Origin of the sequence: Variovorax sp. PCZ-1 (assembly GCF_018413605.1) — a bacterium.
In the GTDB taxonomy this organism is placed as follows: domain Bacteria; phylum Pseudomonadota; class Gammaproteobacteria; order Burkholderiales; family Burkholderiaceae_C; genus JANMDU01.
In genome coordinates, this window is the sequence record NZ_JAHCDN010000003.1 from 171,927 (window position 1) to 358,687 (window position 186,761).

The following is a 186,761-nucleotide window of genomic DNA, read 5'->3' on the forward strand; positions in this document are numbered from 1 at the left end:
CTGCGCTGCGCTATTTGCTGTACTGTTGTGTGAAAGGGCTGGCAATATCGCCGCCAAACCCTTGTCAGCACAAGAAAAGCATGCCAGAGCACTAGCGCAAAGAGCCCGAAATCTGCGATAATCGAGGGCTTCGCTTGACGCAGCTGCAATGCTTGTGATCGGGCGCTAATTGAAAGGCAATTCAGCCTTTTGCTCTGGATCATCGAATCATGAAACGTACTTATCAACCTTCCAAAACCCGCCGCGCCCGTACACACGGTTTCCTCGTGCGCATGAAAACCAAAGGTGGCCGCGCTGTGATCAACGCACGCCGCGCCAAAGGCCGCAAGCGCCTGGCCGTCTAATTGCACAAGAGTGGCTGACGCTGCCTTGCTGCCTCGCCTGAAAACCGCCGAGCAGTTTGCTGCCGTGCTGGATGCGAGCAAACACAAAGCAGCGCAGCCAGCCGGCATGTGGCGCAGCGCGCATTTCGCGTTGCACATGGCACCTTTGAGTGCCGCCGAAACTGCCGTCAAGCCCGAGTCGAAAACTGCTTCGCCAGGCCGCAGACCCAGTGCCAGCGCCACGCCTATCATTGGCGTGATCTGCCCCAAGCGTTGGGCCAAACGCGCCGTCACCCGCAACACCATCAAGCGCCAGATTTACGCCGTGTTCAGCGAACTCGAACCCCAGTTGCCAGCTGCCTGCCTTGTGCTGCGCTTGGCCTCGGGCTTCTCGCGTGAACAGTTTCCTAGCGCCACCTCGTCTGCCTTGAAAGCAACACTGCGCGCTGAGCTGCTGGCGCTGCTTGGCAAACTGCCCGCGCAGCAAGGTGCGGCCGTATGAGCGTCCTGCAAAAAATCCTCATCGGCATCGTACAGTTTTACCGTTTGTTTTTAAGCGCGTGGCTGGGCAGTGCTTGCCGCTTCACGCCGACCTGCTCTGCCTACGCGCTCGAAGCCTTGCAGCAGCATGGTGCGGGCCGAGGCAGCTATTTGGCTGCACGCCGCATTGTGCGCTGCCATCCTTGGTGCGAAGGCGGGCATGATCCTGTGCCACCAGCCAACAAGCCTGTGGGCAAAACAGCCAATACGCTCTTCACTTCTCTTGTTTCTCCTGAAAAGACCTCCTCATGAACGATATTCGGCGCTCCATTCTCTGGGCGGTTTTCGCGTTTTCTCTTGTGATGCTCTGGGATGCCTGGCAAGTGCACAACGGCCGCGCCGCGACCTTCTTCCCTAAGCCGAAGCCAGCAGCGACGGCTGCTAACCCCGCAACCAGCTTAGCGACCCCCGCCGCCGGTGCATCAGCTGCGGCCGTGCCCGCGCCAAGCGCCGCGGCAACACCCGCAGGCACGGCGCAATCCGCGCCTGCACAAGCACCCATCTCTACAACGGGCCAAACCTGGGAAGTCAGCACTGATGTGCTCAAGCTCACGTTCGCCAGTGAAGGCGGCAACATCGTGCGCGCCGAGCTCTTGAAGCACCGCGAGCTCGATGCCAAGAAAGACAAGCTCGATCCGAATAAAAATGTTGTCCTGCTAGACCGCAGCACAGGCCGCGCCTACGAAGCCCAATCCGGCCTGCTCGGCATGAATGGCCAGCCCGCTTTGCCCAGCCATTTGGCAGCTATGAGCTTCAGTGGCGACAAAGCTTTGAAAGATGGCCAAAACGAACTCACGCTCAAATTTGAATCCCAAGAAATGGGCGGCGTCAAATATGTGAAAACCTACACCCTCAAGCGTGGCGAATACGCGATGGCCGTGAAGCACGACATCGTCAACACCAGCGGCTCACCCGTCTCTGCCCAGCTCTATATGCAGCTCGTGCGCGATGGCAACAAGCCCGCCGGCGAATCCGCTTTCTACAGCACCTTCACCGGCCCCGTGGTCTACACGGCTGAGAAGAAATACGAAAAAGCCGAGTTCACCGATATCGAGAAAAACAAAGCCGAATTCCAAACGCAAACCAAGGCCGGCTATGTGGCCATGGTGCAGCATTATTTCGGCAGCGCCTGGCTCTTGCCCGATGGCATTCAGCGCGACAACTACATGAGCAAAGCCGGCGCGAACCTGTATTCCGTGGGCATGAAAGCGCCCATGCAAGCCGTAGCTGCAGGCGCCACACAAAGCACCGAGACGCGCCTCTTCATCGGCCCGCAAGAAGAAAACAAACTCGAAGCCCTCTACCCCGGCCTCGAGCTGATCAAAGACTACGGCTGGCTCACCATCCTCGCCAAGCCGCTCTACTGGATCATGGACAAGCTCTTTGCCTACATTGGCAACTGGGGCTGGACGATCATGGCCCTCGTGCTCCTCCTCAAGATCGCTTTCTACTGGCTCAACGCCACAGCCTACCGCTCTATGGCTAAGATGAAAGCCATCAACCCCAAGATCATGGAAATGCGCGAGCGCTTGAAAGACAAGCCGCAGCAGATGCAACAAGAGATGATGCGCATCTACCGCGAAGAAAAGGTCAACCCCATGGGCGGCTGCTTCCCGATCATGATTCAGATCCCCGTGTTCATCGCCTTGTATTGGGTGCTGCTCTCTTCCGTGGAGGTGCGTGGCGCGCCTTGGATCGGCTGGATCACCGATCTCTCCGTGCCTGATCCTTGGTTCATCCTGCCTGTGGTGATGGCTGCAACGACGATGTTGCAAACCGCACTCAACCCAACGCCACCCGATCCGCTGCAGGCGAAGTTGATGTGGTACATGCCCCTGATCTTCTCGGTCATGTTCTTCTTCTTTCCCGCCGGCTTGGTGCTCTACTGGATCACCAACAACGTGCTCTCGATTGCCCAGCAGTGGATGATCAACAAAAGCATGGGCGTGCCCCCGCAGTTCAATCTGCCTTGGAAGAAGGCAGAAGAGAAGAAGGCGTAAAGACTGTTTTGCTTAACAAAGCCGCCGGAGTTACTTCTAGGCGGCTTTGTTTTATGGCGACCAAGAGAACGCAAAAGCGCAGAAGTACGCAAAAGACGCAGAAAAAACAAAGGCACATTTTTTGCGAATTTTGCGTACTTCTGCGTCTTTTGCGTTCTCCTCTTCAGCCCTCCTAAAATCTTCTCCATGCTCCCCCGCCACCAAGACCCCATCGTTGCTATCGCCACCGCCCCTGGTCGCGGTGCGGTGGGGATCGTGCGCGTATCTGGCAAATATCTCAAGCCCCTGCTCACTCCTCTTTTAGGAGCATCTCGCGCAGATTCTATGCCGGCGAGAGAGGCAAAATACTTAAAATTTCTCGATAAAAACAACCAAGCGATCGATCAAGGTCTTGCGCTGTATTTCCCAGCACCGCACTCCTTCACCGGCGAAGACGTGATCGAGCTGCAAGCGCATGGCGGCCCCGTAGTGCTGCAATTGCTCGTCTCGCGCGTGCTTGAAGCCTCGAAAGAGATCGACGCGCTTAAAAGCATGCGCATTGCCCAGCCTGGCGAGTTCACCGAGCGGGCGTTTTTAAATGACAAGATGGATCTGGCGCAGGCTGAAGCTGTGACGGATTTGATCGATGCCAGCACAGAAGCCGCAGCGCGCGGTGCAGCGCGTTCGCTCTCGGGCGCATTCTCCAAAGAGGTTCACACCCTGCGAGATGCGCTCATCCATCTGCGCATGCTGGTCGAAGCCACGCTGGATTTTCCCGAGGAAGAAATCGAGCATTTGAGCAAGAACAAAGCGCGCGAGCAGCTATCAAATTTGCAGCAATCGGTGCTGAGCTTCCAGAAAAAAACTGCACAAGGCGCGCTCCTGCGCGAAGGCATCAAGGTCGTGATTGCTGGCCAACCGAATGCCGGAAAAAGCAGCTTGCTCAATGCTCTTGCCGGCGCAGAGCTCGCCATCGTTACGCCCATTGCAGGCACCACGCGCGATAAAGTGCAAGAGACTATTTCAGTTCAAGGTGTGCCCATCCACATCATTGATACCGCTGGTTTGCGAGAGAGCGAAGATGTCGTCGAGCGCATCGGTATCGAGCGCGCCTGGGAAGAAATCGCCAAGGCCGATTGCGTGATTCACTTGCACGATCTGCATGCTGAGCAATCGCAAGAAAAAGAAATCGCTACTAATTCGATAGCTGCCCGCGCAGCACTGATGCCGGCGATACGGCAAAAACTGCCTCAAAACACGCCCATTCTTGATGTCTGGAACAAAGCAGACCTCACGCAGGCCAGCGCGCCAACAGAAGGTATCCTCATCAGCGCCAAAACCGGCCAAGGCATCGATGCGCTGCGAAAAAAGCTCCTCGAAGTCGCTGGCTGGCAATCATCCAGCGGCGAAGGCAGCTACATCGCCCGCGAGCGCCATGTGCAAGCTGTGGCTGCTGTGCAAGCGCATCTCGCAGAAGCTTCAGATCACCTGGATGCAAGTCTTGTACACAACGCAGGCGGCCTAGATTTGCTTGCCGAAGAGCTCCGTTTGGCGCAAAACGCTTTGAATGAAATTACTGGCGCGTTTTCTTCCGATGATTTGCTCGGCGAGATCTTCTCGAAATTTTGTATCGGGAAATGATCAGGCGGGTTGGGTATCGATAAAACTCTGCCGCGCCGCCAGCTTCTCACTGAGCTTGGCCAAATTCGCATAATCCGCACGCCAATCCATCTGCGCAAAGCGGAAATCCAAATAGCCCAGGGCGCAGCCTACCGCCACATCGGCCAAGCTGAAATGTGTGCCGGCGCAGAATGCGCGGTCGCCCAAGCCTTGGCTCATGGCCTTCAAGCTGGCTGCAATCTTGCCCATTTGGCGGTCGATCCAAGCCTGGGAGCGCTGCGCATCGCTGCGGCCTGCCCACGTGGCTTCCAGGCGTGCCAATATCGCGGCATCGCAAAGGCCATCGGCCAGTGCTTCCCAGGTCTTCACTTCAGCTTTTTCGCGGCCATTGGCAGGAATCAGCTTGCCCACGGGCGAGAGCGTATCCAGATACTCGACGATCACGCGCGAATCAAACAGCGCCTCGCCACCCTCCATCACCAAACAAGGCACTTTGCCCAGTGGGTTGGATTCGGTGATCTGCGTCGTGGCTGACCACACATCTTCCAAGATGAATTGGTAATCCAGCTTCTTCTCAGCCATCACAATGCGCACCTTGCGTGCATAAGGGCTGGTCACAGCGCCGATCAGTTTCATGCGAATTCTCTTTGTGCTTAAAAATCTATTTTAACGATGTAGAGAACCTCTGAATAATTCGGTTCGGGCGAATCTGGCTCGTTTTCGAGCGGTCTGCGTCGTTGAAAAGCCTCGCTTTAGCACCGCTAAAGCTATGTTTTTCGCCTAGCATCCCATCCCGAAATCAAACCAGCTTCATCCCGACGAATGATTCAGAGATTCTCCGGGTCATAATCTGCGGCATAAATTGATCATCCATAAAGCAATCAGCCAAGGAGAACGCATTTGATCAGCAATAACAGCAGCCTGAGCAACCCCATCCCTCTCGAAAAAGCAGGTGCGACGGCTATCGCTGGTACGCCGCGCGGCATTCCCGAGCCCAGCGATCGCATCGAAAGCACGCCTGTGGAGTTCAGCGGTTTAGGCAGCGAATATTTCCGTATCTGGATCGTGAATCTGCTGCTGATCATGGTCACCTTCGGCATTTACTACCCTTGGGCAAAGGTGCGCAAGCTCAAGTATTTTTACAACAACACGCGGATTGACGATCATGCTCTGGAGTTTCATGCGACTGGACTTATGCTTTTGCGCGGCTATGTACTGGGAATCATTTTGTTTTCGATTTTCTCTACCGCTATTGAGTTCTCAGCCTTGTCTGGACTAATAGCAAGTGTGATTTTGGCAGCTGTTTCACCTGTTGTATTCCGCGGTGCGCAGCGCTTTCGAATGGCAAATACCAGTTGGCGGGGTATGCGTATGCGCTTTGTACTCAAAGACCTGAGCGAGGCATATAAGTGTGTCATGCCCGCAGCCCTACTTTTCCTACTGCCGACGGTTATGAGTGTGTTTGTCGCTGAACAAGTGCTTGCTAAGAATCAAGAGATAAAGTTACTAATCGGTTTGGCTATCGCAAGCTCGCTCACCTTTTTCGTTACATTCCCCTATTTTTTCTGGCGAATCAAACGCCTACAGCACAGTCATTTTGCATGGGGGCCATTGAAGACAGAATACCGAAGCGAAGTTGGTGATACTTATAAGATATTCGCTTGGACACTGGTTGTTGCCATGCTGATTGCAGTAGCATTTGCTGTTATTGTATTTGCCTTAATTCCAAACAGCGCGGGGAGCATTCGTAAACCAGGTGGTGTGATCGCTGCTTTCAGTCTGTTGGTTCCTTTGTTCTTTTTGTTTGCGATTACGATAAATATTCTTCCCCGCGCATACTTGACAGCCAAGATGCAAAACCTGCTCTGGTCGCGCACAGGCAATCGCCATTTCCGCTTCAAGAGCGAGCTGGCTACTGGCAAGTTCATTGTTTTGCAATTCAAAAACTACTTTCTGATCTTGATCACGCTGGGGCTGTATTGGCCCTTCGCCGTGGTGGCCACTCAGCGCATGAAGCTCGAAGCCATCAGCCTCAAAACCCGTGTGGCACTCGATAAACTCACGGACGCAGCCCGCGCTCGCGAAAACGATGCCGCCGGCGACATGGCCGCAGATATTTTTGGTTTTGATGTGGGCATGTAAGTCGTGAACACACAAGCTCCGCGCCTCGCTTTGAATTTGCTGGATGGCCGCAGTGCCAGTGCTCAGCCTGTAATGCTACAAATTTCGGAGCACTCTGCGCAGATCATTCGCCGGCAAACGGGTGATTTGTTATTAGAAATTCCTCTCAAGGACATGCGCAAGCAAATGCGCTGGCCAGAAGCCACAGCCCGCGGCGCGCGCATCGTTGAGTTGACGGACAAAGCCCCACCAGAATGGGAGGGCGCGCAACTGCATTGGCCTTCGGATCAAGATGCCAAGGTGTTTGATGCATGGGTGGCGCAACATGTGAGCAACAGCGCCAATCCTTCTGCTGGTTGGGTTGCGCGCGCGCAGCAAAGCTGGCGCGGTGTGCTGGTGGCTTTCGTGTTGCTCGTTGGCGTGATCTGGGGCATGTATTTGTATGGCCTACCCGTTGCGGCTCGCGGCATCACGGCGCTCGTGCCGCAAGCGGCAGACCAAGCGATTGGCCGCAATGCCCTGCAGCAAATCGATGGCCGTTGGATGACGCCCAGTAAATTACCGCTCGAAGATCAAACGCGTATCCGCGAGCGCTTTCTTGCGGGCGTGAAAAAACAATACCCGAGCGACACACCACAAATCCAGCTCGAATTTCGCAAATCCGAAATTGGCCCCAACGCCTTCGCCCTGCCCGGTGGCATCATGGTGATGACGGATGAGCTGGTGCAGCTGGTGAAAGACGACGAGGTGGTGCTCGGCGTGCTCGGCCACGAGCTTGGCCACATCACCCGCCGCCACGGTATGCGCCAGCTCGTGCAGGTCGGCGTGATGCAAGGCGTGCTTTCCATTGCCTTTGGCGATTACGGCAGCTTGATCACCGCCGCGCCGCTCATCCTGGGCAGCATGGCCTACAGCCGCGCCCATGAGCGCGAAGCCGATGACGAATCGATTGCCTACATGCGCGCCGCAGGCATCAGCCCCTTGGTGATGGTGAAATTCTTCCAAGCCGCTCGCAATTACAAACCGCCGAAGAAAGACAAAGACGGCAACGATCTGCCACCATCGGCTGAGCCACCCGCTGAACAAGCCGACAAACCCAAAGAAGTGAAGAAAACCCCCTTGGGCTTTTCCATCATCTCCAGCCACCCGTTGGATGAAGAGCGCATGGAGAAATTTCGCAAGGCGGCTGGCAGGTAATGGTGATCCCGCAATCGCAGGACAATCAAGCCATGCAAGTTGAATTCAAAGGCCTTCAGCCCTATGCGCCCAGCTTTGAGGCGATGCAGGCGTATGTGGCGCAGTTGGCGCTTTCGAGGGGTGATTTTTTAAGCGAAAACGGCACTTTGCCGGCACAGGATCTGCGCGAAGTGCTATGGATATGTGAGCATCCTCCGGTTTTCACGCAGGGGCTTGCTGGTAAGGCGGAGCATGTGCTGATGGCTGGTGATATCCCCGTAGTGCAAACCAATCGCGGCGGGCAAGTCACGTATCACGGGCCGGGGCAGGTGGTGGCGTATCCAATGATTGACTTGAGGGCGCGCAACTATTTCGTGAAGGAATATGTGCATCGGCTCGAAGAAGCGACGATTCGCACACTCGCGCATTTTGGGCTCACAGGCCATCGCGTGCGCGGCGCGCCGGGAATTTATGTGCGGCTTGACGAACCTGCCTCACATGCGAGATTGCTCGGCGCAGATGGTCAGCCCATGCAAGAAGCGGAGCTTGCCACGCGCACAGACATCGGCAAAATCGCCGCCCTCGGCATCAAAGTCAGCCGCCACATCACCTACCATGGTCTTGCTTTGAATGTGGCGATGGATTTGTCGCCCTATGAACGCATCAACCCTTGTGGCTATGCGGGGCTGCGCACGGTGGATATGGCTTTCTGCGGTGTGAGTGCTTCTTGGGATGAGGTGGCTAAAGTACTTGCAGATAAATTGGTGACTTATCTAGGGTGATCGCCGGGCTAGCAGGAGAACGCAAAAGACGCAGAAATTCGCAAAAAGCGCAAAAGAAGACATTTCATGGGCTCTTTTTTGCGAATTTTGAGCTTCCTCTGCGTCTTTTGCGTACTTTTCTCAAGAGCCCAAATCTGTTTATAAAAACAGTATGATCTCAGCATGGCCAAAGACAAAACCCTCTTCACCTGCACCGAATGCGGCGGTACATCGCCGAAATGGTTGGGTAAATGCCCCAGTTGCGGCGCTTGGAATACCTTGATCGAGGGTGTGGCCGAAAGCGCGGCGACTGGCAAAAACCGCTTCGCGGCGCCTTTGTCTTTAGCGGGCAGCTCGCCCGTGCAGGCGCTGGGCGACATCGAAGCTTCGGATGTCGAGCGCACACCCACTGGCCATGAAGAACTGGATCGTGTGCTCGGTGGCGGCATTGTGGAAGGCGGCGTGGTGCTCATCGGCGGCGATCCGGGGATTGGCAAATCCACATTGCTCTTGCAAGCGCTGGATTCGCTTCAACGCGCCGGCACAGCAGCTTTGTATGTCACAGGCGAGGAAAGCGCCGCACAAGTTGCGCTGCGCGCACGCAGGCTGGGCTTGGATAACAGTCAAGTGCAAGTCCAAGCAGAAACGCAGCTCGAAAAAATCATCGCCACACTCGCCGCACAACAACCGCGCATTGCAGTCATCGATTCCATCCAAACCGTGTATTCCGAGCAGCTCACCAGTGCCCCCGGCTCGGTGGCGCAGGTGCGCGAGTGCGCAGCGCATCTCACGCGCTTTGCCAAAAGCAGTGGCACGGCCATCGTGCTCGTCGGCCACGTCACCAAAGAAGGCGCTCTCGCCGGCCCGCGTGTGCTCGAGCACATGGTCGATACCGTGCTGTATTTCGAGGGCGACACACACTCCAATTTCCGCCTCGTGCGCGCCATCAAAAATCGCTTTGGCGCCGTGAATGAAATTGGCGTGTTCGCCATGACGCAGCAGGGTTTGAAAGGCGTGAGCAACCCAAGCGCGATTTTTCTCTCCCAACACAGCGAGCCCGTGCCCGGTAGCTGCGTGATGGTCACGCTCGAAGGCACGCGCCCGATGCTGGTGGAAATTCAAGCCTTGGTCGATGGCGGCGGGCCGTCGCCGCGCCGTCTCTCCGTCGGTCTGGATCGTGATCGTTTAGCGATGCTGCTGGCGGTTTTGCATCGCCACGCTGGCATCGCCTGCGCTGATCAAGATGTGTTTGTGAATGCCGTGGGAGGCGTGCGCATCACCGAGCCCGCAGCCGATTTGTCTGTGATGCTGAGCATCACCAGCAGCTTGCGCGGCAAGCCCTTGCCCAAAGGCTTCATCGCCTTTGGCGAAGTCGGCTTGGCTGGCGAAGTGCGCCCCGCGCCGCGCGGCCAAGAGCGATTGAAAGAAGCCGCGAAGCTAGGTTTCTCCACCGCCATCATTCCTAAAGCCAATGCGCCCAAGAAATCGCAGATGAAAGATTTCGAGGGCATGACGATTCATGCCGTGGAGCGGGTGGAGCAAGCGATGGAGATGATGCGGGAGTTGCAGTCTGGCTAAACTTGGCACATGAAACCATGGAATGAAGCGAAGCTGGAGAGCGAGCGCAATGTTTTTGTTGAGGCGCGCAAACACCGTACCTCTGCGCTTGGCCTGTCGCTGGTTTTTGTGGTCACGTTGATTGCTACTTGGCTAGCCAGCGCTGCTTTGCTTAAACAAACGGCCTTATCGATGTCGTGGCGCTACGTCGCTGCCATGTGCGTGGGATATGCGGTGTTTTTCTGCGCAGTTCGCATCTGGGCAGATTTCCAAAAACGTCACCCCGTTGAGCGAGGTAACTCATCTTGGGATATGCCAACAGACATCCCTGCCGTGGATGCGGAGGGCTGCTTTTTTGTGGTCATATTCTTCTTTTTGGCATTGCTGTTGGCCGGCACGATTTCTTGGCTTGGCGTACCCATCTTGCTGGAGGTTGCTTTTGAAGTCGCTTTTGCGGGCGCTGTAGTGCGCCGCATGGGGCAAGTGGATTACTACGTCGGCGGTTGGCACTGGGTGCTGCTAAAAAAGACAGCGTGGATACTCGTGATGTTGATGATCTTGGTTTATTTTGGCGCGCAATATCTTCAGAAACAACATCCCAGCATTCGTACGATGGCAGATATTTTGCGTATTTTGTTTCAACCATAATGCTATTTATTCAATAGCGCGTTGCGCATCATATACGAGTGCAAACCGCCTAAACCGCCATGAAAATCGCTGCTATTTCTGATATCCACGGTAACTTGAATGCACTGCAAGCTGTGCTCGCAGAAATAGATCGTGAAGGCGTAGATCAAATCATCAATTGCGGCGACACGCTTGGCGGGCCACTCGAATCAGCGAAGACGGCAGACTTGCTGATGGCGCGTGGCATCCCGATGATCGCGGGTAATCACGAGCGGCAATTGCTCACCTTACCGCCTGACAAACTCAATCGCAGCGATGCTTGCACAGCGAGTGAGATCAACGATGCGCACCGAGCTTGGCTGGCCAGCGCGCCGCCAACAATGTGGTTTGCGGAAGATGTGTTCATCTGCCACGGTACACCCGCCTCTGATCTTCACTACTGGCTGGAAACGATCACCGATGATTTCGGGCAAAACGGCTCGGTCGGTGTGCGCCCAGCGTCGCATGCGGAAATATTAGAGCGCCTAGGCAGCGGTGCACACACGTGCAAAGCAAGCCTGATCATCTGTGGTCACACCCACGTGCCCCGCGTCGTTCAGGTGAACTCGCCAGATGCTGGCCACCCCATCACCATCGTTAATGCAGGCAGCGTTGGCTTACCGGGCTATGACGATATTCACCCTCACAAACACTGGATCGAAACGGGCAGCCCACATGCCCGATATGCCTTGATCGAGAAAACGCCGCATGGCTGGAATGTGCAACTGCGCAGCGTGGCCTATGACTTTGAGCGCATGGCGCAACTTGCCGAGCGTCGCAAGCGCCCCGATTGGGCACGGCCTTTGCGCACCGGGCGTATGAGTTAATACTCCTGAATTAATAGCACTTTGCGCAATAGATACGCCGGCGATTGGCTATTTTTGCCTTAAATTTTGCCGTATAACAGGCCGTAAAATCGCAGGATGAATTTCAAAAGTATCTTCTTATGGCTTGCAGGCGCAGCCTTACTCGTTGTGGGCTATCAAAAATACGGACTGCCTGGCGTGGCAGTGGTCTTGGGCGGCATTGTGTTTTGGATGCTCTTGCATTTCACCCGCATGATGACGGTGCTCAAACGTGCCGCCAACACACCCATGGGCTACGTGGGCAGCGCTGTGATGCTCAACGCCAAGCTGAAAAAAGGCGTGAATCTTCTGCATGTGATGGCGCTCACCCGCAGCATCGGCCTCTTGCAGACCGAGAAAGATGCGCAGCCTGAAATTTACCGTTGGCAAGATGGCGGCGGCTCCTTCGTCACCTGTACCTTCATGCATGGCAAATTACAAAGCTGGGAGCTTTTCCGCCCAGCAGCGCCCGCAACAGAAACCGATCTCGCGCAAGCCCCCGCCGCCCAGTAAAATCTCTGCTTTTAGATACAAAACCTCAGGAACACCTCATGGCACTCGTAGCCCCCAGCATGTCTGACCGCGACGGCAAAATTTGGATGGACGGCCAACTCGTCGAGTGGCGCGATGCCAAGATTCATGTGCTTTCCCACACCCTGCACTATGGCTGCGGCGCCTTTGAAGGCGTACGCGCCTACAACACGGTCAACGGCACAGCGATTTTCCGCCTGCAAGAGCACACCGAGCGCTTGTTCAACAGCGCCAAGATCCTGCGTATGGCGATTCCTTTCACAAAAGATCAAGTCAACGCCGCGCAATGCGAAGTCGTACGCGCCAACAAGTTGGAGAGCTGCTATCTGCGCCCGCTCACCTGGATTGGTGACAAGAAGCTCGGCGTATCGCCAAAGGGCAACACCATTCACCTCATGGTGGCTGCTTGGGCATGGGGCGCATACCTCGGCGAAGAAGGCTTGAAGCGCGGCATCCGTGTGAAGACGAGCAGCTACACCCGCCATCACGTCAACATCACCATGACGCAGGCCAAAGCGGTGAGCAACTACACCAACTCGATTTTGGCCAACATGGAGGCCACCGACGAAGGCTATGACGAAGCGCTGCTGCTCGACAGTTCGGGCTTCGTGAGCGAAGGCGCAGGTGAAAATCTTTTCGTCATCAAAGGCGGCGTGATCTACACACCCGACTTGTCTGCCGGCGCATTGAACGGCATCACCCGCAACACTGTCTTCCACATCGCAAAAGATTTGGGCTATGAGATTGTGCAAAAGCGCATCACGCGCGATGAAGTCTATATCTGCGACGAAGCCTTCTTCACCGGTACTGCAGCCGAAGTCACGCCGATTCGTGAGCTCGATCGCATCGAACTCGGCTCGGGAAGCCGCGGCCCGATCACCGAAAAAATCCAAAGCGCCTTCTTCGATATCGTCAATGGCCGCAACCCCAAATACGCGCACTGGCTGACAAAGGTTTAAAGCAATGAAACCAGCCATCGAACTCGCTGCCGCCGACCTCAATCCCCAAGGCGGCATCTTCTGCCCCAGCAAACAAGCGGGCATGGAGCTGTGGAACGGCCATCCCCGCGTCTTCCTCGATGTGGGTAAACACGGCCAAGCCAAGTGCCCGTATTGCGGCACGGAATACAAGCTCAAAGCGGGCGAACACGTCCACGCGCATTGAGACAAGCTGATGGCGGCATCCCATCTTGATCTGGGCTGTGGCCAGCGCCCCAAAAATCCCTACGGTCACCCACGCCTGTTTGGTGTGGACATCCGCTCAGGCTTACAGATCGAGGGCGTTGAGCGTATTGAGGCGGCCAATCTCAGCAGCCAGCCGATTCCGTTTGGCGACAATCAATTTGATTCTGTCTCAGCTTATGATTTTTTGGAGCATGTGCCGCGCGTGAGCTTGGATGCGCAAGGTGACACGCAATTTCCGTTTATCAAGTTGATAGATGAGATTTGGCGCGTGCTCAAACCGGGTGGGATGCTGTATGCCATCACGCCCGCCTATCCGCATGAAAAAGCGTTTCGTGATCCCACGCATGTGAACATCATCACCGCCAAGACGCATCGTTACTTCACATTGCCCAAGCTGGAGGCGCGTATGTATGGCTTTGCCGGCACGTTTGAGTTGAAGCGACAAGTCAGGCTGCATCCCCGTGGCGCATACGAGCCCGAAGGTGCTTCACGCGCGATGCTCAGAGTGCTAGATGGCTTAGCCGGCAAACGCTCGCATTTGCTCTGGGAACTGAAAGCCATCAAAGAAACCGCTTCGCATGGCTGAGCAGGCCTACACCTTGGATGATGTGACCATCATCATCGTGACCTACAACAGCGCGCACTGCATCCCCGCACTGGCATCCGATTTACAAGGCTTTGCCAAAGTCTTCATTTCAGATAATGCGAGCGAAGATGGCACGTGTGATGCGGCAGCGCATTTGATGCCTCAGGCTCGGATTTTGGCTCACAGCAGCAATCTAGGTTTTGGTGCCGCGAACAATCGCGCCTTGGCACAAGTGCAAACCCGCTTTGCTTTGTTGCTCAATCCCGACTGCCAGATGAGCCGAGATGCTGCGCTTGCCTTGCTCAAGGTCAGTGAAGCTTATCCAGAGGCTGCTGTCGTTGCACCGCAACTGCTGCGCGCTAACGGCTCTCAAGAGATCAGCTACCGCTGGCCATCAACGCACTGGGCATCTTCTGGTGTAGGCGCTGAATCGGAGTGCTGCGTGGGCTTTGTGTGCGGCGCGGCGATGCTGATCAATATGGCGCAAGCCAAGCCTGTTGGTTTTTTTGATGAAGATTTTTTTCTTTACTACGAAGACGAAGATCTTTGCTTAAGACTGTTCCAGGCTCAGCGCAGCATCATTTTGGCGCCGCATGTGCAGCTCACACATTCATCACGCGGCTCGGTGCGCGGCAAGTATCCATTGCGTGCGGAATACGGCAGGGGCTACCATCACGCGCAATCTAAAATTTTGTTTGCGTGGAAGCACCACAGCGAAAATATTGCGCAGAGCTTGATGTGGCGCACTTGGGCGTTCGCCGCACTGGGGTTGCCGTTCCGCCTGCTGCTGCCTGCGCCACGATTGGTGGCTCGCTGGTGTGGGCGCATGCGCGGGGCATGGGCGATGCGTGAGCGCTTGGCAGCACCGCCCGCGCGAGGCAAGCTATGAGCCCCTTATCTACTCGTCAACCCATCATCCTGCCGGGCTTACTCTTTGTAGCCATGCTCGCGCCGCTTTTGATCCCGGTGGGTGCAGAGGCCATGATGGTGTTGCTCACTCTGATGGGTGGTCTAGGCTGGGGAATTCAGCGCCTTCGATCACAGCAAGGCTTGGATTGGCGACGCGAGGACTCCTATATGGCTGTGGCCTTGGCCAGCATTGTCTTGCTGCAATTCGTATCTGTGGCTTGGTCGCAATGGCCCAAGCAGAGTGCGGCATCTGCACTCAAGCATGTGCACTTTCTGGTATGGCCTTTATTGGTGTGGGTGCTTAGTCGCGCGAAAGATTCTCAGCGCTGGATGGAGCGCGGTTTGTTGGCTGTGATGAGCTTGACCGTGCTGTGGATGTTGTTGCCCACGAAGATCGGTTGGGTGGGCGGTCAATTTGAAGCGGCCGCTCAAAATCCCAGTGTGATGGGCAAGATCGTCGCCGTATTTGGGCTGTGGGGCATGGTGCTGGCTGCCGGAATGCTGCGCCCTGCAGGCGTTGCTCCGCTGTCCATGCGATGGCGTGCTGTGATGGCGTTGGTTTGGGGCTTGGGCCTGCTATTACTGGTTGCGGCAGATCGGCGTATCGAGCTGGCACTTTATGTGTTGTTATCTATGGCGTTCATCATGCTGCGTTTGTTCAAACGCGGCCAGTTGCGCTTAGTCTTGTCCATGGCCTGTGCGGTTGGCTTACTGATCGGCGTAGCGCTTTCATTTCAGGCAGATCGTTTTGTCAAGGCGGGTCATGAGGTAAGGCAGTATTTTTCCGCCTCGCAGCCCAGTCTGCAAGACTACAACACCTCTTTGGGGCAGCGCATGGAGATGTATCACATTGCTGTGCAAGCCATCCAAGAAAAGCCATGGCTAGGCTGGGGGGCGGGTGCAAGAGCCCACTATCTGAAACAGTACGCGCATTTTCCTGAGCAGATGTTTGAACGCACACACTTGCACAGCCAATACCTGCAAACCTTGGTGGATGTCGGCGTGTTGGGAGCCTTCCTTGCCTGTGCTGCTTTGATCTTGGCATGGCGCGTGAGCGTGGTGCAGCTGTGGCGAAATGGTGAGCAAGAACTGGCGATGTTATTTGCCATACTTTACAGCGTGCATATGCTCAGCGGTGTGTTCAACCCGGCTTTCTCGCAGGGCTTGAGCAATAGCTTTTTCGTCACCATGGTCGCCATTTTGTGGTCGATTCATCGCCAGCAGCGGCCACTGACTGCTGAGTAATCATTTCTTTTATGGTGAGCCTATGAGTACCTCAACGTCATCGAACTCAGCTGTCGCATTGAGTTGGAGGCAGTCTTTCAAGGTCTATCTTGAAGCGCCAACACTGCGCATGCTCGCGCTTGGTTTTTCTGCAGGTTTGCCTCTGCTCTTGGTACTTGGCACTCTCAGTTTCCGTTTACGCGAGGCGGGAATTGATCGCGCCACGATTGGGTTCTTGACGTGGGTGGGGCTGGCCTATGGTTTCAAGTGGTGTTGGGCGCCGCTGGTGGATCGATTGCCGATACCGCTGCTCACGCGCTGGCTAGGGCGCAGGCGCTCTTGGTTGTTGTTGTCTCAACTGGCGATCATTGGCGGGTTGATCGGTATGGCGGTTTCTGATCCGAAGCTGGCCTTGATGCCCGTGGTCTGGTGCGCTTTGGTTGTGGCTTTTGGATCGGCTACGCAGGATATTGCGCTTGATGCTTACCGCATTGAGTCTGCAGATGCGGATCGCCAAGCAGCATTGGCGGCAGCTTATCAAACAGGGTATCGCTTAGCCATGATCTGGGCGGGCGCTGGTGTGTTGTGGATTGCTGCGCGCGCCGAAGTGGCTAATGCAGCGAACTACGATCCGCTGGCTTGGCGCACGGCGTATTTGTGCATGGCAGCATCGATGGGTGTGGGCATACTCACAGTGCTCTTATCGCCAGAACCGGCCGCGAAAGCGCTTGCACCCGCCAAGAACATGCAGGATTGGTTGCTCATCACATTGATCGAGCCCTTCTCTGATTTCTTCAAACGCTACAAATGGCAAGCCGCCTTGATCTTGGCCCTGATTGCCGTGTACCGCATCAGCGATATCGTGATGGGTGTGATGGCCAACCCGTTCTATGTCGACATGGGTTTTACCAAGGATCAAGTCGCCGGTGTCACCAAAGTGTATGGCGTGATCATGACCTTGGTTGGCGCATTCATCGGTGGAATTTTATCGATGCGCTTGGGAGTGATGCGTGTGTTGATGCTTGGTGCGCTGCTTAGCGCAGTGAGCAATTTGCTTTTTGCTTGGCTCGGCAGTCAAGGCGCAAATGTGAATGCACTGATTTGGGTGATCTCGGCGGACAACCTCTCCAGCGGCATTGCCTCTGCAGCTTTCATTGCATATCTTTCCAGCTTAACCAACATCCAGTACTCGGCAACGCAATACGCGCTGTTCAGTTCGTTGATGCTTTTATTGCCCAAATTTCTGGCTGGATTTTCTGGGCAGGTGGTGAACAGTGTGGGTTATGCTCAATTTTTCACCGGCACAGCTTTGCTGGGGTTGCCAGTCATCGCCTTGGTTTTTCTTGCGAATCGCTACACACCAGTGCAAAAAACCGGGGAAACCCCCTCATCCTGATGGATGAAACCCATATTTCAGGTATTGCACGATTTCACTTGTTGGCCTATAAAGCGAGCTTGTACATGAAAAGTTAAGTAGTACACCACATGAAACATCCCTTGTTGTATTTGGGATTGATGGGTTTTGACGCTGCTAGCGAAGCGGCGGCTCGGCGTTGGCTAACAACTTATGCTTCCCAAGCAAAGGGTGGCGATGAGCATCCCATTTGGCAAGTGGTTGATTTTCGCGAGGCGGATGCTTTGCTGATCCGCGGAGCGGGTGTGGCACAGGGCTTTGGCACACATTTGCAGTTTTCGCCAGACCTACAGGACGCGCATCCGAATGCGCCCCTGGGCGTCGATCTGGCGGCCATGAAATTGCCCTTTGCCATAGGCGATACAGCGCATTTACAGGCTTTGGGAATCGACACCAAAGATAGCCATTGCTTCAATCTTCAGCAAGATGCCAGTATGCTGAAAGCTGTGCAGCATTTTGAGACGGTTTTGCGACCCTTGCGCTCTCTGTATTCGCTCGCCGTTGAGCTGACTGAGCGCAGGCAAGAGTTGGATAAAGATCACACCTATCATCTGGAGCGTAACGGTAATTTGGATGCCATCATTGATGTACCCAAGCGCCGCGTGCTCTTGCGCCCAGGCACGCGGCCAGTGGATATTTGTGAGGATGCTTGGTTAGCCAGGCCGCGCTCGGCCAATTTCGCACCTTCGAATTTCATGGAGTGCAGCCTTGATGAGGTGGGTTGGGTGTTTGCAACGCATTGCATGGATATTGAGCTGCCCAAGCGCTACCGAAGCAAGCCGATCCATATCTTGCACAACCCTCGTGTTCGTAGCTCCTTGCTGTATCCAAGACATGCGATCTTGATTGACCAGTTGTGGCATCACCCCACCAGTTTTGAGCAGCTACAAAAGCTGCGTACCGAGCAGGATGATTGGCTAGAGCGTGATCTGTATGCCCTCTACCTCACGCGCTGCATCTCAACACAACAAGCCACAACACACGATGGGGAAGCCTCATCCTTGCCTGGCGACTTCAGTCACACCAGCCCATGGATGCTGCAGCGCTTGGGCAAGCGCATGAATACTTTGGCGGGTGAGTTGCAATCACTGTTTTAGGTGGGTGCCAAAGAAAAGCTGGAGGCTTGTGCACGCGGCCAATACAGGCGGAAGACGTTGTGCACCTCGCTCAAATCGTTGTGCAGCAAGCTGCCGGTTGAGACTTGCGGCACCAAATTGGCCAGCAAGCGCACTTCGTTATCGTTGACGCGGCGCACGATGTGATGCGCCGTGATATCACCAGGATGATTCAAGCCAGCCGCCTGCACGATCTCCGCCAGCGCATGCAAGGTCTGCGTATGAAAATGATGCACACGCTCAGCCTTGCTGGGTACATGCAAGGCTTTTTGCCGATGCGCGTCTTGCGTGGTCACGCCCGTAGGGCAGTGGCCGGTGTGGCAAGCCTGCGCCTGAATACAGCCCAGAGCAAACATAAAGCCGCGCGCTGAATTGCACCAGTCTGCGCCCAGTGCCATCATGCGCGCCATATCAAAAGCGCTCACCACTTTACCCGCGCAGCCAATGCGAATGCGATCACGCAAGCCCGCGCCTTTGAGTGTGTTGTGCACGAGCAGCAAGCCCTCTTGCAAGGGTGCGCCTACGTGATCGGTGAACTCCACTGGCGCAGCGCCCGTGCCGCCTTCAGCGCCATCAACCACGATGAAATCCGGCACGATATCAGTGGCCAGCATGGCTTTTACCAGAGCAAACCATTCCCAAGGATGGCCAATACACAACTTAAACCCCACGGGTTTGCCGCCAGAGAGTTCGCGCAGTTGCGCGATGAAGGCCATCATGTCCAGAGGCGTGGAAAATGCGCTGTGCGAGGCCGGTGAGACGCAATCGACGCCTTGTGGCACGCCACGAGCGGCAGCAATTTCTGCCGTTACTTTAGAGCCTGGCAGCAAGCCACCATGCCCTGGCTTGGCGCCTTGGCTGAGCTTGAGTTCAATCATTTTCACTTGTGGATCGCTGGCGGTCGCTTTGAATTTTTCGGGGCTGAATGAACCATCATCGTTGCGGCAGCCAAAATAGCCCGAGCCAATTTCCCAAATCAAATCGCCACCATGCTGGCGATGGTGCACACTGATCGAGCCTTCGCCCGTATCATGCGCAAAGCCGCCAGCTTTCGCACCTTGATTCAGTGCAAGAATCGCATTGGCGCTCAGCGCACCAAAACTCATGGCCGATATATTGAACACACTGGCCGAGTATGGTTGCGTGCAGTTGTTTGCAGCTGTGCCAATGGTGATGCGGAAATCATGGGAGGCAATTTGGGTGGGTGCCATGGAATGGTTGATCCACTCGTAGCCATCTTCGCCCACATCCAGCTGCGTGCCAAAGGGGCGCTTATCGCTGTCGCCTTTTGCGCGTGCATACACGAGCGAGCGCTGTGCTCTGGAAAATGGCGCGGCCTCGTTATCGCCTTCCAGGAAATACTGGCGAATTTCGGGGCGAATGAACTCAAGCAAAAAGCGCATGTGCCCAATCACGGGATAGTTGCGCAACACCGCATGTCGCTCTTGCCGAAGATCGCGGATGCCCAAACCTGTCAGCGCTAAAAAAACCAGGGTCCAAAGCCAGCCAATATCAAAAGCAATGATGCAAAACAAGCCCAACAGAGCGAATGCAATACATGTGATGAAGGCGCTGTAGCGCACCGGCACATAGGTGTTGGCACGGGCAATCAGATCGGTGATCATGCGGATCCTTTTTGATACTTGCGCAAATTGGCCATGGCCTGTTGTTTGACTTTGCTGCGCAGCATTGGGCTCCAGCCCAGCAGCAATCCAGGCGCCCCCAGCGCTTGGCGAGACCAGCGCCAAAAATCAAAGCGGTCTCGTTGTTGAATGATCAGGCCTTGTTCATTGAAGATGAATTCTGCGTCAATGATGTTGTGTACGACACGCCCGGTGGCAGTGAAGAGGTAGGTAGGCTCCCAATGTGCGCTGCCTGATGTGCCGTTGGCCTTAACTTGCGAAAACACCAGTTTCCAGACCTCGCGTCCTTTGACATTTTTAGGCGCGCGTACAGCATCAATCAGCATGCTCCACATCGCCATGACTTGCGCCTTTCCCTCCAATTGAAAAGCCTCATCTTCAAAGCGCACCGCATCGGCATAGCAAGCGCCCATGCCCGCTGCATCTAAGTTAGAAAACGCTGTGTACAAGGCGTTGATGGTGGTGGTGCTCATAGCAATCCTTATAAGACTTTGGGTAAATGGCTACCAAGGAAATCGTACACCGCCTTGATGCGTTGGTTGCTGCGGATTTCCCGGTGCACCACAAGCCACAGGGGCAGTGGCGGGATTTGCAGCATCGGCAGCAAGGGCACCAAGCAGTTATCCGTACGTCCAATGTAGTCAGAAATAAAGCCCACGCCCAAGCCCGCACGCAAAGCGGAGTTATACGCGATCAAATCATCTGTGCGCAGCACGATTCTCTCGCTTGGAAGCGGCAAACCCATGGCAGCCGCGCCACGCTCCAAGGTATCGTCTTTGTCGCCGCTGAGTAAATCGTGTTGCAGCAGATCCGCAGGCTGCTTGGGAATGCCGCGCCGGCGCAAATAGTCGCGATGCGCATAGGCGCTTATTGTGACCTGCCCCACACGCCGAGCAATCACACTGCCTTGATCGGGCTGCACCATGCGCAGCGCAATATCCGCCTCGCGCTTGAGCAAATTGCTCACGGCATTGCTGACCACCAGCTCCACCGTTATCTCAGGCAGCGCCACGCGCATTTGCGCGAGAAGCGGCGGCAGCAACACACAGGCCACCGGCTGGCTTGCACTGATGCGCACAGAGCCCGCTAATTTTGATTGCGCGCCCGCCGCTTGGCGCGCGAGCTGCATCGCGCCCGCCTCCATGGCGCGCGCCGAATCGGCGAGGCGCAGCGCCATAGCTGTGGGCAGCAGGCCACGCCCCGTGCGCTCAAAAAGCGTGGTGCCCAGTTGCGATTCCAGCTCTGCAATATGCCGCCCTAGTGTGGGTTGGCTAGAACGCAAGGCTTTGGCCGCACCCAGCAAGCTGCCGTGCTCCAGCGCGGCAAGGAAGGAGCGGATTAATGTCCAGTCAAAAGTGTTATTCATTGTTGAATATCTGGTGTGAACAGATAGGCAATTGTGCAACAACAAAGAAGTTTTCACAATCGCTGCATTGCACATCAATTCCTAGACACGTTATGAATCCACAAACGATCACTCATTCTTTGCGACACACTTCGCCTGCACTGTTCTTGGGCGGCGTGGCGTTGTTGGCGATGTCTTGCGCCACGTTGCTACTACCACTGATGGATGTTCGCCTCTTTCAAGGCGTGAGCGTTTGGCTCAAGCCTTGGAAATTTCAAGTCTCCACAGGCGTGTATTTACTGAGCTTGGCCCTTTTTATGGTCTGGTTGCCCAAGTCTGCTTTACAAACCCGCTCTGCGCGCTATGTGGTTTGGGTGGCTTTGACGAATGGTTTGTTCGAGGTCGCTTACGTCACTTGGCAGGGGGCTCTGGGGCAGGGGTCGCATTTCAATGTGGCCACATCGTTTCACTCGATGATGTATACCTTGATGGGCATCGGTGCCGTGTTACTGACCAGCGCATCTATCGTTCTAGCCATTTTGATTGCGCGCACCCAAGCTTATGCCTTGCCAGCAGCTCTCAAGCTGTCCATCGTCTTGGGATTGATCATTACCTTCGTGTTGGGCACAGGTTTTGGAGGCTATTTGAGTGGCCAACAAAACGGTCATTGGGTCGGTACGGCGGCTACGGATGCCGGTGGGCTGCCCGTGGTCACATGGTCGCGCAGCGGGGGGGATTTGCGTGTGGCGCATTTCTTTGGTATCCATGCCATGCACTTTATTCCCTTGTTTGCCTTTGCTTTGCATCGTTTGCGAGTCTCGCAAGCGCCTGCCCGTGTTGCAGTCTGGGTTTTTTCTGCGTTGTTTTGTGCTTTGTGTTTTTGGACTTTTTTACAAGCACTGCGCGGACAACCGTTTTGGGCATAAACCTTCATTTTTAGCCCCGCCTTATTCATTTTTATTTGGAGAACATCATGATTCGTCGTCAATTCATTCGTTTGGTCGGTGGGGGTACGGTCGCCGCTGCCACTGCAGGCTTGAGTGGTTGTATGAGCGGCGCGATGCCCGCGCTGGCTCTTGAGGCATGGAATGGGCCAGCAGCAAGTGAGACGGAGCCGCGTCGCAGGGCTTTGGCCTACGCGATCACTGCGCCGAACCCGCATAACCTTCAGCCTTGGCTGGTGGATTTACGCGAGCCTAATGTGATCACACTGCGCACCGATCCAAAGCGTGTGTTGCCTGAGACCGATCCGTTTGGCCGGCAAATCATGGTGGGGCATGGTGCGTTCATCGAGTTGCTGGTGATTGCCTTGGCTGAGCAGGGCTTGCGTGCGGATGTGCAGCTGTGGCCGCAGGGCGAAATGCCTACGGAGTTGAAGGATTGGCGCGCAGCCATGAAGCTGCCCGTGGCGCGAATCAGCATTGCGCAGGGCGCACAGAAGGACGCACTTTTTGCGCACATATTGAATCGTCACACAGTGAAGGTGAATTTCGATATAGCCAAGCCCGTGTCTGAGAGCAATCTGCAAGGCATTTTGGCTGCTGGCGGCAGCTCACGCATGCAGTGCGGCGGCACAGTGCAAGAGCAACGTCTCGCACCTTTGCGCAAGCTTTGCTTAGATTCAGCATTTGTTGAAATGCGCACGCCCCGCACGAATCTGGAGAGTATCCGCCTTGTGCGCGTGGGGCCGGAAGAAATTTTGGCCAATCGCGATGGCATCTCGATCAACTCACCCATGGTACGTGCACTCACGGCTTTTGGCCAATTTGATCGAAGCCAACCGCCTCCAGCAGACAGCACCGCAGAGAAAAAGTTCATCGAGCGCTTTGATGGCACGAGCAAAACCGCGATGGGATTTGTGTGGATCACAGGCAAAAATACCCGGCATGATCAAGTGGAGGCAGGGCGAATGTATGTGCGCTTGCAATTGCAAGCCACGGCCAGTGGCATCGGCATGCACCCGATGAGTCAAGCGCTGCAAGAGTTTCCTGAAATGAAGGCGCAGTATGAGCAAGTTCACCAACTCGTGCTCAGCGCGAGCGCGCCGCGTAGCGCATCGGATCAGACCGTGCAAATGCTTTGCCGTATTGGCTACGTGCCCGAGCCAGTAACAGCGACGCCACGACGCGCTTTGGATCAATTCATCGTCACCGCCTAAGCCGCTGCGTTGAAGACTCCCAGGAAGATATTTATGTCATTTTTTAAGACAAATCGGCTGATTACCGGCGTATTATCTGCGCAAAGCGCTATGAAATTTATAGTGATCTGTGGGTTGCTGGGACTCAGCGCCTGCGCTTCTGTGAATGAAGACTACAACCCCGCCAAGAAACACCATCGCCCAGAGGGCTTCCAGAACAACTACATTGATGTGATTGACAAATCGCGCCTTGATTTGCTGCGCTGGAAATGGCAAAGCACGCTGGCAGGTTTGCCCAAGCCGCCCGAGAAGCCAACGCCCACCGTCTCCCCCGATATCAAATTCGTGGCGGCAAACAGGGGCGCCGCCCAAGAGCCCGCCATCACGTGGATTGGCCACGCCACCATGCTCGTGCAAATGGGCGGGCTCAATATCCTCACCGATCCTCATTTTTCCGAGCGCGCCTCTCCCGTGCAATTTGCGGGCCCCAAGCGTGCCCAGCCGCCTGGCATGGCCTTGAAAGATTTGCCGCACATTGATCTTGTGCTTCTCTCGCACAACCATTACGACCATCTTGATGCGGGCAGCGTGAAAGCTCTGAACGCACAAGCTGGTGGCGCGCCGCTTTTTATCGTGCCGCTGGGCGTGAAAAAATGGTTTGCCGCCGAGGGCATCACCAATGTGCAGCAGCTCGATTGGTGGGATCAAACCACATTGAAAACTGCTGCAGGCCAAGTGGAGGTGCATTTCACACCTGTGCAGCATTGGAGCGCGCGCGGCCCCGGTGATCGCCGCAGGTCGCTGTGGGGCGGATTCGCTGTATTTGCCAGCGATTTCCAGATGTATTTCAGCGGCGATACCGGCTATTCACAAGACTTCAACGACACGCAAAAGCATTTCGCAGCGCGGCAGACGCCAGCCTTGGGCGGCAGCTTCGACATCGCACTGATTGCCGTGGGCGCCTACGCTCCGCGCTGGTTCATGAAGGATCAACATATCGATCCAACGGATGCTGTGCAAATTCATCTTGATCTACAGGCCAAGCGCAGCGTGGGCGTGCATTGGGGGACGTTTACGATGACGGATGAATCGCTGGATCAACCGCCGAAAGACTTAGCCTTAGCCCGCACTGTCAAACAACTGCCGCAAGAATCGTTTGATGTAATGGCAATTGGTCAGACTATCAAGCTGCCCCGCCGCCGCGTTGCACAGTAATTTAGGCGCTTTGCCATCGTATTTATTGCTTGCAAGCTATTAAATACATATTAAAGGCCGCTGATATGACTACGCCCGATTCGACTTCGATGGTCATCGGCAGTGAGGCGCTCCGTCTGAAGCTGTTTTTGTTGGCAAGTAAGTTGCCTGTGCCTAGGTCGTTTTATCGCGTGGCCGGTACGAGCAGTGCGGCAGCGGAAGATCGGGTAGGCCAGCAGGCATTGGTAGATGCGCTGCAATCATCCATGCAGGCCTCCAACAACCCCGGGCTTGCGGTTGACTTTGGCGCTAGCATTCGCCCAGCTGACATGGGTATATATGGCATGGTGATCTTGACCGCTCCAACCCTGCGAGATGCGTTGGAGCGCTCGGTGAGATTTTCGCGATTGATGACGGATACAGGGCGAATCTATCTAGAAAAATGCGCTGGCGGCGTTAAATGGGTTTGGAGCAATACCGAGCCGCAAACCTTAGGCACACGGATGCGCAACGAAGTTGTTCTGACGGAGCATGTTGCGGTGGTTCGGGTCTTGATACCGGGGGCCGTGCCGCGCAGCGTATCGTTTATGCACGCTGAGCCCCTTGATAGCTCACGGCATCGCCAATTTTTCGATTGTCCTCTGGCTTGGTCTGCCGACGAGAACAGTGTGCAATGGGCGCTCGAGGTGATGCATACGCCGCTTGGCGTTGATGCATCGCTTGGGGACTTCATCGAAAAAGAGGCTCTACGCCGGTTAGAGCTGTTACCAGCCAGTGATTTGTTGTCTGCGGTGACTGATTCAATTTCACGGCGTTTGCCAACAGGCGATGTGAGTTTGTCAACCATCGCTGCGGCTTTAGGGCGCGCTCCTCGCAGCTTGCGTCGTGAATTGTCGGATGCGGGTTACGCATACCGGTCTTTGGTTGACAACACACGCCGCCAACGCGCGAAAGAATTAGCTGATGACATGGAGTATTCGATGACTGACGTCGCATTCAAGCTAGGGTTTTCCGAGCTGAGTGCATTTAGCCGTGCGTGGCGGCGTTGGTTTGATGTGCCATTTCGGGCAAAGAAATAATCCCCTATTCCCGCAATTGCGGAAATAGGGGATTGCTGGTCTCGCTTAGGCAGCCTGCCATGATCCATGAAACGCAAACGGATCTTGTGTGCGTAAGCGCACCGATGCAATGGGTCCATCGGCTAATGCATTAGCTCTGAAAACAGCCAATGAGCTGATGCCCGTGGCTGCCTCAAAAACCGGCACGAGCAACCACCCTTCATCTGGCTTCGCCAAATTCACCTGCCTACTAGCATCTGCCGCAAACGAGGGTTCGTTGAGGAAATAGCCAGGGCCAAAATCGTAGCCTTCCGATGCGCCTGTTTGCGCGTCAAAGCGCACGACGCGAGACCACCACAGCGCATTACCGGGCGCTTGCAAAAAGTAAATGTCGCGATGCTCATGACAGTGCACACGCTTGTCCACCACTGGAAATTCATTGTTGCTGCTATCCAAAATTTCTTCACGCGTACGCTTCGTGGTTTTGTTAACAACCAAGCGGCGCAGTTTGCCCGGATTGACATAGCTGCCCTTGCGCCCCTGCATGTAGGCATACCAAGCGGGCTCATTTCCAGCGATCTCGACGAAATGATCGGGTGTGTCATAACCCACAAAATCAGCCACGATTTCGTTACCGCGCTCATAGGCATTAACCGAGTGCCACATCCAGCGGCTCTCCGTTTCAGCAATGATCGGCTCCACACCGCTGGCTCTAGAGAGAATGGCCAGCTTTGTGCCAAGGCCCGCCTGCCAGGTCAAGCTCTTGGCGAATGGCACGCCAGTGCGCAGCTTGGCAAAATCAGGAAGGGCGGGCTGCAGATGCAGCATGACGCTAGAGCCGGTCACGAAGAAATCGTGCATGTAGTTCAGTGGTACGTTCGCGCCCACTGGGATGGTGCGTTGTGTTGTGGTCTTGCCGTCTGCGCTGACGATATAGGCTGAATGCGAGGGCGCGGTGGGGTTAAACGAAGTATCAAACAAGATCCATTCGCCGGTTTTTTCATCGACACGAGTATGCGCTTTCAGCCCGCTGGGGTCAGCGATGCCCACATTGTCTGTCGCAATAGATTCGAGTGTGTCGGGGTTCAGTGTCCACGGCGGATTGACTTCATCATGCGCATAGAGCTTGCCGTTGCGTACCACGGTGGTCACGCCCGCTTGGTTGGGCGAGCCTTGCGTGCGCTTTCCGCCGGGTGGCAAGGGGCTGGTCCAAGTACCGTAGATGAATTTGCCGGCGGCCTCCTCTTCGCGCAACTTATCGGTTTGCACTAAGCGAGCGCGATAGCTGACCTTCCCATTGTTAAACCGATACATGCGGATCATGCCGTCGCCATCAGTGATTGAGCCCTTGCGCTCAGCGCCTCGGCTAAAGACACCAGGCCCATTGCGGTAAAACGTACCGGCCAGACCCGCAGGGAGTTTGCCCGTAACGACGGGTTCGTAGCCTCCTTCTGTGCCTTTTTGTAGATGCCCTACAAAACCGAGTGGATTGGCGCTTTCTACGCGCGGGTAAATAGGAGCAGGTTGACTGACCGCATCACTGCCGCCACATCCGGGTAGCCAGAGAGGCGTTGAAGCAGCAGAGAGCGTTTTGACGAACGAGCGTCGATCAAGAGAGTTCATGGATGACTTTCGATAAGTAGTAAAAGAAGTTCTACGATATCGACAAGCATCCGAAGTGTCGTTGACCTCAGCGGCCAATTTGTTGACATGTAGAGCACGCCTCGCAAGTTCTGCTCGCTTAGTCTGCTTAGATCCATTGCGCAGCGAAAATCTTGTGCAGCTGCTGCCACTTCAATTTTTCAACAATCTAGGCAGATCGTCGGCGTATTTACTGCATAGTGCGCGATCGAATTAATAGCTTGCAACGATGCGCCAAACATTCAGACCCACTCCGTGATGGGTCTGAAAAAGCGAAGACCGTATCAGTCGGGCGCGGCCAATCACGCAATCATTACTACAAAAGACAGTCGTCCAACTCGGCTTCTTCTGGCAAGTCAAGGGGCAGGTGGGCGGGTCATGTGCGACATTTGGATATCCGAACTACTCACCTGCAGACAAAAGACCCAAAACGCGCTGCAAAGCATGCACCACAGTCTGCGAACGAACCGCCGCGCGATCACCATCAAAGCGCATCATTTCGCTGTACAACTGGCCTTGCACTGAGAAGCCAAACCATACCGTACCCACTGGTTTAGCAACGCTGCCGCCTGTAGGCCCGGCCACGCCGGTGACAGCGATGCTGACCTGCGCCAAGCTGTGGCGAATTGCGCCAAAAGCCATGGCGCGAGCCACGGCTTCGCTCACTGCACCATGCGCGGTGATCAAAGCGGCATCCACACCCAGCAGCTCTGTTTTCGCTTCGTTGGAATATGTCACAAAGCCGCGCTCAAACCAATTCGATGAGCCAGCCAAATCTGTGCAGGCGGCAGAAATCATGCCGCCAGTGCAGCTTTCAGCCGTCACCAGTTTCAACTCATTTTTTAAGAAGAAATCAGCCATCAGGCCGCATAGAATCTGCGCAGAATGCTCACTTTTTTGTAGTTTCGGTGTCATCCATTGATCCTCAAAACCGCCACAGCGCAATCACCAAGAGCGTGCAAGCCGCGGCCACCAAATCATCCAGCATGATTCCAAAGCCGCCCTTCCAGCCAAAGCCATGAAACAAATTGTCGGCCCAAGCTACGGGGCCAGGCTTGACAGCATCAAAGAAGCGAAACAGAGCAAACGCAGCCAGCTGCGCCCAAAAGCCAGCCGGCGAAATAAGCCAGAGAATGATCCAAAACGCCACCACCTCGTCCCACACAATCGCGCCCGGATCAAGCACCCGCAGATGCGCGGCAGTCACTGTGCATGCCCACCAGCCCACGAAGAGCGAGACCAAGATCAAACCGCCGATTTGCGCCTCGGAAAAATACAACTGCATCACAGCAAAAGCGCCCCAAGCCCAGAGCGTGCCCAGCGTGCCAGGTGCAAGCCGAGAGAGGCCAGAGCCTGCACCCAAAGCGATGAAATGCGCAACGTGAGAGAGCAAAAACCGTGCGCCTGGGCGCAGCACGCTGGGGCGAATCGGTGGAGACAAAGGTGCAGAAGTATCTGGATTCAAGATATATTTGCTATTAAATAATGAGCAGCTCGCGCAGGTTTTATGCGGGCGATATGCCTAAAACGCTTAAAAATCAGAGGGCTTTGCTGGGCGCGGGCCGATGCGGGCAGGCCGTCTTGGTGCAGCGTGCATACAGTGAGAGCGCATGCTCTTCTAGTGCGAAACCTTTGGTTTTGGCCACAGCCGTTTGGCGCTTCTCAATTTCAGGGTCGTGAAATTCTTCCACTCTGCCGCAATCGAGGCACACCAGATGATCATGGTGTGTGCCCTCATTGAGCTCATAAACCGCTTTGCCGCTCTCGAAGTTGCTGCGCGTGAGCAAGCCCGCTTGTTCAAACTGCGTCAGCACACGATAGACCGTCGCCAAACCAATATCGGTGCGCTCATTCAGCAGCACACGGTAGACGTCCTCAGCCGTCATGTGGCGCTGCGTGCCCGCTTGAAAAATCTGCATGATTTTCAGGCGCGGCAAGGTGGCCTTGAGGCCGGTGTTTTTCAGTTCATCAAGCGTCGTCATGGGCGGGCAGTTGGCAAGCTAAGGATGTGGGCAAGCCGCTACAATGGATTGATCATAACCTTAGCCAGCGCTGTTGCCTACCTGTGGCAAGCGCTCTGTTAGCCATGCATGTTTCCTCCGTGTTTCGTTTATCCATGTTGCTTGCGGCCTGCGCCGCTGTATCGGCCTGTTCCACGCTGAACAATGCCTCGGGGCATGTCGTCAATTGGGTCTCGCCCTACAAGGTCGAGGTTGTGCAAGGCAATTTTGTCTCCAAAGAGCAAAAAGACGCACTGCAAGTGGGCATGCCTCGCGCCCAGGTGAAAGACATTTTGGGATCGCCCTTGGTTACCAGCGTCTTTCACGCCGAGCGCTGGGATTACGTGTTCACCATCAGCCGCCAAGGCCAGCAGCCCCAGCAGCGCAAGCTCACCGTGTTTTTTAAGGGCGATGAGCTGGCCAAAGTGGAAAGCGATGAGCTGATTTCGGAGCAAGAGTTTGTCACCTCGCTTTCTACCGGGCGCTCATTGTCCAAGGTTCCTGTGCTCGAAGTTACTACCGACAAGTTGCCAGCGGCTGTACCGGCAGGTACGGCTCCAAATACAGGCAACAACGCCACGAGCAGCGCAGAGCCACCGCGCGTTTATCCCCCCCTTGAGTCGGCGGTGCGCTAATGAGTCAGTTGCAAAAAATTTGTATTGCTGGAGCTGGCGGCCGCATGGGTCGCATGTTGATTGAAGCCGTTACAAAAGCGCCCGATTGTGTGCTTGGCGGCGCGCTCGATGTGCCCGACAGCCCAGGCATGGGTTTGGATGCCAGCGGCTTCCTAGGCACGGCCAGTGGCGTCACGATCACTTCCGATGTGGCGCATGCTTTAAAGGGTTGCCATGCCTTGATAGATTTCACCCGGCCCGAGGGCACGATGCTGCATTTAGAACAGTGTCGCAAGCAGGGTGTGAATTTGGTGATCGGCACCACCGGCTTCTCCGATGCGCAAAAGCAGGAGCTGCTCGAAGCCAGCAAAGACATTGCCATCATGCTCGCGCCCAATATGAGCGTGGGCGTGAATGTCACGCTCAAGTTGCTCGAGCTGGCTGCCAAATCGCTCAGCAGCGGTTACGACATTGAAATCATTGAAACCCATCATCGCCACAAGGTTGATGCGCCATCGGGCACGGCTTTGAAGATGGGTGAAGTGGTGGCACAAGCTTTGGGGCGCGATCTCAAAGGCCATGCCGTGTTTGCCCGCGAAGGCATCACGGGCGCACGTGATCCGCAGGCGATTGGCTTTTCCGCCATTCGCGGTGGCGATATCGTGGGCGACCATACCGTGATGTTTGCTGGCATCGGCGAGCGCATCGAAATCACACATAAATCATCGACTCGTGAAGGCTATGCCGAAGGCGCATTGCGTGCCGTGCGCTTCCTATCGGGCAAGAAAAGCGGCATGTACGATATGTTTGATGTTTTGGGCTTGAATTCTTAACGCGAGAAGCCAACGATGGATGCACTTGATTTCCTCAAGCAAAGTGATGGCGTGGGCAAATTCATTGCCGTCTTGCTCTTGCTCATGTCAATAGCCAGCTGGGTGGTGATTTTTTGGAAAGCTTGGGTCATCAAACGTGCTGTGCCCGATGTGGCCAAATCCGTGGCCAGTTTTTGGCAAGCTGCAGATGTGAGCCAAGGCCGCGGCAGCGTGGCCGCCCTGGATCGCGAGCAACTCGTGCTGCCCTTGATCGATGCAGCGCAAGTCAATGCCACAGGCACGCTCGCTGGCGCAGGCGACAAAGCCCAGCAACTCACTCGCCTTCTGCGCGATGCCCTTCATGGCGTGTTGCTTAAATTGCAATTCGGCCAAGTGCTGCTCGCCACCGTCGGCTCCACCGCGCCCTTCGTTGGCTTGCTTGGCACAGTCTGGGGCATTTATCACGCCTTGGTCGGCTTGGTTGGCGCTGGCCAAGTCACGATCGACAAAATCGCTGGCCCTGTGGGCGAGGCCTTGATCATGACGGCTGCCGGTTTGGCAGTCGCCATCCCCGCCGTGCTCGCCTACAACCTCTTTGGCCGCTACATCGGCCGCATCGAAGCCGATCTAGAAGGCTTTGCACGAGACTTGCGCGAGCTTCTTGCTCACCACGCTATTCCTGCCAATTAATGCTGCTTCGCTCGACCAAATGAACGCAAAAGACGCAAATCTTACGCAAAAGACGCAGAAAAATCCTGTGTTTAATTTTTGCGTCTTTTGCGTTTCTTCCGCGTCTTTTGCGTTCTCATCGTTGCCAGAAAAGGCTTCTGTATGAGCTTTGGCAAACTCGAGCGCAGCAAGGGCAGCCAGCCCATGAGTGAGATCAACGTCACGCCCTTGGTGGATGTGATGCTCGTGCTCTTGGTGATCTTCATCATCACCGCGCCCTTGCTCGCCAGCTCCATCAAGCTCGATCTGCCCAGCACCGATGTCGCCAAGCCCACTGAAGCGCCTAAATTTGTGACCGTCGTGATCGACAAATCGGCCAAGATCTTCTTAGGCGATCAACCCACGGATCTGGCTGCGCTGGCCACCAGCTTGCAGCAGACTGCCAAGCAAAACAAAGACACCGAAGTGCAGCTGCGCAGCGATGAAACCGTGCCCTACGGAAAAGTCATCGAAGTGATCGGCATCGCACAAAAAGCGGGGCTCACGCGCATCGGCTTTGTGGCGAATCCTCAAGTGCCAGCCTCTAAGCCCTGAAATCACCCGCAGCCCCGTAAAATCAGGGGATGCAAGACAAATACGATCACACGGCGGTTGAGAAAGCCGCGCAAGCCTCGTGGCAGGAAAAAGACGCTTACCGCGTGCAAGAGCACGCCAAAAACGCCCAAGGCGGCTTGAAGCCCAAATACTATGCCTGCTCCATGCTGCCCTACCCCAGTGGCAAGCTACACATGGGCCATGTGCGTAACTACACCATCAACGACATGCTCGCGCGCCAGCTGCGCATGAAGGGCTACAACGTGCTCATGCCTATGGGCTGGGATGCGTTTGGCTTGCCGGCTGAAAACGCCGCGATGAAAAATGGCGTGCCGCCTGCGAAGTGGACGTACTCCAACATCGAGCACATGAAAGGCCAAATGCAGGCCATGGGCCTCGCGATTGACTGGAGCCGCGAGATGGCGGCCTGCGATCCGGCTTACTACAAATGGAATCAGTGGCTGTTTTTGAAGATGCTGGAAAAAGGCATCGCTTATCGCAAAACGCAGATCGTGAACTGGGATCCGGTCGATCAAACCGTGCTCGCCAACGAGCAAGTGATTGACGGCAAAGGCTGGCGCACGGGCGCGACGGTGGAAAAGCGCGAGATTCCCGGTTACTACCTCAAGATCACCGATTACGCGCAAGAGCTCTTGGATCATGTGCAGATCGGCAACGACAAAGCAACACTCACCGGCTGGCCTGACAAAGTGCGTTTGATGCAAGAGAACTGGCTGGGCAAATCCGAAGGTGTGCGCTTTGCGTTTCCGCATGCGATCAAGGATGCGAGCGGCAAGTTGATTCAAGACGGCAAGATGTACGTCTTCACCACACGCGCTGACACGATCATGGGCGTGACCTTTGTGGCAGTAGCGCCTGAGCACCCTATTGCAGTGCGCGCCGGCGAACTGTCTGCGCAGCTTGCTACCAAAATTGAAGCGTTGAAAGCAGGCGGCACGACGGAAGCGGAGCTGGCGCTGAAAGAAAAAGAAGGCGTGCCCACGGGTCTCTTCGTGATGCATCCGATCACGAATGAGAAAGTTGAAGTCTGGGTCGGCAACTATGTGCTGATCAGCTACGGTGATGGCGCGGTGATGGGTGTGCCTGCGCATGACGAGCGAGATTTTGCGTTTGCGATGAAATACAGTTTGCCGATCAAGCAAGTGGTGCAAGTGGCGGATAAGAGTTTTTCTACCGATGCTTGGCAAGAACACTATGCAGAAAAAGGCGAAGGCATCGCTGTCAACTCCGGCAAATACGATGGTTTGAAATTCAAAGCCTGCGTCGATGCTGTTGCAGCCGACTTAGCCGCACAAAACCTCGGCGAAAAGAAAACCACTTGGCGCCTGCGCGATTGGGGCATCAGCCGCCAGCGCTACTGGGGCACACCGATCCCCATCGTGCATTGCCCTGAGCATGGCGCGCAGCCCGTGCCGCTCTCGCAGCTGCCGGTGAAGCTGCCTGAAGATTGCATCCCCGATGGCTCAGGCAATCCGCTGCATAGGCACGAAGGTTTCCACAAAGGTGCGGTCTGCCCGATCTGCGGCGCAGACGCACGCCGCGAGACCGACACGATGGACACCTTCGTGGATTCATCCTGGTATTTCATCCGCTACTGCCTGCCCCAGCAAGACCAGAAAGACAGCGTGGTGATGACCAATGATGCGGTTGATTACTGGATGCCCGGCTCTTCAGGCCCCTCCGGTAGCGCTGGTGGGGCTAATGGCCCTGGCATGGATCAATACATCGGCGGCATTGAACACGCTATCCTGCATTTGCTCTACGCCCGCTTCTGGACGAAGGTGATGCGCGATATGGATTTGGTGCGCATGGATGAGCCCTTCACCAAACTGCTCTGCCAAGGCATGGTGCTCAATCACATCTACTCGCGCAAGAATGCGAAAGGCGGTAAAGAATATTTCTGGCCGCACGATGTGGAGCATGTGCACGATGAAGCTGGCAAGATCGTTGGTGCGAAGTTAAAGCACGCCGTTGATTACGCAGGCGAGCCTTTGCCTGCAGGCACGCCCATCACCTACGAAGGTGTGGGCACGATGAGCAAGAGCAAAAACAACGGTATTGATCCGCAGGAGTTGATCGATAAATACGGCGCAGATACCGCTCGTCTGTACACCATGTTCACCGCACCGCCAGAGGCCACGCTGGAGTGGAATGATGGCGCTGTCGAAGGCAGCTATCGCTTCCTCAAGCGCGTGTGGGGCTTGGCCAGCAAGTTGCATACTCTTATTTCCATAGCACCTAGCGCAGGTTTCATCAGGGCGGAAGGCTCATTGAGTGCAAAAAGTTTGAGCAAGCCCGCCAAATCGCTTCGACTGGAGATTCACAGTGTTTTGAAGCAGGTGAGCTACGACTACGAGCGCATGCAGTACAACACCGTGGTCTCTGGTGCGATGAAATTGCTCAATGCGTTGGAAGGCTTCAAGGCCAGCGATGGTACGCAAGCGGCGGGCAACAGCGACATGATGGCTGTGTTTGAGGGCTTTGGCATTTTGTTGCGTGTGCTCTATCCGGCCACGCCGCATTTGGCGCATGCACTCTGGCAAGAGCTGGGCTATGCCAAAGCACATGGTGATCTGCTCGATGCCGCATGGCCGCAGGTGGATGCGCAGGCTCTCGTGCAAGATGAGATCGAGCTAATGCTGCAAGTAGGCGGCAAGCTGCGCGGCTCCATCCTTGTGGCCGCTACGGCCAGCAAAGAGCAGATTGAAGCAGCAGCGATCGCTAGCGAAGCTTATCTGAAGGCTTCCGCCGGAGCAGCGCCGAAGAAAATCATCGTTGTACCCGGGCGTTTGGTGAACATCGTGGTGTGAATGCCATGACAGCATCCTCTCACCCACGCCGTTTGCTTTTGAAGGCAGCTTCAACCTCACTGATTGCGGTTGGCTTATCGGCTTGCGGCTTTCAGCTCCGCCAAGCACCTAATCTGCCGTTCAACACCATGTATGCAGGTTTCGCTGAGAACTCTAGCCTTGGCCAAGAGCTGCGTCGTTCGCTGGAATCCTCGGGTGTGCGAGTGATCACGGACAACCGCCAGCTTGATGCCGCGCAGGTGATCTTAGATGTGATTCAAGATCAGCGCGAAAAAACCGTGGTGGGGGTGAACGCGTCTGGCCAAGTACGCGAGTTTCAGCTGCGCGTTCGCTTCAAATTCCGTTTGCGCGATAAAGCGGGCAATGAAGTGATCCCCGAAACCGAGCTTTTGCTCCAGCGCGATTTCAGCTTCAATGAAACGGGTGCTCTGGCCAAAGAGGCCGAAGAAGCTTTGATCTACCGCAGCATGCAAAGCGATGTGGTGCAGCAGGCGCTGCGCCGCCTCTCTGCTGTGAAAACCCTCTAACGTTTTTTGCTGGACGGCGAAATCAAATAGCCAGCAATGGCTTCGGTGAGTTTGCCCGCTTGCTGAACATTCGCTTTGCGGCTGACCATCAGGCTGGTCACCAAGGCTTCGATCAGCAGGACAGCGGCCACTGAGCTGCTAGAGATCACAGGATGATGCGCGGTAGCGAGCAACACATCATCAGCCAGCGCCACCAAGGGCGAGACAATCGCATCCGTGAGCGCCACAACATGCGCGCCGCGATCACGCGCATAGCTGGTGAGCTGGATCGCATCGCGCGCATAGCGTGGAAAACTCAGCACGATCAGCACATCGTTTTTATCGATGTTCATCAAACGGCCAGCTGCGACTTCTGTGCCGCCAAACTCCACCACATTGATCAGCGTTTTGCAAAAGGGCTGCAAATCCAGCGAGAGCATGGCCGCCAAATGCGAGCTGATACCAAAGCCCATCACATACACCGTGCCAGCAGTAGCCAGTCGCGCGCTGATGCGAGAAAGCAGTGCCTCATCCACGGTTTGCGCTGCTGTGCGCGCATTGTTCAAACCCGCTTCCAAACTTTGCGTCACAGCACCTTGCTTCGCGCCCGGTTGCACAGCATCGCGAAGTTTCTCCATGGGTTGCAACATGCTTTGCAGCACTTGAGCCATTTCGTCGCGCATGGCCGCAAAACCAGAAAAACCCGTGCTGCGCGCAAAGCGGCTGAGTGTGGCGGCCGAGGTTTGTGCATGCGCGGCCAGCTCTTCAATGCCCCAGGCCGTGGCGCGCACGGGGTTGCGCAGCAATTGCTCTGCCACGGCCTTGTTGGCCGCGGAGGCTTTGGGGTCAGACAAGGTATTCAACAGCTTTTGCCCAAGCTCTGACTGAGCAAAAGCGGTGTCCGCAGAGCTGCCACCTGGCGCGTTGTAGAGGGCACTTGTGTCTGAGGAACTAAGGGAAAGACTGGATTTTTTCATATTTCAATTTTATGAAAATTATGGTACAAACTGGGTTCTGGTGTGCTCCTTGTCATTTTCAAAGAGCCTGAGTTCGAGTTTATGTGTTTGTTGTTCAACGTTTGGAGAAATTCATGATCCGTAAGATTCTTGGCGCATCTGCGCTTTTGGCCAGCCTTTTGGTGGCTACCGCTGTTCAAGCCCAAGCCCCCGGCTGGGCAAAGATCCGTATTGGTGTGGAAGCTAACTACCCACCATTTTCCCAAATGTCTCCCGACGGCAAGTTTTCCGGCTTTGACATTGATATCGCCAATGCCCTGTGCGCTCAGATGAAGGCCGAGTGCACGATGGTTGCGCAAGAGTGGGACGGCATGATGCCCGCACTCAATGCCAAGAAATTCGACATGATCGTGGCCTCCATGTCGATCACCGAAGAACGCAAGAAGAATGCGGATTTCAGTGATTCGTATTACGACATTCCTTCCAGCTTCGTGGCCAAGACAGGCGCATTCACTGCTGTGACCCCCGCCGCGCTCAAAGGCAAAAAGATCATCGTGACACGCAACACGCCGCGCGCCAAATATTTGGCTGACAACTACAAAGAGAGCGAGATCCTGCAAGTGGCCAAAGAATCAGAAGTGACGATGGAGCTGGCTGCTGGCCGTGGCGATATCGGCTTTGGTTCCTCCTTGGCTGCTACGGCTGCTTTCTTGAAATCTCCCGCAGGTGCAGGTTACAGCAAAGTCGGCCCAGGCATCTATCCTTCCGGTGGTGCCAAGCAAGGCGGCGGCGTAGGCATTGCCATGCGCAAAGGTGAAGATGATCTGCGCAACAAAATCAATGCTGCACTCAAAGTCATCTCTGGCAATGGCGTGTACAAAGCCATCAACGATAAATACTTTGACGTGAACATTCGTGGCGAATAAATAACGGCTCCGCCGCTATTTTTTAAAGCGTTTTGAGCAGTTCGCCGGCATACATACTGCGCGGACTGCTCTTATTTTTATAGTAAATCTCATCCGTCATGCTCTACGGCTACCTGCCCGCCATCCTTGAAGGCTTGGTGCTGACACTGCAAGTGTCTGCCACTTCCTTGGCCATTGCCTGCGTTTTTGGCTTGATTGGCGCTGCCGCCAAGCTCTCCGCTTCGCGCGGTGCACGCTGGGCAGCCGATGTGTACACCACACTCATTCGCGGTCTACCCGAGCTGGTGTTGATGCTGTTGATTTTTTACGGTGGGCAAATTGCCATCAACAAGGTTGCGGATGCGCGTGGTTGGGGCTATGTCGATATTCCGCCCTTCCTTGCTGGTGTGATGACGGTTGGGTTCATTTTCGGCGCATATCTCACCGAAACTTTTCGCGGTGCGATCCTCGCCATACCCAAAGGCCAATCGGAAGCGGCGATGGCTTTTGGCCTCACGCGCGGGCAGATGTGGCGGCGCATCATCCTGCCGCAAATGGTGCGTCATGCGATCCCCGGTTTTTCCAACAACTGGCTCATCATGATCAAAGCATCGGCTTTGGTGTCTATCATCGGCTTGGATGACATGATCCATCGCGCGGGTCTGGCCGCGGCCACGACACGCGCGCCATTCACCTTCTACATGGCGGTGGCGCTGATCTATCTCGCGCTCACAACCCTCTCCATCATCTTGCTATCTCAAATAGAAAAACGCTACAGCCTTGGCGTGAAGAAAGTGAGCTTCTAAGATGGATTGGCAAGTCATTCTTAACAGCCTGCCGCTCTATGTGGAAGGCATTCGCACCACTCTGGTCTTGCTCGCGATCAGCTTGGCCAGCTCATTTGTGGTCTCTGTGCCGCTGGCGGTAGCGCGCGTTTCAGACCGGCATTGGCTCTCCAAGCCAGTGTGGTTTTTCACTTATGTATTGCGCGGCACACCGCTCTTGGTGCAGCTCTTCATCATCTACCATGGCCTGGCGCAATTTGAAGCAGTACGCAACAGCCCGGCTTGGTTTCTGCTGAAAAACGCATGGTTCTGTGCGTGGCTCGCGTTCACGCTCAACTCCGCCGCCTACACCACAGAAATCTTTGCGGGCGCATTGAAAGCCACCAACCATGGCGAGATTGAAGCAGCGCGCAGCTATGGTCTCTCTGGCTTTAAGCTTTACGCTCGTATCTTGCTACCCAGCGCCTTGCGCCGCGCCTTGCCGCAATACAGCAATGAAGTCGTTGGCCTGATGCATGCCACAGCAATTGCCAGCACTGTGACATTGGTCGACATTACCCGCGTGGCACGTGATGTGAACTCCAATCATTTACTGGTCACAGAATCGTTTGGTGTGGCCGCTGTGATTTATTTCATCCTCACATTTAGCTTGGTGGGTATCTTTAAGCTGATCGAAAAGAAGTACATGAAGCACCTACAGCCACAAAGCTTGCAACCGCAGAAAAACAATGCGCAAGCTGCGCACTAAAACAACCTATGCACACTGAATCCATCGAATTGATCGCACCCGCGCCTGGGCAAAGTTGCCGCTTGCAGGTCTTGCGCTTTGGTGTGGGCCACTCTGCTCGCAAGGCCTACATCCAAGCCGCCTTGCATGCTGACGAGGTGCCCGCTATGCTCACGGCCTTGCGCCTGAAAACGTTGCTGCAAGCGCTAGAAGAGCAAGGTCAACTTTTAGGCGAAATCGTGCTTGTTCCTTCTGCGAATCCATTGGGCTTGTCGCAACACATTCACGGCCAGCACCATGGGCGTTTTTCGCTTTCTGATGGCATCAATTTCAATCGTGGATTTCCTGAGCTGGCCGCATCGATCGCTGAACATGTCAGAGGACGCTTATGCAAAGATGCACAGGCTAATCAGCAAATCATTCGTGCCGCCTTAAAAACAGCCGCTGATATCTTGCCCGCACTCACGCCCACGCAAGACCTTAAGCGCCGCCTTCTGCAACTCGCCATCGATGCAGACATCGTGATCGACCTGCATTGCGACAGCGATGCCGTGGTGCATCTCTACGGCCTCACGCCGCAAGCACCTGCGCTTTCCCAGCTGGGCGCGCAGCTGGGTGCGCAAGCTATTTTGCTGGCCACCGAGTCCGGCGACTCGCCCTTTGACGAAGCGTGCAGCCGCCCATGGCTCGATTTGCAGCGCATGATCCCCGATGCTGAAATCCCCCTGGCCTGCATGAGCACCACGGTGGAGTTGCGCGGTGAAGCCGATGTGAGCCATGAATTAGCGCATCAAGATGCACTAGCGCTGATCGGGTTTCTACAGATGCAAGGCTTTATCGCCGGCACAGCGCCGGAAAAAGCCGCGCTCTGTGAACCTACTCCTTTATCGGGCTCAGAGCCCATCACCGCGCCCAGCGCAGGCGTGATTGTTTTTCATCGTCAAAGCGGCGAGAAGGTACAAGCAGGTGATGCGATTGCAGACATCGTGAACCCCGCCTCTGGCGATATCACCACGCTGCGCTGTGCATCTGCTGGCGTGCTCTATGCCCGCTGCAGCACCCGCTGGGCGCATGCAGGCAAGCGCTTAGCAAAAATAGCTGGCACATCACTCGCTCGCACCGGCAAGTTACTCAGTCCTTAAATTTGCAGAGAAGTTCGTATGACCTCCACACCTGTTTTACAAGCAGACAACATTCACAAGCGATTCGGCAGCAACGAAGTCTTGAAGGGCCTGAGCGTACAAGCCCATGCGGGCGATGTGATCTCCATGATTGGCTCCAGCGGCTCGGGCAAGAGCACGTTCTTGCGCTGTCTCAATTTGCTAGAGCAACCCAACAGCGGCCGTATCGTGTTGGGCGGTGAAGAGCTACAACTTAAAGCTGGCAAAGATGGTGCTTTGCAAGCCACCGATCCCGCGCAACTGCAGCGCCTGCGCAGCCAAGTGGCCATGGTGTTTCAGCATTTCAATCTGTGGGCACACATGACCGCGATGGACAACGTGATGGAGGCACCCGTGCATGTGCTGGGCTTGTCCAAAGCCGAGGCACGCGATCGCGCTGAGGCATATCTCCAGAACGTGGGTGTGTATCATCGAAAAGACGCCTTCCCTGCGCATCTCTCCGGTGGTGAGCAGCAGCGCGTGGCGATTGCACGCGCCCTGGCCATGGAGCCGAAAGTCATGTTGTTCGATGAACCTACCTCAGCGCTCGATCCTGAACTCGTGGGCGAGGTCCTGCGTGTGATGCGCGCTGTGGCCGAAGAAGGCCGCACCATGATTGTCGTGACGCATGAGATGAGCTTTGCCCGCGAAGTGAGCAACCATGTGGTCTTTTTGCACAAAGGCTGTATTGAAGAGCAAGGGGATCCGAAAGAGGTGCTGCTCAAGCCGCAAACTGAACGCTTGCAAGCCTTCTTGGCCAATAGCTTGAAGTGAGTTTGAACCGGCCATAAAAAAACCGCCCAATGTGGCGGTTTTTTTTATGATGTTTGCCGAATGCTATTCGGCAAACGGGCATCACTTAGTTTGGCGGCGCGGTGCACACATTGCTTGGGCAAGGTGCAACCGCCAGCACCACATTCGTGTATGACATGCGACCTGATTTGATACGCATCACGGTGGTGCTGGTTCGACTCGCGGTGAAGCTGAAGGCGGAGGATTGCCCGGCCGAGTTCTCCGTGGTGCCAAAGGCTTTGGCCGCACCTGAACTGGCCATACTTTGCATCATCTTCAAATAGTTGCTGCTACCGTATTCCTGCACCTGTGTGGCTGTGACGACAGGTGTGCTGGCATTCAGCCCTATCACTGGCTTGCCTTGGCCCAAAATCACACTGAGCTCTCCAGCCGAATCAATTTCGATGCGATCTCCTGCACTGACGTAATGTGCTTTCACGGCGCTGATGCTGTATTGCGCAGTGGGTGCGCCACTGCTTGATGAGCCGCGAACATCAGCGATGAAAACGCCGCCAGCGCCCAGCACGGTCATGGTGGTTTTGCCGCTGGCATCTGGCTTACCCACGACGAGGCTGGTGTTTTCATCCACGCCGAAGCCGTAGTCCAAACCAGCCTCACGCACAGCTCTCAGCAATCGGCCTTCGCGTGTGCGCTGTGAGAAGTGTTGATCCAGCACACCATATTTGAAGAAATTCAGCCCGCCTTCAGTGTAGATCAAACCTGCCGTGCCCTCAGACGCCGTGGGCCCTGCGCCAGCAGCGTAACCGGCCTGCAGCACATCCCATGAATAGCCGCCGCCCAGCATGGGCACTTTCTTACCTTTCCACAAGCCACCTGATTGCACAGCCGCGCCAGCGCTTGTTCCTGAGACGACCAATTGCCCCGCATCAAAGCGAGTGCGCAAAGCGCTGTATTGTGGGCTCAACACGGTGTAGGCGTTGCCGGCGTCCTTGCTGATGAAAGTCTCCAAGTGGCGGGCTTGATCACCGCCAGCAAAGAACAGGCCATTCAAACTGCTGAGGGTACTGTTGAGGCTGGCCGCATTGTTGGCACAGAAACCATTGCGTAGACTGACGATATCCGGATAGACCTCGCCCATGTGGAAGTTGGTGGAGCCAGAATTACTATTGCTGTAGTTGGCCATGTAGATAGCAGCGTTCTGGCATGCGTTGTTTTCATCCAGCGCTTTGCGCAGGCCACCTTCCATAGGGATGTAGAGCACATTCGCACCGGCGGACTGCAACGCAGTTACGTTGATATCACGGTCTGCCCAGGGATTCTCCGTGGCTGAGGTCAAGACACCAATCGTTGGCGTGTTACCGCCATTCAAGCGTCGTGCCGATTGCACAAAACTGATGTAGATATCACGCGAATCTGTGTTGCTCAAGAAGGCCACACTGCGCGCTTCAATTTTGCGCGTTGTCGCTGTGTTGGGATTGACGAAGCTCTCGCGCAATGCTGCGAGTTCAAGCGTGTTCAAGCCATCGGTCAAACCAAGTACGGGGGGCGTGCCATCGGCAGCTAGCTTAACCGCCTGAAAGCTGGCTCTGAAATTGGGTGTGGCGGTCACTCCAGAAGCATCGCGGCGATAGAAGATCGGCGCAGTGCCTAAACTGGTTTGCAAGTTTTGCGCAATCAGCACCACTTTGGCCTTGTCGGAAGCTGTTGCAAAAGTCGCTGCTTGCACAGCTGCAATATTGGCGTTGGACAGTGTGCATTGCGTACCATTGACGGGCGCGGCAGTGCTGCAGAAAGTGGAGACGACCAAGTCGAAATCGGCCAGTGTCGAGCCATTCCAGAATGCTGTCCCATCTGCAAACAGTGCTTTGCCGCCATCAAAGTCGGCAAAACTCAGATTGACTTTTGGTTTGCTGTTGTCTGCCAAGCGTGCATTCAGTGCCGCAGTGAGACTGGTTTTTTGTGTACTGCGAAAGATGCTCGTTTGCAGAGCGGTGATCTTGTCGATATTGGCTTGGTTGATGGTGTAGGTGAGCGTAGGGCGCACGTAGTTGCCGTCAAAGCTGATGTTGGCGGTGCCCAGTGCGGCAATCGTGGGGTCCTGCGCGGCGATGGTGGCCCAGTCTGCACCGCAGTTGCGACTCTGCCCTGTGCCGTTGAAGCTGGAGCAATTCTGAACGCCGCCACCGATCACGTAATTGGTGATGGTTGGCATGCCGGCAATGATCAATTTCGATTCAACGGCCAGTGCAGCATTCAAAGCCGTGGTCTCAGATACAAGGGTGCGCACACCCGTGCCAAAGACAACATCGACCACCCTGGTTTGTAAATCGCTGTCGCTTAAGTCTTGTGCATCAAGTGTGTTGGCTAGGGCTGCAAGTTTGGATTGGGTTGCAGCAGAAATGCTGATGCCGTTGGCGGGGTTTTTATCTTCGTCTAAAGCTTGCAATATCTGCATCAGATTGAGCAGCTTGGCATTATCCGCTTGCGTGTTCGTGCCGACGAGAGCAGCCAAAGTCAGCACATCGGCTGCAGTGGTCTGTCCCAAATTGAGTTTACCAATGCTCAGCGTGATGCGATCACCAGCACGAAAGCTGAATTGGCCTAGCGAGGTGCTTGTACCTTTGAGCCCTGAGCTGGTCTCAAAGCTTAAGCCTGAAATAGGTTCAAGCAATTGTCCTGTGATCGGCGTACTGGCGGCGCTACCGCTGCCTCCGCCACAGGCGCACAGCCCCGCTGTAAAAAGCGAGGCTAGCGCCAAACGTAGATGGAAATTCATGGGGAATCCTTGAGTGGGAAATCGCCCCCCACCGCCGCGACATGGGCATGAGTCAAGCGAATGAAAAATAGCTATGAACGCTATTTTTCATATACGAATGATATGAAAAAAATGCACCATATTGCTCTGGTGAAAACCCGAGCAGCAGCAGGCATTTCTGCTCAAGTGCGCATCAACGTGCTCTTGCCAAACAAGCTTTCAACCAAATCTACCGCGAGTTCTGCTGTGCGATTGCGAATATCGAAGGCCGGGTTGAGCTCCACAATATCCAGCGAAGCCAAGCGGCCGGTGTCGGCGATCATCTCCATGCACAACTGTGCCTCGCGGTAAGTTGGGCCGCCACGCACCGTGGTCCCTACGCCAGGGGCGATGTCGGGATCGAGAAAATCTACATCCAAGCTGACATGCAAATGCGTGTTGTTGTCCATCACAGCCAACGCCAACTCCATCGCATGGCGCATGCCCATCTCGTCGATGTAGCGCATGTCAAAGACTTCAATACCCATGTCATGCACGAGTTTTTTCTCGCCGGCATCCACGCTTCGGATACCGATTTGGCGAATCTCTCGCGGATGCAGCGCCGGCTGTGCGGCAGAGAAGCCACCGATGTTTACCAACTCTGCCGGCCCTTGACCGCACAAACAAGCGACAGGCATGCCATGGATATTGCCACTGGGCGTGAGTGTGGCGGTGTTGAAATCAGCGTGGGCATCCAGCCAAAGCACGCGCAGCTTTTTACCCTTCGATTTGCAATGCTTGGCCACGGCGCTGATGGAGCCGATACCTAGGCAATGATCGCCGCCAAGCATGATGGGGAGTTGGCCAGTATTGAGCTCTGTAAACATGGCCTGATGCAGCAAAGCATTCCACTGCGCGACTTCGTGTAAATGACGAAAACCGTCTACTGCAGGTAACCAAGGATTGGCTGGGCCTTGCAGGTTGCCGCAGTCTTTGACCTGCATGCCCAAGCCTTGCAGCGCCTCGCGAATGCCTGCCACGCGTAAGGCCTCCGGGCCCATGCTTGCGCCGCGCGCACCGGCACCAATGTCTGTGGGCGCGCCAATCAGGCTGATGGAGGGAAGTGAAATCGTCTTGCTCATGCCAACACTGTAGCTGCAGATTTTCGTGTTGGGTGGTTTGTGCTTTGATGGGGCTGGATCAACTGGTAGAGATTTTTGGGATCAGTCAAGCGTGGAATCAAATCAAGCGCTTGCGTCAGGCCTTGTGCTGTGGCAGCGCTTTGCAAAAAGCGCAAGGCAGAAAAATCTTCCAATGCAAAGCCCACGGAATCAAACATCGTGACCTGCGTATCCGAAGTACGACCGGGCAACTTGCCAGCCAGCACTTGCCACAACTCGGTCACCGCAAAATCCGCTGGCATGTGCTGCAAGTCGCCTTCAATGCGGGTTTGCGGCTCGAACTCGACGAACACACGTGCCTTACGCAGCACCTCAGGTGGAATCTCCGTCTTGCCAGGGCAATCACCGCCCACGCCATTGATGTGCATGCCGGGCTCAATCATGTCTGCCGTAAGAACAGCGGCATTGGTTTTGTCTGCCGTGACGGTGGTGATGATGTCCACACCACGCACTGCTTCGCGTGTGCTCGCGTAAGCGCTCACGCGAAGATCGCGTGCATCGGGATTGGCCTGCAGATTGCGCATGAGCTTGGCGGTGGCTTCTACATCCGTGTCGTAGAGGTGAATTTCTTCGATGCCGAGCAAATGATGAAAAGCCAGTGCTTGGAATTCGCTTTGCGCGCCATTACCAATCAAGGCCATGCTGCGGCTGTTTTGGCGCGCAAGTGCTCGCGCTGCCACGACGCTTGTGGCGGCGGTGCGAATGGCGGTGGTGAGTGTGAGCTCACTGATCAAAAGTGGCATGCCTGTGGCCACATCGGCCAGCACGCCAAATGCCATCACGGTGGGCAAGCCGTGCAGCATGTTGTTCTTGGGGTGGCCGTTGACGTATTTGAAGCTGAAAGTGCGGTCATCTGCAATCGGCATGAGCTCAATCACGCCGTCTTGGGAATGAGCCGCTACGCGAGCGCTTTTGTCGAAGGCTCGCCAATGTAGAAAATCTTGGTGGATATTTGCAGCGATACCTTGCATCACCTGCGGCAAGCCGATTTGGCGTACGAGCTTGGCAGCGCCCTCGGCACTCAAGAATTGGGTTTGCAATGCTTTTTTCATCATGAGACGAAGTTTGCTCTGTCGCTGAATCAATGAAAATAGCAATAAATGCATCAAAAATGCTATTTTTCTATCAATTTGGCAATCAGTAGTGTCAAAATGACAAAATGGATGAGACTGACAACAAACTCCTGTCTTTGCTGCGCCAAGATGCACGCCTCTCTATCGCTGACTTGGCACACAAGCTCGCCGTCTCGCGCGGCACAGTGACGAATCGCATCACCAAGCTAGAGGATGCGGGCGTGATCGTGGGCTACACCGTGCGTGTGCGCCCAGATGTGCAGCGCACAGACATCAAGGCTTGGATGAGTATTGCTGTTGAAGGCAATCAAACGCGTTTGGTCATTGCCAGTCTGCTCGGTGAGCCCAATGTGGCGACCTTGCACGATACGAATGGCCGATGGGATTTGCTGGCTGAATTGCGCGCGGAAGATTTGCAAAGCTTGAGCAAAACGCTCGAGCGGATTCGCCTCATCAAAGGCATCAGCAATACCGAAACGAGTATTCACTTGGAAACCTATCGCCTGTCTTGATTTGAAGTGTTTTTGGCAGTTTGCCGGCGTACAGACTGCGCGAAATGCTATCAAATTAATAGTATTCTTGAGGTATCCATTGGCATGTCCACCGTGGCATCAGCCGCACACAGCGCAGGGTACAAAGCCTTTCAAAAAGCCGGGAAAACCCCGAGAAACTATTAATAATAATTAAAGAATAATTAAAACAACTGGCCGCAAGGGGCGGGCAGGGTAATTTTTTGGCTGTTGTGACGGCCAATTTCGAGGAGACAAAGATGTTGAAACTCTCAAAACTGGCCACAGCCGTGGCTTTGGCGGCAGGTAGCTTTGCTGTGCAAGCTGCTGATGTGGAGGTCTTGCACTACTGGACATCGGGCGGCGAGGCCAAGTCGGTGGCTGAGCTGAAGAAAATGCTGGAAGCCAAAGGCCACAAGTGGAAAGACTTCGCTGTAGCCGGTGGTGGTGGCGACAATGCACAAACCGCATTGAAGAGCCGCGCAGTTGCTGGTAACCCACCCGCAGCAGCTCAGGTCAAAGGCCCTGCCATTCAAGAATGGGCGAACGAGGGCATGTTGGCCAGTATTGACACCGTTGCCAAAGGCGAGAAGTGGGACGATTTGCTGCCCAAGGCTGTGGCCGATGTCATGAAGAGCAAAGGCAATTATGTCGCTGCTCCTGTGAACGTGCACCGCGTCAACTGGATGTGGGCGAATCCTGATGTGCTGAAAAAAGCTGGCGTGGCTGGTATGCCCAAGACTTGGGATGAGTTCTTCGTTGCGGCTGACAAGATCAAGAAATCTGGCGCTGTGGCGCTCGCACATGGTGGCCAAAATTGGCAAGATTTCACGGTGTTTGAGTCTGTGGCACTCGGCGTAGGCGGTGCGAAGTATTACAACGACGCACTCGTGAAGCTCGACCCGAAAGCGCTGCAAAGCCCCACCACCACCAAGGTGCTGGAGACCTTCAAAAAGCTCAAGGGCTACACCGACAACGCCTCCAACGGCCGCGATTGGAACTTGACCACTGCCATGGTCATTCAAGGCAAGGCCGGCTTCCAGTTCATGGGCGATTGGGCCAAAGGTGAGTTCACCGCCGCTGGCAAAAAGCCCGGTGAAGGCTTCCTCTGCGCAGCCGCTCCTGGCACGGCGAATGCCTACACGTTCAACGTGGACAGCTTCATCATGTTCAAGCTGAAAGACGCAGGCGCTCAAAAAGCGCAGGCTGATTTGGCCAGCGCCATTCTGTCGAAAGAGTTCCAAGAAGTGTTCAACCAGAACAAGGGCTCGATCCCCGTTCGTTTGGGTCACGACATGAGCAAATTTGACTCTTGCGCTCAGCAATCTGCCAAAGACTTCGTGGCCACGTCCAAGAGCGGCGGCCTCGTGCCATCCGTCGCTCACGGCATGGCCATCAAGCCAGCCGCAGAAGGCGCGATCAAAGACATGATCAGCGCTTACTGGAACGACGACAAGATGAGTGTGGCTGATGCGCAGAAGAAGCTGGTGACGGCTGCTGCGACGAAGTAAACAGCCATTCTTTGACACTTTGACAATCCTCTGAACGCGAGGCGCAAAACAAACGCAAAAGACGCAGAAGTAAAACCACAGGTTTCTTTTTGCGTCTTTTGCGTGCTTTTGCGGCTTCTGCGTTCTCTTGGTGGTGTCCGAAAACAATCATGCAACGCACTTCAGACAACTGGCTCCCCAAGCTCGTGATTGCGCCTGGCTTCATTTTTGGCTTGGCATTCATCTACGGCTTCATGATTTGGAATGGCATCCTTAGCGTGACGGCTTCGCGCATGTTGCCGCGCTACGACGAATTCGTTGGTTTGGAGCAATACGTCAAACTCTTTGAGATGGACCGCTGGCATGTGGCGCTCAAAAATATGTTTGTGTTTGGCGTTTTGTATGTAGGTGGCGCTTGTGTCATTGGCATTCTTCTGGCCATATTTCTGGATCAAAAAATTCGCGCAGAAGGCGCGCTACGCACGATTTATTTGTATCCGATGGCGCTGAGCTTCATCGTCACGGGTACGGCTTGGAAGTGGATGCTCAATCCATCATTGGGGATTCCCAAGCTTCTGCAAGATTGGGGCATCACAGAGCAGCCGATTGAATGGCTGGTCAACCCAGAAACGGCGATCTACTGTGTGGTGCTGGCGGGAATTTGGCAAAGCGCTGGCTTTGCGATGGCCTTGTTTCTTGCAGGCTTGCGAGGCATTGACGACAGCATCATCAAAGCCGCACAAGTGGATGGCGCTTCACTGCCTCGAATCTATTGGCGAATTATTTTGCCCGCCATGCGCCCCGTGTTTTTCTCCACCGTGTTGGTGCTCTCGCATCTGGCCATCAAGAGCTTTGACTTGGTGATGGCGCTGACCAATGGCGGGCCCGGTTATTCCACCGATGTGCCAGCCACCTTTATGTACGCCATGAGTTTCAATCGCGGACAAGTGGGCTTGGGTGCTGCGAGCGCGACAGTCATGCTCATGACGGTGGCCGCCATTGTGGTGCCGTATCTCTATAGCGAACTCAGGAGCAAGCCGCATGACCGCTAAAGCCTTGTCACGCCTTGCCGTGTATGCGGTGCTGTTACTGGCCGCTTTGTTTTTCCTCGCGCCTTTGTATGTGATGCTCGCGACGAGCTTCAAAGATGCCGAGCAAATCCGCTCAGGCAGCTTGCTTGCACTACCCACGAGTTTGAATTGGAGCAGCTGGTCAAAAGCTTGGAGCAGCGCCTGCACGGGCGTCGATTGCAATGGTCTCAAGCCCTTCTTCACCAACTCAATGATGATGACTGTGCCTGCGGTATTGATTTCGACAGCGTGGGGCGCGGTGAACGGCTATGTGCTGAGTCACTGGAAATTTCGTGGCTCGGAGCTGATGTTTGGCTTCATGCTGTTTGGCGTGTTCATGCCGTTTCAGGTGGTGCTTTTGCCGATGAGCCAGGTGCTGGGCATGCTGGGACTGTCATCCAGCGTGACAGGGCTGGTGATTGTGCACGTGCTCGCAGGCATGGCGGGCACGACACTGTTTTTCCGCAACTACTACGTGAGCATTCCCAAAGAATTGGTCAATGCCGCGCGCATGGACGGTGCAGGCTTTTGGCAAATTTTCTGGCGCGTGATCTTCCCGCTCTCGACACCGATATTGATGGTCACGCTGATTTGGCAGTTCACCAATATTTGGAATGACTTTTTATTCGGTGTGGCCTTCAGCGGGGCAGACAGTAAGCCCGTCACCGTCGGATTGAACAACATGGTCAATACATCGAGCAGCGTGAAAGCTTATGAGGTCGATATGGCCGCAGCCATGATCGCAGGCTTGCCCACGATGATCATTTATGTGTTGGCGGGGCAGTATTTTGTGCGCGGCTTAACGGCCGGCGCGGTGAAGGGTTGAAGACATGGCAGCAGGTTTGAAAATTGACGGTATTGTGAAACGCTTTGGTAAGGCGGGTAAGCAAACGGAAGTCTTGAAGCGCATTGATATTGATGTTGCGCCTGGTGAGTTTTTGATTTTGGTCGGGCCCTCAGGCTGCGGCAAATCCACCCTGCTCAACATCATCGCGGGCTTGGAAGACCCCACCGAAGGCGATGTGCGTATCGGCGTGCGCTCGGTGGTGGGCGTGCCGCCGGCGCAGCGCGATATTGCGATGGTCTTTCAAAGCTACGCGCTGTATCCCACGATGAGTGTGGCTGACAACATCGGCTTCGCGCTGGAGATGCGTAAAGTGCCAAAAGACGAACGCACGAAAACCATCAACCGCGTCGCCGAGATGCTGCAAATCACACATCTGCTGGATCGTCGCCCTTCACAGCTTTCAGGTGGTCAGCGCCAGCGCGTGGCCATGGGGCGCGCACTCGCCCGCGAGCCCTTGCTGTTTTTGTTTGATGAGCCCTTATCCAATCTGGATGCCAAGCTGCGCGTAGAAATGCGCGCTGAGATCAAGCGCTTGCATCAAGCCAGCGGCATCACAAGCGTGTATGTGACGCACGATCAAATCGAAGCGATGACTTTGGGAAGCCGCATCGCTGTGATGAAAGATGGCATCGTGCAGCAACTTGGCACACCTGCAGAAATTTATGGTCGCCCAGCGAATACTTTCGTGGCAAGCTTCATCGGCTCTCCTACGATGAATATGATTCAGGCAGCCAAATCGCCAGTGCATGCGCCTACAGGCGCTGCGCAGCTCGGTTTGCGGCCTGAGCACATCACGTTGATGTCTGATTCTGATTGGCGCGGCACAGTCACTTTAGTTGAGCCGACAGGCGCTGATACCTTCGTTGATGTCGATGCTGCCGGCACGCATTTGACGGTACGTGTCTCACCAGAAGTGAGTATCGCGCCGGGGCAAGAAATTGGCTTGGCTGCGAACACCCAGGCATTGCATTGGTTTGACGCGCAGGGCGTACGCTTGGTTTAGCAGGCCAAGCCTTGGCTGCTCAATCTGAAGTGATCTGAAGCGCAGCAAACGCAAATCAATCTGACGTAAACACCGGTCGGAAAAAGCTGCGCTCATAACTGACGATACAACGCGTCTGCTCGGCATATTCAAATGCCGCTACGCACTCAGGGTCGGCTAGAGAGCGAGTGCGATAGTCTTCATAAGCGGCCATACTGGGGAAGCTGAATAAAGCAAGCGCAATATTGTTGGCGCCTTCAGAGGGAAAGAAGTAGCCATGATGCTGCCCTCCGAACTTATTGACCAATGGTATCCAAAGACGACCATATTGCTCGAATTCTTTGAGTTTGTAGGGGTCAACAACGTAGCGCAAGTAGCAAGTGATCATGTCGCATCCTTCATGCCTTGATTATTGCGGCGATCAAGCGTGGGCTTGGTGAATATTGAGCATCAAAAATGTACGAATTGATGCGTCCAGTGCATCTTGTCGCTAAAGAAGAATCTCAACCCGTAGCCCATGCGGTACAACAGCAACAGCACGCGCTTGGCCACCATGTCGATGTGCAATTTCTTGCACGATCGCAAGACCCAGGCCTGCCCCGCCAGGTGTTTCGCTCAGGCGGTAGAAACGCTCAAAGACCTTGCTGAGCTCTTCGGGCGGCAAGCCTGAGCCGTTGTCTTCCACTTCGAGGCAAACTTGCGCTCCTGCGCGTCGTGCGCGCAGGGTAATCGTTGCGCCTCGGCCAGCGTAGCGCACGGCGTTGTCAATCAAGTTGGTGATGGCTTCCCGTAGCAGCAAGGCATTGCCTTGAATCATCAAGGGCGCATCGCCCTCTTCGTGTTCAAAGCCGAAATCTACGCCTGCTGCAATCGCTGCCGGTGCAGCATCTTGCGCAATGCTTCGCGCTAGCTGTGCTGCATCCAGCGCTTGCATCGGCACATCGGCTTCGCTGCGAGCCAGTTGCAAGAGCTGGTGTACCAAATGCCCGGAGCGCTGCACCCCCGCGCTGACTTTTTGTAGGCGCTCTTGCAAGGCTTGCGGGTCGGGTTCGCTGAGCGCGAGATCGAGTTGAGTTTGCAGGCCAGCCAACGGGGTGCGCAGCTGGTGCGCCGCATCGTTCACAAAGCGTTTTTCTTGGCTCAAACTGCGCTGCACGGCGCCTAACAACTGATTGACAGCACCTGCCAACTGATGAACTTCTTGCGGTGCTTGCTGCAGTGCAATGGGGGCGAGCGCTGTGGCATTGGCTGAATCGCGCCCGGATTGCGCTTGCAATTGATCTTGTAGCCGCGCCAAAGGCTGCAGGCCGCGCGCAATACCGGCGTAGACCAGTGCGCCCAGCACGGCGCCCAAGAGCAAGAGCGGCACCAGCATGTCAAACACCAGCTCGCGCGCAATACGCTCACGCACGGCCAAACTCTTGGCGACTTGCACGCGGATGCGTTGCGGTGCGCTGACCTCGCCAAATTGCAACTCCAGCACCGCGATGCGCAGCTCACGGGCTGCGCTGCCTTCTTTGCTTTCCTCACTGCCAATCATGGCTTGGTAGAGAAGCGGATCATTCTTTTGTAGCAATCCCTGCAGCACCGATGCGGGCGGTTCTGGTAATTTGGCATTGCCCAAGATGAACTGCCCCGGTGGGCTGGAGACCATGTAGCTCACTTTGTCTTCTGGGTCTTCCTCGATGATGGCTTGCGCGGCTTTTGGGAAATCAATCAGCAGCCCAGAGCCGACGGGTTTGACTTGGCGCGCGAGAGAGCGCACGGATTGTGTGAGCGATTGATCAATGCCCTTCTCCGCATAAGACAATGCAATGCGAAAAGCGAGCGTGCCACCCACCAGCCAGAGCAGCAATTGCGGCAGCAGCAACCACAGCAGGAGCTGGCGCTTGAGCGAGAGCTGGGGTGTGTTGGAAGAGGGCATTTTTAGTGCCAAATCAGCCGATAGCCGGCATGAGATCTGCGCAAAGTGCTATATGTTTCATAGCAATTGCGATTCAAGCACTGTCCAGCAAATAGCCCAGTCCGCGTACATTGCGGATCGCCAGCTTAGAGCCTTCAAGCTTCTTGCGTAAGCGATGGATATAGACCTCAAGCGCGTTGTTGTCGGAGTCGGCGTTTTGACTGTCGCCATCGTCTTTGCTCCAGCGCGTGAGCACATCTTCGCGCCCCACCACGCTGCCACGCTGCGTCACAAGCAAGGTCAGCAAAGACCATTCCCGTTGCGTGAGCTCCAGCTCACTTTCTCCGCTAGCTAGGCTCACCCACGCACGCGGCTCGCTGGCATGTACGCGCAAGCCTTCGGTGGCGCGCGAGCCGTCGAAAGCTGGCAATTGCGACCGGCGCAGCATCGCAGCTAAGCGTGCGGCCAGCTCGGCCAGATTGAAGGGCTTGGTCAAATAATCATCCGCGCCCGCATTCAGGCCTGCCACGCGATCTTCGACACCGTCACGCGCTGTGAGCACGAGCACGGGCAGCGCCGCGTGGTGTTGACGAATATGCCGCAGCACACCCATGCCATCGATCAAAGGCAAGCCCAGATCCAGTATCACACCATCAAAACGCGCTGTATCGACCACATGCACCGCAACCGCGCCATTGCTTGCTACGGTGATGGTGTGCCCCATCTGGGTCAGCTGTGCGGCCAAGCCGTCGCGCAGCAGATCATCGTCTTCAACTAATAGGAGGTGAGGCATGCATCGAAGTATAGATTCTTCGATGCATGGTTTACCTCAAAACGTTCCAGGGTAGCTGCCACCATCCATCAAAATGTTTTGACCATTGATGTAGCCGGCATGTTGGCTGCAAAGAAACGCGCAGGTTTTGCCAAACTCTTCGGCGTTGCCCAAGCGCTTGCCGGGTAAGGCGGCAATGCGTGCGGCTTTGATCTCTTCTGCGCTCTTGCCCGCTTTGGCTGCTTGCGTGGCGAAATTGCTTTTCAAGCGGTCGGTGTCGAAGATGCCAGGCAAGAGGTTGTTGATCGTCACGCCTTGTGCGGCCAAGCTCGAGCGCGCCACGCCTGCGACAAAACCAGTCAAGCCGCTACGCGCGCCGTTGGACAGACCCAGAATATCAATCGGCGCTTTCACGGCGCTGCTGGTGATGTTCACAATGCGGCCGAAGCCGCGCGCGGCCATGCCATCCACCGTGGCTTTGATCAGCTCGATCGGCGTGAGCATGTTGGCATCCAGGGCCGCAAGCCACGCATCACGATCCCAAGAGCGGAAATCACCTGGGGGCGGGCCGCCCGCATTGGTGACGACGATATCGAAATCCTTGCGCAGGGCGAAGATGGCTGCGCGGCCTTGCGGCGTGGTGATATCGGCAGCGACAGTATGAATTTCAGGCACTTTTAAGCCATTCGCCGGCATAGAGTCTGCGCAGAGTGCTCTGATTTTAGTAGCGGCCGTTTCGAGTGCTTCCGATCCGCGTGAGACCATCACCACGTTCACTCCCTCTAAAGCAAGTGCCGATGCGCAGCCGTAGCCCAGGCCTTTGCTCGCGCCGCCCACCAAGGCCCAGCGGCCTGCGATACCCATATCCATGATGCTGTCCTTTTGTATGCGGCATGATGCCGTAAATAAGTCTTGCAAAGTGTATACAAAATGTGCAAGACTTGCTATTGTGTCCTATTTGTGAAATAATTTATCATTAGAGAATCAGCGTTTCTTTAGTAAATCATATATGACTCAATTAACGCTTTTGTTACAGAATCGACGGTTGCTGATCACTGGTGCGGCGCGTGGTTTGGGGCAGGCGTTCGCGAAAGCTTGTGTGCAAGCCGGGGCAAAGGCGGTGATTGCCGATGTGGATACACAGCGCGGCAAAGCCTTGGCTCAAGAGCTGGGCGATGCGGCGTATTTTGTGGCGATGGATGTGGCCAGCCGAGCTTCCGTGCAAGCTGGCATGCAAGAAGCTGTGCAATGGCTGGGAGGGCTCGATGGCTTGATCAACAACGCCGCGATCACGAACTCAGGCGGCAAGATGATGAGCGAGATCGAGGAAGACATGTTTGACCGCGTGATGCAGGTCAACATCAAGGGCGTGTGGTTGGTAAGTAATGCTGCGCATCCCCATTTGAAAGCCGCCGCAGCCGCAGGCGTCGCAGCCAGCATCCTAAATATCGCATCCGATACAGCGCTTTGGGGCGCGCCGCGCCTGATGGCCTATGTGGCCAGCAAAGGCGCGGTGATCAGCATGACACATAGCATGGCGCGCGAGCTCGGCGGTGATGGCATCCGCGTGAATGCCATTGCGCCCGGTCTCGTGGTGGGCGAATCCACTGAATATGTGCCCCAAGCGCGGCATGATCAGTACATGGAAGGGCGTGCGCTCAAGCGAGCGCAACAGCCGCAAGACTGCACCGATGCTGCCATCTTTCTGCTCAGCGCAGGTGCAGGTTTTGTGACGGGGCAAGTGCTGCCCGTCAATGGTGGCTACGTGATGAATTGAGACAACGATGAACGCAGCAAACGATCCAGTATTTAACGAGCGTGGCCTACTCAACGCCGCAATTCCCTCTGAAGCGCAGATTCAGCAAGGCATGTTGCCGGCGGACGGGCAAAACTTTGAGCAATGGCTCGAATCCCGCGTGGCGCGCTTTGCCACACGCCGCTACGATTGGGATGCCTTGAAATTCCAAGCCGATTACGACCCCAAATACCGCCGTGCGCAGATGCGCTACGTGGGCACAGGCGGCACAGGTGTGGCCACCGATATGAACACCGTGCCTGCAGCTCACTTCACCTTCTCCACGATGGTGATCCCAGCCAAGCATGAAGGCCCCAGCCACATTCATTACGATGTGGAAGAAATCTTCTTCATGCTGCGTGGCACGCTCAAAGTGATTTGTGAAAAACGCGATGCCAGTGGCACCGTCACCGATCGATGGGAAACTGTTTTGAAAGAGCGCGATCTCATCAGCGTGCCCCCTGGTGTGTATCGCGAAGAAATCAACATCGGCGATGAGGATGCCCTGATGTGCGTGATGCTGGGCAGCCCAACGCCAATCCGCCCGGTCTATCCGCCCGGCTCGCCCTTGTCTCAGCTCAAAAGATAAACCATGACCTTGCTCGAACGCCTCCAAGAGCTACCCACGCTGGGGGTGGCCTTGCCGTTCAGGGGCTTCATCCGCTACCGAGAGTTGAATACGGTCGGATCACAACGCATGGCTGAACAAGTGCCGATCGTTTTGTTGCATGGCATCGGCTCGGGATCTGGAAGTTGGCTGCATCAGCTGACAGATACCCAGCTAGGTCATGTGCTCGCATGGGATGCGCCCGGTTACGCCGACAGCTCGCCGCTCAAAATGGCCGAGCCAACAGCGGCAGACTATGCGCAAGTGCTCTGGGCTTGGTTGGATGCATTGCACATCAAAGAAGTGCATTTGGTGGGGCATTCGCTGGGCTGCATCATGGCCGCAAGTGCCGCGCGCTTGCAAGCCAAGCGTGTGAAAGCGCTCACCCTGCTCGCACCCGCGCAAGGCTATGGCACAGCTCCACTGGAGGTGCAAGCCAAGAAGCGCGAAGAGCGGATGCAAGCTGTTGCACAGCTGGGCATGCAAAAAATGGCTGAGGCGCGTGCGCCACGCCTGCTTTCAAAGCAAGCCACGCCAGAGCAAATCGCATTGGCCATGCATGTGATGAGTCGTTTGAATGAAGGCGGCTATGCACAGGCGACACACATGCTCAGCAGCGCAAGCATTCGTTCAGATGTGCAAGCTTTTCGCGCTGTCAGCAGTGCGCCGATCCAAGTGGCTTGCGGCGATCAAGATGTGATCACGCCGCCTCAGGCTTGCCGCGATTTGGCCGCATTCATAGCGGCACCTTACACAGAATTAGATGGCGCAGGTCACCTTTGTGCACTGCAAGCGCCACAAGCGATTTCACTTTTAATTTCACAGGGTTATTCACATGTCAGACAGTCTAGGGGATAAGGAAAACACATCACGATACACCGTGCCCGCGCTCGCGCGGGGCCTAGAGATTCTCAGTTATTTCACGCACGACAAGCGCATTCTCTCTGGCGCTCAATTGGCCAAGATGGCCGATTTGCCCAGAGCGAGCGTGTTTCGTATGCTGCAAACTTTGGAGCAAGCAGGTTATCTGGATCGCGTGGGCGAGCCAGGCACGCACCCGAGCTATCGTTTAGGCGTGGCTGTGCTGCGCTTGGGCTTTGAGTTTCTCTCTTCCATGGAGCTCGCCGAGCAAGGCCGCCCGGTGTTGGAGTCTTTGTCAGATGCATGTGGTCACTCATCCCATATCGTTGTGCGCGATGGCCGCGATGTCGTGGTGGTGGCTAAAGCGCTTGGGCGTTTGGCCACATTTCATGCCATAGCGGTGGGCGCACGCCTGCCCGCGCACGCTACGGTGCTTGGCCGTGTGCTGATGGGTGGTTTGTCACTGGCTGAGATTGAGCAGCTGTATGCGAATCATCCGATGAAGGCATTCACACTACAAACGCCCACCACGCCGCAAGCTGTCAAAGCCTTGATCGATGAGGCAGCCGAGGCGGGTTACGCTGTGAGCCAAGGGGGTTTTGAATCCGGTATTTCGACTGTCGCAGCCCCCGTGTTCAATGAAGACAAACAAATTTGTGCCGCAGTCAGTGTCACGGTACTCTCGTCGCGCATCCCCGAAGATAAGCTACCTTTGTTGATCACACAAGTGCGCGAATCTGCGCTCACACTCACATGGCGAATGCAGCACACACCAGGTTATCGCAAATGAGCCATCCTGCCCAAGAAGAGCGCATCAACACAGGTGAAATCGTCGCCCGGTTTCTGCAAGCACAAGGCGTTCGCTTGGCTTTTGGCGTGATCTCGATTCACAACATGCCCATGCTGGATGCCTTCCATCGCTTGGGAAAAATTCGTTTTGTCCCCGCGCGCGGCGAGGCGGGCGCAGCGAATATGGCGGATGCTGCGGCGAGAGTCAGCAACACACTGAGCGTTGTCGTCACCAGCACAGGCACGGGTGCAGGCAATGCTGCGGGTGCGTTGGTGGAGGCGATGACCGCAGGCACACCACTCTTGCACTTGACCGGGCAGATTGATTCAGAATGGATCGATAAAAACTGGGGCTTCATGCATGAGCATCCTGATCAGCAGGGCATGCTGCGTGCTGTGGGCAAAGCTGCGTTTCGAATCAACTCGCCGCAAGAGGCCTGGGAGGTGCTCACGCGCGCCACACGGCTGGCGCTCACACCACCTTGCGGCCCAGTGAGCGTGGAGATTGCCATTGATGTGCAGCAAGCATTTTTAGATGAAAATGTGCATTTCCCCGGTGTGGAATCTGCGCAGAGTGCTCCTGTATTAATAGCATCAAAGCAGCCTGATCCTGCGCATATTGCGCAACTCGCCAAGAGCTTGCAAGGCGCTCAGCGGCCACTGCTGTGGCTGGGCGGTGGGGCTCGCAATGCCGGCGCAGCAGTGCAGCGCTTGGTGGATTTGGGCTTTGGTGTGGTGACCTCCGTGCAAGGGCGCGGCGTGATGGCGGAAGATCACCCAGCCTCGTTGGGCGCATTTAATTTGCAGCGTGCCTCGGCGCAGTTGTATCAGCGCTGCGATGCGATGCTGATTGTTGGCTCGCGTCTGCGCAGCAATGAGACGATGAAGTACAAGCTGGCGCTGCCCGCACGGCGCTTCCGTATCGATGCCAATCCCAAGGTGCAAACGCACGCTTATGCATGCGAGCAGTTCATCGAAGCAGACGCTGACTTGGCATTGCATGCACTCGCCGATGCGCTACAAGACTGGCGTGCCGAGAGCAGCTGGCATGAAGAGATCTTTACTGCCAAGCAAGGCGCGCAGCAGCAGGTTGACGCGGCAGTGGGCGCCTATGTGCAACTCAAAAATGCGCTGAACCACACAGTGACCCATGAGTTGCAAGGCCAATGCATTTGGGTGCGCGATATCACTTTGAGCAACACCATGTGGGGCAACCGCAGCCCGGTGCTGCGCCACCCGCGCGCAGGTGTGCATGCGCTGGGCGGCGGGATTGGGCAAGGTTTGCAGATGGGCGTTGGCGCAGCACTTGCAGCCGATATTTATAAGGAAAAACAGGCTGTCGCCGGCGTAGGATCTGCGCGAAGTGCTATGAAAACTATAGTGCTTGTGGGTGATGGCGGCTTCATGCTGAATGTGGGTGAGCTCGCTTGTGCTGCTCAGGAGCGGGCGGATATTCTCGTGATCCTGATGAATGACGGCGGTTACGGCGTGATCAAAAATATTCAGGATGTGGATTACGGTAGCCGGCATTGCTATGTGGATCTGCACACACCAGACTTCGCGCAACTGTGCGCCAGCATGGGCGTCAGGCATCTCAAAAGCACCGAGCCTGCGCAGATTCAAACCCAGCTCACAGCAGCATTACAAGGCCGTGGCCCCACCGTCTTGGAAATCGACATGCATGCTTGGGGGCCCTTCACAGAAAAGTTCGCGGGGCCGCCGAGGAAGCTATGAGCACGCCTAGCCTGAACGTCTGCCTAATTGGCTACGGAGCCATCGGCCAGGCCATCGTGCAGCGTATAGCAACGCATTCACGCGTGAAGATCAGCCACATCGTCGTGCGCAGTTCAAGTGTTGTCGTGCCGCATGGCATTCAAGCTGTGAACGACGTGCCGCCAGACGCACAGCTCGTGCTCGAATGCGCAGGCCACAGCGCCTTGCATGATCATGTGTTGCCAGCGCTCCAGCGTGGTATCGATTGCGCTGTGCTCTCGGTCGGTGCTTTGTCAGAAGTCGGTTTGCCTGAAGCTTTGGCGCAAGCAGCGCGTGTTGGTGGCGCGCAATTGCATCTGCTGCCCGGAGCGATTGGCGGTATTGATGCGATTGCCGCAGCGAAGCAAGCTGGTTTAACTGCCGTGCGCTACACCGGCCGCAAGCCACCGTTGGCTTGGAAAGGCACGCCAGCTGAGAAGCAATTTGACCTCAAAGCGCTCGCCGATACTGCGCAAAGCGCTACGATTTTTGAAGCATCTGCACGAGAGGCTGCGGCGCAGTATCCGAAGAACGCGAACGTTGCCGCAACGATTTCTCTGGCTGGCTTGGGGCTCGATGCCACGCAAGTGCGCCTGATCGCCGATGGTTCGCAGACCGAGAACGTGCACGAGATCGAGATGGACGGCGCTTTCGGAAAAATGAAACTCGAGATGCGTAACCAGCCTCTGCCCGATAACCCCAAGACTTCGATGCTCACGGTCTTGTCTGCTTTGCGCTTCTTGGAAAACCGCGCCGCAGGGGTGGTGATATGAGTACGCATTTACAAACCTTTTTCTCTGGCCAATGGCGTGATGGCAGCGGCACTCTCTACAGCACAGAATATCCTGCTACGGGTGAAGTGGTGGCGCAATTGCATGCAAGCACCGCACAAGATGTGGATGAGGCTGTGCGTTTTGCTGAAGCCGCTCGCCACCAACCCGATTGGGCGAAGCTCATGCCGCATCAGCGTGCAGCGATTTTGCACAAGATGGCTGCGCTCATTCGTGAGAAAAGCGAAGAGCTCGCTGCTCTGCAACGATTGGATAACGGCAAACCGGTCAAAGAATGTCGTGCATTGGTGGCGAGCGCAGCGGGCACCTTCCAATACTTCGCTGCCGTGTGCGAAACCTTTGAGAGCTCCGTCACGCCCCAGCGTGGTGACTTTCTCACGATGAGTTTGTATCAGCCCCTGGGCGTGGTCGGCGCGATCACGCCTTGGAATTCGCCGATTGCTAGCGAAGCGCAGAAAATCGCGCCAGCGCTCGCCGCAGGATGCGCTGTGGTGATCAAGCCAGCGGAGATCACGCCGCGTATGGCGATTGAGTTCGCGCGCATTGGTGAGCAGGCAGGCTTGCCGCAAGGTATCTTGAGCGTGCTGCCCGGCAAAGGTTCAGTGGTGGGCGATGCGCTTGTGAAGCATCCGCTTATCAAACGTATCGCGTTCACGGGTGGCACAAATGTGGGGCTGGGTATTGCCGAGCTCGCCGCGAAAAAGCTGATGCCAGTGTCTCTAGAACTCGGCGGTAAATCGCCTACGATTGTTTGTGCCGATGCGGATTTAGACCATGCCGTGGCCGGCGTGATCTACGGTATCTTCAGCTCAAGCGGCGAGAGTTGCGTCGCCGGCTCGCGCGCCTTCGTGCATGCGAGCGTGTACGAAGAATTCAAACGCCGCTTGCTGGCGCAAACCGCCAAGCTTCGTGTGGCCGATCCTGCATTGGAATCCACTCACATGGGCCCGCTCATTTCCAAGAGCCACCGCGAAAGCGTCGAGCGCTATGTAGCACTTGCTTTGGAAGAAGGCGGCAAATTGCTTTGTGGCGGCAAGCGGCCTGCAGGTGATGCAGGCTATTACTACGAGCCCACTATCTTTGAAGGCTTACCCAACACCAGCCGCACAGCCCAAGAAGAAATCTTCGGTCCCGTGCTTTGCTTGCTGCCTTGGGAGAGCGAGGAGGATTTGATCGCTCAAGCCAATGACAACGACTACGGCCTCGCCTGCGGCATTTGGAGCCAAGATTACAAAACCGCGTTACGTCTAGGCAGCGCGATCACCGCCGGCACAGTCTGGGTCAACACCTACAAACTCTTCTCCATCAGCACGCCCTTCACAGGCTACAAAATGAGCGGCTTAGGCAGAGAAAAAGGCGCAGCCTCGATCATGGAATACATGATGCAAAAAAGTTTTTATTGGGGCACGAATGCGCAGCCTCTGCCATGGAGTCAATCATGATTGAAGGCATCGACCGCCTGACCTATTGCACCGATGGCAGTGCAGAAAACCTTGCGCGATCAAAGCAATGTTTCATGGATTGGGGCTTGTCTCTACAGCACGAGGCCAGCGATGAATTGCTTTTTGAAACCTTGAATGGCGCGCAAGTTCGCATCTTGCATCCTGCACATCTTGATCTGGCAGGTACTGCCCCGATGGAGGAGGGCGCAACCCTGCGTGAAGTGGTCTGGGGCATGCAAGGCGATACGGCTTTGCCAGCAACGGCGACCGATCCGCATGGCTTGGTGCATCGCTTTGCACCTAGCCGCAAGCGAGTGCTGAGTCTGCAGGGCTCTGCCAGCAATGCATGGGGGCATGTGCAGCGCGTCAACGCGCCATCGCCTGTGTATGAGCGCGCGCAACCTGTGGAAATCGGCCACATCGTACTCTTCACGCAGCAGTTGGCAGAGGCGGTGAAGTTCTACGAAAGCTTGGGCTTTTTGATGAGTGACAGCTATCCCGGCCGAGGTGCGTTTCTGCGTTGCGCGCCCCAGGGCGGGCATCATGATGTGTTCCTGTTACAAGTGCCGGGCAAGGCGCAGGGTTTGAACCATGTGGCGTTTACGGTGCGCGATATTCATGAGGTGTTTGGTGGTGGCTTGGCGATGAGCCGCGCGGGTTGGAAAACGCAGCTTGGCCCCGGCCGCCATCCTGTCTCTAGCGCCTACTTTTGGTACTTTGAATGCCCCGTGGGCGGCCTTATCGAATACAACGCCGATGAAGATCACTTGACTGAAAACTGGCAGCCCCGCGAGTTCACGCCTGGCCCCACCGTGTTTGCGGAATGGGCGATCGATGGCGGTATTGATGGCCACACGCGCAGGCAGCCGCAAGTCGCTGCAGGCGGCCAATTTTTAAGCGAAAAGCGCTGATTGCCGGCATAGATACTGCGCAAACAGCTACTAAATCAGGAGCAAATATGAAGATCGATCCGCTCTATGTGAACCCGCATCAGGCGCGCACACGCGAGCCCAGCCAATACGAAATCCTGCTGGGCGATGCGATGGAGCGCGCCTTCGGCCAAGGCTTGTGGGAGCTGGATCAGCTGGTTGGTTACTTGAATCAAAGCGGACCCATGGCTGCGAACGGGCAGTTGTGGACGGCGGAGAGTTTTCAGGTCGAGCTACAGCGTTTGGCAAAAGTTTGAGCACTTGACCATGAGAACGCAAAAGACGCAAAAGTACGCAAAAAGCGCAAAAGTTAATAAGCGAGATCAACTTACCTTTGCGCCTTCTGCGTATTTCTGCGTCTTTTGCGTTCTCATTTTTAGTGTGAATTGAATATCGATTGGAGCCAACATGGACAGTCAACAAACGGATAAGAGCGCCACAAAACCCGCCCCCACCAAAGCCGATGTCAGCGCCGCTTTAGAAAAAGGCTTGAAGAATCTTTGGTATCCCGTTTGCCCGAGTGACTGGATCACCGACAAGCCGCGCGCCCTCAGAAGGCTGGGCTACAAGATTGCCTTGTGGAGAGACGGCCAAGGCAAGGTGCATGCGCTGGAAGACCATTGCCCGCATCGTGGCGCGCCACTCTCGATGGGTGTGAATTTAGGTGATCGGTTGGCCTGCCCGTATCACGGCATTGAAGTGCGCTGCGATGGCATGGTGACGAAAGTGCCGGCCAGCCCTGGCTGCCCGCTGGAGAATTCGCGTGCGACGCTGGCTTTTCATGTGAAAGAAGCAGCGGGTGCGGTGTGGGTCTACAACAATGCAGCCAATACCGATGATGCGCCAGCTTTAAATCTTCCACCCGAAATCACGGATGAAGAAACTTGGAGCAACTTCCTCTGCTACGTGGAGTGGGCAGGTGATTACCGCTACGTGATCGACAACGTGATGGATCCGATGCACGGCAGCTTCCTGCACAAGATGAGCCACAGCATGAGCGAGGGCGATATCTCCGCGAAATTCAAACTGCGCACCACGCCACAGGGCTTCGTGTTTGAAAAAGATGGCCAGCGCGATGTGAATTTTGATTGGACGGAATGGGCGGATACGGGCGTGCATTGGATGCGCCTGGAAATTCCGTATCCCAAAACCGGCGGGCCCGGCGGCAGCTTTTCCATCATCGGCGCGTACACCCCGATCATCGTGCCCGGCCAGCCCCCAGCGACTGCCGTGTTCTTCTGGCGCTGCCGCAAAGTGCAGGGCTGGCAGCGCGATGCGTGGCGCTTTTTGTATCGCAACCGCTTGGAGGCGCGGCATTGGAATGTACTGGAGCAAGACCGCGTCATGCTTGAGGCCATGGAGCCAGATGCCAACACACGCGAAAAGCAATACGAGCACGATCTGGGTTTGCAACGCCTGCGCCAGCATATGCAGCGCCTGGCCATGAAGCAACTGCAAACGGCCTGAGGTCAGAGCAGAATAGAGCTGCGTTTACATTTAGAAACTGATGTATATAAACGACAGATCGTGTGCCGCTCAGTCCAAAAAGCTACCCATTGAGAACATATTCCTAGCTAACTACACAGTTTTTGCTTGCGCACACACTTCTACGCACGCAAACTAACGGGATGTGGAAGAAAAAAGATTTCGGCAGCTCAGAGCAGGATAAGTTGCGCAGCAGCTTTTTCAGCAGCGGCTTTTATGGCAGCAGCGAAGAAGACAGCGAAAGCCCCAACAGCAATTTCCGTCCGAGCACGCCTGGTGTTCTCGCGCCTTCAGAGCGCGTCGGTTCGGTGCGTCCCAACAAGGTCAACGATGGCGTGGTGCGCTTGGCCGCCAGCATTCAGGGCTCGCAGCAGTTTGATGCGGTTCGCCTCACACTCAAGCTCGCAGACTGGACCATTTTGGCCGAGCACATGCAGCCATTCACGGTAGAAACTGGTCAAGAAGTGATTCGCCAAGGTGCGACCGAGGTGACGGTTTATATCGTCGAATCGGGCACCTTGGGAGTGCATCATGAAGATGCCAATGGCAAGGTACAGCTGGCCACCGTGGGATCTGGGTCGGTGGTCGGCGAGGGTGCGTTTTTCGCTCGCACGCCGCGCAACGCCACGGTGCAGGCCTTGAGCCGTTGCGTGCTCTGGGGGCTCTCCCCCATGCGCTATGCGGAGCTGGCGCACAGGCACCCCAGCATTGCGTTGAGTTTCGTGATGGCTTTGGGCAGCGTGGTGACGCGCCGCATGACGAACAAACCCAAGCGTGGTGCAGTTACCTAATCGCTATTGTTTTAATAGCATTTAGCGCAGTATCTGTGCCGGCTAGCGGCCTAAAACGCTTTAAATTTAGATGCTCAACATCAAGCGCATGTTTTGCACAGCTGCGCCACTTGCGCCCTTGCCTAAGTTATCGTAGCGCGCCATCAAAACAGCTTGGCCGTTGGCATCGTTGCCATACACCGAGAGCTCCAGCATGTTCGTGCCCACCAAGGCGGTAGGCTCCATTTTGTTGGATTCAGAAGCAGGCACGACTTTGACAAACTCACAGCCCGCGTAATGTGCTTTGAGCACAGCCTCGAGTTGGGCAGCGCTTGTGACGCCCTTCATCAAATCAAACTGCAAGCCGATGTGATCAATCATGCCGCTGTGGAAATTACCCACGGTCGGGATAAAGATGGGGCGGCGTGTGAGGCCGCTGTATTTGTGCAGCTCGGCCACATGCTTGTGCGCCAAATTGAGGCCATACACCTCCAGCGGTGCGGCTGTTTTGGCGATTTCATAGCTCTCAATCATCTGACGCCCGCCACCTGAGTAGCCAGAGAAGCCTTGCATCACGATGGGGTAGTCAGCAGGCAAAAGCCCGGCGTCGACCAAGGGGCGCAAGAGTGCAATGCCGCCCGTGGGGTAGCAGCCAGGGTTGGCCACGAATTGCGCGTTTTTGACGGCAGCCGTTTGTTCGGCATTGAGTTCAGGAAAGCCATACACCCAACCCGGCGCCACGCGATGTGCGCTGCTGGCATCGACCATTTTCAAGGGTTTTAAGCCTTTTTGGGCTCTGGCCGGCGCCAATTCTGCGCAAAGTGCTACGGATTCAATAGCAGATTGGTCATGCAAGCAAAGCACAACGAGATCGGCCTCGTTGAACAAAGCCTTCTTCGCTTCGATGTCTTTGCGCTTCTCAGGCGCAATCGAAAGCACCTGGATCTGCGGCAGCGTGGCCAAGCGTTCGCGGATTTGCAGCCCGGTCGTGCCTGCTTCGCCGTCGATAAAGACTTTTGCCATGGTGCTGCTCCTGTTGCAAGGGGGATGGGGGGAGATACGTACAAAAATGGTGCGTCGCAACATGATACAGTTACGCGCTGAAATCGCTTGGTAACTGATGTATTGAGCTACTGACGATTTTGCATGAATTCAGTCCATTTCGTCATTCATAACGACATACAGCCGGAAAGCTCCCCATGAAAATCCACGAGTACCAAGGCAAGGAAATCTTGCGTCAATTCGGCATCCCCGTGCCGCGCGGCATCGCTGCGTTTACCGTGCAAGAGGCCATTGAAGCTGCACAAAAGCTGGGCGGCCCGGTTTGGGTGGTGAAAGCCCAAATCCACGCGGGTGGCCGTGGCAAGGGCGGCGGCGTGAAAGTGGCCAAGACGATTGACGATGTGAAAGCCCGCGCGACCGACATTTTGGGCATGCAGCTCGTCACGCACCAAACAGGTCCAGAAGGCCAAAAAGTGCGTCGCCTCTACATTGAAGATGGCGCAGACATTCAAAAAGAATATTACCTCTCGATCGTGACCGATCGCGCCACGCAGAAGGTTGCCTTTATCGCCTCAAGTGAAGGCGGCATGGATATCGAGCAAGTGGCGCACGATACGCCTGAGAAGATCATCACCATCTTCGTTGATCCACTTGCTGGCTTGACCGATGCACAATGCGCTGAGATCGGCAAAGGCATTCAGATGCCCGCTGATTCGCAGGCGCAGTTTGCCGATGTCTGCAAAAAGCTCTACAAGTGCTACATGGACACCGATGCGTCGCTGGTGGAAATCAACCCCTTGAACCGCACCAGCAAAGGCGAGATCATCGCTTTGGATTCCAAATTCAACTTTGACTCCAACGCCCTGTTCCGTCACCCAGAAATCGTGGCCCTGCGCGATTTGGATGAAGAAGACGCGGCCGAAGTGGAAGCTTCTAAATTCGATCTGGCCTACATCAGCTTGGATGGCAACATCGGCTGCCTGGTCAACGGCGCAGGCCTGGCCATGGCCACGATGGACACCATCAAACTCTACGGCGGCGAGCCAGCCAACTTCTTGGATGTGGGCGGCGGCGCCACCCCTGAGAAAGTCACCGAAGCTTTCAAGATCATGCTGAAGAACCCCAAGGTCAAGGCGATTCTCGTCAACATCTTCGGCGGCATCATGAAATGCGACACGATTGCCACTGGCGTGATCACTGCTTGCAAAGCCACCAACCTCAATGTGCCCCTGGTCGTGCGCATGAAGGGCACCAATGAAGAGCTGGGCAAGAAGATGCTGGCCGAGAGCGGCCTGCCGATCATCAGTGCTGACAGCATGGCTGAAGCTGCTGAAAAAGTCATGATCGCTGTCAAGAAAGCCTAAGGAAAAATCATGTCTATCTTCATCAACAAAAACACCAAAGTCATCACCCAAGGCATCACCGGCAAGACCGGCCAGTTCCACACGGAAAAATGCCAGGAATACGCCAACGGCAAGAACTGCTTCGTCGCCGGCGTGAACCCGAAAAAAGCGGGCGAATCGATCTTCAACATCCCCATCTACGCTTCTGTGAAAGAAGCGGCGAGCCAAACTGGCGCCACGGTTTCTGTGATCTATGTGCCCCCAGCGGGCGCTGCTGCAGCCATTCTTGAGGCTGTGGAAGCGGATCTGGACTTGGCCATCTGCATCACCGAAGGCATCCCCGTGCGCGACATGCTCGAAGTGCGCAACCGCATGAAGGCCAAAGAAGCCGCTGGCGGCAAGAAAACTTTGCTGCTCGGCCCCAACTGCCCCGGCCTCATCACCCCCGATGAAATCAAAATCGGCATCATGCCCGGCCACATTCACCGCAAAGGCCGCATCGGCGTGGTCTCGCGCTCCGGCACGCTCACGTACGAAGCCGTGGCTCAGTTGACGGAAATCGGCCTCGGCCAATCCAGCGCAGTCGGTATCGGTGGCGATCCGATCAACGGTTTGAAGCACATCGATGTGATGAAGGCTTTCAACGACGATCCGGACACCGACGCCGTCATCATGATCGGCGAAATCGGCGGCCCTGATGAAGCCGAAGCGGCTCGCTGGTGCAAAGCCAATATGAAAAAACCGATCGTCGGCTTCATCGCTGGCGTCACAGCCCCTCCCGGCAAGCGCATGGGCCACGCTGGCGCGCTGATCTCCGGTGGCGCGGATACGGCGGATGCCAAGCTTTCCGTGATGGAAGAGTGCGGCTTCAAAGTGACCCGTAATCCTTCTGAAATGGCTAAGCTGCTCAAAGCTATGCTGTAATCGTTTCGTGCACCGACAAGGCGGCGGCTCTTGCAAGAGAGCCGCCGTTTTTTTTGGCGGCATGGCTTGCACATGTCAGCAAATACGTAGGATTACGCGGCGCAAGCCGCTTTGTAGCCGCTACACTCATGCCCTGGATATTCAATGGTTTTTTAAAGCCTTTTGAGCACTTGGCCGGCACAGAATCTGCGCGAAGTGCTATTAAATTTATAGTAATTTGGAGATAGCATGGAAGAGTTCATGACAGGTGCGTTTTGGCTAGCCGTTGGCCAAATCATCATGATTGATATCTTGCTCGGCGGCGACAATGCCGTGGTGATCGCGCTGGCCTGCCGCAATTTGCCCGAAAAGCAGCGCAAACTGGGCATCATCTACGGCACGATCGGTGCGATTGTGCTGCGCGTGATCCTGATCGCCTTTGCGCTGGCCTTGCTGGCCATTCCTTACTTGAAAATCGTTGGTGCAGCGCTGTTGATCTATATCGGTATCCAGCTTCTGCTCCCCGAAGACGAAGAGGCGCACAACATCAACCCCAGCGACAAGCTCTGGGGCGCGGTCAAAACCGTGATCGTGGCCGATTTGGTCATGAGCGTGGACAACGTGATCGCCATTGCCGGAGCGGCGCAGGGCGCGGGTCAAGCGCATCAGCTGCCCTTGGTGATTTTTGGCCTCTTGGTCAGCATTCCGATCATCGTTTGGGGTAGCCAGATTGTTTTGAAACTCATGGAGCGTTTCCCCATCATCATCACGCTCGGCGCCATGCTGCTGGGCTGGATCGCCGGTCAGATGGCCTATACCGATATCGCGCTCCAAGGCATTCGCCCCGAAGGCAAGATGTGGGAATACACTTGTGCAGCGATTGGTGCATTACTGGTCCTGTTGGTCGGCCAATATTTGCAGCGCCGAGCGCAAAAAAGCACAAAGTAAGAGCAAATAACACCGCAATTGGGTGGTGTTTATTTGCAACAAAACGCACAAGAGGCGTGACATTTTGCCTTGATTGTCTCTCCCGCGTCTGTTATCGTACCAAGTCAATTTCTTAGAAAATTTTCAAAAAATTTTCTTCAGGGACAACAACTTAGCGCACTTTTCTGAAAAGTAAATTGAGCAGTGCGTAAATGATGGTCGAGAGGGACAGCTGTGGCGACATCCACACTGAAAAAACGCGGTAATTTTTGGCGCGCTGACTGGTTTGTTGGCGTGTTGGTGGTCGTTGCCGTCCTGATCTTGCATCAAATGGGCGATCTGATCGGCACACTCGAGCGCCGCTACTACGATTTCGCCAGCACATCAAACAGCCGACAACCCTCCGACAAAATCGCTGTGATTGCGATTGACGACACCAGCATCGCCAATATCGGCCGCTGGCCTTGGAATCGCGAAGTGCATGCGCAGATGACCGACATGCTCTCGGGCGCAAAAGCCAAGGTGATCGCCAATACCACTTTCTTTTTTGAGCCGCAAACAGACCGTGGCTTGGCCTACATCCGCAAAATCAAAGAAACCTTGGGTGCGCCAGACCCATCTAACCCACAGCCGGCCATTGAGCAAGCGGGCAAAGTGATTGCCGAGGCTGAGGTCGCACTGGATAGCGATGCTAAGTTGGCAGCCAGTATTGCTAAGGCCAACAACGTCGTACTACCCTCGGTTTACAAAATTGGCGAACCCTTGGGTAACCCCGACAAGCCACTGCCAGCTTTTGCTCTGAAGAGCGCAGTAGATGAAAATCAAAACTTTTCCGTTGCCGCCATTTCTGGCCAGCAACCTTTGGATGCTCTAGGTAATAGCGCTGTGGGTGTTGCGCATTTGAACCAATGGCTCGATGTGGATGGCGCAGTGCGTTATGAGCCATTGCTGGTCAACTACTACGGCAAGGCTGTGCCATCCATGTCATTGTTGGTGGCTGCAAAAAGCCTCAACCTGAACGCCAGCGATATCAAACTTAATTACGGTGAGTCTGTTCAGATTGGCAAACTCAAGGTCAGAACTGATGATGCTGCCTTGATGCTGCCGCAGTTCTACAAAACCAGCGCCGACAAACGCGCTTTCCCTGTTGATTCCTTCTTTGATGTGCTCAGCGGCAAGATTCCTGCGAGCAAGTATGAGGGCAAGATTGTGATCATTGGCGCCACGGCCGCAGGTGTGGGCAACATCTTCCCCACCCCCGCTGCCAAAGACATGAGCCCTGCAGAGACCATTGCGCATGTGACTTCCAGCATCTTGAATGAGCACTTTATCGTGCAGCCTGCTTGGGGGTTGTGGATTTCTTTGCTGGCGTTTTTGATGGTGGCGGCTTACTTGATCGCTGTGTTGCCGCGTCTGTCCGCAGGCATGGGCGCGGGTGTGACTGCTGTGCTGTTTGTGCTGTTGTTAGGCATAGAGTTTGGCCTTCTCTCGGGCGTTGCCATGTGGCTCAAGCTGGTTTTGCCCGCTGCACTGCTCTTAATTGGCCACCTGACACTCACCACCAAGCGCTTCTTGGTCACAGAGGCAGGCAAAGTCAAATCTGACGAAGAATCTGCTGAGACTAACCGCATGATGGGTTTGGCGATGGCTGGGCAGGGGCGTTTGGATGAAGCTTTTGATCGCTATCGCCGAGTACCTGCATCGAGCGCATTGCTTGATAACCTAGGCAACTTGGCGCTTGATTTTGAGCGCAAGCGCCAGTTCAATAAAGCGCAAGCCGTGTATGAGCACATGGCCAGTCTGGATAAAAACCACAAAGGCCTGCAAGACAAACTCAACCGCGCCAAAAACCTGTCTGAAACCGTGATTTTGGGTGGCGGGAATGCGCACGCGGGCGGCACGATGCTGCTCGATGGTGGTGGTGTAGAAAAACCGATGTTGGGTCGCTATCAAGTCGAGAAAGAGCTGGGCAAGGGCGCAATGGGCGTGGTGTATTTGGGTAAAGATCCCAAGATCGGTCGCGTGGTGGCCATCAAAACCATGGCGCTCTCGCAAGAGTTTGAGGGCGATGAGCTGCAAGATGCCCGCGAGCGCTTCTTCCGCGAAGCCGAAACCGCTGGCCGCTTGCAGCACCCGAATATCGTCACGATCTACGACGCCGGCGAAGAGCACGATCTGGCCTACATCGCCATGGAATTCCTCAAAGGCAAGGATTTGGTGGATTACAGCAAGGATGGCAATTTGCTGCCGATGCTGCGCGTCGCTTCGATTGTTGAACGCGTGGCAAAAGCATTGGCCTATGCGCATCAAAACAGCGTGGTGCACCGCGATATCAAGCCAGCCAACGTGATGTATGAGCACAGTTCAGACACGGTGAAAGTGACCGACTTCGGCATTGCCCGCATCACGGATTCCAGCAAAACCAAAACCGGCCTCGTGTTGGGCACACCGAGCTTCATGAGCCCTGAGCAAATTGCAGGTAAAAAAGTCGATGGCCGCTCTGATTTGTATTCCCTGGGTGTCATGCTCTTCCAAATGCTCGCCGGTGTGTTGCCTTTCCGTGGCGACTCGATGGCCGAGCTGATGTACAAGATCGCTAATGAAGAAGCCCCCGATATCCGCGTGATCCGGCCTCAGATTCCCGAAAAACTGGCCGATGTGGTGGCGATGAGCCTGTCCAAGCGTCCCGAGACGCGCTATCAAGACGGTGAGCAATTCGCTGCCGATCTGCGCGCAGTGATGAGCTTGCTAGGCGATGCCGGTGACACTTGGGTGGCCAAGCAAGATGCGGCATCCCCGGCAGTTGGCGCGAATGACAAAACCCAGGTGATGACTGCGGCAGCCGGTGCAGACATGGCTACGCAAGTGTTCAGCCGAGACAATCAAGCCACCGAGCCTGCACCTTTAGGCAGTCACGAGGCATACGCCGCCACGCAAAAATTCACCCCGGCCAGCAGTGCCTCAAAACCTGCAGACGATCCGTTTGAGAAAACCATGGTCTCGCGCCCTCCCAGTCAGGGTAATACATAAGGCTGCTGATTCCAGGCAGATTTGCTCCCGAAAGCCGCTATAGTTCGTTATTAATTCATGATTTACCAGTTTTCTCTCAGTACCGACCCCGGCCTATCCCGCGATAACAACGAGGATTCGGTGGTTTTTGACACGCCGACCCAGTTGGCCGTGCTGGCCGATGGCATGGGTGGCTACAACGCGGGAGAAGTCGCCAGTGGTATGGCCACAGCCTTCATCAAATCAGAAATGAGCCGTTGGCTCTCGCAGGCTGGCAAAAATGCCAATGCGCGTGAAGTGCGTCGAGCCTTAGAAATTTGTGTAGACAACGCCAACCGTTCTATTTTCAACGCGGCAAATTCCAATCCTCAATACACAGGTATGGGCACCACCCTGGTGGTGGGCGTGTTTCAAGATGGCCGTTTGATGCTGGGTCATATTGGCGATTCACGTTGTTATCGTTTGCGTGGCAATGAGTTGTCGCAAATCACCAAAGACCACTCCTTGCTACAAGAGCAGATGGATGCTGGTCTGATCACGCCAGAGCAGGCTGCGACATCGCTGAACAAAAATCTCGTCACACGTGCACTGGGCGTGGAAGATGTGGTGATGCTGGAGACCAACGAGCACCGCACTGAGGTCGGCGACCTCTACCTCATGTGCTCGGATGGCTTGTCTGACATGGTTACAGACGAAGGCATCGCTGATATCATGCGAGTAGATGAAGATTTAGAAACCAAGGCAAAGGCCTTGGTGGATGCGGCTAACGCCGGTGGTGGCAGAGACAACATCTCTGTGCTGCTGGTGAAAGCCAAGGATGGGCAGAGCAAGCGCGGCTTGATGTCGCGTCTGCTGGGCAAGTAAACAAACTCAACAACAGGAGCCGACCATGCCGAAAATGATCGTGTCGATCGACGGTGTCGTCATCAAAGAAGTACAACTGACCAAAGACCGCACCACGCTCGGTCGCCGTCCGTACAACGATATCGTGATTGACAATCTGGCCGTCAGCGGCGAGCACGCTGTGATTCAACTCGCCGGTAACGAAGTGAGCCTTGAGGATTTGAACAGCACCAACGGCACCTATATCAACGGCAAGGCAGTGAAAAAGCAACAACTTGCGAACAACGACACCATTGAAATAGGCAAGTACAAGATCAAGTATGTCAATGAGCAAGAAGCCGAAGGCTTCGAGCGCACGATGGTGATCAAGGCTGGCTCTGCGGGTCTTGGGGCCACTGCGCCTTCAGCTGCGCCAAGCATGCCTGCTGCGCCTGCAGGAAACGCGGCCATCAAAGTGCTTTCGGGCGCGGCAGCAGGCCGCGAAGTACCGCTTGTGAAGGTCGTGACCACCATCGGCAAACCAGGCGTTGCGGTGGCAGCGATCACCAAACGCCCCCATGGCTTCGTTGTTGCACATGTCGAAGGTTCGAGCAAGCCGACATTGAACGGCCAGCCGATTGGTGCTGAACCTGTCACCCTCAAGGATGGTGATGTGTTGGAGCTGGCTGGCACACAAATGCAGTTTGCTACCGCCTGAACTGCAGTTTAGGCTGCTAGAAAGCTCTCTGACGCCCTGCTTTGCCTCGCAGACACACAGAGGCTCTTGACATCATGCAACTCTTGACCAGGCATTGGCCCCGAATCCTGGTCACGCTCATCCCATTGTTGCTTGCGCTGCTGCATACAGCTAATATCCTTCCCATCACAGTGCTCCAGCGCTTGGATGACATCATCTACGACACGCGTTTGCGCGCCACGATGCCCAAAACGCTGGATGATCGTATCGTCATCGTCGATATTGACGAAAAAAGCTTGGCAGAAGTAGGCCGCTGGCCTTGGGGGCGTAACAAGCTTGCCACGCTGACCGATGAGTTATTTGAGCGGCAAAAAGCCGCCATCGTTGGCTTCGATGTGTTGTTTCCCGAGCCTGATGAGAGCTCAGGCATGAAGCGCTTAAAGCAACTGGCTGGCAATGAATTGAAGGATCAGCCAGGATTTACGGAACGTTTGAGCCAACTGGAAGCGAGTTTGGATTACGACGGTTTGTTTGCCAAATCTCTGGAGAAGCGGCCGGTTGTGTTGAGTTACTACTTGACCAGTGATCGCGACGGATTCACCAATGGCGTATTGCCTAAAGCGGCCATGCAAAAGCAAGCCTTGCAGGGTCGCCCGATCAAGTTTTTTACATTTTCAGGCTACGGTGCCAATATCGAGCAACTGGCCAAAGCCGCGCCGATGGCGGGATCGATCAATCCTGTGATCGATCCAGATGGGGTGATTCGTGCAATTCCTTTGCTGTCTGAATACAAAGGGCAGTATTACGAATCTTTTTCCCTAGCGATGTTTCGCGTGCTGACTGGCTTGCCCCAGGTTGAGCCTGGTTTTCCACAAGAGCGTTTTCTTTCGCGCAATTACCAAGGGCTTGAAAGCATTTTGCTCAAGCAGGACGGCAAGAGCTTGGCGATTCCTGTGGATGATCGCGTGGCTGCGCTCGTGCCTTATCGCGGAGCGGGGAATGTGTCTGGCGGCTCTTTCAAATACATCTCTGCTGCGGATGTGCTGGCGCGCCGTATGTCCGCAGATGCGCTCAAAGGCAAGATCGTATTGATCGGCACCACAGCGCCTGGTTTGCTCGATTTGCGCGTCACGCCCGTGGGCGAGACATATCCCGGTGTGGAGGTCCATGCCAACGTCATCTCTGGTTTGCTCGATGGGCGCATCTATGTGAAGCCCGATTACGCCGTGGGTTATGAGGTGATTGTGCTGGTGTTTGCCGGCCTGATCTTGGCTTTCGCGCTGCCCTTGCTGTCTGCACCTAAAGCTGTAGCGCTCAGCGCTGTTGTGATTGCTGCTTTGGTGGGTATGAATTTCTGGCTGTATTTGGGCGCAGGGCTGGTGCTGCCCTTGGCGACAGCCTTGGTGATGGCGCTCACGGCTTTTGCGCTCAATATGAGCTACGGCTACTTCGTGGAAAGCAAATCCAAGCGCCAGATTGCCAATCTGTTTGGCACCTATGTGCCGCCAGAGTTGGTCGATGAAATGGTCAAAGACCCCGACAGCTACAACATGAAGGCCGCAAGCAAAGAGCTCACCGTACTCTTTTGCGATATGCGCGGCTTCACCAAAATGAGCGAGACGATGGAGCCCACACAATTGCAGGGCTTGCTCAACGATGTGTTCAGTCGCTTAACGAATGTGATCCGTAACAACCGGGGCACGATCGATAAATACATGGGCGATTGCGTGATGGCCTTCTGGGGAGCACCTGTGGATTCCCCTGAGCATGCCGCGCTGGCTGTGAAAGCCTCGATGGAGATGGCGGGTGAGGTGCGCAAAATCAATGAAGAGCACCGCAGCAAAAACTTGCCAGAAATTGGTATTGGCATCGGTCTGAACACCGGCATGATGTGTGTGGGCGATATGGGCTCAAGTATTCGCAAAAGCTACACCGTGATTGGTGATTCGGTGAATCTGGGCTCACGCTTGGAGGGTTTGTCCAAGACCTATGGCGTAGATATCGTCGTGGCTGAAAGCACCAAAAAACTTGCGCCTGACTTTGCATGGCAAGAGCTGGATCGCGTGCGAGTGAAAGGCAAGGATCAGGCCGTCACCATCTATTGGCCTTTGGCACCGCTGGATCGCTTGCCAAAGGAGCTGGGCGATGAAATCAAGCTATGGAACACGTTCTTGAAATCGTATCGCGCTCAGGATTGGGAGCAATGCGATCTGCACATGCTCAATATTGAGCGTAGCCAAATAGCCAAGAGCGGCAAAACTGCGAAAAAATACCTTTACCAACTGTACTCAGAGCGTGTAGCCTCTATGCGTCAGCTGCCATTTGACCCGAGTTGGGATGGCGCAACAAATTTTGAGACGAAATAAGGAAGCCGCGCCTCATGAAAATCAGGGTTCTGGGATGCTCAGGAGCCATCGCCAAAGATTGCCGCACCACCTCCTTCTTGGTAGACGAGGATTTGCTGGTGGATGCAGGCACGGGCGTGGGCGACCTGACCCTACCCGAGATGGCTGCGATCAATGATGTACTGATCACGCACTCACACTTGGACCACATTGCCAATCTGCCCTTGATGATCGATTCGGTGGCTTCCATGCGCACGCAGGCCCTGCGCGTACATGCCCTGCCCGAAACGATTGCAGCCATGCAGCAATACATTTTCAACAACACGATTTGGCCGGATTTCACAAAAATCCCTAGTGCAGAAAAGCCTTTCCTGAGCTTTCACCCACTGCAAACAGGCGCACGCCTGCGCATCGCCAACAAAATGGTGGAGGCTTTACCTGCTGTGCATACCGTGCCCGCCGTGGGCTATGCGATCACCGCTGGCGCAGGCTGCTGGGTATTCTCAGGAGATACGGAGCGCAACCCCGCTTTCTGGAAACGTATCAATCAAATGAATGTAGCCATGCTCGTGATCGAGACGGCGTTTTCCAATCGCGAAAAGCAGTTGGCGCATCTGAGCCTGCATCTCTCGCCCAATGTGCTGGCCGATGAGCTGGATCAGATTGACAAGACCAAGCATTTCCCAATTTACATCACGCACACCAAGCCCGCCGAGACGGAGCAGATCATGGAGGAGATCCAGCGCTTTGACCAAACTCAACCGTTTGGCCCGAACGTCACGCACGATATCCGCTGGCTGCGCGCCGGTCAGGAGCTCACCGTATGAATGCTGTTCTCAAGCCTTCCGTGTCAAATACCAGTTCCGCAGCAGAAAAAGCCTTTTTCGATTCGCAGATGCTCCCCGCTGAGAAACGGGGGATGACTTTTGAGGTCTTGTTCTACCGGCAGCTGCAGAAAGTCACCACACGCATTCACGATACAGAGAATATCGATCAGCTCATGCTCGATGCGAGCGAAGATATTTGCAAATTACTCAATGCAGATCGCCTCACACTCTATGCTGTGAATGAAGATGGCACAGCCATTGTCTCCAAGTTCAAGACTGGCCTGAATGTGGCCAAAGATTTGAAGCTGCCGATTGGCGTGCAGAGCATCGCAGGCTATGTGGCGATGGCCAAGCAGCCAGTGAATATCGCGGATGTGTATGACGATGAAGCTTTGAAGCGCATTCACCCTTCCTTGGCTTTCCTCAAAGAGGTCGATAAGCGCTCAGGCTATCGCACCAAACAAATGCTGGTGATGCCGATCATGGATGGCGAGCAACTGCATGGCGTGTTGCAAGTGATCAATAGCAAGGCCGATAGCCCTTTTGGAGAGCTTGAACTGGAGGGCGCCACTCAACTTTGCAAAACACTAGCAACCGCCATTCGCCAGCGCGCTGAAAAAGCGCAAAAGCTGATCGACGATGCGGCGCGCAAGAAGGCCACCAAATACGACGGGCTGCTCAAGGAGGGTGTGATCACCGCTGAGCAGCTCAGCGATTGCGTGCGCCAAGCGCGTGAGCAATCCAAATCGGTGGAGCATGTGCTCATGGCCGAGTTTGGCATTCGGCCTGCGCAGATTGGCCCTTCGCTGGCTAAATTCTTCGGCGTGGATTACGAGCCTTTCAAAGCTGGGCGTATTCGCTCTGAAATGCTGCATGCACCGCTTAAGCTGGATTTTGTGCATTCGCAAGGCTGGATTCCGCTGGAAGAAACGCCCGAGGGGTTGGTGGTGATGTGCCTCGACCCCGAGGCAGTGCGCGGCTCGCGCATCGTGCAGCAAATCCTGCCGCGCATCTCCAAAATCAAATACTGCGTCACCACGCAGACTGAGTTTGAAGAAACCATCGTGCAGTTTTTCGGTGCGGGTGCTGAAGGCGGCTCGATCAATGAACTGCTGGCGGACTTGAATTCACCGCTGGATGAAGATGCCGATGACTCATCACTCGAATCCGCTGCTGCAGATAACGAGTTGGTGAAGTTCGTCAACAAAGTCATCATCGATGCATACAACCAGCGCGTCTCAGATATTCACATCGAGCCGATGCCGGGCAAAGAAAAAACCGGCATCCGTTTTCGTATTGATGGCAGCTTGCAAACCTATATTGAAGTGCCCGCGAGCTTCCGCCAAGCCTTGGTGACTCGCCTGAAAATTATGTGCGATCTGGATATTTCCGAACGCCGCAAGCCGCAAGATGGCAAGATCAAATTCAAGAAATATGGCCCGCTCGATATCGAGCTGCGAGTAGCCACCATCCCTTCAGCGGGTGGCGTGGAAGATGTGGTGATGCGCATCTTGGCTTCAGGCGAGCCCATTCCGATGGATAAGCTGGGCCTCACGCCGCACAACCGTGAGCGATTGGAGAGCACGGTTTCCAAGCCTTATGGTCTCTTCTACGTCTGCGGTCCTACAGGCTCTGGTAAGACGACCACGCTGCATTCGGTGCTCAAATTCTTGAACAAGATTGACACCAAAATCTGGACAGCGGAAGACCCTGTGGAGATCACGCAAAAGGGTTTGCGCCAAGTGCAGGTGAACAAGAAAGCCGGCCTTGATTTCGCCACCATCATGCGTGCCTTCTTGCGCGCTGATCCAGACATCATCATGGTGGGCGAATCGCGCGACAAGGAAACGGTGAGCATGGGCGTGGAAGCTTCGCTCACAGGTCACCTCGTCTTCTCTACGCTGCACACCAACAGCGCGCCTGAATCCATCATCCGTTTGCTCGATATGGGCATGGATCCGTTTAACTTTGCGGATGCGCTGCTGGGCATCCTCGCGCAGCGTTTGGCGAAGAAGCTGTGTGATTGCAAAGAAGAATACACACCTGATGCCAAAGAGATCAAAGCCTTCATCAAGGAATACGCGGAAGATTTGCAGCACACGGCCGCTTGGATTGCTGACCCTGGTGGTGCGCAGCAAGAGCTGCTGCAAACTTGGACGGATACTTATGGCAAAGATGGCAGCCTGCGCTTTTATCGCCCCGTAGGTTGCGATAAGTGCAACAAGACGGGCTACAAAGGCCGCATTGGTTTGCACGAGTTGCTGGTGGGCGATGACACCGTGAAGAAGCTGATTCAAGAGCGAGCACGCGTGGCGGATTTGTTCATCGCCGCGGTGGGCGGCGGCATGCGCACACTGAAGATGGATGGCATGGAAAAGGTGATGATGGGGCTCACCGATATCAAGCAAGTGCGGATGGTGTGCATCAAGTAGTTTTGATGATCTTTTGAGCACTTCGCCGGCGTATTTGCTGCGCAGAGTGCTATTAAATTTGTAGTTTGATTATTTTTGGATGGAGTGGCTGCGCTTGGGCTACCTCCCTCCGCGACTGTCCCCCGCCGGCTTCGCCGGCTCCTCCTTTATGTCGCTGCGGGAGATAGCCCAAGCACAGCCTGATGGCAGACTCGAGTTTTGCTTCATGGTGATACGATTGCCTCGTTAAGCGGAGATTTCGTATGAAAAATGCACTCACATTCTGGACACCCAGCACCAAAAAATGGGCACTCAGCGCCATCGCTGCTGCTGCACTCATGGGCTGCGGCACGCAAACTGTGAATCCCGTCACTGGCCAGCAAGAGCGCTCGGTCATGAGCGAGGCTGATGAGGTGCGCGAAGGGGCGAAGGCGCATCAAGAAATTCTCAAAGAATACGGCGTGCTGAAAAACGATCGCATTCAAAACTATGTGAACGACATCGGCCAGCGCTTGGCCAAACTCTCGCACCGCAATCAGCTCAAGTGGACGTTCACCGTGCTGGATAGCCCGGAGATCAATGCGTTTGCGCTGCCGGGCGGCTATGTGTATATGACGCGCGGCATCATGGCTTATTTGGATAGCGAGGCTGATCTGGCGGGCGTGATTGGTCATGAGATCGGGCATGTGACGGCGCGGCATGGTGCGCAGCGCGCAACGCGGCAGCAAGATGCGGCCTTGGTAGGTTTGCTGGGCAATGTGCTCGGCGCGGTGCTGGATGCCAAAGGCGGTGGCGGCATTGGTCAGCAAATCGGTGAAGTGGCTGGCATGGCTGCTGCGGGGCGCGTAGCCAAATATGGGCGTGAGCAAGAGTTGCAGGCGGATGGCTTGGGCGCTGAGTATTTGAGCCGGGTGAATTACGATCCGCGCAACATGATTGATGTGATCCGCGTGCTCAAAGATCAGGAGCGCTTTGCAGTTGAAGTCGCTCGTGCAGAAGGTCGGCCTGCGCCGCAAGGCGGCAACTCCTGGCTGGCTTCGCATCCGAGCAACGATCAACGCTTGGAATCGATCAACAAAATCGCGGCTCAGTATCAGGCGAATAAAAACTATGCAGACGAAGGCCGCATACGTTATCTGCAAATCATCGATGGCATGGCCTTTGGCGAAAGCCCGGAGCAGGGGCTCACGCGTGGGCGAAATTTTTACCACTCCACTTTGAATTTTGCGATGACCGCGCCCACAGGTTGGCGGATTGTGAATGAAGAGGAGCAGCTGACCATTGTGAATCCTGCAGGCGATGCTGCGCTGATCGTACAGCTCGCACCACCGAACGCGGGGCGAAACCATGAGGAGATCATTCGCAATGTCGTCAAGCCTGTTTCTGGCCGCGCGGAGCGCTACACGCTCAATGGTCTGCAAGCCACGCACTTCAACGGCGCTGTGCAAGCGCAAGGCGGGCAGCGAGCTGTGGAGCTCACTGTAGCCACAGGAGCTGGTGGGCAAAACTTTTTGATGATCTACGCTGGCAAAGATGCAGCCACAGTGCAGCGCAACCGAAGCTTTCTGCGCGAGACCGAAGGCAGCTTCCGAGGCATGAGTGCGCAAGACACTGCAGCGGCGAAACCGTGGGTGCTGCGCACAACAGCTTTGCCACGCGGTGGTTTTGCGGATTTAGCGCGAACTGCGCCGATGACGACGTTGCCTGAGCAGCAGCTCAAGCTCATGAATGGTGTGTATTCCACGGGGACGGTGCAGCCTGGGGCATTGGTGAAGATGGTGGTGCAGTGAGATTCGTTGTATCCGCAGGCTCGCACTAGCTGCACGTTTTGCTCCGTGTCCCCCGGCGGCATTTGGTTTTATTCATTTTCGAAGGGTTGGTTTCGCCGCCTCCTCCTTTACCTGCGCAAAACGCACGGCTAGCGCAATCCTGCAAACGTAATAGCTCGCAGCTGATTACCGCACATCAGGCCGATTGCTCAACTCGTTTGGATTGGCTGCGTTGGCATCCACAGGAAAGTGCTGCATCAGCAGCGCAGAGATTTCTTCTAGCGCCTGCGTGAGCCCGCGTTCGAAATCGCCGCGTTTGAGGTGCGCGCTTAAATGATCGACTGTTTCTTGCCAAAAAGTGCTGTTCGGCGGCATAGATACAGCGCGATCAGCTACTATTTCTATAGCATTTTCGGCGAGTAAGAGATAGATCAATACGCCGTTGTTTTGCTGCGTGTCCCACACGCGGAGTTTGCCGAACATGGCGATGGCACGTTCGCGTGGCGTGGCATCGCGCCACAAATAGCTCATGGGCAGGCCTGCTTCGATGCAGATGCGGATTTCGCCGCTATGTCTTGCTTCGCTTGCCTGCGTGAAGCGCTCTAGCTTAGCGAGCAGCTCGGGCGGCACGGCGCGGCGCACATCGCTGTCGTCCATCCAGCGGTGTTTCCAGATGCGGGTCAGTTTTCCGAAGAAGCTGCGCTGTTTCATCTCAAAAATCTCCACTCGCGCCGCCGCCACCGAAATCACCCCCACCGCCGGAGCTAAAACCCCCACCTCCGCCACTGCTCCAGCCGCCGCCACCGCCGGTTGACCAACCACCACCGTCGTAGCCGCGTGAATAACCACGCCTGCCACTGACAGCTCTGCCAAAGCTGGTGATCAAGGTGAAGATCAGCGCGGCAAAGAAGGCGATGCCAGCTATCACCATACTCGCGGTGATGAAGAAGGCGATGCCGCCCACTGCGCCTCCTGTCACGAGGGAGCCGAGTTTGTTGCCGAAAATGCCTTTGGCTATTGCGCCGCCAATGGGCACAGCGAAGAAGAGGAAGATGAAGAAATCCATCCACTCAAAGCCGAGTTGTTGTGGATTGAAGCCGCGCTCGGCATTTGGGGCAGGGAGATTCTCAGCGCCGATGCGTTTATCCAGCGCCTCAATCGTGGCTTCAATGCCTTGAGCGTATTGCCCTGCTTTGAGTGCAGGTGCAAGCGAGGTGCTGATGATTTGCTTGGCGGCAAGATCAGGAATCGCACCTTCCAAAGATTTCGCCACTTCAATGCGCAGCTTGCGATCTTCCTTGGCGATCACGATGAGAACGCCGTCACCCACATCACGCCGCCCGATTTTCCAGGCGTTGGCTACGCGGTTGGCGTAGCTGGCGATGTCTTCAGGCGCTGTGGTGTTGACGAGCAGCACGGCGATCTGCGAGCCGCGCTCTTGTTCGATGCGTGCCAGCTGTGTTTCGATACTGCCAGCTTCGCCAGCGGAGAGAATTTGCGCGGTATCCACCACGCGGCCAGAGAGGGCAGGCACGGCTTGCTGCGAGAGCGCTGCAAACGGTGCGAGCAATGCGCCCGCGAGTAGCCAAGCTCTGAATAGGCGTCTAATTACTATCAATTAGTGAGCACTCCGCGCAGATTCTATGCCGGCGAATGGCTTAAAACGCTTAAAAATTTACTTCTTGTTGAAGTCTACCGTGGGCGCAGTGGTGATCTGCGCTTCGTTGGCGACCGTGAAGCCGGGCTTGGGCGAGTAGCTAAAAATCATTGCCGTGAGATTGCTCGGGAAGCTGCGTGCGAGCACGTTGTATTCCTCGATGGTTTTGATGTAGCGGTTGCGTGCGACGGTGATGCGGTTTTCTGTGCCTTCAAGCTGCACGCGCAGATCTTGGAAGCCTTGGTTGGCTTTCAAGTTGGGGTAGTTTTCCGTGACGACGAGCAGGCGAGAGAGCGCTGAGCCAATCTCACCTTGTGCCGCTTGAAATTTCTTCATGGCTTCAGGATCGTTCAGCATTTCTGGTGTCATTTGAATGCTGGTGGCCTTAGCGCGCGCCTCCACCACTTTCACCAGCGTCTCTTGTTCAAAGCCCGCTTCACCTTTGACGGTATTCACAATGTTCGGAATCAAATCAGCGCGGCGCTGGTACTGATTCAGCACTTCGCTCCAAGCAGCTTTGGATTGCTCATCCAAGCGCTGGAAATCGTTGTAGCCGCAGCCTGTGAGCAAGGCGGTGCAGATCAGAAGGGCAGATAAAAGTAATTTTTTCATAGCGTTCCTCTTCGGTTTTGGGTGCACAGGTTCTAACAGTAGCATAGATGGATGCAAGTTTCCCCATCTCAAGCCATTGCTGCGATTCAAAAGCCATCCCAAGCTACACCAAAGCAGCCAGATTTGCTGATTGCCGGCGCTACCGGCGTGCTCGGCAATACTGTGCTGCGTCGGCTCGTGGGAGTGCATCGCTATGCGCATACGCAGGTGCTGGCGCGCGAGCGCGTGCAGCAGGGCATGCGCCAACTCTCTTTGCATTTGGTTGCAGGTGATATCGCGGGTTGGCCGGTCAATCTGTCGTCTGATGTTGCCGTGGTGATGTTTGAGCCGCCCAGAATGTTTTATGAGCGCGAGCGCGCTTTGTGGACGCCCGAGCCAGCTCAGCTCACGGAGCTTGCCGCTTGGTTGTATGCGAGTGGCGCAAGCACATTGGCTGTGGTGTTGCCCTATGCGCAAGGCACACTGCCCGAATCGCTCAAGCAGGGCTTGGCCTCGCTGGATGAGCAGGCTTTGGCGGCGACGGGTTTTGAGCGACTGCTGATTTTTCGCAGCGCAGAAAAGCCCGCGGCTTTGCGTCACAAGCATCCACTGGCCGCCCTCGCGCATTGGATGCTGGGCATCTTCAAATTCATGGTGCCTGCGCAAGAGCAGCCTGTACGCCCCACAAAAATTGCCGAAATCGTGGATGCTTTCCTGCAAACCGCACCAAGCGGCATCACAGTGGTTTCGCAGCACGAGATGTGGGCGTTCTCGCAGATCAACTCAACAGATTTGTTGGCTGCCGTGAAAACCCGGTTTGACAATGCAAGAGAGATTAATTAACATGTTAACTAATGAATCCTTTTGCGCACCGCAACCTCCCCCGCCTACTGCTGCAAGCGCGCGAAACCGTGCTGGAGCATTTCCGCCCTGGCTTACGTGAGCATAGCCTCACAGATCAGCAATGGCGCGTGCTGCGCGTGTTGGCTGAAGAGGGCGAATGCGATGTGAGCACAATTGCGCAAGGCGCGTTTTTGCTCGGCCCCAGTCTTTCGGGCGTGCTCACGCGCATGGAGCGCGATGGTTTGATTGTGAGAGCGGCTGATAGCCAGGATGCGCGCCGGCAAGTGATCCGTGCCAGCGCCAAAGGCAAGCGTTTGGTGGTCAAGCTTTCCGAATCGATCGAGGCGCATTACGCGCGCATGGAAACGAGCTTGGGTAAAGCGCGCTTGCTGCAGCTCTATGCCCTGCTCGATGAAGTGATTGCCATGCCTGTGCCAGCTGCTGAGCCTTTGCCCACAGCGCGAAAGCGAGCCAAGCCATGATGCTCGCAACCGTCTATGGAAGTCTCATGCATCACAGCGCTGAGCTTCAAGCGCTGGGCGATGCAAGCTATGAAGCACCCTACAACGCGCCACCCCATGCTCCGGTGCTCTACATCAAGCCAGCCAATACATTCAACCCGTTTGGCCAAGCGCTGCGCTTATCCGCTGCGCATGCGCCTATTCACGCGCGCGCTTGCATAGGCTTGAATTATAGACCAAATCAGCCCGTCGCCGGCGTAGAAACTGCGCAAGATGCTATTAAAAATATAGTGATTGAAGATTGGCGAATTGCGTTGTTCTGCGATTTCAGTTTGCCCCACAGCAGCTTCTATCGGCCACCACTGCGCTTCAATGCGCTCGATGGCTCGCTGGGTTTGCCACAAGCCAGTGCATCGTGGTCTGAGAATGATTTGAAAGATCAACGTATCGAGACTTGGGTGAATGGCGTTTGTGCGCACAGGTATCAAACATCAGATTGGACATGCTCGGCGCTGGAGCAATTGCAGCGGGTCGGTGAATTCATCGCCTGGGAAGCTGGCGATGTGCTCATGCTCGGCTGCCCACCCGATGCGCCGCTGGTGAAAGCGGGTGATGTGGTGGAAGCGCGCATGAATGGCCAAGTCCTCACGCGCACGGTGATCCTGCAGGAGGCCGCATGAAGCACGCCCGTGTGATTTACCAAGGCCGTGAGCACAGCGCGCAAGAGTCAGAAGGCATGCTCTTACTGTCTGATGGGCAACGCGTGCGCCAAGACGCGGTGCACTGGCTGCCACCGCTTGCACCTGTGGCGCAAGCACGCACCATCCTCTGCCTCGGCCTGAATTACGCCGATCACGCCAAAGAACTGGCCTTCAAACCGCCGAGCGAGCCGCTCGCCTTCCTCAAAGGCCAAAGCTCACTGATCGGTCACCGCGAGCACACCCTTCGCCCGCATGGCGTAAAGATGATGCATTACGAATGCGAGCTGGCCGTGGTGATCGGGCGCACAGCAAAAAACGTGAAGCAAGCCGATGCCTACGACTTCGTGCAGGGCTACACCATCGCCAACGATTACGCCATCCGCGACTATCTGGAAAACTGGTATCGCCCCAATCTCCGCGTCAAAGGCCGCCCCACCTGCACACCACTCGGCCCGTGGCTCGTCGATGCGAAAGACATTGCTGATCCGATGCATTTGAATCTGCAAACCATCGTCAACGGCCAAATCACGCAACGCGGCAACACAAAAGACATGATCTTCAGCATCCCCGCGCTCATTGAATACTTCACCAGCTTCATGACCCTGCGCCCCGGCGATCTCATCCTCACGGGTACGCCCGATGGCGTGGTTGATTGCCAGCCAGGTGCGCAGATTGAGTGCAGCATTGAAGGCATTGGCTCATTGCAAAACACGATTGAAAGCACTTCATGATTTCTCATCTCATCAACGGCAAGCATACGACAAGTGCCGCAACATTTGAAACCATCAATCCTGCGACGCAAGAAGTATTGGCAGAGGTTGCAGCGGGTGGCGCACAAGAAGTGAATTCCGCAGTTGCCGCTGCCAAAGAAGCTTTCCCTAAATGGGCGGGCATGCCCGCCCCCGAGCGCGCCAAGCTGATTCGCAAGCTCGGTGATTTGATCGCCGCGCATGTGCCTGAGATTGCTCAGATGGAGACGAATGATTGCGGGCAAGTGATTGCGCAAACGGGCAAGCAGCTCATTCCGCGCGCCGCTGATAATTTTTATTATTTCGCGGAGATGTGTACGCGTGTGGATGGCCACACTTATCCCACGCCCACGCATTTGAACTACACGCTGTTTCATCCCGTTGGCGTGTGCGCTTTGATCTCGCCTTGGAATGTGCCTTTCATGACGGCCACTTGGAAGGTTGCGCCTTGTTTGGCTTTTGGGAACACAGCCGTTCTCAAAATGAGCGAACTTTCACCGATGACGGCTTCTCGTCTGGGCGAGCTGGCACTCGAAGCCGGTATTCCGGCGGGCGTGCTCAACATCGTGCACGGCACAGGCAAAGAAGCGGGTGAGCCTTTGTGTGCGCACCCGGATGTGCGCGCGATTTCGTTCACTGGCTCAACAGCCACGGGCAACCGTATTGTGCAGAGTGCAGGTCTAAAAAAATTCAGCATGGAGCTGGGCGGTAAATCGCCATTTGTGATTTTTGAAGATGCGGATTTGGATCGTGCTTTAGATGCGGCTGTCTTTATGATCTTCTCTAACAATGGCGAGCGTTGCACAGCAGGTAGTCGGATCATCGTGCAGCAGAGTATTTATGCAGATTTTGCACATAAGTTTGCAGAGCGAGCCAAGCGCATCACAGTGGGCGATCCGCTGGATGAGAAAACGATTGTGGGGCCGATGATTTCGCAAGCGCATTTGGCGAAGGTGCGTAGTTATATTGATCTGGGCTCGAAAGAGGGTGCGTCAATGCTTTGTGGAGGTATTGACATGCCGAGCTATGCGGCTGAGTTGCCTGAACGAGTGAAGCGTGGCAACTATGTTTGGCCTACGGTGTTTGCCGATGTCGATAACCGCATGAAGATCGCGCAAGACGAAATCTTTGGCCCTGTGGCTTGTTTGATTCCGTTTAAAGATGAAGCGGATGCAGTGCGCATTGCTAACGATACGCAGTATGGTTTGAGCAGCTATGTGTGGACAGAAAATCTTGGCCGCGCACATCGCGTGGCAGCTCAGATTGAAGCGGGGATGTGTTTTGTGAACAGCCAAAATGTGCGTGATTTGAGACAACCCTTTGGCGGCACAAAGGCCAGTGGCACAGGGCGCGAGGGTGGCACTTGGAGCTATGAGGTGTTTCTTGAGCCTAAGAATGTGGCGGTGTCGCTGGGTTCGCACCATATTCCTCATTGGGGTGTTTGATGGTTTTGCCGCTTGCTTCTCTCAACCTTTGTCACAATCGCCGACGCTTGGGGTATCCCACTCCGCGAATGTCCTCCGGCTGGCGCTTCGCGCGTGCCTCCCCCTTTATTTCGCTGCGTGGGATACCCCAACCCTCGGCTCAGGTGAGGAAGGTTGCATGCAGTCTGCGATCACTATTCAGTAGCGCACAAGAGGCAGCGGGCGTGAGCCGCAGCGAAATAAAGGAGGAGACGGCAAAGCCGGCGGGGGACATTCGCGGAGGCTCGCGCCCGCTGATTCTTGGGAGCGGAATAAAAAGGAGAGAACGATGGGCAAACTAGCACTAGCCGCAAAAATCACCCATGTCCCCAGCATGTACCTCTGCGAATTTCCGGGGCCGAATTTTGGCAAGAGAGACGCAGCGATTGCGGGCCACAAAGAAATTGACAAGCGCTGCAGAGAAGCCGGCGTAGACACCATCGTCGTGCTCGATGTGCATTGGCAAGTCAACAGCGAATACCACCTTAACTGCGCACCACACTTCAAAGGCCTCTACACCAGCAACGAGCTGCCGCACTTTATTAAAAACATGCCGTATGAATACCATGGCAACCCAGAGCTTGGCCACGCGATTGCAGACATGGCCAATGAGATGGGCGTGAAATCCCGCGCGCATTCGGATACCTCGCTCGAGCTCGAATACGGCACGCTCGTGCCCATGCGCTACATGAATGCCGATCAGCATTACAAAGTGATTTGCGTGAGCGCTTGGTGCGATTGGCATGATCTGCGCGAGAGTCAGAAGTTTGGATTTGCGCTGCGTCGCGCTATTGAAGAAAAATACGATGGCACAGTGGCTGTGTTTGCCAGCGGCAGCTTGAGCCATCACTTTGCAGACAACGGCAAAGCGCCAGAGTACGCCTTCAAGGTGTATGACGCATTCTTGGAGCAAATCGATTTGCGCGTCGTCGAACTCTGGGAAAGAGGCGAACATCGAGCTGTGGTCGATATGCTGCCCATGTATGCGGATAAATGCTGGGGCGAAGGCGATATGCACGATACCGCGATGCTCTATGGCGTGGTCGGTGGTGCATTTGAGAATTTTCACTACCAAGAAAAAGTGGAAGTGATCACACCGTATTTCGGCTCCAGCGGCACGGGGCAGATCAACGCGATTTTTCCTGTCGTGCCTTTAATGAAATGAGAACAATATGCCACACCTCGTGATTTACTACACGTCGAATTTAGAGACGAAGACCGATATGACTGCGCTGTGCAGGAAGATGGCTGATGCCATGCTGGCTGTGCGCGATGAGTCGGGTGCGCAAGTGTATCCAACAGGTGGCACACGCGTGCTTGCCTACCCTGCGGCGCATTTTGCAATTGCCGATGGCGGCGCAGCAAGTAAAGCGGCCGGTGGTTCGGGCGATTATGCGTTTGTGTATATGAATCTGCGCATGGGGCGAGGGCGCACAGATGCTACTAAATCAATAGCTGGCCGCGCAATATCTGCGGCTGCGAAAGCGCATTTCGAGCAGTTATTACAGACGGAGCACATTGGCGTGACAGTCCAGATCGACGAAGGGCATGAGGCTTTTGATGAGAAGCACAGCTCGATTCATCCGCTGTTTAAGAAGGTATGAACGATGTTGGATGACGCATTGATCGCGCAACTTGCTCAAGAGCTGGAGCAAGCTGAAAATACTCGCACGCAGGTGGAGCATTTCTCTAAACGGCATCCGAGCATGACGATGGAGGATGGCTACCGCATCAATCGCGCATGGATGAAGATCAAAGCGGCACAAGGCAGACAAGTGATTGGCCACAAAATTGGCTTGACCTCTCGTGCCATGCAAATCTCCAGCAATATTGATGAGCCGGATTACGGCACACTGCTCGATACCATGCGCTACACCTGCAAAGGCGGTGAGGTGCTGCAGATACCGCACAAAAATTTCATCGCACCACGTGTGGAGGTGGAGCTGGCCTTTATCTTGAAGCGCGAACTGCGCGGGCCAAACACAAGCGTGCAAGATGTGATGGCTGCAACGGATTACGTCACGCCTGCTGTAGAAATCATCGACGCTCGCATCGAGCAATTTGATCGCCACACCAAAACCCCGCGCAAAGTGTTTGACACGATCAGCGACAACGCAGCGAATGCGGGCATCGTGTTGGGGGATCCATTAACTGATTCGCGCTATCGCATGAACGCAGAGACGGTGGATCTCCCATGGGTCGGCGCGATTTGCCGCTACAACGGCGTGGTGGAAGAAACGGGTTTGGCTGCAGGTGTGCAAGGCCATCCTGCTGTGGGTATTGCTTGGCTTGCAAATAAGCTGGCGCCCTGGGGCGAGCATTTGGCGGTAGGCGAGATCGTGCTCGCGGGCTCATTCACCAAGCCTGTGCCCGCGAAAGTGGGTGATGTCTTTGATGTGGATTACGGGGTGCATGGCAAGCTCCAATTTAAATTTGTGTGAGGACAGACGATGAAGCAAGAAGATTTTCATCCTGACGAATGGCAAGCTCGCGTGGAGCTGGCTGCCTGCTACCGCATCTTTGACATGCTCGGTTGGGCGGAGATGATTTACAACCACATCACCGTGCGTATTCCCGAAAGCGTGAGCGGGCCTAGCAAACAGTTTCTGATCAATCCCTTTGGTTTGCATTACAGCGAAGTCACTGCGAGTAATTTGGTGAAGATTGATACAGCTGGCAAGAAGTTAGATGCTGCAAATCCACATCCGGTTAACCCAGCGGGCTTTACCGTTCACAGCGCGATTCATCAACACACTCCCGATGCGCATTGCATCATGCACACCCACACCACCACGGGCATGGCCGTGGCCTGCACAGCCAGCGGCTTGGCGCAAAACAATTTCTACTCTGCGCAATTGCATGGCTTGGTGGCGTATCACGACTTTGAAGGCATCACCGTGCACGCCGAGGAAGCGCCAAGGCTATTGAACAATATGGCAGGCAAACCACTGTTGATCTTGCGTAACCACGGTCTGCTCGCTTGGGCGCCTACCTTGCCTCTCGCACTCGTTCGCCTGTGGACACTGCAGCGTGCCTGCGATATTCAATGCATGCAGGCTGGTCTCGGTGCAGCGATTACTGTGTCACAAACCGTGGCCGAGAAAACCACGCATGACAGCTTTCAGTTTGATGCGCAGTTTGGCGCAGGGCAGGATGTCTTTGATGCCTTGAAGCGGCGCGTGGATCAATTCAACCCAGGTTATGCGCAGTGAATTTTGCTACTAATTAGATAGCACTTTGCGCAGATCCTATGCCGGCGATATGCCAAAAATGCTTTAAAAATGAGTGAACCAATGAAGATTCAACGTATTTGCATCGTCGGTGCAGGCAGCATCGGCGGCTGGATCGGCACGAAGCTCTCGCGTTGCGCAGGCGTGCAGCTGAGCGTGTTTGCACGTGGGGCAACGCTTTCGGCTTTGCAGAAAGATGGCTTGCAATTGCAGATGAAAGATGCGCAGATCCAAGCAAATGTCAAAGCATCGAACGATGCGGTTGAGCTTGGCGAGCAAGATCTGGTGATCCTCGCGGTGAAAGCGCCCGCGGTGCGCGAAGTAGCCGCGCAGATCACGCCGCTCTTGGGAAAAAGCACGATGCTGCTCAGCGCGATGAATGGCGTGCCATGGTGGTTCTTCAATGGCTTGGGTGGTGCGTTGAAAGATCAATGTTTGCAGAGTATTGATGCAGATGGCCAGATCGCACAGCATTTGAAAGCACATCACATCATCGGTTCGGTGGTGCATGCCAGTTGCGCGACCAAGAACCCGGGCGTGATTCAACACAATTTTGGCAATGGTCTCATCATTGGCGAGCCTTCTGGGCAGGATACGCCACGCGTGCAAGCCTTGCTCGCTTTGCTGAAAGAAGCGGGTTTTGATGCCACGCTCTCACCGCAAATTCAAAAAGACATTTGGTACAAGCTCTGGGGCAATATGACGGTGAACCCGGTGAGCGCGATCACGGGTGCGACGACCGATAAGATTCTGGGTGATGATTTGCTGCGTGGCTTTATCAGTAACGTGATGCTTGAGGCCAAGGCCATTGGCGAGCGTATCGGCATTCCGATTGCGCAGCAACCAGAAGATCGCCATCAAGTCACGCTGACGCTCGGCGCTTTTAAAACCTCGATGCTGCAAGATGTGGAAGCAGGGCGCGCAGTAGAACTCGATGCCCTCGTCTCCAGCGTGCGTGAGATTGGGCAACTGTGCAAGATGCCTACGCCATGGACCGATGCTTTGCTGGGCCTCGCGCGTGTGCATGCAAGGCGGCATGCTCTGTACCCAGAATAAAAAAGCCGCTTCGAGAGAAGCGGCTTTTTGCTGAAAGCGCAGAGCTTTAGGCTGCGGCTAACCAGTATCCCGCGTTGAACGGCGAGCTCATGCGCAGTGCCAATGGCGATACATCCACCAGCTTGTCCGTTGGCATTTTTTCGCCTTCTTCAGCATCGTCAGCGGCAGCGGCTGGCACGCCTTTGCCTGCATTGGCGCGAGCCACAGCGAAGGAGTAGAAGCAGCGGAAGGGCACTTTGCGGTCGTGCCAGTAGTCTGCGATATCGCGGAAGATATCGAGCAGTTGCTCGCGGGCTTCTTTGTCGAACTTCGGGTTCGTCGGGATGTGCTCGAGCACGACGATGAAGCCGGGCTGGCTGCCGGATTTGTGGATCGGGTCGGTCAACACGTCATAGAGTGCGTCGTAATTTTTGCCAAAGTGCGCTGGCAGCTTGAGCTGCACGGCCAGCATGTCCAGCACGTCTTGCTTGGATTGGGCTTCGCCAATGCTGGCATACAAGAAGTGGTGCCCCATGTCTGTGGCGGCTTGCTGCAGATCTTGCACGCTGTGAGCGCGAATGGATTGGACGATATTGGGTTTGGTGTGACGAAGGGGCATGGTGCTTCTCCGTGAAAGTGTCAACAACTAAAAAATTTACTTACTTCAGGCGGCGCTGGTTGCAAAAACTTCGCTTTGATGGTGATCAAGGAGCGATGCGTTTGAAACTCGCGTAATGGTCTTCGGTGTAGTAACACACCTCAGGTTTCACGGGTTGACTGCCGCCGCAGACGATCCGTTTGGCGCCGCGTGTGCGGGCGTAGGGCGTTTTGACCGTGTATTCGCGATAGAAGCCACGCTTTTCAGCAGGCAGCAATCGTTCACGGTTGCCAAACACGGTGCCATCTTTCTCATAAGGAAAGGGGCCACCAGCCAAAATCAATGCATAGGTTTCGCGGCCTTGTTTGGGCAAATCGGCCAGAGCAATGCTTTGAGCCTTGCTGCTGACCTCAGGAGCTGGGCCTTTGGCCTGCGCCATAGGCGCGAGCGTGAGGCTGAATGCCATCAGCGTGAAACTCAGAAGTGAGCGAGCGCCAACCCAACTTTGTTTGATCCAGCGCGTCATCACTTCTTGCCTCAGCTTCCTGATCCATGCACAAAATACGGGTTTTCCCGCAATTCCTAAGCTCTCTATTGTCGCGCAATGTAGAAAAAAGTGCAAGTCCCAAGGGATTCAAAACCCCTTTTGAGGCGCAACCTCTAGTGATTCATAGAGGGATTGTTAACAAATAAAGTGAGTGCATGCTATCGAATAGTCGCTTGTCTCGCGGCGTTGGCATCAGCGACGGTCAAAGCCGTCATATTCACAATACGGCGCACGGTCGCGCTGGCAGTGAGGATATGCACTGGTTTGGCGCAGCCCAAAAGCACGGGGCCAATGGCGATATTGCCGCCTGCCGCTGTTTTGAGCAGGTTGTAAGCGATGTTAGCGGCATCGATATTGGGCAGCACCAGCAAATTCGCCTCGCCTGTGAGCGTGCTGTTCGGCATGATGACTTTGCGCATATCGGCATCGAGTGCCACATCGCCATGCATCTCGCCATCGACTTCGAGCCAAGGTGCTTGCGTGCGCAGCAAATCCAACACGCGGCGCATCTTCACGGCGCTGGGCTGATTGCTTGATCCGAAGTTGCTGTGCGAAAGCAGTGCGGCCTTTGGCGTGATGCCAAAGCGCATCATTTCTTCTGCAGCCATCACCGTGATCTCAGCCAACTCTTCAGCGGTGGGGTCGTAGTTCACATGCGTATCGACCAAGAACACTTGGCGATCAGGCAGCAGCAAGCCATTCATGCAGGCATACACCGGCACATCTTGCGGCGTGCTGTCGCAACCCCCGGGGCGCTTGCCGATCACTTGATCGATGTATTGCAGATGCAGATTGGTCGTGCCCCAAGTGCCGCAGATCAGGCCATCCACATCGCCTTTGTGCAGCAGCATCGAGCCAATCAAAGTGAGGCGGCGGCGCATCTCGATTTTGGCGACTTGCACCGTCACGCCTTTGCGTTCCATCATGCGGTGATAGGTCTGCCAGAAATCGCGGTAGCGGTGATCTTGCTCCACGTTCACCACGTCGTAATCCAGCTCTTCTTTCAGGCGCAGGCCGAATTTTTCGATGCGCTGCGCGATCACAGCCGGGCGGCCAATGAGCGTGGGGCGTGCAATGCCTTCGTCCACGACGATCTGGCAGGCGCGCAACACGCGCTCTTCTTCGCCCTCGGCGTAAGCGATGCGTTTGTTGGCTGCTTTTTTTGCCGCTTGGAAGATCGGCTTCATCGTCGTGCCGCTGGCATACACGAAGCTTTGCAGTTTTTGCTTGTAGGCCTCCATATCGGCAATCGGGCGCAGCGCCACGCCGCTGTCCTGTGCGGCCTTGGCCACAGCGGGAGCAATCTTCATCATCAGGCGTGGATCGAATGGCTTGGGAATCAAATACTCCGCGCCAAACGCCAGTTTCTCGCCCGCATAGGCCGCGGCCACCACTTCGCTTTGCTCCGCTTGCGCCAGCTCAGCAATCGCGTGCACCGCGGCAATCTCCATCTCCACCGTGATCGTCGATGCGCCAGCGTCGAGTGCGCCACGGAAGATGTAGGGGAAGCAGAGCACGTTGTTCACTTGGTTCGGATAATCCGTGCGGCCTGTGGCCATGATCACGTCATCACGCACCGCGTGCGCCTCTTCAGGCAAGATTTCAGGGTTCGGGTTGGCCAGCGCGAGGATGATGGGCTTGGCCGCCATGCTTTTCACCATCGCAGGCTTCAACACGCCACCCGCAGACAAACCGAGGAACACGTCCGCGCCTTCCATCACTTCTGCGAGGGTGCGCTTGTCCGTCTTCTGCACGAATTGGATCTTGTCTTCATCCATCAGCTCAGTGCGGCCTTCATACACCACACCTGCCAAGTCGGTGACCCAAATGTTCTCGCGTGGAATGCCCAGCTTCACGAGCAGACCTAAGCAGGCAAGCGCCGCAGCGCCCGCTCCAGAAGTGACGAGCTTGATCTTCTTAGGATCTTTGCCCACGACTTTCAAGCCATTCAAAATCGCCGCACCCACCACGATGGCTGTGCCGTGCTGATCGTCATGGAAAACCGGGATCTTCATGCGCTCGCGCAGCTTGCGCTCCACGTAGAAGCAATCCGGCGCTTTGATGTCTTCCAGATTCACGCCGCCGAAGGTGGGTTCGAGCGCGGCGATGATGTCTACCAATTTATCGAGATCATGTTTTTCGTTGATCTCGATGTCAAACACATCAATGCCGGCAAACTTCTTGAACAGCACGCCTTTGCCTTCCATCACAGGCTTGGCAGCGAGTGGGCCGATATCGCCCAGGCCGAGCACGGCTGTGCCATTGGTGATCACGGCGACGAGGTTGCCGCGCGAGGTGTACTTGAACGCCGCATTCGGGTCTTTGACAATCTCTTCGCAAGGCGCGGCCACGCCGGGGCTGTAGGCAAGCGCGAGATCGCGTTGGTTGGAGAGAGCCTTGGTGGCAGCAATGGCCACTTTGCCAGGGGTGGGGAACTCGTGATACTCCAAGGCCGCTTTGCGCAGCTCTTCGCGCGCTAGCAGGCGCTTTTCATCGCTCATTTTGGCGGAGTTGTCATTCAAGGAAGGCATGTGTTTGGGTCTCTCGTCTAATCCATCGGCACAACACGTCGTTGTAGCCGTCTTTTTCTATCGTGGAAACGGATTGTAGGCCGATGAACGGGATAACCCTAGTGCGGGGATATGCGTATGCGGCATGAACAGTTTTGACTTTGTGTATTGGAATGCCGATGCGCTTTGTTGGTGCGCCAAGCCCAAGGATCAGCGCTTTGGCGTAGTTTCTTGAGCAGCAGCGTATACCGCCCAGCCGCAGTCAGTCTAAGCAAAAATAAATGCTCAAATCACTATAAATTTAATAGCACTTCGCGCAGATTCCACGCCGGCGATCGGCCTAAAACGCTTATAAAACAGCGCAAAACTCAAGTAGGCTTGCTTTCAGCCTCAGCCTCTTCTGGCTTCTTGGAAAACTTGGTATAGAACTTGGAGGCAAACAGGCCCACTTCGTACAAGATGCACATCGGAATGGCGAGTGCGAGTTGGCTGATCACATCGGGCGGCGTGACGACAGCGGCAATCACGAAAGCCACGACGATGAAGTAGCCACGGAAATCTTTGAGCTGCTGGATCGTGACGATATTGAAACGTGTGAGCAGCATCACGACGATGGGCACTTGGAAGGCCAAGGCAAAAGCGATGTACAGGCTCAGAATGGACTCCACATACGATGCGATGTCTGGCGTGGCGGCCACGTTCGCGGGGGTGAAGTTCTGGATAAACGCGAACATCTTGTCGAGCACGAAAAACTGCACGAAGGCCAGGCCGGTGTAGGCCAGCAAGCTGCCAAACATGATCAGCGGCAGCGCAAATAATTTTTCATGCTTGTACAAACCAGGCGCAACAAACATCCACAGTTGATAGAGCACCCACGGCAAAGCCAGCAGGAAAGCGCCCATCATCAAGACCTTGAGTGGCACAAAGAAGGGCGAGAACACGCCGGTAGCAATCAGCTTGGCGCCAGGCGGCATGTGCGCCATGATGGGCTTGGAGATCCAGTCAATCAGGCCAGAAGGGCCGGGGAAAATAGCCAAAAGGATGCCGGCAGCCACCAAGCCATAAATGCAATACAGCAGCCTATCGCGCAACTCTTTCAAGTGCTCAACAAAGGGCTGCTCCGTGCCAGCCATCTCGTCTTTTTTTGCTTCAGTCATGCGTAAGCTTCAAGATCACAAGGGTTTTTGTGGCCGATATCTCGCCACGCGCGCTGCGCCCGATTGCGCGCTGGTGCGTACGCCAGAGCGGCTCTTGAACCACTTGGGTGTGGCGCTGGTTTTCATGCGCCATTTTTTATGCGGGCGGGAATAGGTAGGATAGCTCTCGTAGCTGGTGTTTCCCGCCTCATTGGTGACCTGCTCCCAAGATTTCTCAAAATCACTGGCGGAAGTTTGAATCGAGCTTTCCACGTCGCGGGCAGCGCCCTCGACGGTTTCCTTCATCTTTTTCAGCTCATCCAAATCCATGGAGCGATTGACTTCGGCCTTCACATCGCTCACATAGCGCTGCGCACGACCAATCATCGTGCCGACCATGCGCGCCACGCGAGGAAGTTTTTCGGGCCCAATCACAATCAGCGCGACAGCGCCGATCAGGGCGATTTTGGAGACGCCTAAATCGATCACAGCAAAGCAGGGGAATTAGCTTTTTTGCTTGGCTTCGACATCAATGGTCGTTTTGGCAGCAGAGCCATCAGCCACTTGGCCGGCAGGTGCGCCAGCAGCAGCATCTTTGTCTGCATCGCCGCCGGTTTTCATGCCGTCTTTGAAGCCTTTGACCGCACCGCCCAGATCAGAGCCCATGTTTTTGAGCTTTTTGGTGCCGAACACCATGACGACGATGAGCAAAACGATCAGCCAGTGCCAAATTGAAAATGAACCCATGAAAATCTCCTAAGAACAGCGAGAGCGCTGTCAGATAAGTGTTGATTCTAAAGCCCCAAGCGCGTTCCCCGTTTATGGGTAACGTATATCTTGGGGGGTTATCCCTTTTTCCAAGGCCTGGCGCCGCCGATCACATGGATGTGTAAGTGTTGCACTTCCTGCCCGCCTTCGTCGCCGGTATTGGTTACAACGCGGAAACCGCCTGCGGGATAGGGGTTGCAGCCCTCTTGCGCGGCTAATTTTGGAATGAGCGTCATGATGCGCCCCATCAGAGCGGCATGGCGCTCTTGCAGATGCGCCATCGAGGTGATGTGTTCCTTAGGAATCACCAAGAAATGCACGGGCGCCCAAGGGTTGATGTCGTGAAAAGCCAGAATTTCTTCGTCTTCATAGACCTTTTTGCTCGGAATCTGGCCCGCAACGATTTTGCAGAAGATGCAGTTCGGATCGGTATGCATGATGGAGATCAGCTTCAGCGCGCAGGGCGGTTGCCCGTAAAGCGCAGCCAACCTTTGATGCAGCGATACAAATACCAAAGGCCCACAATGCCATGCGCGATCACGCCGGGCAGCACAAACAGCAGATAGAGCGGGGATGTGACGATCAGCCAGAGAATCGTCCACCAAAAAGTGGAAATCATGTAGCTGTGGTGATCTTCGTAGAGCGGATCGGTTTCGTCGCCGCGCTTGATGTAGTTGATGATCAGTGCGATCACAGCGAGAGTGCCTAGCGAGGCCCAAGCAACGGTGTGCATGCCATACAAGATGTGCATGACGGTGCGATCACCAGAGTCTTTAGGCGCAAAAGCGGCGAAATCAGTTTCTGACATGAATCAATTTCCTGCGGGGGCAATAAGTTTAGTTCAATTTGTTTATTTTTGGCGATCTTCAGTATCGCGCCCGAGAGCTTTGCGAGCAGCCTTTTCGTCCAAGCCACTCAGCCCCACGCGACGCTCTAATTCAGCGAGCACATCGCGCGGCGTCAGCCCGTAATGTGAAAGCGCAACCAAACTATGAAACCATAAATCAGCTGTCTCGCTGACAATCTTTTGTTTGTCTCCGCCGTGACTGGCATCTTTGCAAGCGAGTACCACTTCCGTGGCTTCTTCGCCAATTTTCTTCAGGAATGCATCGGGTGCTTTGGAGAAGAGACGCGCCACGTAGCTGGTCTCAGGATCGCCGCCTTTGCGGCTTTCCAGCACTTGGGCTAATTTGTCGAGGGAGTCGTTGGAAGTCATTTGTAAATACTCTCCGGGTCTTTGAGCACCGGCTCAACGCTGGCCCATTGTTGTTGTCCGCCAGATTCTTGCAATTGATTGAAAAAACAGCTGTGGCGGCCCGTGTGGCAGGCAATGCCGGGCTCGTGGCCGAGTTGCGTGACGGTGAGCAAAATCACGTCGGCATCGCAATCGAGCCGAATGTCGTGCACGGTTTGCACATGGCCGGACTCTTCGCCTTTGAACCAAAGTTTGTTGCGTGAGCGGCTGAAATACACGGCGCGTTTGAGCTCAGCGGTTTTTTGCAGGGCTTCGCGGTTCATGTAGGCAAACATGAGCACATCGCCCGTGCCCTGCTCCTGTGCGATGACGGGCACGAGGCCTTGTGCGTCCCACTTGATGTTGTCTAACCAATTCATGCTTGGATTGTCTGCGATAAATGCTGTGTTGGTTGGGGCGCTTGCGGGCTGTGCTCGGCGCTTTGCCGTGGCCTCATGAGTGGCGGTAATTACCGCCCAACCGTGCTCATGCTCTCCACAAGGAAATCTAAAAATGCTATTGGAGTGATAGCACTTCGCGCAGATCCTATGCCGGCAAGCGGCCTAAAAGGCTTAAAAATCACTGCCGCACAGGTATCCCGCGCTCAGCCATGAATGCTTTGGCTTGTTGCACCGTGAATTCGCCGTAGTGAAAAATACTCGCGGCCAGCACAGCATCTGCGCCGCCCGTTTGAATGCCATCGGCCAGATGCGCCAGCGTGCCCACGCCGCCTGATGCGATCACGGGCACGGACACCGCATCGCTCACAGAGCGCGTGAGTGCCAAATCAAAGCCGGATTTCGTGCCGTCTTTGTCCATGCTGGTGAGCAAAATCTCGCCTGCGCCGAGCTCTGCCATCTTCGTGGCCCACTGCACCGCATCCAGCCCCGTGTTTTTGCGGCCACCGTGGCTGTAGACATCCCAGCCTGCGCCCACGGCTTTTCCATTGGCGTCCAACCGCGCTTCGTCTTCCGCGCTGCGTTTCTTCGCATCAATCGCCACCACGATGCACTGCGAGCCATATTTTTGCGAAGCGTCGTAAATCACTTGCGGGTTGGCAATCGCTGCGGAGTTGAACGAGGTTTTGTCCGCCCCGGCGTTGAGCAAACGGCGCACATCGTCCACCGTGCGCACGCCGCCGCCCACCGTGAGCGGGATGAACACTTGCGAGGCTACCGCCTCGATGATCGGCAAGATCAAATCGCGGCCATCGCTGGTGGCGGTGATGTCGAGGAAAGTGAGCTCGTCGGCGCCTTGCTCGTTATAGCGCGCAGCAATTTCCACGGGGTCGCCCGCATCGCGCAGCTCGACGAAATTGACGCCTTTGACGACGCGACCACCGGTCACATCAAGGCAGGGGATGATACGTTTGGCGAGCATTTTGCTATCAATATAAGAGCTGTTTGCGCAGATTCTATGCGGTCAACAAGCCGATTTTGCTTAAAAATTACATCTTCTTGATGCGTTCGACCATCTCGCTGGCAAACTCGACAAAAGCTTGGCTGCCTTTGGCGGATGGATCAAACACCACACCTGGAAGGCCATAACTCGGCGCTTCGGCCAAGCGCACATTGCGCGGGATCACGGCGTTGAAGACCTTATCCGCAAAGTGCGCTTTGAGCTGATCGCTCACCTGCTGCTGCAGCGTGATACGCGGATCAAACATCACGCGCAGCAGGCCAATGATTTGCAAATCTTTGTTGAGATTGGCGTGAACCTGCTTGATGGTGTTGACCAAATCGGTGAGGCCTTCGAGGGCGAAATACTCGCATTGCATGGGCACGATCACGCCATGGGCGCTGCACAAGCCGTTCAAGGTCAGCATGCTTAAACTCGGTGGGCAATCGATCAAAACGAAATCGTAGTCGCCACTCACTTCTTGCAAAGCTGTTCTCAGACGCTGGTCTCGGTGTTCGAGCGCGACCAACTCCACCTCGGCGCCGGCCAAATCGCGGTTCGCGCCAAGCACGCTGTAGCCCACTTTTTCGCTCTTCACAGCAGCTTCTTTGATACTTGCCGATTCAAGCAGCACGTCATACACCGAGAGCTCCAGCTTGCGTTTATCCACGCCCGAGCCCATGGTGGCATTGCCCTGGGGATCAAGGTCAACCATCAGCACGCGCTGGCCGATTTTTGCAAGACCAGCGGCGAGATTCACGGTGGTCGTGGTTTTGCCGACGCCGCCTTTTTGGTTCGCTACACAAAAAATCTTCATTTATTTATCCAAGGCAAGCTTTGCGCCGAAGCCCACCAGCATCGTGCCTGCAATTTTATTGAGCCAGCTCGTCACGCGAGGATTGCTGCGCATGCGCTCAGCCGCGAAATGCGTGATCAGCGTGAGCGTGAAGCAATACAAAAACGTCAACACGGCAATCGTCACCGCCATCACCGCGAAAGTCACCATGCCTTGGTGCTTCGCTGGATTCACAAACACCGGAAAGAAGGCCATGTAAAACACGATCGCCTTGGGGTTGAGCAAGGTGATCAACACGCTCTGCTTGAAATACTGGCGGGCTTCCATCTTCAAAATCGGCGCATCGCCCGGCTTAGCCAGAATCATTTTCACGCCGAGATAGGCCAAATACGCCGCACCAGCGTATTGCACGACAGCAAACACGCTCGGATGCGCCGCCAAAAGCGCTGCCACGCCCGCCACAGCCAGCCACATCAGCACCTGATCGCCAGCGATCACGCCGAAAGTCGCCGCCAAGCCGCCCATGATGCGGCCTTTGCTGGTGGAGGTGATGATGGCCAAGTTGCCGGGGCCGGGAATCGCCAAAAACACGATCACAGCGACCACAAAAGCCCAGTAATCGCGGATTCCTTCAGTTAATGCCAGCATGGCTGCCCCTTGTTGTGCTTAAGAACGCCCCAAGTTTAACCGGGTGTCTCATTCCCGAAAAAGGGATATGTGCCTAGCGCCTACAATGGTGGGTTACGCCCTGAGCATTGAAAACAGGGCTATTTTTAGAATTTTTTGGAGTTTGATGTGTTGATTTCTTCTGCTTTTGCCCAAACCGCTCCTGCCGCTGCCGGCGGTGGCGATTCCGCTTTGCTCAGCATGCTGCCCTTGGTGCTGATGTTCGTGGTCTTGTATTTTCTGATGATTCGTCCTCAAATGAAGCGCCAGAAAGAACAGCGCGCGATGATTGATGCGCTGCAAAAAGGCGATGAGGTCGTCACCATCGGCGGCGTGCTCGGCAAGATCGAGAAAATCGGCGATGGCTACATGACTCTCGTGGTTGAGCAGGGTCAGATGCAAGTTGAGCGCGCTGCCGTGGCTCGCGTGTTGCCCAAAGGCACGATCAAATAAGGCACGATCCCGTCCGTTGTTTTGAGTGGCTTCTTGCTGTTTTTTTGAGCGAAAAGCCTTGATCGCCGGCACAGAATCTGCGCTGAGTGCTATTGTTTTGTGAGTTCTTGCTATGAACCGTTATCCTCTTTGGAAATACATCGTCCTTGCGGTGGTGGTCTTGATTTCCACGCTGTACACGCTCCCCAATTTCTTTGGCGAAGCGCCTGCCGTGCAAGTCTCCGGCGGCAAAGCCACCATCAAAATCGACGCCACCACGCGCACGCGGGTGGAAGATGCATTGAAGGAAGCTAAGGTCGTGGTCGATGGCAAGGTCGAGCTCGATAACAACTCGGTTCGCGCCCGCTTCGCCACCACCGAGGTGCAAAAGCAAGCGCAGGCGGCGATCTCTTCTGCTCTCAATCCCGATAAAAACGATCCTTCTTATGTGGTCGCTTTGAATCTGGTGCCGCAAACACCGCAATGGCTGCGCAGCCTGCATGCGAATCCGATGTATTTGGGCTTAGATTTGCGCGGCGGTATTCATTTGATGCTGCAAGTGGATATGGCGGGTGCGATTGACAAACGCATCGATACACTCACCAGCGACATTCGCACCAGCCTTCGCGGCAAAGACATCCGTGGCCGCACGGCGCGCGAGGGCAACACCGTGGTCATGCGCTTTTCCACAGCGCAGGCGCAGCAAGCCGCCAAAAACATGGTGGACGATCAGTTTGGCGTGGATTTAGGCACGGTGGAAAGCACCCAGGGCACAGATTATTTGGTGACAGCCAGCATCAAACCCGATGCGATCAAGCGCATCCAGGAATCTGCGCTCAAGCAAAATATTTCTACGCTGAACAACCGCGTCAACGAGCTCGGTGTGGCCGAGCCGGTGATACAGCAACAGGGCGCGGATCGCATTGTGGTGCAGCTGCCCGGCGTGCAAGATACCGCCACGGTGAAGAAAATCATCGGCCGCATTGCCACGCTGCAAGTGCGCATGGTCGATGAAAGCTCAGAAGGTCTTGCAGCAGAGCGCGGCCAAGCTGCTGTGCCTTTTGGTTCAGAGCGTTATCTGGACCGCAACGGCCAAGCAGTGATCGTCAAACGCGATGTGATCTTCTCGGGTGAGAACTTGACGGACGCTCAAGCCGGCTTTGATAGCCAAACGCAAGAGCCTTCAGTAAACTTGTCGCTCGATGCCAAGGGCGCGCGTATTTTCAAAGACGTGACCCGTGAAAACGTCAACAAACGCATGGCGATCTTGTTGTTTGAAAAAGGCAAAGGCGAAGTCGTCACAGCGCCCGTGATCCGAAGCGAAATCGCCGGCGGCCGTGTGCAAATCTCGGGTCGCATGACCACGGTGGAGGCCAATGACACCGCCCTCTTGCTGCGAGCCGGCTCGCTGGCCGCGCCGATGGAGATCATCGAAGAGCGCACGATTGGCCCCAGCCTCGGTGCAGACAACATTGCCAAAGGCTTCAACAGTGTGATCTACGGCTTTCTCGTGATCGCTGCCTTCATGTGCGTTTACTACCGCTTTTTCGGCGTGATTTCGACGGTGGCGCTCTCGGTGAACTTGCTGATGCTGGTCTCTATTCTTTCGATGATCCAAGCGACGCTGACGCTGCCCGGCATGGCCGCTATCGCGTTGGCGCTTGGTATGGCGATTGACTCCAACGTGCTGATCAACGAGCGCATTCGCGAAGAGCTGCGCAATGGCAAATCGCCGCAGCAGGCGATTCATGCGGGCTATGAAAACGCATGGGCCACGATTCTTGACTCCAACATCACGACCTTGATCGCAGGTATTGCTCTGCTCATCTTCGGCTCCGGCCCGGTGCGCGGCTTCGCGGTCGTGCATTGCTTGGGTATTCTCACGAGCATGTTCTCTGCCGTGTTCTTCTCTCGCGGTTTGGTCAATCTTTGGTATGGCGGCAAGAAGAAGCTCAAAGACATCAGCATTGGGCAGGTGTGGCGGCCTGAGGGTGATGCCGTTGTCGCCGAGGCGCAAGATTTGGAAGAAAAACCAGCACTCGCCGGCATGAAGCCTTCGCAAAGCGCTATGAAAAACGCAGCACCTGCGTTGAAGAAATAAGGGAGCCGCAACATGGAATTCTTTAGAATCAAACGCGACATCCCGTTCATGAAGCACGCTATCGTGCTGAATGCGATTTCGCTCATCACCTTCGTATTGGCTGTCTTTTTTATCCTCACACGCGGCCTGCATCTCTCGGTGGAATTTACAGGCGGCACGCTGGTGGAGGTCGAATACCCGCAAGCAGCGCAAGTAGCCAAAACCCGTGAGGCTGTCGAAAAATTGGGCTTTGGCGAGGTGCAGGTACAGCTGTTCGGCTCGGCTTCGGATGTGCTGATCCGCGTGGCTAATAAAGCGCTGCCTTCCAACCCTGCGGCCGGTACAAGCACCTCAGCAGCTTCCACGCAATCAGATACGGTGCTCAAGGTGTTTGAATCGGTCTGCCAAGCCGATGGCGGCGCCGTGCAGTCCACCACCGTGGTTTCGTCGCAAGGCGAAACTCAGCAGAAGTTGTTGTGTAAAACGCCCGATGGCAAAGAACCTGTCAAGCTGCAACGCAGCGAATTCGTTGGCCCTTCTGTGGGGGCGGAGCTGGTGAGCAATGGTTTGATCGCTCTGGGCATGACGGTGCTGGGCATCATGATTTATCTGGCTTTTCGCTTCGAATGGAAATTCGCGGTGGCCGGCATCATTGCGAACTTGCACGATATCGTGATCATCTTGGGCTTCTTTGCCTTTTTCCAGTGGGAATTCTCGCTGGCTGTGTTGGCCGCGATTTTGGCGGTGCTGGGCTATTCGGTGAACGAATCCGTGGTGATTTTTGATCGAATCCGCGAAGCCTTCCGCAAATACCGCAAGATGACGACGCGAGAAGTCATTGATCACGCCATCACCTCCACCATCAGCCGCACCATCATCACCCACGGCTCCACCGAGATGATGGTGTTGTCGATGTTGATTTTTGGCGGCCCTACGCTGTTTTACTTTGCGTTAGCGCTCACTATCGGTATTCTCTTTGGTATCTATTCCTCTGTTTTCGTGGCCGCCGCGATTGCCATGTGGCTGGGCGTGAAACGGGAAGATTTGATCAAAACGCCGATCAAGAAAGAGGGCGAAGGCCCTACTGATCCCAACGATCCGAACTCGGGTGCCATGGTCTGAGGCTAGCCAGGTCTGGCTCCGACAAAGCTTGGACAGGCACTTTGAAACTGTGGCATAAGTGATACATGTGTAAGGCATGCGGCGCATTGATAACAGCTTGTCACGGCTCGCTTGGGTTCGTTGACTCCTCAGACGGGCTTTCCTAGTAATATGTATCAAACAGCGCTTTTTAGCGTTGTGCCGTTTTACGTCTTCCATTTCGACATACCGTCTTGTGAGCAGCCCACCCATCCAACGCCCTGCCAATCATGCTGCTATCGCGCGGCAGGCGCGCGCCGTGTTCGTGGAGCAATCGGTGAAGTTGCTCACGGAGCTGTCCAGCGCCATCGGTACGCGGCTGACCACACTGTTTGAGCAATCTGCCAACGCGCGTGAGGCGCAAGATCGGCGTGATGCAATGATTGCCTATCAACAAGGCCAGATCAAATGGCTGGAAGGCACAGACCGTACTTGGAAAGCAGCCTCGCAAGTCGATTTGTCTGCCTCCAACACCAGGTTGCCAGCGCTGAATTTGGAGTTGATTGGCAATGAGGTGGTGGAAAGCAAGATTCTTTCCTCACGTTTGTCGATGCGCATTCTCGATAAATCGGGTTGGGAGCTCAACGATCTGCAAGTGCGTATGCGCATGCTCGATGGCAAAGAAGAGCTGGACAAAACAGATATTCTGCGACCCGAGGCGTTTGCACAAGCTCTACTGGAGCAATGGCTCTCTGCGGGGCTCACGCAAGACGCTTGGCTTTCTGTACAAGATGTGATTCAGCAATCCTTTGGCGACAAGGTCGTTAAAGCCTACAAAGCCACCAACGAATTTCTCATCGCGCAAGGCGTGATGAAAGAGATCGATTTGCGAGGCAATCTCAAACGTACGCCAAATGCCCGAGGCGCATCCGGCGGCGGAGCCGGTGCTGAGCATGCGATGAGCCAGCCCGGGGCGCTGTCCAATACGCAGACGCAAAACCTGCCACTTTCAGGCAGTGGTAATGCCTATGCGCAAACGCACTATGGCCAGACGAGCTATGGCCACGATGCGCCGCCCGTGCAAATGCAAGGCCGCCAAGGCCCGCCAGCCACAGGCGCGATGAGCCGGGCAGGCAATGCGTCTAGCCAGGTCGCTGAGCACATCGCCAAGCTGCGCGCGCAAGCGGCGCAGTATGCCGCTGCGCAAGCTGCGAGTGCACAGCAGCAGGCAGGCATCATGCAGTCTGGCGGCAGCGGCTTCAGCAGTGGCTTTACGGGTGGCGCAGCCTTATCAACGGGTGGCAGCATCATGAGCACTGCGGGTGGCACCATGGCTGGCGGTTTCAGTGGTTTTGCGGATTCTGCTGTGACTACACCAGGGCGTCAGCGCGGTGTCGCGGGCGCAGCTGGCATGGCGCAGGCTGGTGGCATGGGCGGTAATGGCGGCGGCGCAGCTTATGCTGGCGGTTCAGCGGGAGGTGGTGCAGCTTCTGGCGCAGCGGCTCGCCCAGGGCGCTCGGCTGTGGCCAATTACGTGTCACAAGACGAAGCTTACGAGACCCGTATGCAGACAGCTGCCACACCGCTGGCGCGCGCGCGCATGCGCGCGCAAGGTGTGATGGGGCAACTCAAGAGCATGCTGGTGCAGCGTGTGGCGGGTTTTGAAGATACGCGCGGACCGCAAATGTCACCCCAGCTCGCCGCCGCATTTGTTCAGCGCCCTGCGATGCGCACACCAGGCTATCAGCGCACCAGCCAAGGCGGCTCCACCATGCAAGCGGGCGAGATGCAAGTCGCCGCGCCCATGTATGTGGGCGTGCAAGCGCAAATCGTTGAAGGTATGCAGCCCGCGCAGGTGAATAACGCGCTGCGCGAGCAAACCAAAGAGCTGAAAAAAGTAGCGGATACCGATGGCGAGAAAGCCACGATTGAAATCGTCGCGCTGATGTTCCAAAGCATCTTGTCGGAAGAGCGCATTCCCACGGGTGTGCGCGTGTGGTTTGCGCGCTTGCAAATGCCGGTATTGCGTTTGGCGCTCTCCGAGCCAGAATTTTTCGGCACGATGCAGCATCCCGCGCGCAAGCTGATTGACCGCATGGGCTCTTGCGTGCTCGGTTTTGATGCCAATGTGGGTAGCGTTGAGCTCGAAACGGAGATCAAGCGCATTGTGCAAACCATCGAGCAGTATCCCGAAACCGGGCGGCGTGTGTTCCAGCTTGTGTTTGATGAGTTTGAGAAATTCCTCAGCAAATTCCTCACCGAGAGCAAAGCCACAGCCAAGGTTGTCTCGCTTGCACAGCAGGTCGAGCAGAAAGAAACCGCGGCGATTCAATACACGATTGAGCTGCGCAAGATGCTGGGCAATTTGCCTTTGCGTGATGAGATTCGGGAGTTCTTGTTCAAAGTGTGGGCCGAAGTGCTCGCCCTTGCTGCGATGAAAAACGGTGGCCAGCATGAGAGCACACTCGCGCTCAAGCAAGTGGCGGCTGATTTACTCTGGGCAGCCAGCGCCAAAGCCAGCCGTGCTGAGCGCGCCAAGGTGATTGCCGATCTACCCGATTTGCTCAAGCGATTGCGCACTGGCATGAACATGCTCGGCCTCACAGCGCCTGTTCAAGACGAACACATCAAAAAAATCAGCGACACTCTGGCCGAAGCCTTCATGAGCAAAACCGCCGCGATGGACTCCACCCAAGTGGCCGAAGTCGCGCAGCGCATCAAGCACCTGGAAGATTTCGTCTCCGAAGAAGAGGTGGGCGATTTGCCGTTGGATGCCGAGAGCATTGAGCTCATGCTCGGGATTGACATGACCGGCGTAGAGATCATCAGCGAAGGCGGCAGTGAACCTACCCAAGCCATGCGCGCCTGGGCCATGGAGCTGGAGCGCGGCAGCTGGTTCCATTTGGATCACAAAGGCAAGATGGCCAAAGTGCAGTATTCATGGCGCAGCAAAAAAGGCCAGCTTTTCCTGTTTGCCGATACAGCGGGGCTCACCTATCTCTTCCAGATCAAGCGCCTGGCGGCTTATTTGCAAGCAGGTTTGATTGCACCCGTGGAAGACGAAACGCTTACCGTGCGCGCCACGCGCGCGGCCCTTAACAAGATCGATGCCCAGCCTGATCGTCTGCTGGCAGCTGCCTAAAAGCTACTATTTTAATAGCATGCCGCGCAGTATCCATGCCGGCTACACGCCTAAAACGGCATCAAAACATCATTTCTTTTGCTCATGGTCTGCTGGATTGGCTTGTGGCAGTTCGCCTTTTTTGCGCCCAGAAAACATCGTCCACCAGACGATCAATACCAGCAGTAACAGTGCGCCCAGCGCTTCAAGCAAAATAAGCCCCATGAGATTTCTCCAACCATTGCGCTGCCACGCATCTATCACGCGTTGGGCAAGCATGCTGGGCATTGTAGGAATGCTGGCAGCATGTGGTCTGAGCCCACAGACAAATCCACAAAGCGAGCAAGGCTTGCCACCCGTTACTCAACCGGCGCCGCCAGTGGCGCAGCCTGTGCCGCCTGCAGATGCGCCGCCTGGCACAGCGCCGATTTTGCAGGCCAAGAGCCGCTGGCAGCCAGTGCGTTGGGCGGATATCCCTGGTTTTGAAAGCGATGCGCTTCATGAGGCTTGGAACGCTTGGATTCGCAGTTGTGAGCGGCCTGCGCCGCCGTGGGCGGTATTGTGCGCCGATGTGCGTCGCCTCTCGATTGCCGATGGTGCGCAGCAGCGTGCTTGGATGCGCGAGCGTTTGCAGCCGTATCGCGTTGAGCCCTTAAGCGTCAATCCGGGTGGCACAACCGAAGGCCTGCTCACGAGTTATTACGAGCCCGTGTTTGAAGCCAGTCGCCGCGCCACACCCAAACACAGCGTCGCTCTTTGGCAACCGCCCACAGGCCTTGCGCAGCGCAAACCTTGGTTCAGCCGCAAAGACATCGACACCTTGCCCGAAGCGCAAGCCGCACTGCGAGGCCGCGAGATCGCCTATCTCGCCGATCCTGTGGACGCACTCATCCTGCAAATCCAAGGTTCGGGTCGTTTACGCATCGCTGAGCCCGATGGGAGCCAGCGCCTCGTGCGCGTAGCCTTCGCGGGCACGAACGATCAGCCCTATCGCTCAGTGGGCCGATGGTTGCTCGATCAAAACTTGATTCGCGATGCCAGCTGGCCGGGTATCAAAGCATGGATTGCCGTCAATCCGCAGCGCGTGCAAGAGATGCTCTGGAGCAATCCGCGCATGGTGTTTTTCCGCGAAGAAGCGATTGATCCAGCCGCTGCATCTCAAGGCCCAAGAGGCGCGCAAGGTGTAGCGCTCACCGCTGGCCGCTCCATCGCCGTGGATCGCGAGAGCATTCCGCTCGGTGCACCCGTGTGGTTGCAAACGCGCGGTGATGCGCTCAACACCCAGCGCATGGTGATCGCGCAAGATGTGGGCAGCGCCATCCTTGGCGCAGTACGCGCCGATTACTACATGGGCTCGGGCGATGCGGCTGGTGAACTTGCCGGGCGGCTCAAGCAAGGCTTGCAACTTTGGGTGTTTTGGCCAAAATAGTGAGCTTATTCAGCACTTCGCCGGCAAGGAATCTGCGACATGCGCTACTTATTGAATAGCAAACTCATTCTTTCAGTTTCAGCTGCTGTGCTGCTTGCGGCCTGCGCAAACACAGGTAACGAGCCACCCGCTCAACGCTACCGCTGCGAAATGGGTATCGAGTTCAGCGCACGTTTCTCGGGCGAATCGGTGTCGCTGGACACCACGCGCGGCTACGAAATGCTCTTCCGCGATGCCAAGCCATTGCCTGATCCACCCAAGCCCTACGAATACCGCAATCCACGCATGAGCGCAGAATTCCAGCTCGGTAAAGACGGCAATGAGGCTTTGTTGCGCTATCCACTCCTGCCGCTGGCTGTGCGTTGCGTTAAAGATCGTTAAGGCTGATATTTATTGCTTGAACTACCACCAAATTAAAACAAAATTGCTGACAAGCAGCATTTTCAAGCGATAAAAGAAAACACAAAGCCCGCGTTACGGCCTAAACTCCTTCGGCTGGGGATGCTCTGAACAAGTCATCTGCGCGAATCAGACTCGCTTTCGGGCGGTCTGCGTCGTTGAAAAGCCTCGCTTTAGCACCGCTAAAGCTACGTTTTTCGCCTAGCATCCCATCCCGAAATCAAGCCTGCTTCATCGCAGGGACTTATTCAGAACATCCCGGAGACAAACCGCATGAACGCACCGCTGCCCGAGCACATCCGCAAAGCGCTTGAAACTGTCACGCTGGATGACAAGTATTCTTTAGATTACGGAAGAGCTTTCATGAGCGGCGTGCAAGCCCTTGTGAAGTTGCCGATGCTGCAGCGTTTGCGCGATCAGCAAAATGGCAAAAACACCGCAGGCTTCATCAGCGGTTATCGCGGCTCACCATTGGGCGGGTATGACCAAGCTTTATGGAAAGCCAAAAAGTATCTGCAAGAAAAGCATGTCGTCTTCCAACCCGGTGTGAATGAAGAGCTGGCCGCCACCGCGATTTGGGGCACACAGCAACTGGGCTTCGCGCCGCAGGGCAGCAATAAATACGATGGCGTGTTTGGCATTTGGTATGGCAAAGGCCCCGGTGTGGATCGTTGCTCGGATGTGTTCAAGCATGCCAATATGGCCGGCACCACGCCGCTGGGTGGCGTGATTGCTGTGGCGGGTGATGATCATGTGGCCAAGAGCTCCACCGCCGCGCACCAGAGCGATCACATCTTCAAAGCCTGCGGCCTGCCGGTGTTCTTCCCCACCGATGTGCAAGACATTCTCGATCTGGGCTTGCATGCCTTCGCCATGAGCCGCTATGCCGGTGTGTGGACGGGCATGAAGACGATTCAGGAGATTGTGGAATCGTCGATGAGCACACAGATTGATCCGGATCGCGTGAACATCGTGATTCCTACAGATTTTGAGATGCCCAAAGGCGGCTTGCATATTCGCTGGCCAGATGCGGCTTTGGAGCAAGAGCAACGTTTGTTTGATTTCAAATGGTATGCGGCGCTGGCCTATGTGCGCGCGAATCGCTTGAATCGCAATGTGATTGAGGGCAAGAATGATCGCTTGGGGTTGATTGCGAGTGGCAAGGCTTATAACGATTTGCGTCAAGCCTTGGTTGATTTGGGTTTGGACACCGAGACTTGCCAGCGCCTAGGCATTCGCGTGCATAAAGTCGCCGTGGTGTGGCCGCTCGAAGCGCAAATCACGCGCGAGTTCGCCACTGGGCTCAAAGAAATTCTGGTTGTTGAAGAGAAACGCCAAGTCATCGAATACCAGCTCAAAGAAGAGCTCTACAACTGGCGCTCTGATGTGCGCCCTACTGTTCTCGGTAAATTCGACGATAAAGGCGAAGGTGGCGAATGGAGCATGCCGAATCCAACGGCAAATACATTGCTGCGCGCCAATTCAGATTTATCTCCCGCACTGATCGCCAAAGCAGTGGCCGCACGCGTGAAAAAACTCGGCGTCGATGCCGACACACTCGCCCACATCGAATCACGCCTCGCCATCATTGAAGCCAAAGAGCGCTCGCTGCAAGTGATCGATCTAAAGGCAGATCGCACACCCTGGTTCTGCTCCGGCTGCCCACACAACACCTCCACCAAAGTGCCCGAAGGCTCGCGCGCGATGGCTGGCATTGGCTGCCACTACATGGCGCTCTGGATGGATCGCGCCACCACAGGCTTCACGCAAATGGGTGGCGAAGGCGTGCCCTGGGTCGGCCAGCAGCCGTTCACCAATGATGCGCACATCTTTGCAAATCTCGGCGATGGCACTTACTTTCATAGTGGCCTGCTGGCGATTCGCCAAGCGATTGCAGCCGGCGTGAACATCACCTACAAAGTGCTCTACAACGATGCCGTAGCCATGACGGGCGGGCAGCAAGTGGGTGAGCGGCCTGAGGGGCATTCGGTCATTCAAATTGCGCATTCGCTGACCGCCGAAGGCGTGCAAAAACTCGTCGTCGTCACCGATGAGCCAGAGAAGTATTCAAGCACTAGATTGCCCGACGGCGTAGAAGTCAAACACCGCGATTTGCTCGACGATATTCAAAAAGAATTCCGTGAAATCAAGGGCACGACAGCCATCATCTACGATCAAACCTGCGCAACAGAAAAACGTCGCCGCCGAAAGCGCGGTACGATGGTTGATCCCACCAAACGCGTGCTCATCAACGAATTAGTCTGCGAAGGCTGCGGTGATTGCGGCGTGCAATCCAATTGCATGAGTGTGGAGCCGCTAGAAACCGAATTCGGCCGCAAGCGCACGATCAACCAAAGCACTTGCAACAAAGATTTCTCCTGCGTCAAAGGCTTCTGCCCCAGCTTCGTCACCGTGGAAGGCGAGCTCAAGAAAAAATCCAAGACAGGCAAGGCCAATCCCTTCGAATTAGGGGCATTACCAGAGCCAGCGATTGCGCAGATCCCGCAAGGCAACGCCTGGGGCATCATCGTCGCAGGCGTAGGCGGCACAGGCGTGATCACCATTGGCCAGCTCTTGGGCATGGCCGCGCATATGGAAGGCAAAGGCATCGTCACGCAAGATGCCGCTGGCCTCGCGCAAAAAGGCGGCAACACTTGGAGCCATGTGCTCTTGGCCAACACGCAAGCCGACATCGCCACCACCCGCGTCGCCATGGCCAGCGCCGATTTGATTCTTGGCTGCGATCCGATGGTGGCCGCCAGCAAAGAGACGATGGCGCGCATGCTCGAGGGTCGCACGCATGTCGCGCTCAACGCGCACGGCTCGCCCACCGCGAGTTTCGTATTGAATGGCAATTGGCAAAACCCTTCCGAGCGCTGCGCCGCAGCCATCGTCGAAGCCGTTGGCCAGCAAGGTGTAGGCATGTTCAATGCCGATGCCGCAGCGAGCAAGCTCATGGGCGACACACTCTACACCAACCCCATGATGCTCGGCTTCGCTTGGCAAAAAGGCTGGATTCCTTTGGAGAAAGTATCGCTGCTCCGCGCCATGGAATTGAATGCCGTAGCTATCGATCAAAACAAAGCCGCCTTCGAATGGGGCCGCCGCGCCGCGCATGATTGGGCGAGCGTAGAAAAGCTACTCACCCCCGCGCAAACCATCGAATTCAAAAAGCGAGAAGGCCAGCCAGAGATGCTCGCCAAGCGCGTCGAATTCTTAACGAACTATCAAAACACCGCCTACGCGCAAGACTACAAAGCTTTCGTAGATAAAGTAAGCGCCGCAGGCAACGCGCAACTCACTGAAGCAGTGACGAAGTATCTCTTCAAGCTCATGGCCTACAAAGACGAATACGAAGTCGCCCGCCTGCACACCGATACCGCCTTCCACGACAAAGTGAAAACGCTCTTCGAAGGCGAAGTCAAACTCAGCTATCACCTCGCCCCACCTTTGCTTGCCAAGAAAAATAGCAAAGGCGAATTACAAAAGCAACCCTACGGCGCATGGATGCTCACAGCATTCAAGTTGCTTGCAAAAATGAAAGGCCTGCGTGGCACGGCTTTCGATATCTTCGGCAAAACCGAAGAGCGCAAGATGGAGCGCGCTTTGATTGGTGAATACCGCGCGAGCATAGAAAAGCTACTGCCTTTTCTCAACGCCTCCAACGCTGCGACTGCTGTTGAGATTGCTCGCATCCCCGAGCAAATCAAAGGCTTCGGTCATGTGAAAGAGCGTAATGTGGTTGCGGCGCGTGCGAAGTGGAGCAAGCTGGAAGAAGAGTTTTCATCACCACTTGCTAAGGCTGCTTGATTCTTTACGGCACATTCCGTTCGAACTGAGCTTGTCGAAGTCCCTGCGCTTATTTCACACCACCCGCTCACCTGCCCCGTGACGTGCCCGAAAAAGCCGAGGCCTTTCTTCGTGTGGCACTCTTGCCCGCAAGCGACGAGCTGCGATCTTTTGTAGCGATGATGATATGGTTGGCCGCGCCCGACCAGCGAAAGGCTTCGTTTTTTCAGACCCATCACGGAGCGGATCGAGTTGGTGGGCGCGTCGTTGCGTTTCCCGAGAGAATTTAGGGCAAAAGAAGCATGCTGCCGGCGTATTTACTGCGCAAAACGCTACTATTTTAATAGTAAATCGGTTGAACAAAAAACTTTTCACGCATCACTAATAAAAGCCTACTACAGCCAAATAAATTTTTAACACGATCAACGGCGTATCGGTTACATTGCGAAAGATATGGGTTGCAAAATATTCTTAAGCGCTCTGATTGCACTTTTCTGCTTTACCGACATTTCGATGGCACGCGGAAAAGGCAGCGGTGGTGGAACTGTTTCCGTACGTGGACATTTTCGTAAGGACGGAACCTACGTCGCACCTCACCATCGAACCGCCCCTGATGGCAATTTCCAGAATAATTGGAGGACTCAAGGTAACTACAACCCGTACACAGGCGAAGATGGGAAAGTTGTCGCACCACCAAGCCGTACTCTAGGATCTAGTGGTACTTCATATTCGGCTCCCGTGCTTGGTACGGATAAGCCACCCGTGGCTCCAGGACTGTTAACTGCGCCACCGGCTGCAAGAAGTTTGATGATGCCCGAGCCTTTGCCGAGGGAGTTGCCATCCACTCAGTTGCAGTCCGATCCATTACAGTTGCAGCCGCTCGGCATTGATCAGCTCGGGTCAACCAATAAATCTGTTGCCCCCATTCCTCAAAGCAATAACTCACGCTCTCTAACTTATGCCGAACAACAGAAGCTACGAGATGTGGAGCGTGCGCAATTCTGGGCTAAGCAAGGTTACTCTTTCAATCCAGCGTACATGTCAGCGTACTCAATGGATCAAAAGGTCAAAGATATCGAACGTGCAAAGTTCTGGAGCGCAAAGGGCTTCAACTTCAACCCAGAGTTCATGTCAGCATACTCGATGGATCAGAAAGTAAAGGATATAGAGCGTGCTAAGCACTGGCAAGAGCGGGGCTACACCTTTAATGCTGAATACATGTCAGCATACTCAATGGATCAGAAAGTGCGTGACATTGAACGTGCACGTTATTGGAGCACGCGAGGATTGAACTTTGATCCTAACTATATGTCAGCCTACTCCATGGATCGCGAAGCTGAGCGCAAGGGCCTAGCATCTAGATAACTCACGACTCGAATCGGTTAGTCTTTGCTTTATTCAGTCTTCATCCGCTCCGTGATGGGTCTGAAAAAACGAAGCCTTTCGCTGGTCGGGCGCGGCCAACCATCTCATCATCGCTACAAAAGATCGCAGCTCGTCGCTTGCGGGTAAGAGCGCCACACGAAGAAAGGCCTCGGCTTTTTCGGGCACGTCACGGGGCAGGCGAGCGGGTGGTGTGATCGGGCTACGATGCGTTGTTAGTGCGAAGATCTTCAACGCCTTGTGCAGATAACCAGACCAGCGTGTTGACATACGTTTCTATTCGATCAACCAGAGCTGCACGCGGACCTTCTCTCCACCGGCTTGATCCATAAAACGCCGCCTGTTCTGCTTCAAGAGCTTCTCGGTTTTTATAGGCGCGAATCAGAAAATAAGTCTCTTCTTCGTGGTCTGATTTTCCATAGGCAACCACATCCATGCCCGCGCTTCTGATCATTGGCACAGCTAGGTTGTGCATCGCCTCATGGAATGCCTCTAGCGTGCCAGGTTTAAGACGATAGGTGCGAATTTCAAGAAGATGACTCATATTGAATTCATCCAGCCCGCTTCGCCAAAATTTCAAACGCTGGCAAGGTTTTGCCTTCGAGCACTTCGAGGAATGCGCCGCCGCCGGTGGAGATGTAGCTCACTTCTTTTTCTATACCGTATTTGGCGATGGCGGCCAAGGTGTCGCCGCCACCTGCGATGCTGAAGGCGCTGGAATCGGCGATGGCCTTGGCGATGGTTTTTGTGCCGCCCGCGAATGCGTCGAATTCGAACACGCCGATGGGGCCATTCCAGACGATAGTGCCGGCGGCTTTGAGTTGGTCGGCGAGGATGGCGGCTGTTTTGGGGCCGATGTCTAGGATGAGATCGTCATCGGCTACGTCAGTTGCGGCTTTGACTGTGGCGGGCGCATCGGCTGCGAAGGTTTTGGCGCAGACGACATCAACGGGGATGGGCACTGCCGCGCCGCGCGCTTTCATCGCTTCGATCACGGCCTTAGCATCGGAGAGCAAATCTGGCTCGGCTAAGGATTTGCCGATTTTCAGACCAGCTGCGAGCATGAAGGTGTTGGCGATGCCGCCGCCGACGATCAGGCCATCGACTTTTGCAGAGAGGGCTTGCAGGATGGTGAGCTTGGTGGAGACTTTGCTGCCTGCGACGATGGCGACCAAGGGACGCTTAGGGTTGGCCAAGGCTTTGCCAATTGCGTCCATCTCGGCAGCGAGCAAGGGGCCAGCGCTGGCGATTTTTGCGAACTGGGCGATACCGTAAGTGGAGGCTTCGGCTCGGTGGGCTGTGCCGAAAGCATCATGCACGAAGATGTCGCACAGCTGAGCCATTTTTTGTGCGAGCTCGGGGGCGTTTTTCTTTTCACCTTTGTTCACGCGGCAGTTTTCCAGCAACACCACTTCGCCGGGGTTCACGGCTACGCCATCGACCCAGTTGGAAACCAGCTTCACAGGCTTGCCCAGTAGCTCGCTCATGCGCGCGGCCACGGGTGCGAGGCTGTCTTCGGGTTTGAATTCACCTTCCGTGGGGCGGCCGAGGTGAGAGGTCACCATCACTGCTGCGCCTGCCTTCAAGGCCATCTCAATGCAAGGGATGCTGGCGCGGATGCGGGTGTCTTCGGTGATCTTGCCAGCGTCGTCTTGCGGCACGTTGAGATCTGCGCGGATGAAAACGCGTTTACCAGTGGCTTGGCCTGAGGAGCAGAGATCGGAGAAGCGGATGAATTGCATGATGAGAGAGGAAGTAAGGATTTTTTGAACGCAGAAGGCGCAAAAATTCGCAAAAACCACAGAAAAGAAAATAACCCTGGGCTTTCTTTTTTGCGTCTTCTGCGTCACCTTTGCGTCTTTTGCGTTCAAAGGTATGGTCAGCAGTCTGCAATTGTAGGCGGCGCGTGAAGACTCAAATTTCGTCACCACCTTGTAACCAGCAGACTTGTCCCCAAATTCCTACAATAGAGCCCATACGCGCCTCATACTGAAAGAAAAAATGGTTCCGCACCTCATTACCGCCACCAACAGCCCCATCAACGAACTGGAACAGCGCATCTTAGACAGCATGCCCGCGATTGAACGCTGGTTTCGCTTGGAGTGGATGGAGCACACGCCCCCGTTTTACAGTTCGGTCGATGTGCGCAATGCAGGCTTCAAGCTCGCGCCGGTGGATACCAATCTGTATCCCGGTGGCTGGAACAACTTGACGGAAGAGATGCTGCCTCTCGCTGTGCAAGCGGCGATGGCGGCGATTGAGAAGATTTGCCCCGATGCGAAGAATCTGCTCGTGATTCCGGAGAACCATACGCGCAATATGTTCTATCTGATGAACGTGGCGCGCTTGGCTCGCATTTTCAACATGGCCGGGCTGAACGTGCGCCTAGGCTCAATCAATCCTGAAATCAAAGAAACCACGCGCATTGATTTGCCCAATGGTGATCATGTGGTGCTTGAGCCTGCGCAGCGCATCAAGAGCGATTCCGGTTTGGGCAAAGGCCGCTTGGGGCTGAAAGATTTTGATCCTTGCACTATTCTTTTAAATAACGATTTGAGCGCTGGCGTGCCCGGCATCTTGGAGGATATCCACGAGCAGTTTTTGCTGCCGCCACTGCACGCGGGCTGGCATGTGCGCCGCAAATCACAGCATTTCCAAGCGTATGAAGAATTAACGAAGCGCTTTGGCAAATTGCTCGGCATCGATCCTTGGCTGATCAATCCGATGTTTGCGCAATGCGGTGAGGTGAATTTCCATGAAGGTGTGGGCATGGATTGCCTGACCTCGAATGTGGATGCGTTGCTCACCAAGATCAAACGTAAATACAAAGAATACGGTATCACCGAGAAGCCTTTCGTCGTGGTGAAGGCTGATAACGGCACCTATGGCATGGGCATCATGACGGTGCGCGATGCGAAAGAATTGGAAGAGATCAATCGCAAAACGAAAAACAAAATGAGCGTGGCCAAAGATGGGCAAGAGATCAACCAAGTGATCATCCAAGAAGGCGTGCACACCAATGAGCGCGTGAACGCTGCAGTGGCTGAGCCCGTGGTTTATATGATGGATCGTTATGTGGTGGGCGGCTTTTATCGCGTGCATTCTGAGCGCGGCGTAGATGAGAATTTGAACTCCCCTGGTGCGCAGTTTGTGCCGCTGGCGTTTGATAAATCGGCACATCTGCCTCAGCCGGGTGCTAAGCCGGGTGCGAGCGTGCCGAATCGCTTTTATATGTATGGCGTGATTGGGCGCTTGGCGATGCTGGCAGCCAGCTATGAGCTGGAGGCGACGGATCCTGAAGCCGAAGTTTACGAGTAAATATAGTGCTAAAACAATCGATAGCCGGCGTAGAATCTGCGCTAACAGCTACTAATTCAATAGCATGCCATTATCTAACGCTCCGCTGAAGACGATCCGCTCCACACGGCGAGCGTATCAATGCGTTTGCGGCTCGCCGATTTTCTTCCGCAACAGCCAATGCCTCTCCTGTGGTCGCACGCTCGCCTATGAGCCTGTGAGCGCGCGCATGGTGGCGCTCGTCTCGCATCACGATTCCACAGGCGACACATGGCATATCGAAGGCGATAAGGATGGTTCAGCCTTCCACCGCTGTGCCAACTATCAAACCGCCGCCGGCTGCAATTGGCTGCGCCCTGCGGGCATCGCATCGCATCATGATCGCGGTCTGTGCATCTCTTGCAGCTTGAATCGCATGATCCCCGATCAAAGCAGCGAAGAAAATCAAGTGCTCTGGGGTCGCATTGAAAATGCCAAGCGCCGCCTCGTGAGCCAGTTGCTCGCACTGGGGCTGCCCGTGCGCTCCAAGCTGCCCGGCGTGTGGCAGGATGAGACGCAAGGCTTGGCTTTTGATTTCCTGCGCGATTGGCCAGATCAACCGGTGACAACTGGCCATGCGCATGGCGTGATCACGGTGAACGCACTGGAAGCCGACGATGCCGTGCGCGAGCAAACCCGCGCGGCGCTGCATGAGCCCTATCGCACTTTGCTTGGTCATCTGCGCCATGAGGTGGGGCACTACTACTGGGATCGTTTGATTGCACATACACCGTGGCTCGACGCATTCCGCCAGCTCTTTGGCGATGAGCGCGCAGACTATTCTGTTGCTTTGCAGCGCCACTATGCCCAGGGTGCGCCACAGGATTGGCGCGAAAAGCATGTGAGCGCCTATGCCAGCAGTCACCCTTGGGAAGATTGGGCGGAGAGCTGGGCGCATTATTTGCATTTGCGCGATGCGCTAGATAGCGCGGCTAGCTTTGGGCTCACGGCGGAAGATGTGGAATGGCGTTCACAAGATTTCAGCCTGGATGCTCTCTGGGATGCGCAGCGCCCAGGCAGCGGCGCTTACCTCAAGCTCATCAACGATTGGCTGCGCATGACGAGTGTGCTCAATGAGCTTTCCGACAGCATGGGGCAAGCACCGTTTTATCCCTTTGTGCTTTCGCGCAAGGTGGTGGCGAAATTGCAGCTCGTGCATGAGGTGATCGCGCAAGCGAACGCCTAATGTGCACGGCATGCGCTTGCAGAATTTACATTTACTACGAATTTGGTAGCATTCTGCGCAGATTCTATGCCGGCTAAAGGCCACTTTGACTGTAAATAGATGTGGATAACGTGAGCATTGCAGCATACGGTGTGAGATAACTGCGCTCCAGACAACAGTTGGCAAAAGCGCTTGGGCAATGGTGGAAGTTGAGTTTCAATCAAGCTTCTTTCAACCATTCAAGGAGTGTTCGCATGAACCCAAGCCAGACCAGCAAATCCATCAAGCGCCAACAACGCAAGGCAGAAAAGAGCTTTGTCTCTCGGCATTTCAATGCATTTAGCGTAGCGATCGTCACCATGGCCGCTTTGAGCATGAATCCTGCCATGGCGCAGATGGCAGCTCCTGCCAAGCCAGCAGAGATGAGCGCCAAGGTGCAAGAAGCTTTTGCGCGCGCAGACAAAAACACCGATGGCAAGCTGAGCAAAGAAGAAGCCGCTGCGATGCCAGCGATTGCAGAGGCGTTTGACAAGGCCGATGTGGATAAAGACGGCTTCTTGTCGAAGGCGGAGTTTGCGGAAGTGGCTAAAGAGTAAGGCCACTCCCGCTTGAAGCCGCAAGCTGGATCAACTCGCAACAGTGTTCGTCACCGTCACTTTCACTGTTGGATCCAGCTTGCGCTTCAATCCAAATACCTTCTCATTGAAGCGCTCAAAGCCTTTCCAAAAATCGAGCTCTTCCAAAATCGGATTCAAAAAATTCGTCACCGAGCAATAGTGTGAGTTTTTCTCGCCGCTGTGGTGCTTGGCATGATGGCGTTGCGTCTGCAAAAGTTTGAATTTTTGCAGCCAAGTGATGAAGCGGCCATTCTCATGCGGCGCGCGATGTGCCCATTTATGCACTTGATTGGCATTGGCGCTCACGAGTGCAAACAGCCACACATGCCAGCTAAGCAGTTTCATCCACCAAGCACCGCACACGACGAGCACGCTGGCCAGCACCAAATCCCAAGAGCTCGCCCACCAGCCGCGAGAGACGAATGCACGTGGCTTCACATGGTGCTCAATATTGGCCTCGCCAATCCATTTGCCGATGATTGGCGTGTCTTTGCGCGCATAGGCATCTTCTGCCCAATGCACCAGTCCCGAAAGAAAATCGGCAATCAAAACGACACCGACAGCTTGCAGGGCAAGGGGAGGTACTCATACATTTTGCGTTGTGAACGCTAACCTTTCACGAGTTGAACAATGTGCGTCTGAAAAGCTCAGACAGGTGCATTGTTATCTCGGAAATCTTGTTTTGATGTGGTTTGGAACACGCGCTGTGTGAAGTAGCGTGGCGTGATACTCGTGGGCGCTTTTAATGCCGCTTCGCTTTGCACGCGACCCGCTCACCTGCTACGTAACGTACCCGAAAAAGCCGATCTTTTTTCTTTGCGGCGTGCTGTGCATGGTTTCATAAGCTGCGATCATTTGTAGTGCCCCGTGCTTGGTTGGCCGCGCTCGATGAAGAAAAAAATCGTCTTTTTCAGACCCATCACGCAGCGGATCAAGAGTGTAGGCGCGTCGTTGCTTCTTTTTCGAGTCGATTTAAAGTAAAAAGAGGCAGATCGCCGGCATATTTATTGTGCAAACAGCTATGAAAATAATAGTACGCAACGACGCGCCAACCATCCATACCCGCTCCGTGATGGGTCTGAAAAAACGAAGCCTTTCGCTGGTCGGGCGCGGCCAACCATGCAATCATCGCTACAAAAGATGGCAGCTCGTCGCTGGCGGCACAGAGCGCCACACGAAGAAAGGCCTCGGCTTTTTCAGGCACGTCACGGGGCAGGCGAGCGGGTCGCGTCAAACCTCAAATCAACCCACGTACCAAGCCAACGAAAGCACACAACACAATCACCCGAACAATCCCCCACTGCAATTTGAACAAAGCAAACGCAGCAAGCAGCATCAATACCAAAGCCGCCCAATCCACACCTTTGCTGCTGATCACAGTATGCTGAATAAAGAGCACGGCAAGCGAAGCAATCGCTCCAACCACTGCCGCGCTAATTGCTTTGAGCGGCGCAGTGAATCCCAGCTTGCCATGCGTGGATTCCACAAACGGCCCGCCTGCCAAGATAAATACGAAGCTCGGCAAAAACGTGAACCATGTGGCAACCAGAGCTCCTAAGCCACCCATGATGAACATCGCTGCACCAATGAGGTTTGCACCCGCGCCCATGCGCTGCACCTCCAAAGCTTGACCGACGTAACCCACAAAAGCCACCACCATGATCAGCGGGCCCGGCGTGGTCTCGCCCAAGGCCAAGCCAGCCATCATTTGATCGGGCGTGAGCCACTGGTTGGCCACAGCGGTTTGCGTCACATACGGCAGCACGGCATACGCGCCGCCAAAAGTCACCATCGCTGCCTTGCTGAAAAACCAGCCCATTTGCGTGAGGCTGGCGCTCCAGCCTTGCCAGGCGACGAGCGCTCCCATGCTCGCTGCCCAGAGCGCCAAGCCAATGAGCAAGATGCGAATCATCTTTGCTTTGGAAAACATCGCATGTGCGGGCGTGGGCGTGTCGTCGCCAATCACATAGCCTTCGCTGCCAGCCTTCGCCGCGCCGCCATGCCCGCCGCCGCTAGAAAACTGCTCCGGATACCGTTTTGCCCCCAGCCAACCCACGATGCCCGCAATGAGCACGATCCATAAGAAGCTGATATGAAAGAAAGCAATTGCTATAAAACTCATAGCTGCTAGCGCAATCAATATCGCGGCTACCTTGGGATTTGGCATGGTACGGCTGGCCACACGCCATAACGCATGCACCACAATCGCTGCGACTGCGCATTGCACGCCCCAAAGCACGGATGCGACAGCGGGCACTTGGCCATACGCCACATACACCCAAGAAAGCGCAATCAAAATAAAAAACGATGGCAACACAAACAATCCGCCAGCAACCAATGCGCCACTTGTGCGATGCATCAACCAGCCGATGTAAGTGGCCAGCTGCTGCGCCTCAGGGCCAGGCAGCAGCATGCAGTAATTGAGCGCATGGTTAAAGCGCGCCTGCGATATCCAGCGCCGCTCATCGACCAGCTCGCGCTGCATGATGGCAATTTGCCCCGCTGGCCCGCCAAAGCTGATAAAGCCGAGCTTGAGCCAGAAGAGAAGGGCTTGGGTGAAGGAGACTTGGGGTACTGGGTTTGTCATATCGCCAGCCTTTACTGGGTTTCTCGCGGTAATGCTGTTGCACGCCAAGTGGCAATGTCTGCCGCTAAATCCACGCCGTCTTCGCCGCCCTTGATGCCGCCTGCTAAGGCCACAGCATCAAAGCCTAGTGTGCGAAGTTCGCTGCAAGCATCGGCGCTGACGTTATGGCCGTAAACGCAATACACGACGACGGGTTTGTCCCTTAGAGCCGCATTTGCCGCAGCCCAAGACGCCACGTTTTGCGGCGCACAGCGCTGCGCGCCTGCAATCATCTGCGGGCTGGCCTCAAACGCCGCATCGCGCCGCACGTCAAGTAACACGGGCGCATGCGCTGTGCCGAGAAGTGGCAACAGATCAGAGGGGGGGATGGAGAACGGAAGAGTCATTGCGGTGTCCAATCAAAAACGTCCTGAAGATCAGGGTGGTCAGCACTTGGACGGGACACCGTCTATCTTCGCAAAGATTCGGGAGGCTGTGAGTCCCGATGAAGAAAGTATAGCTGCGTTCACTGCTTAAAAGCAAACACCGCCATGCTCGCTCGCGCATTCGGCGCGAAGCGCACTTCGCGGTTGCCCTGCCAGCCGAAGGCATCTTGAATTTGAAGGCCGTTTTTCTGCGCAAGTTGTTCAAAATCTTTGAAGGTGCCGACGCGGATGTTCGGTGTGTCATACCACTGGTAGGGCAAGGTCTTCGTGACTGGCATTTGGCCTTGCAGCACTTGCAAACGGTTCGGCCAATGGGCGAAATTGGGGAAGGCGACGATGCCTAGCTGCCCGACGCGCGCTGTTTCGCGCAGCATGGTTTCGGCATTGCGCAGATGTTGCAGCGTATCGATCTGCAGTACCACATCGAAGCTCTTATCGCGGAACATGGAGAGACCGGCATCGAGGTTGGCCTGAATCACATTCACGCCGCGTGCGATGCAAGCATGCACGCCGTCGTCGCTGATTTCCACACCATAGCCGGTGCAGCCGCGCGCTGCTTTGAGGTGCGCGAGCAATGCGCCATCACCACAGCCCAAGTCAAGCACATGCGCGCCTTGGGGAATCATTTGCGCAATGCGCTGATGTAAGGCGAGATCGCTCATGCTGCGCTCCCTTCAAAGGATGCTGCAATGCTCTCAAAATAGGAGCTGACTGCGCGCAGATAGCGTGGATCATCCAACAAAAAGGCATCATGCCCATGCGGTGCATCAATCTCCGCGTAGCTCACATCGCGACCATTGTCGAGCAGGGCGCGCACGATCTCGCGTGAGCGGGCGGGCGAGAAGCGCCAATCGGTGGTGAAGCTCACGAGCAGGAATTTTGCCGAGGCTTCGGCCAGCGCGGCGCTCAAGTTACCGCCGAATTTTTTGGCCGGGTCGAAATAATCCAAAGCGCGGGTGATCAGCAAATATGTGTTCGCGTCGAAATACTCCGCAAATTTATCGCCTTGATAGCGCAGATAGCTCTCGATCTGGAATTCCACCTCTTGCGTCGAGTATTTGAGATCCACGCCCTCTCTCAAGATGCGGCCAAACTTCTCATTCATCACGTCATCGCTCAGATACGTGATGTGCCCAATCATCCGCGCAATGCGCAAGCCGCGTTTCGGGACAACGCCATGCTTGTAAAAATGCCCGCCATGAAAATCCGGATCGGTGGCAATCGCGCGGCGCGCCACTTCGTTGAAAGCAATATTCTCCGCGTTCAAATTCGGCGCACTCGCCACCACCACAGCATGCTTGACGCGCTCAGGGTATTGCAGCGTCCAACTGAGCGCTTGCATGCCGCCCAAGCTGCCGCCCATCACAGCAGCCAGGGTTTGAATGCCCAGTTGATCGAGTAAGCGAGCTTGCGCATTCACCCAGTCTTCCACGGTGACGACCGGGAAATCTGCGCCATAAATTTCTCCGCTGTCGGGATTCTTGTGCATCGGGCCTGTGCTGCCAAAGCAAGAGCCCAGATTGTTCACGCCGATCACGAAGAAGCGGTTCGTATCCACCGGCTTACCGGGGCCAATCATGTTGTCCCACCAACCTTCGGATTTTTCTTGGCCTTCGTACACACCCGCCACATGATGCGAAGCGTTGAGCGCGTGGCAAATCAACACCGCATTGCTTTTATCGGCATTCAATGTGCCATACGTCTCGTAAGCCACGTCATACCCGCGAATACTCTCGCCGCTTTGCAAAGGCAAGGCAGCTTCAAAATGCATGGACTGTGGTGTGGCTACAAAACTCATAAGCAATAAAAAACCCGTGCAATAAAAAACCCGGTTGCTAAATGCGAAACCGGGTGATCATTTGAGAATCGGGCTCGTATTTAGCAGTATTTCTAAAGCGCCCGCAAGCTGAAGCAAATCGGCGCTGTGAATAGAAGTATATCAAGACTCTTGCGAGCGGGATAGATCAGCCAAGAGCTGCGCTTTTTGCACTTTGCCCAGCGCTGTTTTGGGCAAAGTGCTCATGAAGTGCCATTGGCGAGGAAGCTTGTAGCGGGCGAGTTGGCTGTTGAGCGCAGTGCTCAAGGCTTGCTGCGCTTTTTCTTGGGTTTCATTGGTTGCGAGCACCACACAAGCGGCCACCACTTCGCCCCACTTCGAATCAGGCACGCCGACTACTGCACATTCGATCACGCCCGGCTGCGCGGCCAGCAGATTTTCAATCTCAGCAGGGTAAATGTTTTCTCCACCCGAGATCAGCATATCTTTCGCGCGGCCCACCACCCAGTAGCTGCCATCTTCGGCCTGCCTTGCCAAATCGCCAGTATGAAACCAGCCCTCTTCATCTTTCAATGCAATATCTGGCCAATAGCGCTCGGCCACATTCGGCGCGCGAATACAAATCTCGCCCACGCCTTGTTGCGCATCCAGCAGCTTCACATGCACATCATCGCTCGCCGGCCAGCCGCAGCTGCCCACATGCGTGCGCGCATGCGCAGGGGGCAGACTGATCGAGAAAGGCCCTGTCTCCGTGCTGCCATACACATTGCATACGGGGATGCCGCGCGCATGAAAGGCCTCGATCAAATTCGCTGGCAATACCGATGAGCCCGCCCATACCGCGCGCAGGCTGCTCAGATCCGTGCTCGCCCAATCGGCATGCTCAATCAACGCGCGCATCGTGGCTGGCACTTGCAGCGTGAGCGTTGGGCGCTCCAGGGCGAAGCTCTTCAATGCAGCACCTGCATCAAAACGTTCATGCAGGCTTACGCAGGCACCCGCCGCGAGTGCAGGCAAGGTCTGAATGCACAGGCCACCCACATGAAACAGAGGTAGCACAGTCGCTATCAAATCAGTAGCATCTAGCGCAGCATTCTTGCCGGCGATAGCCATATTTCGGCATAAATTGTTCTGTGTATGTACAGCGCCTTTGGGCAAGCCTGTAGTGCCAGAGGTGTACACCAGCAAAGCGGCATCATTCGCTTGGCCTGCGCTCATGTTGGCTGCGGGCAGCTTCAGGCCATCATCGAGCAAGCCTTGAAAACTGCGCAGCGGCACAGCGCAGCTTCGCTTCAAGCCTTCAGCCAACTCTTGCCAAGCCGCATCATGAATCAGTAATCTCGGCTGCCCATCACGCAAGATACGCTCAAGCTCTGGCGCGGCAAGCCGGTAGTTCAGCGGCATCGCTATCGCGCCCATGCCTGCGCATGCAAAGAGCAGCGCGATCTGCAAAGGATGGTTCAAGCCCAGCCAAGCGATGTGATCACCACGCTGAATGCCCTGCGCTTGCAATGCGGCAGCCATCGCCACAGACTGCTCAGCGAGGTGCGCATAACTTATCTCCTGCCCCCTCGAGCGCAACGCAGGCGCGTTGCCGCGCGGCTTGCTCTGAGCGAGCAGCATTTGCCAAAGCGTGGAGGCTTGCGTGTTTTGCATTTACCTAACTTTACCCTGCATCTACTTTGACTTTGCATTTGCGGCGCAAAGTAGCGCTTATCCCATTTCAAAGGAGTTCGTATGTCGGATATCTCTTCAGGCTCTACGCCCATCTCTCAACCTGTCAGTGGCAAACGCCGCACCTTCCATGCGATTGCCGCCGTCGCCACGCTCGGCTTCTTGGGTAAAGCTGTTGCGCAAGGCATGCCCGGCCCAGGAGGTCGTGGTGATATGTCAGCCATGGCCGAGCGCCGTGTGGATCATTTGATCAAATTGGTTAACGGCACGCCCGAGCAAAAAACCAAGCTACTCGCTTTGGCGCAAGCTGCTATGGCAGATATGAAACCCATGCGCGAACAACTCAGCGCCGCCCGCAAGCGCGGCATGGAGTTGCTTTCTGCTGCCAGTATTGACCGCAGCGGCATTGACAAACTGCGAGGTGAGCAAATCCAGCTGATGGACGGCATCAGCCGCCGCATGAGCGCCCACATGATGGATGCCGCCGAAGTGCTCACGCCCGTGCAGCGCACTATCGTGGCCGACAAGATGAAGCAGCGAGGCGAAGGCCGTGGCCATCGTGGACACGGTGGCGGGTATGGTGGTGGTCACGGCGGCGGTTGGTTTCGCTAAAGACCAAAGCCTTTCAAAGTGATAAGGTAGCGGCATGACAGCCGCTACCTCTAAACCCCCGACAGCTCCTAAGTTCTGGCTCATGAAAGGTGAGCCAGACGAATGCACTATCGACGATCTCGCCAATTTGCCGAATCAAACCGTGCCTTGGACAGGTGTGCGCAATTACCAAGCCCGCAACTTCATGCGCGAGATGCGCCTAGGTGATCTCGCGTTTTTCTACCACTCCTCTTGCCCAGAACCAGGTATTGCCGGCATTGTTCAGATCAGTCGCTTGGCCTATCCCGATGCCACGCAGTTTGATGCGAAGAGCAAATACTTCGATGCCAAATCCAAACCAGAAGCCCCGCGCTGGGAGCACGTCGATGTGCAGCTCGTGCGCAAATTGCCCTTGATCTCACTCGCTACCTTGCGCGAAACACCTGCTCTTGCCGATCTCACCATCCTGCAGCGCGGTAATCGCCTCTCAATCACGCCGGTTGATACTGTTCACTGGGAACAAGTCTTAAAGCTAATTGCTATAAATTAGATAGCTGCTTGCGCAGTATCTATGCCGGCTAGGTGCCGTTTTTGCTAAAAAATTAATCTCTACGATGCTTTGCCATCTTCCCGCGAATCGCATCCGCAATCGATAAGCGCCGCGCGCCTGCAATCAGCGTGAAGCTCTCACCTGCTTGCAAATTCCCCGTCTCCACCACCGAGAGATAAAACCCACACCGCGCCTCCTGCACCATCAGCTTGCCCGCCTGCGCAAAACCCATCACCGCTGCAAACTTAAAACAAGGCTCACGCGGGGCTTCTACGCGCAGCCTGCAGTTTGCAAACGCCAGCTCATCGCCCACAAACACATCCGCTTCAAGCAGCCCAGAAATCGTCAGGTTTTCCCCCATGAAGCCATGCGGCAAATCCTCCTCAAACAGCGAAGCCCCATGTTCCCGCCGCGCCGCCTGCCAAAACCCATAGTGCTCCTGCGGATAGGCATACACCGCCTTCTCCAATCCCCCATGCACAGACAAATCCGCCTGCTCATCGCCCACCAAGCCCATGCGCTCCACAGCGACTGAGCAAGAGACAGCGCGTTTGCCAATCGCAGAAAGCACTTTGCGGCCTGAAGCGAGGAGAGGCTTGGCTGTGGCGATATTGATAGATATGAGATTAATCATGACTCCATGGTGCATATGAGTACGGAGAAAGTTATGAGTGGAGTGAAGTTGGGGAACCCGTTCTCAGGTGCTGACTAAGTTGGAACTTCATGCCAATGATTGAAAAAGACACGCGAGAACTCAATTAAGGTTGCCGCATCGCAAAGCAATTGAGGATGCAAACGAATTGCTTGCGATGATTCACCATTTGACAGTGAGTTCAAAAACATAAAACTAGGACCTCCTAGCAAATCACGTTCTGCACGAATTTCATCGAGTGCATTCCATTTGCGTTCGCGTAAATTCACAATCTCTTGGCGATCGAGCTCGATATATCTATCAGCTTGCTCATTAGACAAAACTGCTGGCGGGATATAGAGAGGAATTCGATGCGCAAGTGAATCTCGATAATTTTTCAGATAATTCTTACTCCAAGCCGACATCGTTTCGCTGTATAAATAGTGTGAAATAGCTTGGGGCAGAAAAGCTTTTACATGTTTGGTAAACATACCAACGTTGTTAACAGTCTTAAGCTTTGGCATTAAATCATGACGAATCACAAAGGCCCATGCCAAATTATCAAAAGCGCCATAGAGATTCATCACAAACGCATGCAAAGCAATTTCTACATCGTGAAGCGCCTCTTTGGTAAGACGGCTTGATGTATCTGGGGGAAATTGACGGTAGATGTTGGCCAAGCAATGCTTTAGGATGCTTACCCTTCTGCCAAAGCCCTCATTTAAATAAACCTGCACTCTTACATTTTCGATCAGACCACTAGCGCGGAAATTAAGCGAACCGAGTTCATCTAGAGATAGAAGAGTTTTGTCTAGCTCTAGCAATAGCTCTGCATATTGACCAGCGTCGTAAGCCATACCTCAGATTTTTGAATCGAAACAAGTGTCGAGAAGAAGATACTTGAATGCAGTATGTCAAACCATCAGTTGCTCTAAGCTAATTACATCAACTGGAACTCCCCGCGACATCAACTCACAGCCCTTCGCATTCACCACCGCATCATCCTCAATCCGAATCCCGATGTTGTGGAATTTCTCGGGCACGCCTGCTGCGGGGCGGATGTAGATGCCGGGCTCAATCGTGAGCACCATGCCTTCGCGCAGGATTCGGCTGGGGCGGTTTTTGATGAGTTCGCCGCTTAGCGGATCTTTGCGCTCTGTGGTTTTGTCGAGTTCGGAGAGTTCGTTGTAGCCGCCGCAGTCATGCACGTCCATGCCAAGCCAGTGGCCGGTGCGGTGCATGTAGTAGGGGAAGTAGGCGCGGTTTTCGATGACGTCTTGCAGGCTGCCGTGTTTGTCGTGGGTGAGCAGGCCGGTGTCGAGCATGCCTTGGGCGAGCACTTTGACGGCGGCTTCGTGAGGATCAATGAAGCGCATGCCGGGTTTGGTGGCGGCGACTGCGGCTTCTTGCGCGGCGAGGACGATTTCATACATCTCGCGTTGCGGCGCGGTGAACTTGCCGTTGGCGGGGAAGGTGCGGGTGATGTCGCTCGCATAGCCGTGCAGCTCGCAGCCTGCGTCGATGAGGACGAGATCGCCGTTGTTGATTTTTGCGTCACCCGCTTGGTAGTGCAGCACGCAAGCATTTGCGCCGCCTGCGACGATGCTGCCATACGCTGGGTATTCGCTGCCGTTGCGGCGGAATTCGTGCAGCAGCTCAGCATCAAGGTGGTATTCGCGCAGGTCTTGGCCGTCTTTCAGCATGCGGGCGGAAATCTGCATGGCGCGGATGTGGGCTTTGGCGGAAATCGCAGCGGCTTTGCGCATGATATCGATTTCATGCGCGTCTTTGATGAGGCGCATTTCATCCAAGATGCTGCACACATCGCGCTGGCTTTCGGGGCAAAGTGCGCCATAGCGCACTCGGGCGCGAACTTGCTTGAGCCAACCGTCAACTTGAGTCTCTAAGCCAGGATGAATGGCGAAGGGATACCAAACGGTGGCGCGGTTTTCTAGCAGCTTGGGGAGCTGGGTGGCGAGCTCGGTGTTGGCATGCGCGGCTTGCAGGCCGAGGAATTCTGGGGCTGCATCGGGGCCGAGGCGATAGCCATCCCAGATTTCACGTTCAGTGTCTTTCGGCTGGCAAAACAAAGTGCTCGCGCCGCTGGATTCGATCAGCAGTGTTGCGCCGGGCTCGGTGAAGCCGGTGAGGTAATAGAAATAACTGTCGTGGCGATAGAGGTAGCCCGTATCGCGGTTGCGCGCATGCTCGGGCGCGGTGGGGATGATGGCTATTGATTCTTTGCCGAGGGCGGCTGCCACGCGGGAGCGGCGCTGGGCGTAGATGGCGTGGTGTTGGATGGTGTTCATGGTTTGATTTTCGTATTTTTTAACAAGGCCTGCTGCAATGCTGTTTGCATTGATCCATTAAGTTCGGGCTGAGCTTGTCGAAGCCTCAGTGTGCCCTTCGACAAGCTCAGGGCGAACGGGTCGATGTAAGCATGACGACAAGACGCTAAGTTTTAGCATTAAGTTGGGCAAGCCGCTCAGGCGTTCCTACGTCTGTCCATTCGCCTTCATAAAGAGAAGCGCTCACTCGGCCCGCGTCCATGGCGGCGCGTAGGAGGGGGGCGAGGGCGGTTTTGATGCCTTGGGGGTTGCCGGCGGGGATGTCGCAGAGCGGAGGTTCAAAGAAGGCGCGTTTGTAGAGGGCGACTGTGCTGAAAGTGTAGAGCTGATAGCCAGCGTCTTTGGGGAGATTGAGTGCTTGACCGGTTGCTGAGATACCGAAATCGCCGCGTGGGTTGTGTGCGGGGTTGGGCACGAGCCAGAGGTGGGCGAGCGCGTCACTGTTCTCAAAGCGCTCGTAGGCGGCGCGGTTGAATTCAAACTGCGGCATGAAGACATCGCCTGCGACGACCCAGAAGACTTCTGCTAAATGTGGCAGAGCGCGGCAAATGCCGCCCGCCGTTTCCAATGCGCCGCCGAAATCACGGCCTTCGTGGGAGAACTGTAGGTGTACGGGAGAAGTGGTTTGCTCCTGATTCAATAGCACTTCGCGCAGTATTCTTGCCGGCGAACTGCCATTTTTACTTAAAAAATAAGCTTCAATCTGCTCTCCAAGCCATGCGGTGTTGATCAGTTGCTGAGCAAAGCCTTCACGCAGCAAGGCTTCCATATGCCACTGCATCAGAGGCTTGCCACGCACTTGGAGCAATGGCTTAGGAGTTGCGTCCGTCAAAGGCCGCATGCGCTCGCCGCGACCCGCGGCCAAGATCATGGCTTGAGCGGACAGGGTGGATTCTTGGTTCATTCGCAAACTGTGGGTATGATGGTTATGGGTATGTTGGTCAAACTGTAGCGCAAGCAGCAGTCGCGCCCATTCATAAGCATCTCACACTAGGAGTTCGCCATGGCACTGATGGATTTCATCAAGAAGCAGTTTATTGACGTCATTCAATGGACGGAGGAGGGCGATGGCACTCTTGCCTGGCGCTTCCCCATGCGCGATATGGAGATTCAAAACGGCGCGATGCTCACCGTGCGCGAATCTCAGATGGCGATGATCGTGAACGAAGGCAAGGTGGCCGATGTGTTTGGCCCCGGTCTGCACAAGCTCACCACGCAGAATATTCCGCTGCTGACCAATTTGAAGAACTGGGACAAGCTGTTTGAGTCGCCCTTCAAGACGGATGTGTATTTCTTCTCCACGCGCCAGCAGCTCGATGCGAAATGGGGCACGCCGCAGCCGATCACGATTCGCGACAAAGATTTTGGCGCGGTGCGCCTGCGCGCTTTCGGTAACTACAACTTCCGCTTGGCAGATCCGAAGCTGTTTCACACGGAAATCTCGGGCACGCGCGATACGTATATGGCTGAGGAGCTGGATGGTCAGTTGCGCGGTCTCGTGTTGCAAAACATCAGCAATGCGATTGCAGGCAGCGGCATTCCTTTCCTCGATCTCGCGGCCAATCAATCCATGTTTGCGCAAGCGCTGGTGAAGGCGCTGGAAGGCGAATTTGCCAAGATTGGCTTGAAGCTGGATGGCATGACGGTGCAAAACGTCTCGCTGCCGGAAGAGCTGCAAAAAATCCTCGATCAGAAAATCGGCATGGGCATGGTCGGCAACGACATGGGCAAATTCATGCAATACCAGGCGGCGCAGGCGATTCCGAAGTTTGCGGAAGGCGCGGGCGGCGGCTCAGGCATTGCAGGTGATGCAATGGGTATGGGTGCGGGCCTTGCCATGGGGCAGATCATGGCGCAGAACCTGCAGGCTGGGCTGCAAGGCGCGGGCGCTGCATCTGCACAAGCCGCTGCTGCTGCCGTAGGCGTGAAGCCCGATGATGTGATGGGCATGCTGGAAAAGCTCGGTGATTTGAAAGCCAAAGGTATTCTCACTGAGGAAGAATTCAGCGCGAAGAAGGCTGAGCTACTTAAGAAATTGGTCTAAGCTCAGCCCGCTTTTTTGACTGTGGCTGACTCGCCCATTCAGCGAACTTACCGCGCCGCCTGCCCAGGTTGTGGCGCGGCGGTGGAGTTTCGCTCGCTGGCTTCCACGCATGCCGTTTGCGGCTTTTGCCAGAGCACCATCGTGCGCGATGGCGATGCACTACAGCGCATCGGCAAGATGAGCGAGGTGTTTGATGATTACTCGCCGCTGCAAATCCTCTCTCAAGGCAAGATCAACAATGTCGGCTTCACAGTTGTTGGTCGCTTGCAATACAAATACCGCGAAGGCAGCTGGAGCGAATGGCTTTGCGCTTTGGATGATGGCAGCACGGCCAGTTTGAGTGAAGACAATGGCAGCTTCATTTGGAGCAAAGCCGCGAGCACGCAGCGCGTTTTGCCCAAGCCGCAGCAATGGGTGCTCGGCAACACCACCGCGATCAATGGGCGTGCCTATAGCGTGGCCTCGATCCAAGAGGTGGCGCTTATGTCAGCGCAGGGCGAGCTGCCCAAATTGCCGCCGATCGGCACGAGCTTCCCTGTGGTGGAGCTGCGCAGCGCGCAAGGCGAGGTGATCAGCATTGATTACTCGACGGAGCCGCCTTCTCTGTCATCAGGCACATCGATTGTTTTGGACAATCTCCAGCTCACAGGATTGCGCGATCTCACGAACAAGACTGGACAAGGCGGCAAAGAAGTCAAAGGCCGGCATTTCAACTGCCCGAATTGCGGTAGCGCAGTCTCTGTGAAGCTGGAGACGAGCAAGAGCATCACCTGCGGCTCGTGCAACAGTTTGATTGATGTGTCTCAGGGCATTGGCGGTGAGTTGAGCCATGCGATTCAAGATGAGCCGGTGAAGCCTTTGATTCCGATGGGCTCGGTAGGCACGCTGCAAGGCAAGAGCTGGCAGATCGTTGGTTTTCAACATCGCATGGGGCAGGAAATTGGTGATGAAGATGAGAGCTTTGGCTGGAGCGAGTACTTGCTCTACAACGCCAAGGCGGGCTTTCAATTCTTGGTCGATGCGGAAGATGGCTGGAGTTTGGTGAAGCCCGCTACAGGCGCGCCTGAGGTGAAGACGAGCCGCTTGGTGACTTACCAAGGAAGCAGTTTCACCCAGCAATACGCTTACAAAGCCGAGACGAACTATGTGGCTGGTGAGTTTTACTGGCGTGTGGAGCGCGGGCAGAAGACGTATAACGAGGATTACGCCAGCGGCAAGCTCGTGCTCTCGCGTGAGCAAAGCGCGGGCAGCAGTGGCAAGGAAGTGACTTGGTCGATCGGCAGCAAGATTGAAGCGAGCACCGTGATCAGTGCCTTCAAGCTCAAAGGCCAAGAGGCCAAGTTTGATCGCGCGGATGTTGCGCCCGTGAGTTTCAACGGCGGTACGGGCATGGGCATCATGGGCTGGATCGTGGTGCTCGTGATCATCTTCATCCTGCTTTCGATGATGTCACGCTGTAGCAGTAATTGCGATCCGCAGCGCGAGAATTGCTCATCGAGCTACCGCAGCAGTGGCGGCAGCTACGGTGGCTACAGCTCTGGCGGGGGACACAAATGAACTTTTTATTTCTTGAAGGAGAACATCATGATTGAATGGCTCAAACCCGGCGCTTTTCTAGGCTCCATCGTCTTCGCACTGATCGGCGTGGTGATTTTTTGGCTCTGCTTCATCATCATCGACAAGATCACGCCCTATGACTTGTGGGAAGAGATCGTGGAGAAGCAAAACGTGGCGCTGGGGCTTGTAGTTGCTGCGATGTGCTTAGGTATTTCTATGATAGTGGCTGCGGCGATTCACGGTTAGGCGTGCTTTGAAACTAGGTAACGCGAAAAGCGCGAAAACAGCGCGAAAAACGCAAAAAAGAAAAAGGGTGTCTTTCGCGATTTTTGCGTCATTTTTGCGTTTTTCGCGTTACCTAGAACGGTATGACTGATATCAAGCAAGATCACCCGAAACCGCCCGCACCCATAGAGCTGGCCTTGCTCGCCAGCGTCTTCGTCGTGGCAGCATGCGGCTTGCTGTATGAGTTAGCAGCGGGAGCGATTGCTTCGTATGTGCTCGGCGATTCGATCCTTCAGTTCTCCACCATCATCGGCACCTACCTGTTTGCCATGGGTGTGGGAAGCTGGCTCTCTCGTTATATTGATCGGCAATTGCCCGCGCAGTTTTTGCGGATTGAATTGCTGGTGGGCTTGGTGGGCGGCATGCTGCCAGCGATTTTGTTTTTGGCCAATGCGTATGCGCCGCAAGGCTTTCGGCCTTTGCTCTATGGCTTGGTGATGCTGGTGGGCATGCTGGTGGGGCTGGAGATTCCACTGGTGATGCGGATTTTGAAGCGCAACACGCAGCTCAAAGATTTGGTTTCTCAGGTGCTCACGTTTGATTATTTGGGCGCGCTCGCTGTGAGCATTGCCTTCCCGTTGCTGCTTGTGCCACAGCTCGGCCTCGTGCGCACGGGGCTGGTGTTTGGGCTGCTCAATGCGGGCGTGGCGCTTTGGGCGCTGTGGTTGTTTCGGCATGAATTGCGGGCATTGACTGCGCATGTGATCGCAGCGGTTTTAGTGATCGGCGTGCTTTTTGCCGCCTTGCTCGGCGCAGACAAAATCACCACGCTGGCGGAAGATAAGTTTTACCAAGACAGCATCGTGTTCACCGCCACCTCGCCCTATCAGCGCATCGTGGTGACGAATGGCAAGGCCGGGCATCGCTTGTATTTGAATGGGAATTTGCAGTTTGCCCAGCGCGATGAGTATCGCTATCACGAGGCATTGGTGCACCCGGCGATGGCCGCGCATGGCGCGCCGAAGAAGGTGGCCGTGCTCGGCGGTGGCGATGGCATGGCGGTGCGTGAAGTGTTGAAATACGCCAGCGTGGAGCAGGTCACATTGGTGGAGCTTGATCCGAACATGACGCGCTTGTTTTCTGATAACGCGCAGCTCGCCGGTTTGAATGGCGGCGCGCTGCAATCGCCAAAAGTCAAAATCATCAACACCGATGCCTTCAATTTTTTAGAAACTACGAGCGAAGTGTTTGATGTGATCGTGGTGGATTTTCCTGATCCGAGCAATTTCTCATTGGGCAAGCTGTATTCCACCTCGTTCTATGCGCTGCTTGATAAAGCGCTGTCTGCCAGCGGCTACGCCGTGATTCAAAGCACCTCGCCGCTGGTGGCGCGCAAGAGTTTTTGGACGGTGGTGCGCACGATTGAAGAAGTGGGATTGAAGGCTACGCCGTATCACGCGCATGTGCCGAGCTTTGGTGAGTGGGGTTTTATTGTGGCCAGCCGCAGACCGTTCAAGCCCGCTACCGCGCAAGCTGCCTTTCCCAAAGATTTGCGTTTTATGAATGCGCAGACGCTGCCTTTGCTCTTCGATTTTCCGCAAGATATGGCGCGTGTGAATGCAGAACCCAATCGAATGAGCAACCAAACTCTGGTGCTGACCTTCGAGGAAGAATGGGGCAAGGTGCTGCAATGAAGCGGCGCGAGCTACTCGGTGCGGCAGCATTGACAACGCTTGCTGCTTGTCGCGCAGAGCCAGATCAACTCACAAAAATCACTGGCGGCTTTGTAGGCAGCTCGCCCGAAGTTGGCCATATCTTGCGTGAAGCCAAGCTGCCTGTTTACGACGGTAGCCCCGTGCGCAAAATTCATACCCTGATTGCGGGTGGCGGCGTAGCGGGCTTATCTGCCGCGCGTGCGCTGCGTATGCAAAGCGCGGAAGATTTTGTGTTGCTCGATTTGGAGAGCGAGGTGGGTGGCAACGCACGTGGCGGCTCCATCGCTGGCATGGCGCATCCGCTGGGGGCGCATTACCTGCCCGTGCCCGGAGACGATGCGCCCGAGGTACAAGATTTCTTAGAAGAGCTGGGGCTTAGAAAACGTATCTCAGGCCGCTGGGTTTACGATGAAAAGGCGCTTTGCCACAGCCCGCAAGAGCGTTTGTTTTTCAACGGTGCTTGGCAAGAGGGTTTGCTGCCCACGCAAGGCATCAGCAGCGAGACGCAGCAGCAGTATCAACGCTTTGCCAAGCTCGTCGCACAATGGCAGGTCACAGGTGCATTCAGCATGCCTTTGAAAGAGAATTTTAGGCAAAAACTGCAAATCGCCGGCATAGATATTGCGCAAGCAGCTACTGTTTTTATAGCGTATTTAGATACTCAAGGCCTCACCGATCCGCATCTGCGCTGGTATCTGGATTACTGCTGCCGCGATGATTACGGCGCGGGGATTGACACGGTGAGCACCTTTGCTGGCATGCACTACTTCGCAGCGCGTCATGGCTTTTCAGCGCCCGGCACGCAGGATGGCGAGAAAGAAGGCGTGCTCACTTGGCCGCAAGGCAATGGCTTTCTCACGCAAGCGCTCGCTGCACCTTTGAGAGATCGTTTGCAAAGCCAGCAGATCGTTTTGCGCATTGAAGAAGGTAAAAGCGAAGTGCTGATCGATGCACTGCATTTGCCTACAAAGCGTGTACGGCGCTACGCCGCACAGCGCTGCATCGTGGCCCTGCCATTGCATGTGGCTTCGCGTGTGGTGAACAATGCGCCAGATTTTTTGAAAGCTGCAGCGGTCAATCTGACGCATTCCAGTTGGTGGGTCGCCAATATCCACATTGATGCCCCGCTACACGACAACGGCCAAGGCGCTTTCCCCTCATGGGACAACGTGATCTACGGCAGCAAGGGCTTAGGCTATGTGGATGCGATGCACCAAAGTACGCGCACCGCGCCAGGCGCGACCGTGCTCACTTACTACCATGCAGAAGGTGCGGGCAGTGCGCTACGCCAAGCTTTGCTAAAAGCCAGATGGCCTCAACTCAGAGATCGCGCCTTAGCAGAAATCGCGCAAGCACATCCAGACATCACACGCCGCGCCCAGCAGATCGATATCACCCGCTACGGCCACGCCATGGCTGTACTTACACCGCAATTTATAAGCCAAATCAGCCAATCGCCGGCATACAAACTGCGCAGAGTGCTATCAATATCAAAGCAATATCCAACTCGCCCCACGCCTTCCACGCCGCGCTTGCGTTTCGCCCACAGCGATTGGAGTGGCTACAGTGTGTTTGAAGAGGCCTTCGCGCGGGGCTTGCACAGCGTGTTGTAAAACTTTGCGCGGCTTGCATGCTGCGTTAATATGATCGCTATGAACACTTCACAACTCCCTCCTCTGCGAATTGGCATCTTGAGCACGGCACGTATCGCCGATGAGTTTTGCGAAGGCAATTTAGGTAATCCGCGCATTAGGATTGCGGCAGTGGGCAGTCTTAGCGCGGACACTGCACGCGCTTTTGCCAAGAAACACGGCATCACGCGTTCGTATGCGAGTTACGAAGCTCTGCTGGCCGATTCGCAGATTGATGCTGTGTATATCCCGCTGCCCAACCATCTGCATGCGCCTTGGGCGATCGCGGCCGCGAAGGCTGGCAAGCATGTGCTCTGCGAAAAGCCTCTGGCGATGACGCGCGCCGAGGCGCAGGCCATGTTTGATGCCGCACAAGAGGCGGATGTGATGCTGCTGGAAGGCTATCCCTATTGGTTTCAGCCTCATTTAAGGCAGGTTCTCGATTGGGTGCAGGGCGGTAGCGTGGGCTCGGTGCGCAGCTTGAGCGCTCATTTTTCCTTTCCGATGGTCAATCGAGCTAACGATATTCGCGCTCGCGCTGAGACGGGCGGTGGTGCAACCGGAGATGTCGGCTGCTACGTGGTGAGCCTGGCGCAATTGGTCATGGGAAGAATGCCGCGCACCGTGCATGCTGTGCCTGTTTGGAGCCACTCAGACGTGGCCAAGCGCGTTGATATGAGTATGGCCATCACGATGGATTATGAAGATGGCGCTGTAGTACACCTGCTCTGCGGAATGAATCAATCCTATCGCCGTGCCGCTCGCATCTGTGGCGATCAGGGCGTGATTGAGACAAGTTTTCCAAATCACACGGCGGGGCATCGCAGCGTGCAAAACCATACCAACGATATCCACCCCACTTTATGGCGTGGGCCGATGCTCACCGAAGCCGCCCAAGCTACGCCACAAATCACTGCCAATGGCTTTTATCTCGAAGCGCAGAAATTCGCAGATATCGTGCAAACGCAGGACAAATCAGCTATCGCTCAAGCAAAAGAAGTGAGCTTGGCTGTGGCTACGGTACTGGATGCTGTGCGGCAAAGCGCCAACAGCGGGCAACGCGTAGAACTCTAGCCTCTACGCGCTAAACCGCTGGGCTAAACTCCGCGCTCTAGGGCATTCACAGCCGCCTTACCCGGCAAAAAGATCTGCATCAAGGCCGCCATCAGCGCGCGCGCCTTGGTGGAATGATCACCACCGAAATTGCAGACATAGACATCCAACGTCACCGCATTTTTTTCCGGCCACGTGTGAACGCACAAATGGCTCTCTGCCAGCAGCACCGTCGCCGTCACGCCACCTGCGCTGCCATCTGCCGCAGGAAAAGTGTGAAACAGCTGGGCGACTGCTTGCAAACCAGAGTCTTTGACAGCCTGCACGCAAGCCGCCCCCAAACGATTTGCGTCAACCAACCAGGCGGCATCGCATTTGCAATCGGATAAATCCGCCGTGAGGTGCAGGCCTTGCATGGTTTCTTTACCAGTGCAAAGCGCTGGTGTGCACTGGTGCATCCCAAAGTGTCTTGGTTTCGTCGTCAAGCAAGCTGAGCGTGATTGAGGCGCCCGTCATTTCGAGTGCGGTGGTGTAGTTACCCACCAAGCTGCGTACCGGTTTGAAGCCAAGCGCCAATAACTGCTCGTTGGCTTTGTGATGCAAAGCATACAGCTCCATCAAGGGTGTTGCACCTAAGCCATTGATATGCAGTAGCAGTTCTTGGCCCGCTTTGGGCTGCAGATCCTTCAGGATAGCTGTGAGCAATTCATCAACGATGGCATCTGCTGGTTTGAATTTTTCTCTGCGCCGGCCTGGCTCACCATGAATACCCACGCCGATCTCCATCTCATCGCCGCCAATATCAAAAGTGGGCACACCTGCTTCGGGCACGATGCAGCTGCTGAAAGCTACCCCCATGGAGGCCGTGTTTCTGTTGACACGATCACCGAGCGTCTTGCATTCCTCCAATGTTGCGCCTTGCTCGGCGGCAGCGCCCAAGATTTTTTCCACCACGAGCGTTCCAGCCACGCCTCGCCTGCCTGTGGTGTGTGTGGAGTTTTCCACCGCCACATCATCGTTGACCAAAACCACCTTGTTGTCGATATCGAGCATTTCTGTGGCCATCTGGAAATTGAGCGTATCGCCTGTGTAATTCTTGACGATGAAAAGAATGCCCGCACCGGTGTTCACCCGACGCGCTGCTGCAATCATTTGATCGGGCGTGGGTGATGTGAATATTTGCCCAGGGCAGGCAGCATCCAGCATGCCCTTGCCCACCATGCCAATATGCAAAGGCTCATGCCCAGAGCCGCCGCCAGAGATCAATGCAACACCTTGGGTTTTGGCTTGTTTCCGATACACAGCTTTGGGCGCTAAGCTCACTGAGACGATATCGCTGTGCGCAGATGCAAAGCCCTGTAAGCTCTCATGCACCAGTGCTTCAGGATCATTCAGAAATTTTTTCATGGGTATTGCCAATGAGGTTAGATGCAGAAATCCCGCTACAGATCATACGGAATGTCTGCTGCCATCATGCTAGGTTTTCTACCGTGGCAATCTCGACCCGAGGATGACCCACAGACAGCGCTCCCCGCACGCCGTCACACAAAGATCGCAGCACTCGCCCTGCAGCCAACACGGAATACTGAACATCTTGATGGAGCACATAAGTCAGGCCTCCACTCACGAGCAAGTTGCGGTGAGGTTCAATGAGATCATGCCCAGCAACGCGCACGGAAGTGCCATAACCCATGCTATCCAAAGCGCGAACGATTGCTGCACTGCCCACTGAGACAATATGAACAGCGCCCAAGGGCGCAGCTTGATTCAGATTCCTTATTGCATCACGGGTGAGTTCAAAGATGTCCTCTTCCTTTTCTGGAATATCCGTGATTTGGATGGGTAAGACCTGTGCGAAACGCTCCTCCAGCAAGTGCAAAAACCCGATGCTGCGATCAATCTCAGCCGCATAGCGCGTGGCAGGGCTGACCAATAAACAGCAAGAGGGCTGGTGCTGAGGCAGGCTATGGCCCAAAAGCGTGCCTGCCGTGCGCCCAGCCGCCCGGTTGTCTGCGCCGATATACGTCTCACGCATGGAGCCAGGCACATCAGAGAAAAGCGTGACTACATGCACGCCGGCGCGCACCAGCTCGTTAATCGCCAGCTTCACAGCGGGAACATCGGGTGCTAAGACGGCTATGCCATCAAAATCCGTCATGCTGGCCAATTGGCTTGCAAATACAGCCGGATCTTCTGCAGGCAGGCGGTGCGTCACTTCGGTGATGTGTTGGTGGCGAAACTCACCTGCGGCTTGCGCAATGACGCGATCTACCAGATCAAAAACCCCGCGTTTGACGGCTGGCAAGACGAAGGCAAACCGGTAGTTGGCTGATACACGCGGCCTACCACGTGAAGGTGTACTCGCTCCTAGCTTTTGCATGGCCGCCTGCACACGCTCAACGGTTGCCGGGTTCACTCCAGGGCGATTATTGAGCACCCGATCCACAGTGGCCGTTCCAACACCCGCTTCTTCAGCAATTTGAGTGATCGTGATTGGCGTAGTCATGAGGTTTTTGATGGATTTAGTGCATAGCAATTATGCCTTTGGTCAAAAAAGCATCAACTCCATCATAAACCATGGCTCGAGCAGCACGTCTTAGGGATGAGGAAATATGAAATCACATCAAAAACAGCCTCATTTTGGTGAAAACCAAGGGTTTGTATTGATTTAATGATTGATTTATTTAATTATTATTCAATCACCATCTGATGTGATTAATTGTTTGGCGTTTGCTTTGACGAAAAGATGACATCACTGGCGGAAATAGACACAGGCCATTCTTCAACATCTCATTAGGAAAATTAGGAGCAAACATGAAAACTTTGACTCGCAAGCTTGCGGTTGCAACTGCAGCCGCACTAGGCTTGATGGCAGGCGCTGCACAGGCGCAGCAAAAACAACTGACGCTTTGCTGGGCGGCTTGGGACCCAGCAAACGCTTTGGTGGAGTTGTCCAAAGACTTCACAGCCAAGACAGGCATCCAGATGAAATATGAGTTTGTGCCTTGGCCTAACTTTGCCCAGCGCATGCTCAATGAGCTGAACTCCAAAGGCAAGCTGTGCGATCTGTTGATCGGCGACAGCCAGTGGATTGGCTCTGCTGCCACAGAAGGCCACTACATCAAGCTCAATGAGTTCTTTGACAAGAACGGCATCAAGATGACTGATTTTGCGCCCGCCACCGTTGAGGGCTACTCCACATGGCCAAAGGGCAGCAAAAACTACTGGGCACTGCCAGCTATGGGCGATGCAGTGGCGTTCGCCTATCGCAAAGATTGGTTTGCACGACCTGACCTGCAAGCAGAATATAAGAAAAAGCATGGCCGCGCTCTGGCTGTGCCTACAACATGGGATGAGTTCAAGAAAGTGGGCGAGTTTTTCCAAGGCCGCACGATCGATGGAAAGAAGGTTTACGGCGCAGCACTTTACACAGAGCGTGGCTCCGAAGGCATCACCATGGGTGTGACCAACACCATGTTCAGCAGCGGTATGGAGTTTGCCAACCCTGCCAAGCCCTATGACATGAAGGGCTTCATAAATAGCCCAGCCGCAGTGAAAGGCTTGAAACTGTACAAAGATTTGTACGACTGCTGCACACCTCCCGGCCATTCCAATGCCTACATGACGGAAAACCTGGATGCTTATAAGTCTGGCCAAGTCGCCATGCAAATGAACTTCATTGCCTTCTGGCCCGGCGTTGCCAAAGATCCGCAGGTCGGTGGCGAGAAGAGCGGCTTCTTCGTGATGCCAAAAGGTGAAAAGCACTTTGCACAGTTGGGCGGGCAAGGCATCTCCGTGGTCAAGTACTCTGACAAGCAAAACGAAGCTTTGGAGTATCTGAAATGGTTTGCGCAGCCCAGCATTCAGCAGCGCTGGTGGGATGCGGGTGGCGCTTCCACTCACAACGCCGTACTGAGCAAGCCTGGCTTTGAGAAGAGCACGGCATACGCGCAGGTGTATCTCGACTCCATGAAGATCGTCAAAGACTTCTGGGCTGAGCCAACCTATGCGCAATTGCTCTTGGCGATGCAAAAACGTGTTCACAACTATGTGGTGGCCAAACAAGGCACGCCGCAGGAAGCACTGGATGGTCTGCTCAAAGACTGGACGGAAGTGTTCAAGGAAGACGGCAAGCTGAAGTAAGCCGTGATGCAGATGGATGTGGCCTCTTGGGGCACATCCATCTTGTTTCCTTTGTTTGGTTACGCGCTGGATCGGCGCGAGAGATCAGCTCACCCAAAAACATCATGAATTCATTGACACAACGCTCTCAAGGGCTATCAGATAGATCACTGGCTTGGCTCTTTGTCACACCAACGATTTTGCTCTTGCTGGCTTTTAATATCTTTCCGCTATTCTGGACGATCTACCTGTCGTTCACCAACTATCGCGCCAACCGCCCCAATGCAGACACCGATTGGGTGGGAATTGCGAATTACCAGCGCGTTTTGGCGGACGAAGCGATTTGGGAAAATATGCGTGCAACGGCGCATTTTCTTTGCTGGTCCATCGCATTGCAATTGATCCTAGGATTTTTGTTGGCTTTGCTGCTGAACAAGAAATTTCGCAGTCACAGTTTTTGGAGCACTGCCATTTTGCTGCCTATGATGCTCGCACCTGCGGTGGTGGGCACATTCTGGAAGTACTTCTTCGAGCCTCAATACGGCATCTTCAACTACATCATCGGTTTTTTTGGTGGCGATGCTCAGTTCACTATGCTGGGTGATACCAATCTGTCGCCATGGGCGATCATCTTGGTAGATACATGGATGTGGACGCCCTACGTGATGCTGTTGCTATTGGCGGGTTTGCGCTCCATCCCGGGTTATCTGTATGAGGCGGCAGAAATTGATCGAGCCTCTGAGTGGACGAAATTCTGGCAAGTTACTTTGCCCATGATGTTGCCTTTCATCGTGTTGGCGGTCTTATTCCGCACGATTGAGAACTTCAAGATGTTTGACTTGGTGGATCAATTGACCAATGGGGGGCCAGGTGCCATCACAGAACTTGCTTCGATCAAGCTCAAACGTGAGGCTTTTGAAAAGTGGCGCACCGGTTACGCCTCCGCGCTCGCCATCATTTTGTTTGTGGCAATTTACGGCCTGTCATTGGTCACAGTTCGCTATCTCGATAAGGTCAAACAACGATGAAAACCGCCGTTCACAGCCCGCTGGAGCCTACTGCGTTTGCCAAATGGTTCGCAGCATGTGCCGTTATTACTTATGCGCTGATCTCGCTGATTCCATTGGCATGGATTTTCATGACCAGCTTCAAAACACCACAAGATGCTATTGCGTACCCGCCCAAAATCGTAGCTGAGCAATCCTTGGTGGGCTATGTCAATTTGTTCACCACGCGCTCACGCGTGAGTGCAGATGAGCTAGCTGCGTTACCGCCCCCAGCAACGTGGTACGAGAAACTGGTTCGTGAGCAGCAAATGATTTTGGCTGGCCCATCTCGTTTCAAAGACCGTTACCTCAATTCTCTGATCATTGGGTTCGGCTCCACGCTGCTGTCCATCGTCTTGGGAACGCTGGCGGCCTATGCATTCTCGCGTTTTCGCATACCGGGCAAGGATGATTGGCTGTTCTTCATTTTGTCAACACGGATGATGCCGCCGATCGCTGTGGCCATTCCGATCTATCTGATGTTTAGAAATGTTGGATTGAGTGATACCTATACCGGCATGATTTTGCTCTATACCGTAGTGAACTTGTCGCTGTCTGTGTGGTTGCTGCAAGGCTTCATGGATGAGATTCCTCGTGAATACGAAGAGGCAGCCATGGTCGATGGCTACACGCGCTGGCAAGCGTTTTTAAAGGTCGTTTTGCCACAAGCAACAACGGGAATCGCTACTACCGCAATTTTTTGTTTAATTTTCTCGTGGAACGAGTATGCATTTGCTTTGCTGCTCACGAGTGGCACAGCACAGACTTCGCCGCCTTTCATTCCCACCATCATTGGTGAAGGCGGCTTGGATTGGCCGGCGATGGCTGCGGGTACGACGCTGTTTTTGCTACCCGTTCTTTTCTTCACGATTTTGCTGCGCAAGCACCTGCTGCGTGGAATCACATTTGGAGCCGTTCGCAAATGAACACTCATGACAAGTCTTCTGTATTGCGCTCGATTCGGCGTGAGCTGTGGGAGCCTATTTTTGCTGTATTAATTGGTGTTGGCTTGGTGATGCTGATGCAACCTTGGTCGATCCAAGTGTATGGCTATAGCTTTTCCGTGTTGCTGTTGGGCGTGCTGGGCTACTCGGTGGCTGGCAAATTGCCGAAGGAATAAGTGTGGCTGAAATCATCATCAATCAACTCCACAAAAGCTTTGCAGATTTTGTGGCGGTTCGCAATTCAAGTTTGAAGCTGGAAGACGGCAAATTTGTGGTGCTGCTCGGTCCATCAGGCTGCGGGAAGACCACCACGCTACGCATGATTGCTGGGCTGGAATATCCCACCTCCGGGCAAATCACGCTAGACGGCAAAGATGTGACTTATCTGCGCCCAAGAGAGCGTGATATCGCCATGGTGTTTCAGCTCTTTGCGCTGTATCCCCACATGGGTGTGCGTGAGAACTTGGCGTTTCCTCTCAAAAACGAAGGCTTGCCAAAAGCTGAAATTGATCGCCGTATCAACGAAGTGGCCGCGATCTTGCGCATTGAGCATTTGATGAACTCTCGCTTAAGCAGCTTGGCCGGTGGTGACCGCCAACGCTTGGCCTTGGGGAGGGCAATTGTGCGGCAACCCAAGGCGTTTTTGATGGATGAGCCATTGGGCACGCTCGACGCCGAATTCAGGGAGCTGATGTGCATTGAATTGCGAAAGTTGCACGAGCGCTTGAAAACAACCACGGTATTCGTCACACACGATCAAAACGAAGCCATGGCTTTGGCCGACCATATTGTGGTGATGAATCAAGGCGATATTCTTCAAGCAGATTCGCCAGAAGGTGTCTATAACTTTCCAAGTTGTGTTTTTGTGGCGCAGTTTATCGGACGCCCCCCTATGAACTTGTTGCCGTTATCGCAAGGCGTGCAAGCGGGTGTGCGCGAGGTGAAATTGGGTGGCGTGAGCGTTGCGATTCCTTTGACGATTGGACACGCAAATAGCGCCTTGTTGGGTATCAGGCCAGAACACGTGATGCTCACCAATGATCCACAGGCTATCCAAGGAAAGATCAGCCAAGTGGAATACTTCGGCTCTCACTGGATTGTTGTTGTTGACACCGAAAGCGGATTGATTCGAGCTATGGTGCCCAAAACAAACCGCCCCAACGAGGGCGATGTGGTGGGCGTTCAATTCAAGACGGAGCGTACTGTGCTGTTTGACGCTGTATCACAGCAGTTACTTGCCAGCGAAACAACGCAAGCACACCAACGGAGCATGAATCATGGCTAGTATTTCGCTCAAATACATCACTAAAAAATTCCATAAAAAGACGGCAATCAACGCACTGAATTTGGATATCCAAGAAGGTGAATTTTTCGTCCTCTTAGGACCGAGTGGCGCAGGAAAAACCACAACACTGCGATTGATTTCTGGTCTGGAAAAGCCAGACCAAGGCAGTATCTTATTTAACAGCAAAGATGTGGCAAATCTTGCGCCAGCGCATCGCGATTGTGCGTTTGTCTTCCAACAGTATTCCTTGTATCCGCATCTGACGGTGTATGACAACATGGCGTTCCCGTTACGCTCGCCTTTGCTGAAAACGCAAGAAGCGGAAATCAAGAAACGCGTGCATGAAATTGCAGAGCTCTTGCACATGGAATCCAAGCTGCAACGCAAGGCGACGGCGCTCTCTGGCGGTGAAATGCAGCGCGTTGCGATTGGTCGTGCACTGGTGCGTCGCCCGCAAGTGTATTTGATGGATGAGCCACTGTCCTCACTGGATGCCAAGCTGCGTGAAGAGCTTCGGGTTGAACTCAGGCGCATTCAAAAATCCACGGGATCTACGGTGGTCTATGTGACGCATGACCAAGTTGAGGCGACCACCATGGCAGATCGCATTGGTATCTTGGAAGAGGGCCATCTGGAGCAAGTTGGAACGCCCCAGGATATTTACAGCAACCCATCTTCGCTCAAAGTCGCCCAGCGACTCGGCTCCCCCGCCATCAACGTGTTGCCGACCGATTGGCTAGCTGGAAACACAGATATTCAACTCAACACCAAAGCAGCATTTGTTGCCATTCGCCCTGAAGACATCAGCATCATGCCCGCATCCTCGGGGCCTGTTTACAAGGTGATTGAGTGTTCTTTGGCAAAGCACTTACTCGTGACGGAGCGCTCGGGTGTTGAGGTTCGCGTGAGCCAGCCCATGGATCACAGCATCGCACCGGGATCTACCGTATCACTGGGTTTTAGTGGCCGTGGGGGCTATCAACTGTTCGGCAAGGCGGGCGAACGGCTCGCCTTTAGCCATTGATTTTTAGGAGTAATACATGAATACAGCATTGATCATTAACTCGATTTTCGCAGTGCAAAAAGCAATCCTGGCGAATGAGGCAAATATTGAATCGTTAGACCGTGCTATCGGCGATGGCGACCACTTCATCAATGTTCGCAGAGGTTGCGAAGTGACAGCAGAGTTGGCCAAAGATCTGAAAGACGAGTTGCCTGCACAAGTCTTTCACAAGATTGGCATGAAATTGCTATCGACGATTGGTGGCGCATCTGGGCCTTTGATTTCCAGCTTCTTTATGGCCATGGGAAAAGCTTTAGAGGGTGTGACTGAGCCATCTCGTGCGCAGTTTGCGATTGCTTTCGGAGCGGGGGTGGATGCCATCAAATCACGTGGCAAAGCCGATTTGGGTGAAAAAACCATGTTGGATGTGCTCATTCCGGCGGCAAGACTGCTCCAAAATTTTGCGCATGAGCCTATTGAGCTAGAAAAACTATGCAAGCTGTTGAAGGAGGATGCACATGCCAACATGCTGTTCACCAAAGACATGATTGCCACCAAGGGGCGTGCACATTTTCTGGGTGAGCGCGCCTTGGGGCATATCGATCCTGGCTCAAAAACCTGCGAAGTCGCGATTGGCGCAGTGTGTGATTTGTTGACAGCATAAAGGTCGTTGAATCATGAAAAAATTTATCAATGAGATTGATGCGGTCATGCGTGAGTCTCTGGGCGGCATGGTGGATGCGCATCCCGATTTGCTTCAAATACAGTTCGAGCCCACTTTCATGTCTCGCGCCATGCGCGCAACCAGTAAGGTGGCGCTGTTATCTGGCGGTGGTTCGGGTCATGAGCCTTTGCATTGCGGCTTCATTGGCCAAGGTATGTTGGATGCTGCTTGCCCAGGGCAGGTGTTCACTTCACCCACACCTGATCAAATGTTGGCTGCTGCTGAAGCGGTCAATACGGGCAAAGGCGTGCTGTTCATCGTCAAGAATTATTCTGGCGACTTGATGAATTTCCAAATGGCAGCGGAAATGCTGGAAATAGAGAATGCCACAGTTTTGGTTAATGATGATGTGGCTGTCGAAAACTCTACGCACACCACGGGTCGCCGAGGTGTGGCGGGCACTCTGATTGTTGAAAAAACCGTTGGCGCCGCAGCTGAGCAAGGCGCGACTCTGGCAGAGTGCAAGGCTGTGGGGGATCGTGTGAACAAAGCGACAGCATCCATGGGGGTGGCATTTACAAGTTGCGTGGTGCCTGCTGCAGGGCGCGCGACGTTTGATATCGGCGCGGATGAGATGGAAGTTGGTGTGGGCATCCATGGTGAGCCAGGCCGCCGCCGCTCCAAGGTCAGGCCGGCTTCAGTGATCGTCGATGAGTTGCTGGACTCCATCTTGCGCGATCTGCAGCCTCAAAAGGGCAGCGAATTGCTCTTGCATGTCAATGGCTTTGGCGGTACGCCATTGATGGAGCTGTACTTGCTGTATCACGATGCGGCCAAGCAGTTGCGCTCGATGGGTTACAAGCCTGTGCGTTCGCTGGTGGGTAACTACACCACATCGTTGGAAATGGCGGGCGCATCTTTGACCGTGACTATGTTGGATGCGGAGATTCGTCAACTGTGGGATGCGCCAGTGCATACAGCTGCACTGCGCTGGTAAGAGTTGGGGAGCTGTTTCGTAATAGCTAGGAGTTTGTCATGCTTTGTCAAAATTCTATTGATACTGAGATCAAGCGTCGATGCTTCATGAAGCCAGCACTAGCGGCGGCAGCTCAAATGATTTGTTTTCCGCAAATCGTGCTGGGGCAGGCCGAAAAGAGCGGAGCGATCACGATTGGCCAGTCGGCTCCGCTAACTGGCCCTTTAGCGAAGAGCGCAGGGTTTTTCCGTGATGCGACCCATGCCGTTTTCAAGGATGTGAATGAGCGCGGCGGCATCTCGGGTCGGCCGATTGAGTTGATTACTCTGGACGACAAGGGCCGCTCTGAGCTCACAGCAACAAATATCAAATTGCTGGCCAGTCAACACCAAGTTATTGCATTGTTTGGCTTCATGGGCGCTGGCGCACATCGGGTCGGTGCGACTGGCGCGCAGCAAGAAGGTTTGCCTTACATTGCGCCTGTGAGTGGTGCTGGCGATCTTAGAAATGGCAGCAGGCCTTGGGTGTTTAATCTGCGCAGTGGCCACAAAGAAGAACTGCGGTTCATCGCTAAGCACGCTCAGCAAACAGGTCTCGGGCGCTTGGGTATTCTCTTCGAATACAACTCACAGGGCTGGGAGCTACGCGATGCCTTTGTCGAACAAGCAAAGGCATCTGGCTTGGGCGAAACGGCATTGGTGAGCGTGGATCAAGAGGGCTCGGAGCTCAGCATTCGTGATGCTGTGGTCACTTTACTTAATGAGAAACCAAACGGCATTGTGTTAGGGGCGGATTACGCAGCAAGTGCTAAATTTGTGCAAGGCGCGCGAGCAGCTGGTTTCAATGGTGCGTTTTACGCTCTTTCTACGGTCGGTGGTCAGGCCTTGATGGATCAAGTGGGCATCAAAAACGCTGCGGGTATTTCCGTGACGCAAGTAGTGCCTTATCCATGGTCGGCTCGCACTGAGGCGAGCCGAAATTTTCTGCAATTTTGCCAACGCCATCAACTACAAGCTTCCTTTGAAGGCGTCGAAGCATGGATGGCATCACGATTGCTGGTCGATACTTTGCGCAAAACGAAGCCCGTTAGCGCCGCCAAGTTGTTGGCAGAGCTGGACAAATCTCCTGCATTGGAATTTGGCGGTTATTTGGGGAGCTTGAGCAACAAAACGCGGACAAACTCGACATTTGTAGATTTGAGTGTTTATTCGAGGGATGGGCGATTCCGGGCATAAGCAGTTGAGAGCTTGCCTGGCAATCTTTCTGTTGGGTAACTCAAACAATTCCTGGGAGTAAGCAGCCCGCTAGAATTACGGGTTTCCCCCATCTCCAACTCAAATTCCCCTCCCATGAGCGCAAACACCCAAACCATGGCGAACGCCATCCGTGCCCTGTCGATGGACGCTGTCCAAGCCGCCAATTCTGGCCACCCCGGTGCGCCCATGGGCATGGCCGATATCGCTGTGGCGCTCTGGAATGAGCATTTGAGCCATAACCCGATGAACCCTCAGTGGGCGAACCGTGATCGTTTCGTTTTATCGAACGGCCACGGCTCGATGCTGATTTACTCGCTCTTGCACCTCACGGGTTATGACCTGCCGATGCAGGAACTGAAGAATTTCCGCCAACTGCACAGCAAAACCGCTGGCCACCCCGAAGCGGGTATCACCCCCGGCGTAGAAACCACCACTGGGCCTTTGGGACAAGGCATAACCAATGCCGTGGGCATGGCACTCGCTGAAAAGTTGCTCGCTGCGGAGTTCAACCAACCTAGCCACAAAATCGTCAATCACTTCACCTACACCTTCTTGGGCGACGGCTGCATGATGGAAGGCATCTCGCACGAGGCCTGCGCGCTCGCGGGTGCGTGGAAGCTCAACAAACTGATCGCGCTGTATGACGATAACGGCATCTCCATTGATGGCCAAGTGGCGCCCTGGTATGTAGATGATGTGCCCGGCCGCTTCAAGGCTTATCAGTGGAACGTGATTGATGCCGTGGATGGGCATGACGCCAAAGCCGTGAGCCGAGCTATTGCTGATGCGAAGAAATCTGCTACGAAGCCCACGCTGATCATTTGCAAAACACACATCGGCAAAGGCAGCCCCAATCGCGCAAATACTTCTAAGGCTCACGGCGAGCCACTCGGCGCAGAAGAAATCAAGCTGACACGCGAAGCGCTGGGCTGGAATCATGCACCGTTTGAAATTCCCGCTGAGATTTATTCAGCGTGGGATGCCAAAGCTGCGGGCAAGCAAGCAGAAGCCGCATGGAATGAGCAGTTTGCTGCTTACTCAAAAGCTTATCCAAGCCAAGCCGCAGAATTCAAGCGCCGCATGGCTGGTGTGTTGCCCAAAGGCTTTGCGAATGTGGTGGCTGAAACCTTGGCCGCAACCCACACCAAGGCCGAAACCGTAGCCAGCCGCAAAGCCAGCCAGCTCGCCCTCGAAGCTTTCACGGCAGCCTTGCCTGAAATGCTCGGTGGCAGCGCCGATTTGACGGGCTCTAACCTCACCAACACCAAATCCACACCGGCTCTGCGCATTGATTTGGCAGGCGATGTGAAGCGCGATACCGAAGGCAAACTCGGCCGCCACATCAACTACGGCGTGCGCGAATTCGGCATGGCCGCCATCATGAATGGCGTGGCTCTGCACGGCGGCTATATCCCATACGGCGGCACGTTTTTGACGTTCTCCGACTACAGCCGTAACGCGATTCGCATGGCCGCGCTCATGAAGCAGCGCGTGATCCATGTGTTCACGCACGATTCCATCGGCCTCGGCGAAGACGGCCCGACGCACCAGTCCGTGGAGCACGCTGCTAGCTTGCGTTTGATTCCCAATCTCGATGTTTGGCGCCCCGCAGATACGCTGGAAACAGCAATTGCGTGGGCAACTGCTTTGTCTCACACAGATCGCCCGACAGCACTTCTGCTCTCGCGTCAAAACTTGCCCTATCTGCCCAAGCAAACCGCAGACAACATCGACAAAGGTGCATATGTATTGAGCGAACCCGAAGACATCGGCATGAAGAAAAAAGCGCAAATTGTGCTCATGGCCACGGGTTCGGAAGTGAGCTTGGCGCTGGATGCGCAAAAACTGCTTGCTGCACAAAAGATAGCGGCGCGCGTTGTTTCCGTGCCGAGTACCACCACATTTGATCGTCAAACAGCAGTCTATAAATTTCTTGTGCTGCCAGCCAATTTGCCGCGTGTAGCGGTGGAGATGGGCGTGACAGATGGCTGGTGGAAATACGGCTGCGCAGCAGTTGTGGGCCTAGACACTTATGGCGAGTCGGCCCCAGCACCTGTCCTCTTCAAGCATTTTGGTTTCACAGCTCAAAATGTGGCAGATACCGCGCTAGCTGTCGTGCTAAAGCGGTAAACTGGTTTTCCCGATATATTTTTCAAAGAGGAGCTTTGTCATGAAAGTATTGAAACTGATTGCAGTGTCTGTTGCTATGTTGGCTACAAATGCATTTGCGCAAACTGTCTCAGGTGTGAAAGTTGAGCCAGCACAGATCAAGGCTGGTGAGAGTGTCAAAGTCACAGTGAGTTTTGATAATGCTGACAATCCTAATTGCGGTATGAAAATCAAACTCGGTGATGGCCGCGAAGAACGTGTGAAGATCAATCAAGCAAAGGATATTCCCTACGTCTTGACTCATACCTACGCCAAAGCCGGAAATTACACCGTGTATGCTGAACCTAGCGGTACGGGATCGACGCTGAAATGCAATGGCAAAACAGTGAATGCAGCCGTGGCTGTTGCTGCTGTCGTCGCCCCAGTGGCCGCGGCTCCTGCTGCTGCAGCGCCAGTTGCGCCCGCTGCCAGTGCTACTAAAGCTACGCCAGCGGCCAAGTCCACAACGCCTTGCCCGGCAGGCTGGACTTTGGCTAAACCAGGTGTGAATAAGAAGACACAAGCCTTCACATGCAGCGCCAAAGCTGGCACGAAGATTCCTGAGCCCAAACTCTCTTGCCCAGGTGATTTGACATACTTTGATAACAGCAAAAAAGGCCAGCTCGGCTGCCGCGTTTAATTTGGACGCAAAGCCCTGAGCAAGAAAGCGTTGCTCTAATTTTGACAACGCTTTCTGACTGAGTGTTTTGATTTTATTTTCTGGAGAGAGCAATGACCATCAAGTTAGGTATCAATGGATTTGGCCGCATCGGCCGCATGGTGTTTCGCGCTGCGGTGCAAAATTTTTCGGATATTGAAATCGTTGGTATCAACGACCTTCTTGAGCCTGATTACCTCGCCTACATGCTCACCTATGACAGCGTGCATGGCCGCTTCAAAGGCGATGTAAAGGTTGAAGGCAATACTTTGGTTGTGAACGGCAAAAAAATTCGCCTCACCGCCGAGAAAGACCCTGCAGCACTGAAGTGGAACGAAGTAGGCGCCGATGTCGTCTTGGAGGCCACCGGACTCTTTCTGACCAAAGATGCTGGCGAGAAGCATTTGGCTGCCGGCGCGAAGAAGGTGATCTTCTCCGCCCCATCGAAGGACGACACACCTATGTTCGTCTATGGCGTGAACCACAAGAGCTATGCTGGCCAAGCCATCATCTCCAATGCCAGCTGCACCACCAACTGCTTGGCTCCTGTGGCTAAGGTGCTCAATGACAAATGGGGCATCAAGCGCGGTTTGATGACAACAGTTCACGCGGCGACTGCCACGCAAAAAACCGTGGATGGCCCATCTAACAAAGATTGGCGCGGCGGCCGTGGCATTTTGGAAAACATCATTCCTTCCAGCACAGGCGCTGCAAAGGCCGTAGGCGTAGTGATTCCTGAGCTCAACAAAAAACTCACTGGCATGGCCTTTCGCGTGCCCACCAGCGATGTGTCCGTCGTTGACCTCACTGTCGAACTGAACAACCCAGCCACCTATGCTGAGATCTGCGCTGAGATGAAATCGCAAAGCCAAGGTGCTTTAAAAGGCGTGCTCGGCTACACCGAAGACAAAGTAGTGGCCACCGACTTCCGTGGCGAGGTCTGCACCAGTGTGTTTGACGCAGAAGCAGGCTTGGCCCTGGACAGTACTTTCATCAAAGTGGTGAGCTGGTATGACAACGAGTGGGGTTACTCCAACAAGTGCCTGGAAATGGCGCGCGTGGTGGCAGGTAAGTAACGAGCCTGTAAATTCAGGCTCAATTGCCTGAAAAACATACAAAAGACATCGGCACATGCTACAAAGTGGCATGTGCCGATTTTTATTGTCTTTTTTTCTGAGCTTGGTCGCTAGCGTTGAGGTGCAAGCACAATCTTCAGCACCAGCGAACAGCCTGATCATCCAACTCAAGGCAGGTGCGCAATCTGAGTTCAGCCGAGAGCTGCCCAGTGCTGCGCATGCCAAGCGGGAAAGTCTCGCGCATGAGCGTATGAGTGCCGTGGCGCAAGGCGCGGGCGTCAAGGGTTTTGCGCATCGCCAGCTCACTGGTGATCATCGCCTGATGAGGTTTACCAAGCCTTTGCATGGCCGCGATCTTGAAGATACGATGCGTCGCCTGCGCCTGCATCCTGACGTGGCTTCGGTCGAGCCGAATGTTCGTGTGCCATTGGCGCAGGTCCCCAACGATCCCAACTTTGCCCAGCAATGGCATTTAGGAAGTCGCGCCAGTGCGGCAGCTGCGCTCAATATGAGCAGCACTTGGGCGATAACCACAGGTACATCCGCTATCACAGTCGCCGTCCTAGACACTGGTGTGCTGCGCAACCATCCTGATTTGGTTGCCATGGGCAGTCGATTGCTCAGTGGCTACGATTTTGTAGGGGATGTCGATTTTTCCAATGACAACAATGGGCGCGACGCAAATGCCGATGATCCTGGTGATTGGGTGACCACGACGGAAGCGGGAAGCATACTTTTTTCTCAATTGAGATGTAAAGCTGAAAATAGCTCTTGGCACGGTACTTTTATTGCTGGTCAAATCGCCGCTGCTACCAATAACAACTTAGGTGTGTCAGGTCTGAACTGGAATGTGAAGATCTTGCCTGTTCGCGTGTCTGGCAAGTGTGGCGCGGAATTGTCAGATATTGTTGATGGTATGCGCTGGGCTGCTGGCTTGCCTGTCGATGGCGTGCCTCTGAATTTAAATCCCGCAAAGGTCATTAACTTGAGCTTTGGTGGTGACAGTGCCTGCACGTCCAGTTATCAAAGTGTTATCGATGAGTTGGCAGCGCGTGGCACCTTGGTTGTAGTTGCTGCGGGCAATGGCTTGGATCAGGAGTCGCGCCAACTCAAGCGTCCTGCAGACTGCCGAGGCGTCATGGCTGTGGGCGCTGTGCAGCGTGATGGTCTGAAAACTGCCTACTCTTTCTTAGGCTCCAACATGGCGCTCATGACCACTGGCGGCCACGGCGGCAGCACAACGACCTTGCTCATTTCGACGGATAACGATGGCCTCACTTCGCCAAATAGAAATGGGTATGGCTATAAAGCAGGTACAAGTTTCTCAGCACCTTTGGCTGCAGGCGTGGCATCACTCATGCTGGCTGTGAACCCCAACCTCAGCCCTGATGCATTGATTGCACGCATGAAAGCCGCTGCATTGCCACATGTGAATTTATCTGGTCTGCCTAGTTGCAGCAGCGACGATAGCGTGGCTTGCAATTGCAACACAAGTGTTTGTGGTGCAGGCTTGCTCAATCCGCAGGGCGCACTAGAGCAGTCTGTGAATCCTGCTGCCGTGATTGCTGCGGTAGGCAGCCCTGGCTTGGGAGCAACTGTGGTGCTTGATGGCCGCGCCAGTACCGCAGTGGGTACGCCAACGATCTCTAGCTACTCATGGAGTCAAATCAGTGGAGCGGCTCGGAGTCTGCCAAATGCCAGCTCTTCTCTGACACAAGTAGTCTTGCCAAGCACACCAGGAGATTTTGTTTTTCAGCTTATCGTGACAGATACATTGGGGCGAAATGGAACCGCCCAGCTCTTTATCGGTACCGCGCTACCTGCTGCTGCAGTCAGTAGTAGCGCAGGTGGCGGTGGCGGCGGGGGCGCGGATCAGTGGTTATGGCTAACCTTGCTAGGGATACTGGTATTCAGCATCCCGATTCATTTTTTAAAGAAAAATAGGCGTTTGCCGGCGTACTTACTGCGCAAAGTGCTATCTAAACAATAGCGTTATGCGCTTGGTGTCTGTAAAAGATTTGCCAACTCCACGGCTGACTTCACGCCCATTTTGTCAAACACGCGAGCGCGGTGCACCTCTACCGTACGCACGCTGATTTGCAACTGGTCTGCGATCAGTTTGTTGGGTAAACCTTGGGTCACTAAGCGCATCACATCACGCTCGCGATCGGTAAGCTCGGCAATGCGGCCATCCATCTGCTGGCGACCTTGCAGCTCTTCAAGAGCTTCTTGGCTTTGCACAAGTGCTTGCTCTATCCGATCAACCAAGGCGTTATCAGAAAAAGGTTTTTCACAAAAATCAAATGCACCGCGTTTGACAGCATCTACTGCTGTGGGCACATCGGCATGCCCAGTGAGAAAGATCACAGGTAGCGCACCCGCCCAAGGCAATGCGAGGAGCTTGTCAAACAAAGCCAATCCGCTCATACCTGGCATACGTACATCGAGCAGCACACAGCATGCTTGGCGTGGCGCGGCTGCTTGGACCAGTGTCCAAAAATCTTCGGCGTTGGCGTAGCCCTCATGAAGATGGCGGCGAGAGCGAAGAAGCCATGCCAGAGCATCACGCACGCTGGCATCGTCATCCACGATATAGATCAAAGAATCAACGGGTTTGCCCATATGCGTTACTGTGCCACATCCAGGTTTGACGGCATATTCGTGGAAGCCACAGGCAAGCTAAAGACAAACACTGCCCCATTGGGTTGATTCGCCTCAAATTGCAAGAAGCCACCATGCTGCTCCACCACCGTGCGGCACAAACTCAAGCCCAGCCCCATGCCTTCGGCTTTGGTGGAGAAGAATGGTGTGAAGAGTTGCTTGGCAATCTCGTTCGTGATGCCCTGGCCGAAATCCGCCACCAAAAACTCCAGCCATTGAGTGCCAAGTGTGCGCGCTCGAATATGCAAGATGCGCTGGGCAGGTGCTGTGGCCTCCATGGCTTGTATGCCATTGCGCGCCAGATTCAGCAGCACCTGCTCCACCATGACACGATCCACCATCACAGCAGGTAAGCCGGTGAGTTGACCCATCTGCACTTGCACGGAGAGCTTGCGTGCTTGCAACTGCACCAGCGGCATCACAGCATCCAGCAGCGACTGCGCACTCACACGCTCATGCTTGCTCTCACGCCGGCGCACAAAATCATGCACTGATTTGATCACCTTGCCTGCGCGCTCAGCTTGGTTTGCAATCTGCGTGAGTGCATGCGACACGTCTTGCGGGCTCGCGATGCTCGGTTCTTGCATCATGTTAGCCGTGCCCGCGGCATAGCTTGAAATGGCAGCCAGTGGTTGATTGAGTTCGTGGCTGAGCAAAGAAGCCATCTCTCCCATAGTTGCCAGGCGCGCGCTGGCTTGCAGGCGCTCTTGTGAGGCGCGCGAAAGCTCTTCCATGCGGCGTTGCTCGGAGATATCCAAAATCGCGCTCATCCAACCGCTTTGAGTGCCTTGCGCATCAATCAAAGGCGCTTCAAACACCAGCACGGAAAAGCGCGAGCCATCTTTACGGATGAACACAGACTCATAGCCTTCACGCGCAGGCGCATTGCCAGAGAGGCGCACAGCTTGGCGTTGCTGATATTCATCAATCAGTTCGGGTGGCCAATAAGGCATGGGTGCTTTTTTACCCATCAATTCGTCGGCATCAAAGCCTGTCATCGCGCAAAAGGCGGGGTTGACATAACGGATATGCCCTTCCATATCGCGAGCTCGTAAGCCAGTTACCAAAGAATCTTCCATCGCTTTGCGAAAGGCCAGCGCATCGGCCAGCTCACGCTCGGCGCGCAATCTTCGGTTGATATCCCGGCCTAGCAACAGCAGCACCCCTACCAACGCAATCGACATCACAGTGACCACAGCGGTGAGCACATTGGGAAACAGATCGGGTGTGATACGCCAACTGTCGGCGCGCAGCACGACTGTGTTGCCTGGCAGATCCAGCAATTGCTGACTGGTGAACATTCTTCCACCACGTCGCGCGACGCCCTGAATCGCCAGGCGAGTGCCATCGGGTTCGGTGAAGGACAGCTCTTGCCCACGCTGTAGGGGCTTGCCGACAATCTCCACAAGCACTGCCTGAAGCCCATAAACAGCAACCAAATAACCTTGATGCTGCCCTGCTTGAATCAGCGGCAAGCAAAGCTCCATCAACTCGCTGCCTTGCCCTGCACTGAGAGGAGAGAAATGGCTGGGCGCATACATGGGCCCGCTTTGGCGGCGCGCTCGCTCACAAGCCAATTGCAGATCGCCATAGGGGATATCACGAGGGTTGAGTGGCAATTGCGGTGCAGCGATATAAGGGCTTTGAGCGCTGGCGAGAAGTTTGAAATTCGTATCGCGCCACTCCAATCTTGCCAGCTCACGCCGGCTACGCAGAAGGTCTTCCGCATCCAGTTTCCATTGCGGCAGACTGGTACGCAGGGCTTGCAAGCTTTGGACATTGCGCGTGAGGCCTGCTCGGATATCGCTGGCAGCATCTTGCGCATCACGATCCACCCGCGCTTGATTTTGATCTGCTTCATAACGCCCAGCCAACCAGATCAGAGTAACAAGCAAACCTGCTACGAGCAGGAGCAAGGCTAACCATAACGCCATGCGCCGTGTTGGTCGGCGCGCAATTTGCTGCCACAAGCTTTGGATCGCACGGATCATGCTTGGCATCACAACAAGCGATGATGGAGTGCTGGCAGCTGCGCGCGGCGCTGTTGCATAGCGGCATGATCAAGCTCAGCAATCACCAATCCTGCGCCGACATCACGCGAGCCAAGTACTGCCCCCCAACTGTCGACCACCATGGAGTGCCCCCAGGTTCGACGTCCGTTTTCATGCTGTCCACCTTGTGCAGGCGCAACCACACAAGCTTGGTTTTCAATCGCGCGGGCACGAATCAACGTTTCCCAATGCGCTTGGCCCGTGGTGTGGGTGAAGGCACTTGGAATCAGGATCAAATCAGCCTGCAAAGTGCGATACAGCTCAGGGAAGCGCAGGTCATAGCAAACTGACAGACCCACACGCCAAGTCGCACCATCACGTGATGGCAGATCAAATGCCACTGGGCTGCGCCCTGCTTGCAACACGCGAGCTTCATCGTAGTGCTCAGTGCCATTGTCAAACGCAAACAGATGCATTTTGTCGTAGCGTGCCACTTGCTGGCCTTGTGGGTTGAATGCCAAGCAAGCGTTGAACACGCGATCGGCTTGGTGCGTCTTCAGGGGCAATGTGCCCGCCACTATCCACACCTGCAGTCTGCGAGCTGCTTCTCGCAAAGCATCTTGCAGCGGACCTTGCCCTTCGTCTTCTGCGATCGAGAGCTTATCTGTATCGCGTGCGCCAAGCAAGCAAAAATACTCAGGTAAAACGAGTAATTCGCAGTCCTGATCTGCGCTAAGTGCTATGAAATCAAGAGCATTTTGGAGGTTGCGCGCAGCATCCATACCGGAAACCATTTGTATCGCTGCAACCTTCATGGCTTCACATTCCCCGGAGAGGTTACTGTCGGTGCGCTGGATGAGTTTGGCCCTGCGCTTGTGCGTTTGACGCGCGCTATCTGCGGATCAACCCATTGACCAGTGATATGGAATTCCTGAGTGGCCGCTTCAATCACAGGGCGGCGCAAAATCAGTTGCGCTAAAAATGTACCCAAACCAATCGCAGGATTGATGACTGCAGCTACCAAGGAGGCCGTGCCTGCATTGATCTCAGGCACGACGACCACCTTGATGTCTTGCGTCTCTTTGGCGATATTAGCAGAGCCCTCCATCAGCACGGCGGCATTCACACCTTTCATCTGCAGATTGTTGGTAGAAGCGATGCCTTGATCAATCTTGATATCGCCGCGCAGAAAATCAAACGGAAAACCCTCGCTGAAGACATCACGGAAATCTAGCGTGAGACGACGCGGCAGAGATTGAAGGCTGAGCACACCCAAAAGCTTGGCAATACCTGGATCTGCTTTGAGGAATTGCCCAGTCTCGACATTCAAGTTGAAGCCGCCATTCATGCTCGCATAATCCAGCGCCCAAGGCGCGCCCAGCCAAGCGATTTGTCCTTGCATCACGCCCTTGCCCTGTGCAATCACTTTATCTTGCCCGAATCGTTTGAGTAACTCACCGCTGTTGGCGATGTCCAGTTTGAAGTTGAGTGCGGTGCGTCGGCGCTCATTGCGCGGTGCATTTTGGCTTGCTCCCACTTGTACCCAATTGCCGGTGGCGCTGAATTGTGCCTCGGGCACGCTCACGTTCAGGCGTGATAGCCGCCACTCGCGCACACCAGCACTCTCGCGATTGAGGGCTTCCAGCTCCACGCGCCCTAAGCGTGTGCCGCGCAGTTCGAGGTCTTCCACCACCACATCCAATGCGGGAATACTGCTAGGCTGCTGATCCAATGTGGCCTCGATATCTGATGCTGTGCTAGCGGCCAGCGAGAGGCGAGCCAAGCGTGCATACACGCGCCCCAAATTATTGCCGCTGGGTTGGCGGTATTCGACATAACCATTGAGCTCGCGCGCATCGAGATTGGCGCGCCAAGTTAAACCTTCGCGCGAGCCACCCACCACCACGTTGTTGAGCGTACGCCCTTGCGCTGTGAGCTCACGTGCACGCACGGACAAAATGGAGGGCAAGTAGGGCAGTGTTTCGGCGCTCAGCCCCGTGCTGTTTTGCGGAGCAGGTGTACGACTTGCCGAGCTGCTGAGTAATTTTTCCCAAGCATCTAGGTTGATTTGCTCAAAATTGATATTGGCTGCAACACCGGGATCATCGTTGGCGGCAATGACCTCACCTTGCGCTAAACCCACACCGATACGCCCGCGAATCACTCGCGGAATGTCGCCAGATATATCGCGCAAATAGTTCACTGAAGCCAGATTGCCCAACTCCAAACTTAGCTGGTCTTGCAGTTTGCGGCCTTCTTGTAAAGAATCGCGGACCAAAGAATTGTCATAGCGCAAGGGCAGCAGAGTTTCTGCGGCTTTGGTCAAGGGCTGCGGCAGATTAAGTGCAAGGCCTTGCAAATTACTGCTCACCGTAATTTCGGGTACGCCACGACGTATATTCAAATTGGCAGCATAAACAGCACCACCACTTGCTTGCGCTGCTAAACGCGATACATAGCCCAATTCTTTGGCTTGGCGTAAGCCTTCTGCAGTGAGACTGCCTTGTGCGCGCAAAGCTACGCTTACATCGTTGATGTTGGTGATTGGGCGGCTACCGCCCTCCAAGCGCAATTCACCTCCGAAAGCACGAGCTGAGGTGTCGCGCAAACTAAACCCCTTTTCATTGAAGAGAACTTGCCCCTTCGCTTGCTGTAGTGCGGGAGATTCGGGTGAAAATTGCAAATCATTGCCGGGTAGAGTCACGGTACCTTGGACTCGGCTTTTGTCCAACTCGTTGATCGGCAGCATCAAGCGCAGTTTCAGATCAGTGACGCCATTGATACTGGCTTTCGCCAAAGCTTTGCTGCTGATCTCCAGCAGAGGTGATGTGTTGACAACCGCAATCACATCAGCAGCATTGCCCCGCGCATCTGTGCTGATGACCACTTGTTGCTTCTCAGCGAGGTTGGCAATCGTAGCTTCTAATCTGCTCAGAGCCAAACTCGGCGCATTGGCTACGCGTGCACTCGCTCCACGCACTGTCATGGACTGTCGATCGAATACTAATTCCCCGTTGATTTGTGTGAGAGCCGGCCAAGGCAGGCTGCCCTGAGCAAGCACGCTGCGCGGTGCATAGTCGAGGACGGCGCCGTTGACTTGTACGGCAATTCGAAACTCACCTTTGCTTGGATCCGCGAACGGCATATCAAACAAATCACCTTTGATTTTGAAGCTACCTTGGCTGATCTTGCCTTCGAGTACAGAATCACGCACATAACGGCGCGCATCCTCCTGTATTAACACGGGCAGATACCTGTGTACTTTGGTGCCCTCGGCGCGCACTAGGCTACCTTGTAAATCCAAGACGCCTGGAAAACGGGACTTTGCTGCGCTTTTAGCGGGGTCGGCTGTTTTCCAGATGGCTTTGGCTTCTCCTTGGGCATCCGCATTGGCGAATTTGATCTGAGGTAATTGCAGCTGAATATTGTCGCCATCGATGAGCCAATTCATCTGGGTGCTGAATTGATCCAGTACCACGGTCGGCTCTTCAAACACGCCGGGCAGGCTGATGCTGCCGCGTTCGATCTGCAACAGTGCGTTGCCACTTTTGTTATTGAATTTGAAATCTAGATGTGCGTTGCTCACGCCGGGATGCCAGGCTAATGTGCTGGTTTTGTTGCCTGCACTAGGCGCGCTGGGTTGTAAGCTGATGCCTGATGCTTTGCCTTGCACTTCATACTGCTTGGGCGAAGAAATTGCGCCTCGCCACTGTGCTTTGATCTCGGGCAGAACACCTTGGGGCTTTAGCTCGCGCAACCAAGCATGTACAGTGGCATCTAATGGCAAGCGATCAGAAATTTGCGCCAATGCGGCAAGGTCTAGCTTATCTGCCGAAAACTCCCCGCGCATCTGATCGGCCTGGTGGCGATTTTTCATGCTCAATCGCACATTGCCGCCTGGCCAGCGCAGACCGTCGCGCAGCTCAAAGGCCAAATTCTCTGTGCTGAACGCCAAATTTTCAGTATCCAGAAGCAGATTAAAGCGGCTTGATAGCGAGTTCATGGCTAAGGGCTGCAAATCAGGGCGCAGCTGTACGCTGACATCCGCTAACGCAGCATCTACAGTAGATTCGCGCACCATGCCCTGATCCAGCTTGAGCCAACCGCGCAAGGCGCCACGCCCTTGGGTGACATCGACGCCTAATTGTGTGTATCGGCGCAGTTGCTGCACATCCACCTGGGGCAAATCCGCATGCAGCTGACCTTCCCAATCGCGCCAATCGCCCGATTGGCGACGGAAGCGAGAGCCCAGAAAATCAGCAGTGATGCTCATCCGTGCGCCCCATTCTTGGGGTGGCGTGGCATCCAACCGTGCTTGATGCCTTCGGCCTTGGTTGCGCAGATAAAAATCGACTTGACTCAACGCCAAAGGCGGTGCGCCGCGCAATTCATCGCTCCATCGCAAGGTGCCCGAGCGGATCACGATCTCACCTTGAGAAAACAGCCAGTCGGCCGCCACCGAGGTGTCGGTTTCTGGCTTATTCGTCTCCGAGACATCCAGCCCTGCGACAGTGATGCGCCCTTGCGCATTGCGCCGAATCGCTAGCTCAGGCTGCTCAATGAGCAGCTGTTCGAAACCGAGATCAAACAGCGATTGCGGCGAAACGGCGGCTGTCACGGTTTTGAGCACCAATGCATCGCGGCCTTGTGCATCCAGTAGGCGGACTTGAGTCATGGTGAAGGTCGGCATGAGGCCATCGACATGCGCGGAGATGGTGCCTATACGCAAAGGAACGCCCAGTGCTGCAGTGAGCCTGTTTTCTAATTGCGGGCGCAATTCTCCGATTCGCGGCACAATCAGGCCATAGATCGCGATCCACACCAAAGCGATCAGGCCAAAAAGCATCACACTGCCCCACCAAAGCACAGATGCAAAGCCTGAAAACCAACTCAAACCTCTTGAGGGCGCATTTGGGATTTTGGTGGAACGAAATAGCGACACGATGGATGTAGTACTGGACATGCTTGAAGCAGACAACGCAATTATGACGGGCTCTGAAGCGGCGAGCTCAGCAGCACCGGATGAGCCAACACCTTGCGCTGCCAGTGATGCGATGCTGCAGTCTTGGAGTGAAAATAGCTTCACAAGTTTCTCTCGCTACGCCACACGGGTTCGCAGGCGGTATGCAGAGCAATTGCAATATTTGCCGGCGGGGGTATTCACACGGCAAACCCTTCAAACCTGTTACACCGCACTACAAAAAAACCATGATGTTGCGGCATCGCTGCGCATGACACGAGCCTTGGCGATGGAGCGGCTCATCGTCCTGGATTGCGATGAAAATGCGCCTCTATCGGTTATCACTTCATGCATGACCGAGCTGGCAGAGTGGTCACTCGGATTGGCATTGTACGAAGTGCAGGCTCATTTGCAGGCACTTCATGGCTTGCCTCTGGGCAGCGAGCAACAGGCGAGCGAGCTTTGGATCGTTGGTATGGGCAAGCTAGGTGCACGCGAGCTCAATGTTTCCAGTGATATTGATTTGATCTTTGTCTATTCCCATGAGGGGCAAACAGCGGGTATTGATGAGCAGCAACGCGGGAGCATCAGTAACCATGAGTATTTCCAAAAGCTCGTGCGAAGCGTGTGCCAACTCCTTGCTGACGTGAGTGAGCACGGCTTTGTGTTCCGAATTGATCTGGCGCTGCGCCCGCATGGCAATTCCGGGCCATCGGCGGTATCTCTTGCGGCCTTGGAAGACTACTTTCTTGTGAGTGGTCGCGAATGGGAGCGCTTTGCTTGGCTCAAAAGTCGTGTTGTTGCTTTTACCGGTGAGCTATTGAAAGCCAAAGCCTTGCATGAGGTGGTCAATCCCTTTGTCTATCGTCGCTATCTGGATTACAGCGTGTTCGAAGCCTTGCGCCAATTGCATGGCCAAATCCGGGAGCACGCCAGCCGCCGAGCAGCGGGGCGGCCCGAGCGAGCTAATGATGTGAAGCTTTCGCGCGGCGGCATTCGTGAGCTGGAATTTATTGTGCAATTGCTGCAAGTGGTGCGTGGCGGCCAGTTTCCTGAGCTGTGCACACGGCCGACGCTGAAGGCCTTGCAGCGCGTTGCAGCAAGCGGCTTGATGCCGGCAGAAACGGCGCAGGCACTTGCACGCGCCTACGAATTCCTTCGCCGCACAGAGCACCGCATCCAGTATCTGGATGATCAGCAAACGCATTTGCTGCCCACGAACGATGAGGATTGCGCTTGGCTTTCACGCAGCATGGGGTATGAGAACTGCTGCGGTTTTCTCTCTGCGCTTGACGACCATCGCGAGTTAATTGCGAGCGAATTTGACAAACTCTTGGGCCAAGATAAAGCATGCAAAGGTTGTGGTGCCAGCCCTGGGCAGTCGGGTGACATCATCACAGAAGCTATTGCAGAGATGCCGCCAGCTCTTCAAGCGCGCGTGCAGCAATGGCAAGAGCATCCGCGCATTCAAAGCCTCAAAGAAGAATCTCGCCAGCGATTGCACAGGCTGGTGCAGCGCATGGCGCAGTGGTTGCTTGAGGGCGCAGTCACTGAAACCGCTGCTTTGCGCTTTGCTGATTGGCTTGAGCCCCTGCTACGCCGCGAAGCCTATCTCGCTCTGCTTCTTGAGCGCCCGGCGGTACACGAGCGTTTGCTGCGCGTGCTGGGCGCAGCGCGCTGGCCACAGCGTTATTTGATGCAGCATCCGGGCGTGATCGATGAGCTGGCCAGCGAGAGTATCTTGGCAGAGCGATTTGATGTGCAGCAGTTTGCACAGGAGTTGCAGCAGCGTCGCGCCGCTTTGCAAGGCAGCGGCCAAGGCGATGAGGAAAGCCTGATGGCTTTGCTGCGCCGCGCGCAGCAAGCCGAGCTCTTTCGTATTCTCGTGCGGGACCTGGAAGGCCGCATCTCGGTGGAGCAAGTGGCCGATGATTTGAGCGCTTTGGCCGACACCATTCTTCGCGTGAGCACACAATGGGCTTGGGAGTTCATCAAAGAGCGCCATCGAGAGCAACCGTGCATTGCCATCATTGGCTATGGCAAATTAGGCGGTAAAGAGCTCGGTTACGGCAGTGATTTGGATATCGTTTGCTTGTATGAGGACACCAGCCCAGAGGCGAGCGCCTTGTATGCCAAGCTGATCCGCAAACTCATCAGCTGGCTCTCCACCAAGACGGCGCAAGGCGATTTGTACGATATTGATACCGCGCTTCGCCCCAACGGCAGCGCTGGCTTGCTGGTGACATCCATCGAAGCATTTGCAGATTACCAAACCCAGCGCGGCAGCAATACCGCTTGGACGTGGGAGCACCAAGCCATGACACGAGCGCGCTGCGTGTATGCCGCGCCAGAGTTGGCGGCGCGTTTCGAGTCTATTCGGCATCAGGTACTCATCTCACAGCGCGATGCGGCGGCTTTGAAGTCTGAAATTTTGGCCATGCGCGAGCGCGTGATGCAAGCGCACCGCGTACCTGCTGCACGCTTTGATGTGAAGCACAGCGTTGGCGGCATGGTCGATGTCGAGTTTGCGGTGCAGTATTTGGTGCTTTCCCAAGCGGCTTTCCACCCGGTGCTGGCTCTTAACAGCGGCAATATTGCCTTGTTGCAGGCCGCTGAGGACGTGGGTTTACTGCCTTCAAGTATCGGTAAAGAGGCAGCTGATGCTTATCGGCAATTGCGCCAAGCGCAGCATCTGGCCAGGCTTGATGAGCAAAACCCACAAGTTGAGATGGATCAGCTCCAAAATGCAAAAAGCGCCGTGAAGGCGCTTTGGAGAGCTGTTTTCGGTGGTTAGACCGAATCGGCGGCTTGTCGAGTTAAGCCACAAAAACGGCAATAAACGCCAACAAAAACATCAGCAGGCCGCCAACAACGGGCAGCACCACGGGCATCAAAGGCACAATCGCCTCTACGCCGTCTTGTGGCGCATCCGAGTGGTCGGCGTGTTCGGTAGAGTGGGGTGCAGACATGACTAAACCTCGAAAATAACAATCCTTGTATTTTACAAGACTTGCCAGCTGCTCTACGTTTGTTTAAAAGGGGTGGCGCGTCAATCGCAGACTAAAGCGTACGCCCGGCATCTCAGCACGCGCATGCGCGTCCTCAATAACTAGCTGGGCGCCATGGCGTTTGGCGATCTCTGCCACGATGGCCAGTCCCAAGCCAGAGCCATCGGCCTCTTGTCCTAAGCGGCGGTAAAACGGTTGCAATACCAACTCTCGTTCGCCCTCGGGGATGCCAGGGCCATTGTCTTCGACCTGAAGCAGCACCTGACCAGAATCGCTTGCCAACACGCGAAGCGTGATCACACCACTGCGCTCGGGCGTGCTCGGGACATAAGCCAAGGCGTTGTCCACCAAATTACGCACCAGCTCTGCCAGTAAGGCAGGGTAGCCTTGAATTTGTGCGGCAGGATCATCCGCTTCCAAACCTTCGTAGCCCAGATCAAAGTGCCGCTCCATGGCGCGCGGCAGTGCCTCGCGCACCACCTCCTGCGCCAGCTGTGCTACATGCACGTTTTGCTTGGGCAGGCTTTGGCCGCTGCCTTCAGCTCGGGCCAGAGCCAGCAATTGATTCACCGTGCGTGTGGCATTCATGCTGGCGCGGCTGATTTGTTTGAGGGATTGCTTGAGATCAGCCTCACTGGCTTGCGCACGTAAAGCCAGCTCGGCTTGCATGCGCAGGCCCGCGAGGGGCGTTTTCAGCTGGTGCGCTGCATCGGCCAAAAAGCGCCTTTGAGCGGCGAGAGACTGGCGCTCGCGGCCAAACAGATCGTTGACCGAATTGACCAAAGGTGCCACCTCTTGCGGCACAGCCTGCGTATCAATCGGGCTCAAATCATCTGGGCGGCGAGCGCGAATACGCTCTTCTAGCTCATGCAGCGGGCGAATACCGCGTGCCAGAGCCAACCACACCAAGAGCACAGCCAGTGGCAACACGATAAATTGCGGCAGCATCACGCCCTTGACGATTTCTGTGGCCAAACGTGAGCGCTTCTCTCGCGTTTCAGCCACTTGGATCAAGATAGGTTTACTTCCCGCGCTGCTGAGATCGGTGCGGGTGTAAAGCCAAGCGATACGCACCTCTTCGCCGCGAAACTCATCATCGCGCAATTTCACGCGTCCTGTCTCCACCACATCGTCCTCAGGCGGCAATGGCAGATCTCGCTCGCCGCTTAAATGCTCACCTCGCAGGCCCAGCACTTGGTAATAAACCAAATCATCCTCATCTGCGCGCAAAATTTCGCGTGCTGGCTGCGGCAAATTAAAAACCGCCTTGCCTTGGCTCACGCTGACCAGCTGCGAAAGCGCCTGTGTGTTGTATTCGAGCGCCCGATCAAACGGGCCACCCGCAATGCCTTGTGCTACCAGCCAAGTCAGGATCAAGCTGGCTGGCCAAACAATCAGCAGCGGCGTGAGCATCCAATCGAGGATTTCGCCGAATAAGCTGCGCTGCTCGCGCTGGAAGATTTTGAAGGGCACAGCGCTATGCTAAATGGTTTGCGCCGCTAGAGTTCGATCAGGTGTGCGATCAAATTTTCTCGAGGCAATAGCCCAGCCCGCGCACCGTGGCAATGCGGATCGGGCCTTTCTCAATCTTCTTACGCAGGCGGTGGATATACACCTCAATCGCGTTATTGCTCACTTCTTCGCCCCATTCGCAAAGCCGCTCTACCAGTTGATCTTTGCTTACCAAGCGGCCCGAGCGCGCCAGCAAAATCTCCAGCAAGCTGATCTCGCGCGCTGAGAGGTCAATCATCTTCCCATCAATCGTTGCCACGCGGCCAGATTGGTCGTAGCTTAAAGGCCCATGCTTGATGAGTGTGCTCGCGCTGCCCGCCGTACGCCGTGTGAGTGCGCGCACGCGAGCCTCCAACTCTTCCAAAGCAAAGGGCTTGGCCATGTAATCGTCAGCCCCATAATCCAGCCCCTTCACGCGCTCTTCCACGCTATCCGCCGCCGTGAGAATCAGCACCTGCAGCGAAGAGCCGCGCCCACGCAAGCGCTTCAATACTTCCAAGCCATGCAGCTTGGGCAAGCCCAGATCGAGAATCAGTAAATCAAATTCGGTATTGGTCATCAGCGCCGCATCGGCCTGCACGCCATCCGTCACATGATCCACCGCCGCGCCCGAGCTGCGCAGCGCACGCAGCAGCCCATCGGCCAACACTTGGTCGTCTTCCGCAATCAGGATACGCATGGCTAGTCTCCTATGTTGTTCTCACTCTTGCAGCAGATTGTAAGGATTGTGCTGAATCGGGGCTGACGCGACAATCGGAGGCCAAAAGGGGGAAAATTGAATTGTTTTAGGAGATTGCCATGCCCAAATTTTCATTCTCTCCCCTCCCATTGCTGCTGTGCTTAGCACTCGCAACGCCCGTGCTGCAAGCCCAGCAAAGCCCCTCTTCGCCCGGCATACCCAGCGCCGCAGCGCCCCAAGCCGGCGATGCGCAATGCATCTTGGCCGGCCGCCTCAGCAGCGAAGGCCGCTGGGCTCCGCAGACCAAAGGCATGCAATTGCTCGATACCGCTGGCAAACCAGTGAGCAGCGCGGCGCAAACTGTGCTCTCCTCCATCAAATCCGTGCGCGTATCCTCGCCCATGCTGCTGTCTAAATGCAATGCTGGGCAAGCCATGGCGGATGGCGATGCCAGCCAAGGCAGCAAAAGCCCCACGCCCGCTTTGACGGCAGGCAACGCGCCAATTGAAGTGCAAGCCATGGCCACGCTGCCTGGCCGCGCTGGCGGGCAATGGGTCGAGCTGCGTGTGAGCGTGCCAGCAGAGCGCGTGGTGATGCTTACTCGCTGAATCTCTTTTTTGCTCGGTTTTTAAGGCAAAACAAGGCATTCGCCGGCATAGAATCTGCGCAAGGTGCTATCTATTTCATAGTGAATGCATTGGCTGTGCAACGTGTGCAAGATTGCGCGCTGACCATCGCACTTACACCTGCGCGTGACACTGCGCCCGGCCTGTCTTCTTTTCAGCGAACCGTGCGGGATACGACGAGCTACTGATCTTTTGTAGCGATGATGAGATGGTTTGCTGCGCCCGACCGAGAAGCCATCCGAGCGCAGCATCCCGCTCCGGCGCTGATGGGCTTGGTTGGTACTCGTCTATAAAACCCGCTGCTAAACTTAAGTAATGAAGAAGTTTCTTCGACAAACTCGACTGTTGCAAAAAACTTGCCCTCATTGCGGTAAAGTTAATCATCTTGCGCTCATCGATTTAATCAGAAGCTTTTACTTGCATGGAGAGTCATATACATCAGTAGCTAGGCATTGGTGTCATCATTGCCACAAAGGCTGGAATGTCGATTGGTTTTTCACACTGCAATTCATTTTTTACATCTTTTGCTTGATGATATTTTTGTCGCGTACTGACGAGGTCGTGCATCTTTTATCGCCATATCCGGGCGAGTCATGGGTCATGTATGGAATCACCATGAGTACATTTCTTGCGGGTTTTGTTTTTATAGATTTTTATATCAAGACGCTTTTTGTGAGATTTTTGCCTGTTGTAAAACAGACCTAAGATTTCACTTTAGGTTAGAAAATCGTAGTTCGCCAATCGCGCCCATTCACACCAGCGCGGGATGCTGCGTACGGATGGCTTCTTGATCGGGCGCGGCCAGCCATCTCATCACCGCTACAAAAGATCAGTAGCTAGTCGTATTCCGCTCGGTGCGCTGAAAAGAAGACAGGCCGGGCGCAGTGTCACGCGCAGGTGTAGGTGCGATGGTTTGAGAGAAACTATTTTTTCTGCTCAGTTTTAAGGCAAAACAGAGCATTCGCCGGCATAAAATCTGCGCAGAGTGCTACTAAATTAATAGTAACCACTTTCCATACAAATACATCAAGCCGCAGCGAGTTTGGCTTTCAGCATCTCGTTGACTTGGCTTGGATTGGCTTTGCCTTTGCTGGCTTTCATGGCTTGGCCGACCAAGGCGTTGAAGGCTTTTTCTTTGCCAGCTTTGAATTGCGCGACGTTGTCTGGATTGGCGGCGAGCACTTCTTCGATGATTTTCTCTAGCGCGCCAGAGTCGTTCATCTGTTTGAGGCCTTTGGCTTCGATGATGGCATCGACTTCGCCACCTTCTGTCCACATCGCATCCATCACTTGCTTAGCGGCATTGTTGGAGATCGTGCCGTCGTGAATGCGGCTGATGAGCGCGCCTAGTTTTTGCGCGGACACGGGGCTTTGCTCGAAGGACTTTTCTTCTTGGTTCAAGCGGCGCGAGAGTTCGCCCATGACCCAGTTGCTGGCTAGTTTTGCTTGGCCACATGCTTTAGCGGCCGTCTCAAAATATGCAGCGCAAGATTGGCTTTGGGTAAGTTGGGTGGCATCGTATTCCGGCAGAGCGTAATCGCTCACGAAGCGCTGCGCCATAACGCGCGGGAGTTCGGGCATGGTGGCTTTTACGTCGTTCACCCAGCTTGGCGCAACATGCAGCGGCGGCAAATCGGGGTCAGGGAAATAGCGGTAATCGGCGGCGTCTTCCTTGGTGCGCATGGCGCGGGTCTCACCCGTGTCAGGGTCGAACAAGACGGTGGCTTGTTGGATTTTTTTGCCGTCTTCGATTTGCTCGATTTGCCAGCGGATTTCAAAATCAATGGCTTGCTGCATGAATTTGAAGCTGTTGAGATTCTTGATTTCGCGGCGTGTGCCGAGTTCGGCGCCGGGCTTGCGCACGCTCACGTTGGCATCGCAGCGAAACGAGCCCTCTTGCATGTTGCCATCGCAAATGCCGATCCAAGTGACGATTTTGTGCAGCTCTTTGGCGTAGGCCACCGCTTCGTCAGACGAGCGCATGTCGGGCTCGGTGACGATTTCTAGCAAGGGCGTGCCTGCTCGGTTGAGGTCAATGCCAGATTGCCCGATGAAATCTTCGTGGAGGGATTTGCCGGCATCTTCTTCGAGGTGGGCGCGCACGAGGCGCACGGTTTTCTTTTCGTCGCCCAAATAAAACTCAACTAAGCCGCCTTGCACGACGGGGATTTCGAATTGGCTGATTTGATAGCCCTTGGGCAGATCGGGATAGAAATAGTTTTTGCGGGCGAAGATGCTTTTCTCGGCAATCGTGGAGCCGAGCGCGAGGCCGAGCTTGATGGCGCATTCGACCGCGCCTTTGTTCATGACCGGGAGCGTGCCGGGCAGCGCCAAATCCACGGGTGCGGCCTGCGTGTTGGGCTCAGCGCCGAAAGCGGTGGAGGCGCGGCTGAAGATTTTGCTTTGCGTGGCGAGCTGGGTGTGCGTCTCGAAGCCGATGACGACTTCGTAGCCTTGAATGAGTTTGCTCATAATCAAAAACCCTCCGGGCGGCGGGCGTGGAAATCGGTGGCTTGTTGGTATTGGTGGGCGACGTTGAGAAGCTGGGCTTCTTTGAAGTAGTTGCCAATCAATTGCATGCCTACTGGCATATTTGCTGCGCCGAAGCCGACGGGCAGGCTCATGCCAGGCAGGCCCGCTAGGCTTGCGGGGAGCGTGAAGATGTCTGCGAGGTAGTTTGCTACTGGGTCATCGGATTTTTCGCCAATTTTCCAAGCAACGGTGGGAGCCACGGGCCCGGCGATTACGTCGCATTCTTTGAGCGCATTTTGAAAATCATCCGCGATCATGCGGCGGATTTTTTGGGCTTGGAGGTAGTAGGCATCGTAGTAGCCGTGGCTCAAAACGTATGCGCCGATCATGATGCGGCGTTTGACCTCATCGCCAAAGCCTTGAGCGCGGGTTTTTTTGTACATATCGAGCAAATCGCCGTGCTGCGCTGCGCGGTAGCCGAATTTCACGCCGTCAAAACGGGAGAGATTGGAGCTGGCTTCGGCGGGGGCGATGATGTAGTAGACCGGGATGGACAGCTCGGTGCGTGGCAAGGTGATGGGGACGAGCTTTGCGCCGAGTTTTTCTAGTTCTTTCAAAGCCGCATCAACAGCGGCGCGCACGTCTGCACTCAAGCCCTCGCCAAAGAATTCTTTGGGGATGCCGATGCGAAGGCCATCTAGCTTGTCATTCAAGCCGAGAGAGAAATCCTCGGCGGGCATATCAAGCGACGTGGAATCACGATCCAAATCCGGGCCACACATGGCAGAGAGCAGCAAAGCGCTGTCTTCAGCGGAGCGCGCCATCACGCCAGCTTGATCGAGGCTGGAGGCAAAAGCAATCATGCCGTAGCGGCTGGCGCGGCCGTACGTTGGCTTAATGCCAGTGATGCCGCAAAAGGCTGCGGGCTGGCGGATCGAGCCGCCAGTGTCTGTGCCAGTTGCTGCGCTTACCAGCCCGGCGGCGACTGCCACGGCGCTGCCGCCCGAGCTGCCGCCGGGGATGCGGCTGGTGTCCCAAGGATTCAAAACTTTGGCATAGGCAGAGTTTTCATTGCTTGAACCCATCGCGAATTCATCGCAATTGAGTTTTCCAAGAGTAACGGCTCCCTCGCCGCCAAGATTGCTCACGACTGTGCTATCGAAAGGTGAGCGATAGCCTTTGAGCATCTTTGAGCCAGCGGTGGTCGGCCAGTCTTTCGTCACGAAAATGTCTTTGTGGGCAATCGGCAGGCCGAGCAGGGGTGCTGTATCGCCAGTGTCTAGGCGCTTTTGTGCAGCAGCGGCTTGGGCGAGCGTGGTGGCCTCGTCAGTGGCCAAATACGCGCCCAGATGCGCATTCGCCTTCATGCGGGCGAGGAAATGCTGAGCCAATTCAGGCGCGGACAACTCCTTTTTTGATAGCTGTTTGCGCAGGTGGGATAAGGGCTGGAAGTGAATATCGCTCATTTTCTTGGCCTCACTCGATTACTTTGGGCACAAGAAACAGGCCGCGCTCCACAGCTGGCGCGCTTTGCTGGTTAGCTTCGCGGTTATTCGGCTCAGAGGCGATATCGGCGCGCAGGCGCAGCTGAATCTCTTGGATGGCGGCCACGGGATGGGCGAGGGGCTCGATGCCTTTGGTGTCCACCGCACGCATCTGCTCGACGATGTCAAAAAAGTTGTTGATGGAGCTGAGCATGCGCTGGGGCTCGTCGCCGCGCAGCTCAAGGCGCGCGAGGTTGGCAATGCGGTCAATGTCGGAAGGGTTCAAGGCCATGATGATGTCTAGAGGTTTTGCAACAAATTTAGGAGCAAAAACCGGCTTTTTCAAGAGTGCAATCGGGTATTATCCTGTCTTTGGTTTGTCTATGGTTTGCCGCGCCTCATTTGAGGGCATAAAAACCTAAAAAAAGGATTGAAGATGTTAGGTGCATTTCGTCGGTATCTCTCCACCGACCTGGCCATCGATTTGGGGACGGCCAATACTCTGATTTTCGCGCGCGGCAAGGGCATCGTGCTCGATGAGCCTTCTGTCGTGGCGATTCGCCATGAAGGCGGTCCGCAGGGCAAAAAAGTGATTCAGGCCGTGGGCAAAGAAGCCAAGGCCATGTTGGGCAAAGTGCCTGGCAACATCGAAGCGATTCGCCCGATGAAAGACGGCGTGATTGCCGATTTCGTGATCACCGAGCAGATGATCAAGCAGTTCATCAAGATGGTTCACCCCCGCAGCTTGCTCACGCCCAGCCCGCGCATCATTATTTGCGTGCCTTGCGGCTCAACGCAAGTGGAGCGCCGCGCGATTCGTGATGCGGCTGAAGCGGCTGGCGGCAGCCCGGTGGATTTGATTGAAGAGCCGATGGCGGCGGCGATTGGTGCAGGCCTGCCAGTGAGCGAGGCTTCTGGCTCGATGGTGGTGGACATTGGCGGCGGCACAACCGAAGTGGGCGTGATCTCGCTCGGCGGCATGGTCTACAAAGGCAGCGTGCGCGTCGGTGGCGATAAGTTTGACGAAGCCATCATCAACTACATTCGCCGAAACTACGGCATGCTGATCGGCGAGCCCACCGCAGAAGCGATCAAGAAGCAAATTGGCTCGGCCTTCCCCGGCTCAGAAGTCAAAGAGATGGAAGTCAAAGGTCGCAATCTATCCGAAGGCGTGCCACGTGCGTTCACGATTTCATCGAACGAAGTGCTGGAAGCTTTGACCGATCCGCTCAACCAAATCGTGAGTGCGGTGAAGAATGCTTTGGAGCAAACGCCTCCCGAGCTGGGCGCAGACATTGCCGAACGCGGCATGATGCTCACTGGCGGCGGCGCGCTCTTGCGCGATCTGGATCGCTTGCTGGCTGAAGAAACCGGCTTGCCAGTGCTCGTTGCTGAAGATCCGCTCACCTGCGTGGTGCGCGGCTGCGGCATTGCGCTGGAGAATTCTGGCGCGCGCATGGGCAGCATCTTCGCTTCCGAATAATGTGAATCGTCTTTCCCTTTTGGCTCGGAGCATGTTGTGCCGTTAGGGACTCTGGATCGAACACCGCCGCCCTTCTTCAAGCAAGGGCAATCGGCGCTTTCTAAGCTGATGTTGTTCTCAGCCTTGGCGCTCTTCCTCATGGTGGCCGATACGCGCTTTAAGCTCACCGGGCCGATACGCGTGGCTGTGGCTACCGCGCTTTATCCCGTGCAATGGGCAGTGATGCGCCCCATCGAGATGGCGCGCGGTGGTGGTGCGTATTTTGTATCTCTGGATGATGCACAAAAGGCAAAGACAGAAGCTGAAAAGCGTTTGGCACTTCAAGCCCAGCGTGCTGCGCAAGTCGAGCAACTCGGGCTGGAAAATGATCGCTTGCGCAAGCTGCTGGCGCTTAAAGAGCGAACCACCACGCCCGCGCAAGCCGCGCAAGTGGTGTACGACGCAGCCGATCCCTTTACGCGACGCGTGATGGTGGATAAGGGTTCGATCGCGGGTATCAAAGGTGGCTCGCCGGTGATGGATGAGTCTGGCGTGCTGGGCCAAGTCACACGCGTGTATCCGCTCTCCAGCGAAGTGACGCTGTTGATTGACCGTGACCACACCATCCCCGTGCTCAACACGCGCACCGGCGCGCGCAGTGTGGTGTATGGTGATCCGTCGATCCATGGCGGCACACTGGAGCTGCGCTTCATGGCTGGCAATGCCGATGTGCAGCAGGGCGATATCTTGACGACCAGCGGTGTGGATGGCGTGTATCCGCCCGGCATGCCTGTGGCGAAGGTGGATAAGGTCGAGCGGCGCGCTGATTCGGCTTTTGCGAAGATCATTTGTCAGCCGCTGGCCAACACGCTGGGCGCACGCCATGTGATGATTCTTGAGCCTTTTTCAGTGCAAATACCCATTCCCGCCAGCGTAGAATCTGCGCAAAGTGCTCCTAAAAAAGGAGCGAAAAAATGATCATGCGTTCGGGTGATCAATTGCTGCTGCCAGTGAACCCTTGGTATCTTTGGGGCTCATTGCTGGCTGCGCTGATGCTCAATGTGCTGATGTCGGCGCTGTTTGGCCGCGCATCATGGCCGCCGGATGTGTTGGCGCTGGCCTTGGTGTTTTGGGTGATTCATCAGCCGCTGCGTGTGGGTGTGGGCACGGCGTTTATCTTTGGTCTGTGCATGGATGTGCATCAAGGTGCGCTGCTTGGGCAGCATGCGCTGGCTTACACCGCCTTGAGTTTTTTCGCCATCACGATTTCGCGTCGCTTGCTCTGGTACAGCATTCCGTCTCAGGCGCTGCAAATCTTCCCTTTGTTGGCGGCAGCGCATGCACTGCAACTCGCGGTGCGCTTGCTCGCAGGTCACAGTTTCCCCGGCTGGGGCTTTGTGATTGCACCTGTGATCGAGGCTTTGCTTTGGCCTGTTGTGACACTGATCTTGCTCGCGCCACAGATGCGAGCGCCTGATCCGGATGCCAATCGGCCGTTGTAGAGCTCATTGTTAGGACCGATGCCATGACTGAACTGCGCAACGTAGAAGCCGAGTTAGCCAAGTTTCGCCGCCGCGTGCTGGTGGCCAGCGTCTTCGTGCTGTTCTGCTTCTTGCTACTCGTCTCGCGCTTGGTGTGGCTGCAAGTGGTGCGCCATGACGATTTTGAAGAGCAGGCGGAGAGCAACCGTACGGCCATTGTGCCCATCGTGCCCAATCGCGGCTTGATCATGGATCGCAATGGCATCACACTGGCCACCAATTACTCTGCCTACACGCTAGAGATCACGCCTTCCAAAATTCCCGGCACTTTGGAGGAAACGATTGATCAGCTTTCCGCCTTGGTAGACATCCAGCCGCGCGATAAGCGCCGCTTCAAGAAACTGGTGGATGAATCCAAAAGTTTTGAATCACTGCCGATTCGCACGCGTCTCTCCGATGAGGAAGTGGCGAAATTTGCCGCGCAGCGCTTTCGCTTTCCCGGCGTGGATATCAAGGCGCGATTGTTTCGTCAGTATCCACATGGGGAGCTCGCCAGTCATGTGATTGGCTACATTGGCCGCATCAACCAGCGCGAAAAAGAACAAATTGAAGAGTGGCCCGAAGAACAGCAAACCAATTACAAAGGCACAGATTACATTGGCAAGCTAGGCATTGAGCAAAGCTTTGAACAGCAGTTGCATGGCATCACGGGTGTCGATGAGGTCGAGACATCTGCGGGTGGCCGCGCAGTGCGCAAGCTCGCCAGTAACCCCGCTACGCCGGGTAACACCATCAAGCTCTCCATCGATATCAAGCTGCAGAAACTCATCGAAGAGATGTATGGCGAGCGGCGCGGGGCTTTGGTGGCGATTGATCCGCGCAATGGCGAGGTTCTGGCCTTTGTGAGCATGCCGACCTTTGATCCGAATCTCTTCGTTGAGGGCATTGATGTTGAGAACTGGCAAATCTTGAATGAGAGCATTGATAAGCCCTTGCTCAATCGCGCCCTGCGCGGCACGTACCCACCTGGCTCCACTTACAAGCCTTTCATGGCTTTGGCAGCGCTGGAAACAGGCAAGCGCACCGCGGGCACGATCATCAACGATGCCGGCTCATGGACATTCGGCGGCCACACCTTCCGCAGCCACGGCGATGGCGGCTTGGGCGCGGTAGATATGTATCGCAGCATCGTGAAATCATCCAATGTGTATTACTACTCTCTTGCCAACGAGATGGGTGTGGATGCCATGCATGATTTCATGAAGCCGCTGGGCTTTGGGCAATACACCGGCATTGACATCAATGGCGAGGTGCGTGGCGTGTTGCCTAGCCAAGAGTGGAAGCGCACGTATTACAAGAAGCCTGAGCAGAAGAAATGGTATGCCGGCGAGACGATCTCGCTGGGCATCGGCCAAGGCTACAACACCTTCACCATGCTGCAGCTTGCACATGCCACTGGCATCTTGGCCAATGGCGGTATTCGGCATCAGCCTAAGCTGGTGACAGCTACGCAGGATGCTTTGAGCCGCAATTGGATACCTGCTGCCAAAGAGCCAGCGATGAACCTAGGCTATAAACCCGAGCACGTGGCCGTGATCAATCGCTCGCTCGTGGGCGTGACGAAAGAGGGCACATCTGCACGCGTATTTGCAGGCGCAGGCTACGTGAGCGGCGGCAAAACCGGCACAGCCCAGGCCGTGACGATTGGCCAAAAAGATAAATACAACGCCTCCAAATTAGAAGAGCACCAGCGTGATCACGCCCTCTACATGGCCTTCGCGCCGGCAGACAATCCACAAATCGCTCTCGCCGTGATCGTAGAAAACGCAGGCTTCGGCGCAGAGCATGCCGCGCCGATTGCGCGCCGTGTGTTTGATTACGTGTTGCTTGGGCAATACCCGAGTGAAGAAGATTTAGTGGCTGTGAAAAAAGGCCAGGCCGCTGCGCCGATTGGCAAGCCGCGTAAGGTGGAAGACATTCCTTGGAAAACCGCCGCGCCTTGATAGGCTTGTGATAGCGCCGTTTCAGAGTGTCGTGCTTACGCCACGACTTTTCGGGTTTCCCCGAGTTGTTATTGTTTGTCACGTTTTGGACAATTGAAAAAGAACGACCGTTCTATTTTAAAAAATCTAAACCGGAGACATCAATGAAAAACAAACTCCTGGCCGCCATAGGCGTGGCCGCTCTTGTGCTGGCAACTGCAGGCACAGCCGTAGCAACCAATTATTCCTTGTGGATCAATGGCCGTAACAACGCCAATGCCCAAGCTGGAAACTACGCCGACTTTACTTATTGGGGCCCCACAACGACGGCCGCCGGCGTGAACAAAATCTCTGTGAACTGGGATGGGTCGAGCCGCATCGCTGATCAAAACTACCGCGTGCGCGATGCGCTCGATTGCTATTGCACAGGTGATAACTGGTGTTATGTGGCTGCGCACAGCGCCGGCAATTTGCAAATTGGCTACGCCCTGTCTCTTTACGGCGGCTCTGCCCGCACGAAGAGAAACGGCGTCGTCTCTGGCGGCCAATGCGGCACCGCTGCTGGCGGCGGCACGCAAACAGGCTGGAACATCAAATGGGTGAATGTGGCTGCAGGCGCTGCTGGCGGCAGCGAGTTGGCTGATGTGGGCAGCTGGGCTGTGTCTGATGCGCTCACACAAGATCTGAAGACGGCCACGGCGCGTGCGATGTATGACCACAACCAGACCCGCTCCAAGTGGTTCTACATGTACACCGGCGCCAAAGGTGTCTGGTATTCAGAAGCATTCATGCCTGGCGAAGACGATCAAGCCGTGGCTTATCACTCTTCAGGCGGCACGGCTGGCTCAGGCGGCACGCGTTTGTGCAACCCATCGGTGAGCTCCTGCAATGACTTGACCACAGGCACCGCAGCCAATGAAGGCGGCAGCGCGAAGTGGACGAACCACGACGTGAAATTCCGTGACAGCAGCGACCAATACAACCACTACACCAATGGCAATTGGGGCGGCGTGGTGGGCTTGGTGCGTGCCAACATGGTGGCCAACGCGTTGTAAAGCCTGATCGGGCACGGCAACAGCATTTGCGCTGTTCTACGAACAATCATTCTTTCTAGATAGGAGACATTCATGAAACGCAAACTGCTTGTGGCTGCTGCCCTGATTCTTGCTGGCGCTACCGCCGCAGTCGCGACCAATTATTCTTTGTGGATCAATGGTCGCAACAACCAAAATGCGCAGGCCGGCAATTACGCTGATTTCACTTACTGGGGGCCAGCCAGCACGGCCGCTGGTGTGAACAAAATCTCGGTGAACTGGGATGGCTTTAACCGCGTGGCTGATCAGAACTATCGCGTTCGCGATGCGTTGGATTGCTATTGCACTGGTGATAACTGGTGCTACGTGGCCGCGCACAGCGCTGGCAACTTGCAAATTGGCTATGCCTTGTCGCTTTACGGCGGGAGCGCGAGACCCAAAAGAAATGGCGTGGTCTCGGGCGGTCAATGTCAAGCCGCGGCTGGCGGCGGCACGCAAACCGGCTGGAACATCAAATGGGTGAATGTGGCCGCAGGCGCTGCTGGCGGCAGTGAGTTGGCTGATGTGGGCAGTTGGGCGGTGTCTGACCCCCTCTCACAAGATTTGAAAACTGCTACAGCGCGCGCGATGTATGACCACAACCAGACCCGCGCCAAGTGGTTCTACATGTACACCGGTGCCCAAGGCGTCTGGTATTCAGAATTGTTTATGCCGGGCGAAGATGACCAAGCCGTGGCTTACCACTCCGCAGGCGGCACAGCGGGCAGCGGTGGCCGACGCTTGTGCAATCCCAGTGTCTGGTTCTGTGATGATCTGACGTCAGGCACAGCGAGCAACGAGGGTGGCTCGGTCAAGTGGGCAAACCATACGGTGCAGTTCCGTGACAGCAGTGACCAGTACAACCACTACACCAATGGCAATTGGGGTGGCGTGGTGGGCTTGGTGCGCGCCAACATGGTGGCCAACGCGCAATAAGAGCCCTTACTTTTAGCCATGCACAAACGCGCCGCCACCGCTTGGATGCTGGCCATCCTCGGGGTGGCTGCGCTGCTGCTATGGTGGCTGTTTGGTGATGATTCGACTAGTACCGAAGCAGCTAAGCCAGCTGCTGCTGCGAGCATGTCAGGCGCGATGCAAAGTTCGGCTGCCTCGTCATTGATTGGTGCAGCGGCAGGTTCATCGATAAGCAGCAGTGGCGCGCCACTCAGCCCAGAAGGCCAGAGGCTCCGTGAAGAAAAACTGGTGCAAGCACGCGAGCGCTACGAGCGCGCGAGCCAAGTATTCAGCAGCTACCGCGATGCCACACGCTATCCGCATGAATCTCGCCCGATTGCAGATGCGCCCGATCAGGTGCGCCCCTTTGATCCCGTGATCGAAGAAAAAACCATGCGCAATGAGCGTGGTGAAGGCGTCAAAGGTATCACGCTGAAGACCGGGCAAGATCGCGTGTTTCTCTCTGGGCAGGATACGGTGAAGTTCACCGTGCAGGCCATAGACAGTAGTGGCAAAGTATTGCCTTTGCTCATCACGCGCGCTGCTGCGCAATCCATGCCTGATGGCAAGCAATTGCAGCAAGTACGCGCGGCCAATTTGGATTTTACAGATGCTGGCGCATCGGGGGCAGGCGGTGCAGATGATGTGGCCGGAGATGGCAATTTCAGCGCCCGCCTCTCGCCATCTACCCAAGGTTTTGCGGGCTTTGCAGGCACGATCCGCGTGCTCGTTTTCGTGCGTGCCGATGGCAAAGAAGGTGTGGCGCATTTTGACGTGATCTACACCGAAGACGCGCCAGCCACTTGGGGCACAGTCCGCGAAGCGCAGGAGCAGGGCTCGCTCAATTTCTATGTCAAAGCCAATGTGCGCGTGCCAGGGCGCTATGTGGTGAGTGCTCGTGTGGATGATGCGCGCGGTCAGCCATTTGCTTTGGTGACGTTCAACGATGAAGTTGCAGCTGGCGCGAAGGAATTCAAACTGCATCTGTTTGGCGCTTTGATCCGCGACAAGCGCCCCGTGTTTCCACTCAAGCTTCGCGATGTGGATGGCTTTTTGCTGATTCCCGATAAATTTCCAGATCGCTTGATGATGTCGCGCCGCGCCGGTGTGGTGCACACCAGTGGCAGCTACAACGCTGACAGCTTTTCGCCCAACGAATGGAGCAGCGAAGAGCGTGATCGCTACTTAGCTGAATATGGCCGTGATCTGGATGCGGCGCGCAGAGAGCTAGAGCGCCTAGGCGGGAAGTAGCCCATTTTTAAAGCATTTTTGGCATATCGCCGGCATAGAATCTGCGCGGAATGCTATTGATTTAATAGTAATTCAAGCTGCGTGATGAAGTGGGTAGCCACGTCCCATCCCATCTGATCGGTGATTTCTTGAAAGCATGTCGGGCTGGTTACATTGATTTCCGTGAGCTGCTCGCCGATCACATCTAGGCCGATTAAAAACAAACCACGTTTGGCGAGATTCGAGCCGATGTGTTCAGCAATTTCTCTGTCGCGCGGCGTGATCGGTTGCGCCACACCTTTGCCGCCCGCCGCCAAATTGCCTCGTACCTCGCCGCCCTGTGGGATGCGTGCGAGGCAGTAGGGCACAGGCGCACCATTGATCACGAGGATGCGTTTATCGCCTTGCTCAATCGCCGGAATGAACTTTTGCACCATCACAGTTTGCGCGCCGTCTTTGTTCAGCGTTTCGATGATGCCGCCAAGGTTCAGCCCATCGGCTTTCACGCGAAAAATGCCAGCGCCGCCCATGCCATCGAGCGGCTTCAAGATGATGTCTTTGTGCTCAGCGTGAAAGCGTTTGATGTCTGACGCATCGCGCGTCACCAGCGTAGGCGAGACGAACTGCGGAAACTCCATGATGGCGAGTTTCTCTGGATGATCGCGCAGTGATCGGGCTTTGTTAAACACCTTTGCGCCTTCGCGCTCGGCCTGCTCCAGCAAATGCGTCGCGTAGAAATACTCGCTGTCAAAAGGCGGATCTTTGCGCATGATCACCGCATCAAAATCTTTGAGTGGAGCAGGGCGCTCGTTGGGCTTGTCTTGCTTGGATATGAACCAGTTTTCTAGCTCACCGGTGAGCGAAATATCGCGCACAAAGCCAGTGACCACACCACCGCTTTGCCACATCACATCTTTGGGCTCGCAAGCGCTGAGTGTGTGCCCGCGTGCGGCGGCAGCCCGCATCATGGCGAAGGTGCTGTCTTTGTAGGTCTTGAAGGATTCGAGCGGATCGGCGATGAAGAGGATGTGCATTCGTGTTCTCTGGCTTAGGTCTTAGCTCGATAGTTTTGCACAAACAGCGCCAAGCTGCCGGCCACCACACCCCAGAAGGCTGCGCCAATGCCGGCCAGCGTTACGCCACTCAATGTCACGAGGAAGGTGATGATCGCAGCATCGCGGTGCTTTTCATCTTGCAGAGCAGTTGCCAAGCCGCCTGCAATCGTGCCCAAGAGTGCTAATCCTGCAATGGCAGCGATCAGCTCTTTGGGGAAAGCGGTGAGCAGCGCAGTCACGATGCTCGCAAACAGGCCGATGAAAATGTAAATGATGCCGCACACAGATGACGCGATGTAGCGTTTATCAGGATCAGGATGCGCTTCTTTGCCCATACAAATCGCTGCAGTGATCGCGGATAGATTCAAAGCAAATCCGCCAAAAGGTGCAAGCAGAAAAGTTGCCACGCCCGTCATGCTGATGATTTTGGAGAGAGGCAGTTGAAAGCCCGAGGCGCGAATCGCCGCCACACCGGGAAGATTCTGCGAAGCCATCGTCACAATAAAAAGTGGCAGCGCTAGGCTGATGGCTGCGCCCCAACTGAATTCAGGCATCACAAACACTGGTTTTGCCAAGGAAAAAGTGATGTTTGCCGGCATAGAATCTGCGCGAAATGCTACGAAAATAATAGCGATTACCAAGGTGAGTACGACTGCATAACGTGCGTTCCAGCGCTTACCTAGTAGATAGGTGATGAGCATCAGCACCACCAGCGCCCAGTCCGTTTGCGCCGCAACAAAGCCCTGCATGCCAAAGCGCGCGAGCACGCCAGCGAGCAGCGCAGCAGCTATCGCCATCGGGATGCGATCCATCAGTTTTTCAAACCAACCGGTGACGCCAGCGAGTGTGATCAGCGCTGCGCAAATCATGAATGCGCCCACGGCTTCATTCATCGAGTAGCCCGCGCCAGATGCACCAGCCACGCCTGCTACCGCCAGTACCGCAGCGCCTGGCGTGCTCCAAGCCACCATCACGGGCTTGCGCAAAATCAAAGAGGGAATCAAGGTACATAAGCCCATACCCAAACCGAGTGCCCACATCCAAGAGGTGAGCTGCTCCGGCGTGGCTTTGAACGCGAGGGCTGCTGAGAAAACGATGGCGACGGAGCTGGTGAAGCCCACCAGCACAGCAACGAAGCCTGCAGTCGCAGCAGACAGCGAAAAGTCTTTGAAAAAACTCAAATTCCGACCCTAAATTTCAACTTTAGAGCCTAGCTCGACAACCGCGTTATTAGGCAGGCGCAAGAAATCAGCCGCAGCACTCGCGTTGTGATGCATTTGCGCAAACAGCTTCTCGCGCCATTCACTCATGCCGCCACCTATGGTCGGCACAACAGTGTCGCGCGAGAGGAAATAGCTGGTTTGCATCGGATCCAGCTCGCAGCCACGGCTGGTGATTTGCTGTAAGGCCTCGGGCACATCGGGATCGTTTTTAAATCCGAAATTCAGCGTCACTTGCCAGCAGTCATGCCCAAGCGGCTCAATCTGCACACGCTTGTTCAAACCAATCCAAGGCACTTCATGGCTTTTCACGGTCACAAACAGATTGTGTTGATGCAGCACTTTGTTGTGCTTCAAGTTGTGGAGCAATGCATTGGGCACTGTACCTTGATCGCTGGTGAGAAATACTGCCGTTCCTTCCACACGGGTGGGTGGGCTCACAAACACGGCTTCTAAAAAGCTCTTCAAATCAATGCCATCTGCTTTGGATTTCTCATGAAGCAGTTTGCGACCTTGCTTCCATGTGATCATCAGTGTGAAGATGGCCGCGCCAATCACCAAGGGGAACCAGCCGCCATCGAGCAGCTTGAGCATATTGGATGCCCAAAACGCAAAATCCACGATGAAAAACACGCCTGTGGCCGCGATGCACAGCCACAGCGGGTATTTCCAAGCATGGCGAATCACGAAGAAGGTGAGAATCGTGGTGATCAGCATATCCGTCGTCACGGCAATGCCGTAAGCCGAAGCCAAAGCGCCAGAGGATTTGAACATCACCACGGCCAACACAATCGCCACAAACAGCGCCCAGTTCACAAATGGGATATAGATTTGCCCCGTTTCTTTCGTGGATGTATGAAGCATGCGCAGGCGCGGCAAGAAACCGAGCTGCACAACTTGCTTGGTGACTGAAAATGCGCCCGAGATCAAAGCTTGAGACGCGATCACGGCAGCCATCGTGGCGAGTATCACCAAAGGAATCAGCATCCAATCAGGTGCCATCATGTAAAACGGATTCTTCACCGTCTCAGGCTTGGCTAGTAGCAAAGCGCCTTGGCCAAAATAATTGAGCGTGAGCGCTGGCATCACTACGGTGAACCAAGCAATACGAATCGGACGCTTGCCAAAATGCCCCATATCAGCATACAGCGCTTCAGCACCTGTCACGCACAACACAACCGCGCCCAAAATAATGAAGGTCGTTCCTGGGTTATGCCACATGAACAAAAGAGCGTAATGCGGGCTCAATGCCTTCAAAACCACGGGATTGCCCATGATGTGGAAGATGCCCAAACCCGCCAAAGTTGCAAACCAGACCAAGGTAATGGGTCCAAAGAACTTGCCAATACCCGCTGTGCCACGCTTTTGCACAAGAAACAAGAAAAACAAAATCACCAGTGATACGGGGACCACATACTTTTTGAACTGAGGCGAAATCACCTCCAAACCTTCCACAGCACCCAGCACAGAAATCGCCGGTGTGATCACGCCATCACCATAAAACAGGCAGGTGCCAAAGATGCCCACCATGAGTAACACGCGCCGTAACTCGGGCTTATCACTTACGGCGCGTGAGGCTAATGTGAGCATTGCCACCAAGCCACCCTCGCCCTCGTTGTCTGCTCGCAACACCAGCGCGACGTACTTGACGGAAACGATCACCGTCAAAGTCCAGAAGATCAGTGACAAGATGCCATAAATGTTTTGTGGCGTAAATTCCACATGCCCAGATCCAAAGATCTCCTTCATTGCGTACAGAACACTGGTTCCAATGTCGCCGTACACAACACCTACAGCGCCTATGATCAGAGCAATGAGAGAGGTTTTTTGTGTGGACACGTGCTATTTCCTTGACCGAGTTTAAACCGTCTGATTCAAATTCGACACCGTGAAAAATATTTCTTTACAGAAACAAAATCACATCGTCTTTTCATGCTTTTTCAGCCATTTTTGCGTCTATGTGATGAGTTCGATAAAAGTAGATCTTCTTGGTAACACAATGTTAAAATTCCTCTTGAAAATGAGCTTCGGTAAAGAAAACATTCATTATCAAGCGTTTATTTAGGTAAACTTAAGTGGTTTCGTATAACTAAGCTAAACATATCAGGTTGCTTTTTTGAAAAATGGTAAGCAGAAGGTATTCAATCTTCTGAAAATGTCACTGTTAAAGTTGCAGTCTGCAGGCATGCTGTTTGGCGGCCTCGGGGTATTACTTTTTCTGATAAGTCTGCAATTACCCGCATTTGCGCAGACTCAGGTGACTAATACCGCTTCCATATCTGTACCTTCTGGGGTAACAAATACTGGGGCTGGTTGCTCATCAGGCACCTGCACGGTATCAGACGTCGATACCGTCACCCCCAGTCTGCCTACAGTTAGCAAAACTTTTACGCCATCCAATATCAACGCAGGCGGAACTTCGCTGCTTGTTATTACATTCACCAATACGCATCAGCTCGTCTCCGCGACCTTCTCTAGCGCTTTCGTTGATACCTATCCGCCGCAAATGAGCAATTCATCTGCGCCGCTGCCTGCCACGACATGCGCTAATGGGTCAACAGTCACTGCAACCCCTGCAGCCAATTCCCTATCGGTGAGTTCGGGCTCAGTTATTCCGCCGGGAGCGTCATGTTCTGTGTCAGTTGTTGTAACGGCACTTGCGACTGGCGCTAACAGCATCCCTGCTGGCTCTTTAACGACAACCGTGGGTGCTAACGCCACTGGCGTGACAGCTACTTTAACTGTTACCCCGGTGGCTGACTTACAAATCAGCAAAACCGCCAGCGTCACCAGCGTCAACGCAGGCCAGACATTCAGCTACACCATCACCGTCTTCAACGCCGGCTCCAGCACAGCCGCCAACGTTACCGTCACCGACCTGGTCTCCGCCAGCCTGACCGTGGTCAGCGTCAACGGCGCAGGCCTGGCCGCCACCAACAGCGGCAACCAAGTCACCGGCACAGCGGCTACTCTTGCCGCCAACGCCACCGCCA

175 protein-coding genes and 1 pseudogene are annotated in these 186,761 nt (G+C 55.1%); 112 read left to right on the forward strand and 64 right to left on the reverse strand.

The window, feature by feature from the left end; all coding sequences use genetic code 11:
• Positions 1-209: 209 nt before the first annotated feature.
• The 5 genes from rpmH (at position 210) to mnmE (ending at position 4,483) form a co-directional block, all read left to right on the forward strand.
• Entirely contained in the window at positions 210-344 is a 135-nt protein-coding gene (gene rpmH / locus KIH26_RS14115) for a 50S ribosomal protein L34 (protein ID WP_012207856.1), read from the forward strand.
• A gap of 10 nt (positions 345-354) precedes the next feature.
• Complete coding sequence (locus KIH26_RS14120; protein ID WP_349627887.1) at positions 355-825, forward strand: ribonuclease P protein component; 471 nt, start codon at positions 355-357, stop codon at positions 823-825.
• Positions 822-1,115, forward strand: coding sequence for a membrane protein insertion efficiency factor YidD (gene yidD / locus KIH26_RS14125; RefSeq protein WP_213446321.1), 294 nt, complete (start codon positions 822-824; stop codon positions 1,113-1,115). Before KIH26_RS14120 ends, yidD begins: the two co-directional genes overlap by 4 nt.
• Positions 1,112-2,863, forward strand: coding sequence for a membrane protein insertase YidC (gene yidC / locus KIH26_RS14130; protein ID WP_213446322.1), 1,752 nt, complete (start codon positions 1,112-1,114; stop codon positions 2,861-2,863). Before yidD ends, yidC begins: the two co-directional genes overlap by 4 nt.
• A 186-nt stretch (positions 2,864-3,049) precedes the next feature.
• Entirely contained in the window at positions 3,050-4,483 is a 1,434-nt protein-coding gene (gene mnmE, locus KIH26_RS14135) for a tRNA uridine-5-carboxymethylaminomethyl(34) synthesis GTPase MnmE (RefSeq protein WP_213446323.1), read from the forward strand.
• Here mnmE and KIH26_RS14140 read toward each other — a convergent pair whose 3' ends face one another.
• Positions 4,484-5,098: a glutathione S-transferase N-terminal domain-containing protein gene (locus tag KIH26_RS14140; protein ID WP_213446324.1), complete on the reverse strand. Its 615-nt coding sequence runs from the start codon at positions 5,096-5,098 to the stop codon at positions 4,484-4,486.
• 384 nt (positions 5,099-5,482) lie between these two features.
• Between KIH26_RS14140 and KIH26_RS14145 the strand changes: the two genes are divergently transcribed.
• From KIH26_RS14145 to KIH26_RS14210, 14 genes are all read left to right on the forward strand, one after another.
• Positions 5,483-6,604 (forward strand): YjgN family protein, encoded by a 1,122-nt coding sequence (locus KIH26_RS14145; protein WP_213446325.1) that lies wholly within the window; start codon positions 5,483-5,485, stop codon positions 6,602-6,604.
• 3 nt (positions 6,605-6,607) lie between these two features.
• On the forward strand, positions 6,608-7,780 hold the full coding sequence (locus KIH26_RS17155) for a M48 family metallopeptidase (RefSeq protein WP_213446326.1): 1,173 nt from the start codon (positions 6,608-6,610) through the stop codon (positions 7,778-7,780).
• Between the two features lie 32 nt (positions 7,781-7,812).
• Positions 7,813-8,541, forward strand: a complete 729-nt coding sequence (lipB, locus tag KIH26_RS14155; RefSeq protein WP_213446327.1) for a lipoyl(octanoyl) transferase LipB — start codon at positions 7,813-7,815, stop codon at positions 8,539-8,541.
• 162 nt (positions 8,542-8,703) lie between these two features.
• Positions 8,704-10,098: a DNA repair protein RadA gene (radA, locus tag KIH26_RS14160; RefSeq protein WP_213446328.1), complete on the forward strand. Its 1,395-nt coding sequence runs from the start codon at positions 8,704-8,706 to the stop codon at positions 10,096-10,098.
• A gap of 9 nt (positions 10,099-10,107) precedes the next feature.
• A complete protein-coding gene (locus tag KIH26_RS14165) occupies positions 10,108-10,725 on the forward strand; it encodes a hypothetical protein (protein WP_213446329.1) in 618 nt (205 codons plus the stop codon).
• Between the two features lie 59 nt (positions 10,726-10,784).
• On the forward strand, positions 10,785-11,570 hold the full coding sequence (locus KIH26_RS14170; protein WP_213446330.1) for a metallophosphoesterase family protein: 786 nt from the start codon (positions 10,785-10,787) through the stop codon (positions 11,568-11,570).
• A gap of 96 nt (positions 11,571-11,666) precedes the next feature.
• Entirely contained in the window at positions 11,667-12,101 is a 435-nt protein-coding gene (locus tag KIH26_RS14175) for a glycerate kinase (protein ID WP_213446331.1), read from the forward strand.
• Positions 12,102-12,139: 38 nt separating this feature from the next.
• Positions 12,140-13,078, forward strand: coding sequence for a branched-chain amino acid transaminase (locus KIH26_RS14180; protein ID WP_213446332.1), 939 nt, complete (start codon positions 12,140-12,142; stop codon positions 13,076-13,078).
• Positions 13,079-13,082: 4 nt separating this feature from the next.
• Positions 13,083-13,283, forward strand: coding sequence for a zinc-finger domain-containing protein (locus KIH26_RS14185; RefSeq protein WP_213446333.1), 201 nt, complete (start codon positions 13,083-13,085; stop codon positions 13,281-13,283).
• Positions 13,284-13,292: 9 nt separating this feature from the next.
• The gene (locus tag KIH26_RS14190; protein WP_213446334.1) at positions 13,293-13,889 is read left to right on the forward strand and encodes a class I SAM-dependent methyltransferase; all 597 of its coding nucleotides are present in this window, start codon (positions 13,293-13,295) and stop codon (positions 13,887-13,889) included.
• Positions 13,882-14,778, forward strand: coding sequence for a glycosyltransferase family 2 protein (locus KIH26_RS14195; RefSeq protein ID WP_213446335.1), 897 nt, complete (start codon positions 13,882-13,884; stop codon positions 14,776-14,778). Before KIH26_RS14190 ends, KIH26_RS14195 begins: the two co-directional genes overlap by 8 nt.
• Positions 14,775-16,043 (forward strand): O-antigen ligase family protein, encoded by a 1,269-nt coding sequence (locus tag KIH26_RS14200; protein ID WP_213446336.1) that lies wholly within the window; start codon positions 14,775-14,777, stop codon positions 16,041-16,043. Before KIH26_RS14195 ends, KIH26_RS14200 begins: the two co-directional genes overlap by 4 nt.
• Positions 16,044-16,065: 22 nt before the next feature.
• Positions 16,066-17,418: an AmpG family muropeptide MFS transporter gene (locus KIH26_RS14205; RefSeq protein ID WP_213446337.1), complete on the forward strand. Its 1,353-nt coding sequence runs from the start codon at positions 16,066-16,068 to the stop codon at positions 17,416-17,418.
• Positions 17,419-17,507: 89 nt separating this feature from the next.
• The gene (locus KIH26_RS14210) at positions 17,508-18,533 is read left to right on the forward strand and encodes a hypothetical protein (RefSeq protein ID WP_213446338.1); all 1,026 of its coding nucleotides are present in this window, start codon (positions 17,508-17,510) and stop codon (positions 18,531-18,533) included.
• Here the strand turns inward: KIH26_RS14210 and KIH26_RS14215 are convergent.
• From KIH26_RS14215 to KIH26_RS14225, 3 genes are read right to left on the reverse strand one after another with little or no spacing between them, the layout of a single operon-like run.
• Complete coding sequence (locus KIH26_RS14215) at positions 18,530-20,176, reverse strand: FMN-binding glutamate synthase family protein (RefSeq protein ID WP_213446339.1); 1,647 nt, start codon at positions 20,174-20,176, stop codon at positions 18,530-18,532. The two genes, KIH26_RS14210 and KIH26_RS14215, sit on opposite strands and share 4 nt — an antisense overlap.
• Positions 20,173-20,667: a nuclear transport factor 2 family protein gene (locus KIH26_RS14220; RefSeq protein WP_213446340.1), complete on the reverse strand. Its 495-nt coding sequence runs from the start codon at positions 20,665-20,667 to the stop codon at positions 20,173-20,175. Before KIH26_RS14220 ends, KIH26_RS14215 begins: the two co-directional genes overlap by 4 nt.
• An 8-nt stretch (positions 20,668-20,675) precedes the next feature.
• On the reverse strand, positions 20,676-21,560 hold the full coding sequence (locus tag KIH26_RS14225; RefSeq protein WP_213446341.1) for a LysR family transcriptional regulator: 885 nt from the start codon (positions 21,558-21,560) through the stop codon (positions 20,676-20,678).
• A 92-nt stretch (positions 21,561-21,652) separates the two neighbouring features.
• On the opposite strand from KIH26_RS14225, the gene KIH26_RS14230 reads away from it, so the two are divergent.
• The 4 genes from KIH26_RS14230 to KIH26_RS14245 all read left to right on the forward strand — a co-directional run bounded on the left by KIH26_RS14230 (position 21,653) and on the right by KIH26_RS14245 (position 25,949).
• Complete coding sequence (locus KIH26_RS14230; RefSeq protein WP_213446342.1) at positions 21,653-22,465, forward strand: hypothetical protein; 813 nt, start codon at positions 21,653-21,655, stop codon at positions 22,463-22,465.
• Between the two features lie 47 nt (positions 22,466-22,512).
• Positions 22,513-23,697 (forward strand): Acg family FMN-binding oxidoreductase, encoded by a 1,185-nt coding sequence (locus KIH26_RS14235; RefSeq protein ID WP_213446343.1) that lies wholly within the window; start codon positions 22,513-22,515, stop codon positions 23,695-23,697.
• Positions 23,698-23,787: 90 nt separating this feature from the next.
• Positions 23,788-24,891 (forward strand): MBL fold metallo-hydrolase, encoded by a 1,104-nt coding sequence (locus KIH26_RS14240; RefSeq protein ID WP_213446344.1) that lies wholly within the window; start codon positions 23,788-23,790, stop codon positions 24,889-24,891.
• Between the two features lie 65 nt (positions 24,892-24,956).
• Entirely contained in the window at positions 24,957-25,949 is a 993-nt protein-coding gene (locus tag KIH26_RS14245) for an AraC family transcriptional regulator (RefSeq protein ID WP_213446345.1), read from the forward strand.
• A gap of 45 nt (positions 25,950-25,994) precedes the next feature.
• Here KIH26_RS14245 and KIH26_RS14250 read toward each other — a convergent pair whose 3' ends face one another.
• From KIH26_RS14250 to fur, 4 genes are all read right to left on the reverse strand, one after another.
• A complete protein-coding gene (locus KIH26_RS14250; protein WP_213446346.1) occupies positions 25,995-27,551 on the reverse strand; it encodes a carotenoid oxygenase family protein in 1,557 nt (518 codons plus the stop codon).
• A gap of 420 nt (positions 27,552-27,971) precedes the next feature.
• Positions 27,972-28,430, reverse strand: a complete 459-nt coding sequence (locus KIH26_RS14255; protein WP_249661412.1) for a CinA family protein — start codon at positions 28,428-28,430, stop codon at positions 27,972-27,974.
• A gap of 64 nt (positions 28,431-28,494) precedes the next feature.
• Positions 28,495-29,034 (reverse strand): phosphatidylglycerophosphatase A family protein, encoded by a 540-nt coding sequence (locus KIH26_RS14260; protein ID WP_503005218.1) that lies wholly within the window; start codon positions 29,032-29,034, stop codon positions 28,495-28,497.
• 73 nt (positions 29,035-29,107) lie between these two features.
• The gene (gene fur / locus KIH26_RS14265) at positions 29,108-29,551 is read right to left on the reverse strand and encodes a ferric iron uptake transcriptional regulator (protein WP_213446348.1); all 444 of its coding nucleotides are present in this window, start codon (positions 29,549-29,551) and stop codon (positions 29,108-29,110) included.
• Positions 29,552-29,655: 104 nt separating this feature from the next.
• On the opposite strand from fur, the gene KIH26_RS14270 reads away from it, so the two are divergent.
• The 6 genes from KIH26_RS14270 to KIH26_RS14295 all read left to right on the forward strand — a co-directional run bounded on the left by KIH26_RS14270 (position 29,656) and on the right by KIH26_RS14295 (position 35,616).
• The gene (locus KIH26_RS14270) at positions 29,656-30,204 is read left to right on the forward strand and encodes an outer membrane protein assembly factor BamE (protein WP_213446349.1); all 549 of its coding nucleotides are present in this window, start codon (positions 29,656-29,658) and stop codon (positions 30,202-30,204) included.
• A complete protein-coding gene (gene dapB, locus KIH26_RS14275) occupies positions 30,204-31,016 on the forward strand; it encodes a 4-hydroxy-tetrahydrodipicolinate reductase (protein WP_213446350.1) in 813 nt (270 codons plus the stop codon). Before KIH26_RS14270 ends, dapB begins: the two co-directional genes overlap by 1 nt.
• Positions 31,017-31,031: 15 nt before the next feature.
• On the forward strand, positions 31,032-31,685 hold the full coding sequence (locus tag KIH26_RS14280; protein ID WP_213446351.1) for a MotA/TolQ/ExbB proton channel family protein: 654 nt from the start codon (positions 31,032-31,034) through the stop codon (positions 31,683-31,685).
• A gap of 141 nt (positions 31,686-31,826) precedes the next feature.
• Positions 31,827-32,258: an ExbD/TolR family protein gene (locus tag KIH26_RS14285; RefSeq protein WP_213446352.1), complete on the forward strand. Its 432-nt coding sequence runs from the start codon at positions 31,827-31,829 to the stop codon at positions 32,256-32,258.
• Positions 32,259-32,287: 29 nt separating this feature from the next.
• Positions 32,288-35,089 (forward strand): leucine--tRNA ligase, encoded by a 2,802-nt coding sequence (leuS, locus tag KIH26_RS14290; RefSeq protein WP_213446353.1) that lies wholly within the window; start codon positions 32,288-32,290, stop codon positions 35,087-35,089.
• A 5-nt stretch (positions 35,090-35,094) separates the two neighbouring features.
• Positions 35,095-35,616 carry an LPS-assembly lipoprotein LptE gene (locus KIH26_RS14295; RefSeq protein WP_213446354.1) on the forward strand — a complete coding sequence of 174 codons (522 nt, stop codon included), beginning with the start codon at positions 35,095-35,097 and terminating at the stop codon, positions 35,614-35,616.
• Here KIH26_RS14295 and KIH26_RS14300 read toward each other — a convergent pair.
• The gene (locus tag KIH26_RS14300) at positions 35,613-36,572 is read right to left on the reverse strand and encodes a MurR/RpiR family transcriptional regulator (protein WP_213446355.1); all 960 of its coding nucleotides are present in this window, start codon (positions 36,570-36,572) and stop codon (positions 35,613-35,615) included. The two genes, KIH26_RS14295 and KIH26_RS14300, sit on opposite strands and share 4 nt — an antisense overlap.
• 113 nt (positions 36,573-36,685) lie before the next feature.
• Here KIH26_RS14300 and KIH26_RS14305 point away from each other — a divergent pair, with 113 nt between their 5' ends.
• The 5 genes from KIH26_RS14305 (at position 36,686) to KIH26_RS14325 (ending at position 40,902) form a co-directional block, all read left to right on the forward strand.
• Positions 36,686-37,477: a transporter substrate-binding domain-containing protein gene (locus tag KIH26_RS14305; protein ID WP_213446356.1), complete on the forward strand. Its 792-nt coding sequence runs from the start codon at positions 36,686-36,688 to the stop codon at positions 37,475-37,477.
• A 98-nt stretch (positions 37,478-37,575) separates the two neighbouring features.
• Positions 37,576-38,262 carry an ABC transporter permease gene (locus KIH26_RS14310; protein WP_213446357.1) on the forward strand — a complete coding sequence of 229 codons (687 nt, stop codon included), beginning with the start codon at positions 37,576-37,578 and terminating at the stop codon, positions 38,260-38,262.
• 1 nt (position 38,263) lies between these two features.
• The gene (locus KIH26_RS14315; RefSeq protein ID WP_213446358.1) at positions 38,264-38,989 is read left to right on the forward strand and encodes an ABC transporter permease; all 726 of its coding nucleotides are present in this window, start codon (positions 38,264-38,266) and stop codon (positions 38,987-38,989) included.
• A gap of 8 nt (positions 38,990-38,997) precedes the next feature.
• Positions 38,998-40,110, forward strand: coding sequence for a succinylglutamate desuccinylase/aspartoacylase family protein (locus KIH26_RS14320; RefSeq protein ID WP_213446359.1), 1,113 nt, complete (start codon positions 38,998-39,000; stop codon positions 40,108-40,110).
• A gap of 18 nt (positions 40,111-40,128) precedes the next feature.
• Positions 40,129-40,902, forward strand: a complete 774-nt coding sequence (locus KIH26_RS14325; protein ID WP_213446360.1) for an ABC transporter ATP-binding protein — start codon at positions 40,129-40,131, stop codon at positions 40,900-40,902.
• Between the two features lie 85 nt (positions 40,903-40,987).
• On the opposite strand, the gene KIH26_RS17040 is transcribed toward KIH26_RS14325, so the two are convergent.
• The 3 genes from KIH26_RS17040 to ocd form a co-directional block, all read right to left on the reverse strand.
• Positions 40,988-43,657: a cyanophycinase gene (locus KIH26_RS17040; protein ID WP_249661333.1), complete on the reverse strand. Its 2,670-nt coding sequence runs from the start codon at positions 43,655-43,657 to the stop codon at positions 40,988-40,990.
• Between the two features lie 161 nt (positions 43,658-43,818).
• Complete coding sequence (rocF, locus tag KIH26_RS14335) at positions 43,819-44,757, reverse strand: arginase (protein ID WP_213446361.1); 939 nt, start codon at positions 44,755-44,757, stop codon at positions 43,819-43,821.
• Positions 44,754-45,851: an ornithine cyclodeaminase gene (gene ocd / locus KIH26_RS14340; protein WP_213446362.1), complete on the reverse strand. Its 1,098-nt coding sequence runs from the start codon at positions 45,849-45,851 to the stop codon at positions 44,754-44,756. Before ocd ends, rocF begins: the two co-directional genes overlap by 4 nt.
• Before the next feature lie 104 nt (positions 45,852-45,955).
• Here ocd and KIH26_RS14345 point away from each other — a divergent pair, with 104 nt between their 5' ends.
• The 5 genes from KIH26_RS14345 to KIH26_RS14365 all read left to right on the forward strand — a co-directional run bounded on the left by KIH26_RS14345 (position 45,956) and on the right by KIH26_RS14365 (position 50,788).
• Positions 45,956-46,381: an Lrp/AsnC family transcriptional regulator gene (locus KIH26_RS14345; RefSeq protein WP_213446363.1), complete on the forward strand. Its 426-nt coding sequence runs from the start codon at positions 45,956-45,958 to the stop codon at positions 46,379-46,381.
• 257 nt (positions 46,382-46,638) lie between these two features.
• Positions 46,639-47,889: an ABC transporter substrate-binding protein gene (locus KIH26_RS14350; protein WP_213446364.1), complete on the forward strand. Its 1,251-nt coding sequence runs from the start codon at positions 46,639-46,641 to the stop codon at positions 47,887-47,889.
• A 149-nt stretch (positions 47,890-48,038) separates the two neighbouring features.
• The gene (locus KIH26_RS14355) at positions 48,039-48,920 is read left to right on the forward strand and encodes a carbohydrate ABC transporter permease (protein WP_213446365.1); all 882 of its coding nucleotides are present in this window, start codon (positions 48,039-48,041) and stop codon (positions 48,918-48,920) included.
• Positions 48,910-49,764, forward strand: a complete 855-nt coding sequence (locus tag KIH26_RS14360; protein ID WP_213446366.1) for a carbohydrate ABC transporter permease — start codon at positions 48,910-48,912, stop codon at positions 49,762-49,764. Before KIH26_RS14355 ends, KIH26_RS14360 begins: the two co-directional genes overlap by 11 nt.
• Positions 49,765-49,768: 4 nt before the next feature.
• A complete protein-coding gene (locus KIH26_RS14365) occupies positions 49,769-50,788 on the forward strand; it encodes an ABC transporter ATP-binding protein (protein WP_213446367.1) in 1,020 nt (339 codons plus the stop codon).
• A gap of 55 nt (positions 50,789-50,843) precedes the next feature.
• Here KIH26_RS14365 and KIH26_RS14370 read toward each other — a convergent pair whose 3' ends face one another.
• The 4 genes from KIH26_RS14370 to KIH26_RS14385 form a co-directional block, all read right to left on the reverse strand.
• Positions 50,844-51,155, reverse strand: a complete 312-nt coding sequence (locus KIH26_RS14370; RefSeq protein ID WP_213446368.1) for an NIPSNAP family protein — start codon at positions 51,153-51,155, stop codon at positions 50,844-50,846.
• Positions 51,156-51,257: 102 nt separating this feature from the next.
• Positions 51,258-52,691 (reverse strand): sensor histidine kinase, encoded by a 1,434-nt coding sequence (locus tag KIH26_RS14375; RefSeq protein ID WP_213446369.1) that lies wholly within the window; start codon positions 52,689-52,691, stop codon positions 51,258-51,260.
• 73 nt (positions 52,692-52,764) lie between these two features.
• Positions 52,765-53,463: a response regulator transcription factor gene (locus tag KIH26_RS14380; RefSeq protein ID WP_213446370.1), complete on the reverse strand. Its 699-nt coding sequence runs from the start codon at positions 53,461-53,463 to the stop codon at positions 52,765-52,767.
• A gap of 36 nt (positions 53,464-53,499) precedes the next feature.
• A complete protein-coding gene (locus KIH26_RS14385; protein WP_213446371.1) occupies positions 53,500-54,312 on the reverse strand; it encodes an SDR family oxidoreductase in 813 nt (270 codons plus the stop codon).
• Between the two features lie 139 nt (positions 54,313-54,451).
• Here KIH26_RS14385 and KIH26_RS14390 point away from each other — a divergent pair, with 139 nt between their 5' ends.
• From KIH26_RS14390 to KIH26_RS17045, 11 genes are all read left to right on the forward strand, one after another.
• A complete protein-coding gene (locus tag KIH26_RS14390; RefSeq protein ID WP_213446372.1) occupies positions 54,452-55,219 on the forward strand; it encodes an SDR family oxidoreductase in 768 nt (255 codons plus the stop codon).
• Positions 55,220-55,310: 91 nt separating this feature from the next.
• On the forward strand, positions 55,311-55,826 hold the full coding sequence (locus KIH26_RS14395) for a cupin domain-containing protein (RefSeq protein WP_249661413.1): 516 nt from the start codon (positions 55,311-55,313) through the stop codon (positions 55,824-55,826).
• Positions 55,827-55,829: 3 nt separating this feature from the next.
• Positions 55,830-56,702 carry an alpha/beta fold hydrolase gene (locus KIH26_RS14400; protein WP_213446374.1) on the forward strand — a complete coding sequence of 291 codons (873 nt, stop codon included), beginning with the start codon at positions 55,830-55,832 and terminating at the stop codon, positions 56,700-56,702.
• Positions 56,680-57,495, forward strand: coding sequence for an IclR family transcriptional regulator (locus KIH26_RS14405; RefSeq protein ID WP_213446375.1), 816 nt, complete (start codon positions 56,680-56,682; stop codon positions 57,493-57,495). Before KIH26_RS14400 ends, KIH26_RS14405 begins: the two co-directional genes overlap by 23 nt.
• On the forward strand, positions 57,492-59,228 hold the full coding sequence (locus KIH26_RS14410) for a thiamine pyrophosphate-binding protein (protein WP_213446376.1): 1,737 nt from the start codon (positions 57,492-57,494) through the stop codon (positions 59,226-59,228). The genes KIH26_RS14405 and KIH26_RS14410 overlap by 4 nt, the downstream gene beginning before the upstream one ends.
• Positions 59,225-60,019 carry an aspartate dehydrogenase gene (locus KIH26_RS14415; RefSeq protein ID WP_213446377.1) on the forward strand — a complete coding sequence of 265 codons (795 nt, stop codon included), beginning with the start codon at positions 59,225-59,227 and terminating at the stop codon, positions 60,017-60,019. The genes KIH26_RS14410 and KIH26_RS14415 overlap by 4 nt, the downstream gene beginning before the upstream one ends.
• Positions 60,016-61,479 (forward strand): aldehyde dehydrogenase, encoded by a 1,464-nt coding sequence (locus KIH26_RS14420; protein ID WP_213446378.1) that lies wholly within the window; start codon positions 60,016-60,018, stop codon positions 61,477-61,479. Before KIH26_RS14415 ends, KIH26_RS14420 begins: the two co-directional genes overlap by 4 nt.
• On the forward strand, positions 61,473-62,390 hold the full coding sequence (locus KIH26_RS14425; protein ID WP_213446493.1) for a VOC family protein: 918 nt from the start codon (positions 61,473-61,475) through the stop codon (positions 62,388-62,390). The genes KIH26_RS14420 and KIH26_RS14425 overlap by 7 nt, the downstream gene beginning before the upstream one ends.
• 47 nt (positions 62,391-62,437) lie before the next feature.
• Positions 62,438-62,665 (forward strand): recombinase-like helix-turn-helix domain-containing protein, encoded by a 228-nt coding sequence (locus KIH26_RS14430; protein ID WP_213446379.1) that lies wholly within the window; start codon positions 62,438-62,440, stop codon positions 62,663-62,665.
• 151 nt (positions 62,666-62,816) lie between these two features.
• Positions 62,817-63,875: a Rieske 2Fe-2S domain-containing protein gene (locus KIH26_RS14435; RefSeq protein ID WP_213446380.1), complete on the forward strand. Its 1,059-nt coding sequence runs from the start codon at positions 62,817-62,819 to the stop codon at positions 63,873-63,875.
• Positions 63,876-64,036: 161 nt separating this feature from the next.
• Positions 64,037-64,684: a cyclic nucleotide-binding domain-containing protein gene (locus KIH26_RS17045; protein WP_249661339.1), complete on the forward strand. Its 648-nt coding sequence runs from the start codon at positions 64,037-64,039 to the stop codon at positions 64,682-64,684.
• A gap of 66 nt (positions 64,685-64,750) precedes the next feature.
• Here the strand turns inward: KIH26_RS17045 and argC are convergent, their stop codons facing one another.
• Entirely contained in the window at positions 64,751-65,686 is a 936-nt protein-coding gene (argC, locus tag KIH26_RS14445) for an N-acetyl-gamma-glutamyl-phosphate reductase (RefSeq protein WP_213446381.1), read from the reverse strand.
• 176 nt (positions 65,687-65,862) lie between these two features.
• Here argC and sucC point away from each other — a divergent pair, with 176 nt between their 5' ends.
• The 10 genes from sucC (at position 65,863) to KIH26_RS14495 (ending at position 80,739) form a co-directional block, all read left to right on the forward strand.
• Positions 65,863-67,029, forward strand: a complete 1,167-nt coding sequence (gene sucC / locus KIH26_RS14450) for an ADP-forming succinate--CoA ligase subunit beta (RefSeq protein ID WP_213446382.1) — start codon at positions 65,863-65,865, stop codon at positions 67,027-67,029.
• 9 nt (positions 67,030-67,038) lie between these two features.
• Complete coding sequence (gene sucD, locus KIH26_RS14455; RefSeq protein WP_213446383.1) at positions 67,039-67,932, forward strand: succinate--CoA ligase subunit alpha; 894 nt, start codon at positions 67,039-67,041, stop codon at positions 67,930-67,932.
• A gap of 228 nt (positions 67,933-68,160) precedes the next feature.
• A complete protein-coding gene (locus KIH26_RS14460; RefSeq protein WP_213446384.1) occupies positions 68,161-68,859 on the forward strand; it encodes a TerC family protein in 699 nt (232 codons plus the stop codon).
• 213 nt (positions 68,860-69,072) lie between these two features.
• Entirely contained in the window at positions 69,073-71,868 is a 2,796-nt protein-coding gene (locus KIH26_RS14465) for a CHASE2 domain-containing serine/threonine-protein kinase (RefSeq protein WP_213446385.1), read from the forward strand.
• A gap of 57 nt (positions 71,869-71,925) precedes the next feature.
• Positions 71,926-72,711 (forward strand): Stp1/IreP family PP2C-type Ser/Thr phosphatase, encoded by a 786-nt coding sequence (locus KIH26_RS14470; protein WP_213446386.1) that lies wholly within the window; start codon positions 71,926-71,928, stop codon positions 72,709-72,711.
• Positions 72,712-72,736: 25 nt separating this feature from the next.
• Complete coding sequence (locus KIH26_RS14475) at positions 72,737-73,387, forward strand: FHA domain-containing protein (protein WP_213446387.1); 651 nt, start codon at positions 72,737-72,739, stop codon at positions 73,385-73,387.
• Positions 73,388-73,461: 74 nt separating this feature from the next.
• Complete coding sequence (locus KIH26_RS14480) at positions 73,462-75,732, forward strand: CHASE2 domain-containing protein (RefSeq protein ID WP_213446388.1); 2,271 nt, start codon at positions 73,462-73,464, stop codon at positions 75,730-75,732.
• Between the two features lie 14 nt (positions 75,733-75,746).
• Positions 75,747-76,538 (forward strand): 3',5'-cyclic-nucleotide phosphodiesterase, encoded by a 792-nt coding sequence (locus KIH26_RS14485; protein ID WP_213446389.1) that lies wholly within the window; start codon positions 75,747-75,749, stop codon positions 76,536-76,538.
• Positions 76,535-78,970, forward strand: coding sequence for a GspE/PulE family protein (locus tag KIH26_RS14490; protein WP_213446390.1), 2,436 nt, complete (start codon positions 76,535-76,537; stop codon positions 78,968-78,970). Before KIH26_RS14485 ends, KIH26_RS14490 begins: the two co-directional genes overlap by 4 nt.
• 242 nt (positions 78,971-79,212) lie before the next feature.
• A complete protein-coding gene (locus KIH26_RS14495; RefSeq protein ID WP_249661343.1) occupies positions 79,213-80,739 on the forward strand; it encodes a M48 family metalloprotease in 1,527 nt (508 codons plus the stop codon).
• A gap of 165 nt (positions 80,740-80,904) precedes the next feature.
• On the opposite strand, the gene KIH26_RS14500 is transcribed toward KIH26_RS14495, so the two are convergent.
• Genes KIH26_RS14500 through KIH26_RS14510 form a run of 3 tightly spaced genes read right to left on the reverse strand, consistent with a single transcriptional unit; the run spans position 80,905 to position 82,987 of the window.
• Positions 80,905-81,429 (reverse strand): TPM domain-containing protein, encoded by a 525-nt coding sequence (locus KIH26_RS14500; RefSeq protein ID WP_213446391.1) that lies wholly within the window; start codon positions 81,427-81,429, stop codon positions 80,905-80,907.
• Position 81,430: 1 nt separating this feature from the next.
• A complete protein-coding gene (locus KIH26_RS14505; protein WP_213446392.1) occupies positions 81,431-82,336 on the reverse strand; it encodes a TPM domain-containing protein in 906 nt (301 codons plus the stop codon).
• Positions 82,337-82,393: 57 nt separating this feature from the next.
• The gene (locus tag KIH26_RS14510; RefSeq protein ID WP_213446393.1) at positions 82,394-82,987 is read right to left on the reverse strand and encodes a LemA family protein; all 594 of its coding nucleotides are present in this window, start codon (positions 82,985-82,987) and stop codon (positions 82,394-82,396) included.
• A gap of 51 nt (positions 82,988-83,038) precedes the next feature.
• On the opposite strand from KIH26_RS14510, the gene KIH26_RS14515 reads away from it, so the two are divergent.
• The 10 genes from KIH26_RS14515 to KIH26_RS14560 all read left to right on the forward strand — a co-directional run bounded on the left by KIH26_RS14515 (position 83,039) and on the right by KIH26_RS14560 (position 91,469).
• Positions 83,039-83,809, forward strand: coding sequence for a Rossmann-fold NAD(P)-binding domain-containing protein (locus KIH26_RS14515; protein WP_213446394.1), 771 nt, complete (start codon positions 83,039-83,041; stop codon positions 83,807-83,809).
• Positions 83,810-83,820: 11 nt separating this feature from the next.
• Positions 83,821-84,291 carry a homoprotocatechuate degradation operon regulator HpaR gene (gene hpaR / locus KIH26_RS14520; RefSeq protein WP_213446395.1) on the forward strand — a complete coding sequence of 157 codons (471 nt, stop codon included), beginning with the start codon at positions 83,821-83,823 and terminating at the stop codon, positions 84,289-84,291.
• Positions 84,288-84,950 (forward strand): fumarylacetoacetate hydrolase family protein, encoded by a 663-nt coding sequence (locus KIH26_RS14525; RefSeq protein ID WP_213446396.1) that lies wholly within the window; start codon positions 84,288-84,290, stop codon positions 84,948-84,950. Before hpaR ends, KIH26_RS14525 begins: the two co-directional genes overlap by 4 nt.
• Entirely contained in the window at positions 84,947-85,702 is a 756-nt protein-coding gene (locus KIH26_RS14530; RefSeq protein ID WP_213446397.1) for a fumarylacetoacetate hydrolase family protein, read from the forward strand. Before KIH26_RS14525 ends, KIH26_RS14530 begins: the two co-directional genes overlap by 4 nt.
• Complete coding sequence (hpaE, locus tag KIH26_RS14535; RefSeq protein ID WP_213446398.1) at positions 85,699-87,165, forward strand: 5-carboxymethyl-2-hydroxymuconate semialdehyde dehydrogenase; 1,467 nt, start codon at positions 85,699-85,701, stop codon at positions 87,163-87,165. Before KIH26_RS14530 ends, hpaE begins: the two co-directional genes overlap by 4 nt.
• Positions 87,166-87,472: 307 nt before the next feature.
• Positions 87,473-88,348, forward strand: a complete 876-nt coding sequence (gene hpaD, locus KIH26_RS14540; RefSeq protein WP_213446399.1) for a 3,4-dihydroxyphenylacetate 2,3-dioxygenase — start codon at positions 87,473-87,475, stop codon at positions 88,346-88,348.
• 7 nt (positions 88,349-88,355) lie between these two features.
• The gene (locus KIH26_RS14545; protein WP_213446400.1) at positions 88,356-88,787 is read left to right on the forward strand and encodes a 5-carboxymethyl-2-hydroxymuconate Delta-isomerase; all 432 of its coding nucleotides are present in this window, start codon (positions 88,356-88,358) and stop codon (positions 88,785-88,787) included.
• A 3-nt stretch (positions 88,788-88,790) separates the two neighbouring features.
• Positions 88,791-89,624, forward strand: coding sequence for a 2-oxo-hept-4-ene-1,7-dioate hydratase (gene hpaH / locus KIH26_RS14550; RefSeq protein WP_213446401.1), 834 nt, complete (start codon positions 88,791-88,793; stop codon positions 89,622-89,624).
• A 9-nt stretch (positions 89,625-89,633) separates the two neighbouring features.
• Entirely contained in the window at positions 89,634-90,395 is a 762-nt protein-coding gene (locus KIH26_RS14555) for a class II aldolase/adducin family protein (protein WP_213446402.1), read from the forward strand.
• A gap of 81 nt (positions 90,396-90,476) precedes the next feature.
• A complete protein-coding gene (locus KIH26_RS14560; protein ID WP_213446403.1) occupies positions 90,477-91,469 on the forward strand; it encodes a 2-dehydropantoate 2-reductase in 993 nt (330 codons plus the stop codon).
• Positions 91,470-91,677: 208 nt separating this feature from the next.
• Here the strand turns inward: KIH26_RS14560 and KIH26_RS14565 are convergent.
• The 13 genes and pseudogenes from KIH26_RS14565 to KIH26_RS14625 all read right to left on the reverse strand — a co-directional run.
• A pseudogene (locus tag KIH26_RS14565) lies at positions 91,678-92,067 on the reverse strand (barstar family protein); the annotation flags it as partial.
• Between the two features lie 85 nt (positions 92,068-92,152).
• Positions 92,153-92,485: a guanyl-specific ribonuclease gene (locus KIH26_RS14570; protein WP_249661417.1), complete on the reverse strand. Its 333-nt coding sequence runs from the start codon at positions 92,483-92,485 to the stop codon at positions 92,153-92,155.
• A gap of 266 nt (positions 92,486-92,751) precedes the next feature.
• Entirely contained in the window at positions 92,752-95,094 is a 2,343-nt protein-coding gene (locus tag KIH26_RS14575; RefSeq protein ID WP_249661423.1) for an NADP-dependent malic enzyme, read from the reverse strand.
• A gap of 377 nt (positions 95,095-95,471) precedes the next feature.
• Positions 95,472-96,260 (reverse strand): twin-arginine translocase subunit TatC, encoded by a 789-nt coding sequence (tatC, locus tag KIH26_RS14580; RefSeq protein WP_213446406.1) that lies wholly within the window; start codon positions 96,258-96,260, stop codon positions 95,472-95,474.
• A gap of 15 nt (positions 96,261-96,275) precedes the next feature.
• Entirely contained in the window at positions 96,276-96,728 is a 453-nt protein-coding gene (gene tatB, locus KIH26_RS14585; protein ID WP_213446407.1) for a Sec-independent protein translocase protein TatB, read from the reverse strand.
• A gap of 15 nt (positions 96,729-96,743) precedes the next feature.
• The gene (tatA, locus tag KIH26_RS14590; protein ID WP_213446408.1) at positions 96,744-96,986 is read right to left on the reverse strand and encodes a Sec-independent protein translocase subunit TatA; all 243 of its coding nucleotides are present in this window, start codon (positions 96,984-96,986) and stop codon (positions 96,744-96,746) included.
• Positions 96,987-97,084: 98 nt separating this feature from the next.
• Entirely contained in the window at positions 97,085-97,444 is a 360-nt protein-coding gene (locus tag KIH26_RS14595) for a histidine triad nucleotide-binding protein (RefSeq protein WP_213446409.1), read from the reverse strand.
• 14 nt (positions 97,445-97,458) lie between these two features.
• Complete coding sequence (locus tag KIH26_RS14600) at positions 97,459-97,815, reverse strand: DUF4870 family protein (protein ID WP_213446410.1); 357 nt, start codon at positions 97,813-97,815, stop codon at positions 97,459-97,461.
• A gap of 42 nt (positions 97,816-97,857) precedes the next feature.
• The gene (locus tag KIH26_RS14605) at positions 97,858-98,223 is read right to left on the reverse strand and encodes a phosphoribosyl-ATP diphosphatase (protein ID WP_213446411.1); all 366 of its coding nucleotides are present in this window, start codon (positions 98,221-98,223) and stop codon (positions 97,858-97,860) included.
• On the reverse strand, positions 98,220-98,621 hold the full coding sequence (gene hisI, locus KIH26_RS14610; RefSeq protein WP_213446412.1) for a phosphoribosyl-AMP cyclohydrolase: 402 nt from the start codon (positions 98,619-98,621) through the stop codon (positions 98,220-98,222). The genes KIH26_RS14605 and hisI overlap by 4 nt, the downstream gene beginning before the upstream one ends.
• A gap of 199 nt (positions 98,622-98,820) precedes the next feature.
• Positions 98,821-99,621 (reverse strand): imidazole glycerol phosphate synthase subunit HisF, encoded by an 801-nt coding sequence (hisF, locus tag KIH26_RS14615; RefSeq protein WP_213446413.1) that lies wholly within the window; start codon positions 99,619-99,621, stop codon positions 98,821-98,823.
• 67 nt (positions 99,622-99,688) lie between these two features.
• Entirely contained in the window at positions 99,689-100,456 is a 768-nt protein-coding gene (locus tag KIH26_RS14620; protein ID WP_213446414.1) for a ParA family protein, read from the reverse strand.
• Complete coding sequence (locus KIH26_RS14625) at positions 100,457-101,083, reverse strand: LysE family transporter (protein ID WP_213446415.1); 627 nt, start codon at positions 101,081-101,083, stop codon at positions 100,457-100,459.
• A gap of 147 nt (positions 101,084-101,230) precedes the next feature.
• On the opposite strand from KIH26_RS14625, the gene yajC reads away from it, so the two are divergent.
• The 4 genes from yajC (at position 101,231) to KIH26_RS14645 (ending at position 107,835) form a co-directional block, all read left to right on the forward strand.
• Complete coding sequence (gene yajC / locus KIH26_RS14630) at positions 101,231-101,554, forward strand: preprotein translocase subunit YajC (protein ID WP_213446416.1); 324 nt, start codon at positions 101,231-101,233, stop codon at positions 101,552-101,554.
• A 112-nt stretch (positions 101,555-101,666) separates the two neighbouring features.
• Complete coding sequence (gene secD / locus KIH26_RS14635) at positions 101,667-103,634, forward strand: protein translocase subunit SecD (protein WP_213446417.1); 1,968 nt, start codon at positions 101,667-101,669, stop codon at positions 103,632-103,634.
• Between the two features lie 12 nt (positions 103,635-103,646).
• The gene (secF, locus tag KIH26_RS14640; RefSeq protein ID WP_213446418.1) at positions 103,647-104,735 is read left to right on the forward strand and encodes a protein translocase subunit SecF; all 1,089 of its coding nucleotides are present in this window, start codon (positions 103,647-103,649) and stop codon (positions 104,733-104,735) included.
• A 214-nt stretch (positions 104,736-104,949) separates the two neighbouring features.
• On the forward strand, positions 104,950-107,835 hold the full coding sequence (locus KIH26_RS14645; protein ID WP_349627888.1) for a DUF1631 family protein: 2,886 nt from the start codon (positions 104,950-104,952) through the stop codon (positions 107,833-107,835).
• A 69-nt stretch (positions 107,836-107,904) separates the two neighbouring features.
• On the opposite strand, the gene KIH26_RS17105 is transcribed toward KIH26_RS14645, so the two are convergent.
• The gene (locus tag KIH26_RS17105) at positions 107,905-108,039 is read right to left on the reverse strand and encodes a hypothetical protein (protein ID WP_283770153.1); all 135 of its coding nucleotides are present in this window, start codon (positions 108,037-108,039) and stop codon (positions 107,905-107,907) included.
• On the opposite strand from KIH26_RS17105, the gene mltA reads away from it, so the two are divergent.
• The 4 genes from mltA to KIH26_RS14665 all read left to right on the forward strand — a co-directional run bounded on the left by mltA (position 108,038) and on the right by KIH26_RS14665 (position 114,796).
• Entirely contained in the window at positions 108,038-109,243 is a 1,206-nt protein-coding gene (gene mltA, locus KIH26_RS14650; RefSeq protein WP_249661347.1) for a murein transglycosylase A, read from the forward strand. The genes KIH26_RS17105 and mltA overlap by 2 nt on opposite strands.
• Positions 109,244-109,282: 39 nt before the next feature.
• Positions 109,283-109,624, forward strand: a complete 342-nt coding sequence (locus KIH26_RS14655) for a hypothetical protein (protein WP_213446420.1) — start codon at positions 109,283-109,285, stop codon at positions 109,622-109,624.
• Positions 109,625-109,915: 291 nt separating this feature from the next.
• Positions 109,916-113,452, forward strand: a complete 3,537-nt coding sequence (locus KIH26_RS14660) for an indolepyruvate ferredoxin oxidoreductase family protein (RefSeq protein ID WP_213446421.1) — start codon at positions 109,916-109,918, stop codon at positions 113,450-113,452.
• Between the two features lie 432 nt (positions 113,453-113,884).
• Positions 113,885-114,796, forward strand: a complete 912-nt coding sequence (locus KIH26_RS14665; protein ID WP_213446422.1) for a hypothetical protein — start codon at positions 113,885-113,887, stop codon at positions 114,794-114,796.
• 220 nt (positions 114,797-115,016) lie between these two features.
• On the opposite strand, the gene KIH26_RS14670 is transcribed toward KIH26_RS14665, so the two are convergent.
• Both KIH26_RS14670 and KIH26_RS14675 read right to left on the reverse strand, forming a co-directional pair.
• Positions 115,017-115,358: an NIPSNAP family protein gene (locus KIH26_RS14670; RefSeq protein ID WP_213446423.1), complete on the reverse strand. Its 342-nt coding sequence runs from the start codon at positions 115,356-115,358 to the stop codon at positions 115,017-115,019.
• A gap of 7 nt (positions 115,359-115,365) precedes the next feature.
• Entirely contained in the window at positions 115,366-116,556 is a 1,191-nt protein-coding gene (locus tag KIH26_RS14675; protein ID WP_213446424.1) for a phosphoglycerate kinase, read from the reverse strand.
• A gap of 259 nt (positions 116,557-116,815) precedes the next feature.
• Between KIH26_RS14675 and gshA the strand changes: the two genes are divergently transcribed.
• The 3 genes from gshA (at position 116,816) to KIH26_RS14690 (ending at position 119,911) form a co-directional block, all read left to right on the forward strand.
• A complete protein-coding gene (gene gshA / locus KIH26_RS14680; protein WP_213446425.1) occupies positions 116,816-118,132 on the forward strand; it encodes a glutamate--cysteine ligase in 1,317 nt (438 codons plus the stop codon).
• A gap of 64 nt (positions 118,133-118,196) precedes the next feature.
• Positions 118,197-119,336 (forward strand): zinc-binding metallopeptidase family protein, encoded by a 1,140-nt coding sequence (locus tag KIH26_RS14685; RefSeq protein ID WP_213446426.1) that lies wholly within the window; start codon positions 118,197-118,199, stop codon positions 119,334-119,336.
• Positions 119,337-119,569: 233 nt separating this feature from the next.
• Positions 119,570-119,911 (forward strand): EF-hand domain-containing protein, encoded by a 342-nt coding sequence (locus KIH26_RS14690; RefSeq protein ID WP_213446427.1) that lies wholly within the window; start codon positions 119,570-119,572, stop codon positions 119,909-119,911.
• A 30-nt stretch (positions 119,912-119,941) separates the two neighbouring features.
• Here the strand turns inward: KIH26_RS14690 and KIH26_RS14695 are convergent, their stop codons facing one another.
• The 7 genes from KIH26_RS14695 to KIH26_RS14725 form a co-directional block, all read right to left on the reverse strand.
• Positions 119,942-120,481 carry a fatty acid desaturase CarF family protein gene (locus tag KIH26_RS14695; RefSeq protein ID WP_213446428.1) on the reverse strand — a complete coding sequence of 180 codons (540 nt, stop codon included), beginning with the start codon at positions 120,479-120,481 and terminating at the stop codon, positions 119,942-119,944.
• A 382-nt stretch (positions 120,482-120,863) separates the two neighbouring features.
• Positions 120,864-121,166: a hypothetical protein gene (locus KIH26_RS14700; protein WP_213446429.1), complete on the reverse strand. Its 303-nt coding sequence runs from the start codon at positions 121,164-121,166 to the stop codon at positions 120,864-120,866.
• Between the two features lie 3 nt (positions 121,167-121,169).
• Positions 121,170-122,519 carry a chromate efflux transporter gene (gene chrA / locus KIH26_RS14705; RefSeq protein WP_213446430.1) on the reverse strand — a complete coding sequence of 450 codons (1,350 nt, stop codon included), beginning with the start codon at positions 122,517-122,519 and terminating at the stop codon, positions 121,170-121,172.
• Between the two features lie 11 nt (positions 122,520-122,530).
• Positions 122,531-122,905 carry a rhodanese-like domain-containing protein gene (locus KIH26_RS14710; protein ID WP_249661352.1) on the reverse strand — a complete coding sequence of 125 codons (375 nt, stop codon included), beginning with the start codon at positions 122,903-122,905 and terminating at the stop codon, positions 122,531-122,533.
• A 119-nt stretch (positions 122,906-123,024) separates the two neighbouring features.
• Positions 123,025-123,606, reverse strand: coding sequence for a methionine biosynthesis protein MetW (gene metW / locus KIH26_RS14715; protein ID WP_213446432.1), 582 nt, complete (start codon positions 123,604-123,606; stop codon positions 123,025-123,027).
• Complete coding sequence (gene metX / locus KIH26_RS14720; protein WP_213446433.1) at positions 123,603-124,742, reverse strand: homoserine O-succinyltransferase MetX; 1,140 nt, start codon at positions 124,740-124,742, stop codon at positions 123,603-123,605. Before metX ends, metW begins: the two co-directional genes overlap by 4 nt.
• 141 nt (positions 124,743-124,883) lie before the next feature.
• Positions 124,884-126,377: a class I adenylate-forming enzyme family protein gene (locus tag KIH26_RS14725; RefSeq protein WP_249661357.1), complete on the reverse strand. Its 1,494-nt coding sequence runs from the start codon at positions 126,375-126,377 to the stop codon at positions 124,884-124,886.
• A gap of 81 nt (positions 126,378-126,458) precedes the next feature.
• On the opposite strand from KIH26_RS14725, the gene KIH26_RS14730 reads away from it, so the two are divergent.
• A complete protein-coding gene (locus KIH26_RS14730) occupies positions 126,459-127,007 on the forward strand; it encodes a Spy/CpxP family protein refolding chaperone (RefSeq protein WP_213446434.1) in 549 nt (182 codons plus the stop codon).
• 34 nt (positions 127,008-127,041) lie between these two features.
• Positions 127,042-127,536 (forward strand): EVE domain-containing protein, encoded by a 495-nt coding sequence (locus KIH26_RS14735; protein ID WP_213446435.1) that lies wholly within the window; start codon positions 127,042-127,044, stop codon positions 127,534-127,536.
• A 52-nt stretch (positions 127,537-127,588) separates the two neighbouring features.
• On the opposite strand, the gene KIH26_RS14740 is transcribed toward KIH26_RS14735, so the two are convergent.
• From KIH26_RS14740 to KIH26_RS14755, 4 genes are all read right to left on the reverse strand, one after another.
• Positions 127,589-128,170 carry an MOSC domain-containing protein gene (locus KIH26_RS14740; RefSeq protein ID WP_213446436.1) on the reverse strand — a complete coding sequence of 194 codons (582 nt, stop codon included), beginning with the start codon at positions 128,168-128,170 and terminating at the stop codon, positions 127,589-127,591.
• 74 nt (positions 128,171-128,244) lie between these two features.
• Positions 128,245-129,024 carry a hypothetical protein gene (locus tag KIH26_RS14745; protein WP_213446437.1) on the reverse strand — a complete coding sequence of 260 codons (780 nt, stop codon included), beginning with the start codon at positions 129,022-129,024 and terminating at the stop codon, positions 128,245-128,247.
• A 57-nt stretch (positions 129,025-129,081) separates the two neighbouring features.
• Complete coding sequence (locus tag KIH26_RS14750; RefSeq protein WP_213446438.1) at positions 129,082-130,476, reverse strand: aminopeptidase P N-terminal domain-containing protein; 1,395 nt, start codon at positions 130,474-130,476, stop codon at positions 129,082-129,084.
• A gap of 145 nt (positions 130,477-130,621) precedes the next feature.
• Positions 130,622-131,419, reverse strand: coding sequence for a nucleotidyltransferase family protein (locus tag KIH26_RS14755; protein ID WP_213446439.1), 798 nt, complete (start codon positions 131,417-131,419; stop codon positions 130,622-130,624).
• A 99-nt stretch (positions 131,420-131,518) separates the two neighbouring features.
• Here KIH26_RS14755 and KIH26_RS14760 point away from each other — a divergent pair, with 99 nt between their 5' ends.
• The 6 genes from KIH26_RS14760 (at position 131,519) to KIH26_RS14785 (ending at position 138,761) form a co-directional block, all read left to right on the forward strand.
• Positions 131,519-132,559, forward strand: coding sequence for an SPFH domain-containing protein (locus KIH26_RS14760; protein WP_213446440.1), 1,041 nt, complete (start codon positions 131,519-131,521; stop codon positions 132,557-132,559).
• Positions 132,560-132,580: 21 nt separating this feature from the next.
• Entirely contained in the window at positions 132,581-134,116 is a 1,536-nt protein-coding gene (locus KIH26_RS14765) for a DUF4178 domain-containing protein (RefSeq protein ID WP_213446441.1), read from the forward strand.
• Between the two features lie 24 nt (positions 134,117-134,140).
• On the forward strand, positions 134,141-134,362 hold the full coding sequence (locus KIH26_RS14770) for a DUF350 domain-containing protein (protein ID WP_213446499.1): 222 nt from the start codon (positions 134,141-134,143) through the stop codon (positions 134,360-134,362).
• A 122-nt stretch (positions 134,363-134,484) separates the two neighbouring features.
• A complete protein-coding gene (locus KIH26_RS14775; protein ID WP_213446442.1) occupies positions 134,485-136,035 on the forward strand; it encodes a polyamine aminopropyltransferase in 1,551 nt (516 codons plus the stop codon).
• Positions 136,014-137,669: an NAD(P)-binding protein gene (locus KIH26_RS14780; protein ID WP_249661370.1), complete on the forward strand. Its 1,656-nt coding sequence runs from the start codon at positions 136,014-136,016 to the stop codon at positions 137,667-137,669. The genes KIH26_RS14775 and KIH26_RS14780 overlap by 22 nt, the downstream gene beginning before the upstream one ends.
• Positions 137,670-137,708: 39 nt before the next feature.
• Entirely contained in the window at positions 137,709-138,761 is a 1,053-nt protein-coding gene (locus KIH26_RS14785) for a Gfo/Idh/MocA family protein (protein WP_213446443.1), read from the forward strand.
• A 23-nt stretch (positions 138,762-138,784) separates the two neighbouring features.
• Here the strand turns inward: KIH26_RS14785 and speD are convergent, their stop codons facing one another.
• The 3 genes from speD to KIH26_RS14800 form a co-directional block, all read right to left on the reverse strand.
• Positions 138,785-139,156, reverse strand: a complete 372-nt coding sequence (gene speD / locus KIH26_RS14790) for an adenosylmethionine decarboxylase (protein WP_213446444.1) — start codon at positions 139,154-139,156, stop codon at positions 138,785-138,787.
• A 7-nt stretch (positions 139,157-139,163) separates the two neighbouring features.
• Entirely contained in the window at positions 139,164-140,147 is a 984-nt protein-coding gene (gene dhaK / locus KIH26_RS14795) for a dihydroxyacetone kinase subunit DhaK (protein ID WP_213446445.1), read from the reverse strand.
• Positions 140,148-140,211: 64 nt separating this feature from the next.
• Positions 140,212-141,246: a LacI family DNA-binding transcriptional regulator gene (locus tag KIH26_RS14800; protein ID WP_213446446.1), complete on the reverse strand. Its 1,035-nt coding sequence runs from the start codon at positions 141,244-141,246 to the stop codon at positions 140,212-140,214.
• Between the two features lie 308 nt (positions 141,247-141,554).
• Between KIH26_RS14800 and KIH26_RS14805 the strand changes: the two genes are divergently transcribed.
• From KIH26_RS14805 to KIH26_RS14865, 13 genes are all read left to right on the forward strand, one after another.
• On the forward strand, positions 141,555-142,883 hold the full coding sequence (locus KIH26_RS14805; protein WP_213446447.1) for an ABC transporter substrate-binding protein: 1,329 nt from the start codon (positions 141,555-141,557) through the stop codon (positions 142,881-142,883).
• 104 nt (positions 142,884-142,987) lie between these two features.
• Positions 142,988-143,890, forward strand: coding sequence for a carbohydrate ABC transporter permease (locus KIH26_RS14810; protein ID WP_213446448.1), 903 nt, complete (start codon positions 142,988-142,990; stop codon positions 143,888-143,890).
• A complete protein-coding gene (locus KIH26_RS14815; protein WP_213446449.1) occupies positions 143,887-144,834 on the forward strand; it encodes a carbohydrate ABC transporter permease in 948 nt (315 codons plus the stop codon). Before KIH26_RS14810 ends, KIH26_RS14815 begins: the two co-directional genes overlap by 4 nt.
• Positions 144,831-145,028 carry a hypothetical protein gene (locus KIH26_RS14820; protein WP_213446450.1) on the forward strand — a complete coding sequence of 66 codons (198 nt, stop codon included), beginning with the start codon at positions 144,831-144,833 and terminating at the stop codon, positions 145,026-145,028. Before KIH26_RS14815 ends, KIH26_RS14820 begins: the two co-directional genes overlap by 4 nt.
• A 2-nt stretch (positions 145,029-145,030) precedes the next feature.
• Positions 145,031-146,137: an ABC transporter ATP-binding protein gene (locus tag KIH26_RS14825; protein WP_213446451.1), complete on the forward strand. Its 1,107-nt coding sequence runs from the start codon at positions 145,031-145,033 to the stop codon at positions 146,135-146,137.
• The gene (locus tag KIH26_RS14830) at positions 146,130-147,161 is read left to right on the forward strand and encodes an ABC transporter ATP-binding protein (RefSeq protein WP_213446452.1); all 1,032 of its coding nucleotides are present in this window, start codon (positions 146,130-146,132) and stop codon (positions 147,159-147,161) included. Before KIH26_RS14825 ends, KIH26_RS14830 begins: the two co-directional genes overlap by 8 nt.
• A gap of 16 nt (positions 147,162-147,177) precedes the next feature.
• Positions 147,178-147,804: a dihydroxyacetone kinase subunit DhaL gene (gene dhaL, locus KIH26_RS14835; RefSeq protein WP_213446453.1), complete on the forward strand. Its 627-nt coding sequence runs from the start codon at positions 147,178-147,180 to the stop codon at positions 147,802-147,804.
• 13 nt (positions 147,805-147,817) lie between these two features.
• Positions 147,818-148,801 carry a dihydroxyacetone kinase subunit DhaK gene (dhaK, locus tag KIH26_RS14840; protein ID WP_213446454.1) on the forward strand — a complete coding sequence of 328 codons (984 nt, stop codon included), beginning with the start codon at positions 147,818-147,820 and terminating at the stop codon, positions 148,799-148,801.
• Between the two features lie 86 nt (positions 148,802-148,887).
• Positions 148,888-150,015 (forward strand): ABC transporter substrate-binding protein, encoded by a 1,128-nt coding sequence (locus KIH26_RS14845; protein WP_213446455.1) that lies wholly within the window; start codon positions 148,888-148,890, stop codon positions 150,013-150,015.
• A 114-nt stretch (positions 150,016-150,129) separates the two neighbouring features.
• Entirely contained in the window at positions 150,130-152,166 is a 2,037-nt protein-coding gene (tkt, locus tag KIH26_RS14850) for a transketolase (RefSeq protein ID WP_213446456.1), read from the forward strand.
• 40 nt (positions 152,167-152,206) lie between these two features.
• On the forward strand, positions 152,207-152,824 hold the full coding sequence (locus KIH26_RS14855; protein WP_213446457.1) for a hypothetical protein: 618 nt from the start codon (positions 152,207-152,209) through the stop codon (positions 152,822-152,824).
• Between the two features lie 92 nt (positions 152,825-152,916).
• A complete protein-coding gene (gap, locus tag KIH26_RS14860; protein WP_213446458.1) occupies positions 152,917-153,918 on the forward strand; it encodes a type I glyceraldehyde-3-phosphate dehydrogenase in 1,002 nt (333 codons plus the stop codon).
• 85 nt (positions 153,919-154,003) lie between these two features.
• Positions 154,004-155,908 (forward strand): S8 family peptidase, encoded by a 1,905-nt coding sequence (locus KIH26_RS14865; protein ID WP_213446459.1) that lies wholly within the window; start codon positions 154,004-154,006, stop codon positions 155,906-155,908.
• A 2-nt stretch (positions 155,909-155,910) separates the two neighbouring features.
• Here KIH26_RS14865 and KIH26_RS14870 read toward each other — a convergent pair whose 3' ends face one another.
• Genes KIH26_RS14870 through KIH26_RS14885 form a run of 4 tightly spaced genes read right to left on the reverse strand, consistent with a single transcriptional unit; the run spans position 155,911 to position 163,464 of the window.
• Positions 155,911-156,540, reverse strand: coding sequence for a response regulator transcription factor (locus KIH26_RS14870; RefSeq protein WP_213446460.1), 630 nt, complete (start codon positions 156,538-156,540; stop codon positions 155,911-155,913).
• A gap of 5 nt (positions 156,541-156,545) precedes the next feature.
• Complete coding sequence (locus KIH26_RS14875) at positions 156,546-158,570, reverse strand: sensor histidine kinase (protein WP_213446501.1); 2,025 nt, start codon at positions 158,568-158,570, stop codon at positions 156,546-156,548.
• An 8-nt stretch (positions 158,571-158,578) separates the two neighbouring features.
• The gene (locus KIH26_RS14880; protein WP_213446461.1) at positions 158,579-159,385 is read right to left on the reverse strand and encodes a carbon-nitrogen hydrolase family protein; all 807 of its coding nucleotides are present in this window, start codon (positions 159,383-159,385) and stop codon (positions 158,579-158,581) included.
• Positions 159,382-163,464, reverse strand: coding sequence for a YhdP family protein (locus KIH26_RS14885; protein ID WP_213446462.1), 4,083 nt, complete (start codon positions 163,462-163,464; stop codon positions 159,382-159,384). Before KIH26_RS14885 ends, KIH26_RS14880 begins: the two co-directional genes overlap by 4 nt.
• 160 nt (positions 163,465-163,624) lie before the next feature.
• Here KIH26_RS14885 and glnE point away from each other — a divergent pair, with 160 nt between their 5' ends.
• Positions 163,625-166,324: a bifunctional [glutamate--ammonia ligase]-adenylyl-L-tyrosine phosphorylase/[glutamate--ammonia-ligase] adenylyltransferase gene (gene glnE / locus KIH26_RS14890; protein ID WP_213446502.1), complete on the forward strand. Its 2,700-nt coding sequence runs from the start codon at positions 163,625-163,627 to the stop codon at positions 166,322-166,324.
• 22 nt (positions 166,325-166,346) lie between these two features.
• Here the strand turns inward: glnE and KIH26_RS14895 are convergent, their stop codons facing one another.
• The 3 genes from KIH26_RS14895 to KIH26_RS14905 form a co-directional block, all read right to left on the reverse strand.
• Entirely contained in the window at positions 166,347-166,499 is a 153-nt protein-coding gene (locus KIH26_RS14895) for a hypothetical protein (RefSeq protein ID WP_213446463.1), read from the reverse strand.
• Positions 166,500-166,562: 63 nt separating this feature from the next.
• Complete coding sequence (locus tag KIH26_RS14900; RefSeq protein ID WP_213446503.1) at positions 166,563-167,951, reverse strand: sensor histidine kinase; 1,389 nt, start codon at positions 167,949-167,951, stop codon at positions 166,563-166,565.
• Positions 167,952-168,060: 109 nt separating this feature from the next.
• Positions 168,061-168,729 (reverse strand): response regulator, encoded by a 669-nt coding sequence (locus tag KIH26_RS14905; RefSeq protein ID WP_213446464.1) that lies wholly within the window; start codon positions 168,727-168,729, stop codon positions 168,061-168,063.
• 119 nt (positions 168,730-168,848) lie between these two features.
• On the opposite strand from KIH26_RS14905, the gene KIH26_RS14910 reads away from it, so the two are divergent.
• Complete coding sequence (locus KIH26_RS14910; RefSeq protein WP_213446465.1) at positions 168,849-169,337, forward strand: hypothetical protein; 489 nt, start codon at positions 168,849-168,851, stop codon at positions 169,335-169,337.
• Positions 169,338-169,469: 132 nt separating this feature from the next.
• Here the strand turns inward: KIH26_RS14910 and KIH26_RS14915 are convergent, their stop codons facing one another.
• The 4 genes from KIH26_RS14915 to gatC form a co-directional block, all read right to left on the reverse strand.
• Positions 169,470-169,739: a hypothetical protein gene (locus tag KIH26_RS14915; protein WP_213446466.1), complete on the reverse strand. Its 270-nt coding sequence runs from the start codon at positions 169,737-169,739 to the stop codon at positions 169,470-169,472.
• A gap of 642 nt (positions 169,740-170,381) precedes the next feature.
• Positions 170,382-171,830, reverse strand: coding sequence for an Asp-tRNA(Asn)/Glu-tRNA(Gln) amidotransferase subunit GatB (gene gatB, locus KIH26_RS14920; RefSeq protein WP_213446504.1), 1,449 nt, complete (start codon positions 171,828-171,830; stop codon positions 170,382-170,384).
• Positions 171,830-173,293 (reverse strand): Asp-tRNA(Asn)/Glu-tRNA(Gln) amidotransferase subunit GatA, encoded by a 1,464-nt coding sequence (gene gatA / locus KIH26_RS14925; RefSeq protein WP_213446467.1) that lies wholly within the window; start codon positions 173,291-173,293, stop codon positions 171,830-171,832. The genes gatB and gatA overlap by 1 nt, the downstream gene beginning before the upstream one ends.
• A gap of 10 nt (positions 173,294-173,303) precedes the next feature.
• Positions 173,304-173,603 (reverse strand): Asp-tRNA(Asn)/Glu-tRNA(Gln) amidotransferase subunit GatC, encoded by a 300-nt coding sequence (gene gatC / locus KIH26_RS14930; protein WP_213446468.1) that lies wholly within the window; start codon positions 173,601-173,603, stop codon positions 173,304-173,306.
• Positions 173,604-173,747: 144 nt separating this feature from the next.
• Between gatC and KIH26_RS14935 the strand changes: the two genes are divergently transcribed.
• From KIH26_RS14935 to KIH26_RS14965, 7 genes are all read left to right on the forward strand, one after another.
• Positions 173,748-174,794: a rod shape-determining protein gene (locus KIH26_RS14935; protein WP_213446469.1), complete on the forward strand. Its 1,047-nt coding sequence runs from the start codon at positions 173,748-173,750 to the stop codon at positions 174,792-174,794.
• Between the two features lie 36 nt (positions 174,795-174,830).
• Positions 174,831-175,751 (forward strand): rod shape-determining protein MreC, encoded by a 921-nt coding sequence (gene mreC, locus KIH26_RS14940; protein WP_213446470.1) that lies wholly within the window; start codon positions 174,831-174,833, stop codon positions 175,749-175,751.
• Positions 175,748-176,275 (forward strand): rod shape-determining protein MreD, encoded by a 528-nt coding sequence (gene mreD / locus KIH26_RS14945; RefSeq protein ID WP_213446471.1) that lies wholly within the window; start codon positions 175,748-175,750, stop codon positions 176,273-176,275. The genes mreC and mreD overlap by 4 nt, the downstream gene beginning before the upstream one ends.
• Before the next feature lie 23 nt (positions 176,276-176,298).
• A complete protein-coding gene (gene mrdA / locus KIH26_RS14950; RefSeq protein WP_213446472.1) occupies positions 176,299-178,257 on the forward strand; it encodes a penicillin-binding protein 2 in 1,959 nt (652 codons plus the stop codon).
• 143 nt (positions 178,258-178,400) lie between these two features.
• On the forward strand, positions 178,401-179,291 hold the full coding sequence (locus KIH26_RS14955; RefSeq protein WP_213446473.1) for a hypothetical protein: 891 nt from the start codon (positions 178,401-178,403) through the stop codon (positions 179,289-179,291).
• Positions 179,292-179,363: 72 nt separating this feature from the next.
• Positions 179,364-180,245 carry a hypothetical protein gene (locus KIH26_RS14960; protein ID WP_213446474.1) on the forward strand — a complete coding sequence of 294 codons (882 nt, stop codon included), beginning with the start codon at positions 179,364-179,366 and terminating at the stop codon, positions 180,243-180,245.
• Between the two features lie 18 nt (positions 180,246-180,263).
• Positions 180,264-181,514: a hypothetical protein gene (locus KIH26_RS14965; protein WP_213446475.1), complete on the forward strand. Its 1,251-nt coding sequence runs from the start codon at positions 180,264-180,266 to the stop codon at positions 181,512-181,514.
• Positions 181,515-181,567: 53 nt separating this feature from the next.
• Here KIH26_RS14965 and gshB read toward each other — a convergent pair whose 3' ends face one another.
• From gshB to KIH26_RS14980, 3 genes are read right to left on the reverse strand one after another with little or no spacing between them, the layout of a single operon-like run.
• A complete protein-coding gene (gshB, locus tag KIH26_RS14970; protein WP_213446476.1) occupies positions 181,568-182,527 on the reverse strand; it encodes a glutathione synthase in 960 nt (319 codons plus the stop codon).
• 14 nt (positions 182,528-182,541) lie between these two features.
• Complete coding sequence (locus tag KIH26_RS14975; RefSeq protein WP_213446477.1) at positions 182,542-183,729, reverse strand: benzoate/H(+) symporter BenE family transporter; 1,188 nt, start codon at positions 183,727-183,729, stop codon at positions 182,542-182,544.
• 9 nt (positions 183,730-183,738) lie between these two features.
• Positions 183,739-185,607, reverse strand: coding sequence for a potassium transporter Kup (locus KIH26_RS14980; RefSeq protein WP_213446478.1), 1,869 nt, complete (start codon positions 185,605-185,607; stop codon positions 183,739-183,741).
• A gap of 346 nt (positions 185,608-185,953) precedes the next feature.
• On the opposite strand from KIH26_RS14980, the gene KIH26_RS17185 reads away from it, so the two are divergent.
• Positions 185,954-186,761, forward strand: an 808-nt coding sequence (locus KIH26_RS17185) for a DUF7933 domain-containing protein (RefSeq protein WP_503005237.1), incomplete at its 3' end; no start/stop codon positions are given.

Bases quoted from the DNA above. Each gene is read 5' to 3' on its own strand.
- KIH26_RS14605 (WP_213446411.1), bottom strand. From the start codon at position 98,223: ATGACTTCCAACGACTCCCTCGACAAATTAGCCCAAGTGCTGGAAAGC.
- yidD (WP_213446321.1), top strand. From the start codon at position 822: ATGAGCGTCCTGCAAAAAATCCTCATCGGCATCGTACAGTTTTACCGT.
- KIH26_RS14280 (WP_213446351.1), top strand. From the start codon at position 31,032: ATGGATGCACTTGATTTCCTCAAGCAAAGTGATGGCGTGGGCAAATTC.
- KIH26_RS14955 (WP_213446473.1), top strand. From the start codon at position 178,401: ATGAAAAACAAACTCCTGGCCGCCATAGGCGTGGCCGCTCTTGTGCTG.
- mreD (WP_213446471.1), top strand. From the start codon at position 175,748: ATGATCATGCGTTCGGGTGATCAATTGCTGCTGCCAGTGAACCCTTGG.
- KIH26_RS14905 (WP_213446464.1), bottom strand. From the start codon at position 168,729: ATGCGTATCCTGATTGCGGAAGACGACCAAGTGTTGGCCGATGGGCTG.
- KIH26_RS14755 (WP_213446439.1), bottom strand. From the start codon at position 131,419: ATGAACCAAGAATCCACCCTGTCCGCTCAAGCCATGATCTTGGCCGCG.
- KIH26_RS14785 (WP_213446443.1), top strand. From the start codon at position 137,709: ATGAACACTTCACAACTCCCTCCTCTGCGAATTGGCATCTTGAGCACG.
- KIH26_RS14235 (WP_213446343.1), top strand. From the start codon at position 22,513: ATGATTCGTCGTCAATTCATTCGTTTGGTCGGTGGGGGTACGGTCGCC.
- KIH26_RS17045 (WP_249661339.1), top strand. From the start codon at position 64,037: ATGTGGAAGAAAAAAGATTTCGGCAGCTCAGAGCAGGATAAGTTGCGC.
- hpaD (WP_213446399.1), top strand. From the start codon at position 87,473: ATGGGCAAACTAGCACTAGCCGCAAAAATCACCCATGTCCCCAGCATG.
- KIH26_RS14760 (WP_213446440.1), top strand. From the start codon at position 131,519: ATGGCACTGATGGATTTCATCAAGAAGCAGTTTATTGACGTCATTCAA.
- KIH26_RS14490 (WP_213446390.1), top strand. From the start codon at position 76,535: ATGAATGCTGTTCTCAAGCCTTCCGTGTCAAATACCAGTTCCGCAGCA.
- KIH26_RS14820 (WP_213446450.1), top strand. From the start codon at position 144,831: ATGAACACTCATGACAAGTCTTCTGTATTGCGCTCGATTCGGCGTGAG.
- KIH26_RS14390 (WP_213446372.1), top strand. From the start codon at position 54,452: ATGACTCAATTAACGCTTTTGTTACAGAATCGACGGTTGCTGATCACT.
- KIH26_RS14190 (WP_213446334.1), top strand. From the start codon at position 13,293: ATGGCGGCATCCCATCTTGATCTGGGCTGTGGCCAGCGCCCCAAAAAT.
- KIH26_RS14305 (WP_213446356.1), top strand. From the start codon at position 36,686: ATGATCCGTAAGATTCTTGGCGCATCTGCGCTTTTGGCCAGCCTTTTG.
- KIH26_RS14560 (WP_213446403.1), top strand. From the start codon at position 90,477: ATGAAGATTCAACGTATTTGCATCGTCGGTGCAGGCAGCATCGGCGGC.
- KIH26_RS14320 (WP_213446359.1), top strand. From the start codon at position 38,998: ATGCACACTGAATCCATCGAATTGATCGCACCCGCGCCTGGGCAAAGT.
- KIH26_RS14195 (WP_213446335.1), top strand. From the start codon at position 13,882: ATGGCTGAGCAGGCCTACACCTTGGATGATGTGACCATCATCATCGTG.
- gatA (WP_213446467.1), bottom strand. From the start codon at position 173,293: ATGAGCGATATTCACTTCCAGCCCTTATCCCACCTGCGCAAACAGCTA.
- secF (WP_213446418.1), top strand. From the start codon at position 103,647: ATGGAATTCTTTAGAATCAAACGCGACATCCCGTTCATGAAGCACGCT.
- KIH26_RS14665 (WP_213446422.1), top strand. From the start codon at position 113,885: ATGGGTTGCAAAATATTCTTAAGCGCTCTGATTGCACTTTTCTGCTTT.
- KIH26_RS14855 (WP_213446457.1), top strand. From the start codon at position 152,207: ATGAAAGTATTGAAACTGATTGCAGTGTCTGTTGCTATGTTGGCTACA.
- KIH26_RS14205 (WP_213446337.1), top strand. From the start codon at position 16,066: ATGAGTACCTCAACGTCATCGAACTCAGCTGTCGCATTGAGTTGGAGG.
- KIH26_RS14600 (WP_213446410.1), bottom strand. From the start codon at position 97,815: ATGTCAGAAACTGATTTCGCCGCTTTTGCGCCTAAAGACTCTGGTGAT.
- KIH26_RS14140 (WP_213446324.1), bottom strand. From the start codon at position 5,098: ATGAAACTGATCGGCGCTGTGACCAGCCCTTATGCACGCAAGGTGCGC.
- KIH26_RS14345 (WP_213446363.1), top strand. From the start codon at position 45,956: ATGGATGAGACTGACAACAAACTCCTGTCTTTGCTGCGCCAAGATGCA.
- KIH26_RS14655 (WP_213446420.1), top strand. From the start codon at position 109,283: ATGCGCTACTTATTGAATAGCAAACTCATTCTTTCAGTTTCAGCTGCT.
- KIH26_RS14740 (WP_213446436.1), bottom strand. From the start codon at position 128,170: ATGATTAATCTCATATCTATCAATATCGCCACAGCCAAGCCTCTCCTC.
- gshA (WP_213446425.1), top strand. From the start codon at position 116,816: ATGGTTCCGCACCTCATTACCGCCACCAACAGCCCCATCAACGAACTG.
- mnmE (WP_213446323.1), top strand. From the start codon at position 3,050: ATGCTCCCCCGCCACCAAGACCCCATCGTTGCTATCGCCACCGCCCCT.
- KIH26_RS14530 (WP_213446397.1), top strand. From the start codon at position 84,947: ATGAAGCACGCCCGTGTGATTTACCAAGGCCGTGAGCACAGCGCGCAA.
- KIH26_RS14285 (WP_213446352.1), top strand. From the start codon at position 31,827: ATGAGCTTTGGCAAACTCGAGCGCAGCAAGGGCAGCCAGCCCATGAGT.
- dapB (WP_213446350.1), top strand. From the start codon at position 30,204: ATGAGTCAGTTGCAAAAAATTTGTATTGCTGGAGCTGGCGGCCGCATG.
- dhaK (WP_213446445.1), bottom strand. From the start codon at position 140,147: ATGAAAAAATTTCTGAATGATCCTGAAGCACTGGTGCATGAGAGCTTA.
- KIH26_RS14500 (WP_213446391.1), bottom strand. From the start codon at position 81,429: ATGAAACAGCGCAGCTTCTTCGGAAAACTGACCCGCATCTGGAAACAC.
- dhaL (WP_213446453.1), top strand. From the start codon at position 147,178: ATGAATACAGCATTGATCATTAACTCGATTTTCGCAGTGCAAAAAGCA.
- KIH26_RS14625 (WP_213446415.1), bottom strand. From the start codon at position 101,083: ATGCTGGCATTAACTGAAGGAATCCGCGATTACTGGGCTTTTGTGGTC.
- KIH26_RS14730 (WP_213446434.1), top strand. From the start codon at position 126,459: ATGTCGGATATCTCTTCAGGCTCTACGCCCATCTCTCAACCTGTCAGT.
- KIH26_RS14175 (WP_213446331.1), top strand. From the start codon at position 11,667: ATGAATTTCAAAAGTATCTTCTTATGGCTTGCAGGCGCAGCCTTACTC.
- KIH26_RS14710 (WP_249661352.1), bottom strand. From the start codon at position 122,905: ATGACTCTTCCGTTCTCCATCCCCCCCTCTGATCTGTTGCCACTTCTC.
- KIH26_RS14515 (WP_213446394.1), top strand. From the start codon at position 83,039: ATGCAAGTTTCCCCATCTCAAGCCATTGCTGCGATTCAAAAGCCATCC.
- KIH26_RS14690 (WP_213446427.1), top strand. From the start codon at position 119,570: ATGAACCCAAGCCAGACCAGCAAATCCATCAAGCGCCAACAACGCAAG.
- KIH26_RS14750 (WP_213446438.1), bottom strand. From the start codon at position 130,476: ATGAACACCATCCAACACCACGCCATCTACGCCCAGCGCCGCTCCCGC.
- KIH26_RS14350 (WP_213446364.1), top strand. From the start codon at position 46,639: ATGTTGAAACTCTCAAAACTGGCCACAGCCGTGGCTTTGGCGGCAGGT.
- hisF (WP_213446413.1), bottom strand. From the start codon at position 99,621: ATGCTCGCCAAACGTATCATCCCCTGCCTTGATGTGACCGGTGGTCGC.
- KIH26_RS14495 (WP_249661343.1), top strand. From the start codon at position 79,213: ATGAAAAATGCACTCACATTCTGGACACCCAGCACCAAAAAATGGGCA.
- hisI (WP_213446412.1), bottom strand. From the start codon at position 98,621: ATGAATTGGTTAGACAACATCAAGTGGGACGCACAAGGCCTCGTGCCC.
- KIH26_RS14480 (WP_213446388.1), top strand. From the start codon at position 73,462: ATGCAACTCTTGACCAGGCATTGGCCCCGAATCCTGGTCACGCTCATC.
- KIH26_RS14485 (WP_213446389.1), top strand. From the start codon at position 75,747: ATGAAAATCAGGGTTCTGGGATGCTCAGGAGCCATCGCCAAAGATTGC.
- argC (WP_213446381.1), bottom strand. From the start codon at position 65,686: ATGGCAAAAGTCTTTATCGACGGCGAAGCAGGCACGACCGGGCTGCAA.
- hpaH (WP_213446401.1), top strand. From the start codon at position 88,791: ATGTTGGATGACGCATTGATCGCGCAACTTGCTCAAGAGCTGGAGCAA.
- rocF (WP_213446361.1), bottom strand. From the start codon at position 44,757: ATGAGCAAGACGATTTCACTTCCCTCCATCAGCCTGATTGGCGCGCCC.
- KIH26_RS14185 (WP_213446333.1), top strand. From the start codon at position 13,083: ATGAAACCAGCCATCGAACTCGCTGCCGCCGACCTCAATCCCCAAGGC.
- yidC (WP_213446322.1), top strand. From the start codon at position 1,112: ATGAACGATATTCGGCGCTCCATTCTCTGGGCGGTTTTCGCGTTTTCT.
- gshB (WP_213446476.1), bottom strand. From the start codon at position 182,527: ATGCACATCCTCTTCATCGCCGATCCGCTCGAATCCTTCAAGACCTAC.
- KIH26_RS14935 (WP_213446469.1), top strand. From the start codon at position 173,748: ATGTTAGGTGCATTTCGTCGGTATCTCTCCACCGACCTGGCCATCGAT.
- ocd (WP_213446362.1), bottom strand. From the start codon at position 45,851: ATGATGAAAAAAGCATTGCAAACCCAATTCTTGAGTGCCGAGGGCGCT.
- KIH26_RS14255 (WP_249661412.1), bottom strand. From the start codon at position 28,430: ATGGCTGATTTCTTCTTAAAAAATGAGTTGAAACTGGTGACGGCTGAA.
- fur (WP_213446348.1), bottom strand. From the start codon at position 29,551: ATGACGACGCTTGATGAACTGAAAAACACCGGCCTCAAGGCCACCTTG.
- KIH26_RS14295 (WP_213446354.1), top strand. From the start codon at position 35,095: ATGACAGCATCCTCTCACCCACGCCGTTTGCTTTTGAAGGCAGCTTCA.
- secD (WP_213446417.1), top strand. From the start codon at position 101,667: ATGAACCGTTATCCTCTTTGGAAATACATCGTCCTTGCGGTGGTGGTC.
- chrA (WP_213446430.1), bottom strand. From the start codon at position 122,519: ATGACAAACCCAGTACCCCAAGTCTCCTTCACCCAAGCCCTTCTCTTC.
- KIH26_RS14245 (WP_213446345.1), top strand. From the start codon at position 24,957: ATGACTACGCCCGATTCGACTTCGATGGTCATCGGCAGTGAGGCGCTC.
- KIH26_RS14370 (WP_213446368.1), bottom strand. From the start codon at position 51,155: ATGATCACTTGCTACTTGCGCTACGTTGTTGACCCCTACAAACTCAAA.
- KIH26_RS14620 (WP_213446414.1), bottom strand. From the start codon at position 100,456: ATGAAGATTTTTTGTGTAGCGAACCAAAAAGGCGGCGTCGGCAAAACC.
- KIH26_RS14670 (WP_213446423.1), bottom strand. From the start codon at position 115,358: ATGAGTCATCTTCTTGAAATTCGCACCTATCGTCTTAAACCTGGCACG.
- KIH26_RS14525 (WP_213446396.1), top strand. From the start codon at position 84,288: ATGATGCTCGCAACCGTCTATGGAAGTCTCATGCATCACAGCGCTGAG.
- KIH26_RS14815 (WP_213446449.1), top strand. From the start codon at position 143,887: ATGAAAACCGCCGTTCACAGCCCGCTGGAGCCTACTGCGTTTGCCAAA.
- KIH26_RS14805 (WP_213446447.1), top strand. From the start codon at position 141,555: ATGAAAACTTTGACTCGCAAGCTTGCGGTTGCAACTGCAGCCGCACTA.
- KIH26_RS14545 (WP_213446400.1), top strand. From the start codon at position 88,356: ATGCCACACCTCGTGATTTACTACACGTCGAATTTAGAGACGAAGACC.
- rpmH (WP_012207856.1), top strand. From the start codon at position 210: ATGAAACGTACTTATCAACCTTCCAAAACCCGCCGCGCCCGTACACAC.
- KIH26_RS14360 (WP_213446366.1), top strand. From the start codon at position 48,910: ATGACCGCTAAAGCCTTGTCACGCCTTGCCGTGTATGCGGTGCTGTTA.
- sucD (WP_213446383.1), top strand. From the start codon at position 67,039: ATGTCTATCTTCATCAACAAAAACACCAAAGTCATCACCCAAGGCATC.
- KIH26_RS14355 (WP_213446365.1), top strand. From the start codon at position 48,039: ATGCAACGCACTTCAGACAACTGGCTCCCCAAGCTCGTGATTGCGCCT.
- gatC (WP_213446468.1), bottom strand. From the start codon at position 173,603: ATGGCCTTGAACCCTTCCGACATTGACCGCATTGCCAACCTCGCGCGC.
- KIH26_RS14300 (WP_213446355.1), bottom strand. From the start codon at position 36,572: ATGAAAAAATCCAGTCTTTCCCTTAGTTCCTCAGACACAAGTGCCCTC.
- KIH26_RS14880 (WP_213446461.1), bottom strand. From the start codon at position 159,385: ATGAAGGTTGCAGCGATACAAATGGTTTCCGGTATGGATGCTGCGCGC.
- tkt (WP_213446456.1), top strand. From the start codon at position 150,130: ATGAGCGCAAACACCCAAACCATGGCGAACGCCATCCGTGCCCTGTCG.
- lipB (WP_213446327.1), top strand. From the start codon at position 7,813: ATGCAAGTTGAATTCAAAGGCCTTCAGCCCTATGCGCCCAGCTTTGAG.
- KIH26_RS17105 (WP_283770153.1), bottom strand. From the start codon at position 108,039: ATGGGGCTTATTTTGCTTGAAGCGCTGGGCGCACTGTTACTGCTGGTA.
- KIH26_RS14775 (WP_213446442.1), top strand. From the start codon at position 134,485: ATGACTGATATCAAGCAAGATCACCCGAAACCGCCCGCACCCATAGAG.
- KIH26_RS14595 (WP_213446409.1), bottom strand. From the start codon at position 97,444: ATGCATACCGATCCGAACTGCATCTTCTGCAAAATCGTTGCGGGCCAG.
- KIH26_RS14220 (WP_213446340.1), bottom strand. From the start codon at position 20,667: ATGAGCACCACCACCATCAACGCCTTGTACACAGCGTTTTCTAACTTA.
- KIH26_RS14180 (WP_213446332.1), top strand. From the start codon at position 12,140: ATGGCACTCGTAGCCCCCAGCATGTCTGACCGCGACGGCAAAATTTGG.
- KIH26_RS14395 (WP_249661413.1), top strand. From the start codon at position 55,311: ATGTTGCCGGCGGACGGGCAAAACTTTGAGCAATGGCTCGAATCCCGC.
- dhaK (WP_213446454.1), top strand. From the start codon at position 147,818: ATGAAAAAATTTATCAATGAGATTGATGCGGTCATGCGTGAGTCTCTG.
- KIH26_RS14685 (WP_213446426.1), top strand. From the start codon at position 118,197: ATGCCATTATCTAACGCTCCGCTGAAGACGATCCGCTCCACACGGCGA.
- metX (WP_213446433.1), bottom strand. From the start codon at position 124,742: ATGAGTTTTGTAGCCACACCACAGTCCATGCATTTTGAAGCTGCCTTG.
- KIH26_RS14900 (WP_213446503.1), bottom strand. From the start codon at position 167,951: ATGCTCACGCCGCTGCTGATTGTTTGGCCAGCCAGCTTGATCCTGACT.
- KIH26_RS14510 (WP_213446393.1), bottom strand. From the start codon at position 82,987: ATGAAAAAATTACTTTTATCTGCCCTTCTGATCTGCACCGCCTTGCTC.
- metW (WP_213446432.1), bottom strand. From the start codon at position 123,606: ATGAGCGATCTCGCCTTACATCAGCGCATTGCGCAAATGATTCCCCAA.
- KIH26_RS14240 (WP_213446344.1), top strand. From the start codon at position 23,788: ATGAAATTTATAGTGATCTGTGGGTTGCTGGGACTCAGCGCCTGCGCT.
- KIH26_RS14270 (WP_213446349.1), top strand. From the start codon at position 29,656: ATGCATGTTTCCTCCGTGTTTCGTTTATCCATGTTGCTTGCGGCCTGC.
- KIH26_RS14380 (WP_213446370.1), bottom strand. From the start codon at position 53,463: ATGCCTCACCTCCTATTAGTTGAAGACGATGATCTGCTGCGCGACGGC.
- tatA (WP_213446408.1), bottom strand. From the start codon at position 96,986: ATGGGTTCATTTTCAATTTGGCACTGGCTGATCGTTTTGCTCATCGTC.
- mrdA (WP_213446472.1), top strand. From the start codon at position 176,299: ATGACTGAACTGCGCAACGTAGAAGCCGAGTTAGCCAAGTTTCGCCGC.
- KIH26_RS14875 (WP_213446501.1), bottom strand. From the start codon at position 158,570: ATGATCCGTGCGATCCAAAGCTTGTGGCAGCAAATTGCGCGCCGACCA.
- KIH26_RS14810 (WP_213446448.1), top strand. From the start codon at position 142,988: ATGAATTCATTGACACAACGCTCTCAAGGGCTATCAGATAGATCACTG.
- KIH26_RS14910 (WP_213446465.1), top strand. From the start codon at position 168,849: ATGCCCAAATTTTCATTCTCTCCCCTCCCATTGCTGCTGTGCTTAGCA.
- leuS (WP_213446353.1), top strand. From the start codon at position 32,288: ATGCAAGACAAATACGATCACACGGCGGTTGAGAAAGCCGCGCAAGCC.
- glnE (WP_213446502.1), top strand. From the start codon at position 163,625: ATGCTGCAGTCTTGGAGTGAAAATAGCTTCACAAGTTTCTCTCGCTAC.
- KIH26_RS14915 (WP_213446466.1), bottom strand. From the start codon at position 169,739: ATGATTAACTTTACCGCAATGAGGGCAAGTTTTTTGCAACAGTCGAGT.
- KIH26_RS14460 (WP_213446384.1), top strand. From the start codon at position 68,161: ATGGAAGAGTTCATGACAGGTGCGTTTTGGCTAGCCGTTGGCCAAATC.
- KIH26_RS14375 (WP_213446369.1), bottom strand. From the start codon at position 52,691: ATGCCCTCTTCCAACACACCCCAGCTCTCGCTCAAGCGCCAGCTCCTG.
- sucC (WP_213446382.1), top strand. From the start codon at position 65,863: ATGAAAATCCACGAGTACCAAGGCAAGGAAATCTTGCGTCAATTCGGC.
- mltA (WP_249661347.1), top strand. From the start codon at position 108,038: ATGAGATTTCTCCAACCATTGCGCTGCCACGCATCTATCACGCGTTGG.
- KIH26_RS14230 (WP_213446342.1), top strand. From the start codon at position 21,653: ATGAATCCACAAACGATCACTCATTCTTTGCGACACACTTCGCCTGCA.
- KIH26_RS17040 (WP_249661333.1), bottom strand. From the start codon at position 43,657: ATGAATTTCCATCTACGTTTGGCGCTAGCCTCGCTTTTTACAGCGGGG.
- KIH26_RS14895 (WP_213446463.1), bottom strand. From the start codon at position 166,499: ATGTCTGCACCCCACTCTACCGAACACGCCGACCACTCGGATGCGCCA.
- hpaR (WP_213446395.1), top strand. From the start codon at position 83,821: ATGAATCCTTTTGCGCACCGCAACCTCCCCCGCCTACTGCTGCAAGCG.
- KIH26_RS14415 (WP_213446377.1), top strand. From the start codon at position 59,225: ATGAGCACGCCTAGCCTGAACGTCTGCCTAATTGGCTACGGAGCCATC.
- KIH26_RS14430 (WP_213446379.1), top strand. From the start codon at position 62,438: ATGAAGATCGATCCGCTCTATGTGAACCCGCATCAGGCGCGCACACGC.
- KIH26_RS14735 (WP_213446435.1), top strand. From the start codon at position 127,042: ATGACAGCCGCTACCTCTAAACCCCCGACAGCTCCTAAGTTCTGGCTC.
- KIH26_RS14570 (WP_249661417.1), bottom strand. From the start codon at position 92,485: ATGGCGCAGGCCAAAGGCCCAGCTCCTGAGGTCAGCAGCAAGGCTCAA.
- KIH26_RS14960 (WP_213446474.1), top strand. From the start codon at position 179,364: ATGAAACGCAAACTGCTTGTGGCTGCTGCCCTGATTCTTGCTGGCGCT.
- KIH26_RS14725 (WP_249661357.1), bottom strand. From the start codon at position 126,377: ATGCAAAACACGCAAGCCTCCACGCTTTGGCAAATGCTGCTCGCTCAG.
- KIH26_RS14470 (WP_213446386.1), top strand. From the start codon at position 71,926: ATGATTTACCAGTTTTCTCTCAGTACCGACCCCGGCCTATCCCGCGAT.
- KIH26_RS14315 (WP_213446358.1), top strand. From the start codon at position 38,264: ATGGATTGGCAAGTCATTCTTAACAGCCTGCCGCTCTATGTGGAAGGC.
- KIH26_RS14555 (WP_213446402.1), top strand. From the start codon at position 89,634: ATGAAGCAAGAAGATTTTCATCCTGACGAATGGCAAGCTCGCGTGGAG.
- KIH26_RS14365 (WP_213446367.1), top strand. From the start codon at position 49,769: ATGGCAGCAGGTTTGAAAATTGACGGTATTGTGAAACGCTTTGGTAAG.
- radA (WP_213446328.1), top strand. From the start codon at position 8,704: ATGGCCAAAGACAAAACCCTCTTCACCTGCACCGAATGCGGCGGTACA.
- KIH26_RS14420 (WP_213446378.1), top strand. From the start codon at position 60,016: ATGAGTACGCATTTACAAACCTTTTTCTCTGGCCAATGGCGTGATGGC.
- KIH26_RS14250 (WP_213446346.1), bottom strand. From the start codon at position 27,551: ATGAACTCTCTTGATCGACGCTCGTTCGTCAAAACGCTCTCTGCTGCT.
- KIH26_RS14845 (WP_213446455.1), top strand. From the start codon at position 148,888: ATGAAGCCAGCACTAGCGGCGGCAGCTCAAATGATTTGTTTTCCGCAA.
- KIH26_RS14310 (WP_213446357.1), top strand. From the start codon at position 37,576: ATGCTCTACGGCTACCTGCCCGCCATCCTTGAAGGCTTGGTGCTGACA.
- KIH26_RS14830 (WP_213446452.1), top strand. From the start codon at position 146,130: ATGGCTAGTATTTCGCTCAAATACATCACTAAAAAATTCCATAAAAAG.
- KIH26_RS14170 (WP_213446330.1), top strand. From the start codon at position 10,785: ATGAAAATCGCTGCTATTTCTGATATCCACGGTAACTTGAATGCACTG.
- speD (WP_213446444.1), bottom strand. From the start codon at position 139,156: ATGCAAGGCCTGCACCTCACGGCGGATTTATCCGATTGCAAATGCGAT.
- KIH26_RS14575 (WP_249661423.1), bottom strand. From the start codon at position 95,094: ATGAGCGATGAAAAGCGCCTGCTAGCGCGCGAAGAGCTGCGCAAAGCG.
- KIH26_RS14435 (WP_213446380.1), top strand. From the start codon at position 62,817: ATGGACAGTCAACAAACGGATAAGAGCGCCACAAAACCCGCCCCCACC.
- KIH26_RS14675 (WP_213446424.1), bottom strand. From the start codon at position 116,556: ATGCAATTCATCCGCTTCTCCGATCTCTGCTCCTCAGGCCAAGCCACT.
- KIH26_RS14410 (WP_213446376.1), top strand. From the start codon at position 57,492: ATGAGCCATCCTGCCCAAGAAGAGCGCATCAACACAGGTGAAATCGTC.
- KIH26_RS14210 (WP_213446338.1), top strand. From the start codon at position 17,508: ATGAAACATCCCTTGTTGTATTTGGGATTGATGGGTTTTGACGCTGCT.
- KIH26_RS14800 (WP_213446446.1), bottom strand. From the start codon at position 141,246: ATGACTACGCCAATCACGATCACTCAAATTGCTGAAGAAGCGGGTGTT.
- KIH26_RS14325 (WP_213446360.1), top strand. From the start codon at position 40,129: ATGACCTCCACACCTGTTTTACAAGCAGACAACATTCACAAGCGATTC.
- tatC (WP_213446406.1), bottom strand. From the start codon at position 96,260: ATGACTGAAGCAAAAAAAGACGAGATGGCTGGCACGGAGCAGCCCTTT.
- KIH26_RS14965 (WP_213446475.1), top strand. From the start codon at position 180,264: ATGCACAAACGCGCCGCCACCGCTTGGATGCTGGCCATCCTCGGGGTG.
- KIH26_RS14475 (WP_213446387.1), top strand. From the start codon at position 72,737: ATGCCGAAAATGATCGTGTCGATCGACGGTGTCGTCATCAAAGAAGTA.
- KIH26_RS14165 (WP_213446329.1), top strand. From the start codon at position 10,108: ATGAAACCATGGAATGAAGCGAAGCTGGAGAGCGAGCGCAATGTTTTT.
- KIH26_RS14870 (WP_213446460.1), bottom strand. From the start codon at position 156,540: ATGGGCAAACCCGTTGATTCTTTGATCTATATCGTGGATGACGATGCC.
- KIH26_RS14215 (WP_213446339.1), bottom strand. From the start codon at position 20,176: ATGATCACCGATCTGATTGCCCGTGCCAACACCTATGTGCCGGTGCGC.
- KIH26_RS14400 (WP_213446374.1), top strand. From the start codon at position 55,830: ATGACCTTGCTCGAACGCCTCCAAGAGCTACCCACGCTGGGGGTGGCC.
- KIH26_RS14225 (WP_213446341.1), bottom strand. From the start codon at position 21,560: ATGAATAACACTTTTGACTGGACATTAATCCGCTCCTTCCTTGCCGCG.
- gap (WP_213446458.1), top strand. From the start codon at position 152,917: ATGACCATCAAGTTAGGTATCAATGGATTTGGCCGCATCGGCCGCATG.
- KIH26_RS14405 (WP_213446375.1), top strand. From the start codon at position 56,680: ATGTCAGACAGTCTAGGGGATAAGGAAAACACATCACGATACACCGTG.
- hpaE (WP_213446398.1), top strand. From the start codon at position 85,699: ATGATTTCTCATCTCATCAACGGCAAGCATACGACAAGTGCCGCAACA.
- KIH26_RS14780 (WP_249661370.1), top strand. From the start codon at position 136,014: ATGGGGCAAGGTGCTGCAATGAAGCGGCGCGAGCTACTCGGTGCGGCA.
- KIH26_RS14200 (WP_213446336.1), top strand. From the start codon at position 14,775: ATGAGCCCCTTATCTACTCGTCAACCCATCATCCTGCCGGGCTTACTC.
- KIH26_RS14660 (WP_213446421.1), top strand. From the start codon at position 109,916: ATGAACGCACCGCTGCCCGAGCACATCCGCAAAGCGCTTGAAACTGTC.
- KIH26_RS14745 (WP_213446437.1), bottom strand. From the start codon at position 129,024: ATGGCTTACGACGCTGGTCAATATGCAGAGCTATTGCTAGAGCTAGAC.
- KIH26_RS14385 (WP_213446371.1), bottom strand. From the start codon at position 54,312: ATGGATATGGGTATCGCAGGCCGCTGGGCCTTGGTGGGCGGCGCGAGC.